At 62.4% G+C, this 229301-nt stretch carries 212 protein-coding genes, 3 tRNA genes, 1 pseudogene and 2 riboswitches (2 of these 218 cut by a window edge); of the genes and pseudogenes, 98 read left to right on the top strand and 118 right to left on the bottom strand.

Features of this window, described 5'->3' with window-relative positions; all coding sequences use genetic code 11:
• Positions 1-51: the 3' end of a BolA family transcriptional regulator gene (locus tag M9924_14680; GenBank protein ID MCO5065643.1), read on the top strand. 183 nt of this gene lie to the left of the window's left edge; 51 of the gene's 234 nt are visible here — the last part of the coding sequence; its start codon lies beyond the left edge, outside the window; its stop codon occupies positions 49-51.
• A gap of 3 nt (positions 52-54) precedes the next feature.
• Positions 55-267, top strand: coding sequence for a hypothetical protein (locus M9924_14675; protein ID MCO5065642.1), 213 nt, complete (start codon positions 55-57; stop codon positions 265-267).
• Here the strand turns inward: M9924_14675 and M9924_14670 are convergent.
• A complete protein-coding gene (locus tag M9924_14670) occupies positions 264-1409 on the bottom strand; it encodes an AI-2E family transporter (GenBank protein ID MCO5065641.1) in 1146 nt (381 codons plus the stop codon). The two genes, M9924_14675 and M9924_14670, sit on opposite strands and share 4 nt — an antisense overlap.
• Positions 1410-1567: 158 nt before the next feature.
• Positions 1568-3853, bottom strand: coding sequence for a DNA topoisomerase IV subunit A (gene parC / locus M9924_14665; GenBank protein MCO5065640.1), 2286 nt, complete (start codon positions 3851-3853; stop codon positions 1568-1570).
• A 163-nt stretch (positions 3854-4016) separates the two neighbouring features.
• Between parC and M9924_14660 the strand changes: the two genes are divergently transcribed.
• Both M9924_14660 and M9924_14655 read left to right on the top strand, forming a co-directional pair.
• A complete protein-coding gene (locus M9924_14660; protein ID MCO5065639.1) occupies positions 4017-5210 on the top strand; it encodes a hypothetical protein in 1194 nt (397 codons plus the stop codon).
• 41 nt (positions 5211-5251) lie between these two features.
• On the top strand, positions 5252-7180 hold the full coding sequence (locus M9924_14655; protein ID MCO5065638.1) for an acyltransferase: 1929 nt from the start codon (positions 5252-5254) through the stop codon (positions 7178-7180).
• A gap of 44 nt (positions 7181-7224) precedes the next feature.
• Here M9924_14655 and M9924_14650 read toward each other — a convergent pair whose 3' ends face one another.
• From M9924_14650 to M9924_14625, 6 genes are all read right to left on the bottom strand, one after another.
• Positions 7225-8292, bottom strand: a complete 1068-nt coding sequence (locus M9924_14650; GenBank protein ID MCO5065637.1) for a BMP family ABC transporter substrate-binding protein — start codon at positions 8290-8292, stop codon at positions 7225-7227.
• A gap of 19 nt (positions 8293-8311) precedes the next feature.
• A complete protein-coding gene (locus M9924_14645; GenBank protein ID MCO5065636.1) occupies positions 8312-9232 on the bottom strand; it encodes an ABC transporter permease in 921 nt (306 codons plus the stop codon).
• Positions 9232-10320: an ABC transporter permease gene (locus M9924_14640; protein ID MCO5065635.1), complete on the bottom strand. Its 1089-nt coding sequence runs from the start codon at positions 10318-10320 to the stop codon at positions 9232-9234. The genes M9924_14645 and M9924_14640 overlap by 1 nt, the downstream gene beginning before the upstream one ends.
• Complete coding sequence (locus M9924_14635; protein MCO5065634.1) at positions 10320-11885, bottom strand: ABC transporter ATP-binding protein; 1566 nt, start codon at positions 11883-11885, stop codon at positions 10320-10322. The genes M9924_14640 and M9924_14635 overlap by 1 nt, the downstream gene beginning before the upstream one ends.
• Positions 11886-12016: 131 nt before the next feature.
• The gene (locus tag M9924_14630; GenBank protein ID MCO5065633.1) at positions 12017-12994 is read right to left on the bottom strand and encodes a quinone oxidoreductase; all 978 of its coding nucleotides are present in this window, start codon (positions 12992-12994) and stop codon (positions 12017-12019) included.
• Between the two features lie 6 nt (positions 12995-13000).
• Positions 13001-13768, bottom strand: a complete 768-nt coding sequence (locus tag M9924_14625) for a phosphatidylcholine/phosphatidylserine synthase (protein ID MCO5065632.1) — start codon at positions 13766-13768, stop codon at positions 13001-13003.
• Between the two features lie 266 nt (positions 13769-14034).
• Here M9924_14625 and M9924_14620 point away from each other — a divergent pair, with 266 nt between their 5' ends.
• Positions 14035-15249, top strand: coding sequence for a UbiH/UbiF family hydroxylase (locus tag M9924_14620; protein ID MCO5065631.1), 1215 nt, complete (start codon positions 14035-14037; stop codon positions 15247-15249).
• On the opposite strand, the gene M9924_14615 is transcribed toward M9924_14620, so the two are convergent.
• The gene (locus tag M9924_14615; GenBank protein ID MCO5065630.1) at positions 15226-16188 is read right to left on the bottom strand and encodes an AEC family transporter; all 963 of its coding nucleotides are present in this window, start codon (positions 16186-16188) and stop codon (positions 15226-15228) included. The two genes, M9924_14620 and M9924_14615, sit on opposite strands and share 24 nt — an antisense overlap.
• A 74-nt stretch (positions 16189-16262) precedes the next feature.
• Here M9924_14615 and hspQ point away from each other — a divergent pair, with 74 nt between their 5' ends.
• Positions 16263-16595 (top strand): heat shock protein HspQ, encoded by a 333-nt coding sequence (gene hspQ, locus M9924_14610; GenBank protein ID MCO5065629.1) that lies wholly within the window; start codon positions 16263-16265, stop codon positions 16593-16595.
• Positions 16596-16974: 379 nt separating this feature from the next.
• Here hspQ and M9924_14605 read toward each other — a convergent pair whose 3' ends face one another.
• Positions 16975-17595: an invasion associated locus B family protein gene (locus M9924_14605; protein ID MCO5065628.1), complete on the bottom strand. Its 621-nt coding sequence runs from the start codon at positions 17593-17595 to the stop codon at positions 16975-16977.
• Positions 17596-17807: 212 nt separating this feature from the next.
• Between M9924_14605 and M9924_14600 the strand changes: the two genes are divergently transcribed.
• The 3 genes from M9924_14600 (at position 17808) to M9924_14590 (ending at position 21601) form a co-directional block, all read left to right on the top strand.
• Positions 17808-19610: an extracellular solute-binding protein gene (locus M9924_14600; GenBank protein ID MCO5065627.1), complete on the top strand. Its 1803-nt coding sequence runs from the start codon at positions 17808-17810 to the stop codon at positions 19608-19610.
• Positions 19611-19619: 9 nt separating this feature from the next.
• Positions 19620-20291, top strand: a complete 672-nt coding sequence (locus tag M9924_14595; protein ID MCO5065626.1) for a DsbA family protein — start codon at positions 19620-19622, stop codon at positions 20289-20291.
• A 92-nt stretch (positions 20292-20383) separates the two neighbouring features.
• Positions 20384-21601 carry a GTP-binding protein gene (locus tag M9924_14590; protein ID MCO5065625.1) on the top strand — a complete coding sequence of 406 codons (1218 nt, stop codon included), beginning with the start codon at positions 20384-20386 and terminating at the stop codon, positions 21599-21601.
• Here M9924_14590 and mfd read toward each other — a convergent pair.
• The gene (mfd, locus tag M9924_14585; protein MCO5065624.1) at positions 21598-25095 is read right to left on the bottom strand and encodes a transcription-repair coupling factor; all 3498 of its coding nucleotides are present in this window, start codon (positions 25093-25095) and stop codon (positions 21598-21600) included. The two genes, M9924_14590 and mfd, sit on opposite strands and share 4 nt — an antisense overlap.
• Positions 25092-25379, bottom strand: coding sequence for a succinate dehydrogenase assembly factor 2 (locus M9924_14580; protein ID MCO5065623.1), 288 nt, complete (start codon positions 25377-25379; stop codon positions 25092-25094). Before M9924_14580 ends, mfd begins: the two co-directional genes overlap by 4 nt.
• Before the next feature lie 95 nt (positions 25380-25474).
• Between M9924_14580 and recG the strand changes: the two genes are divergently transcribed.
• On the top strand, positions 25475-27583 hold the full coding sequence (recG, locus tag M9924_14575; GenBank protein ID MCO5065622.1) for an ATP-dependent DNA helicase RecG: 2109 nt from the start codon (positions 25475-25477) through the stop codon (positions 27581-27583).
• 45 nt (positions 27584-27628) lie between these two features.
• Here recG and M9924_14570 read toward each other — a convergent pair whose 3' ends face one another.
• From M9924_14570 to M9924_14560, 3 genes are all read right to left on the bottom strand, one after another.
• Positions 27629-29506 (bottom strand): ABC-F family ATP-binding cassette domain-containing protein, encoded by a 1878-nt coding sequence (locus M9924_14570; GenBank protein MCO5065621.1) that lies wholly within the window; start codon positions 29504-29506, stop codon positions 27629-27631.
• A 69-nt stretch (positions 29507-29575) separates the two neighbouring features.
• Complete coding sequence (locus tag M9924_14565; GenBank protein MCO5065620.1) at positions 29576-30124, bottom strand: hypothetical protein; 549 nt, start codon at positions 30122-30124, stop codon at positions 29576-29578.
• Positions 30125-30334: 210 nt separating this feature from the next.
• Entirely contained in the window at positions 30335-30847 is a 513-nt protein-coding gene (locus tag M9924_14560; GenBank protein MCO5065619.1) for a DinB family protein, read from the bottom strand.
• Positions 30848-30901: 54 nt separating this feature from the next.
• Between M9924_14560 and M9924_14555 the strand changes: the two genes are divergently transcribed.
• Positions 30902-31594: a glutathione S-transferase family protein gene (locus M9924_14555; GenBank protein MCO5065618.1), complete on the top strand. Its 693-nt coding sequence runs from the start codon at positions 30902-30904 to the stop codon at positions 31592-31594.
• A 65-nt stretch (positions 31595-31659) separates the two neighbouring features.
• The gene (gene ndk / locus M9924_14550) at positions 31660-32082 is read left to right on the top strand and encodes a nucleoside-diphosphate kinase (GenBank protein ID MCO5065617.1); all 423 of its coding nucleotides are present in this window, start codon (positions 31660-31662) and stop codon (positions 32080-32082) included.
• Positions 32083-32150: 68 nt separating this feature from the next.
• Here the strand turns inward: ndk and M9924_14545 are convergent, their stop codons facing one another.
• From M9924_14545 to M9924_14490, 12 genes are all read right to left on the bottom strand, one after another.
• Entirely contained in the window at positions 32151-32615 is a 465-nt protein-coding gene (locus M9924_14545) for a molybdenum cofactor biosynthesis protein MoaE (GenBank protein MCO5065616.1), read from the bottom strand.
• 1 nt (position 32616) lies between these two features.
• The gene (gene moaD / locus M9924_14540) at positions 32617-32871 is read right to left on the bottom strand and encodes a molybdopterin converting factor subunit 1 (protein MCO5065615.1); all 255 of its coding nucleotides are present in this window, start codon (positions 32869-32871) and stop codon (positions 32617-32619) included.
• Positions 32868-33458, bottom strand: coding sequence for a CDP-diacylglycerol--glycerol-3-phosphate 3-phosphatidyltransferase (gene pgsA / locus M9924_14535; GenBank protein MCO5065614.1), 591 nt, complete (start codon positions 33456-33458; stop codon positions 32868-32870). Before pgsA ends, moaD begins: the two co-directional genes overlap by 4 nt.
• Positions 33459-33569: 111 nt before the next feature.
• Entirely contained in the window at positions 33570-35597 is a 2028-nt protein-coding gene (gene uvrC / locus M9924_14530) for an excinuclease ABC subunit UvrC (GenBank protein ID MCO5065613.1), read from the bottom strand.
• 127 nt (positions 35598-35724) lie between these two features.
• Complete coding sequence (gene tatC, locus M9924_14525; GenBank protein ID MCO5065612.1) at positions 35725-36531, bottom strand: twin-arginine translocase subunit TatC; 807 nt, start codon at positions 36529-36531, stop codon at positions 35725-35727.
• 20 nt (positions 36532-36551) lie between these two features.
• Positions 36552-37124 carry a Sec-independent protein translocase protein TatB gene (gene tatB / locus M9924_14520; protein ID MCO5065611.1) on the bottom strand — a complete coding sequence of 191 codons (573 nt, stop codon included), beginning with the start codon at positions 37122-37124 and terminating at the stop codon, positions 36552-36554.
• 31 nt (positions 37125-37155) lie between these two features.
• Positions 37156-37377: a twin-arginine translocase TatA/TatE family subunit gene (locus M9924_14515; protein ID MCO5065610.1), complete on the bottom strand. Its 222-nt coding sequence runs from the start codon at positions 37375-37377 to the stop codon at positions 37156-37158.
• A 36-nt stretch (positions 37378-37413) separates the two neighbouring features.
• Positions 37414-38496 carry an ABC transporter ATP-binding protein gene (locus tag M9924_14510; protein ID MCO5065609.1) on the bottom strand — a complete coding sequence of 361 codons (1083 nt, stop codon included), beginning with the start codon at positions 38494-38496 and terminating at the stop codon, positions 37414-37416.
• Between the two features lie 60 nt (positions 38497-38556).
• On the bottom strand, positions 38557-39303 hold the full coding sequence (gene scpB, locus M9924_14505) for an SMC-Scp complex subunit ScpB (GenBank protein MCO5065608.1): 747 nt from the start codon (positions 39301-39303) through the stop codon (positions 38557-38559).
• Positions 39300-40112 carry a segregation/condensation protein A gene (locus tag M9924_14500; protein MCO5065607.1) on the bottom strand — a complete coding sequence of 271 codons (813 nt, stop codon included), beginning with the start codon at positions 40110-40112 and terminating at the stop codon, positions 39300-39302. The genes scpB and M9924_14500 overlap by 4 nt, the downstream gene beginning before the upstream one ends.
• A 45-nt stretch (positions 40113-40157) precedes the next feature.
• Positions 40158-41177: a beta-N-acetylhexosaminidase gene (gene nagZ / locus M9924_14495; protein MCO5065606.1), complete on the bottom strand. Its 1020-nt coding sequence runs from the start codon at positions 41175-41177 to the stop codon at positions 40158-40160.
• A 54-nt stretch (positions 41178-41231) separates the two neighbouring features.
• On the bottom strand, positions 41232-42005 hold the full coding sequence (locus M9924_14490) for a phosphodiester glycosidase family protein (protein MCO5065605.1): 774 nt from the start codon (positions 42003-42005) through the stop codon (positions 41232-41234).
• 147 nt (positions 42006-42152) lie between these two features.
• Between M9924_14490 and grxD the strand changes: the two genes are divergently transcribed.
• Together grxD and M9924_14480 are read left to right on the top strand one after the other, a co-directional pair.
• Positions 42153-42488, top strand: a complete 336-nt coding sequence (gene grxD, locus M9924_14485; protein MCO5065604.1) for a Grx4 family monothiol glutaredoxin — start codon at positions 42153-42155, stop codon at positions 42486-42488.
• 122 nt (positions 42489-42610) lie between these two features.
• Entirely contained in the window at positions 42611-43879 is a 1269-nt protein-coding gene (locus tag M9924_14480) for a multidrug effflux MFS transporter (protein MCO5065603.1), read from the top strand.
• Between the two features lie 4 nt (positions 43880-43883).
• Here M9924_14480 and M9924_14475 read toward each other — a convergent pair whose 3' ends face one another.
• Genes M9924_14475 through aspS form a run of 3 tightly spaced genes read right to left on the bottom strand, consistent with a single transcriptional unit; the run spans position 43884 to position 47371 of the window.
• Positions 43884-44708 carry an inositol monophosphatase family protein gene (locus M9924_14475; protein ID MCO5065602.1) on the bottom strand — a complete coding sequence of 275 codons (825 nt, stop codon included), beginning with the start codon at positions 44706-44708 and terminating at the stop codon, positions 43884-43886.
• A complete protein-coding gene (gene ttcA, locus M9924_14470; protein MCO5065601.1) occupies positions 44705-45565 on the bottom strand; it encodes a tRNA 2-thiocytidine(32) synthetase TtcA in 861 nt (286 codons plus the stop codon). Before ttcA ends, M9924_14475 begins: the two co-directional genes overlap by 4 nt.
• A gap of 12 nt (positions 45566-45577) precedes the next feature.
• Entirely contained in the window at positions 45578-47371 is a 1794-nt protein-coding gene (gene aspS, locus M9924_14465; GenBank protein ID MCO5065600.1) for an aspartate--tRNA ligase, read from the bottom strand.
• 196 nt (positions 47372-47567) lie between these two features.
• Between aspS and M9924_14460 the strand changes: the two genes are divergently transcribed.
• Positions 47568-48806 carry an MFS transporter gene (locus M9924_14460; GenBank protein ID MCO5065599.1) on the top strand — a complete coding sequence of 413 codons (1239 nt, stop codon included), beginning with the start codon at positions 47568-47570 and terminating at the stop codon, positions 48804-48806.
• Between the two features lie 58 nt (positions 48807-48864).
• Positions 48865-50013 (top strand): ribonuclease D, encoded by a 1149-nt coding sequence (gene rnd, locus M9924_14455; protein MCO5065598.1) that lies wholly within the window; start codon positions 48865-48867, stop codon positions 50011-50013.
• 196 nt (positions 50014-50209) lie between these two features.
• On the opposite strand, the gene M9924_14450 is transcribed toward rnd, so the two are convergent.
• Together M9924_14450 and guaB are read right to left on the bottom strand one after the other, a co-directional pair.
• Complete coding sequence (locus M9924_14450; GenBank protein MCO5065597.1) at positions 50210-50626, bottom strand: MAPEG family protein; 417 nt, start codon at positions 50624-50626, stop codon at positions 50210-50212.
• 4 nt (positions 50627-50630) lie between these two features.
• Positions 50631-52121, bottom strand: coding sequence for an IMP dehydrogenase (gene guaB, locus M9924_14445; protein MCO5065596.1), 1491 nt, complete (start codon positions 52119-52121; stop codon positions 50631-50633).
• 225 nt (positions 52122-52346) lie between these two features.
• Between guaB and M9924_14440 the strand changes: the two genes are divergently transcribed.
• Complete coding sequence (locus M9924_14440; protein MCO5065595.1) at positions 52347-53765, top strand: MFS transporter; 1419 nt, start codon at positions 52347-52349, stop codon at positions 53763-53765.
• Here M9924_14440 and M9924_14435 read toward each other — a convergent pair.
• The 3 genes from M9924_14435 to M9924_14425 all read right to left on the bottom strand — a co-directional run bounded on the left by M9924_14435 (position 53762) and on the right by M9924_14425 (position 55957).
• The gene (locus tag M9924_14435) at positions 53762-54457 is read right to left on the bottom strand and encodes an RlmE family RNA methyltransferase (protein ID MCO5065594.1); all 696 of its coding nucleotides are present in this window, start codon (positions 54455-54457) and stop codon (positions 53762-53764) included. The two genes, M9924_14440 and M9924_14435, sit on opposite strands and share 4 nt — an antisense overlap.
• A complete protein-coding gene (locus tag M9924_14430; protein MCO5065593.1) occupies positions 54454-55692 on the bottom strand; it encodes a Ppx/GppA family phosphatase in 1239 nt (412 codons plus the stop codon). Before M9924_14430 ends, M9924_14435 begins: the two co-directional genes overlap by 4 nt.
• Before the next feature lie 191 nt (positions 55693-55883).
• A tRNA-Gln gene (locus tag M9924_14425) sits at positions 55884-55957 on the bottom strand.
• 247 nt (positions 55958-56204) lie between these two features.
• Between M9924_14425 and M9924_14420 the strand changes: the two genes are divergently transcribed.
• The gene (locus tag M9924_14420) at positions 56205-56450 is read left to right on the top strand and encodes a YMGG-like glycine zipper-containing protein (protein ID MCO5065592.1); all 246 of its coding nucleotides are present in this window, start codon (positions 56205-56207) and stop codon (positions 56448-56450) included.
• Positions 56451-56794: 344 nt separating this feature from the next.
• Here M9924_14420 and M9924_14415 read toward each other — a convergent pair whose 3' ends face one another.
• A complete protein-coding gene (locus tag M9924_14415; GenBank protein MCO5065591.1) occupies positions 56795-57862 on the bottom strand; it encodes a glycosyl hydrolase in 1068 nt (355 codons plus the stop codon).
• A 277-nt stretch (positions 57863-58139) separates the two neighbouring features.
• Entirely contained in the window at positions 58140-59225 is a 1086-nt protein-coding gene (recA, locus tag M9924_14410) for a recombinase RecA (protein MCO5065590.1), read from the bottom strand.
• A 235-nt stretch (positions 59226-59460) separates the two neighbouring features.
• Between recA and M9924_14405 the strand changes: the two genes are divergently transcribed.
• Positions 59461-60390: a carbohydrate kinase family protein gene (locus tag M9924_14405; GenBank protein MCO5065589.1), complete on the top strand. Its 930-nt coding sequence runs from the start codon at positions 59461-59463 to the stop codon at positions 60388-60390.
• 22 nt (positions 60391-60412) lie between these two features.
• A complete protein-coding gene (locus M9924_14400) occupies positions 60413-61342 on the top strand; it encodes a pseudouridine-5'-phosphate glycosidase (GenBank protein ID MCO5065588.1) in 930 nt (309 codons plus the stop codon).
• Here M9924_14400 and M9924_14395 read toward each other — a convergent pair.
• Positions 61337-63541: a tetratricopeptide repeat protein gene (locus tag M9924_14395; protein ID MCO5065587.1), complete on the bottom strand. Its 2205-nt coding sequence runs from the start codon at positions 63539-63541 to the stop codon at positions 61337-61339. The genes M9924_14400 and M9924_14395 overlap by 6 nt on opposite strands.
• A gap of 175 nt (positions 63542-63716) precedes the next feature.
• Here M9924_14395 and M9924_14390 point away from each other — a divergent pair, with 175 nt between their 5' ends.
• Both M9924_14390 and M9924_14385 read left to right on the top strand, forming a co-directional pair.
• Entirely contained in the window at positions 63717-63968 is a 252-nt protein-coding gene (locus tag M9924_14390) for a helix-turn-helix transcriptional regulator (protein ID MCO5065586.1), read from the top strand.
• Positions 63969-64077: 109 nt separating this feature from the next.
• The gene (locus tag M9924_14385; protein ID MCO5065585.1) at positions 64078-65802 is read left to right on the top strand and encodes a SulP family inorganic anion transporter; all 1725 of its coding nucleotides are present in this window, start codon (positions 64078-64080) and stop codon (positions 65800-65802) included.
• A 4-nt stretch (positions 65803-65806) separates the two neighbouring features.
• Here M9924_14385 and M9924_14380 read toward each other — a convergent pair whose 3' ends face one another.
• Entirely contained in the window at positions 65807-66727 is a 921-nt protein-coding gene (locus M9924_14380) for a hypothetical protein (GenBank protein ID MCO5065584.1), read from the bottom strand.
• Between the two features lie 104 nt (positions 66728-66831).
• Positions 66832-70446, bottom strand: coding sequence for a bifunctional proline dehydrogenase/L-glutamate gamma-semialdehyde dehydrogenase PutA (putA, locus tag M9924_14375; GenBank protein MCO5065583.1), 3615 nt, complete (start codon positions 70444-70446; stop codon positions 66832-66834).
• A 138-nt stretch (positions 70447-70584) separates the two neighbouring features.
• Between putA and M9924_14370 the strand changes: the two genes are divergently transcribed.
• Both M9924_14370 and M9924_14365 read left to right on the top strand, forming a co-directional pair.
• Complete coding sequence (locus M9924_14370) at positions 70585-71040, top strand: Lrp/AsnC ligand binding domain-containing protein (GenBank protein ID MCO5065582.1); 456 nt, start codon at positions 70585-70587, stop codon at positions 71038-71040.
• 47 nt (positions 71041-71087) lie between these two features.
• Positions 71088-72005, top strand: a complete 918-nt coding sequence (locus M9924_14365) for a sugar kinase (GenBank protein ID MCO5065581.1) — start codon at positions 71088-71090, stop codon at positions 72003-72005.
• Between the two features lie 2 nt (positions 72006-72007).
• On the opposite strand, the gene M9924_14360 is transcribed toward M9924_14365, so the two are convergent.
• The 3 genes from M9924_14360 to M9924_14350 all read right to left on the bottom strand — a co-directional run bounded on the left by M9924_14360 (position 72008) and on the right by M9924_14350 (position 75632).
• Entirely contained in the window at positions 72008-73027 is a 1020-nt protein-coding gene (locus M9924_14360) for a galactose mutarotase (protein MCO5065580.1), read from the bottom strand.
• A 37-nt stretch (positions 73028-73064) separates the two neighbouring features.
• Entirely contained in the window at positions 73065-74522 is a 1458-nt protein-coding gene (locus M9924_14355) for an NAD-dependent succinate-semialdehyde dehydrogenase (GenBank protein ID MCO5065579.1), read from the bottom strand.
• 162 nt (positions 74523-74684) lie between these two features.
• Positions 74685-75632, bottom strand: a complete 948-nt coding sequence (locus tag M9924_14350; protein ID MCO5065578.1) for an AEC family transporter — start codon at positions 75630-75632, stop codon at positions 74685-74687.
• Between the two features lie 185 nt (positions 75633-75817).
• Between M9924_14350 and M9924_14345 the strand changes: the two genes are divergently transcribed.
• From M9924_14345 to M9924_14315, 7 genes are all read left to right on the top strand, one after another.
• Entirely contained in the window at positions 75818-76240 is a 423-nt protein-coding gene (locus M9924_14345) for a pyridoxamine 5'-phosphate oxidase family protein (GenBank protein MCO5065577.1), read from the top strand.
• 136 nt (positions 76241-76376) lie between these two features.
• Entirely contained in the window at positions 76377-76661 is a 285-nt protein-coding gene (locus M9924_14340) for an acyl carrier protein (GenBank protein MCO5065576.1), read from the top strand.
• A gap of 50 nt (positions 76662-76711) precedes the next feature.
• Positions 76712-77899 carry a beta-ketoacyl-ACP synthase gene (locus tag M9924_14335; GenBank protein MCO5065575.1) on the top strand — a complete coding sequence of 396 codons (1188 nt, stop codon included), beginning with the start codon at positions 76712-76714 and terminating at the stop codon, positions 77897-77899.
• A 7-nt stretch (positions 77900-77906) separates the two neighbouring features.
• A complete protein-coding gene (locus M9924_14330) occupies positions 77907-79178 on the top strand; it encodes a beta-ketoacyl-ACP synthase (GenBank protein MCO5065574.1) in 1272 nt (423 codons plus the stop codon).
• Positions 79178-80206: a zinc-binding dehydrogenase gene (locus M9924_14325; protein ID MCO5065573.1), complete on the top strand. Its 1029-nt coding sequence runs from the start codon at positions 79178-79180 to the stop codon at positions 80204-80206. Before M9924_14330 ends, M9924_14325 begins: the two co-directional genes overlap by 1 nt.
• Before the next feature lie 4 nt (positions 80207-80210).
• Positions 80211-81179: a lipid A biosynthesis lauroyl acyltransferase gene (locus tag M9924_14320; protein ID MCO5065572.1), complete on the top strand. Its 969-nt coding sequence runs from the start codon at positions 80211-80213 to the stop codon at positions 81177-81179.
• Between the two features lie 86 nt (positions 81180-81265).
• Positions 81266-81463: a hypothetical protein gene (locus M9924_14315; GenBank protein ID MCO5065571.1), complete on the top strand. Its 198-nt coding sequence runs from the start codon at positions 81266-81268 to the stop codon at positions 81461-81463.
• A gap of 34 nt (positions 81464-81497) precedes the next feature.
• Here the strand turns inward: M9924_14315 and M9924_14310 are convergent, their stop codons facing one another.
• A complete protein-coding gene (locus tag M9924_14310; protein ID MCO5065570.1) occupies positions 81498-81929 on the bottom strand; it encodes a L,D-transpeptidase in 432 nt (143 codons plus the stop codon).
• 166 nt (positions 81930-82095) lie between these two features.
• Here M9924_14310 and M9924_14305 point away from each other — a divergent pair, with 166 nt between their 5' ends.
• The 6 genes from M9924_14305 to M9924_14280 all read left to right on the top strand — a co-directional run bounded on the left by M9924_14305 (position 82096) and on the right by M9924_14280 (position 89136).
• Positions 82096-83373 carry an acetylornithine deacetylase/succinyl-diaminopimelate desuccinylase family protein gene (locus tag M9924_14305; GenBank protein MCO5065569.1) on the top strand — a complete coding sequence of 426 codons (1278 nt, stop codon included), beginning with the start codon at positions 82096-82098 and terminating at the stop codon, positions 83371-83373.
• A gap of 82 nt (positions 83374-83455) precedes the next feature.
• Positions 83456-84937 carry an ABC transporter substrate-binding protein gene (locus M9924_14300; protein ID MCO5065568.1) on the top strand — a complete coding sequence of 494 codons (1482 nt, stop codon included), beginning with the start codon at positions 83456-83458 and terminating at the stop codon, positions 84935-84937.
• Positions 84938-84968: 31 nt separating this feature from the next.
• Complete coding sequence (locus tag M9924_14295; GenBank protein MCO5065567.1) at positions 84969-85916, top strand: ABC transporter permease; 948 nt, start codon at positions 84969-84971, stop codon at positions 85914-85916.
• Entirely contained in the window at positions 85913-86770 is an 858-nt protein-coding gene (locus M9924_14290) for an ABC transporter permease (protein MCO5065566.1), read from the top strand. Before M9924_14295 ends, M9924_14290 begins: the two co-directional genes overlap by 4 nt.
• The gene (locus M9924_14285) at positions 86767-88434 is read left to right on the top strand and encodes a dipeptide ABC transporter ATP-binding protein (GenBank protein ID MCO5065565.1); all 1668 of its coding nucleotides are present in this window, start codon (positions 86767-86769) and stop codon (positions 88432-88434) included. The genes M9924_14290 and M9924_14285 overlap by 4 nt, the downstream gene beginning before the upstream one ends.
• A 213-nt stretch (positions 88435-88647) precedes the next feature.
• A complete protein-coding gene (locus M9924_14280) occupies positions 88648-89136 on the top strand; it encodes a DUF924 family protein (protein MCO5065564.1) in 489 nt (162 codons plus the stop codon).
• Positions 89137-89235: 99 nt separating this feature from the next.
• On the opposite strand, the gene M9924_14275 is transcribed toward M9924_14280, so the two are convergent.
• A complete protein-coding gene (locus tag M9924_14275; protein MCO5065563.1) occupies positions 89236-89664 on the bottom strand; it encodes a TerB family tellurite resistance protein in 429 nt (142 codons plus the stop codon).
• 103 nt (positions 89665-89767) lie between these two features.
• Here M9924_14275 and M9924_14270 point away from each other — a divergent pair, with 103 nt between their 5' ends.
• The gene (locus tag M9924_14270) at positions 89768-90553 is read left to right on the top strand and encodes a TSUP family transporter (protein ID MCO5065562.1); all 786 of its coding nucleotides are present in this window, start codon (positions 89768-89770) and stop codon (positions 90551-90553) included.
• 13 nt (positions 90554-90566) lie between these two features.
• Here the strand turns inward: M9924_14270 and M9924_14265 are convergent, their stop codons facing one another.
• Positions 90567-92036, bottom strand: coding sequence for a cobyric acid synthase (locus tag M9924_14265; GenBank protein MCO5065561.1), 1470 nt, complete (start codon positions 92034-92036; stop codon positions 90567-90569).
• 167 nt (positions 92037-92203) lie between these two features.
• On the opposite strand from M9924_14265, the gene M9924_14260 reads away from it, so the two are divergent.
• On the top strand, positions 92204-93370 hold the full coding sequence (locus M9924_14260; protein MCO5065560.1) for an isobutyryl-CoA dehydrogenase: 1167 nt from the start codon (positions 92204-92206) through the stop codon (positions 93368-93370).
• A 26-nt stretch (positions 93371-93396) separates the two neighbouring features.
• On the top strand, positions 93397-94281 hold the full coding sequence (mmsB, locus tag M9924_14255; GenBank protein ID MCO5065559.1) for a 3-hydroxyisobutyrate dehydrogenase: 885 nt from the start codon (positions 93397-93399) through the stop codon (positions 94279-94281).
• A 409-nt stretch (positions 94282-94690) separates the two neighbouring features.
• Here the strand turns inward: mmsB and M9924_14250 are convergent, their stop codons facing one another.
• The 3 genes from M9924_14250 to M9924_14240 form a co-directional block, all read right to left on the bottom strand.
• Complete coding sequence (locus M9924_14250; GenBank protein ID MCO5065558.1) at positions 94691-95011, bottom strand: hypothetical protein; 321 nt, start codon at positions 95009-95011, stop codon at positions 94691-94693.
• A 65-nt stretch (positions 95012-95076) separates the two neighbouring features.
• Positions 95077-96450: an aspartate aminotransferase family protein gene (locus M9924_14245; GenBank protein MCO5065557.1), complete on the bottom strand. Its 1374-nt coding sequence runs from the start codon at positions 96448-96450 to the stop codon at positions 95077-95079.
• 48 nt (positions 96451-96498) lie between these two features.
• Positions 96499-96732 (bottom strand): hypothetical protein, encoded by a 234-nt coding sequence (locus M9924_14240; GenBank protein MCO5065556.1) that lies wholly within the window; start codon positions 96730-96732, stop codon positions 96499-96501.
• Positions 96733-96765: 33 nt separating this feature from the next.
• On the opposite strand from M9924_14240, the gene M9924_14235 reads away from it, so the two are divergent.
• Both M9924_14235 and M9924_14230 read left to right on the top strand, forming a co-directional pair.
• Positions 96766-98340, top strand: a complete 1575-nt coding sequence (locus M9924_14235) for a trimethylamine methyltransferase family protein (protein MCO5065555.1) — start codon at positions 96766-96768, stop codon at positions 98338-98340.
• 42 nt (positions 98341-98382) lie between these two features.
• Positions 98383-100959, top strand: coding sequence for an FAD-dependent oxidoreductase (locus M9924_14230; GenBank protein ID MCO5065554.1), 2577 nt, complete (start codon positions 98383-98385; stop codon positions 100957-100959).
• A 170-nt stretch (positions 100960-101129) separates the two neighbouring features.
• On the opposite strand, the gene M9924_14225 is transcribed toward M9924_14230, so the two are convergent.
• The 3 genes from M9924_14225 to M9924_14215 form a co-directional block, all read right to left on the bottom strand.
• Positions 101130-101453 carry an endonuclease domain-containing protein gene (locus M9924_14225; protein ID MCO5065553.1) on the bottom strand — a complete coding sequence of 108 codons (324 nt, stop codon included), beginning with the start codon at positions 101451-101453 and terminating at the stop codon, positions 101130-101132.
• Positions 101454-101524: 71 nt separating this feature from the next.
• Positions 101525-102238, bottom strand: coding sequence for a PhnD/SsuA/transferrin family substrate-binding protein (locus M9924_14220; protein MCO5065552.1), 714 nt, complete (start codon positions 102236-102238; stop codon positions 101525-101527).
• 137 nt (positions 102239-102375) lie between these two features.
• The gene (locus M9924_14215; GenBank protein MCO5065551.1) at positions 102376-103371 is read right to left on the bottom strand and encodes a fatty acid desaturase; all 996 of its coding nucleotides are present in this window, start codon (positions 103369-103371) and stop codon (positions 102376-102378) included.
• 152 nt (positions 103372-103523) lie between these two features.
• Between M9924_14215 and M9924_14210 the strand changes: the two genes are divergently transcribed.
• Together M9924_14210 and bmt are read left to right on the top strand one after the other, a co-directional pair.
• Positions 103524-104375: a helix-turn-helix domain-containing protein gene (locus M9924_14210; GenBank protein ID MCO5065550.1), complete on the top strand. Its 852-nt coding sequence runs from the start codon at positions 103524-103526 to the stop codon at positions 104373-104375.
• 48 nt (positions 104376-104423) lie between these two features.
• Positions 104424-105431, top strand: a complete 1008-nt coding sequence (bmt, locus tag M9924_14205) for a betaine--homocysteine S-methyltransferase (protein MCO5065549.1) — start codon at positions 104424-104426, stop codon at positions 105429-105431.
• Positions 105432-105436: 5 nt separating this feature from the next.
• Here the strand turns inward: bmt and M9924_14200 are convergent, their stop codons facing one another.
• The 3 genes from M9924_14200 to M9924_14190 all read right to left on the bottom strand — a co-directional run bounded on the left by M9924_14200 (position 105437) and on the right by M9924_14190 (position 108656).
• Positions 105437-106015 (bottom strand): PadR family transcriptional regulator, encoded by a 579-nt coding sequence (locus tag M9924_14200; protein ID MCO5065548.1) that lies wholly within the window; start codon positions 106013-106015, stop codon positions 105437-105439.
• 134 nt (positions 106016-106149) lie between these two features.
• Positions 106150-108132, bottom strand: a complete 1983-nt coding sequence (locus M9924_14195) for a VWA domain-containing protein (protein ID MCO5065547.1) — start codon at positions 108130-108132, stop codon at positions 106150-106152.
• Positions 108129-108656 (bottom strand): RNA polymerase sigma factor, encoded by a 528-nt coding sequence (locus M9924_14190; protein MCO5065546.1) that lies wholly within the window; start codon positions 108654-108656, stop codon positions 108129-108131. Before M9924_14190 ends, M9924_14195 begins: the two co-directional genes overlap by 4 nt.
• Positions 108657-108950: 294 nt before the next feature.
• On the opposite strand from M9924_14190, the gene M9924_14185 reads away from it, so the two are divergent.
• Complete coding sequence (locus M9924_14185) at positions 108951-109928, top strand: SH3 domain-containing protein (protein MCO5065545.1); 978 nt, start codon at positions 108951-108953, stop codon at positions 109926-109928.
• A gap of 21 nt (positions 109929-109949) precedes the next feature.
• Here the strand turns inward: M9924_14185 and M9924_14180 are convergent, their stop codons facing one another.
• The 3 genes from M9924_14180 to M9924_14170 all read right to left on the bottom strand — a co-directional run bounded on the left by M9924_14180 (position 109950) and on the right by M9924_14170 (position 112918).
• A complete protein-coding gene (locus M9924_14180; protein ID MCO5065544.1) occupies positions 109950-110612 on the bottom strand; it encodes a hypothetical protein in 663 nt (220 codons plus the stop codon).
• Positions 110603-111229, bottom strand: a complete 627-nt coding sequence (locus tag M9924_14175; protein MCO5065543.1) for a LysE family translocator — start codon at positions 111227-111229, stop codon at positions 110603-110605. The genes M9924_14180 and M9924_14175 overlap by 10 nt, the downstream gene beginning before the upstream one ends.
• A gap of 108 nt (positions 111230-111337) precedes the next feature.
• A complete protein-coding gene (locus tag M9924_14170; protein MCO5065542.1) occupies positions 111338-112918 on the bottom strand; it encodes a trimethylamine methyltransferase family protein in 1581 nt (526 codons plus the stop codon).
• 228 nt (positions 112919-113146) lie between these two features.
• Between M9924_14170 and M9924_14165 the strand changes: the two genes are divergently transcribed.
• Entirely contained in the window at positions 113147-113839 is a 693-nt protein-coding gene (locus M9924_14165) for a B12-binding domain-containing protein (GenBank protein ID MCO5065541.1), read from the top strand.
• Positions 113840-113874: 35 nt separating this feature from the next.
• Here M9924_14165 and M9924_14160 read toward each other — a convergent pair whose 3' ends face one another.
• Positions 113875-114012 carry an entericidin A/B family lipoprotein gene (locus tag M9924_14160; GenBank protein MCO5065540.1) on the bottom strand — a complete coding sequence of 46 codons (138 nt, stop codon included), beginning with the start codon at positions 114010-114012 and terminating at the stop codon, positions 113875-113877.
• A 70-nt stretch (positions 114013-114082) separates the two neighbouring features.
• On the opposite strand from M9924_14160, the gene M9924_14155 reads away from it, so the two are divergent.
• From M9924_14155 to M9924_14120, 8 genes are all read left to right on the top strand, one after another.
• Positions 114083-114703 carry a DUF1638 domain-containing protein gene (locus M9924_14155; GenBank protein ID MCO5065539.1) on the top strand — a complete coding sequence of 207 codons (621 nt, stop codon included), beginning with the start codon at positions 114083-114085 and terminating at the stop codon, positions 114701-114703.
• A 161-nt stretch (positions 114704-114864) separates the two neighbouring features.
• Positions 114865-115512, top strand: a complete 648-nt coding sequence (locus tag M9924_14150; GenBank protein ID MCO5065538.1) for an exopolysaccharide biosynthesis protein — start codon at positions 114865-114867, stop codon at positions 115510-115512.
• Between the two features lie 110 nt (positions 115513-115622).
• Positions 115623-115925, top strand: coding sequence for a virulence factor (locus M9924_14145; GenBank protein ID MCO5065537.1), 303 nt, complete (start codon positions 115623-115625; stop codon positions 115923-115925).
• The gene (locus M9924_14140; GenBank protein MCO5065536.1) at positions 115918-116559 is read left to right on the top strand and encodes a methylenetetrahydrofolate reductase C-terminal domain-containing protein; all 642 of its coding nucleotides are present in this window, start codon (positions 115918-115920) and stop codon (positions 116557-116559) included. Before M9924_14145 ends, M9924_14140 begins: the two co-directional genes overlap by 8 nt.
• Positions 116560-116784: 225 nt before the next feature.
• Complete coding sequence (locus M9924_14135) at positions 116785-117882, top strand: methylenetetrahydrofolate reductase (GenBank protein MCO5065535.1); 1098 nt, start codon at positions 116785-116787, stop codon at positions 117880-117882.
• Between the two features lie 50 nt (positions 117883-117932).
• Positions 117933-118901 carry a methyltetrahydrofolate cobalamin methyltransferase gene (locus M9924_14130; GenBank protein ID MCO5065534.1) on the top strand — a complete coding sequence of 323 codons (969 nt, stop codon included), beginning with the start codon at positions 117933-117935 and terminating at the stop codon, positions 118899-118901.
• 186 nt (positions 118902-119087) lie between these two features.
• Positions 119088-121157 (top strand): ASKHA domain-containing protein, encoded by a 2070-nt coding sequence (locus M9924_14125; GenBank protein MCO5065533.1) that lies wholly within the window; start codon positions 119088-119090, stop codon positions 121155-121157.
• Between the two features lie 259 nt (positions 121158-121416).
• Complete coding sequence (locus M9924_14120) at positions 121417-121593, top strand: hypothetical protein (protein ID MCO5065532.1); 177 nt, start codon at positions 121417-121419, stop codon at positions 121591-121593.
• 67 nt (positions 121594-121660) lie between these two features.
• Here M9924_14120 and M9924_14115 read toward each other — a convergent pair whose 3' ends face one another.
• Entirely contained in the window at positions 121661-122557 is an 897-nt protein-coding gene (locus tag M9924_14115) for a LysR substrate-binding domain-containing protein (protein MCO5065531.1), read from the bottom strand.
• 129 nt (positions 122558-122686) lie between these two features.
• Between M9924_14115 and M9924_14110 the strand changes: the two genes are divergently transcribed.
• From M9924_14110 to M9924_14090, 5 genes are all read left to right on the top strand, one after another.
• The gene (locus M9924_14110) at positions 122687-122857 is read left to right on the top strand and encodes a hypothetical protein (GenBank protein MCO5065530.1); all 171 of its coding nucleotides are present in this window, start codon (positions 122687-122689) and stop codon (positions 122855-122857) included.
• A 330-nt stretch (positions 122858-123187) separates the two neighbouring features.
• Positions 123188-123328, top strand: a complete 141-nt coding sequence (locus tag M9924_14105) for a hypothetical protein (protein ID MCO5065529.1) — start codon at positions 123188-123190, stop codon at positions 123326-123328.
• A 163-nt stretch (positions 123329-123491) separates the two neighbouring features.
• Positions 123492-124493 (top strand): GlxA family transcriptional regulator, encoded by a 1002-nt coding sequence (locus M9924_14100; GenBank protein MCO5065528.1) that lies wholly within the window; start codon positions 123492-123494, stop codon positions 124491-124493.
• A 302-nt stretch (positions 124494-124795) separates the two neighbouring features.
• Complete coding sequence (locus tag M9924_14095; protein ID MCO5065527.1) at positions 124796-124987, top strand: hypothetical protein; 192 nt, start codon at positions 124796-124798, stop codon at positions 124985-124987.
• Between the two features lie 462 nt (positions 124988-125449).
• On the top strand, positions 125450-125671 hold the full coding sequence (locus tag M9924_14090; protein MCO5065526.1) for a hypothetical protein: 222 nt from the start codon (positions 125450-125452) through the stop codon (positions 125669-125671).
• Between the two features lie 106 nt (positions 125672-125777).
• On the opposite strand, the gene M9924_14085 is transcribed toward M9924_14090, so the two are convergent.
• The 4 genes from M9924_14085 to M9924_14070 form a co-directional block, all read right to left on the bottom strand.
• Positions 125778-126572 carry a DUF1194 domain-containing protein gene (locus M9924_14085; GenBank protein ID MCO5065525.1) on the bottom strand — a complete coding sequence of 265 codons (795 nt, stop codon included), beginning with the start codon at positions 126570-126572 and terminating at the stop codon, positions 125778-125780.
• Between the two features lie 110 nt (positions 126573-126682).
• Positions 126683-129244 (bottom strand): FAD-dependent oxidoreductase, encoded by a 2562-nt coding sequence (locus M9924_14080; protein MCO5065524.1) that lies wholly within the window; start codon positions 129242-129244, stop codon positions 126683-126685.
• Positions 129245-129345: 101 nt separating this feature from the next.
• Positions 129346-129609 carry a hypothetical protein gene (locus M9924_14075; GenBank protein ID MCO5065523.1) on the bottom strand — a complete coding sequence of 88 codons (264 nt, stop codon included), beginning with the start codon at positions 129607-129609 and terminating at the stop codon, positions 129346-129348.
• A gap of 134 nt (positions 129610-129743) precedes the next feature.
• Positions 129744-132233 carry a mechanosensitive ion channel gene (locus M9924_14070; GenBank protein MCO5065522.1) on the bottom strand — a complete coding sequence of 830 codons (2490 nt, stop codon included), beginning with the start codon at positions 132231-132233 and terminating at the stop codon, positions 129744-129746.
• A gap of 273 nt (positions 132234-132506) precedes the next feature.
• On the opposite strand from M9924_14070, the gene M9924_14065 reads away from it, so the two are divergent.
• The 4 genes from M9924_14065 to soxG are packed head-to-tail and all read left to right on the top strand — an operon-like array spanning position 132507 to position 137632.
• Entirely contained in the window at positions 132507-133766 is a 1260-nt protein-coding gene (locus M9924_14065) for a sarcosine oxidase subunit beta family protein (GenBank protein ID MCO5065521.1), read from the top strand.
• The gene (locus M9924_14060) at positions 133766-134065 is read left to right on the top strand and encodes a sarcosine oxidase subunit delta (GenBank protein MCO5065520.1); all 300 of its coding nucleotides are present in this window, start codon (positions 133766-133768) and stop codon (positions 134063-134065) included. Before M9924_14065 ends, M9924_14060 begins: the two co-directional genes overlap by 1 nt.
• Positions 134062-137052: a sarcosine oxidase subunit alpha family protein gene (locus tag M9924_14055; protein ID MCO5065519.1), complete on the top strand. Its 2991-nt coding sequence runs from the start codon at positions 134062-134064 to the stop codon at positions 137050-137052. Before M9924_14060 ends, M9924_14055 begins: the two co-directional genes overlap by 4 nt.
• Entirely contained in the window at positions 137045-137632 is a 588-nt protein-coding gene (soxG, locus tag M9924_14050; GenBank protein MCO5065518.1) for a sarcosine oxidase subunit gamma family protein, read from the top strand. The genes M9924_14055 and soxG overlap by 8 nt, the downstream gene beginning before the upstream one ends.
• On the opposite strand, the gene M9924_14045 is transcribed toward soxG, so the two are convergent.
• Positions 137633-138340, bottom strand: a complete 708-nt coding sequence (locus M9924_14045; protein MCO5065517.1) for a nitroreductase — start codon at positions 138338-138340, stop codon at positions 137633-137635.
• Between the two features lie 179 nt (positions 138341-138519).
• On the opposite strand from M9924_14045, the gene M9924_14040 reads away from it, so the two are divergent.
• Entirely contained in the window at positions 138520-139335 is an 816-nt protein-coding gene (locus M9924_14040) for a creatininase family protein (protein MCO5065516.1), read from the top strand.
• Here M9924_14040 and M9924_14035 read toward each other — a convergent pair.
• Positions 139332-139835 carry a tyrosine phosphatase family protein gene (locus M9924_14035; protein MCO5065515.1) on the bottom strand — a complete coding sequence of 168 codons (504 nt, stop codon included), beginning with the start codon at positions 139833-139835 and terminating at the stop codon, positions 139332-139334. The two genes, M9924_14040 and M9924_14035, sit on opposite strands and share 4 nt — an antisense overlap.
• Positions 139832-140854: a threonine-phosphate decarboxylase CobD gene (gene cobD / locus M9924_14030; GenBank protein MCO5065514.1), complete on the bottom strand. Its 1023-nt coding sequence runs from the start codon at positions 140852-140854 to the stop codon at positions 139832-139834. The genes M9924_14035 and cobD overlap by 4 nt, the downstream gene beginning before the upstream one ends.
• Here cobD and cbiB point away from each other — a divergent pair.
• The gene (gene cbiB / locus M9924_14025; protein MCO5065513.1) at positions 140853-141812 is read left to right on the top strand and encodes an adenosylcobinamide-phosphate synthase CbiB; all 960 of its coding nucleotides are present in this window, start codon (positions 140853-140855) and stop codon (positions 141810-141812) included. The two genes, cobD and cbiB, sit on opposite strands and share 2 nt — an antisense overlap.
• A gap of 27 nt (positions 141813-141839) precedes the next feature.
• On the opposite strand, the gene cobO is transcribed toward cbiB, so the two are convergent.
• From cobO to M9924_14005, 4 genes are read right to left on the bottom strand one after another with little or no spacing between them, the layout of a single operon-like run.
• Positions 141840-142454, bottom strand: a complete 615-nt coding sequence (cobO, locus tag M9924_14020; protein ID MCO5065512.1) for a cob(I)yrinic acid a,c-diamide adenosyltransferase — start codon at positions 142452-142454, stop codon at positions 141840-141842.
• Positions 142454-142960 (bottom strand): bifunctional adenosylcobinamide kinase/adenosylcobinamide-phosphate guanylyltransferase, encoded by a 507-nt coding sequence (gene cobU / locus M9924_14015; GenBank protein MCO5065511.1) that lies wholly within the window; start codon positions 142958-142960, stop codon positions 142454-142456. The genes cobO and cobU overlap by 1 nt, the downstream gene beginning before the upstream one ends.
• Positions 142953-143723 carry a CbtA family protein gene (locus tag M9924_14010; protein ID MCO5065510.1) on the bottom strand — a complete coding sequence of 257 codons (771 nt, stop codon included), beginning with the start codon at positions 143721-143723 and terminating at the stop codon, positions 142953-142955. The genes cobU and M9924_14010 overlap by 8 nt, the downstream gene beginning before the upstream one ends.
• A gap of 14 nt (positions 143724-143737) precedes the next feature.
• Positions 143738-143914, bottom strand: a complete 177-nt coding sequence (locus tag M9924_14005; protein MCO5065509.1) for a CbtB-domain containing protein — start codon at positions 143912-143914, stop codon at positions 143738-143740.
• Positions 143915-143949: 35 nt separating this feature from the next.
• Positions 143950-144149, bottom strand: a riboswitch (cobalamin riboswitch).
• Positions 144150-144274: 125 nt separating this feature from the next.
• Here M9924_14005 and M9924_14000 point away from each other — a divergent pair.
• The 3 genes from M9924_14000 to deoD are packed head-to-tail and all read left to right on the top strand — an operon-like array spanning position 144275 to position 146497.
• Complete coding sequence (locus M9924_14000; GenBank protein MCO5065508.1) at positions 144275-145270, top strand: DUF1624 domain-containing protein; 996 nt, start codon at positions 144275-144277, stop codon at positions 145268-145270.
• Positions 145267-145737: an isoprenylcysteine carboxylmethyltransferase family protein gene (locus M9924_13995; protein ID MCO5065507.1), complete on the top strand. Its 471-nt coding sequence runs from the start codon at positions 145267-145269 to the stop codon at positions 145735-145737. The genes M9924_14000 and M9924_13995 overlap by 4 nt, the downstream gene beginning before the upstream one ends.
• A 52-nt stretch (positions 145738-145789) precedes the next feature.
• Positions 145790-146497, top strand: coding sequence for a purine-nucleoside phosphorylase (gene deoD / locus M9924_13990; protein ID MCO5065506.1), 708 nt, complete (start codon positions 145790-145792; stop codon positions 146495-146497).
• Here the strand turns inward: deoD and M9924_13985 are convergent.
• The 3 genes from M9924_13985 to M9924_13975 all read right to left on the bottom strand — a co-directional run bounded on the left by M9924_13985 (position 146494) and on the right by M9924_13975 (position 149504).
• Positions 146494-146880, bottom strand: a complete 387-nt coding sequence (locus M9924_13985; GenBank protein ID MCO5065505.1) for a MerR family DNA-binding transcriptional regulator — start codon at positions 146878-146880, stop codon at positions 146494-146496. The two genes, deoD and M9924_13985, sit on opposite strands and share 4 nt — an antisense overlap.
• 80 nt (positions 146881-146960) lie before the next feature.
• Positions 146961-148340, bottom strand: coding sequence for a magnesium transporter (gene mgtE / locus M9924_13980; GenBank protein ID MCO5065504.1), 1380 nt, complete (start codon positions 148338-148340; stop codon positions 146961-146963).
• A 117-nt stretch (positions 148341-148457) separates the two neighbouring features.
• The gene (locus M9924_13975; protein MCO5065503.1) at positions 148458-149504 is read right to left on the bottom strand and encodes a polysaccharide deacetylase family protein; all 1047 of its coding nucleotides are present in this window, start codon (positions 149502-149504) and stop codon (positions 148458-148460) included.
• Positions 149505-149749: 245 nt separating this feature from the next.
• On the opposite strand from M9924_13975, the gene M9924_13970 reads away from it, so the two are divergent.
• From M9924_13970 to M9924_13955, 4 genes are all read left to right on the top strand, one after another.
• Positions 149750-149834, top strand: a tRNA-Leu gene (locus M9924_13970).
• A gap of 153 nt (positions 149835-149987) precedes the next feature.
• Complete coding sequence (locus M9924_13965) at positions 149988-151469, top strand: hypothetical protein (GenBank protein MCO5065502.1); 1482 nt, start codon at positions 149988-149990, stop codon at positions 151467-151469.
• A 179-nt stretch (positions 151470-151648) separates the two neighbouring features.
• The gene (gene lipB, locus M9924_13960; GenBank protein ID MCO5065501.1) at positions 151649-152368 is read left to right on the top strand and encodes a lipoyl(octanoyl) transferase LipB; all 720 of its coding nucleotides are present in this window, start codon (positions 151649-151651) and stop codon (positions 152366-152368) included.
• A gap of 496 nt (positions 152369-152864) precedes the next feature.
• Positions 152865-157139 carry a glycosyl hydrolase family 18 protein gene (locus M9924_13955; protein ID MCO5065500.1) on the top strand — a complete coding sequence of 1425 codons (4275 nt, stop codon included), beginning with the start codon at positions 152865-152867 and terminating at the stop codon, positions 157137-157139.
• A 25-nt stretch (positions 157140-157164) separates the two neighbouring features.
• Here the strand turns inward: M9924_13955 and M9924_13950 are convergent, their stop codons facing one another.
• The 25 genes and pseudogenes from M9924_13950 to M9924_13830 all read right to left on the bottom strand — a co-directional run bounded on the left by M9924_13950 (position 157165) and on the right by M9924_13830 (position 183353).
• The gene (locus M9924_13950; GenBank protein MCO5065499.1) at positions 157165-158358 is read right to left on the bottom strand and encodes a hypothetical protein; all 1194 of its coding nucleotides are present in this window, start codon (positions 158356-158358) and stop codon (positions 157165-157167) included.
• Between the two features lie 51 nt (positions 158359-158409).
• Positions 158410-159552, bottom strand: coding sequence for a hypothetical protein (locus M9924_13945; protein ID MCO5065498.1), 1143 nt, complete (start codon positions 159550-159552; stop codon positions 158410-158412).
• 163 nt (positions 159553-159715) lie between these two features.
• Complete coding sequence (locus M9924_13940) at positions 159716-160861, bottom strand: glycosyltransferase family 4 protein (GenBank protein ID MCO5065497.1); 1146 nt, start codon at positions 160859-160861, stop codon at positions 159716-159718.
• 113 nt (positions 160862-160974) lie between these two features.
• A complete protein-coding gene (locus M9924_13935) occupies positions 160975-161658 on the bottom strand; it encodes an ABC transporter ATP-binding protein (protein MCO5065496.1) in 684 nt (227 codons plus the stop codon).
• Complete coding sequence (locus M9924_13930) at positions 161658-162935, bottom strand: lipoprotein-releasing ABC transporter permease subunit (GenBank protein ID MCO5065495.1); 1278 nt, start codon at positions 162933-162935, stop codon at positions 161658-161660. Before M9924_13930 ends, M9924_13935 begins: the two co-directional genes overlap by 1 nt.
• Entirely contained in the window at positions 162932-164260 is a 1329-nt protein-coding gene (locus M9924_13925) for a proline--tRNA ligase (GenBank protein ID MCO5065494.1), read from the bottom strand. The genes M9924_13930 and M9924_13925 overlap by 4 nt, the downstream gene beginning before the upstream one ends.
• Before the next feature lie 462 nt (positions 164261-164722).
• Complete coding sequence (locus M9924_13920) at positions 164723-165001, bottom strand: DUF1467 family protein (protein MCO5065493.1); 279 nt, start codon at positions 164999-165001, stop codon at positions 164723-164725.
• Positions 164998-165405: a methylmalonyl-CoA epimerase gene (mce, locus tag M9924_13915; GenBank protein MCO5065492.1), complete on the bottom strand. Its 408-nt coding sequence runs from the start codon at positions 165403-165405 to the stop codon at positions 164998-165000. Before mce ends, M9924_13920 begins: the two co-directional genes overlap by 4 nt.
• A gap of 23 nt (positions 165406-165428) precedes the next feature.
• Positions 165429-167099, bottom strand: coding sequence for a ribonuclease J (locus M9924_13910; GenBank protein MCO5065491.1), 1671 nt, complete (start codon positions 167097-167099; stop codon positions 165429-165431).
• A 12-nt stretch (positions 167100-167111) separates the two neighbouring features.
• Positions 167112-167945: a biotin--[acetyl-CoA-carboxylase] ligase gene (locus M9924_13905; GenBank protein MCO5065490.1), complete on the bottom strand. Its 834-nt coding sequence runs from the start codon at positions 167943-167945 to the stop codon at positions 167112-167114.
• Positions 167942-169378: an NADH-quinone oxidoreductase subunit NuoN gene (gene nuoN / locus M9924_13900; GenBank protein MCO5065489.1), complete on the bottom strand. Its 1437-nt coding sequence runs from the start codon at positions 169376-169378 to the stop codon at positions 167942-167944. Before nuoN ends, M9924_13905 begins: the two co-directional genes overlap by 4 nt.
• Positions 169379-169392: 14 nt before the next feature.
• Positions 169393-170928 carry an NADH-quinone oxidoreductase subunit M gene (locus M9924_13895; GenBank protein MCO5065488.1) on the bottom strand — a complete coding sequence of 512 codons (1536 nt, stop codon included), beginning with the start codon at positions 170926-170928 and terminating at the stop codon, positions 169393-169395.
• Positions 170928-172955, bottom strand: coding sequence for an NADH-quinone oxidoreductase subunit L (gene nuoL / locus M9924_13890; GenBank protein ID MCO5065487.1), 2028 nt, complete (start codon positions 172953-172955; stop codon positions 170928-170930). The genes M9924_13895 and nuoL overlap by 1 nt, the downstream gene beginning before the upstream one ends.
• 19 nt (positions 172956-172974) lie before the next feature.
• Positions 172975-173283 carry an NADH-quinone oxidoreductase subunit NuoK gene (nuoK, locus tag M9924_13885; protein ID MCO5065486.1) on the bottom strand — a complete coding sequence of 103 codons (309 nt, stop codon included), beginning with the start codon at positions 173281-173283 and terminating at the stop codon, positions 172975-172977.
• Between the two features lie 2 nt (positions 173284-173285).
• Positions 173286-173906, bottom strand: coding sequence for an NADH-quinone oxidoreductase subunit J (locus tag M9924_13880; GenBank protein ID MCO5065485.1), 621 nt, complete (start codon positions 173904-173906; stop codon positions 173286-173288).
• Positions 173907-174107: 201 nt separating this feature from the next.
• Positions 174108-174599 (bottom strand): NADH-quinone oxidoreductase subunit NuoI, encoded by a 492-nt coding sequence (gene nuoI, locus M9924_13875; GenBank protein ID MCO5065484.1) that lies wholly within the window; start codon positions 174597-174599, stop codon positions 174108-174110.
• Positions 174599-175642, bottom strand: a complete 1044-nt coding sequence (gene nuoH / locus M9924_13870) for an NADH-quinone oxidoreductase subunit NuoH (GenBank protein MCO5065483.1) — start codon at positions 175640-175642, stop codon at positions 174599-174601. Before nuoH ends, nuoI begins: the two co-directional genes overlap by 1 nt.
• Positions 175643-175649: 7 nt before the next feature.
• Entirely contained in the window at positions 175650-177728 is a 2079-nt protein-coding gene (nuoG, locus tag M9924_13865) for an NADH-quinone oxidoreductase subunit NuoG (protein ID MCO5065482.1), read from the bottom strand.
• A 43-nt stretch (positions 177729-177771) separates the two neighbouring features.
• Entirely contained in the window at positions 177772-178359 is a 588-nt protein-coding gene (locus M9924_13860) for an NADH-ubiquinone dehydrogenase (protein MCO5065481.1), read from the bottom strand.
• Positions 178360-178377: 18 nt separating this feature from the next.
• Positions 178378-179682 carry an NADH-quinone oxidoreductase subunit NuoF gene (gene nuoF, locus M9924_13855; GenBank protein MCO5065480.1) on the bottom strand — a complete coding sequence of 435 codons (1305 nt, stop codon included), beginning with the start codon at positions 179680-179682 and terminating at the stop codon, positions 178378-178380.
• Between the two features lie 37 nt (positions 179683-179719).
• Positions 179720-180604 (bottom strand): annotated as a pseudogene (gene nuoE / locus M9924_13850) (NADH-quinone oxidoreductase subunit NuoE).
• Positions 180605-181795 (bottom strand): NADH-quinone oxidoreductase subunit D, encoded by a 1191-nt coding sequence (locus M9924_13845; protein ID MCO5065479.1) that lies wholly within the window; start codon positions 181793-181795, stop codon positions 180605-180607.
• Between the two features lie 8 nt (positions 181796-181803).
• Complete coding sequence (locus M9924_13840; protein MCO5065478.1) at positions 181804-182409, bottom strand: NADH-quinone oxidoreductase subunit C; 606 nt, start codon at positions 182407-182409, stop codon at positions 181804-181806.
• Between the two features lie 6 nt (positions 182410-182415).
• The gene (locus M9924_13835; protein MCO5065477.1) at positions 182416-182997 is read right to left on the bottom strand and encodes an NADH-quinone oxidoreductase subunit B; all 582 of its coding nucleotides are present in this window, start codon (positions 182995-182997) and stop codon (positions 182416-182418) included.
• The gene (locus tag M9924_13830; protein MCO5065476.1) at positions 182988-183353 is read right to left on the bottom strand and encodes an NADH-quinone oxidoreductase subunit A; all 366 of its coding nucleotides are present in this window, start codon (positions 183351-183353) and stop codon (positions 182988-182990) included. Before M9924_13830 ends, M9924_13835 begins: the two co-directional genes overlap by 10 nt.
• 290 nt (positions 183354-183643) lie before the next feature.
• Here M9924_13830 and M9924_13825 point away from each other — a divergent pair, with 290 nt between their 5' ends.
• The 8 genes from M9924_13825 to M9924_13790 all read left to right on the top strand — a co-directional run bounded on the left by M9924_13825 (position 183644) and on the right by M9924_13790 (position 193198).
• Complete coding sequence (locus M9924_13825; protein ID MCO5065475.1) at positions 183644-184852, top strand: winged helix-turn-helix domain-containing protein; 1209 nt, start codon at positions 183644-183646, stop codon at positions 184850-184852.
• A gap of 28 nt (positions 184853-184880) precedes the next feature.
• A riboswitch (cobalamin riboswitch) is annotated at positions 184881-185079 on the top strand.
• Between the two features lie 35 nt (positions 185080-185114).
• Positions 185115-185519: a DUF1636 family protein gene (locus M9924_13820; protein ID MCO5065474.1), complete on the top strand. Its 405-nt coding sequence runs from the start codon at positions 185115-185117 to the stop codon at positions 185517-185519.
• Positions 185516-186553, top strand: coding sequence for a cobalamin biosynthesis protein CobW (gene cobW, locus M9924_13815; protein MCO5065473.1), 1038 nt, complete (start codon positions 185516-185518; stop codon positions 186551-186553). The genes M9924_13820 and cobW overlap by 4 nt, the downstream gene beginning before the upstream one ends.
• Entirely contained in the window at positions 186553-189858 is a 3306-nt protein-coding gene (gene cobN, locus M9924_13810) for a cobaltochelatase subunit CobN (protein MCO5065472.1), read from the top strand. Before cobW ends, cobN begins: the two co-directional genes overlap by 1 nt.
• Positions 189858-191075, top strand: coding sequence for a precorrin-3B synthase (gene cobG / locus M9924_13805; GenBank protein ID MCO5065471.1), 1218 nt, complete (start codon positions 189858-189860; stop codon positions 191073-191075). The genes cobN and cobG overlap by 1 nt, the downstream gene beginning before the upstream one ends.
• Entirely contained in the window at positions 191062-191694 is a 633-nt protein-coding gene (locus tag M9924_13800; GenBank protein ID MCO5065470.1) for a precorrin-8X methylmutase, read from the top strand. Before cobG ends, M9924_13800 begins: the two co-directional genes overlap by 14 nt.
• Complete coding sequence (locus tag M9924_13795; GenBank protein ID MCO5065469.1) at positions 191694-192443, top strand: precorrin-2 C(20)-methyltransferase; 750 nt, start codon at positions 191694-191696, stop codon at positions 192441-192443. Before M9924_13800 ends, M9924_13795 begins: the two co-directional genes overlap by 1 nt.
• Positions 192440-193198, top strand: coding sequence for a precorrin-3B C(17)-methyltransferase (locus tag M9924_13790; GenBank protein MCO5065468.1), 759 nt, complete (start codon positions 192440-192442; stop codon positions 193196-193198). The genes M9924_13795 and M9924_13790 overlap by 4 nt, the downstream gene beginning before the upstream one ends.
• On the opposite strand, the gene M9924_13785 is transcribed toward M9924_13790, so the two are convergent.
• The gene (locus M9924_13785; protein MCO5065467.1) at positions 193168-193932 is read right to left on the bottom strand and encodes a cobalt-precorrin-6A reductase; all 765 of its coding nucleotides are present in this window, start codon (positions 193930-193932) and stop codon (positions 193168-193170) included. The two genes, M9924_13790 and M9924_13785, sit on opposite strands and share 31 nt — an antisense overlap.
• Between M9924_13785 and cbiE the strand changes: the two genes are divergently transcribed.
• From cbiE to cobM, 3 genes are read left to right on the top strand one after another with little or no spacing between them, the layout of a single operon-like run.
• On the top strand, positions 193931-195142 hold the full coding sequence (gene cbiE, locus M9924_13780; protein MCO5065466.1) for a precorrin-6y C5,15-methyltransferase (decarboxylating) subunit CbiE: 1212 nt from the start codon (positions 193931-193933) through the stop codon (positions 195140-195142). The two genes, M9924_13785 and cbiE, sit on opposite strands and share 2 nt — an antisense overlap.
• Entirely contained in the window at positions 195139-195525 is a 387-nt protein-coding gene (locus M9924_13775; protein MCO5065465.1) for a cobalamin biosynthesis protein, read from the top strand. The genes cbiE and M9924_13775 overlap by 4 nt, the downstream gene beginning before the upstream one ends.
• The gene (cobM, locus tag M9924_13770) at positions 195522-196283 is read left to right on the top strand and encodes a precorrin-4 C(11)-methyltransferase (GenBank protein MCO5065464.1); all 762 of its coding nucleotides are present in this window, start codon (positions 195522-195524) and stop codon (positions 196281-196283) included. The genes M9924_13775 and cobM overlap by 4 nt, the downstream gene beginning before the upstream one ends.
• A gap of 5 nt (positions 196284-196288) precedes the next feature.
• On the opposite strand, the gene M9924_13765 is transcribed toward cobM, so the two are convergent.
• A complete protein-coding gene (locus M9924_13765; GenBank protein MCO5065463.1) occupies positions 196289-197368 on the bottom strand; it encodes a cobalt-precorrin-5B (C(1))-methyltransferase in 1080 nt (359 codons plus the stop codon).
• 53 nt (positions 197369-197421) lie between these two features.
• Between M9924_13765 and cobA the strand changes: the two genes are divergently transcribed.
• Genes cobA through cobT form a run of 4 tightly spaced genes read left to right on the top strand, consistent with a single transcriptional unit; the run spans position 197422 to position 201313 of the window.
• Complete coding sequence (cobA, locus tag M9924_13760) at positions 197422-198201, top strand: uroporphyrinogen-III C-methyltransferase (GenBank protein MCO5065462.1); 780 nt, start codon at positions 197422-197424, stop codon at positions 198199-198201.
• The gene (locus M9924_13755; GenBank protein ID MCO5065461.1) at positions 198198-199517 is read left to right on the top strand and encodes a cobyrinate a,c-diamide synthase; all 1320 of its coding nucleotides are present in this window, start codon (positions 198198-198200) and stop codon (positions 199515-199517) included. The genes cobA and M9924_13755 overlap by 4 nt, the downstream gene beginning before the upstream one ends.
• On the top strand, positions 199514-200278 hold the full coding sequence (gene cobS, locus M9924_13750; GenBank protein ID MCO5065460.1) for an adenosylcobinamide-GDP ribazoletransferase: 765 nt from the start codon (positions 199514-199516) through the stop codon (positions 200276-200278). Before M9924_13755 ends, cobS begins: the two co-directional genes overlap by 4 nt.
• 24 nt (positions 200279-200302) lie before the next feature.
• Entirely contained in the window at positions 200303-201313 is a 1011-nt protein-coding gene (gene cobT, locus M9924_13745) for a nicotinate-nucleotide--dimethylbenzimidazole phosphoribosyltransferase (protein MCO5065459.1), read from the top strand.
• Here the strand turns inward: cobT and M9924_13740 are convergent.
• A complete protein-coding gene (locus M9924_13740) occupies positions 201310-202110 on the bottom strand; it encodes an inositol monophosphatase family protein (GenBank protein ID MCO5065458.1) in 801 nt (266 codons plus the stop codon). The genes cobT and M9924_13740 overlap by 4 nt on opposite strands.
• A 201-nt stretch (positions 202111-202311) precedes the next feature.
• On the opposite strand from M9924_13740, the gene M9924_13735 reads away from it, so the two are divergent.
• From M9924_13735 to M9924_13725, 3 genes are all read left to right on the top strand, one after another.
• A complete protein-coding gene (locus M9924_13735; GenBank protein ID MCO5065457.1) occupies positions 202312-202500 on the top strand; it encodes a hypothetical protein in 189 nt (62 codons plus the stop codon).
• An 81-nt stretch (positions 202501-202581) separates the two neighbouring features.
• Positions 202582-203079, top strand: a complete 498-nt coding sequence (locus M9924_13730) for a hypothetical protein (protein ID MCO5065456.1) — start codon at positions 202582-202584, stop codon at positions 203077-203079.
• 589 nt (positions 203080-203668) lie between these two features.
• Entirely contained in the window at positions 203669-204331 is a 663-nt protein-coding gene (locus M9924_13725) for a hypothetical protein (GenBank protein MCO5065455.1), read from the top strand.
• A 68-nt stretch (positions 204332-204399) separates the two neighbouring features.
• Here the strand turns inward: M9924_13725 and M9924_13720 are convergent, their stop codons facing one another.
• A complete protein-coding gene (locus tag M9924_13720) occupies positions 204400-204909 on the bottom strand; it encodes a hypothetical protein (protein MCO5065454.1) in 510 nt (169 codons plus the stop codon).
• 854 nt (positions 204910-205763) lie between these two features.
• Between M9924_13720 and istA the strand changes: the two genes are divergently transcribed.
• The 4 genes from istA to M9924_13700 all read left to right on the top strand — a co-directional run bounded on the left by istA (position 205764) and on the right by M9924_13700 (position 209663).
• Positions 205764-207293 carry an IS21 family transposase gene (gene istA, locus M9924_13715; protein ID MCO5065453.1) on the top strand — a complete coding sequence of 510 codons (1530 nt, stop codon included), beginning with the start codon at positions 205764-205766 and terminating at the stop codon, positions 207291-207293.
• Positions 207283-208077, top strand: coding sequence for an IS21-like element helper ATPase IstB (istB, locus tag M9924_13710; GenBank protein MCO5065452.1), 795 nt, complete (start codon positions 207283-207285; stop codon positions 208075-208077). The genes istA and istB overlap by 11 nt, the downstream gene beginning before the upstream one ends.
• An 83-nt stretch (positions 208078-208160) precedes the next feature.
• The gene (locus M9924_13705) at positions 208161-208814 is read left to right on the top strand and encodes a recombinase family protein (protein ID MCO5065451.1); all 654 of its coding nucleotides are present in this window, start codon (positions 208161-208163) and stop codon (positions 208812-208814) included.
• A gap of 9 nt (positions 208815-208823) precedes the next feature.
• Positions 208824-209663: a hypothetical protein gene (locus M9924_13700; protein ID MCO5065450.1), complete on the top strand. Its 840-nt coding sequence runs from the start codon at positions 208824-208826 to the stop codon at positions 209661-209663.
• Here the strand turns inward: M9924_13700 and M9924_13695 are convergent.
• The 3 genes from M9924_13695 to M9924_13685 all read right to left on the bottom strand — a co-directional run bounded on the left by M9924_13695 (position 209660) and on the right by M9924_13685 (position 212563).
• Positions 209660-211183 carry a tyrosine-type recombinase/integrase gene (locus tag M9924_13695; protein ID MCO5065449.1) on the bottom strand — a complete coding sequence of 508 codons (1524 nt, stop codon included), beginning with the start codon at positions 211181-211183 and terminating at the stop codon, positions 209660-209662. The two genes, M9924_13700 and M9924_13695, sit on opposite strands and share 4 nt — an antisense overlap.
• Positions 211184-211496: 313 nt before the next feature.
• A tRNA-Lys gene (locus tag M9924_13690) sits at positions 211497-211572 on the bottom strand.
• A gap of 85 nt (positions 211573-211657) precedes the next feature.
• On the bottom strand, positions 211658-212563 hold the full coding sequence (locus M9924_13685) for a PhzF family phenazine biosynthesis protein (GenBank protein ID MCO5065448.1): 906 nt from the start codon (positions 212561-212563) through the stop codon (positions 211658-211660).
• A gap of 101 nt (positions 212564-212664) precedes the next feature.
• Here M9924_13685 and M9924_13680 point away from each other — a divergent pair, with 101 nt between their 5' ends.
• Genes M9924_13680 through M9924_13670 form a run of 3 tightly spaced genes read left to right on the top strand, consistent with a single transcriptional unit; the run spans position 212665 to position 215875 of the window.
• Positions 212665-213966, top strand: a complete 1302-nt coding sequence (locus tag M9924_13680) for an efflux RND transporter periplasmic adaptor subunit (GenBank protein ID MCO5065447.1) — start codon at positions 212665-212667, stop codon at positions 213964-213966.
• An 8-nt stretch (positions 213967-213974) separates the two neighbouring features.
• Positions 213975-214664: an ABC transporter ATP-binding protein gene (locus M9924_13675; protein MCO5065446.1), complete on the top strand. Its 690-nt coding sequence runs from the start codon at positions 213975-213977 to the stop codon at positions 214662-214664.
• Entirely contained in the window at positions 214664-215875 is a 1212-nt protein-coding gene (locus tag M9924_13670; protein MCO5065445.1) for an ABC transporter permease, read from the top strand. The genes M9924_13675 and M9924_13670 overlap by 1 nt, the downstream gene beginning before the upstream one ends.
• A gap of 15 nt (positions 215876-215890) precedes the next feature.
• On the opposite strand, the gene M9924_13665 is transcribed toward M9924_13670, so the two are convergent.
• Both M9924_13665 and M9924_13660 read right to left on the bottom strand, forming a co-directional pair.
• Positions 215891-216601 carry an NUDIX hydrolase gene (locus M9924_13665; protein ID MCO5065444.1) on the bottom strand — a complete coding sequence of 237 codons (711 nt, stop codon included), beginning with the start codon at positions 216599-216601 and terminating at the stop codon, positions 215891-215893.
• Positions 216598-217713 (bottom strand): endonuclease/exonuclease/phosphatase family protein, encoded by a 1116-nt coding sequence (locus M9924_13660; protein ID MCO5065443.1) that lies wholly within the window; start codon positions 217711-217713, stop codon positions 216598-216600. Before M9924_13660 ends, M9924_13665 begins: the two co-directional genes overlap by 4 nt.
• Before the next feature lie 106 nt (positions 217714-217819).
• Between M9924_13660 and M9924_13655 the strand changes: the two genes are divergently transcribed.
• Positions 217820-218278 (top strand): BA14K family protein, encoded by a 459-nt coding sequence (locus M9924_13655; protein MCO5065442.1) that lies wholly within the window; start codon positions 217820-217822, stop codon positions 218276-218278.
• A gap of 34 nt (positions 218279-218312) precedes the next feature.
• Here the strand turns inward: M9924_13655 and M9924_13650 are convergent, their stop codons facing one another.
• From M9924_13650 to ilvN, 10 genes are all read right to left on the bottom strand, one after another.
• Entirely contained in the window at positions 218313-218603 is a 291-nt protein-coding gene (locus M9924_13650) for a PilZ domain-containing protein (protein ID MCO5065441.1), read from the bottom strand.
• Positions 218604-218798: 195 nt separating this feature from the next.
• A complete protein-coding gene (gene ilvC, locus M9924_13645; protein MCO5065440.1) occupies positions 218799-219818 on the bottom strand; it encodes a ketol-acid reductoisomerase in 1020 nt (339 codons plus the stop codon).
• Positions 219819-219831: 13 nt separating this feature from the next.
• Positions 219832-220521 carry a TetR/AcrR family transcriptional regulator gene (locus M9924_13640; protein MCO5065439.1) on the bottom strand — a complete coding sequence of 230 codons (690 nt, stop codon included), beginning with the start codon at positions 220519-220521 and terminating at the stop codon, positions 219832-219834.
• A gap of 54 nt (positions 220522-220575) precedes the next feature.
• Positions 220576-221649 carry an aldehyde reductase gene (locus M9924_13635; GenBank protein ID MCO5065438.1) on the bottom strand — a complete coding sequence of 358 codons (1074 nt, stop codon included), beginning with the start codon at positions 221647-221649 and terminating at the stop codon, positions 220576-220578.
• Position 221650: 1 nt separating this feature from the next.
• A complete protein-coding gene (locus M9924_13630) occupies positions 221651-223573 on the bottom strand; it encodes a potassium transporter Kup (protein ID MCO5065437.1) in 1923 nt (640 codons plus the stop codon).
• 109 nt (positions 223574-223682) lie between these two features.
• The gene (locus M9924_13625; GenBank protein ID MCO5065436.1) at positions 223683-224441 is read right to left on the bottom strand and encodes a pyridoxine 5'-phosphate synthase; all 759 of its coding nucleotides are present in this window, start codon (positions 224439-224441) and stop codon (positions 223683-223685) included.
• 76 nt (positions 224442-224517) lie between these two features.
• The gene (locus tag M9924_13620) at positions 224518-225645 is read right to left on the bottom strand and encodes an ATP-dependent RecD-like DNA helicase (protein ID MCO5065435.1); all 1128 of its coding nucleotides are present in this window, start codon (positions 225643-225645) and stop codon (positions 224518-224520) included.
• Between the two features lie 87 nt (positions 225646-225732).
• Positions 225733-227904, bottom strand: coding sequence for a mechanosensitive ion channel family protein (locus M9924_13615; GenBank protein MCO5065434.1), 2172 nt, complete (start codon positions 227902-227904; stop codon positions 225733-225735).
• Positions 227905-228023: 119 nt separating this feature from the next.
• Positions 228024-228620, bottom strand: coding sequence for a LysE family translocator (locus M9924_13610; protein ID MCO5065433.1), 597 nt, complete (start codon positions 228618-228620; stop codon positions 228024-228026).
• A 112-nt stretch (positions 228621-228732) separates the two neighbouring features.
• Positions 228733-229301 carry the 3' portion of an acetolactate synthase small subunit gene (ilvN, locus tag M9924_13605; protein ID MCO5065432.1) on the bottom strand. 4 nt of this gene lie beyond the right edge of the window, so 569 of the gene's 573 nt are visible here — the last part of the coding sequence; its start codon lies beyond the right edge, outside the window; it ends in the stop codon at positions 228733-228735.

The following is a 229301-nucleotide window of genomic DNA, read 5'->3' as shown; positions in this document are numbered from 1 at the left end:
ATGGGCGGCGTATTGCATGCGCTGGCGCTGCAAACCAGCATTCCGGAGTAATCCATGTCCATCGTCGGGGATTTCGTCGAGCAGGTCACCAAGACCGTCCTGAACGAAGGCATGCGAAAGCTTGGCGGCAAGCGCCGACGCCGCAGGCTTTCCCCGCAGCAGCGCATCGCAAAGCAGATCGAACAGATGCTGAAACCCGCAAGGAAGCAGGTGAGCCGCAAGCGCACCGTGCGGGCGCGCTCGAAGGTGAAGCGCCGGGAATATTAGGCCTTTTCGATTGCGCGGCGTGATTCCGGGGCGGTCTGGATTTTCCCTTCCGGGCCGACCGGTTCGGGCGCAGGATCGAGCGTAGGCGGCTCGACTGGATCGATCATTTCAAGCTCGCGCAGCCATTCCCGCCAGATCGCGACCAGCAGCGCCATCAGCACCGGCCCGATGAAGAGGCCCAGCAGACCCATTGTTTTCACGCCGCCGATCAGGCCGAAAAAGGTCGGCAGGAAGGGCAACTTGATCGGTCCCCCCACAAGCTTCGGGCGCAGCGTCTTGTCCACGATGAACAGTTCGATCGTGCCCCACATGAACAGCCCTATGCCGGCGAACAGCGAACCGCTCGACACGAGATAGAGCGACACCAGCGTGAAAGAGAGCGGAGCGCCGCCCGGAATCATCGCCATCAGGCCGGTGATGACGCCAAGCGTGACGGGCGACGGCACGCCGGCCAGCCAGTAGGCCGCGCCGAGAACGACCCCCTCGCCGATGGCGATCAGCGTCATGCCGGTGACTGTCGAACTGATCGTCGCGGGAACGACGCGGGAAAGCCGCTCCCAGCGCGTCGGCAGGATGCGTTCGCCGAGCCGGTCCATCTTCGCAACGAAGCCTTCGCCGTCGCGATAGATGAAGAACAGCGTTATCAGCAGGAACAGCAACGTCAGGAAGCCGTTGAAGGCGCTGCCGCCCGCCGCCAGCACGCCGCGATAGATGCTTCCAACATTGGCGCCGCTGACGATGTAGATCAGTTCGCCGATCTTGCCGGGCGGGCCGACATGTTCAAGCCACTGCTCGTTCAGCCATTCGCCCACCCCGGGCAGGCGCGCAATCCACTCCGGAGTCGGAGCGCCGTGGCGGTTCGTCTCCACCGCCCACACCAGCCATTCGCGGATTTCGTTGGCGGCATAGCTGGCGGCATAGGAGATCGGGATGACGAGGCCGACGACGATCAGCAGGATGGCGATTGATGCCGCCAACGTCCTGCTTCCTTCAACCGACTCGACCAGGCGCCGGTAGAGCGGCCAACTCGCGAATGCGATGACGGCGGCGGCAAGAACCGGAACGAGGAAGCCGTGGAAGAAATACACGCCGGCGACAAAGATCAGGAAGAGCAGCCACCGTGCAAGACTCAAGGGCGACACGAGCGCAGCCCGAGAGGGCGCGGCCGTCCCGAAGAAACGCGGTTCCCTCTCGCTTTTGATTGCCTCCGGTCGGGTCACGCCCGCCTGCCCTGATGCTTCATGCCTTATCGTAGCCTAAAGAGTCGCCGCGACAAAAGCAGAATTACTTGACGGGAAGATCACGAGAATTTTCCGGAGCGTGGAAAACCTTTCGGCACCATGCGGCCCGCCGAAGCTCGGTTACCGATCCATTCGGCAAGCTCCTCGCGAGTTTTGACGAAAGTGCGCTCCGCCGAATCCTGCCATGAAAGGCCCGACCCCATGTCGAACACCTTCACGTCCAGCGCGCCGCCACCCTTGTAGCGCTGGAGCCGCACACCCTTGCCGCGCACCATTTCCGGGATCTCGGACAGCGCGAACACCAGCATCTTGCGATTGTCGCCGACAATGGCGACGTGATCGCCCGCCACCGGCACGCAGCGCACCGCCTCGTCGGGCGATTTGACGTTCATCACCTGCTTGCCCTTGCGGGTATTGGCGGCAACTTCGGCCTCCGGCACGACGAAGCCATAACCCTCATGCGAAACGAGCAGCAGCTTGCGCACCGGATCGTGAACGAAGGCCGTCACGATGTCCTGGTCGTTTTCCATGTCCACGATGATGCGGATGGGTTCGCCATGGCCGCGCCCGCCCGGCAGGCGATCCGCGCCGATCGTGTAGAACTTGCCGCCCGTGGTGAAGACGAGAATCTTGTCGGTGGTCTGGGCGTGGAACGCGATCTTCAGCCCGTCGCCTTCCTTGAAGGTCAGCGTCGAATAGTCGGACAGATGGCCGCGCATGGCGCGCAACCACCCCTTTTCCGACACGACCACCGTGACCGGCTCCTTCTCGACCATGGCATGGTGGATTTCGGTGTCGTCATGCTCCGGGGCCTCGCCGAACTGCGTGCGGCGGCGGCCGATTTCCGTGTGTGAGCTGAACTTGTCGCGGATTTTCTCGACTTCCCAGCGGATGGTCTTCCACTGCTTTTCCTCGGATGCCAGCAGCGCCTCGATCTGCCGCTTTTCCTCGGTGAGCGCGTCGAACTCCTTGCGGATCTCGATTTCTTCCAGCTTCCGCAACTGCCGCAGGCGCAGGTTGAGGATGGCCTCGGCCTGAACGTCGGTGAGCGACCACCGGGCCATCATCACCTGTTTCGGCTCGTCCTCCTCGCGGATGATGCGGATCACCTCGTCGATGTTGACATAGGCGATGAGGAAACCCGCCAGCACTTCGAGCCGTCGCTCGATGTCAGCCAGCCTGTGCCGCGAACGGCGGATGAGAACATCGCGCCGATGATCCAGCCATTCGCGCAGCACATCGCGCAGCGACAGCACATTCGGCACCTTGCCGCGCGAAAGCACGTTCATGTTGAGCGGAAAGCGGCTTTCCAGATCGGTCAGCTTGAACAGCGATTCCATCAGGATCGCGGCTTCCACCGACCGGCTCTTGGGAACCAGCACGAGGCGGATGTCCTCCGCGCTCTCGTCGCGCACATCGTCCAGCAGCGGCAGCTTGCGGGCCAGCAGAAGCTCGGCGATCTTCTCGACCAGCCGCGACTTCTGCACGCCATAGGGGATTTCCGTCACAACCACCTGATAGGTGCCGCGCCCCTGATCCTCGACCTGCCATCTTGCCCGCACGCGAAAGCCGCCCCGCCCTGTCTTGTAGGCTTCGAGGATGGATTCATGGCTGTCGATGATGATGCCGCCCGTTGGAAAATCCGGTCCGCGCACCATGTTCTCGTCCGGGTCGGTCGCATGCGGATTGCGCGTGACAAGGTCCTCGACAGTCGCGTCGGGATGGTCGATCAGGTGCAGCGCGGCCTTGCAAAGCTCGGCGGCGTTGTGCGGCGGGATGGAGGTGGCCATGCCGACCGCGATGCCCGACGAACCGTTGGCGAGCAGGTTCGGGAAGGCGCCGGGCAGCACGACCGGCTCCTCGTCCTCCTCATTGTAGGTGGGGCGGAAATCGACCGCGTCCTCGGTGATGCCGGAGAGCAGTTCGCTCGCGACCTCGGTCATGCGCGCCTCGGTGTAGCGCATGGCGGCCGCGTTATCGCCGTCGATATTGCCGAAGTTCCCCTGCCCGTCCACCAGCGGATAGCGCATGGAAAAATCCTGCGCGAGACGCACAAGCGCATCATAGATTGACTGGTCGCCGTGCGGGTGGAACTTGCCCATGACCTCGCCCACGATGCGGGCGCATTTGGCGAAGCCCTGGTCGGGGTTCAGCCGCAGCAGGCGCATGGCGTGCATGATCCTGCGATGGACCGGTTTCAGCCCGTCGCGCACATCCGGCAGGGCGCGGTGCATGATCGTGGACAGCGCATAGGCAAGGTAGCGCTCTTCAAGCGCCGTCTTCAGATCGACCGCTTCGATGTGGTCCCCACCGTCGGGAGGCGGCGGGACAAGGCTCTTTCCCATAAAGATGCGTTAACCGAGCCGGCGATTCGCGGCAAGCCCATAAGCTTTTGCGCGGTTGCGGCGTTGTGAATCGCCAAGCTTCCATTTATCTGCCCTGATGCGCCTTGTTTAGGTCCAGAATGATCTGGACAAGAGAAGCTGTGAAAACGAAAGGATCGCTTCCATGCACCATTCGCATCGGGTTTTCGCATCTGCTGCATTCGCCATGTCGCTCATGGCCTTTTCGACCGAAAGCGGCTTCGCACAGGACGCAAACGCGGTTGCCCAGAGGCTGAAGGACGCGCTCGCCTACCAGGGGGTCGAAATCGGCTGGACAGGCGTCAGCGGAAGCGGCAGCCAGGTAGTCCTCGACGGCGTGACCTATGGCGTTCCCGGAGCGGCGGAAAAGATCAATATCGGCAAGGTGACGCTTGACGCGGTGGTCGAAAACGGCGGCGGATATACGATCGGAACGATGAGCTTTCCCGCCGTTTCGCTTACCGAGCACGGCATGGGTTTCAAGATGACGGCCGCAACGCTTTCGGGTGTCCAGCTTCCGCCGCCGGACGGCAAGGACTACATGTCCAACATGATCTATTACGAAAGCGGCATGATCGACCGGGCTGAGTTGAGCCTCGGCGGCAAGCAGGTCGCACTTGTTGAGAACATGCATTTCAACATGACTCCGCCGACCAGCGGCCCGATGTCTTTCACGGCGGCTACCGACAAATTCACCGCCGACCTGACGGCGCTGCCCGACCCCAAGGCAAAGGCGACGGCGCAGGCGCTGGGCTATGAGCAGATTACCGGCACCATGCAGATGGCCGGAAACTGGAATCCGCAGGACGGGCGCCTCGCATTGTCGCAATACGACATCGCGGTCGACGATGCCGGAAAGCTTGGCATGACCTTCGATGTCGGCGGATACACGCCCGAATTTCTGCAAACCATGCAGGAACTGTCGAAAAAGATGGGCGAAAACCCGGATCCGAACGCCCATATGGCGGAAGCGATGCAGATCATGAATCTCGTCCAGGCGCTGGTGTTGAACGGCGCTTCCATTCGCTTCGACGACGCCTCGATCACCAACAAGGTGCTGAACTTCGTCGCGCAGCAGCAGGGCGCGGACCCGGCGCAGCTCAAGGAACAGACGAAGACGATCATTCCGTTCCTTCTCGCATCTTCCCCGATCAAGGACGAGGCGCTGAAGAAAAACATCGCCGAGGCAGTCGCGGCCTATCTCGACAATCCGAAGAGCCTGACGGTGCGCGCAAAGCCCGCGACACCTCAACCCTTCGCCATTCTGGGCGCGCTCGGTCAAGCCGACCCCGGATCGCTGCCGACCGCACTTGGTCTGAGCGTGTCCGCGAACGAATAGGCGCGGTTTCCTTTTGCGGAAAGGTGCGCTAACGGCCTGCCATGCTCAGGCGCGCCGATCTTCAGGGGATTCGTGCATTCGCGGTGGCGATGGTGATTGTGTATCACCTCGACGCGCGTCTGCTGCCGGGCGGCTTCATCGGCGTTGACGTCTTTTTCGTGCTGTCCGGCTTTTTCATCACGCAGGTGATCTACAACGAACTGGCGCGCAGCGGTTCGATGAACGTGATCGGCTTCTGGACGCGGCGCATGAAGCGCCTGCTTCCCAACGCACTGCTGACACTTGCGGCGGTGCTGGTGGCAAGCTGGCTGCTCATGCCTGCCTACCGCTGGGGCACGATTGCATGGGATGTGGGATCGGCTGCGGTTTTCCTGTCAAACTTCCATTTCGCCAGCAGCGCGGTCGACTATTTCCGCTTCGACGACCCGCCCGGCCCGGTGCTGCATTTCTGGTCGCTGAGCATCGAGGAGCAGTTCTACGCGGCGCTGCCGATCATTCTGGTCGCCGTCGCGGCCTTGCGGCAGCGGCTGCACGCCTCCGTCAATGTCACGCTTGCGGCCATTGCCGTGCTGTCCTTCGCCGCGTCGCTCGTCATCATGCGGACCGACCAGACCGCCGCCTTCTTCCACACCGAGGCGCGCGTCTGGCAACTGGCGGTCGGCGGACTGCTCGGTGTCAATTTCGCAGTGCGCAGGCGCATCCCCGCGCAAATCCGCGGCGCGCTCGCATGGGCGGGCGCGGCTGCAATCGCCTATGCCACGATCTTTTTCAACGACATGCTCGCCTATCCGGGATTCTACGCGTTGCTGCCCACGTTCGGCGCATTGGCGCTGATCCTCGGACTGGACGAGAACCGCACCGCGCAACCACTCAACGCCTTGCTGTCGCTGCCTGTGCTCGGCTGGATCGGCGACAGGTCTTACAGCCTCTATCTCTGGCATTGGCCCATCATCGTCTTCGCACAGATGCGCGGACCGCTTGGCCTGACCGGCATGGCCATGACGCTTGTCGCCATCGTCATCGTTTCAAGTCTCGCGTTCAGGCTCGTCGAACGGCCGATCCACTACAGCGACACGCGGCATTGGAAATTCCTCACAATACCCGGATTGGCGGCCGCCGCCATCGGCGCGCTTTGCCTGATGGCCGCCGCCTTACCGGCAATGCCGCAGCCTGGCCGCTCGCTCGAAAGAACCGAAGCGATTGCGCGGGCATCGAAGGATTTCACCGCCGTCTATGCCGACCGTTGCCACCTGCGCTACGAGGAATTGGAATCGAAAGAGTGCCCCTATGGCGTCAAAGGTGCGGCGAAGAAGGTCGTGCTGTTCGGCGATAGTCACGCGGCCCAATGGTTCGGTCCGTTGGAGAAGGCCGCGAAGGACGAAGGCTGGGAACTGCGGGCTTGGACCAAGACGACCTGCCCGTGGGCCGACATCACCATCTGGTATCAGCCCCGGAAGGCGGTCTATTCAGAATGCACGACATGGCGAGAGGAAACGCTTTCGCGCATAGTCGCGCTCAAGCCCGATCTGGTGGTACTCGCGGAACTCGCGGACTATTCCGGCCGTCTCTACGATGGCGAGGTGCTGAAAGGTTCGGCGATCCAGCCCGCGTGGGAACGCGCGATGCTGAAAACCATCGACCGGCTCGAAGCAGCGGGCATCCGGGTTGCGATGATCCATGACACGCCGCGCCTCTACAAGACCTATCGCGACTGCCTCGCCACCAGCGACGCCGATTGTGGCCGCGAGCGAAAGGAAGCGACGGAGACGGCCGATAATGTCGCGTCGTTCATACGGGACACACGCCCGGAGGTTACGATTCTCGATTTCAACGACCGGATTTGCGACCCCGACCGCTGCCCGGCGATCAGGAACGGGCAAATCCTATATCAGGATTCCCATCACCTGACCGCAACCTACCTCGAAGGATTCTCGCCGGACTTCGCACGGCTCATGGAGAGCGGCGAATAAAAGGCCCCGCCTCATGGCGGGGCCTGTTGCTTTCGATAGCGCGACTATTGCGGAAGCTTGTCGTCGACGCCCTTGATGTAGAAATTCATGCCGAGCAGCGTCTTGTCGTCGGCAACCGCGCCGGCGGCCAGAAACTCGGAACCGTCCTGCTTGGCGATCGGGCCGGTGAAGGGGTTCCAGCCGCCCTTGATCTTCGCTTCGGTCTCCTGCGCCATCTTCACCACATCTTCCGGCAGGTTGGCGTAGGGCGCCATCACAACCGCGCCTTCCTTCAAGCCTTCCCAGTGATCTTCCGGCTTCCAGGTGCCGTCCAGCGCCGCCTTCACGCGGCTGACATAGTACGGACCCCAGTCGTCCACGATGGCCGTGTACTGCGCCTTCGGCGCGAATTTGGCCATGTCAGACGACTGCCCGAAGCCATGCAGCCCGCGCTCTTCCGCCACCTGCAACGCGCCTGTGGAATCGGTGTGCTGCACGATGATGTCCGCGCCCTGATCGAACAGCGCCTTGGCCGCATCGGCCTCCTTGGCCGGATCGAACCATGTGTTGACCCAGACAATCTTGACCTTGAAGTCGGGGTTCACGGACTGCGCGCCGAGCATGAAGGAGTTGATGCCCATCACGACCTCGGGGATCGGGAAGGAGACGATGTAGCCCGCAAGGCCCGCCTTCGACTGCTTGGCCGCGATCTGGCCGAGAATGTAGCGGCCTTCATAGAAACGGGCGTTGTAGATGCCCATGTTGGGACCCATCTTGAAGCCCGTCGCGTGCTCGAACTTCACATCCGGGAACTTGCCCGCGACTTTCAGTTCAGGGTCCATGAAGCCGAACGAGGTGCCGAAGATCATCTTGCAGCCCTCGCGCGCGAGGCGCTCGAAGGCGCGCTCGGCGTCCGGCCCCTCTGCGACGTTTTCGAGGAAGGCGGTCTCGACCTTGTCGCCGAGTTCTTTCTCGACCTGAAGACGGCCCTGATCGTGCTGGTACGAATAGCCGAAATCGCCCACCGGGCCGACATAGACCCAGCAAGCCTTGAACTTGTCCTGTGCGTTTGCCGCGGAAGACAGTGCCAGCGCTCCCGCCGTCAGCATCAATGCGCCAAGAATTTTTTTCATGATCTGCCTCTGTTGGTTGTCATCTGTCGGGTACGAATGCCTGTCCGAGCGATGCCGGTGTGTTCATCATCGTCAGACGCTTGTTGCGAGATATGAGCACGAGAACGACGATCGTGGCCAGATAGGGAAGTGCTGAAAGAAACTGCGAGGGCACCGGAATGCCGAAAGCCTGCGCGTGGAGCTGGCCGATCCAGACCGCGCCGAAGATATAGGCCCCAGCGAGCACGCGCAGCGGCCGCCACGAGGCGAACACCACCAGCGCAAGCGCGATCCAGCCCCGGCCCGCCGTCATGTTTTCCACCCATTGCGGCGTGTAGACCAGCGAGAGATGGCCGCCCGCCAGACCCGCGCATGCCCCGCCGAACATCACCGCCAGATAACGGTAGCGGATCACCGGAATGCCGAGCGCATGGGCGGAGGAATGGCTGTCGCCGATAGAGCGCAGCATCAGCCCCTTGCGCGAGCGGAACAGGAACCACGACACCGCAAAGACAAGCGCGATGGACACGTAGAAAAGCGGGTCTTGTCCGAACAGTAGCTTGCCGACGATGGGCAGGTCGCTCAGGCCCGGAATGTACAGGTTCGGCAGCCGAACGCCGGGCAGGCCGACAAAATTCGTGCCGATCATGCCCGAAAGGCCGAGGCCGAGAATGGTGAGCGACAGGCCGGTCGCGACCTGATTGGTGGCGAGCGTCAGCGCCATGAAGGCAAAGAGCAAGGAGAACAGCGCGCCAGCGATGATTGCCGCCAGCACGCCAAGCCACGGCGAGCCAGTGAGATAGGCTGCGCCGAAGCCGCAGACCGCTCCCATGATCATCATGCCCTCAACGCCGAGGTTCAGCACACCCGAGCGCTCAACCACCAGTTCCCCGATAGCTGCAATGAGCAACGGGGTGGCGGCGGTCGCGATGGTCAGAAGAATATTGACGGCAATGTCCATCACGCGGCCTCGTTCGATTTTGCGCCAAGACCGACGAAGCGGATGCGGTAGTGGATGAGCGTGTCCGACGCCAGCACGAAGAACAGCAGCATGCCCTGGAAGACCCGCGCCACCTTGTCGGAAATTCCAAGCGCGGTCTGCGCCGCCTCGCCGCCAAGATAGGTCAGCGCCAGCACGAGGCCGGCGGCGACGATGCCAAGCGGATTGAGCCGACCGAGAAAGGCGACGATGATGGCGGTGAAGCCGTAGCCTGGCGAAATCGATGGCTGCAACTGGCCGATTGCGCCCGAGACTTCCGAGATTCCCGCCAGCCCGGCGAGCGCTCCAGAAAGAAGGAAGGCAAAGAAAATCATCCGGCTGTACTGGAATCCCGCAAAGCGCCCCGCCCTTGGGCTGGAGCCGAGCACTCGGATTTCGAAGCCTTTCAGCATCTTCGACATCATCAGCCACACGAGCACGGCGGCGACGAGGGCGAAAATGAAGCCCCAATTGGCCCGGCCCGACATGGGGGCGAGTTCGGGCAGCACGGCGGACGGGTTGAACTGGACCGACTGCGGAAAATTATAGGCCGCCGGGTCCTTCCACCAGCCGCGCACCAGCCAGTCCAGAAAAAGCTGCGCCACATAGACCAGCATCAGGCTGGTCAGGATTTCGTTGGTGTTGAAGCGCGCCTTGAGCAGCGCGGGGATCGACGCATAGGCCGCGCCGCCCGCCGCGCCCATCAGCAGCATGGCGGGCAGCACCCACCAGCCGACCGTTTCGGGAAACATCACCGGCAGGATGGAACCGGCGACCGCGCCCATCACGAACTGGCCTTCCGCGCCGATGTTCCAGATATTCGCCCGGTAGCACACGGCAAGGCCGACCGCGATCATGATGAGGGGCGCGGCCTTGATGGCGAGTTCGTGCAACTGCCAGACCTGCGTGACCGGGCTGACGAAATAGGTGTAGAGCGCGGCCAGCGGGTTCTTGCCGAGCGCGGCGAACAGGATCGCGCCGGCTATGATTGTGAGCACGAAGGCGATGAAGGGCGACAGCGCGGAAAAGAGCTTCGAGCGCTCGGGACGCTTGACCAGTTCAATGCGCATCACGCGGCCTCCGGGTGATGCGGCTCGACATGGCCGGGCTCCGCGCCGCCCATCAGCAGCCCAATCTTCTCATAGGTCGCATCGGCGCGGGAGAGCGGCTTCGACAATTCGCCATTGTGCATGACCGCTATTGCATCGGAAATCTCGAACAGTTCGTCGAGGTCCTGGCTGATGACGAGGACAGCGGAACCTGCCCGCGCCAGCGCGATCAACGCCTGGCGGATGCGCGACGCAGCACCCGCATCGACACCCCAGGTGGGCTGGTTGACGATCATGATGGCGGGCTGCCGGTCGAGTTCGCGGCCAATGATGAATTTCTGGAGGTTGCCGCCCGAAAGCGAGGCAGCCTCGGGGTCGGGCGCGCTCTTGCGCACGTCCATCGCCTCGATGATGCGCTGCGTGGCGTGCTGGATCATGCCGCCTTTGACAAAGCCGCCCGCCGCGATGAATGCCTTCCGGTCCGTGGCATGGCGCGACAGCAGCAGGTTTTCCGAAAGCCGCATGCGCGGCGCGGCGCCGTGGCCGAGCCTTTCCTCCGGCACGAAGGCGGCGCCGAGCTTCCGGCGCGCCGAAATGCCGACGCGGCCAACCGACTTGCCGCGAATGCGCACCGCATCCGCATTGTCCTGAAGCGCCTCGCCCGACACGGCTTCGAAGAACTCGCCCTGCCCGTTTCCGGCAACGCCGGCGATGCCCAGCACCTCGCCCGCCTTCACGGACAGCCAGATGTTTTTCAGCGGCATGGAAAAGGGTCCTGACGGCTTGCGGCTCAAGCCGCAAATGCCGAGCAGTTCCGGCGCATCGCGCAGTTCGATCGGCGTGCGCTCCGCCGTGGCGACGTCGGCCCCGACCATCATGCGCGCGAGCGACGCTGCGGTTTCCTTGCGCGGATCGCAGGCGCCCACGACCTTGCCGTGACGCATCACGGTCGCGCGGTCGCAAAGCCGCTTCACCTCTTCGAGGCGGTGCGAGATGTAGAGGATGGATTTGCCCTCTGCGCGCAGCCGCTCCAGCGTCTCGAACAGCTTGTCGGCTTCCTGCGGCGTAAGCACCGAAGTCGGCTCGTCAAGGATGATGAGGTCCGGCTCCTGCAAGAGACAGCGTGTGATTTCGATGCGCTGGCGCTCGCCGACCGAAAGGTCGCCCACCAGCGAGTCGGGGTCGAGCGGCAGCCCGTAGGCGCGCGACAGGTCGCGCGCCTTTGCGGCTATGCTGTCGAGCGAAGTGCCGTCATCCAGCGAAAGCGCAATGTTCTCCGCGGCTGTGAGCGCCTCGAAAAGCGAAAAATGCTGGAAAACCATGCCGATGCCGAGCGATCTTGCAACGCCCGGACTGGTGATGCGCACCGGCTGCCCCCTCCAGAAAATTTCGCCGGAGGTCGGCTCCAGCGAGCCGAACAGCATCTTTACGAGAGTGGATTTGCCTGCGCCGTTCTCGCCGAGCAGCGCATGGATTTCGCCTTCGCGAATACCCAGATCGATATGGTTGCAGGCGGTGAGCGTACCGAAAACCTTGGTGAGACCACGCACCTCAATGAGGTTCGCCGCCTCTCCGGCAGACTTCACCACAGATTCCACGACGCCCCCATCAGGCTCTATTTTTTGTTCCCTGATGACAGTTTAGGCAATTGTTGCAACGCGGCAATCGAAATTTATACCGATCAGTAAAATTGTCGCGGACAAGCCGCTGCACTGCCTTATGGAAGCAGCACAGTCGTTCCGGTCGTTATCCGGCTTTCGAGATCGGCCTGCGCCTGCCCGGCATCCTTCAAGGCATAGGTCTGGTTGATTTCGATCTTGACCGCGCCGCTCTCCACCACCTCGAACAGGGCGGCAGCGGATTGTTCCAGGTCCTCGCGCTTCGCCACATAGGTGAACAATGTCGGGCGGGTCATGAACAGCGAGCCCTTTTGCGAAAGAAGCGCGGTGCTGAACGGCGGAATTGCGCCCGACGACTGGCCGAAGGTCACGAACATGCCTAACGGGCGCAGGCAGTCGAGCGAGCCCAGATAGGTGTCCTTGCCGACCGAATCGTAGACCACGTCGCACATCTTGCCGCCCGTGATCTCGCGCACGGCGGCGACGAAGTCGGTATCCCGGTAGTTGATGACGTGATCGAAGCCATGCGCCCTGGCGAGCGCGATCTTCTCGGGCGAACTCGCGGTGCCGATGACCGTCGCGCCCAGATGCTTCGCCCATTGGCCGAGGATCAGCCCGACGCCTCCCGCCGCCGCGTGGTAAAGCACGGTGTCGCCGGGCTTCACCTTGAAGGTGCGCCGAAGCAGATATTCCGCCGTCATGCCTTTCAGCATCATGCCCGCAGCCTGCTTTTCGGTCACGGCGTCGGGAAGCTTCACGAGCCGGTCGGCGGGCATCAGGCGCTGCTCGGCATAGCTTCCCGTGCCGGAAACATAGGCCACACGGTCGCCCGCGCGAAGATCGGTCACGCCGGGCCCGACAGCCTCGACCACGCCAGCCGCCTCGCCGCCCGGGATGAGCGGCAGGCCGGCGGGGGCCGGGTAAAGCCCGGTGCGGTAGTAGATGTCGATGAAGTTCAACCCGATCGCGGTGTTGCGGACGAGCACCTGCCCCTCTGCCGGACTGCCAACTTCGACATCCTCATATTTCAGGACTTCAGGGCCGCCGTTTTCATGGATTCGGATTGCTTTGGTCATGGATTTCTATGCCTTCCTTGCGCCGAGCTTCGGGAAGAACTGAAGCACGGCCCCTATACAGAACAGATAGAGACTGGTGACGGTTATGCCAGCCTTGGTGAAAACGTCGACATGTTCGCCGAGCACGCCAAACTGATTGTAGAACTGCGCCATGGCCGATTGCGCCAGCGCCAGCATGCCGAAAGCACACCATGCCACAGTGACGCCGAGATTTACGGCGCGCAGGCGCTGGACCCTGACAGGATGCAGGAAATTGACCGGCACGAAGGTCAGGATGCCGCAAATGAGCACGGTCGCGAATGCGACCCACGGCCCCGGCTCGATGACGTAGAGCGTGAACACCACCATGTTCCAGACGACGGGGAAACCCTTGAAGAAGTTCTCCTTCGTCTTCATGCCGGTGTCGGCGTAGTAGATCGCGCTCGAAACCACGATGATCGCCGCGGACAGGAAGGAAAGCCCCTCGCCCATGAAGCCGCGCTGGTAGAGCGCGAAGGCAGGAATGATGACGTAGGTCACATAGTCGATGATGTTGTCCAGCAGTTCGCCCGACCATGTGGGCAGCACTTCCTTGACATCCAGCTTCCGCGCGATGGGGCCGTCAATACCATCGACCAGAAGCGCGAGGCCAAGCCACCAGAACATCGCCGTCCAGCGTTGCTCGCTTGCCGCGACAAGGGAGAGGAAGGCGAGGAAAGAGCCTGAAGCAGTCAGGCAATGCACGAGGAAAGCGCGCGCCTGCGGCCACGTCACCTGTTTCTTCGGCTTGGGAATGCGGGCGACTAGCTTTCTCGCCGCAATCTTCGCTCGCGGCTGTCCCTTCACGGGGCGCGCCCGCGCATGGTCTTCCCATCGTCGAACGCGTCAGGATTTACGGCCATCACTGTCCCCTCCACGGAAATCGACTCACGGGAAAACACCGTCCGGACACCTTTCCGGGGCGGCGTCCACGGCGATGACGATATACGCGCCGCCATGAGCCGAAAAGACGCAATAATCCATGCTTCACAAGGCATGCGCTTCATGCCACACCGCTTGCCATGGCAAAAGCAGATCCTGAAGCGCCGGTCATCGTCGCGGGCACCGGGCCTGCGGGCCTGATTTCGGCACTCGCACTGGCGCAACGCGGCTTCGCCGTCGATCTGGTCGGGCCGCGCGTCAGCGCCAACGATCACCGCACCACGGCCCTCATGGTGCCTTCGGTGCAGTTCCTTTCCGGGTTCGGGCTGCTCGACGCGATCACCGCGCATGGCGCGCCGCTTGCGAAAATGCGCATTGTCGATGCAACCGCCCGGCTGGTCCGCGCGCCCGCCGTCACATTCAGCGCGGGCGAAATCGGCGAACAATGGTTCGGCCTCAACATACCCAATCGCGCGCTCGTCGCGGCGCTGGACGAGGCGGTCCGCGCCGAGCCCGCAATCGCATGGCATGAATCGCTGGTCGAGACATGGACGCCCGCAAGCGACCACGTTGCCGCACTGCTTGCGGATGGCACCACGCTTCGCGCGAAGCTGGCCGTCGCGGCGGACGGCAGGACCTCTCCGGGCCGCGCGGCAGCCGGCATTTCCCAATCCACCCGCCGCCTGCCGCAATCCGCGCTGGTGCTGAACTTCGGGCATACGCGACCGCACGGATCGACCTCCACCGAGTTTCACACCGAGACAGGGCCGTTCACGCAGGTGCCGCTCAAGGGCGACAGGTCGAGCCTTGTCTGGGTGGTGCGGCCCGACGAGGCCGACGAACTGATGATGCTGGACGACGACGCGCTTTCCGGCAGGGTCGAAGCGCGGATGCAATCGATGCTTGGCCGCGTCAGCGTCGAGCCGGGGCGCCAAATCTACCCGCTGGCAAACGCCACGCCGCGCCGCTTCGGGCAAAACCGCGTCGCGCTTGTGGGCGAGGCCGCGCATGTTTTTCCGCCGATTGGTGCGCAGGGATTGAACCTCGGCATCAGGGACATCCGCGATCTCGTTGAAATCGCCGCGAAATATTCAAGCGACCCCGGCGCGGACATAGCTCTTTCGGCCTATGATTCCATGCGCAGGCCGGACATATTGGCGCGCACGGCGGCGGTGACGCTGCTCAATCGCTCCCTCTTGTCGGGCCTGCATCCGGCGCAGCTCGCGCGCAGCATCGGCCTTGGCGCGCTGGGCGGGTTTGCGCCCCTGCGCGCCTTGTTCATGCGCGAGGGCCTGCGCCCCGGCAGCGGATTGTCCGGCCTGTTCTCCGACCTACGGGAACAGGTCCGGCGGTAGGATTCCGCTGCGGATCAGGTACAGCAACCCGGTGACGCTGCCGACGGAAAGCACGGTCGTCAGCAGGATGCTGGCCGAGGCACGCTGCACCCACACCCCGTATTGCTGCGCGATGACAAACACATTCGTCGCGGTGGGCAGTCCCGCCAGCAGTACCGCGGCGTAAACCCACGTCGGATCGAAATTTCCGACGAGGCTCATCATCACATAGCACAGCGCGGGATGGACGATCAGCTTGAGCGCGGCGATCGGCCCGAGTTCGGTCGGCACGCGCTTCAGCGGACGAAGCGCGAGCGTCACGCCCATCGCAAAAAGCGCACAGGGCGCGGCGGCGCGCGCCAGCATGTCGAGCAGCCGCGCGACCGGCACGGGTGGATCGACATGGAAATAGGCGCCGACAACCCCGGCAGCCGTCGCGATGATGAAAGGGTGCAGCACGATCTTCCTGACCACGCCGAGCGCCACCGCGCCGAAGCCTCCCTTCTCGTCACCCGCCAGCGCCATCATGGTCGGCGCGATGGCGAAATGCATGATGTTTTCGAAGCAGAATATCAGCGCAACCGGCACCGCCGCCTTTTCGCCGAACGCCAGCAGCGCGAGGCCGGGACCCATATAGCCGATATTGCCGTAGGCGGCGGCAAGGCCCTTGATCGTGGATTCGGCGATCTCGCCGCGCGAGACGATGACCGATCCCCCGAACATGGTCATGAAAATGAGAAAGGTCGAAAAGACGGACGCGAAGATGTAGCCCCATTCCGTCAACTGCTCGATGGGCGTCTGCGAAAGGAGCTGGAAAAACAGTGCCGGCAAAGCGACATAGATGATGAAGAGGTTCATCCAACCCAGCGCTTCGAGCGGCTGACGGGTGATCCTTGCAACGAAAAAGCCGAGGAAAATCAGGCCGAAAAACGGGAATACGAGACCGACCAGATCAGACATTGCAAATTTCGGCCCCGTTTGGCTGTTACTTGAAAGGCGAACACGTCTGCGCCAAATATGGGCCGAGGTATGCCATGACTGACGCCAAGACCGCAAAATTCCGAATTGGGCAAGTGGTTCGCCACAGGATTTTTCCGTTTCGCGGCGTGATTTTCGATGTCGATCCCCAGTTCGCGAACACGGATGAATGGTACGAAGCCATTCCAGCCGAAGTGCGTCCGCGCAAGGACCAGCCTTTTTATCATCTGCTCGCGGAGAATGCCGAGACGGAATACATCGCCTATGTCTCGGAGCAGAACCTGCTGGACGATCCCAGCGGCGATCCCGTGCGCCATCCGCAGATCGGTGAACTGTTCGACCGCCTGCCCGACGGCGGATATTCACCCAAGCAGGTGCTGAGGCACTAGAGCGTTTCACAGTTAGTTTGGATCATTCTGTTTGTCGTTTTGGCGAGGCGATCCACAAGGAAGGTCGCGAAGAACGGGCTGGTTGCCCGGTCGAGCGGCATGACGACGTGGGCGCCCGCCAAACGCAAACCCGAAGGGCCGGGCCGGTTTGCGCCAAATCCTTCGGTCTTTGTCTTGTCCGGGCCACCAGCCCGACCTGCGACAAACCCCTTGGCCCTGGCGCAAACCGTCGCCGGCAGAATGCTTCAAACTAACTGCGAAACGCTCTAGCAAATTGAACGCCAACGGGCGGCGAGGTCGGCGCTGCCCCCAACCTTCCGCGCAAACAAAAAAGGCGAGGAACGAGGCCTCGCCTTAGATCACTCAGTGAGGAAGCGGCTCAGTTGGCCTGCTTCGCCTTTTCCTGCTCTTCCTTGAGCTTCTTGGCGAAATCCTCGTTGTTCTTGGCGACGAAGTCCTGGAGCTTCTTCTGGCGCTCGTCGATATCGGACTGCTTGAGCGGCTCGCCGTCATAAGCGCCGGTAAAGCCCTGAAGCGATACCTTCACCGGGTTCGGCTTGTTCTGGAAATTGACCGATGTCAGCGTCAGCGTAGTGCCCTTCTTGAAGGACGTCACCAGCTGATCGCTGAGCACCACTTCGGCCACGCAGCGGTCAGGGAAGCAGATCATGTAATCGATTTTCTGCGTCTTGCCGCCGTCGATCTGCAAGCCGACGCCGGGCGGGATCAGGCGGGCGGTCGGCACCGTGACCTGAAACACCTTGCGGTTCACCTTGCCCTTGAGTTCGATCAGGCTGATGCCGGTGACAAGCTGGCCCGTATCCGCCGTGGTAATGTTCTGCACGTTGCAGACATCGACATCCTGCTGCTTGGAGCATGCCTTGAACCAGCCCTGCGGAATCTGCTGCTGCTGCGCGGACGCGGGCGAAGCCATCGAAACCGTTGCAAGGGCCGCGGCCAGCGCCGACAGGCGAGAAACGGTAATCAAAGCGCGCTTCATATTCGATTTTCCTTCAAGAAATCCGACATCAAAAAAACCATGCTGGCGCTACCTGTTGGCCAAATAAGGCAACAGCATGACTTGGCGCGCCTGTTACACCGCATGCGCCATCAAATCCAGCCCATCCCGCAATTCAGTGCGATCTTTTGAGCTTCCGGGATGTTTCACGGCTCAGCATGGTAGATTAACCGCGAATCGCTGCGGAAGGAAGAATGCTGGCAAGACTCGCAGGCTTTTGGGCAATTCTGGTCGTGTGGTGCGCGCTTGCCGCGCAGGCATTCGCCGCGCCGTCGCATGCCATTGCCATGCATGGCGAACCGGCGTTGCCGGCAGATTTCACCCATCTGCCCTATGCGAACCCGGATGCGCCCAAAGGCGGCAGGATCAGCTATGCATGGCCCGGCACGTTCGACAGCGTGAACCCGTTCATCATTCAGGGAAGTGCGGCGCGCGGCACCATCGACCTGATATTCGGCGACCTGGTTTTTGACAGGCTGATGCTGCAATCGGCGGACGAGCCCTTCACCATGTATCCGCTGCTGGCGAAAACGGTAGAAACGGACGATAAGCGCAGCTTCGTCGAGTTCACTCTGGACGAGCGGGCACGGTTTTCGGACGGGCAGCCGGTGACGCAGGACGATCTGATCTTCAGCTTCGAAATCCTGCGTGACAAGGGCTATCCGCGCTATGCGGTGAGCGCCGACAAGGTCGCGAAGGTCGAAAAGGTCGGCACGCATGGCGTGCGTTTCACCTTCAAGGAGCCGGACCGGGAATTGCCCCTCATTCTGGCCCGTCTGCATGTGTTGCCGAAGCACCTGATCGACCCCGGGACGTTCGACAAGTCGACGCTAAAATCGATGACCGGCAGCGGCCCCTACGTCATGGCGGACATCAAGCCGGGCGACAGCATCACATTCAAGCGCAACCCGGATTATTGGGCGAAGGACCTGCCCTCCAAGCGCGGCCTCGACAATTATGACGAGATCAAGCTGACCTATTACCGCGACGAGAACGCGATGTTCGAGGCGTTCCGCAAGGGGCTGGTGGACGTATTCCTTGAGGAAAACAGCGGACGCTGGAAGAACGACTATGACTTTCCCGCCGTCAGGCGCGGTGACGTGCTGACCGAGACCTTCGAGACCCGAATGCCGTCCGGCATGTACGGCATCGTGATGAACACGCGCAGGCCGATCTTCGCGGATCGCGCATTTCGCGCAGGACTGACCGAGCTGTTCGATTTCGAATGGGTGAACCGGAACCTGCTGTCCGAAACCTACCGGCGCACGACAAGCTTCTTCGACAATTCGGACCTTTCCAGCCACGGCAGGCCGGCGGACGCGACCGAGCGCGCGCTGCTTGCGCCCTTCCCCGACGCTGTGACGCCCGACATCATGGAGCGCGGCTGGACGCCCCCCGCGTCGGACGGCAGCGGACGCGACCGCACCTTCCTGCGCGTCGGATTCGAAACGCTGAAGGCAGCGGGCTACAGCCTCAAGGATGGGCGCATGATCGGCCCGGACGGCCAGCCGGTCGTGTTCGAAATCATGCTCAAGGGCAAGGAAGGCGAACAGCTTGCCATCGCGTGGCAGCAGACACTGGCCAAGCTCGGGATAGAGCTGGTGATCCGCTCCGTCGACGCCTCGCAATTCCAGCAGCGCCAGATCAACTATGACTACGACACCTTCCTGTTCAACTATACGAGTTCGCTTTCGCCGGGCGTCGAGCAGGTGGGGCGCTGGGGATCATCGACGCGCGACAAGCCGGGGACGTTCAATTTCGCTGGTGTGGCGAGCCCCGCCGTCGATGCCCTGATCGACGCCATGCTGAAGGCGCGGACCCGCGAGGAGTTTGCCAGCACGGTGCGTGCCTATGACCGCGTGCTGCTCTCCGGCGCCTATGTGATTCCCCTCTATTTCCGTCCGGAGCGATGGGTGGCACACTGGAAACGGATCAACCGCCCGGACGTTACGCCATTGCAAGGCCCGCAATTGCCGACCTGGTGGTATTCGCAATAGGAGGCTCGCTTGAGCGATACAGTGACCGTTGACGTCGTATCGGACGTCGTGTGCCCCTGGTGCTTCGTCGGCAAGCGGCGGCTGGATGCCGCGCTCGCCACCTTGCCCGATATCGATGTCGAGGTGCGGTGGCGACCCTTCCAGCTCGATCCCACAATACCACCCGAGGGCAAGGATCGGCGCGCCTACATGATTGGTAAATTCGGCTCGGAAGATCGCATCCGCCAGATACACGCCAACATCGTGCAACTCGGCGCGGTGGAAGGCATTTCCTTCGATTTCGATGCGATCAAGGTCGCGCCCAACACGCTTGACGCGCATCGCGTGGTACGCTGGGCCGCAGGCTCCGGCGCGGATGTGCAGAACAGGTTGGTCGGCATTCTGTTCAGCGCCTATTTCGAGCAGGGCCAGAACATCGGCGATCATTCTGTGTTGCTGGAAGCGGCGCAGTTGAGCGGCATGGATGTGCCGGTGGTCGAGGCGCTGCTGCCCTCCGACGCCGATCGCGACGCCGTTCAGACCGAGATCGCTACGGCGTCACGGATGGGAATTTCCGGCGTGCCGTGCTTCCTGCTGGACAACAAATACGCCGTCATGGGCGCGCAGGACACGCGTGTTCTGGCCGACGCGATCCGGCAGGTCGCAGCCGAACATGCCGACGCCAAAGTGAACACCCAATAGAAAAGAATGGGAAAGGATGAACAAAGAGACGCGCTACCAGTTGTAATGTAATAACATTACTTGTATGGCTTTTGACATTGAAGGAGACGACAATGGCAACGGCCACCACATCCAGACTCCCTGTATCGGTTCTCTCCGGCTTCCTCGGGGCAGGAAAGACGACGCTGCTGAACCACATTCTCAACAATCGCGAAGGGCGGCGCGTCGCGGTTATCGTCAACGATATGAGTGAGGTGAACATCGACGCCACTCTCGTGCGCGAGGGCGGCGCGAACCTCTCGCGCACGGAGGAGCAGCTTGTCGAAATGACCAATGGCTGCATTTGCTGCACGTTGCGCGACGATCTTCTGCGCGAGGTGCGAACGCTCGCAGAACAGGGCCGCTTCGACAATCTGATCATCGAGAGCACCGGCATTGCTGAGCCGCTGCCGGTTGCCGCCACCTTCGAGTTTCGCGACGAGAACGGGGAAAGCCTGTCAGACATCGCCCGGCTCGACACCATGATTACCGTCGTGGATGCTGCCAACCTGCTGAGCAACTATTCGTCGAGCGATTTTCTGCGCGACCGTGGAGAGATTGCCTCGGAAGGCGATGAGCGCGCCCTTGTCGACCTGCTGGTCGAACAGATCGAATTTGCCGACGTGATCGTGCTCAACAAGATTTCAGATTCCGCCCCGGGCGACCTCGATCGGGCGCGCAAGATCATCAAGGCGCTCAATCCGGATGCGGAATTGATTGAAACCGATTTTGCGCGTGTCGAACTTGGTCGTGTGCTCGACACGGGACGTTTCGATTTTGCCAAAGCCGAAGAAAACCCGCTGTGGTTCAAGGAACTCTACGGCTTCAAGGACCATATCCCGGAAACGGAAGAGTATGGAATTCGTTCGTTTGTCTACCGTGAAAAACGGCCATTCGACCCGCTCAAGCTGCACAATTTCATCAACAGTTCATGGCCGGGGGTAGTTCGCACAAAGGGCTTTTTCTGGCTCGCGACGCGACCCGACCATGTTGGCGAGCTAAGCCAGGCGGGAGCGCTCGTAAAGACCGGGAAACGGGGGCTGTGGTGGTCCGCCGTTCCCCGCGCACACTGGCCGCAAAACTCGGAATGGCAGGCCGCAATGGCACCCTACTTGGACCCGGTCTGGGGCGACCGGCGGCAAGAACTCGTCTTCATCGGCAGCGATCCGATGGATGAAAAGATCATCCGGGCTTCGCTCGACTCATGCCTGGTGCCCGAGACGAGTTTCGAGCCGATGAAATGGGAATTTCTAACGGACCCCTTTCCAGGATGGGAGGCGCGCGCGGCTTAAGCCGCGCTTTCCACCAGCCGCGCAAGTTGCGTCATGACCACGGCGGAGCCTGACAGGCGCTTGTCGGCGGTTGGCCATTCGCGAATGAACACCACGCTCTGGTCGGGCCTGATCTTCGCCATGGAGCCCTGCTGCCCGATATACTGAACCAGCCCGACCGGATTGGCGAATTCGCGCTTGCGGAAGTGGATAACGACGCCCTTCGGACCGGCGTCCAGCTTTTCCACATTGGCCTTGCGGCACAGCGCCTTGATGAAAACGATCTTCAAAAGATGCTCTACCTCGTCCGGCAGCGGGCCGAAGCGGTCGATCAGTTCGGCGCCGAACGCATCGATATCCTCCGCAGAGGTGAGGTCGCCAAGGCGGCGATAAAGCGCCAGCCGCAATTGCAGGTCCGGCACATATGCCTCCGGGATCATCACCGCCGTGCCGATGGTGATCTGCGGCGACCACCCGCTGTCAAGCTCTTCGCCCGAACCCTTGATCTCCGCCACGGCCTCTTCCAGCATCTGCTGGTAAAGCTCGAAGCCCACTTCCTTGATGTGGCCGGATTGCTCCTCACCGAGCAGGTTGCCCGCACCGCGAATGTCGAGGTCGTGGCTGGCAAGCTGGAAGCCTGCGCCCAGCGTATCCAGCGATTGCAGCACCTTGAGCCGGCGGTCGGCGGTGTCGGTCAGCTTGCGGTTCGCAGGCAGCGTGAACAGCGCATAGGCGCGCAGCTTCGAGCGCCCCACGCGCCCGCGCAACTGGTAAAGCTGCGCCAGCCCGAACATGTCCGCCCGGTGCACGATCAGCGTGTTGGCGGTCGGAATGTCCAGACCGGATTCCACGATGGTGGTGGACAGGAGCACGTCATATTGCCCGTCATAGAAGGCGTTCATGATGTCTTCGAGTTCGCCTGCCGCCATCTGGCCATGCGCCACGGCGACCTTCAGTTCCGGCACTTCGGCGGCGAGGAAATCATGGATTTCGGCAAGGTCCGAAATGCGGGGGACGACATAGAAGCTCTGCCCGCCGCGATAGCGCTCGCGCAGCAGCGTCTCGCGGATCACCAGCGGATCGAAGGGCGAAATGAAGGTGCGCACCGCCATGCGGTCAACCGGCGGCGTGGCGATCAGCGACAGTTCGCGCACGCCGGTCAGTGCAAGCTGCAAGGTGCGCGGGATCGGCGTCGCCGAAAGCGTGAGCACATGCACGTCGCTCTTCAGGTCCTTCAGCCGCTCCTTGTGCTTGACGCCGAAATGCTGCTCCTCGTCGATGATCAGCAGGCCGAGATTGTGGAAGCTGACGGACGACCCCAGCAATGCGTGCGTGCCGACGACAATATCGACGGTCCCGTCCGCGATGCCCTTCTTCGTTTCCGCCAGTTCCTTGGACCCCACCATGCGTGAAGCCTGGCGCACGCGCACCGGCAGGCCCGCGAAACGCTGGGAAAATGTCTTGAAATGCTGGCGCGAAAGCAGTGTCGTCGGCACGACGACGGCAACCTGCAAGCCTTCCATCGCCGTGAGGAAAGCGGCGCGCAGCGCCACCTCCGTCTTGCCGAAGCCGACATCGCCGCAGATGAGACGGTCCATCGGCTTGCCCAGCGACAAATCATCGATCACCGCATCGATGGCATTCTGCTGGTCGTCGGTTTCCTCATAGGGGAAGCGCGCGGCAAACTCGCCGTAAGCGCCTTCCGGCGGCAGGATGCTGGGCGCTGACCGCATCTGGCGTTCGGCGGCAAGGCGGATGAGTTGCCCCGCCATTTCGAGCAGGCGGCGCTTGAGCTTTGCCTTGCGCGACTGCCACGCGCCGCCGCCGAGCTTGTCGAGGACCGCCTCCGCGCCATCGGACCCGTAACGCGACAGAAGCTCGATGTTTTCGACCGGCAGGAACAGGCGGCCGTCGCCCGCATAGTGGATTTCGATGCAGTCATGCGGCGCGCCCGCCGCCTCGATGGTCCGCAGGCCGACGAAGCGACCGATGCCGTGGTCCGCATGGACCACGATGTCACCCGCCGAAAGCGACGTGGCTTCCGCGATGAAATCAGCGGCGCGTCGGCGCTTCCTGGAGCGGCGCACAAGGCGGTCGCCCAGAATGTCCTGCTCGGCCACCACCACCAGTCCGGCGGTCTCGAAGCCCTTTTCCAGCGGGAGGACTCCAAGCCCCGCCTGCCCCGCTTCAAGCTTTTCAAGCTGGTCGAGCGAACCGACACGGATGAGGTTGGCAAGGCCGTGCTCTTCCAGAATCTGCCCCAGCCGGTCGAGAGAACCTTCGGTCCAGCCCGCGACAAGCACCCGCCGCTTGCCGGCGCGCTGGTCAGCAATGTGGCGGGCGGCCACCTCGAACACATTCGCGTTGGGGTCGGCGCGCTCCTCGGCAAAGGAGCGCCCCGCTTTCGCCCCGGCATGATGCAATGCCCGCCCGCTGGCAAAGGGCGCATCGAAGGGCGTGAACTCGACGGCCTGCCGGTCGGCCAGCGACGAAGCCACTTCTTCCGGGGAAAGGTAAATCAGCCCCGGCGCTACGGGCTTGTACGGCGCGGCGTCCTTGAGCGATGGATCGCCCTGCCTGCGCCGCGCCTCGTAATGGTCGAGAATAAGTTCGTGGCGCTCGGCCAGCGCCTCGCGCGCCAGATGGTCGAGGATGACAGGCCCATCCGGCAGATAGTCGAAAAGCGTTTCCAGCCGCTCGTAGAAAAACGGCAGCCAGTGCTCCATGCCCGCGAAGCGACGGCCTTCGCTGACCGCCGTGTAGAGCGCGTCGCCCGGCGTCGGCGCGCCAAACGCCTCGATATAGGCACGGCGGAAGCGGCTGATGGATTGCGGGGTAAGCTGCACCTCGCTCATGGCCTGCAAGGTGAAAACCGGCACATTCGCGATGGTGCGCTGCGTGGCGACGTCGAAAGAGCGAATCGATTCCAGCGTGTCGCCGAAGAAGTCGAGGCGCACCGGCTCCTCCGACGAAGGCGCGTAGAGGTCGAGAATGCCGCCGCGCACGGCATATTCCCCGACATCGCGAACAGTCGGAACGCGCTCGAACCCGGCGGTTTCGAGGCGGGTGACAAGCTCCTTCATGTCTATCTGGTTGCCGGGACGCGCGTTCAGGCTCTGCGCCTCGACGGCTGCGGCGGGCGGCATGCGCTGGAGAATCGCGTTGACGGTGGTCAGGATCACTGCACGGTGCGGCTTCCTGTGAAGCGCGATGATGCCGGCCATCGCATCCAGCCTGCGCGCGGCGGCGTCCGAACCGGGCGACACGCGATCGTAGGGAAGGCAATCCCAGGCCGGAAGCTCCAGGACCGGCAGGCCCGGCGAGACGAAGGTGAGCGCTTCGGCGATTTCCGGCAGGCGTTGGCCGTCGCGGGCCACGAACACAATCGGCGCGTCAGGCGCGGCCTCTGCGGCGGCGCGGGCAATCGCGAACGCCTCATAGCCGTCTGCGACACCGTCGACGATATATTGACCGGGCCTTGCCGCCGGCAGGCCGATGGAGGGTATCAGTTTCATGCGTGAGATATTGGCTGGAACGCCCTGATTCGGTTTACGATTGCGGCATCGACATTTGCGGGGATGGGCTGCTCGCCCATGAGCCATGGCAAAAGCTCGGTGTCGTTTATGGTGAGCAGAAGCTCATATTGTTCAAGTTCGGCGTCGGTCAAGCCGCCGATTTCAGCATCGGCAAAGGGGCCGAGGATCAGGTCAAGCTCGCGCATTCCCCTGTGCCACGAGCGGAACAGCAAGCGCTTGCGGCGCGCGTCCAGTCCGTCGCTCGTCCGTGTCGTTCCGGTCATCGTCAGATCCCTCGCATCAGCGTGCGGGCATATAGCGTGGATAGCGCACGGTGTCAGCCTTGCAAGCCGCCGCACTTCACCCGACAATTGGCGCAATGCGTCCGTCCCTTCTCGATCCCCTGTTTGCGCCGCTCACCTCGCTGCCCGGCATCGGCGCGAAGGTCGCCGCGCTGATCGCGAAAATCGTGCCCGCCGACACGAGCGCGCGCGAGCCGCGCATCGGCGACCTGCTGTTCACCCTGCCGCATTCGATCATCGACCGACGCAACCGACCCGGCATCGCTTACGCGGACGAAGGCGCCATCGTGACGCTCGAGGTGCTGGTGGACCGGCACCAGCCGCCGCCGCGCGCCAATCGCAGCGTGCCCTATCGCGTCTACGCGCATGACGACACGGGCGAGGTAACGCTGACGTTTTTCCACGCGCACGCAGCCTATCTGGAAAAGGCGCTGCCGGAAGGCGAGCGCGTCATCGTCAGCGGTCGCATGGAATGGTTCAACGGGCGCGCCTCGATGGTGCACCCCGACCATATCGCGCTTGCCGACGCGGCGGATGGATTGCCGCTGGTCGAGCCGGTCTATCCGCTGACGGCGGGGCTTTCGCCCAAGGTGCTGCGCCGCGCGGTCCAGGCGGCACTGGAAAGGCTCCCACAACTACCCGAATGGCAAGACCCCGGCGTCATGCGCCGCCAGACCTTCCCTGATTTTGCAAGCGCATTGCGTCGCATCCACAATCCGGCGGACCCCATCGACACTTCGCCTGAAAGCGCGGGCTGGCGACGGCTTGCCTATGACGAGTTTCTTGCGGGCCAGATCGCGCTGGCTTTGGTGCGGGCGCGGGTGCGGCGCTCGGCGGGGCGACCCTTTACAGGCGATGGGCGCATCGTCGAGCGGCTGCGCAACGCCCTGCCTTATTCGCTGACCCGCAGCCAGGAAACGGCGCTTGGCGAAATCAATGCCGACCTCGCCAAACCCGAACGCATGCTGCGGCTGCTGCAAGGCGATGTCGGCGCGGGCAAGACGGTGGTGGCGCTGCTGGCAATGGCGCGCGCCGTCGAAAGCGGCGCGCAGGCCGCGCTGATGGCACCGACCGAAATCCTTGCGCGCCAGCATCTGGCGACCATTGCACCTTTGGCCGAGCGCGCGGGCATGCGGCTGGCAGTGCTGACGGGTCGCGAAAAAGGCCGGGAGCGCGCGGCGACACTCGCCGGGCTTGAGGACGGTTCCATAGACATCGTGGTCGGCACTCACGCGCTCTTTCAGGAGAAGGTGGTGTTCCGCGACCTCGCGCTTGCAGTCGTGGACGAGCAGCATCGGTTCGGCGTCCACCAGCGGCTTGCCATCTCGGCCAAGGGCAGCGCGCCGGACCTTCTGGTGATGACCGCGACCCCCATTCCGCGCACGCTGGTGCTGACGGCCTTTGGCGACATGGACGTGTCGCGGCTGACGGAAAAGCCCGCCGGTCGCCAGCCCATCCGCACGGTCACCATGTCGATGAACCGGCTGGACGAGCTGGTGGGACGCATGACCGAAGCCGTCGCGGCGGGCCAGAAAGTCTACTGGATCTGTCCTCTGGTGGAGGAATCCGAGGAAATCAAGCTAATGTCCGCCGAGGACCGTTTCGCCTCACTCAAGCCGGTGTTCGGAGAGCGCATCGGGCTGGTTCACGGGCGGATGAAAGGCGCTGAGAAGGACGAGGCGATGCGCGCCTTCAAGGACGGCGAGACGCGCGTGCTGGTGGCGACGACCGTGATCGAGGTCGGCGTGGACGTGCCCGACGCGACGATCATGGTGATCGAACATGCCGAACGCTTCGGGCTCGCGCAGTTGCACCAGTTGCGCGGGCGCGTCGGGCGCGGCTCGAAGCCCTCTTCTTGCGTGTTGCTCTACAAGGAGCCGCTTGGCGAGACAGCAAAGCGGCGGATGTCGGTCATGCGCGAGACGGAAGACGGCTTCATCATCGCCGAGGAAGACCTGAAGCTGCGCGGCGAAGGCGAGTTGCTGGGTACGCGCCAATCCGGCACGCCGGGATTCCAGGTGGCGCGGATCGAGCATCATGCCGATTTGCTGGAAGTCGCGCGGGACGATGCACGCCTGCTGCTATCCAGCGACCCGGACCTGCTGTCTCCGCGCGGCGAGGCGATCCGGCTCCTGCTTTACCTGTTTGGACGCGACGAGGCCGTCAGGCTGCTGCGCGCCGGATAACCTTCTCCCACAAGGAAGAAGGAAAACAATTGCGGAGCTGTCGTTCTATTCCGCGATGCCTTCCTCATATTCTGTCGAAAGCGTCAGCCAGCGTTCTTCATTCGACTCAAGCTGCGCGCCAAGCTGAGAGCGCTCTTTCGCGAGCCGCGTCGCGCCGACCGGGTCCTTGTCGTAGAGAGCCGGATTGGCAAGCTCGTCCTCGATCGCGTCGATGCGCTTGCGCAGCCGCTCTATCAGCCCTTCCGTGGCGCGAATTTCCTTCGCCAGCGGCTCCAGCGCCTGCCGCCGCGCGGCAGCCTCGCGCCGACGGTCGGCCTTCGATGCCTTGTCAGCCTCACGCCGCTCCCGGCGATCCGCCGCCACGCCGGTCACCTCCGTGCGATAGTCGGAGAGGTCGCCGTCATAAGGCCGCACCACACCCTCCTTGACCAGCCAGAGCCGGTCCACGGTCGCCTCGATCAGGTGGCGGTCGTGCGAGATCAGCATCACCGCACCGGGAAAATCGTTCAGCGCGTGGACCAACGCCTCGCGACTGTCGATGTCGAGATGGTTGGTCGGCTCGTCGAGAATGAACAGGTTCGGCCCGTCGAACGCCGCCAGCCCCATCAGCAGACGCGCCTTTTCGCCGCCGGACAGGTCCTTTGCGGGCGTGTTCATTTTCTCCGTCGCGAGCCCGAACTGCGCGACGCGGGCGCGCACTTTGGGCTCCGGCGCGTCCGGCATCATACGGCGCACATGCTCGTAGGCGTTTTCCTCTGGGCGCAGGTCATCGAGCTGGTGCTGCGCGAAAATTGAGACTTTCAGCCCCGGCGCAACCGTCATCGTTCCCGATTCCGGTTTCAGCCTCCCGGCCAAAAGCTTGGCGAAGGTGGACTTGCCGTTGCCGTTCGCACCGAGCAGCGCAATGCGGTCGTCGGCGTCGATGCGCAGCGAGAGGTGCCTGAGGATCGGCTCGCCGGGCGCATATCCGACCGCCGCCTTGTCGATGGCGATGATGGGCGAAGCCACGGTCTTGACCGGCTCGGGAAAGCTGAATGGCGCGACCGTATCGTCCATGACGGCGGCGATGGTTTCCATCCGCTCCAACGCCTTGATGCGCGACTGCGCCTGCCGCGCCTTGGAAGCCTTGGCGCGAAAGCGGTCCACGAAGGATTGCAGGTGCTTGCGCCGCGCCTCCTGTTTGACGCGGCTCTTTTCCTGAAGCACCAGCTTCTCGGCGCGCTGGCGCTCAAACTGGTCGTAGCCGCCACGCCAGAAGGTCAGCTTTTTCTGGTCGAGATGCACGATTGAATCGACGGCGCGGTTCAGCAGGTCGCGGTCGTGGCTGATGAGCAGCACTGTATGCGGATAGCGGCTGATATAATTTTCCAGCCAGAGCGTGCCTTCAAGGTCGAGATAGTTGGTCGGCTCGTCCAGCAGCAGCAGGTCGGGCTGCGAGAACAGGACAGCGGCGAGCGCGACGCGCATGCGCCAGCCGCCGGAAAAGGACGAGGCGGGGCGCTTCTGCGCTTCCTCATCGAAGCCCAGCCCTGCAAGGATTGTCGCGGCGCGCGCTTCCGCCGAATGGGCGTCGATGTCGGCAAGACGCATGTGGATTTCGGCGATGCGGTGCGGGTCCGTCGCGGTCTGCTCCTCCGCAAGAAGCGCCGCCCGCTCCGTGTCTGCCTTCAGAACGATTTCGATAAGCGGCTCTTCCGTGCCGGGAGCTTCCTGCGCCACCTGCCCGATGCGGGTGTTCTTCGGCATGGAGATCGAGCCTGTCTCCGCACCGAGATCTCCGGTGATGGCGCGAAACAACGTTGTCTTGCCGGTGCCGTTGCGCCCGACAAGCCCGGCCTTCGTGCCGGTCGGCAAGGTGACGGAGGCGTGGTCGAGAAGCAGCCGGCCCGCCATGCGCAGGGAAAGATCGTCTATGATGAGCATGGCGCGCTTTTGCACGCTCGCGCGCGCCGCTGCAAGATCGCGGCACGCGCTAATTTGGAAAGGTCGGCCTCAGCTTCCGCGCAACATCCGACAAAGCGAAACCAGGTCGGCATCATAGCCGGCAGGATCGACTATGATCGCCGCGCAGCGCTTGCGCATTCTTGCCAACTGGCCCGGCGACATGTTCCTGGCCATCGACGCCGCGCTGCCCGGAGCTACCGGATTCGCGGACGCCTGAGCCGAAGTGGACGATGCTGCCACCCCCGATGAAGACGCGGTTGGGCCTGCGATGCCACCGCCCGCTACTCCACCGACACTAACGCCAGCATCGACATCGACACCCCCGCCAACCGACGCCGAGGCAGAAGCGTCAACTCCACCGGAGCCACCCACATTTGCGCCAAGCGCAGCATTGACGCCGCTTCCTCCGCCCGCCGTCGCCCCTGCCGTGGCATTAACCCCGTTGCTTCCGCCAATGCTGGCGCCAAGACCGGCCGCAAGGCCGTCGCCGCCTCCAAGCGAAGCGCCAAGGCCGGCATTCACGCCATTCGCGCCACCAACTGACGCGCCACCGCCCACGCCTATGCCCTGCGCCTGCACCGGTACCGATAGACTCAATGCAACTGCTGCTCCCATTGCAAGGAATGGGATATTTCTCATCATGGTCACCATGAGACTCTCCCGAAATCATCATCTCAAATCTGCGATTTAGATCGCGTAGATAGAATGAGTTATATGATTTCTTGTTCCGTCTGCTCTGAAGACAAGCGAAAGCAGCATCCCGATTTGGTTAAGAGTCGAATACAGCTTCAATGCAATTTGGAGATGTTACGCAAAGGCGCGGCCCTCTTCCGTACGCTGGAAATAGATCAGGTCGAGCGGCACGGAGGCTTTTCCCAGCATCGTCAGGATCGTGTGCGCCTGTCCGCGATGATGTGTCTGATGGTTGAAAAAATGATCGAGCGCGGGTGCAAGCCGCTGGGAAACCGTGCGCATATCGGTAACGGTCATATAGGTGAAGCGCCCGCCGAGCGCCTTTTCGCTCTGCGAATCGATCCAGTCGATGATGCGCTTGTCCTCGGTCGCCCGCACCTTGCGAAGCTTGCCCAACTCGCGGCTTGTGATGTGGTCGAGTTCTGTCGGCGCATCCCCGCCATTGGTGAAGCGCTTCATCCAGATGCGGTCTGCGGCAACAATGTGGTTCAGCGTGCCCATCATTGACTTGAAAAACGCACCCACATCTCGCTGGAATTCCTCCTCCGTCAAATCCGCCGCGGCATCGTAGATTCGCGTGTTGGCCCATTGATTGTAGGCCGCGAACATTCTGAAATGCTGTTTCATGAAATTGCCTTCGCCAGTTACTATTGCCGCATTGCGCATCGGAGAAACGCACCAATGACAATTGTTCTATACGAGTTGGCGGGCGCAGATGAAAAGCGCCCCTTCAGCCCGCATTGTTGGAAAACCGTGATGTCGCTGGCGCATAAGGGCCTTTCATGGGACTCGGCCCCGACGCACTTCATCGATGTGCCGAAGATCGAGGGCGGCGTGTCAAAGACGGTTCCGGTCATTCGCGACGGCGACAAGGTGATCTCCGACTCCTTCGCCATCGCTCTCTATCTCGAGGAAACCTATCCAGACCGCCCCTCGCTCTTTCGCGGCAAGGGCGGAGAAGCGATGGCGCGCTTCATCGAGCGCTGGTCGCAAACGCAGCTTCATCCCTTCATGGGATCGGCCGCGCTGATGGACCTTTATGAAATGCAGGACGCGCCCAATAAGGCTTATTTCAGGGAAAGCCGGGAAAAGCGCTATGGAAAGGCTCTGGAAGCGGTGGTCGAGGACCGGGACAGCCATCTCGATGCGTTCCGGAAGCGTCTCGAGCCGTTGCGCGATATGCTGGCATACCAGCCGTTCATCGGCGGGCAGGCGCCGCTTTACCCTGACTATATCGTATTCGGCGCCTTCCAGTGGACACGCATCGCATCGCCCTACGGTTTCCTGGCCGGTGACGACCCCGTGGCCAGTTGGATGGAGCGTTGCCTCGACCTCTATGATGGCCTCGCGCGCAAGGTTCCTGCGGCTGCCTGACACTTGGCAAGGCATGACGCTGCCTGTATAGAGCCGCCACTTTCCGATCTTTCAAAGGACCAATCATGGCGATTGAACGCACGTTTTCCATGATCAAGCCGGATGCGACCAAGCGCAACCTGACCGGCGCGATCACCAAGATGCTCGAAGATGCCGGCCTGCGCGTCGTGGCCTCCCGCCGTGTGTGGATGAGCCGCCGCGAAGCCGAAGGGTTCTATGCGGTCCACAAGGAGCGCCCCTTCTTCGACGAACTGTGCGAATTCATGTCCTCCGGCCCGACGGTCGTGCAGGTGCTGGAAGGCGAGAACGCAATCGCCAGGAACCGCGAAGTGATGGGCGCAACAAACCCCGCCAACGCCGCCGAGGGAACGATCCGCAAGGTGCACGCGCTTTCCATCGGCGAAAACTCCGTCCACGGCTCCGACGCGCCGGAAACCGCCGCACAGGAAATGAAGTACTGGTTTTCGGACACCGAAATCGTCGGTTGAGGCGGATTTTCCGGACTCTGCCGGAAACCATTGCAAAGATTGAAGAAGGCCGGTCTCCCCGGCCTTTTTTACTTCTTCCAGCGCCGCGCGGCCTGCTCGTCCGATCGCTTGGCTGCGACCCAGTCGCCGTCGGTCCCGTCGGTGCGGTGCTCTTTCTTCCAGAACGGCGCGCGGGATTTCAGGTAATCCATCAGGAAGGACGCGGCTTCGAACGCCGCCTGCCGGTGCGCCGAGGCCGTGACCACCAGCACGATGTTTTCGCCGGGGGCGATCCGGCCGTAACGATGGATCGCAGTCAGCCCGGTCAGCGGCCACCGTTGCAGCGCTTCCTCGGCGATCCGTCCGATCTCGGATTCGGCCATGCCGGGATAATGTTCCAGTTCCAGCGCCGCCAGGCTGCCGCCTTCATCCCGACAAAGGCCCGTGAAAGTCACCACCGCGCCGACATCGGACCTGCCGCCCGTCAGCGCCGCGACTTCCCCCGCCAGGTCGAAATCCTGCGGCTGAATGCGGATCGTCGGCGCAATCGACACCTCAGCCGCCTGTCATCGGCGGGAACAGTGCGATCTCCCGCGCGCCCGCAATCGCCTCGCGGTGATCCACATGCTCTTCATTGATCGCCACGCGGATGACTTCCGGCTGTTGCAGCGCATTGGCGTAGCCGTCGCCCTGCCCTTGCAGCCATGTCAACAGGTCGGCCACCGTGCGAACGTCCGCCGGAAGGTCGAGTTCCTCCTCGCGCTTGCCGATGCGCTCGCGGACCCAGGCGAAATAGACCAGCTTCGTCATTCGTCGATGATGTGCTTCAGCCCGGCTCGGAAATAGTCGTAGCCGGTGTAGAGCGTGATCAGCGCCGCGATCCACAACAGCGCGATCCCGGTCTCGGTCGCATAAGAAATGATCTTGTCCAGCGCCGGACCCGCCAGCAGCACGGCGATGGCAACCATCTGGATTGTCGTTTTCCATTTCGCCAGCCGCGTCACCGGCACGCTCACCTTGAGATCGGCCAGATATTCGCGCAGGCCGGAAACGAGGATTTCCCGGCACAGGATGATGATCGCCGCCCACAAAGTCCAACCGGCAATGGTGCGGTCGGTGTCGGCGGCCAGCAACAGAAGGCACGTCGCCACCAGCAGCTTGTCGGCAATCGGGTCGAGCATCCGGCCTATGTTGGAGGTCTGCTGCCAGGCGCGGGCGAGATAGCCGTCAAAATAATCCGTCACGCTCGCCACGACGAAAATGATCAATGCCGACCAGCGCGCGAAATCGCTGGATTGCAGCCTGCCTTCGAGAAAAAAGCAAAGCACAACCAGCGGCACCGCCAGAATGCGGCCATAGGTGAGCATATTGGGTAGATTGAATGCACGAGATGCCATGTTGGCCGTTTCTATCCTGAACTGGGTTTCAAGTGAAACCAGATTGCCACCGTGTCGGTCAAGTTGGCTTCGCCAAGACACCAGAACTTCGGCATTTTTTCGTCCCGGCAGCTACTTCTCGTGAAAATGATTGTAGACCACGCGCGCGACGGCCTCGGAAATGCCCTCCACGGCGGTCAGATCCTCCATGGCGGCGCGGCCAACTGCTTTTGCCGTGCCGAAGTGCAGCAAAAGGGCGCGCTTACGGGTCGGCCCGATGCCGGCGATTTCGTCAAGGGGATTGCGAACCATCTCCTTCTTGCGACGCGCGCGATGCGAACCGATGGCGAAGCGATGGGCTTCGTCGCGCAAACGCTGGATGAAATAGAGAACCGGATCGCGCACCGGCAGCGAAAATGAATCGCGGCCGCGAACGAAGAAGCGCTCGCGTCCGGCCTCCCGATCCTGCCCCTTGGCAACGCCGATGGCGACCACGCGATCCTCGATACCGAGATCGGCCAGAATGGCGCGAACCGCCGTCATCTGCCCCTGCCCGCCATCGATCAGGATGACATCGGGCCAAGCCGGAAACTCGCCGTTGCCTTCCTCGATCTCCTCCCCATGCTCCTTCAGCAGCCGGGAAAACCGTCGCTGCATGACCTCGCGCATCATGCCGAAATCGTCGCCCGGCGTGATGTCGGTCGAGCGGATGTTGAACTTTCGATACTGGTTTTTCACAAAGCCTTCCGGCCCCGCCACGATCATGGCGCCTACCGCGTTGGTGCCCATGATGTGCGAATTGTCATAGACCTCGATGCGGACTGGCGGCTTTTCCAGCCCGAAGGTGCCGGCGAGACCTTCCAGCAGCCGCGCCTGCGTCGACGTTTCAGCCAACCGGCGGCCAAGCGCTTCTCGCGCGTTCTGCAAGGCGTGGTCCACGAGGTCCTTTTTCTCACCGCGTTGCGGAACGCCGATGGAAACCTTGCGTCCCGCCCGCGCGGAGAACGCCTCTCCAAGCAATTCCTGCTCCTCAACCGCCAGCGAAAGCAGAAGTGAACGCGGGATGGGCTTGTCGTCGTAGAACTGCGACAGGAACGAGCCCAGCACTTCGCCGGGTTCAAGCGCGGGATCGGCTTTCGGGAAATAGGCGCGATTGCCCCAGTTCTGCCCGGTGCGGAAGAAGAACACCTGAATGCAGGTCTGGCCGCCCTCCTGATGGATGGCGAACACGTCGGCCTCGTCGATGCCCTGCGGATTGATGCCCTGATGGCTCTGGACATGCGACAATGCGGCAAGCCGGTCGCGATAGATCGCCGCCCGCTCGAAATCGAGATGCTCCGAAGCCTCCTGCATCTGCGTGGAAATCTCGGCCTTCACCGCCAAACTGCGGCCGGACAGGAAATCCTTCGCTTCCGCGACGAGTTCGAGATAGGCGTCGTGCGATATCTCGTTCGTGCAGGGACCGGAGCAGCGCTTGATCTGGAAAAGCAGGCAGGGGCGCGTGCGGTTTTCGAAGAAACTGTCGGTGCAACTGCGGATCAGGAACGCCCGCTGGAGCGAATTGATGGTGCGGCCCACCGCCTGCGCCGAGGCAAAGGGGCCGAAATAGTCGCCCTTGCGCGAGCGCGCGCCGCGATGCTTGAAGATGCCCGGCGACGGATGATCGCCGGTAATCAGGATGTAGGGAAACGACTTGTCGTCGCGCATCAGCACGTTGAAGCGCGGGCGCAGCCGCTTGATGAGGTTTGCCTCCAGCAGCAGCGCCTCGATCTCGGTGCGCGTGACGACGAACTCCATTGTCGCGGTCTCACGCACCATTCGCCCGATGCGATTGGTGTGGAAGCGTCCTTGCGCATAGGCAGTGACGCGCTTTTTCAGGCTGCGCGCCTTGCCCACGTAGAGCACGTCGCCCGCCGCGTTCATCATGCGGTAGACGCCCGGAGCATTGGGCAGCCGCTTCACCAGTGTCTGGATGACATCGGCGCCCGCCTTGCCGTCGGCATCACCGGGGTCGGCCGTCCAATCGATGGACGTGAAGGTGGGCTCCGCGCCGACAGATGCGGATACGCCCTCCACCGTCTCGTCTTCATCGTCGAAGTCGAGATCCGGCATATCCTGAGAGGCGTTTCTTCCCTGACTCACTTGCTGTCCTTTGTTCACAGCAGATCGGTCAAATCGCGTCGGGATTCAAGCGGTTCGCCGCAACGCTCCTGCCAATGGGCAATTGCCGTGCAGATGCAGGCAGAAGGTTCTTGCGCGCGGCCCGGTGGCTGGCGATGCCGACGCCTCAAGCCGGCGTCGCGCTTTCATCCTCTGCCGCGCGCTTTGCCGCTTCCTCGTCGCGCTTTTTCTCGATCATGCGCGCGGTCCAGATCGAAATTTCGTAGAGCAGGATCGTCGGCAGGGCGAGGCCGATCTGGCTGACCGGATCAGGCGGTGTCAGCACCGCCGCAACGACGAATGCAAAGACGATTGCCCATTTGCGCTTTTCCTTGAGCGCCTTCGACGACAACAGGCCGACGCGCGCCATGAGCGTCGTCACAACAGGAAGCTGGAAAACCAGCCCGAACGAGAAGATGAGCGTCATGATGAGGCTCAGATATTCGGACACTTTCGGCAGGAGGGAAATCTGCACCTCTCCGTCACCGCCCGTCTGCTGCATGGCGAGGAAGAACCACATCACCATCGGCGTAAAGAAGAAATAGACCAGCGCCGCACCGAGCAGGAACAGGATGGGCGAAGCGATCAGGAACGGCAGGAACGCCGCCCGCTCATTGCGATAGAGGCCGGGCGCGATGAATTTATAGACCTGCATGGCAATGAGCGGAAAGGCGAGCACCATTCCGCCGAACATGGCGAGCTTGATCTGCGTGAAGAAGAATTCCTGCGGCGCGGTATAGATCAGTTCTACCTTGTCTTGCGGGAGGCCGGCCCAGTGCACCGCCCATTTGAACGGCACCACCAGGAGGTTGAAGAGTTGCTTGGCGAAGAAGAAGCAGACCAGAAATGCCACGAAAAACCCGCCGATCGACCAGATCAGCCGGGTCCGCAGTTCAATCAGGTGCTCGATCAAAGGAGCGGAGCTTTTCTCCATCTCCTCCTGTTCGGTGAGGCTCACGTCTTTTTCCTCGCCGTCTTGGGTTTGGACGCCGGCTTTGCTTCCGCCGCCGGTTTCGGCTCAACCGCAGGTTTCGCCTTGACCGTTGGTTTCGGCTTCGCGGCGGACTTCGCCTTCGCCGCAGGTTTGGTTTTCGCCGCTGGTTTGGCTTTGACGGCTTGCGCCGCGGCCGCGACGGGCTGCGTGGCCGCCTCGGGCAATCCCGTAGCGCCCGTTTTCAGGGGTTCGGCAGGCTCCAGTTTCGCGGAAGGCTGCGGCGAGGTCTGTGGCTTGAGCGTGTCGAGGCCTGCGCGCACCTCCGCTGCAGCTTTTTCAAACGGATTGAGCTGCTTCTTGATTTCGGTCGCAGGATTCAGGCTGCGCAGCGCGTCGACCGACTTCTTCACGTCGTCAAGTTCGGCTTCTTCAAGCGCCTCATTGAACTGGCGCTGAAAATCGCCCGCCATCTTGCGCAATTTCGTCGTGGTCCGCCCGAATGTGCGCAACATTCCGGGCAGATCCTTTGGTCCGACGACCACGATCAAAACGACCGCGATCACCAGCATTTCGGTCCAGCCAACCTCGAGCATGGGCTACCGCCTGTCCGGTCGAAAGTCCGGCTCAGCCCTTCTTTGCCTTGACGCCCGGCTCGACGGTCTCGTCGGCGCGATGCTCAACCGTGCGGGAATCGTCAGCCTTTTCCTCGTCGTCGGCCATGCCCTTCTTGAAGCTCTTGATGCCCTTGGCCATGTCACCCATCAACTCGGGAATCTTGCCGCGGCCAAACAGCAGAAGGACGACCACAAGCACGATAAGCCAGTGCCAAATCGAAAACGAACCCATTTCTCACTCTTTCGGTTTGAACGGTGTTGCGATGATCTATGCGCTTTCGCGTTCAGATTCAAACACAAGTACGTCGGAAGTGCGTGGCGTCAACCAGATATCGCGCGCAGCCTCGGGCACAACGCCGCACCTTATGCGCGCACGCACCGGTTGTTCATAGCCTTGAAGGGCTAGCTCAACCATTTCGACAACGCCAAGATAGTGCCGCGACAACACCTTCACCCGCACTGCGCCCGCGTCTTCGCTGAGGTCGAATCCGGCGGTGCGCACCGCGACGGTCGCATCCGCGCCCTCACTGAGTTCTCCCGCCGCAAAGGTCCCGACCGGCGTTTCGACCGTGCTGTTGCGCACTTTTCCGTGAAAGAGGTTGAGCTCCGAGAAGAACCCGGCGGCAAACAGGCTTGCCGGACGCAGGTAGAGGTCGCGCGAACGGCCGACCTGCACAAGCCTGCCACCCTTGAGAAGCGCTATGCGGTCACCCATGCGCATTGCCTCCTCCGCGTCATGCGTGACCACGATGGCAGTTGCCCTGCTGCGCCGAAGGATTTCCAGCGTTTCGGCGCGCACCGAATCCTTGAGGCGCGAATCAAGCCCGGAGAACGGCTCGTCGAGAAGCAGCACCGCCGGGCGAGGGGCAAGCGCGCGCGCCAGCGCCACGCGCTGCTGCTCGCCTCCTGACAGCATATGCGGATAAGCCTCGGCAAGAGGGGTAAGGCCGACACGTTCCAGCGCGATCATGCCCTGCTTTCGCCCCTCCTCCTTCGACAGCGCCGTCAGACCGAAGCGCACATTTTCGAGGATCGTCAGGTGCGGGAATAGCGCGAAATCCTGGAAGACCAGTCCGATCGAGCGTTGCTCGGGAGGCAGGAAAACGGATGGGCCGGCGATTTCCCTGTCATTGAGCAAGAGCCGTCCCGTGCTCTGCGCCTCTATGCCGGCGGCGATCCTGAGCAGCGTGGTCTTGCCTGACCCCGAAGGTCCGAGCAGGCAGAGCACCTCGCCCGGCTCGGCGGTGAGCGACACACCGCGCAGCGTCTCGGTGCCGTCCGCGAAACGATGATAAATATCCTCGAAGGCGAGACGCGCGGCAAAGGACACGCCCGCCGACGCACGGCTCACTCCGCTTTTCGCCTGTTCGTCCACCTGGTGACTGCGCCTTTGTAAACTTGACGCCAAGGGTCAAGCATCCCGGTCCCTGGGTGTCAACAGGCCGAGTTCTTCAAGGTCGATGTCGGTCAGCGGGTCCTCGTCCTCGGTCAGTTCATCGGGATCGGCAAGCGGCAGCGGAATGGAGAAATTGGACGGCATGCGGGCCGACAGCAGCCCGGCGCCCTTCAACTCCTCGATTCCCGGCAGGTCGCGGATGGATTCGAGCTGGAAATGGTCCAGAAACGCCTCGGTCGTGCCATAGGTGACCGGCCTTCCCGGCGTCTTGCGGCGGCCGCGCATGCGCACCCATTCGGATTCAAGGAGCGTGTCGAGCGTGCCCTTCGAGGTCTCGACACCGCGAATGTCCTCGATCTCGGCGCGCGTAACCGGCTGATGATAGGCAACGATGGCCAGAACCTCCAGCGCCGCGCGCGACAGCTTGCGTTGCTGCACCGTGTCGCGGCTCATCAGGAACGCGAGGTCGCCTGCGGTGCGGAAAGCCCAGGCGTCGCCGACGCGCACGAGATTGACGCCGCGCTTCGAATAGATCTCCTGCAAATGGCGCATGGCGGCGGCCACATCGGCACCGTCCGGCAACCGCTCCGCCAGCGCCCTTTCGCTGACGGGCTCGCTGCTTGCAAAAACCAGCGCCTCGGCCATGCGCGCCGTCTCCGCCAGAAGCAGCCTCTCGGCCGTGCTCAGCGCCGCTGCCGCCGCGTCCTGTTCCTCGTCATCGACCCTGAAGGGCATGACCTTCGCGCTCGCCTGTTCGCTCATGCATTCACCGGTTTTGGTTTGGCGGACGCCGGACGTCCGCGCATGTAGAGGGGCTTGAATGCGGCCTCCTGCCTTATCTCGATCTCGCCCTCGCGCACCATTTCGAGGCTCGCCGCAAAGGAACTGGCAATCGCGGTGGCGCGCTGCTCCGGCGTCGTCAGATAGTCGATCAGGAAAACGTCGAGGCTGGTCCAGTCGTCGATTTCGCCGATCATGCGCGACAGCAATTGCCGCGCATCCTTGAGCGACCAGACCTTGCGGAAGGCGATGCGCACATTGGTTATGGCGCGGCGCTGGCGCTCGGCGGCATAGGCCGACAACAAGTCGTAGAGGGTCGCTGAAAACTGGCTGCGCTTTTCAACGATCACCGTCTCCGGCATGCCGCGCGCGAACACGTCGCGGCCCAGCCGGTTGCGGTTGACCAGCCGCGCCGCCGCGTCGCGCATGGCTTCCAGTCGCTGAAGGCGGAATTGCAGCACAGCGGCCAGTTCCTCGCCACTTTCGCCCGCCTCGTCCTTCTGCTTCGGGATCAGCAGCTTCGACTTGAGGAAGGCGAGCCAGGCCGCCATCACCAGATAGTCGGCAGCGATCTCAAGGCGCAGTTCGCGCACCTTGGCAATGAAGCCCAGATATTGCTCGGCCAGCGCCAGCACGGAAATGCGCGTCAGGTCCACCTTCTGGTTGCGCGCAAGATGCAGGAGAAGGTCGAGTGGACCTTCGAACCCCGCCACGTCGACCACAAGTTCAGGCTCGTCGGTCGCCCGTTCCTCGGCGCGCAAGGACGTATCCTCGGCCCACAACCGATCCATCGGGGCCTGCGAACCGGAATTTGACGGGGTTTTGCCAGACATTCCCTACGCCACAGCTTCGAAATAATCCGCGAACTCAGCCCTGATTTCGGCCTCGATCGCGGCGTCCCTTGTATCAATGAAGGAGAGCGCCCGTTGCGCGCGCTCCAGCGAGCGGCCCTGAAGCGGCCCGGCCCCGGCGGCAATGCCCAGCATTTCCTCCATGACCCCGTTGCAGTGAAGGACGATATCGACGCCCGCCGCAAGGATCGCCGCCGATTTATCGGGGAAATCCCCAGAAAGCGCCTTCATCGACGTGTCGTCGCTGATGAGCAGCCCATCGAACGCGATTTCTCCCCGTACGATCTCCCGCACGACCTTCTCGGACGTCGTGGCTGGGCGATCCGGATCGATCGCATCGAAAACGACATGCGCAGTCATCGCCATCGGCAGGTCATTCAGCGCTTTGAACGGGGCGAAATCGTGCCTGCGCAATTCGTCCAGCGTTTCATGGACCGTAGGCAGTTCGAAATGCGTGTCGGCGGTCGCCCGGCCATGACCGGGAATGTGCTTCATCACCGGCAGCACGCCACCGGACATCAGCCCCTCGGCGGTCGCGCGGCCAAGTGCCGCCACCGTTTCGGGGTCTGTGCCATAGGCCCGCGCGCCGATCACGTCACTGGCGCCCGCAACCGGCACGTCGAGCACGGGAAGGCAATCGGCGTTGATGCCGAAGCGCAGCAGGTCGAAGGCATGCAGGCGCGCCAGCAGCCACGCCGCGCGAAGCCCCGCCTGCCGGTCGGACTGGTAGACGGCCCCGACGGCGGAACCGGAAGGATAGTTTGGCGCAATCGGCGGGCGAAGCCGCTGCACGCGCCCGCCCTCCTGATCGATAAAAACGGGTGCATCGGGCCTGCCGACGCTGTCGCGCAGCGCTGCGACGAGATCGGCGATCTGCGTCGGTTCGCCGATGTTGCGGGCAAACAGGATGAAGCCCCATGGCCGCTCACCCGCGTAGAATGCGCGTTCCTCAGGCGTCAGGGCCTTGCCCGCACAGCCGAATATAATCGCTTGTGATTCGCTCATGCACGCTACTGTAGCGCGATTTGCGGCCTTTGGCAGGACGTGCTCGGACTTCCGTCACCGCGCCTGTTCGCGAGGCGCCACGACCAGCATCGGGCCCGCCGGTTGATCGCCTCCGACAATATATCGGCTGCCGTCATAGAGCGCCGAAATTCCGCCATCGAAGAACAGCGCATTGCGGCAGCCGAGCGCATCGCGAAACAGCCGTCCGAACCGGCCAAGACTTACCGGCTCGCGCGAAATCGCCAGCACGACCCTTCCCGCCTCATCGACGCCCACCCCGTTGCGGATGTAGCGCGAACTGCCGTCCGGCTCGAAACGGGCGTGCAGGTCGCCGTCGACGACCAGCATCGGGCCGGACTGGGTGGCGAAACGCGGATGAATGGATGCGGCGGCATAGGCGCCTGTTTCAAGCACACCCGGCTGGCCCTCCTCGTCGATGAAAAAGACGCCATTCGGCTTCATGAAGAAATTGCCCGCACCATCGGCGGTGTTGAGCGGCGAAAGCTCCCGGCCATCCTCGACATAAAGCCCGACGGGCGAAAAATCGGAATGATACATGCCCGCGTTCATCGCCAGCGCAAACGGCCCCGGCAAGCGGTCGAGGCGCTGCAACGGCCTGCCGTCCGATCCGTCGAGCGCAAGGCGCATTGTATCGCGTGACAAGTCCACTGCGCAGACGACGAAATCCAGCCCCTCGAACTGCCGGTCCGCGCAGGGCGGCGGCAATTCAGACGCGGCCATTTGCGTTTCGGGGCGCATTCGAAGCATCCACCAGGCCGCGGCGGCAAGCGCGAGCGCGACCAGCAATAACGAAATTGTGCGTTTCATCTATTTCATGCATTTTCAGCGGATTCGCGGATTTGTAATCTGGCGCAAAATTCTCGTGCCAGTCCGCACCTTGTTTCAATCCATTTATGGGGTTATTTGAGCAGGAAATCGACACCTGCGCCCTGCCCGAGGCAGAAGAGGTTCACTATGAGCGGAATCAACGATTACATCGACAGCGAAGTGAAGAGCAACGAAGTCGTGCTTTTCATGAAGGGTACGCCCGGTTTCCCGCAGTGCGGCTTTTCCGGTCAGGTCGTCCAGATTCTGGATTATCTTGGCGTGGACTATAAGGGCGTCAACGTCCTGACCTCGAACGAATTGCGCCAGGGCATCAAGGAATATTCGAACTGGCCGACGATTCCCCAACTCTACGTCAAGGGTGAGTTTGTCGGCGGCTGCGATATTGTACGTGAAATGTTTCAGTCTGGCGAACTTCAGCCCTTCCTCGAAGAAAAAGGGGTAGGCGTCAAAGGCGCCGCCTGATCTCTCTCCCACCGGGCCGCAACCGGCCCGGATTACAAAGCTTCCAAACCGCCATGCGCGGTGACAGATGACGATGCGCCGGCCAACCGGCGCATCGGCGTTTGAACCATGAGGATTCGGTCATGGACCAACATAGCAGTCCCCAGGCGCAGGCGGTCTTCGCCATACCTCGCTGGGAATTCATAGCGATTTGTGCCGGTCTCATGGCGCTGAATGCGCTCGCCATCGATATCATGCTTCCCGGTCTCCAGCAGATCGGGGCCAGCCTCGGCGTCGAAAATGAGAACCACCGGCAATATGTGATCTCGGCCTATTTCGGCGGCATGGCCGCAGCGCTGCTGTTGTTTGGCCCGCTTTCCGACCGCTTCGGACGGCGCAAGCCGCTTCTTGTCGGATTGACAATCTACATATTCGCCGCGCTGTGCGCTGCCTTTGCACCGACCTTCGAGACATTGCTGACCATGCGCTTCATCCAGGGCGTCGGCGCGGCGTCCACGCGCGTCATTGCCGTCTCGATGGTCCGCGACCGCTTCGGCGGTCGCGCAATGGCTGAAGTCATGTCGCTTATCTTCATGGTTTTCATGATTATTCCGGTCCTTGCGCCGAGTGTTGGCCAGCTCGTCATGCTGTTCGCCGAATGGCACATGATCTTCGTGGTCATGGCCGTGATCGCATCCACGATCACCGCATGGACGTTCTTCCGCATGCCGGAGACGCAGCATCCGGAAGATCGACGCTCGATAGAACTGCGCTCGATCCTGCAAGGATTCGGCATCGTGCTCTCGAACCGCATCGCGCTCGGCTACACCTTTGCCTCGACGATTATTTTCGGGGCGCTGTTCGGCTTCGTCAATTCGGCCCAGCAGATCTATGTGGGCATATACCAACTGGGCGTCTGGTTCCCGGTCGTGTTTGCCGGAATTGCCGGGATGATGGCGTTTTCATCCTTTCTCAATTCACGGCTGGTTGGCAAATTCGGCATGCGCCGGCTGTCGCACGGCGCGCTGACGGGCTTTATTGTGGTCAGCCTGATCTGGTTGGTGTGGTCTCTAACAGGTCCGGTCCCCCTGCCGGTCTTCGTCGTGCTCTTTGGAGCCGCCATGTTCCAGTTCGGCTGGATCGGCTCGAACTTCAACGCGATTGCGATGGAGCCTCTCGGCCACATTGCCGGGACGGCGGCCTCGATCCAGGGTTTCATGCAGACGCTGGGCGGCGGGCTGATCGGCGCGTTCATTGGACAGCAGTTCGACGGCACAGTGACGCCGCTCGCCGCGGGCTTTGCCGGCGTTGGGCTGATCGGCCTCACGATGGTGTTCATTGCCGAGCGCGGAAAGCTGTTCCACAGCTACAGTGCGCCAATCCCAAATCAGGCGGCGCCCGAGGTGCATTGAGGCACTATTCCGCCCAAAGCTCCTGCCGCAGCGCCTTCCACGCGCTGTGGTCCGGGGCCACGATCAAGCCACCGCCCGTATCGCCCGGAACATAGGGGCTGCCGTCGAAACGCGCACTATAGCCGCCTGCTTCGCTGTGGATGAGCAGGCCGGGAAGATGATCCCACGGCATGAGCCTGTGGTAGATCGCGAAATGTCCGTAGCCGGACGCAAGCAGCCTGTATTCCTGCGCCGCGCAGCGATAGGCAAAGGTGCCGAGTACCTTGCTGGCATTTCGCGCCAGCACGGACCGCGACGGTTCCGGCATCGACTGCCAGCCGACATTTCCGACCATTTCGTCGACAGGGGCGGGATCGGCGACGCGCAACGGCGTTTCCACCCCGCCTCCGCGCAGGCGGCTTCCCGCGCCCTTGACGCCGATGGCCCAGTCATCGCCAAGCGGATCGTGGATGATGCCTGCCACGGTTTCGCCATTCACCACGACCGCCATCATCACGCCGAACGGCGCAACGCCAGCCGAGAAATTGTAAGTGCCGTCCACCGGGTCGATCACGAAGGCAAGCGGCGCTCCGCGCAACCCGTTCAGCAGGCCGGGATTTTCGGCGCAGGTCTCCTCTCCGACCACCAGCGCATCCGGAAAGCGCAAGTGCAGGGCTGCGGTCATGCGGCGCTCCGCATTCACATCGGCATCCGTCACCACGTCGAGCGCCGAGGTCTTTTCGCGAATCTGGTCCGCCGAGAGGCGACGAAAGCGCGGCATGATCTCGGTTGTCGCGGCTTCGGCAATCAGCGCACAGAGCCAATCGATTTCCGTCTCTCTGAACGTCATACGGCATCTTCCTTTGCGGGAACGGATGTTTCCAGTCCTGCGAAATCGAACAGTTTGCGGTCCAGCAGATGGCTCGGGCGTACATTGGTCAGGGCGCGGATCATCGTGTCCTTGCGGCCCGGCATGCGATGCTCGATCTCATCCAGCATCGCCTTCATGGCGGTGCGTTGCAGCCCGTCCTGGCTGCCGCACAGATCGCAAGGGATGATCGGGAAGCGCATCGCGTCCGCGAATTTCGACAGGTCGGCTTCCGCCGCATAGGCGAGCGGGCGCAGCACCATGACATCGCTTTCGTCGTTGAGCAGCTTCGGCGGCATCGCCGCCAGCCGCCCACCGTGGAAGAGGTTCATGAAGAAGGTTTCGAGGATGTCCTCGCGGTGATGGCCAAGCACCAGCGCCGAACACTCCTCCTCCCGCGCAACGCGATAGAGATGACCGCGCCGCAGCCGCGAGCAGAGCGAGCAATAGGTCGCGCTCTCGGGCAGCTTTTCGGTCACGATGGAATAGGTGTCCCGATATTCGATGCGGTGCGGGATGCCATGGCGGTTCAGGAAATCGGGCAGGATGTGCTTTGGAAAATTGGGCTGGCCCTGGTCGAGATTGCAGGCGAGCAGATCGACCGGCAGCAGCCCGCGCCATTTGAGGTCGAGCAACAGCGCGAGCAGCCCGTAGGAATCCTTGCCGCCCGAAAGCGCGACAAGCCAGCGCTCGCCCGGATTGACCATCGCGAAATCCTCGATGGCCTGTCGTGCATGGCGCAGCAAGCGCTTGCGCAACTTGTTGAATTCGACGGAAGGCGGCGTTTGCAGGAAGAGCGGATGGCAATCCGCTTCGAGAACAGAAAGTTCTTCCTGCATCGGCCTCTGCCCCTATTCTTCCTTCTTCGCAGGCACCGCGACGCGCAGCGCAAGCTCGCGCAACTGCGCCGGTGTGGCCGGTGCGGGTGCGTTCATCAGCAAGTCGAACGCCTGCTGGTTCATCGGGAACATGGTCACCTCGCGCAGATTGCGCGCGCCGACGAGCAGCATGATGATGCGGTCGATGCCGGCGGCCATGCCGCCATGCGGCGGCGCGCCATACTGGAACGCGCGGTAAAGCCCGCCGAAGCGCTCCTCGACGGTGGCGCGGTCCAACCCGACCAGTTCAAACGCCTTGACCATGGTTTCCGGCAGATGGTTGCGGATGCCGCCCGAGGCGATCTCGAAGCCGTTGCAGACCATGTCGTACTGGAACGCCTTGATGGACAACGGGTCCTGCCCGTTCAGTGCGTCTATGCCGCCCTGCGGCATGGAGAACGGGTTGTGGCCGAAATCGATCTTCTTCTCTTCCTCGTTCCATTCGTAGAACGGGAAATCGACGATCCAGCACAACTCGAAGCGGTCGCGGTCAACAAGGTTGAGGTCTTCCCCAACCCGGATGCGCGCATCGCCTGCGAACTTCACGAACTTCTTCGGATCGCCCGCGACGAAAAAGGCCGCATCGCCGTCGGCAAGCCCAAGCTGCCGGCGGATCGCCTCGGTGCGCTCCTCGCCGATGTTCTTGGCGATAGGACCGGCGCCTTCCAGTTTATCGCCTTCCTTGCGCCAGAAGATATAGCCGAGGCCGGGCTGGCCCTCGCCTTGCGCCCATGAGTTCATGCGGTCGCAGAAGGCGCGCGAGCCGCCCGACTTCGCCGGGATCGCCCAGACTTCCGCCTTGGGGTCGTTGGCGAGGATGTTTGCGAACACCTTGAAGCCGGAGCCGGCGAAATGTTCCGACACGCTTTCCATGACGATCGGATTGCGCAGATCGGGCTTGTCGGAGCCGTATTTGCGCATGGCGACATCGTAGGGAATGCGCGGAAAAGTCTGCGTGACCGGCTTGCCCTCGGCAAAGGTTTCGAACACCCCGCGCAGCACGGGCTCCATCGTCGCCAGCACGTCGTCCTGCTCGACGAAGCTCATTTCGAGGTCGAGCTGGTAGAACTCACCCGGCAGGCGGTCGGCGCGCGGGTCCTCGTCGCGGAAGCAGGGTGCGATCTGGAAATAGCGATCGAAGCCCGACACCATGATGAGCTGCTTGTATTGCTGCGGAGCCTGCGGCAGGGCGTAGAAATTGCCCGGATGAATGCGCGACGGAACGAGGAAATCGCGCGCGCCTTCCGGCGACGAGGCGGTGAGAATCGGCGTCGAATATTCGGTGAAGCCCGCATCGGCCATGCGCCTGCGCATTTCGGCGATGATCTTCGTGCGCGCCACGATATTCTTGTGCAGCGTGTCGCGGCGCAGGTCGAGGAAGCGGTATTTCAGGCGGATGTCCTCGGGATAATCCGGCTCGCCGAACACTGGCAGCGGCAGTTCCTTTGCCGCCGACAGGATTTCCATGTCGCGCCCGAAAACCTCGATCTCGCCGGTCGGCAGGTTGGGATTCACAGCCTCGTCGGCGCGCGCCTTGACCTCGCCGTCAACGCGGACGACCCACTCGCCGCGCACCGTTTCCGCCACCTTGAAACAAGGCGAATCCGGGTCCGCGACGATCTGCGTGATGCCGTAGTGATCGCGCAGGTCGATGAACAATAGCCCGCCATGATCGCGCACGCGATGGACCCAGCCCGAAAGACGCACGGTGCTACCGGCGTCCGATTTCCTCAATTGTGCGCAGGTGTGGCTGCGGTAGCGATGCATTACCCAATTCCAGTTCGTGGAGTTCGTTCGAAACAGGCAAGCGCGAAGCGTCACCTGAAAATTGCGCGGACAAGCGCATGCGAGGTCTGATTTGTCAAGGATAAGTCGGTTGGTGGACCAATCGCGTCGTTAAATGCGGGTAGCGCAACGCGCGCGCATGCTACATGACGATTTATCTTCGCCGCCCGGTTCGTGCATGTCCTCCTTACGCCCTCTCATTCCACTCCTGATCGCCGCGGGCATATTGCTCGGTGGCAATGGTTTGCAGGGCACGCTGATTGCGCTGCGCGGGGCGATGGAGGGGTTTTCGCCCGCCACAATCGGCTTCATGGGAACCGCCTATTTCGGCGGCTTCCTGCTCGGTTGCCTGGCCATTACCCGCATCCTCAAGTCGGTCGGCCATGTTCGCAGCTTCTCGGCGCTCGCCGCCACCGCGTCGGCGGGAACGCTGCTGCTGATTCTGGTCGTCGACCCGGTCATGTGGTCGGTGGTGCGCTTCGCCACCGGCTTCTGCTTCGCGGGCCTGTTCACGGTCATGGAAAGCTGGCTGAACTCCGGCGTTTCAAACCACGACCGCGCGCGTGTGCTTGCGCTCTATCGCATCGTGGACATCGGCTCGGTGACCGGCGCGCAGTTCTTGATCCCGATCTTCGGCGCGGACGGCTTCACCATCTTCGCCATCATGTCGATCATGATCACCATGTCGCTCGTGCCGGTCTCCCTTGCGGACCGATCCAACCCCACACCCCCGGAGGACGTCAAACTCGACCTCGGTCGCGCATGGCGCATTTCCCCGCTTGCGGCAATCGGCTGCATCGCGGTCGGCATGACCAACAGCGCGTTCCGCACCTTGAGCCCCGTCTATGCCGAACAGATCGGCATGTCCGTCACCGATGTCGTGACATTCGTCAGTGTCGGCATCATCGGCGGTGCGATCATCCAGTATCCGCTCGGCTATTTGTCCGACCGCTGGGACCGTCGCCGGGTGCTTCTGGTGACCTGCTTCGGCGCGTTGCTGTCATCCCTCGCAATCGCGTTTTTCGCGGGCGCCGATCCGCTGGCGAATTTCGTGCTGGTGTTCATCTTCGGCTCGTTTGCGATGCCGCTGTTTTCGCTCTCCGCAGCGCACGCGAACGACCGGGCGGAGCGGCACGAGTTCGTGCTGGTCAACGCAGCGCTGATGCTCTTCTATTCATTCGGCGCAATTGGCGGACCGATCGTCGCGTCCTATGCCATGCAGGCATGGGGACCCGCCTGGCTTTTCACCTTCAGCGCCATCATCTATGTTCTGCTGATTGCGGTCATCGTCTACCGCATGCGGGTGCGCGCTCCCGCACCTGAAGGCCACCGGAGCGACTTTGTCGCATTGCTGCGCACCTCAACGATATTTGCAAAGCTCGCGAAAAGAAGTGGACGCAATGGCCGACATAACTGACTTGACGCGCCGCGTTTCGGCTGAAATGGAACATTCAGTCTCTATTCAGCCCAATCAGATGCACCTCGTCACCACTCAAGCAGAGCTCGAATCCGTCATCGAGCAATTCAGCAAGTCCGACTTCGTTACCGTCGATACGGAATTTATCCGGGAAACGACCTTCTGGCCGGAACTGTGCCTTATCCAGATGGCCGTTCCGGATGCCACGGCTCTGATCGATCCGATGGCGCCCGGCATCGACCTCGCCCCGTTCTTTGCCCTGATGGCGAACGAGTCCGTCACCAAGGTCTTTCATGCCGCGCGCCAGGACATCGAGATCGTGTTCAATCTGGGCCGCCTCATTCCCCATCCGGTTTTCGACACGCAGGTGGCGGCCATGGTCTGCGGCTTTGGCGAAAGCATTTCCTACGACCAGCTCGTGCAGCGCATCACCGGCACGCATCTCGACAAGTCGTCGCGTTTCACCGACTGGCGGCAGCGCCCCCTGTCCGACAAGCAACTGACCTACGCGCTTGCGGACGTAACCTACCTGATCGAGGTGTACAAATATCTCGAAGCCGAATTGAAGCGTGAGGACCGTGCCCATTGGGTGAACGAGGAAATGGACGTGCTGACGGCGCGCGAGACCTACGACCCACACCCCGAGGACGCATGGAAGCGGCTCAAGATGCGCTTCCGCAAGCCGCAGGAACTGGCGGTGGTCCAGCATGTGGCCGCATGGCGCGAACGGGAGGCACGCGAGCGCAACGTGCCGCGCCAGCGCATCATCAAGGACGACGTGATCTACGAAATCGCGCAGCAGCAGCCGCGCGACGGCGCAGCACTTGGCCGGTTGCGCACGATCCCGAAGGGCTGGGAACGCTCGTCCACCGCCGTCGCGCTGATGGAAGCGGTCAATGCCGCCCTCGCCCTGCCCAAGGAGAGCCTGCCGCGCCTGCCGCGTTCGCCCGCCTCACCGGAAGGATCGAATGCGGCTGCCGAATTGCTCAAGGTGCTGCTCAGGCTGACCGCCGAAAAGGAAGGCGTCGCGCCGAAGCTGCTGGCTTCTTCCGATGAACTGGACCGCATCGCCGCCGAAGGCGAACAGGCCGACGTTCCCGCCATGCATGGCTGGCGTCGCGAGGTGTTCGGCGAACGTGCGCTGAAACTGGTTCGCGGCGAGATTGCGCTAAAATTCGAGAACCGGAAGATCGTGACGGTCGAATAGGCTTTCTCTGCGGCTGGCTCGCCCGGCGCTTACCCCTCATCCGCCTGCCGGCACCTTCTCCCACAGGGGGAGAAGGCGATTTCACAATCGTCGACGCAGTTCGCGATTGTTGCAGAACGAGCAAGACGCTGAAGAATTCTGCCTTCTCCCCCTGTGGGAGAAGGTGCCGGCAGGCGGATGAGGGGTGTAAAAAGCGTTACGCCGTCAGCAAGTGGATCGCGAACGCAATCCACATGACGACAAGGACCATCAGGCCGAAGCCGAACGCATTGAAGCGATGAATGACGTTGTTGCCGGTGAGATGTATCCATGCGTGGAGATAGCGGGACAGGACGAACAACCACGCCAGCACAAGCACGACAAGGTTGACGCCCACCGTGACGTAAAGGCAAATGCACACGACATAGAAAAGCACCGGCACTTCAAACTGGTTCATCAGATTGTTTGAAACCGCCGCTGTCGATTCGGGATCAACACCGCGCAGCTTGAACTGACCCGCCTTCACCTCTCCCGTCGCAATGGCGCGGCGGCGGCGCAGGCCAAGCAGGGCATAGACGATAAACGTCAATGCGGCCTGCGCGATAACCGGCCAGAAGATCGCGACCGGGTTCATTGCCTCAAGCCCCCGGGTAGTTCGGGCTTTCGCGGGTGATCGTCACGTCATGGGCATGGCTTTCGCGAAGCCCCGCATTGGATATGCGAACGAACGTGGCCCGCTCGCGGAACGACGCAAGGTCGTTGGCGCCCACATAACCCATCGCCGCTTTCAGGCCGCCCGCAAGCTGGTGCAGCACGCCTGCAACCGGCCCCTTGTAGGGCACCTGCCCCTCGATACCCTCCGGCACGAGTTTCAGCGTGTCGCGAACCTCGGCCTGGAAATAGCGGTCCGCCGAACCGCGCGCCATCGCACCGACGGACCCCATGCCGCGATACGCCTTGAAGGAGCGCCCCTGATGCAGGTAAACCTCGCCGGGGCTTTCATCCGTGCCTGCAAGCAGCGAGCCGATCATGGCGGCCCGCGCCCCGGCGGCCAACGCCTTGGCGAGATCGCCGGAGAACTTGATTCCGCCGTCGGCAATCACCGAGATATTTGCCCTGTCCGCAACCTCAACGGCGCCCATGATCGCTGAAAGCTGTGGCACGCCGACACCGGCCACGATGCGCGTGGTGCAGATCGAACCCGGCCCGATGCCGACCTTCACGCTATCGGCACCGGCATCGATCAGCGCGCGGGTTCCGTCAGGCGTGGCGACATTGCCCGCAAGTATGCGCACGGAGTTGGAAATCTTCTTGGCGCGCGCGACAGCGTCGAGAACGCGCTGGGAGTGGCCATGCGCGGTGTCGATGACGAGCAGGTCAACCCCGGCGTCGATCAGGCGCTCCGCCCGCTCCAACCCGTCCTCGCCCACGCTGGTGGCGGCGGCCACGCGCAGGCGGCCCTGCGCATCCTTTGAGGCATGGGGGTTGAGCTGCGACTTCTCGATATCCTTGACCGTAATCAGGCCGACGCAATTGCCGTCCGTGTCGACGACGAGCAGCTTTTCGATGCGGTGCGCGTGCAGCAATCGCTTCGCTTCGTTCTGGTCGACCGACTCGCGCACCGTCACAAGATTGTCGCGGGTCATTAGCTCCGAAACCTTCTGGCCGGGATCGGAGGCAAAGCGCACGTCGCGATTTGTGAGGATGCCGACGAGTTTGCCCGGCGCACCGCCATTGCCGCGCACGACGGGAATACCGGAAATGCCGTGTGACTTCATCAAGGCCAGCGCCTCGGCCAGCGACGCATCCGGCCCGATGGTGACAGGGTTCACCACCATGCCCGACTCGAACTTCTTGACCTGCCGCACCTGCTCGGCCTGCTCCGAAGGCGTCATGTTGCGATGGATCACGCCGATGCCGCCGGCCTGCGCCATCGCAATGGCCAGGCGGGATTCAGTGACGGTGTCCATCGCGGCAGACAGGATCGGCAGGTTGAGCTCGATGTCGCCCGCGATTCGCGTGCCGACATCGGTTTCGCCCGGCATGACTTCGGAATGGCCGGGTTGTAGAAGGACGTCATCGAAAGTCAGGGCGAGTTGACCTGTTGAAGTTTCGATGATGTTCGCCATGGCCAATTTCCTAAATAGATAAAGGGCGCAAACCCGGTTGGGCAGCGCCGACTCGTGAGGTCCCTTTCAGGATTGGCGCTGGCTGGTACCATGTCCGGCGCGAGTTGAAAAGCGCCAAGCAAGTGTTGTAGAGGACTTCGCATCACCATAATTTGACGGCAGGCATATTGTCTTCAAGTCTGAAGGGTTTATGGCGCCCTTTCCAACCGGATTCCCGCATTCGTCGTGTCGCGCACCGTTCCACTCATACTTGCAGTTGCATTGTTCATGGAGAACATGGACTCCACCGTGATTGCGACATCGCTGCCGGCAATCGCGGTGGACATCGGGACCAGTCCCATCGCGCTCAAGCTCGCGCTCACCTCCTATCTCGTATCGCTCGCCATCTTCATTCCCGTCAGCGGATGGATGGCCGACCGCTTCGGGGCAAAGAACATTTTTCGCGCGGCCATCGCCGTGTTCATCGTCGGCTCTGTTGCCTGTGCGACCTCCGGCTCGCTGGCAGCCTTCGTCGTCGCGCGCTTCCTGCAGGGCATGGGCGGGGCGATGATGACGCCGGTGGGTCGCCTGTTGCTGGTGCGCTCGACCGCGAAAAGCGATCTGGTGGCGGCAATGTCGTGGCTCACGGTGCCGGCGCTGGTTGGCCCGCTGGTCGGCCCCCCCGTCGGAGGCTTCATCACGACCTATTTTTCGTGGCACTGGATATTCATCATCAATGTGCCCATCGGCCTGCTCGGCATAGGACTGGCAACCCGTTTCCTGCCGGAAAGCCCGCCGGTACAAACGCCCCGGCTCGATTTTCTCGGCTTGCTGCTGAGCGGCCTTGGCGCAGCGGGGATCGTGTTCGGCATATCCGTGATGAGCCTGCCCGCACTTCCCCCGGTCATCGGCCTAATGACGGTGATCGTCGGCGTGGCTTGCGCCTCGCTCTATCTCTGGCACGCCCGGCATGTGCAAAACCCTCTGCTCAACCTGAGCCTTTTCGGCAATCAGGTGTTCCGGGCCGCGGTGCTTGGCGGCAGCATATTCCGGATCGGCATCGGAGCAGTGCCTTTCCTGTTGCCGCTGATGCTGCAAATCGCCTTCGGCCTGAACCCGTTCCAGTCCGGAATGATAACCTTCGTGACGGCGCTCGGCGCGATGGGCATGAAGTTCGCGACCGCGTGGATTTTCCGCACATTCGGCTTCCGGCCGGTGCTGATCTTCGGTTCGATCGTGGCTGCCGGAACGATCGCGGTCTACGGCTTCTTCACTCCGCAAACATCAATCCTGCTGATGATGGCATTGATCTTTGCGGGCGGACTCGTGCGCTCCATGTTCTTCACCGGGGTGAACGCGTTCTCCTATGCCGAGATTTCCGCAGATGACACCAGCAAGGCGACGCCCATCGTGGCGGTGGCGCAGCAATTGTCCGTCGCGCTCGGCGTGGCATTGGCGGGCGGCATTCTCGAACTACAGACGGTGCTGCATGACCGGCCCCTCGACCTGGCCGATTTCCATGTCGCCTTCTTCGTCGTGGCGGCGGTATCCGCCCTCGCCAGCATTGCCTTCATCCGCCTGCCCGCCGACGCCGGAAGCGCCGTGTCGGGCCACAGGCTCATCAAGCCCGTCGCGCAGGAAAAGGTAGAAACCGCGGAAGTTTAAGCGCGTCCCTTGAAGCCTTTTGCAAGAAGATAGAGCTCGACGGATTCGTCACGCGAAGCCGGCGGTTTGACGTGATGCACACTGGCAAAGCTGCGCTTCAGCCGGTCGAGCAGCTCTGTTTCGGTGCCGCCCTGAAAAGTCTTGGCGAGAAAATGCCCGCCTGGCTTGAGAACCGACAGCGCAAAATCTGCGGCGACCTCGACCAGATGCATGGTGCGCAAATGATCGGTGCGACGATGGCCGGTGGTTGGCGCGGCCATGTCGGACAATACGAGGTCGGGCGGACCGCCAAGCGTCTGCTCCAGAAGCGCGGGCGCGTCGTCGTCCAGAAAATCCTTCTTGAGGATCACCGCTCCGGGGACCGGGTCGACGTCGAGATAGTCTATGCCGACGACGCCCGGATGGTCGGCATCCGACTTTGCGCGGTGGGCGGCGACCTGGCACCAGCCGCCGGGGGCCGCGCCGAGATCGATGATCTTCATTCCCGGCTTGATGAGCTTGTAGCGGTCGTCGATCTCGATGAGCTTGTATGCGGCGCGGGAGCGATAGCCCTCGGCTTTCGAGCGCTGCACATAGGGATCGTTCAGATGACGCTCGAGCCAACGCCTGGAAGATTCCTTCAAACCGCTCTTCTTCTTGACCCGGGTGCGCAGCACACGCGGACCGGCGGTGGTTCCCGGCTTCTTCGTCACAGCCGCCCGCCCCTGCCGTCTCGCCGCCACACGCCCTCGTCGGCCATCAGTTCGGAGAGCACGCCTTCCCGCAGGCCCCTGTCGGCCACGCGCAGGCGCTGGCTCGGCCACACGCGCCGTATCGCTTCGAGGATCGCACAGCCCGCCAGAACGAGATCCGCACGGTCCGCGCCAATGCAGGGATTCTGGACGCGCTGCTCGAAATCCCATCCGAGCAGGCGGTCGATCATGCGATCGACGCTCTCATTGTCCATCCAGAGCCCATCGACGCGCCGCCGCTCATAACGCGGCAGGTCGAGATGCACTCCGGCCAGCGTGGTTACCGTTCCCGACGTGCCAAGCAGGTGAAAATTCCGGGACCGCACGACCTCGCCCAGACGATTGCGCTCGCCGAAGTCGGCAATGAGCCCGGCGACGTCATCGACCATTGCGTCGAACGTGCTGCGCGTAACCACCTTCCCGCCGAACCGTTCGGCAAGCGAGACGACACCGACGGGCAGCGAGGTCCACGCGACGATATGTGAAGAGAGCCGCCCGCGCCGCCCCTTCGACAGGTCGATGAGCGCAATCTCGGACGAACCGCCGCCAATGTCGAACAGCACGACGCCTTCTGTGCTCTTTTCGATCAGCGATTCGCAGCCCGACACAGCGAGCCGCGCTTCGGTCATGCGGTCGATGATCTCCAGTTCGAGCCCCGTCTCCGATTTAACGCGGTGCAGGAAATCCTCGCCGTTTTCAGCCGAACGGCACGCCTCCGTTGCAATGAGCCTCGCGCGGCGGATTGGGCGGGAGCCAAGCTTTGTCGCGCAAATCAACAGCGCGTCGACCGCGCGATCCATTGCGGCATCCGCCAGCTTTCCATTGCTGGACAGCCCTTCACCAAGCCGGACAATGCGTGAAAATGCGTCGATAACACGGAACTGCCCAGGTGCGGTCGGCACCGCCAACAGCAGGCGGCAATTGTTGGTACCAAGGTCGAGCGCCGCGAAAACGCCCGGACGACGGTCCGGCGCTCGCATGGCCGGGCGCTTTTCCGCCTTCGGCGATGCGGAGGGCTGAACCTGTTCGGATGTACGGCTCTGCTGCTCGTCGCGCGCAAACACTTTCCGGTCACGCCTGCGCTTGCGCCTGCGCCGCCTCTTGGGCGTCCCCGGGGAGACTGGCGTCTCCCGCGCGGGCTCCTTGTGAAGCGCACCCGCCTCCGGCGAGCGCGCCCCTTGGTCGCGGTCTTCCACGTTTGATCCTTCGGCGCCCCGATGCCTGGAGTGTCGCACCATGGACGCAATATTCTTTGCGTTGAGGTAAGGATAGCAGGGACAACCGCAGACACCAAGAGGCGGCACAGGCAAGAAGCGAAACACACCGATGCCTCGCGCGGCATCGAAGCTGTTCGCGTGAGATAGCAAAGAAACCGAGACAAAAAGCCTGGCTGGGGAACCTGGATTCGAACCAGGACTAACGGAGTCAGAGTCCGCTGGTCTACCGTTAACCTATTCCCCAATACCGGATCAGATCGAATGCCTTGCGTTCACATCCAAGGGTTTTCCGAAAGCATCCGGACGGCATCGGGCTCGCGCCCAAGCGTTGTGGGCGGCCTTTTAACACATCCTCGACCCCAATCAAGTCCGCAGGATAGCTTCTTTTGCCAATTCATCGACAGGTACGCAGGGAGGCTCCGCTGATAGCGCTTCACAACATCAAACTTTGATGACACGATGTCCCGACAGGCAGCGGAGAAAGTTCGAAAATGCGTAAAATTGCCATTTCACTGGTGGCGGCGGTCTCATTGGCCGGCTGCACGACGACCGAACGGGACGTGACCACCGGAGCAGCCGCGGGCGCGATCATTGGCGGTATCGTCGATGGCGGGTCGGGCGCACTCGTCGGTGCTGGCGCGGGCGCTCTTGGCGGGTTGCTCGTCCGCAACCTGCGCAATGGCTATTGCCAATACCGCAACAGTCGCGGCCAGATCTATACGGCCCGCTGCCGGTAGAAAAGCACTTTCGTGAAACTGCCGGTCATCCGTTGACGGCCTGCCGCCGGGCAGGCCGTTGGTTCGTGCTTTGACCTAGAGCGTTTCATGGTTAGGTTGAAGCATTCTGCCGGCGATGGCTTGCGACAAGGCCGAGGGGTTTGTCGCAGGTCGGGCTGGTGGTCCGGACAAGACAAAGACCGAAGGATTTGGCGCAAACCAGCCCGGCCCTTTGGGTTTGTGTTTGGCGGGCGCCCACGTCGTCATGCCGCTCAACCGGGCAACCAGCCCGTTCTTCGCGCCCTTCCTTGTGGATCGCCTCGCCAAACGGCAAACAGAATGATTCAACCTAACCATGAAACGCTCTAGTGCACGTTTCCTGCAATCCACCGGTGCCAATCTTCTTCCGCGCCGTGAAAGGCGTTGAGGTCGATGCGCCCGTTGACCCCATGCGAAAGCCCGGAGCCGGAATACTGCCAGAACAGCCATTTGCGACCGGGATAGACCCGCGACGGATGCTGCGCAACCGCGCGCAGCCAGAACGGATGGTTGGGAAATGCCCCGCGCAGATTGTCGGCGTAGAAATCCGGCGCGGTGTAGATGATCGGCCTTTGGCCGTAATAGCGTTCCAGCCGATCCATGAAGACCTGCATCTTCTCGCGCACCTGGTCCGGTGACGGACGCCGCTTGCATCGCGACTCCCCGTTCCATTCAACATCGATGACAGGCGGCAACGCACCCTTGACCCTCGGAACGTTTCGAATGAACCAATCGGCCTGTTCGGACGCTGTGCGGCACCAGTAGAAAAAATGATAAGCACCGCGACGCAAACCCGCGCGGTGTGCCCCCTCCCAGTTCTTCCTGAACATCGGATCGATGTGGTCGCCACCGTCTGTAGCCTTGATATAGGCAAAGTTCGCGCCCTGCGACCGCAGCTTGATCCAATCGATGTCACCCTGCCAACGCGAGACGTCGACGCCATGCACCGCCAGCTTGCGCGGCGATGCGCTCCCAAAATTGATCGGCTTGGCGTCACTGAAGCGCCTCCGGCTGACGAGGTCCGGCTTCAACACGGCAGGGGTCGCTATCGGGCGTTGCAGCGGCGTCGGGACAGCCGGATCGGGCACGACCAGCGCAGCGACATCGAGCGTATCCGACGCAGCTGTTGCATCCTGCGCAACCACGGTACTGACCGCGCGCAACGCGGGCGTTGCGCTCACTTCATCGGGAGGCCGCACCGCTGAGACGAGCGCATCCTGTTGCGCCACCGGCAGGGAAGCGGCCGAGGCCAGGTTGACCGGAGGTGTTCTGACAGGAACGATCGATCCTGTCATCTCCGAAGACATCGGAGCCAGATCTTCGATGCCTGCGCTTGTGCAGCCCGCCAATGCGACGCACGAAAAAAGAGCAAAGCTTAAGCTACGAAAACGCATCACCACCCGTACGCCAGACAAACAGACCGAAGAAACACCTCGGACAAAGCGATCCGAGAGCTATTGAGGAATTCTCAATAAAGTTTGAATCGATTGCGTCCGAATCAGGGCCACGCTGCGGGCGGCGCCCAGCATTTTCAGGCGGCAAGCCGCCCGGACCCCGAGCAACAAACGCACATGTCCTTATATCGGCGCATATTGGGGCCATTTTTGCTGAAAATGCCAAGCCGTCCGACGGAAACGGGCAGCTTAACCATAATCGCAGTTCTTTGCCTGCTCAGCCTTCCGCGACGTCGTCCTGCTCGCCCGGACCACCATTTTCGAGGAATTTCTCTGCGATCAGGCCAGCGTTCTGCCGCAAGGCGAGTTCGATTTCCCTCGCAGTGTCCGGATTGTCGCGCAGGAAGGTCTTGGCGTTCTCACGCCCCTGCCCGAGCCTCTGTGAATTGTAGGAGAACCATGCGCCCGATTTCTCGACGACGCCCGCCTTGACGCCCAGGTCGATGAGCTCACCCATCTTGGAAACCCCTTCGCCATACATGATGTCGAACTCGACCTGCTTGAAAGGAGGCGCGAGTTTGTTCTTCACCACCTTCACGCGGGTCTGGTTGCCGACAACCTCGTCGCGGTCCTTCACCGAACCGATGCGGCGGATATCGAGACGCACGGACGCATAGAACTTCAGCGCGTTGCCGCCCGTCGTGGTTTCCGGCGAACCGTACATGACGCCGATCTTCATACGTATCTGGTTGATGAAGATGACCATCGTGTTGGAGCGCGAAATAGATGCAGTCAGCTTGCGCAATGCCTGGCTCATCAACCGCGCCTGGAGACCCGGCAGGGACTCACCCATCTCTCCCTCGATTTCGGCGCGCGGCGTAAGCGCGGCCACGGAATCGACCACCAGGACATCGATTGCGCCCGAGCGCACCAGCGTATCGCAAATCTCCAGAGCCTGCTCGCCGGTGTCCGGCTGCGAGATCAGCAGGTTCTCCAGATCCACGCCGAGCTTCCTTGCATAGACAGGATCGAGCGCATGCTCTGCATCGACAAAAGCGCAGATGCCGCCCTTGCGCTGGGCTTCCGCGACCGTGTGAAGCGCAAGCGTGGTTTTGCCCGAACTTTCGGGGCCATAGATCTCGACGATGCGACCGCGCGGCAATCCTCCCACGCCAAGCGCAATATCCAGACCGAGGGACCCGGTCGAAACGGTTTCAATTTCCACCGCCTGTTCATTGGCGCCCAAACGCATGATCGAGCCTTTGCCGAAAGCCCGCTCGATCTGCGATAACGCGGCGTCCAGCGCCTTCGATTTGTCCACTGCCTTGTTATCCTCTACGAGCCGCAAACTATTCTGTGACATGATACATATCCCCTGGACGCCGATGAAGGCACATCAGTGCTGTTTGATATTTAAGATGTACATGATTTGTTCTCATTTGACAAGTGGCCTCAACAAATTGATTTAATTCCATTTTTTGATTGATGTTCACATTTGGTTCCGATAGATGTTGCGGTGTTTGGCCGCTCTGCGCGGGCGGTCGAGGGGATGTGGTGGACGTGTATATTGATTCGAACTCATCGACAGGAGATCCGCGATGAGGCTCCTGGGAATCGGCGGGGCGCATGTTGACCGGCGCGGGCATATCACGGGCGAATTTGTCCCCGGCGCGTCCAATCCGGGCACGATGCGCGAGGATATCGGCGGCGGCGCATTGAATGCGTTGCGCAGCGCGGCACAACGCGGGATCGATTGCATGCTGGTGTCCATCAGGGGCGGCGATTCGGGCGGAGAGCGGGTCGCGCGGACGATAGCCGAGGCCGGCATCGTGGATATGTCGGCGACGTTCCTCGATCGCGCGACATCGAGCTACACGGCCCTGCTCGACCGGCACGGGGACCTCATCGCAGGCTTCGCAGATATGAGTCTGTACGATCTGGCGTTTCCGAAGCAATTGAGGCGCAGTTCAATTCGCGATGCCTTTGCGGTTCACGATGCCGTTCTTTGCGACGCGAATGTTCCCGCGGCCGGTCTCGAACGAATCGAGCGGATGGCGCGAGGCAAGCCGCTCTATGCCATCGCGGTATCGCCCGCCAAGGTCGTGCGGCTGCGTGGCGTGCTTCGCGGCCTGTCCTGCCTGTTCATGAATGTGCGCGAAGCCGCAGCGTTGGCAGGCGGTCTGCAGACTTCCCCGCAGGACGCGGCGGCGGCTATCCATGCTCTCGGCCTGCGCGCTGGCGTGATAACCGCCGGAGGCGAGACAGTGACCGTATTTGAGGGGAATGCGATTTTCATGCTTCAGCCGCCCCGACCAGTTCATGTGGCGGATGTCACCGGCGCGGGCGACGCGTTGGCCGGGACAACCGTCGCGGCGCTGATGCGCGGGTTGGCGCTGCCTATAGCGGTTCGCGAAGGCGTGGCGGCATCGATGCTCGCGCTCGAGTGCACCGATGCAGTTCCGCGACTCGAAAAGGCGGCGTTCAACGCGCAACTCGCGCTTGTACCCGACCCGCGGCCGGTGGCATGAGAACATGCAAATGGAGAGGCCAATGAACTCCGCAGCACCGTTCATCGACGTACACGCGCCGGTTGCCGCCGCGCTGAGAAACGGAACGCCTGTCGTCGCGCTCGAAAGCACCATCATAACGCACGGCATGCCCTATCCCGACAATGGCGCGATGGCGGCGAATGTCGAGCGAATCATTGCCGATGAGGGCGCGGTGGCCGCGACGATCGCGGTGATCGAGGGCAGGTTGAAAATCGGCCTGACCGATACTGAGCGCGACTCGCTTGCGCGCACCACCGGCGCGATGAAGCTGTCGCGGGCGGATTTCGGCTTCGCTATCGCAGAGGGGCGCACCGGAGGCACGACGGTCGCAGCAACGATGATAGCGGCGGCGGCGGCAGGGATCACCGTGTTCGCGACCGGCGGCATAGGCGGTGTTCACAAGGGCGCGGAGGAAAGCTTCGACATTTCAGCCGACCTCGAGGAACTCGCCCACACGCCGGTCATCGTGGTTTCGGCGGGGGCGAAAGCAATTCTTGATATCGAAAAGACGCTTGAAGTCCTTGAAACGAAGGGGGTTCCGGTCGTCGTGTTCGGCAGCGAAACCATGCCCGCCTTCTGGTCGCGACAGTCGCCATTCAAGGCCCCGCTCAGGCTGGATGAGCCGCAGGCCATCGCGCGGTTTTTCGAGACGCGCCGTGCGCTCGGCACGGACGGCGGCATGCTGATCGCCAATCCCGTGCCACAGGCCGACGAGATAGCGGCGGAGACAATGGCCGTACATATCGCCACCGCGCAGGCCGCCGCCGAGCGGGACGGCATCAACGGCAAAGCGGTAACACCCTATTTGCTGGCGAAGATCCTGGAACTGACCGGCGGGCTGAGCCTCAGAACGAATATCGCGCTTGTCGAAAACAATGCGAGGCTCGCCGCCCGAATTGCGGCAGCCCTCCGCGCGCCCGCTTCGCTATAGCCCCATGCCGCTTAGATCGATATGGGCTGGAGGCAGGCCGTCAATCTGCCTTTGGTGCGCCAATCTGTAGGCCTCCTCGATTGCGCGGGTCGTTCTGCGCGTATCGAACAGCGGGGCGGTTGACCTGTTTTGGGCAAGCTTCGTCCTGATTGCTTGCAGTTTTTCAGGATTTTTCCCAAAATCAATCGCCAATCGCTCATAGGCGGCGGCGTCTTCGGCGATCATTTCCGGCAGATCGATCGCGTTCAGCAGGCTGGCGGCTACCCGCGTTGCAAAGCTGGCGCCAGGACGTGTCAATACAGGCAGCCCAACCCAAAGCGCATCACTCGCGGTTGTGTGAGCGTTGCAGGGGTAGTTGTCGATGAATAGATCGGCAAGTGCGATGCGTTCCAAATGCACGGCGAGTTGCACACGTGGTGCAAACACGAGACGGTCGGGGTTCAGCCCGCGGCTCGACGCCTCGCGGCGAAGATTGTCCTCGAAGCCGCGACTGCCTCCCAGCAGCCACAGCACGCTTCCCTCGACGGCGCGCAATATGCGCACCCAGGAATCGAGCTGTTCCGGGGTAATCTTCCAACTGTTATTGAAGCAGGCATAGACAAAGCCGTTTCCCGGCAGGTCGCAGTCGCGCCTCGAAATGCCGGACGCGCCGATCTCGCGCTTGTCATCATTGATCTGGTAGCTGTGCGGCAGCCGTATGACTTTCTCGGAATAGTGTTCCCGCAGATGGTCGGGAATGATCGTCGCGTCGGCTACGATATAGTCGATATAGCTGGCGCCGATCGTGCCCGGATAGCCCAGATAATTGATCTGGACTGGCGCGGCGCGCAGCGCGAAAATGCCGGTGCGAGCGGCCTGCGTGAAGCCTTTGAGGTCGATCGCAATGTCCAGCCGCATGTCACGCGCGGTGCGGGCAACCTCGACATCGGACATTGCCCGCACATCCAGGAATCGGCTGAACGAGCCTTCGATGCGCTGCCTGATAGGAGCGCTGCAATCCGGCCCGAACGAAAAGGCGGTGACCTCGAATTGCGACTTGTCGTGCTGGTCGAACAGGCCCGCCATCAGCCATGCCGTTGCATGCTCATGAAAATCCGCCGAGAAATAGCCTATTCGGATCGGGCCGCCCGGCGCACGGGTTGAAAATGGCCCGAGTGACGGGTCGGCTGGAGCATTCAGCTTGATATAGGTTTCGGATATTCCTTTCAGCAGCGACGGTTCATCAAGCCAGCCAAGAGCCGAAAAGGGATAAGTGACAGGCAGACCCTGCTCCGCCTTGGCTTTCACCGACGCGCACAAGGCATCAAGGCCGTTCCAATCGGCAAGCTGCATGCGAAAGCCGATAAGTGCACCCTCCGCCCACGGATAGTCGGGCCGGTGTCGCTGCAGCATTTCGCAGCATTCGATTGCCTTGCCAAAATCGCCGGCCTGAACATACAGTCCCGCGAGATTGTTCCAGGCGCCGGCATTGTCCGGTTGTTGGGCGACCGCTTTCTGGAACGCAGCCACAGCCTCCGCATGCTGTTCGAGACTCATGTAGCATAGGCCGATATTGTTCCATGCGGCGGAAAACTGCTCGCGCAGCCGGACCGCCGCATGGTAGCAATCGAGGGCTTCTCCGAACCGCCACATGCCGCGCAGGCAATTGCCCTTGTTGAAAATGGCGTCAGGCGCGACGGCGGGATCAAGGGCGGCCTTATCGAAATTGACTGCCGCTTCCTCAAAACGCTGCAGGTCGGACAGCACGTTTCCCTGTCGCAGCCAAAGGTCGGACCTGCGCGGTTGCAGGCGAAGCGCCTCGTCAAAGGCGACGACGGCTTCCTCAAGGCGCTTGAGCGCAACCAGCGAACTCGCGCGCATGGCCCAAAGCTCGGCATTGTCCGGTTGAAGGCGGATAGCCCGATCGCAGCTTTCGACCGCCGCTTCGTGACGACCGAGGGTGCCAAGCAGCGCGGCCCTGTTCGTCCACCCGCTCGCATAGTCGGGCTGCAACTCGACAGCGTTTTCAAAACTTTTCAACGCCTCCGGCAGGCGGTCGAGCCTGAACAGCGACACCGCCTTGTTCGCAAAGGACCTCGCGGTCGGACGCAGCGCGAGCGCCGCATCGTAGAGCGTTACGGCCTCTGCATGCCTGCCGTCGAGGGCGGCTTTTTCAGCCTGCTCCTCCAGCGTCGCGCCAGTGCCTTTGCCGAACGTCATTCCATTTCCTCGCAGCGCCAGCCGGAGAATATATATTAGAAATATACGAATAACATAGCAAGCGGATTGCGATGCATCAGCCAATCAATATCGCAGTATGAAACGTGCATATTGATGTTCTGGACATCAGTATCGAGGTATGATATTCGTGCAGCGCATCAATCGGAATTGACTATTGATCACCGCTGCCCAAATGCGCGCCGCCCGTGCCCTGCTCGGCATAGATCAGCGCCAATTGGCTGAACTGGCAGGAATTTCGCTTCCCACCATTCAGCGCATGGAAAGCAGTGACGGCACCGTGCGGGGCGTGATCGATTCGCTGACCAAGCTGGTCGACGCGCTGGACCGCGCGGGTATCGAACTGATCGGCGAAAATGTCGTCAGTTCCGGTGGTGGACGAGGGGTCCGTCTGAAGAGCCCCGGTTGAGAATTTTGTCGATGTGCAGCCGTCCAGATTGCGCGGCGCCGACCTGTAACTGGCCGACGATCCTGCCCCAGATGATGCTGCCCGCACTGGCGCCATGTGGAGGCGGAAAATGACTGCCGGAATCGTTCGCCCGGATTTTGCCGAGCTATACACCCCGAAGCTTGTGACCGTGCTGCGCGAAGGCTACGACTTCGCCAAGCTCAAGGCCGACGCCATATCGGGCCTGACCGTGGCGATCGTAGCGCTGCCCTTGTCCATGGCGATTGCGATTGCCTCAGGCGTCACGCCCGACCGGGGCTTGTACACCTCGATTGTCGGCGGGTTTATCGTGTCGGCTTTCGGCGGCAGCCGGTTCCAGATCGGCGGCCCCGCAGGCGCGTTCATCGTCCTTGTCGCGGCAACGGTTGCCCAGCACGGCGTCGAGGGGCTCCTGCTCGCAACCTTCCTGTCCGGCCTGATGCTGGCGGCAATCGGGCTACTCAGGCTCGGCACATTCATCAAATACATCCCCTACCCCGTCACCGTGGGCTTCACGGCGGGTATTGCGGTCATCATCTTCGCCAGCCAGATCAAGGACCTGCTTGGCCTGACGCTGGCAAGCGAGCCCGCGCCGCTGCTGCCCAAGCTGCTGGCGCTCGCCGAAGCGCTGCCGACGATCAGCCCCGCCGCCGTGCTGGTGGCAATCGTCACCATCGGCATCATCCTGCTGCTGCGCAGATACCGGCCCAACTGGCCGGGCTTCATCATCGCCGTCGGCGTCGCCGCATTCGTCGCCGCGCTGGCCGGGTTGCCGGTCGAAACCATCGGCACGCGCTTCGGCGGCATACCGAGCACCCTGCCGCTGCCGCACCTTCCCGACCTGTCCTATGGCGCCATCTCCGCCGTATTGCCCAATGCGATTTCCTTCACGCTGCTCGGCTGCATCGAGAGCCTGCTGTCGGCTGTCGTCGCCGATTCCATGACCGGGCGGCGGCACCGGTCCAATTGCGAGCTTGTGGCGCAGGGGCTGGCGAACATAGCTTCACCCCTGTTCGGCGGCTTCTGCGTAACCGGCAATATCGCACGCACCGCGACGAATGTGCGCTCCGGCGCGCATGGGCCGGTTGCGGGCATGCTCCATTCTGTCTTTCTGCTCGGCTTCATGCTCGTTGCGGCGCCGCTCGCCTCCTACATACCGCTCTCCGCGCTGGCGGGCGTGCTTGTCATCGTATCGTGGAACATGGCCGAGAAGCACGAATTCGCCGTGCTCCTGCGGGCTTCGCGCGGCGACGCGGTGGTGCTGCTGGTGACGTTCGGGCTGGTGATCTTCCGCGACCTGACCGAGGGCATCGTCGTCGGATTCGTGCTCAGTTCGCTGCTGTTCCTGCATCGCATCGGCCAGGCCGTGGCGGTGGAAAGCGGGCAACCGCTGGTGGAAGCAGACCGCGCCGATGGTGCGAACGGAGATCGCAGGCCATATGATCCGGAATTGACGACCGATCCCGACATCGCCGTGATCCGGATTTCCGGCGCGTTCTTCTTCGGGGCCGCAGCAGCCGTCACCGCAGCCTTGGACCGGATCGGCGAGCATCCGAAGGCCTATGTCATCGATATGGCCACGGTGTCGATCCTCGACTCGACCGGTGCGGCCACCATCGAGGCATTTGCCCGCAAGGCTCACAAGCGCGGCGCGCGCATCTACATAACGGGAGCCAAGCCCGCCGTGCGGCGCAGCCTTCTTGTCCACGGGCTTAAGCCGCCGCGCGTCCGCTACCGCACCACGCTGGCCGACGCGCTGGACTCCCTGCACAAGCACAGGCTGGCGGTCGAAGCACAGGTCGAGGCCGAGGCCTGATCCGTCAGGCAGGCGCGGCAAGCAACTGATAGCAGGTGCGGTCGCCGATCCTGATTTGCGACAGGGTGGGTTCTGCCTGTCGCAGCCATGCCTGCTGCGTGGCCGCATCCGTTTCCAGTGCCGCTTCCGGGCGCGCGGCAATGAAGCCATTTCCCTTGCTCAGCAGCCAGCAAGCGCGCGCGAGCAATTTGCGGCTGCGCCGCCTGAGAAGGTCAGCGTCGTAGAAAACGTCCAGCACTTCGCGGCGCACCGCCTCTTCTCTTTTCGAATCGGCCGGCGCAGCCTCCGTCGCCGCGCGCAGGTCCGCGTAGTCGTGATTCATCTGCTCGATGGCGTAGGTCAGGTCGGCCTCGTCCTTGACCATGTTGAACCAGAGCGCCGGGTCGAGATCGCGCGAGACGAAAGAGGTCTCAAAATCCTTCGAGGCGGTAAGCACCTCGAACGCGCGCTGGTCAACATCGCGCTCAATCAAGAAAAGTGCATCCACCTGCCGCTGCAAGGCTACGCCTGTCGCCGTGGCGGCGGGCGGCGCGCCGCCGTCTTCGGGTCCGACATAAGGCCCGCCATTGTCGAGAAGAACGTCGAACTCGTTCAAACCCTCCATGATCGCGGCCGCACGCGATACGCGTGTGGAGAGCTTGGCGGCGGCGGCCTGCAATTCCGTTTCGCGGCGCTTCGTCTCCTGAAAGCTCTGTTGGAAGAAGAAGATGAACAGCGACACGCCGATGCCGATGAGGATGACGCCGAGCTGCGAGACCATGTTGCGGTAGTATTCCAGCAGCTTTTCGCGATGGCGCGCGTCACGGCGGACACTGTCGGCAACATGCAGGTTGAAAATCACCGATGTGATGAGCAGTGATCCGCCCAGCATCACCAGAAGCGCGATCAGCAGGTAGCCTTGCCCGAGAAAGCCCTGTCCGGACATGCGTTACTCCGCTGACGGATCAAGCTGGGGCATTTGCAATCCTCCGGCACGCCACACCCGCATCATACGGCGGGCAGTTCCGCACCGGAGTCAAGAGCCGCGAGCTATGCCGCGGCGAGCAGGCTCGCATTACCGCCCGCAGCGGTCGTGTCCACGCATACGGCGCGCTCATGCGCGTAGGCAACCGGATAGATCGCCTCACTGACCAGCGGAACGATCGGCCCGTTGCGCAACGCAAGCGCCTTGCGCAGTGCCCGCATCGTGGTGTCGTCGCCCGCGAAGGCGACGACATCGACGGCGATGTTCTGCGCGTGTTCGGGATTGAACGAACCGTCGAGCGCGGCCAGCGGCAGTCCTTTCCCCGTCAGCGCGTTCAGCGCCGCCGAGGCATTCGGCGCGACGGCAAGGATCGCGCATCCCGCTGCCAATGCCTGCACGGCCTGCACGAGCAGCGTGTCTGCGTCCGGTCCGAGGCAAAGGGCGGTGCCGCGCGAATGGAGCATCAGCGTGTTCGCCTCGCCGGTCGGTCCGGGCAGGTCCACCGGCCCGAAATCGACGGCGGCGGCAGCGGTGATCGCGGCCGAACCCTTGCCTCGCAGGTGTTTGCGCAGGATCGCGATGCGGTCGGCGCGTGCTTCCCAATTCCTGTGCACAGGGCTTTGCAGATGATCCTGCAACGCCTTGAGCGTCACCGCCGGGGCGGCGGGCGGCGCATCGGACGCGATCCTGTCGGCCTTGCGGAAACGCCGCAGATAGTGCGGTCCTCCCGCCTTCGGGCCGGTGCCCGAAAGACCCTCGCCGCCGAACGGCTGCGAGCCGACGACCGCCCCGATCTGGTTGCGGTTGACGTAGATGTTCCCCGCATGGACGCCGTCGACAAAATGCTGGACGCGCCCCTCGATCCTCGTGTGGAGTCCGAAGGTGAGGCCATATCCCTTTATATTGATAGCGGAAATGACATTCTCGATGTCGTCGGCCTTGAATGTCGCCACATGCAGGATCGGCCCGAATATCTCGCGCTTCATGTCCTCGATTCCGCCGACACGAAACACATGCGGAGCCACGAAGCGCCCGTCCTTCGGCGCGTCGAGCCGGGCAACAAGGTGTCCGGCCTTTTCCATTTCCCTGCAATATGCCGTGATCGACTTCTGGGCTTCCTCATCGATCACCGGGCCGACATCGGTCGCGATTTCCCACGGGTCTCCGACGCGCAGCGCCTCCATCGCGCCTTTCAACATTTCGAGCACCTTCTTCTCGACATCCTCCTGAACGTAGAGGATGCGCAGTGCGGAGCAGCGCTGGCCGGCACTCTGGAAGGCCGATGCCAGAATATCGCGCACGGCCTGTTCGGGCAACGCCGTCGAATCGACGATCATGGCATTCAGGCCGCCCGTTTCGGCAATCAGCATCGCATCCGGCGCGGCGGTATCGGCGAGCTGTTTCTCGATGATTTTGGCGACCTCCGTCGAGCCTGTGAAGCAGACGCCCGCAATGCGCGGATCGGCGGTGAGCGGCGCGCCGACATTCGGGCCGTCGCCCGGAAGCAGTTGCAGGACGTCCTGCGGGATACCTGCCTGGTGCAGCAATTCGACCGCGCGCGCGGCAATGAGCGGCGTCTGCTCGGCGGGCTTGGCGACGACCGCATTTCCCGTTACCAGCGCCGCCGCGATCTGGCCGGTGAAAATCGCCAGCGGGAAATTCCACGGAGAAATGCAGGCGATGACGCCCCGCGCCTGTGTGCCTGCCTCCACGCTCGCGGCCTCGGCTGCGTAGTAGCGCAGGAAGTCGACCGCCTCGCGCACCTCCGCAATGCCATCGGCCAGCGTCTTGCCGGCTTCGCGCGTCGCCAGCGCAAAGAACTCGTCCGCGTTGGCCTCATAGAGATCGGCGGCTTTCAGCAAGGCGGCGGCGCGCTTTGCGACGGGCGTTTTCGCCCAGCCCGGCTGCGCCGCGACCACCGCCTTCACCGCGCCCGCCACCTGCTTCGATCCTGCCTCGCGCACCTTGCCGACGATGTCGGCGGTGCGGGCCGGGTTGATGACCGGCCTTTCCGTGCCCTGCCCCGTGGCCTTGGTCGCGGGCACTGCGGTCCACTGACCCTTGTTCGCGAAGCGCGCCCTGCGGCTCTCGATTTCGCCAAGCGTGGTCACGTCGGTGATGTCCCACCCCCTGGCGCTGCGGCGGCGCGCGCCGAAGATCGCCGACGGGCGCACGATATTGGGGTTCGACGCGGAGCCCTGCGCCTCCACGACCGCGAAAGGGTCGCGGGCGATGTCCTGCGGCGCGACGTTCTCGTCGGTCAATTGGTGCACGAATGAGGAGTTGGCCCCGTTTTCCAGCAGGCGACGCACCAGATAGGCCAGCAGGTCCGAATGCGCGCCGACCGGCGCATAGATGCGGGTGCGCGTGCCTTCCGCCTTGCGCACCGCCTCGTGAAGCTGCTCGCCCATCCCATGCAGCCGCTGCAACTCGAAGCAGTCGCGGTCAGGCGCCATCGCCAGCACCGCCGCGACCGTATGCGCATTGTGGGTCGCGAATTGCGGATAGATGCGGTCGGTGTAGCCGAGCAGCTTGCGCGCGCAGGCGATGTAGGAAACATCCGTGTTGGTCTTGCGCGTGAAAACCGGATAGCCCGAAAGGCCGAGCACCTGCGCGCGCTTGACCTCCGTGTCCCAATAGGCGCCTTTGACCAGCCGCACCATGATGCGCCGGTCGAGCTTTTTCGCCAGTTCGTAGAGCCAGTCGATGGCGAAAGCACAGCGCGGCCCATATGCCTGCACGACGACGCCGAAGCCATCCCACCCGGCCAGCCGCTCGTCGGACAGCGCGCTTTCGATGACATCGAGAGAAAGGTCGAGCCGGTCGGCCTCCTCGGCATCGATGTTGAGGCCCATGCGCGCGTCCTTCGCCGAGAGCGCCAGCGACAGCAGCCGCTCCGACATGACAGGCAGCATGGTCTCGCGCTGGCTGACCTCATATCGCGGATGGATCGCGGAGAGCTTGACGGAAATGCCGGGATTGCGGCGGATGTCGTCGCCCTTTGCGTGCGGCTTCAGCGCAGCGATGGCGTCAGCATAGGCTTTGAGGTAGCGCAGCGCATCCGCTTCCGTCCGCGCCGCCTCGCCAAGCATGTCGTAGGAATAGAGATAGCCCTTGTCGAGCATGGGCTTGCCGCGCTTCAGCGCCTCGGCGATGGTGCGGCCAAGCACGAACTGCTCGCCCATCTCGCGCATCGCGGCGGCAACGGCGGTGCGGATGACAGGCTCGCCGAGCCGCCGCACCATGCCGCGCAGGGTGCGCTCGATGGAGCCTTCTCCCTCGTCCAGCACGCGCCCCGTCAGCATCAGCGCCCATGTCGATGCGTTGACGAAGATCGAGGACGAGGACCCCGAATGGGCCGACCAGTCATGCGGCGCGATCTTGTCACGGATCAGGTCGTCCATCGTTTCCGTGTCGGGCACGCGCAGCAGCGCCTCGGCAAGGCACATCAGCGCGACCCCCTCCTTGGTGGAAAGCCCGTAGGCGGAGAGAAACACTTCCATCAGGCGCGGGTCCGACGACGAGCGCACCGCCCGGACGAGTTCCGCTGCACTTGCCGAAATGGCCTTGCGGTCCTTTTCCGAAAGGTCCGCAAGCGCAATCAGGCGCGCGAGTGCCTTGTCCTCGTCGGGTAAATAGTTCGCGCGGATCTGCTTTCGAATCGTATCGAGTTTCGCCATTTCCACCATTCCCTCAACAAGCGCCGAACTGATGGCTGACTAGCATATTCCTTGATTTCAAGCCGTTCCAAAGAATTGATTGAAACGGATCAATTGAACTATGATATCCGACATAATTTATCCAATTGGACCACATTTATGGCTGTTGCAGATCAAATAGACCGCATCGACAAGAACATACTGGGGGCACTGGCGCGCGACGGCCGCCTCTCCATGGCCGAGCTTGCCACGCAGGTCGGGCTTTCCAAGACCCCTGTGCAGGCGCGCGTGCGCAAGATGGAGGCGGAAGGCATCATACGGGGCTATGCGGCGGTGATCGACCGTGAGCGCATCGGCGAGGGCCATGTCGCCTTCGTGCAGGTCAAGCTGTCCGACACCCGGTCCACGGCGCTCGACGCATTCAACCGCGCCGTGCAGGCGGTGCCGGAAATCGAGCAGTGTCATATGATGGCCGCGAGCTTCGATTACCTGCTCAAGGTGCGGACACGCGACATCGCATCGTACCGGCGTATTCTGGGCGAGCGCATTTCCGCCCTGCCCTTCGTCGCGCAGACATCGACCTTCGTGGCCATGGAAACGGTCAAGGACCGGTAGCCCAACAAGAGAATGCAGTGTAAATCCTTTCGCCAAGGGAGAGGCGAATGACATCAGTCGCATGCATCGGCGAATGCATGATCGAGCTTGCGGCCAACGGTGACGGAAGCTGGAAACTCGGATTCGCTGGCGATACGTTCAACACGCTTTGGGCGCTGCGGGCATTGCTGGACCCCTCCGCCGCCACGGACTACGTGACCGCCTTCGGCGACGACCCATTCTCCCGACAGCAGATCGACTTCCTGCGCGACAACGGCATCGGCACGGCGCGCAGCCCGATCCTGCCCGGCGCTCGTCCGGGCCTCTATGCGATAACCCTGACCGGCGCGGAGCGCTCCTTCACCTACTGGCGCTCGGACGCTGCTGCGCGCCAGCTCGCCAGCAATCCCGACGAATTGGCGCTTAGCCTTAAAAATCAAACGCTTATCTACTTTTCCGGAATCACTTTGGCAATTCTGGACGAGGCTTCGCGCGCAGCGCTCCTCAATGCGCTCGCCGAGGCACGGCTGAACGGCAGCCGTATCGCGTTCGACCCCAACTACCGGCCCCGGCTCTGGCCCGACGCGGACACCGCTAGGACCGCGATTGCCGAAGCGCTAGCGCTGACCGACATCGCGCTTCCGACATTTCCCGACGAACAGGCGCTGCATGGCGACGCGACGCCGGAAGAAACGGCCCAGCGCCTTGCAGCGGCCGACATACCCGAGATCGTCGTCAAGAACGGCGAAATGCCCTGCCTCGTCCTTCACTATGGCCAATCGGAGATGATTCCGGCGGTTCAGGTCGATGCCGTGGACACGACCGGTGCGGGGGATTCATTCAATGGCGGCTATCTGGCCGCGCGCCTCAAGGGTCATTCGCCCGCCGAGGCGGCACGGCTTGCCCATGCAATCGCCGCGCATGTCGTGCAGGTACGTGGCGCGCTCGCGTCGTTCGATGCGCTGCGCAAGGCTTTCGCGGCCTGAAATCAGCAGTCCAGCCGGAAGCGGAACTCGGTGACGTGGTGGTACGTCTCGCCGGGCCGAAGCATGGCCGTCGGAAAATACGGACGGTTCGGCGCATCCGGCCAGACCTGCGCTTCAAGGCAGAACCCGGCATGCGGGCCATAGCGCCTGCCGCCCAGTCCCGGCTGTTCGCGCGCGACCTTGTGGCCCGCATAAAACTGGACGCCGGGCTCGGTGGTCCACATTTCCATTTCGACGCCCGATGCGGCGCCACGCGCCCATGCCGCGCGGCGCAGCTTGCCGTGCGTCGATGCAAGGCAAAAATTGTGATCGTAAACGACCTGCTCGCCGCTTTTGGTGTTGCGGATCGGGCGCGGCTTCGTGAAATCGAACGGCGTACCGGCCACCGGCTGCACCACGCCCGTGGGGATCATTTCGTCGTCCACGGGCAGATAGGCGGCAGCGGCTATCTGCAAATGATGGTCGAGCGTATCGCTCGCGCCGCCATCGTCCAGATTGAAATAGGAATGGTTGGTCAGGTTGCACAGCGTCGGCTCGTTCGCCGTCGCATTCAGCTCGATCGACAAGGTGCCGGGGTTTTTCAGCCGGTAGGTGCAGCTTGCCTCGAGCGCGCCCGGAAATCCCATGTCGCCATTCGGGGAATGAAGCGTCAGCGTCACGAAATCGGGGCCGTGCAGCGCAACCGACCAGTTGCGCTTGCTGAACCCCTTGCTTCCGCCATGCAGCGTGTGCTTGCCCAGAAAATTCGGGTCGGTCCTGTAGGTCTGGCCGTCGATCGTAAAGCGCGCATTGCCGATGCGGTTGGCAAAGCGGCCCGGCACCGCGCCGAAATGCGGCGAGAATTGCGGGTAGTGCTCGAATTGATCGAAACCGAGCACAAGCGGAGCGTCGTGCCCCTCCAGCCGCAAATCCTGCACGACAGCGCCCCATGTGAGGATGCGAGCCGACAGGCCGCCCCCCGCAATGGAAAAGCGCTGCACCGTTTCACCGTCGGGAGTTGCGCCGAAACGCTCGCCCTGTATCAAGGCCGCCCGCCCGCGCGCGCTATCCGGTCCGCGCCTAGAGGCCAAGGCCGCCGAGGCAGACATATTTGGTATCGAGATAGTCCTCGATACCCTGATGCCCGCCTTCCTTGCCGAGGCCGGATTCCTTGACGCCGCCGAACGGCGCTTCCGGCGTCGTAATGAGCCCTTCGTTCACGCCGACCATGCCGTACCGCAAGCCTTCCATGACACGGAACGCCCGACCGAGATCGCCCGTATAGAAATAGCAGGCAAGGCCGAACTCGGTGTCGTTGGCGAGGCGAACGACTTCCTCTTCCTTTTCAAACTTGAATACCGGAGCGACAGGCCCGAAGATTTCTTCCTTCATGAACATCATGTCCGGCTTCGCGTCGGCGATGACCGTCGGCTCGAAGAAGGAACCGCCCAGCGCATGGCGCTTGCCTCCGGTCACGACGCGCGCGCCCTTGGATTTCGCATCTGCCACGAACTCTTCCGTCTTGGCCGCCGCCTTCTCGTCGATCAGAGGTCCCTGCTGCACGCCGTCCTCAAGGCCGGAGCCGACCTTGAGCTTCTGCGCCGCCTTTGCGAGCCGCTCCACGAACGCGTCATAGATCCCGGCCTGCGCGAAAAAGCGGTTGGTGCAAACGCAGGTCTGCCCGGAATTGCGGAACTTGGCGGTGATCGCGCCTTCGACCGCGCGGTCGATGTCGGCATCGTCGAAAACGATGAACGGCGCATTGCCGCCCAGTTCCATCGACACCTTCTTCACCGTGCTCGCCGATTTCTGGATCAGCAGCTTGCCGACCGGCGTGGAGCCGGTGAAGGTGATCTTCCTGACCAGCGGATTGGTGCACAACTCGTCGCCGATGGGACCTGCCGACCCGGTTACGATGTTGACGACGCCCTTCGGAATGCCGACTTCCTCGGCAAGCACGCCCCATGCCAACGCCGAATAGGGCGTCTGCGTGGCAGGCTTGACGACTGCCGTACAGCCCGCCGCCAGCGCCGGGCCGAGCTTGCGCGCCAGCATCGAGGACGGGAAGTTCCACGGCGTGATCGCGCCGATGACGCCGACCGGCTCCTTCGTCACGATGATGCGGCGATCCGCCCATGGCGAAGGAACGACATCGCCATAGGTGCGGCGGCCTTCCTCCGCGAACCACAGCACATAGGCAGCCGAGCTTCCGACCTCGCCACGCGCCTCGAACAGCGACTTGCCCTGCTCGGTGGTCAGGAGTTCGGCCAGCGCATCCTGATTGTCCATGATAGCATCATGCAGCTTGCGCAAGAGCTTGGAGCGCTCCAGCGCCGATGTCTTGCGCCAGCCCAGGAATGCTTCCTGCGCAGCCTCGATCGCTCGCCGCGTTTCGGCTGCGCCGGCCTTCGGCACCGTGCCGAGCTTCAGGCCATTCGCCGGATTTGTGACGTCGATGGTCTCGCCGCTGTCGGCCTGCACCCATTCGCCGCCGATCAGATTAGCTTCCCGCATGAAATGGCTGAGTTTCTTGAGCATCCGTTTGTCCACCCGCCAGCGGGCGCCTTCCTAGTTCGATATCACCGTTTCGCGCTTACGTTGCGCAACCTTGCGTCCCCGCTGCTCTTAACGCACCGTGTCCGGCCCATCAATCGATAAGCCACAGAAACGGGCGCTGGACCTATCGTTGCGTCAACTGACCTATCCGAACACCATTTGAGCCAATGAAAGCCATAGCGCCGTCGTGAATACCGCGCACGCAGTCGCAAGAGTCATCTGGTTCGACGCAAGGGCCTGACCCGTCCCGAACTGAGATGCGATAAGATAGGAGTTGACCCCGGACGGCAGCGCCGCCGCCGCGACAGCCACCTTGGCTGTCAGAGGTGGCAGGCCGACCAGCCAAGCCAGCCAAAGCGCGACCGCCGGCATGAGCATGAGCTTCACAGCGGAAAGCACGAGTGCCGGGCGAATATTGCCGGATATGCCGAAACGGCGCAGGCCGAGCCCCATCGCAAACAACGCGATCGGACCGGCCGTGCTCGCCAATGCATCGACCAGCCTGAGCGGCAGGGCGGGCATTGCCATGCCGGTGATGCGCCAAATCTGGCCGATGACGATAGCCACAATGAGCGGATTCACCGCCATTTTTTGAACGAATGTTCGAACGATCCGCAGCGGCTGCATTTTCTCGCCAGCGCCACCGAATAGCTCGAACAGGATGATCGACGCGATAATCATGGTCGGCAGATGGATGGAAATAAGCAGGGAGAGTATCTCGAAGCCCGGCTGACCAAGGACACCCAGGATGAATGGAATGCCGAGCAGCACGAGGTTGGAAAAGGCCGACGAGACGCCGCCGACCACCCCGGCCTGCGAATCCCGCCCGAACACACGTGTCGTGATCAGGTGGCCGACGGTCCATGCAACGATTGCCGCGGCGAAATAGACGCCCCAGAACGCCCACGGCGCGGTGCCGTGAAAATCGGCGCCGATCATGGTGCGAAACAGCAGCAGCGGCATGGCCACGTTGACCGCGAAGGCGGAGACGCCCTCACCCACCTCCGGCTTGAGATAGCCCGTCAGGCCGGACAGGTATCCGAGCGCGACAAGGCTGAAGACGAACAGGATCGTTTCGAGGAGCGGCGACATGCGGCCCTGATAGGCGCTGCCTCCCGACCACGCAATGACGTTGATTGCAGGGGAGGGATGCGTCCTTCTAAGCAGTGCTGTGGAACTTCCGGCAGCAGCAGCCGTTGGCTTCGCTTTCACAGGAGGAATGGATGACCGACGCAAGGGAAATAGAAAAGAAATTCTGGAAATCGATCCGATCCGATATGACCGCGATGATCGGACTGAACGGCGATGATGCCCGGCCCATGACCGCTCAGTTCGACGGTGATCGAAAGACCATTTACTTCTTTACAGCCAAAGACACCGAGTTGCCGCCGAAATTGAAACGCGCGCGCAAGGCAACTCTCGTCTACGCCGCCAAAGGCCACGATGTATTCGCTACTGTGCGCGGCACCTTGCGTATCGACAACGACCCGGCGGTTATCGACCGCCTGTGGAACCGCTTTGTCGCGGCGTGGTTTGAAAAGGGCAAGGATGACCCTGAACTCACCCTGCTGCGGTTCGATCCGGGCGATGCGGAGATCTGGGTGGATGCGTCAAGCCTGATGGCGGGAATAAAGATGTTCCTCGGCATCGATCCGAAGCAAGACTACAAGGACAAGGTTGCTACGGTCCAGCTTGGCTAGCAGCCGGGTCCCTTCGACGGATCTATTCGGAGCGAGGGCGCGTGGTGCGCCCTCTTTTTTTCCGCATAAAAAGCGATTAGAGAGCCTGCCAACGAAGGACTCGGGCGCCCGCGCCTGAAGAAGCAAGGATAGCGCTGTGGCTACGACATTCGAAAAAGTGGCAAAGATCATTGCCGATACATCTGAAATCGACATCGACAAGATCACGCCCGAGTCGCACACCATTGACGATCTCGGTATCGACAGCCTCGATTTCCTCGACATCGTGTTTGCCATCGACAAGGAATTTGGCATCAAGGTGCCGCTCGAAAAATGGACGCAGGAAGTCAATGACGGCAAGGCTTCGACCGAAGATTACTTCGTGATGAAGAACCTCTGCGCCAAGATCGACGGCCTGGTGGCGGCCAAGAACGCAGCGTAATTGCGTCTGGCGCTTGACGCGCAGGGCCGCGCCGATCAAAACGGCCAGCCATGAGCAATCGTGACGTACTGATAACCGGCATCGGCCTCGTTTCCTGTCTGGGCGAAGGCCCCGACGCCCATTGGCGCGCGCTGAACGCCGAAAGCGCGGAGCCGCGCATCGACCCGGAGCGCTTCGCGCCCTACACAATTCACCCCCTGCCCGAGATCGACTGGAACCTCCAGATTCCGAAGCGTGGCGACCAGCGCCAGATGGAAACATGGCAGCGCCTCGGCACTTATGTCGCGGGGCTGGCGCTGGACGATGCCGGGATCAAGAACGACGAAGCACTGTGCGCCTCGATGGACATGGTGGTCGCTGCAGGCGGCGGCGAGCGCGACGAGGCCGTGGACGCCAGCATTCTGGAAGCCTCGGCGACGCGCAACGACCGCGAAATACTGCTCAACGAGAAGCTGACGACCGACCTGCGCCCCACCTTGTTCCTCGCGCAGCTTTCGAACCTTTTGGCCGGCAACATCTCCATCGTGCATAAGGTGACGGGTTCCTCGCGCACCTTCATGGGCGAGGAAGGGTCCGGCATCTCGGCAATCGAGACGGCCGCGGCGCGCATTTCCTCCGGCCAGTCCAACCACATCCTCGTCGGCGGCGCGTTCGAGTCCGAACATTCCGACATGCTGCTTGGCTATGAACTTGGCGGCTTCCTGCATCGCGGGCCGTGGCGGCCGCTTTGGCAACGGCAAGGATCGGAAGGCGGCGGCCTCGTCTCCGGCTCGGGCGGCGCATTCCTTGTGCTGGAGTCGCGCGAACATGCCGAAAAGCGTGGGCGCAAGGCCTATGCGCGCATCGACGCGGTCGTGTCCGACCGCCTGAAGCGCGGCGACGGAGCGCTGGACGCGGAACTCGAGCGCATGGTCGAGCGCATCCACCGCCCGCAAAGCGAAACGCTTGTGATTTCCGGTGCGTCCGGCGCGCACGCGGCAACAGGCGCGGAACTGGACCTCTATGAGCGCGCCCGCGCGCTCGCACCGCGCGGTTTTTCCACGCGCACCGGACATCTCAAGGAAGCGCAGTTTCCGTTTGCCGTGGCGCTGGCCGCACTCGCCATCCACAATGGCGCGGCATTTCCGCCCTTCGACGCGGAAATCGAACGTCCGGTCCCAGGCGCGCCCGAAGCCGTGCTTGCCACAACGATAGGATATCACGTGTTCGAAGGCCTGGCGCTCGTCGCCAGGGCATAGGTGAAACATGGCCAGAACCACAGATCATCTTGGAAGGCCGCTGGTGGCCGTCACCGGCATCGGCGTCGTCACCTCGCTCGGCGTGGGCAAGCAGGACAATTGGGCCGCGCTGACATCCGGCAGGTCCGGCATTCATCGCATCACGCGGTTTCCGACCGAGCATCTGAACACGCAGATTGCCGGCATGGTGGATTTCCTTTCGTCCAGCACGAAAGGCGCAAGCCCGTTGACATTCGAGCTGGCGGCCACCGCCGCAGAGGAGGCCATCGGCGAATCCGGCCTCAGCCCCGACGATTTCGGCGGGCCGCTGTTTCTCGCCTCGCCGCCGGTCGAGCTTGACTGGCGCGACCGCTTCAACCTCTACGCCGCGGGCAAGGGCGGCAGCGCGGCGCAGCGCATCGCGCAGGCGGCCTCGGAACTCAAGACGCTCGACCTGTTCGAATCCGCGCAGTTCGGCTCGATTGCAGACCGGCTGGCCGACAAGTTCGGCACGCGTGGCCTCCCGATCACGCTTTCCACCGCCTGCGCATCGGGCGCGACAGCCATCCAGCTCGGCGTCGAGGCAATCCGGCGCGGCGAATGCGACCGCGCGCTTTCCATTGGCGCGGACGGTTCGGCAACCGCCGAGGCGCTGATCCGCTTCTCCCTGCTTTCCGCACTTTCCACCAGCAATGACGAACCGGAAAAGGCGTCAAAGCCATTCTCCAAGGACCGCGACGGCTTTGTGCTTGCGGAAGGCTCCGCCGCGCTGGTGCTGGAATCGCTGGACGGCGCGATTGCGCGCGGCGCAACCGTCATCGGCCTCGTGACCGGCTGCGGAGAGCGCGCCGACGATTTCCATCGCACGCGCTCCAAGCCGGACGGCTCGCCAGCCATCGCCGCCGTTCGCGCCGCGCTGGCGGATGCGGGACTGGATGAAACCGGCATCGCCTATGTGAATGCGCACGGCACCTCGACGCCGGAAAACGACAAGATGGAGCATCTGTCGCTTTCGACCGTGTTCGGCGAGAACATCCGCAACATCCCTGTTTCCTCGAACAAATCGATGATCGGCCACACGCTTTCGGCGGCGGGCGCGATCGAGGCGGCGTTTTCGCTGCTCACCATGCGCGACGGCGTCATTCCGCCGACCATCAATTACGACCATCCCGACCCGGCCATCGACCTCGACGTGGTGCCGAACGTCAAGCGCGAGGCCGATGTCGCGACCGTGCTGTCCAACTCTTTCGGCTTCGGCGGCCAGAACACCTGCCTCGTCATGGCGCGGGAGGCGTCCTGATGCGCGCCTTGCAGTTGATCGAGGACCGCCGTCTCGAACAGGTCGACCTGCCGCCGCCGCCGCCGCCCGCGCATGGCGAGGTGACGCTGCGCATCAAGGCGGTTGCGCTGAACCATATCGACGTCTGGGGCTGGCGCGGCATGGCGTTCGCCAAGCGCAAGCTGCCGCTGACCATCGGCGCGGAAGCCTCGGGCGAGGTCGAAACGGTCGGCCCCGGCGTCTCCAGCCTGTCGCCCGGCCAGCTCGTGTCGATCTATGGCGCGCGCACCTGCGGGCTTTGCCGCCCCTGCCGGGAAGGCCGAGACAATCTCTGCGAGCATGTCTCGGGCGTGCATGGCTTCCATCTCGACGGCTTCGCGCAGGAGAAGATCAACCTGCCCGCCCGGCTTCTGGTCCCTGCCCCGCCCGGCGTCGACGCCATAGGTGCAGCGGTTGCGCCTGTCACCTTCGGCACCGTCGAGCACATGCTGTTTGACAATGCGAAGCTCGAACCCGGCGAAACCATCCTGATCCATGCGGGCGGCTCGGGCATCGGCTCGGCGGCGATCCAGCTTGCAAGTCGAATGGGCTGCACGATCATCACCACCGTCGGCTCGAACGACAAGATCGACAAGGCGAAGGCGCTCGGCGCGGACCATGTCATCAACTACCGCGAGGATCGCTTTGAAGGCGCGGTGCGCAAGATCACGAAGAAGCGCGGCGTCGATGTCGTGTTCGAGCATGTGGGCGCAGACACCTGGGCAGGCTCCATGCTGTCGTTGCGGCGCGGCGGACGCCTCGTCACCTGCGGCTCGACCTCGGGCGTCTCGACGCAGATGAACCTGATGCAACTGTTCCAGCAACAGTTGAAGCTGCTCGGCTCCTTCGGCTGTCGCATGGAAAACATGGCGAACGCCATGCAGAAGATGGCCGCCGGGCAGGTGCATCCCGTCATCGACACGGAGGTCGATTTCGCCGGCATCGACACCGCGCTCAAGCGGATGGAAGGCCGCGACGTGTTCGGCAAGATCATCCTGCGCGTGAGCTGACCTCATGCTTGCCCGCCGCATCGCCGCCAAGGCGCGGCAGGCGCTTCTCAACGCCAAGGACTTCGTGATCGGCAAGACGGCGCTCGGCGTGATCGGGCTGCTCAGGCTCTTTCCGGCAGACGGCGCAATCGCTTTCGCGGGGCGCTTCGCACGCCGTTTCGGGCCGCTGTTCGGTCGCCACCGCGTCGCGCTCGACAATCTGCGGCAGGCCTATCCCGAAAAATCCATGCAGGAGATCGAGGCGATCGCCCTCGACATGTGGGAGAATATGGGGCGGCTGGCAGCCGAATATATCTATCTCGACGACCTGTTCGACTTCGACAGGACGAGCGAAAGCGGCGAGCGCATCGAGGTGGACGGCAAGGAGGTCTTTCTGCGCATCGCGGGCGAGGACAGGCCGCATATCGTTTTCACCGGCCATATCGGCAATTTCGAACTGCTGCCGGTGGCGGGCGCAGCGCTCGGCGTGAAAGTCACCGCCCTCTTCCGCCCGCCGAACAATCCCTACATCGCGGACTTCATCCACCATCGCCGCAACGCATCGATGGGCGACCTGCTCGCCTCCCGGCAGGGTGCGGCCTTCGCACTTTCGCGCATTCTCGAACGCGGCGGCAATATCGGCGTGCTGGTCGACCAGAAATTCACCAACGGCGTGCGCACGCGCTTTTTCGGGCGCGAATGCGAGACGAGCCCGCTGCTGCCGAAACTGGTGCGGCATTTCGAATGCGACGTCTATCCCGCGCGCTGCATCCGCCTACCGGGTAACCGCTACCGGCTCATGATCGAGGACCGGCTCGCCATTCCGCGCACGGTGGAAGGCGCAGTCGACGTTCCGGCAACCGCTCAATTGCTCAACGATGTCGTGGAACGCTGGGTGCGCGAAAATCCCGGCCAGTGGATGTGGTTCCACAAGCGCTGGAAGCTTTCCGACAAGCCGCGCCGCCACAGGCATCAGGCGGCCCGCTCGCCATAATGTGAATGGGTGTAAGCCCATCCCCCTTTTTAACAACTTGAAATAATCACGTTACCGCATAGATTTCGTGTAGCGGAGATTATGTCATGGCCACCAGCACAATGAATCCGACCCGGGACGGCGGTTGTGTGCTATGGACCCCTTGGGGTCCTCAGACAGCCTCGGATCCCAAGCCACAGCTTTCGTCGCTGCGGCAGACCCTGCGCAAGCTGACCGCGGCAAAGTCGCGGAAACAGGGCGGCGACAGCGCGTTCATCAAGCCGGAATGCGCCTACGAGCCGTAAGGGTGCGAACCCGGTCGACTGGCTTTCGTTTTCCCTAGTTCGTCAGCACGATGCGGGTGTTCTGCGCGCCATACATGCGCACCAGATCATAGAATCGCTTGGCATTGGTCGTCGCAAGCCGCACGCACCCATGTGAAGCCGGACTTCCCAGACGCTTCACCTGCGTCGTGCCGTGTATGGCGTAGCCGCCCCTGAAGAACACCGAGTAAGGCATTGGCGTCATGTCATATTTGCGCGAATACCACATCTTGTGCATGCGCGTTGGCCGATACGACCCACGCGGCGTGTAATAGCCCTTACGCGCCGTCGACACCGGCCAACTATGGATGATGCGGCCGTTGTCAGTGATCGTCATCCGCTGCGCAGCGATATCGATGTGAGCGACGAGATTTGCGGCCAGGCCAGGAACCGTGGAAGCCAGAACCGTCGCGGCAACGACAGCCGCCAGTGCGAGAATGCGCCTCATGATTACCCCTCCAGGCCCTGAATGCGGGCCTCCATTGCTTGAGCGCGGTATATTCAAGAGCAAAATCCTAAACAAATTCAAAAGCGTATAAGAACGATGCCGAACAACTCGACGTGATGGCGCCCACATCTTGCCAGCCGCAGGCATTGTCGGCTGAATAGGCGTCATGGACGAAGCACTTGCCGCAGGCATCGAATCCAAAGCCGATGAGATCGCTGAACTCACCGCCGATCTGATCCGTTTCCCGACAGTCAACCCGCCGGGCGAGGGATACACCCCCTGCGCCGAGTTCATCGGCAAGCGGCTTCGCGGCCACGGGTTCACGGTGGAGTATGTGCGCGCCGTGGGAGCGCCCGGCGACAGCGACCGCTTTCCGCGCACAAATGTGGTTGCCCGCCATGAAGGCCGCTCCGCGGGTCCAACCGTGCATTTCAACTCGCACATCGATGTGGTGGAGGCAGGAGACGGATGGAGCGTCGATCCGTTCGCCGGGATCATCCGCGACGGACGCGTCTACGGGCGGGGCGCATGCGACATGAAGGGTGGCCTCGCCGCTTCCATCGTCGCCGCTGAATCGTTCATTGAGCAGTTTCCCGATTTTCCCGGCGCGATCGAGATTTCCGGTACGGCGGATGAGGAGTCCGGCGGCTTCGGCGGCGTCGCGCATCTCGCCAGGCTCGGCTATTTCTCAAAGCCGCGCGTGGACCATGTCATCATTCCCGAACCGCTCAACAAGGACCGCATCTGCCTCGGCCACCGGGGTGGGTGGTGGGCGGAAATCGAAACCAAAGGCGAGATCGCGCACGGCTCGATGCCGTTTCTGGGAGACTGCGCGGTGCGCCACATGGGCGCGCTGATCGATGCATTCGAGAAAGAGCTTTTCCCCGCGCTCGACGCCAAGCGCACGCAGATGCCCGTGGTACCGGAAGGAGCGCGCCGCTCCACCATGAACATTAACGCGGTCCATGGCGGCCAGACGGACGACTTCCGCCCGGGCCTGCCCTCACCCAACGTTCCCGACCGTTGCCGGCTGACCATCGACCGGCGCTTCCTGCTTGAAGAGAGCATCGAAGATGTAAAGCATGAGGTGGTTTCCATCCTTGAGCGGCTGAAACGCGACCGGCCAAAATTCGACTACGAGATCAACGACGTGATGGAGGTGCACCCCATCATGACCGAACGCGACGCCCCCGTGGTGAAAGCGGTTTCGCAGGCGATCCGTGAAATTTTCGAGCGCGAACCGGCCTATGTGATTTCGCCCGGCACCTATGACCAGAAGCATGTGGCGCGCATCGGCAACACGTTCGACTGCATCGCCTATGGCCCCGGCATACTGGACCTCGCCCACCGCCCCGACGAATGGGTGGGCATTCAGGACATGGTGCAATCGGCCAAGGTCATGGCCGCCGGGCTGGATATACTCTTGCGAAAAGGTTTCTACTGACCAGAACGGGAGATCGGCGCATTTACTCGAAGGGCGATTCGGTTTTGTATCCGCGCTGGCTTCGGCTTTGAGAGAGGATCAGATGAAGGCTTTCAAGACACTGGTTGCAGCGGGAACCCTGCTTGTCGCCATGGCAGTTTCGGCCATGGCAGCGCGGACCGATCTGGTGCTCGGCGTGGTGCTCGAACCGCCGCATCTCGACCCCACTGCGGGCGCGGCGGCCGCAATCGACGAGATCGTCTATGCCAATGTCTTCGAGGGTCTGACCCGGATCGACGAAACAGGCTCCGTGCAGCCAGCACTTGCGGAAAGCTGGACCATCTCGCCCGACGGCAAGGAATATACGTTCAAACTGCACACCGGCGTCAAATTCCATGACGGCACGGCCTTCGATGCGCAGGATGTGAAATTCTCGCTCGACCGCGCCCGCGCCGATAACTCCACCAATGCTCAGAAGGGCCTGTTCGCCGCGATCGAAAGCGTCGACGTCATCGACCCCGCGACGGTCAAGGTGACGCTCAAGCAGCCACAAGGCGCGTTCCTCTATAATATGGGCTGGGGAGATGCCGTGATCGTTGCCCCCGAAAGCGCTGAAACCAATAAGGAAAAGCCGATCGGTACAGGCCCCTTCAAGTTCGACAACTGGGCGCGCGGATCGACCATCACCATCGTCAGGAATCCCGACTATTGGGGCGCCCCGGTCGCGCTCGAAAAGGCTGAATTCCGCGTCATCCCCGATCCGGCGGCGGCAACCGCCGCCGTGCTGTCCGGCGACGTGCAGGCCTTCCCCTTCTTTCCCGCGCCCGAGGCGCGCGCGCAACTGGAAGCCGATCCGCGCTTCAAGGTGACGATCGGAACGACCGAGGGCGAGACGATCCTGTCGATCAACAACAAGAAGCCGCCCTTCAACAACATCAAGGTGCGGCAGGCCATCGCCTACGCCATCGACCGCCAGGCGGTGATCGACGGCGCGATGTTCGGGCTCGGCACGCCCATCGGCTCGCATTTCGCTCCGCACAACCCCGCCTATGTCGACCTGACAGGCGCATACCCGCATGATGTGGCCAAGGCAAAGGAACTGATGAAGGAAGCCGGGCTGGAGGACGGCATCAAGGTGACGCTGAAACTGCCGCCTCCGCAATATGCGCGGCGCGGCGGCGAGATCATCGCTGCGCAACTGCGCGAGATCGGCATCGAATGCGAAATCGTTCCGGTCGAATGGGCGGACTGGCTCCAGCAGGTCTTCAAGGACAAGAATTTCGACCTGACCATCGTGTCGCACACCGAGCCGAACGACATCGATATCTATTCGCGCAAGGACTATTATTTCGGCTACGACAATCCCGCCTTCGACAAGGTGATCGAAGAGCTGAACGCCACCAGCGACGAGGCGAAGCGCAAGGAACTTTATGGGCAGGCGCAGAAGATCCTGTCGGATGACGCGGTTGTCGGCTTCCTGTTCGAGCTTGCCCGCATGAATGTGTGGGACGCGAAGCTGGAGGGCCTGTGGGTCAACGCGCCCATTCAGGCGAACGACCTGACAAAGGTCCATTGGACCGAATAGGATCGGCAGCGCGACGCGGGGACCGGATGCGATGATGCCGTTCCTGCTCAAGCGTCTCGGTGTCGGGGCGATCACGCTTCTCCTCGCCTCCATCGTGATCTTTGCCATGCTGGAGGTGGTGCCGGGCGATCCGGCGCGCATGATGCTTGGCATGAATGCCACGGAGGACGCCGTGGCGGCGCTGCGCGAGCAGATGGGGCTGAACCAGCCGCTCCCGGTGCGCTACCTGTCATGGCTGGGCGGCTTCCTGTCCGGCGACCTCGGCCGCTCCTACACCTATTCCGTGCCTGTCGCGCAACTGGTCGCGGAGCGCGTGGTGGTCTCCCTGCCGCTTGCCTTGATGGCGCTGTTCCTGTCGACGGCAATCGCTGTTCCGGTCGGCCTTTATGCCGCTTCACGGCGCGGCAAGGCAGCGGACACCATTGCGATGGGAGCCAGCCAGCTCGGCGTCGCGGTGCCGAACTTCTGGTTCGCGCTGCTGCTGGTCTATGTTTTCGCAATCTCGCTGCGCATGCTTCCGGCGGGCGGTTTTCCCGGCTGGTCGGCGGGCGTGTGGCCCGCGCTCAGGGCGCTCATCCTGCCCGCCATCGCGCTTGCCCTGCCACAGGCGGCAATTCTTGCCCGAGTGACACGCTCGGCCCTGCTCGACGTGCTCGGCGAGGACTATATCCGCACCGCCCGCGCCAAGGGCATGCCCCGGCGCACGGTGCTGTGGCGGCACGCCTTGCGCAACGCGCTCATTCCCGTGCTCACGATCCTCGGCCTGCAATTCTCCTTCCTGCTTGCCGGAACAATCATCATCGAGAATGTCTTTTTCCTTCCCGGTTTGGGGCGGCTTGTCTTTCAGGCTATCACGCAGCGCGATCTGATTGTCGTGGAAAGCGTCGTCATGCTGCTGGTCGCGACGGTGATCTCGGTGAATCTCATCGTCGATCTTTCCTACGCAGCCGTCGACCCGCGCCTGAGGCATGTGCAGTGAGCGCCCCTGCCCCGCCCGCCGAAAGCCTCGTGCGCCGCGCCTTTGCCAACCGTTCCTTCGCCATCGGCTTCGCAATCACCGCGCTGGTCGTTGCCGCCGCCGCCGTTTCATTCGTCTGGACACCCTATGACGTGACGCGGCTGGTTGTGGCGGACAAGCTCCAGCCGCCATCGCCCGCTCACTGGTTCGGCACCGACCATTTCGGGCGCGACATCTTGTCGATGATCATGGTCGGCGCGCGCAATTCCATCGCGGTCGCGCTTGTCGCCGTGGGCATTGGCGTCGGTGTCGGCGTGCCGCTCGGCTGCTGGGCCGCCGCGCGCGGCGGCTGGCTGGACGAGGCGCTCATGCGCTTCAACGACGTGGTCTTTGCCTTTCCCGCGCTGCTGTCGGCAATCATGATTACCGCGATCTTCGGCCCCGGCGCGGTCAACGCCATCATCGCCATCGGCATTTTCAACATTCCGGTGTTCGCGCGTGTGGCGCGCGCAGGCGCCATCAGCCTGTGGCCGCGCGAGTTCATCCTCGCCGCGCGAGCCGCCGGAAAAGGCAAAGTGCTCATCACGCTCGAGCACATATTGCCCAACATCGCGAACCTGCTGCTCGTGCAGGGAACGATCCAGTTCGCGCTCGGCATTCTCGCCGAAGCCAGCCTTTCCTATGTCGGGCTGGGCGCGCAGCCGCCCATGCCAAGCTGGGGACGCATGCTGTTCGATGCACAGACAATGATCAGCTTTGCCCCGCATATGGCGCTGTTTCCGGGGCTGGCCATCGTGCTGACGGTGCTCGGCCTGAACCTGCTGGGTGACGGCCTGTCCGACACGCTCGATCCCAAATTGAGGCAACAACGGTGAGCCTGCTCGAAATCGAAGGGCTGCGCGTCGACATCGGCGGAACGCCGATCCTGCGCAACGTCGACCTCACCATCGGGCGTGGTGAGGTGCGTGCGCTGGTGGGCGAAAGCGGCTCCGGCAAGTCGATGACGGCGCTGGCCGTGATGCAGCTTCTGCCGCAAGGCGCGCGGGCATCGGGCGAAGTGCGGTTCGACGGAACGAACTTGCTGACCGCCACGGAAGACCGGATGTGCGCACTGCGCGGCGACGATATCGGCATGGTGTTCCAGGAACCCATGACCGCGCTCAACCCGCTCAAAACCATCGGCGAGCAGGTGGCCGAAGGCATCCGCTTCCACAACGGAGTGTCGCGCGCCGAAGCGGAGGAGCGCGCCCGCCATGTGCTCGACCGTGTGGGTCTGCCGGAAGCGCGCTTTCCGCTGACGCGCTACCCGCACCAGCTATCCGGCGGGCAGCGGCAGCGCGTGGTCATCGCGATCGCCACGGCGCTCAGGCCGCGACTGCTGATCGCGGACGAGCCGACCACCGCGCTGGACGTCGTTCTCCAGTCGCAGATACTCGATCTGCTGCGAAGCCTCGTACAGGAAAACCGCATGGGGCTGCTGTTGATCTCGCACGACCTCGCAGTCGTCGCGGAGATGGCGGACACGATCACGATCCTTCGCAGCGGCGAAGTCGTGGAGGCAGGAGAGACCGCGCGCGTACTCTCCGGACCCCAACACCCCTACACGCGCGACCTCGAACTGGCTTCGACCCACGTTCCCCTTAGCCGCAAGCGGCCCGCGATCCGCGTCGAAAGTACCGCTCGCGACCGAATCACAGCCGCCGCGCCGAGGGGGACCATCGACCTGCTAAAGCTGACGGGAGTCACGCGAGACTATCCCGGCCACCGAACGGGGCTGTTCTCGCGCGCAAAACCGACAAGAGCTGTGGACAATGTGTCGTTCTCTATACAACCCGGCCAATCGGTGGCGCTGGTCGGAAAATCCGGCTGCGGGAAATCAACCCTAGCGAGAATGATCCTCGCGCTCGATACGCCGACGGCAGGCACGATCGAGTTCGAAGGCGAGGAGATCACGGGCAAAAAGGAGGCGCAGCTAAGGGCATTCCGAAAGAATGCGCAAGTGGTCTTTCAGGACCCCTACGGCTCCTTCGATCCGCGTCAGAATGTCGCGCAATTGGTGGGCGAACCCTTGCATCTGGTGAATGAAAAAATCACCCGTGAAGAGCGCTCGGAACGGGTCGCCGAAGCATTGAAGGAGGTCGGTTTGCCGGCTACCTATCTCACCAGATTTCCACATGAATTTTCGGGCGGACAGCGCCAGAGACTGTCGATTGCGAGGGCGTTGATCATCCGCCCGAAGCTGATCGTCGCAGACGAACCCGTATCGGCGCTGGATGTCTCTATCCGGGCTCAAATCCTTGATCTTATTTCGTCCTTGAACGAACGCCTCGGGATAGCCTTCCTGCTCATCACGCACGATCTGTCCGTCGCCCGCGCGGTGACCGATTCCGTCATCGTGATGCAGGATGGTCGGATCGCCGAAACGGGACCCACGGAGATTGTGCTCCGCAACCCACAGTCGCAAGCGGCAAAAGAGCTGGTCTTCGCCGCGCCGGACCTGCGAAGAGCCGTCTCAAAACGTATCGCGGAACAAGGTTGATCCAAACCTCTGGAATTTCCATTACTAATATATAATAAGGTATTTTACGAACGGATCATCGCAGCGAATGGACAAACTGTCGCACTGGTCCGGCCAAGTCGCCTATATATTATTAGACCAAATGGTCAAAAAATTCCCGGCGGCCCTGCTGCGCGAGTAGACGATCCGCCTCTTGAAGTCCTGTTCGGTCATAACACAATTGAGGGTGTGCAGGTGGGACAATTTTTCTCTACCGCATCTGGCATGCGGTCAGCCTTTGGTTTGCCTCCAAACGGCGCAGAAAACATCTTGATGTTCTGGCGTCAATCATCGCGCTATTGGTTCTCGAAAAATTCAGCATTCGATAGTTTTTTCAAAGATGAGTTTGCCCAGTTGCACAGCGAAGTACTGGAGGGCCGACACAACAATTGGCTCGCCGACGCCCATGGCGCGCTCGCACTGATCCTCATGACCGATCAATACCCTCGCAATGCGTTTAGAGGCACTGGAAATATGTACTATGCGGATGAACTGGCTGTTTCATTCGCGCGGATTGCCCTCAAGGCCGGTCACGCCGATCGTGTGGATGAGAGGATGAAGCTCTTTTTCTTCCTTCCCTTCGCCCATTCGGAAGAACTTTCGGACCAGCAGAATCGGTGGCGTTCACCGAACAACTGGGACAGCCGTGGTCGACCCGAGCGCGGGATCACATGGAGATCATAAGCCGTTTCGGGCGCTTTCCACACCGCAACGAAATGCTGGGGCGTCCAAGCACGCAAGAGGAGGTTGCGTACCTGCAAGAAGCTCCCGATCAAGTCTGACCTATCCCGCGGAAGCCAGATCGGCGGGTTGCAGCTTGAGAAGGTCCAAAGCGCGTTTCATGAGCTTGAGTTCGCCCTCGTCGAGCCGTTCGTCCGATTTCGCGATCTCCGCCATGTGACGGGCAAGGCTTTTGCGGCGCTCCAGGTCGAGTTCGCGAAACATGTCGATGGCTTGCGCGCCATTTGTCTCGTAGCCGAAGTCGTTGAGATACTGGATAACGCCGTCCATGCTTTCTTCGGGAATGTTGAAGGAGTCGCGGCAAATCCTCCGCAGCGTGGCCATTTCTTGGTCCGTTGCCTCGCCGTCAGCGAGGATCATCCGGACGAGCAGAAGCAGCTCGGCGGTGAGCACCGGATCGTCGGCGACCTTGCGGACGCCCGGATCGCCTTCGAATATCGATTTCACCTGCTCCAGAAATTTGAGCGCCATCTGCCGTTCTCCCGAATCCTGACCGATACGTAGCGCGATTTGGCCCTTGCGCAAACGCAAATGGCATGCTGCATGCACGCGTCTTTTCGGGGGTGCATTCCAGATGTTCGAGATAGCGACCGAAACCGCGCTTCTGCTCGGCATTGCAGCATTCGTGGCCGGTTTCATCGACTCCATAGCCGGCGGCGGCGGCCTTATCAGCGTTCCGGCGCTGCTTCTTGCCGGATTGTCGCCGGTCGAAGCGCTCGGCACCAACAAATGGCAATCGCTCTGGGGATCGGGTTCTGCAACACTTGCCTATGCATCGAAGGGGCATGTGGACCTGCGCGCACAACTGCCATTCGCCGCGCTTTCCGCAGTTGGCGCGGCAGCCGGGGCATTTCTCGCCACGCGGATACCCGGAGACTGGATGCAGGCTTTCCTCCCGATCCTGCTCATTGCGATTGCGCTCTATTTTGCGTTCAAGCCCAACATGGGCGATGTCGACCGCCATCGCCGCATTTCGCCCGCGCTGTTCGGAGCGACCATCGTTCCGGCAATCGGCTTTTATGACGGGATTTTCGGCCCCGGAACCGGTTCCTTCTTCATGCTGTGCTTCGTCAGCCTCATGGGCTTCGGCCTGCTGAAAGCCACTGCCCATACCAAGCTGCTGAACTTCGCATCGAACATCGGCAGCTTTGCCGTCTTCGTCTATGCGGGAGCAATCGCCTGGAAAGTTGGCCTGGTGATGGGCGCGGCGCAATTTCTCGGCGCACGCCTCGGTGCGACGGTTGCCATGCGCGTCGGCTCCCGGCTGATCAAGCCGATGCTGGTCACGGCCTGTGTCGCGCTTGCCGTGCGCCTGCTGATCGATCCGGCAAATCCGCTGCGCGTCTTGCTGGGAATTTAGAGCGTTTCTTAGTCTAACGCGCGCAGCCGAAGAGGGCATCGCAATCGAGGTGCGCCTCCAGTTGCGACGCGATTTCATCGAGCGCGCTTTCCACCGCTTCGCGGTGGTCCGTCCCTCCGGCCTCGATCCCGAGCGTGGCGAAATATTTGCGACGGAAGCCGGATGCTTCGAACAACCCATGGAGGTAGCATCCGAACACCTTTCCATCTGCGGAGACCGCGCCATCCGCGACATCGCCAATGGTGATCGCCGGGCGCGCGCAGTCGGGGCCGGTGGTGCGACCAAGGTGAATCTCATAGCCCGACAGAGGCTCGTCAAACATGCAGGAGCGCGCCACGGAATTGCGGACGGTTTTTTCCGGCTCCATCACCGTTTCAACGTCCAGCAGTCCGAGGCCCTCAGCCTCGCGCGTGTTTCCTTCGATGCCCGCGGGGTCGAGCACGCGCCGCCCGAGCATCTGGTAGCCGCCGCAAATGCCGATGACCGATCCGCCCCGCGCCCGGTGTGCCTTCAGATCGGCGTCCCATCCGTTCGCGCGAAAAGCCGCAAGGTCTGCAATCGTCGATTTCGATCCCGGCAGGATCACCAGCCGCGCGGCTGCCGGTATTGGCTGGCCGGGCGGCACGAACAGGAGGTCGATTTCCTCTTCCGCCGACAGCGGGTCGAAATCGTCGAAATTCGAGAGCCGCCCAAGCATCGGAACCACGACAAGCAGCTTGCCTTGGCCCGTGGCCTTCATCCTGTCCAGCGCGACAGAGTCCTCCGCCGGAAGGCGGGAGGCGGCGGCAAGCCAGGGCACGACACCGAAGCACGGCCAGCCCGTGAACGAGCCGATGGCGGCGATGCCCTCGTCGAACAGGCTCGCATCGCCACGAAACTTGTTGATGATATAGCCACAGATCATGGCGCGGTCTTCGTCTGACAGGATGAGATGCGTTCCGGCGATGGAAGCGATAACCCCGCCACGATGAATGTCACCGACAAGCACCACAGGAACGTCCGCCCGGGTCGCAAACCCCATATTCGCAATGTCGCGGGCGCGCAGATTGATCTCGGCGGGCGAGCCCGCGCCCTCCACGATGATGAGGTCCGCCTCGCTTTTCAGCCGCCCCCAGGAATCCATGACAGCCGCCATCAACTCGGCTTTCAACACCTGATAGTCGCGCGCGCGGGCGGTTCCATGAACCTTTCCCTGCACGATGATCTGCGAACCCGTATCGCTCTGCGGCTTGAGGAGGACGGGATTCATGTGGACCGTCGGTTCGACCCCGCACGCAAGCGCCTGCAACCATTGTGCCCGACCGATCTCCCCTGCCCCCGCTTCGCCGGGAATCGCCGCGACCGCTGCGTTGTTTGACATGTTCTGCGGCTTGAAGGGCCGCACGGACAGGCCCCGGCGGCGCGCCAGCCGGCACAGACCGGCCACGAGCACGCTCTTGCCGACATCCGAGCCGGTGCCCTGAAGCATGATCGCGCGCGCCACGGTCAGCGATCCACTGTCCGGGCATCGCCGCGCAATCGAAGCGATGCACGCGAAATATCGTCGTTAGTCAAAATTTGCACAGCCCTCGTGCGGCGGTTTGGATTGCCTGATGATATCAATGGTCTAGATTGCCTGAAGCGACAGTCAATATCATCTGGGAGGAAACGATGGACGCCGCCGTCGATACCCATGCGCAACAATTCGAACTGACCGAGGACCAGCGCGCAATACGGGAAATGGCGCAGGCATTTGCTGCCGACCGTGTCGCGCCCAATGCGCTGGAATGGGACAAGGCAAGACATTTTCCCGACGATGTAATCCGGGAGACCGGGCCGCTTGGCTTCGGCGGCATTTATGTGCGCGAGGATGTCGGCGGCTCCGCGCTCGGCCGCCTCGATGCGGTGCTGATTTTTGAAGCGCTCGCGCAGGCCTGCCCCGGTTTCTCGTCCTTCATCTCGATCCACAACATGACCGCCTCGATGATTGACAGGTTCGGCAATGAGGAGCAGCGCCAGCGCTACCTGCCGGGCCTTTGTTCCATGGAATTGCTGGGAAGCTATTGCCTGACCGAGCCGGGCTCCGGCTCCGATGCGGCGGCGCTGAAGACGCGCGCGGTGAAAAGCGAAGCGGGCTATGTGCTGAACGGGGCGAAGCAGTTTATCTCGGGAGCAGGCGACAGCGACCTCTATATCTCGATGGTGCGCACCGGGCAGGATGGGCCGAAAGGCATTTCCACACTGGTGGTCGAGAAGGGAACGCCCGGCCTCACCTTCGGGGCGAACGAGCACAAGATGGGCTGGAACATGCAGTCCACGCGCACCGTGAACTTTCAGGATTGCGAAGTGCCGGAGCAGAACCGGCTTTCCGAAGAAGGCGCGGGCTTCGGCATCGCCATGGCCGGTCTCGACGGGGGCCGGCTCAACATCGCCGCCTGTTCACTGGGCGGCGCGCAGGCGGCGTTGGACAAGGCGCTCGCCTATACGGCAGAGCGCAAGGCGTTCGGCCAGACCATCAACCAGTTCCAGGCACTGCAATTCCGACTGGCTGATATGGAAACCGAACTTCAGGCCGCGCGTATCTTCCTCTACACCGCTGCGGCAAAGCTCGACCGCAAAGCGCCCGACTCCTCGAAATGGTCGGCGATGGCGAAGCGGTTCGTCACCGATACCGGCTTCAAAATCGCCAACGACGCACTGCAACTTCTGGGCGGCTATGGCTATCTGCACGACTACGGCATCGAGAAACTGGTGCGCGATCTGCGCGTCCACCAGATTCTCGAAGGCACGAATGAAATCATGCGTGTGATTATTGCCCGTCACCTGATCGGGCGTTGAGAAAGACATTCGGGAGGACTTCGACCATGACCACAATCGCATTTATCGGCCTCGGCAATATGGGCAATCCGATGGCCGCAAATCTGGTCAAGGCCGGTCACACCGTGCTCGGGTTCGATCTCCTGCCGGACAATCTCAAGGTCGCAGGCGAAAACGGCGTCACCGTGATGGCGAATGCGGGGGCAACAGTGAAGGACGCCGAAATCGTCATCACAATGCTGCCGGCAGGCAAGCATGTCGTCTCCGTCTATGAGGACCTTGCGGACAAAGCGCGAAAGGGAGCGTTGTTCATCGATTCCTCGACCATCGATGTCGATTCCGCGCGCCGCGCGCACGCCATTGCCGCCAAGGCGGGGCATATGAGCGTCGACGCGCCCGTTTCCGGCGGCACGGGCGGTGCGGCTGCGGGCACACTGACCTTCATGGCAGGCGGGGCGAAGGATGCTTTCGCGAAAGCCGAACCCATCCTCAAGCCGATGGCAGGGCGCATCGTCCACTGCGGCGATGCCGGCGCGGGACAGGCCGCGAAGATCTGCAACAACATGATCCTCGGCATTTCCATGATCGGGGTCGGAGAAGCTTTCGTGCTGGCCGAAAAGCTCGGCCTGTCGCATCAGGCCCTGTTCGACGTAGCATCGACCTCCTCGGGCCGCTGCTGGTCGCTCGACACCTATTGCCCTGTCCCCGGCCCTGTCCCCACCTCCCCGGCCAATCGAGACTACCAGCCCGGTTTTGCGGCGGCGCTGATGTTGAAGGACCTGAAGCTGGCACAGGAGGCGGCCCAGTCTTCCGGCGCGGTCACGCCGCTCGGCGCGGAAGCGACCCAGCTTTACGCGCTGTTCAACGCGCTCGGCCACGGCGGCACGGATTTTTCAGGCATCATCCGCTTCCTGCGCGGCGAAGCGGGCTGAAAACGGCCTGGAGAGAAAAATCGAGCAATTCCACGCAATTAAGCTTTGCTTAAGCACTTACTAACCACGCGGTAACGATGTTGCCTTAGAAGGATGGTCAAGGCGGCTTCGCATCCGCCCGGCGCTCCGGATCAGGTCTCGCGTACCGGAGCCAAAAGCTTCACGCGTGTTTGTTTGCGTCGGCCATGCGTATCCTTGGCAAGACCGCGCTCTCTGGGCGCGGTTTTTGCATTTTAATGCGCAAAAAGAAAAAAGCCTGTCCACCGGTCGATGAACTAGGCTTTTTTTGGATGCCCCAGCAGCCCGCCCGACATCCTGCGATGATAGATACGCCCGCGTCGCGATTCGCACAATCGGCGTCGCATTCACTTTGCCTCAAACGATTGAAACAGACCGTGAGAAGCCGATGTCAGGACCGCGAAAGCCGCCTGTAGTTCGCTTTGACCCTGACGCTTGCGGGCTTCAGTGCAGCCGTCAGCGCCTTTTCGGCCAGCGATTTGCTGAGCAGCGCGGGCTTTTTACCCGTCATCACTTCCGGCCAGAAAGACATCATCGCGCCCGCATAGGCCATTTGCGCCGCGGCAACGCCTTCCACCACGGCGGCGACCTTTTCGGCTCCGGCGCGAATCGTCTCGGTTGGAAGCGCGGAAGGATTGCGGGCTTCCGCCGAAAGAAGCGGCAGGCGCATCATCGCAACCATGGGCGCGAACATCAGGTCCGCACCTGTCACAGTCCGGTTTCTCCTGCGCTTTACCATTCTATGAGTCCATCACGATATTCACGTCGGTAGCATGTTCACTTTAGGTCGGCTTGCGCAAGGTCCAATGCCTTCACAATGCGTGCGCAGGCAAGATCGATCGTCTCGCGCGTCCAGATCAGCGGCGGCGACAGGATCATCGAGTCGCCCGTCGCCCTGAGCATCATGCCGTTTGCAATCGCGTGGTCGCGCACGACCACCGCAGCGCTCCCTTCGGGCTGGAAGCGCTGCCGCGTGGCCTTGTCGGACACGATCTCGATCGCGCCCATCAGCCCGACCGAGCGCGTTTCCCCGACAAGCGGATGCGGCGCAATGCGCTCGCGCAGCGCCGCCGCGAAATAGGGGCCGGTGTCCTCGCGCACGCGCTCGACCAACCCCTCGCGCTCGATGATCTCCAGATTGCGAAGACCCACGGCGCAGCACACGGGATGGCCCGAATAGGTGTAGCCATGATAGAATTCGCCGCCTTTTTCGACCAGCGTCGAAGCAATCCTGTCGCCCACCAGCAATGCCGACAGCGGCAGATAACCGGAAGTCAGCGCCTTGGCGGTGGTGATCGTGTCCGGCTCGATGCCGAAGGTCTCTGCGGCAAACCAGTTTCCGGTACGCCCGTAGCCGGTGATGACCTCATCCAGCATCAGCAGCACATCGTGTTTGCGGCAGATGCGCTGCACTTCCGGCCAATAGCTGGCGGGCGGAATTTTCACGCCCCCCGCCCCCATGATCGGCTCGCCGATGAAGGCCGCGACGTTTTCCGCGCCCGCCTCAAGGATTGCATCCTCCACCGCCTTTGCGGCGCGCAGGCCGAAATCATGGTCGCTCTCGCCGGGCAGCGCCAGTTCGAACGCATAGGGCATCATGACGTGGACGATGTTCGGCACCGCGCCGCCAAGCTGGCTGTGCATGCCTTCCATGCCGCCCAGCGAAGTGCCCGCCACCGTGGAGCCGTGATAGGCGTTTTTCCGCGATATGATGCGGTTCTTTTCCGGCCTGCCCTGCAGCGCCCAATAGTGACGCACCATCCTGAGCGCGGTGTCGTTGGACTCCGAGCCGGACGACCCGAAAAACACCTGGTTCAGGCCTTTCGGGGCGAGTGCCGCGATCTTCTCGGCCAGCAGTGCAGCTGCCGGTACCGTGCATTTGAAGAAGGAATTGTAGTACGGCAGTTCCTTCATCTGTTCCGACGCGACATCCGCCAGTTCGTAGCGCCCATAGCCGACATTTACACACCACAGACCCGCCATGCCGTCGAGGATTTCATCGCCCTCGCTGTCATAGATGAACGGCCCCTTGGCATGCGTAATCACGCGCGTGCCTGCGCCGCGCAGCTCCTGATGATCGGTGAACGGATGCAAATGGTGCGCGGCGTCGATCTGCTGAAGCTGCTTCAGCGAATAATTCCGGTATGTCATGGGTTTATCCTCATTGGCTGAATCGATCCGGCAGGCGCCGGCAACGGTTCAGCCGCAAGGCGGGGAATAGCCGATGCGTGCGCACAGGCGCAGCAGTTCGGCGTGGCGCGTCACCGATGACGGGGTGACGGCAGCATCGCCATATGCGCAAACGCTCTTCATGCGCCGCAGAATAGCCGAGCCCTGCGCCGCGCCGCAAGACGCACCGACCGGCCCACCGATGTCGATTCCTTCATGCTTTGCGTCGCCCGGCCCGCAACCGCCCGCATTGGGCCGCTGCAAGATGCTACGAGGACCAGAACCGCGAGCGCCGCCATGAACGCAGCCGTTGAAGCAGTTGAGCCGACCGTTTCTCCCGAGCGGTCACGCCGTGGCGGACGCGCCGGCAAGCGCGCGGGCGGTCCGGGTTTCGACCAGCCGCCGTTCCGCCAGCTCAAGATGGCGTTTCCGCCGACGAAGTTCATTTCCGACGACGAGCTGGAATCCATCCACCTCGCTTCGTTGCGTGTGTTGCAGGAAATCGGCGTCGAAGTCCTGCATGACGGCGCGCGCGAAACCATGAAGCGGCTTGGCGCGGATGTCGCGACCGGCTCGCAACGCGTGCGCTTCGACCCCGCCCTCATCATGGAATATATGGCGAATTGCCCGTCCGAGATCACGCTGCACGCCCGCAACCCCGCCCACAATGTGCGCTTCGGTGGCGACAATATCGTGTTTGCGCAAATGGGTTCGGCACCCAACTGCTCCGATACCGACCGCGGGCGGCGACCCGGAAATCAGCAGGACTTCCGCAATCTTGTGAAACTCGGCCAGGTGCACAACATCGTGCATGTCACCGGCGGCTATCCCGTCGAACCCATCGACCTGCACCCCTCGATCCGCCATCTCGACTGCCTGTCCGACTTCGCAACGCTGACCGATAAGGTGTTCCATTGCTACTCGCTGGGCCGGGAGCGCAATCTGGACGGCATCGAGATCGCCCGCATCGCGCGCGGCGTATCGCCGGAGCAATTGCTCCACGAGCCTTCCCTGCTGACGATCATCAACACCAACTCGCCGCTCAAGCTCGACATTCCCATGCTGGAGGGCATCATCCAGATGGCGTCGCACGGGCAATTGGTCGTGGTGACGCCGTTCACGCTGTCGGGCGCCATGGCCCCGGTCACCATTGCAGGCGCGCTGGTGCAGCAGAATGCGGAAGCGCTGGCAGGCCTCGCCTTTGCCCAGATGGTGCGCAAGGGCGCGCCGGTCGGCTATGGCGGCTTCACCTCGAATGTGGACATGAAGTCGGGCGCGCCCGCCTTCGGTACGCCGGAATATATGAAGGCGCAGCTTGTCGGCGGGCAACTGGCGCGGCGCTACAATGTCCCCTACCGCACCTCAAATGTCTGCGCCGCCAACACGGTCGATGCGCAGGCGGCCTATGAAAGCGTGTTCTCGCTATGGGGCTGCGTGCAGGGCGGCGGCAATTTCATCAAGCACGCAGCAGGCTGGCTGGAGGGCGGTCTTACCTGCTCCTACGAGAAAACAATACTCGACGTCGACCTCTTGCAAATGGTGGCGGAGTTCCTGACGCCGCTCGATCTGTCCCAGGACGCACTGGCCATCGAGGCCATCCGCGATGTCGGTCCGGGCGGACATTTCTTCGGAACGCCGCACACGCAGGCGCGCTACAAGACCGCGTTTTACCAACCCGTGCTTTCGGACTGGCGCAACTATGAGACCTGGACAGAGGCCGGGAGCCCGACCGCGATCCAGAAGGCAAACCGCATCTGGAAGGAGCGGCTTGCCACCTATGAAGCCCCGCCGCTGGACCCTGCGATCCGCGAGGAACTCGAAGCCTTCGTCGCGCGCCGAAAGGAAGAAGGCGGCGCACCGACCGATTTTTGATTGCCAGCTTGATTCAATCTCTTTGAAATTGGACCTATCCACATGAAATCTTACGCGAAAGCTGTTGTCATCGGTGGTGGAGTCGTCGGCTGCTCGGTGCTCTACCACCTCGCGAAGGCAGGCTGGACGGACATCATGCTGATCGAGCGCTCGGAGTTGACCTCCGGTTCGACATGGCATGCGGCGGGTGGCTTCCATACGCTGAACGGGGACCCCAACGTCGCCAAGCTGCAAGCCTACACGATCGGCCTCTACAAGGAACTCGAAGAGGTTTCCGGCCAGTCCTGCGGGCTGCATCTTGTCGGCGGTTTCATGATGGCGGATTCACCCGAGCGCATGGATTTCCTGCGGCTTGCCCATGCCAAGGGCCGCTATCTCGGCATGGATACGGAACTGGTCACGCCTTCCGAAGCCAAGGCGATGTTCCCGCTGATGGACGAGACGAATTTCGTCGGCGCGCTTTGGGACCCCGTGGAAGGCCACCTCGACCCTTCCGGCACCACCCATGCCTATGCGAAGGCGGCGCGCAAGCTCGGCGCAGAGATCGTTCTGCGCAACCCGGTCAGGGAACTGACGCAGGATGCGGACGGGACGTGGAACGTCGTCACCGAACAGGGCACGGTGAAAGCAGAGCATGTGGTCAACTGCGGCGGGCTTTGGGCGCGCGAGGTGGGGCGCATGGTCGGCCTCGAACTGCCGGTGCTGGCGATGGAGCATATGTACCTGCTCACCGAGGACATGCCCGAGGTCATCGAATACAACAAAACCAATGGCCGGGAGATTTGCCACGTCATCGACTTCAAGGGCGAGATCTATACGCGGCAGGAACGGCAGGGCATGCTGCTCGGCACCTATGAAAAGGCGTGCAAGCCGTGGTCGCCGGTCAACACGCCGTGGGACTTCGGCCACGAACTTCTCCAACCTGACATCGACCGCATCGCGCCTTCTCTCGAAGTCGGCTTCCGACATTTTCCAGCCATCGAGAAGGCGGGCATCAAGCAGATCATCAACGGTCCCTTCACCTTCGCGCCGGACGGTAATCCTCTCGTCGGGCCGGTGCAGGGCCTCACCAATTTCTGGGTGGCCTGCGGCGTGATGGCAGGCTTCAGCCAGGGCGGCGGCGTCGGGCTGGCGCTGTCCAACTGGATGGTGCACGGGGAACCCGGTTTCGACGTCTGGGGCATGGACGTGGCGCGCTGGGGCGAATGGGCCACGTTGCGCTACACCAACGCCAAGGTGCGCGAAAACTATTCGCGGCGTTTCTCGATCCGCTTTCCCAATGAGGAGCTTCCGGCAGGGAGGCCCAACCAGACCACGCCGCTTTACGACACGATGATCGCGCAGAACGCCGTCATGGGCGATAGCTGGGGATTGGAAACCCCGCTCTGGTTCGCGCCGAAAGGCACTGAGCCGAAGGACATCGTGTCCTTCCATCGCTCCAACGATTTCGAGCAGATCGGCAACGAAGTGCGCGCGACACGCGAAAGCGTTGGCGTCACGGAGATCGCGAATTTCGCGAAGTACGAGGTGTCCGGTCCGGGTGCCGAGGATTTCCTCAACCGGCTGATGACCAATCGCATGCCGAAGAAGGGTCGCATCGTGCTGACGCCGATGCTGAACGAGGGCGGCAAGCTGATCGGCGATTTCACTATCGCGAAAACCGGCAACGAGACGTTCATGATCTGGGGATCATCCGCCGCGCAGAAATACCACATGCGCTGGTTCGAGCGCCATCAGCCGAAGGACGGATCGGTCCACATCCGCCGCTTCGACCAGACGCTGGTGGGGCTTTCCATCGCCGGGCCGAAGGCGCAGGCATTGCTGCAAGAGCTGGTCGACGAAGATGTCTCGACCGCGTCTTTCAAATTCATGGACCACCGCAAGATGGCCGTCGGCGGCGCGCCCTGCATGATCAACCGCGTCACCTATACGGGCGATCTCGGCTACGAGATCTGGATGGAGCCCGCCTATCAGCGCAAGGTCTATGCAGCGATCAAGGAGGCGGGCGAGGAATTCGGCATTGTCGATTTCGGCATGCGCGCCCTGCTCTCCATGCGGCTGGAAAAGAACTTCCCGACCTGGTTCCGCGAGTTGCGGCCCATCTATGGACCGTTCGAGGGCGCGATGGAGCGCTTCATCCGGCTCGAAAAGAACGATTTCATCGGGCGCGAAGCGGCGGCGAAGGAAAAGGCGGGTGGCCCGAGATTGCGTCGCGTTTCGTTCGTGGTGGACGCCGAGGATGCCGATGTCATGGGCGACGAGCCGATCTGGGCGAGGGTCGACAAGGACTATGGCACCGTTGCGCCGTCACACGGCCAAGGCGCAACGCGCTATGGCCATGACGGCAAGCCCGCGAAAGGAGACGGCAAGCGCGTCGGCACAGACGGTTCAGGCGTGCTCGGTGCGGTCGATGGTGAATGGCGCGTCGTGGGCTGGGTGACATCGGGCGGCTATGCCCACTATGTGCAGAAGTCGATGGCGCAGGGCTATGTGCCTGCCGAACTCGCACAGGACGAGAGCGACGGCATGTTCGAGATTGAGATCCTCGGGCATAGACGGCCCGCCCGGATCAGTCTGCAGCCGCTGTTCGATCCAGCCGGGGAAAAAATGCGAGGGTGAGGTCGGCACCCCTCATCCGCCTGCCGGCACCTTCTCCCACAAGGGGAGAAGGCGGTGTCATCAGTGCCGTCTTCAATCACCAACGTCGCAGAAAGTGCGAGACGTGGTTGCCGTCGTCCTTCTCCCCCTGTGGGAGAAGGTGCCGGCAGGCGGATGAGGGGTGGTTTCCACTACCTCCAAGGCTCCAACGATCGATCACGGACAAAAGCAATGATGGTAGCGCACACGTTGTCCAGATCGCGCAGCACGTCATCGTTCCAAAACCGCAACACGCGAAATCCCTTACGTTTCAGGTCCGCGTCGCGCATCCGGTCATGGGCAGGATCGGCATGCTGGCTGCCGTCGAGTTCCACAATGAGACCCGCGCCGAAACAGACAAGATCGGCGATATAGGATCCAATCGGAACCTGTCGTCGAAACTTGATCCCATCAAGCCGCCTGTCGCGGAGTTCCGCCCACAGCCGTGCCTCTGCTTTGGTGGGCTCGCGGCGCATGCTCCGGGCATTGCTGCGTGAGCGAGTGGAAGAATACTGATGCGGCATCACATGAATTAACAACGTCTAATTCATTGCCCTTGTATCGCGAGTCCGGTCGCGCGCAACGCCGCTCGCAGTGTTTCGACAATCTCTGGCGGGGTAGACCTAGCAGTGATGAAAGGCAGGCCCCTGCGCCTCATCGTCCAGCCGACAACAGCCAGTTCCCGGGCGGGCGGTTCATGGCGACGTGCAAGGTGCCACGACATGCAATCGATGGCAGCTATGTCGGCACGACCGGCAGCGACCGCGCGGATGGAGGCGCGGTGCCCGCCGGTTGGCACCAACCGCGAAAAAATCTCGATGCTCTCTCCCGCGGCAATCAAATCCTGTGAAATACCCAGAAAGCCGGAGAGTGAGTCCGGAACATTGAAAGCAAGGCGCAGGCCGCGCATTGTCTCCAGCGGCATGATCGGCAGGTCGTCGTCAGGCGCCGGAACACCCTGCCCCGCCGCAACATCTTCTCTGCGCATCACGATTGCGCTGGAATAGAGTTCACCTGCGCCGCCCTCGATGCCGTCATAGCTCGGTTGCCCCAGAACCTGCACGAATCCTGAAAGCCCCTCGCCCATCGGTCCCCAGCACGTCTGCGAAAAAAGCAGAGCGGGCCGCTTCCAGAAATCCAGAAGGTCGCCCGTGTTGCGCTCAAGCGCCTCCGGGGCGGCGATGCCGCGCACGCGCAGAAAATCGCGCACCGCGAACCATTGCGCATCGACCTCGGCGTGCCGTTCGGGCCAATCATACATCGGCAAGGATGCTACAAGGAGATCGGCTGATATCATGACCTCAATATCGGACCCGTCAGACAGTGTTTAAGTCGGGCAGACACACAATAAGTCGCTGGCGCGGCTGAGTCATCGCACAAAGGCACAGCCCCAAACGGTCATTCCGCCGGGACGTGGGATGCCGGACTTGCGTGCTCGGTGCGGTGGCTGGCTAGCCATGCGCTGGCGCCGCCGCAGTCGGGTGTGGCCCGCAACACGGGATGGACGACCGGCTCCTTCGCGCGAAATGCGTAGGATTTCAGCATGGCGAAGTAGTTGGGAAACACATAGCCGTTGTTCATGCGCACCCAATCCTCGCGCCTTTCGCGGAACAGCTTCGGAAGCTTGTACCAGGCAACGGCGGGGCTGGCGTGATGCACGAAATGCAGGTTGTTGTTCAGGAACAGGAACGAAAGCGGGGTGCGCTCCACGATGACGGTGCGCCCCTCCGGGTTTTCATCCCATTGATGCTCCGCGAATGTGCGGATCGCGATCATCGATTGGCCGAGCCAGGCCGGAACGAGCACGTAAAGCCAGAACGGAATTCCGAAGCCGTAGACAACCGTCGGGACGACCACCGCCAACCCGGCGGCATGCAGCAGCCAGGCCCGTGTCACCGCACCGTCGCCGGACGCGATCAGCCGCGCATCGCCGATGACAAAACCGATCACCGAAAGCCACGGCCCGAGCACGAAGCGACCCACCATCGTGTTGTTGATGCGAAGCAACCCCTTCAGCCAGCGAGGCATCGTGTCGTGGCGCCACAGCGCTTGATAATAGCTCTCCGGATCGTCCATCGGATCGGTCAGCCGCTCATCGGCGTGATGGCGCAGGTGCAGCGCCTTGAACCGGCGATATGGCCAGGCGAGACCGATGGGCAGGAACACGAACGCTTCGTTGAGAAGCGCATTGCGCGTCGGATGGCCGTGCAGGACCTCATGCGATAGCGATGAATGCAGCGCGACGCAGAGACCCATCAGCAAAAGTGCTGCCACCGGAAATGACGGCCACACCAGAAGCCCGGCCACGATCCATAAGCCGTAGCAGAACAGCGCAAGCAGGACGGTCGGCCATTCGACCCTGAATTTTCGGCTGCGAAGGGTTCTGTCTGACATGCAAGCGATCGAAACGGATTCTGCTGACACAACGCTGTCACCAGATCGCCTCTCCCACAACGATACAATGTACAGAATCTGATTACATTGTGCATCTTTATTCTCACATGTTATGAATAGTGAACAGAAATGGCCATTGCTGTCAGGGACACATGGACAAACGCGATGTCTCGGCTCTTTTTCGGGAGCGCCTGAAAACGCTGCTGGCGCGTTCGGGCGTCAACCAGTCCACCTTTGCGGGAACTATCGGCATCGACCGGTCCGCGCTGTCTCAAATCCTGTCCGGGGCCACGACGCGTCTGCCGCGCGCCGAAACGCTGATGACCATCGCGCACGAACACAAGGTCTCGCTGGACTGGCTGCTGGGCCTATCGCAGGACGAGACGGTCACCGGGGAAATCCGGGACATGATGGAAATCGAGGAAGGCGTCTCGGGTTACGGCGAGTCCTTCATGGCGCGGTGGTATGCCGAGGCGGTGGGCATGAAGGTGCGCTATGTGCCGGCGGGCATTCCCGACCTCTTGCGCACGCAAGATCTGGTCGACTACGAGGCCGGCATCAGCCATCGTGATGCCGAGGCGCAGGCAAACGAAGCGCGCGATCGCATCGACTACAACCGGCGGCCGGAAACCGACATGGAAGCCTGCATGCCGCGCCATACGCTTGAGACATTCGCGCGCGGCATGGGTATCTGGAACGGCTTTCCGGCCTCGCTGCGCCGCCGCCAGTTGCTCCACATGGCGGCGCTGATCGAGGAACTTTACCCGGCATTTCGGCTCGTCCTCTATGACGGACGGCAGCGCTATTCCGTGCCTTACACGATCTTCGGATCGCTGCGCGCCGCGATCTATGTCGGCGACATGTACCTCGTTTTGAATGCACCGACGCCGATCTCGATGCTCACCCGGCATTTCGACAATCTGATCCGCGCAGCGGTCGTGCACGCCCACGAAACGGCTCGTTTTGCACGAACGCTTGCGACCAGCGTCGTTGACGACACATAAAGAGTTCTTTATATCCTTATCCGGTTTCCCTACACTGAAAGCTCGACGATGACACCCAATCCCATTGACGCCCTGCTGGCCGAAAAAGGCATATTGCTTGCGGATGGCGCGACAGGCACGAACCTGTTCGCGATGGGGCTGGAAGCGGGCGAAGCGCCGGAACTGCTGCTCGAAACCTCGCCCGAAACCATTGCGCAGCTTCACCAGCGCTTTGTGGATGCGGGCGCGGATATCATCCTGACCAATTCATTCGGCGGCACGCGCCACCGCCTGAAACTGCATCACGCACAGGACCGGGTGTTCGCGCTTAACAAGAAGGCCGCCGAAGTCGCCCGTTCTGTGGCGGACAAGGCAGGGCGCAAGGTGATCGTTGCCGGGTCGGTCGGGCCGACGGGCGAACTGCTGCAGCCACTCGGCGCACTGTCCTACGACGACGCTGTGGCGGCCTTTGTCGAGCAGATCGAGGGATTGAAGGCAGGCGGCGCGGAGGTTGCGTGGATCGAGACCATGTCTGCGCCGGAGGAAATCCGGGCGGCGGCCGAGGCCGCCATCAAGGTCGGCCTGCCCTACACCTATACCGGCTCGTTCGACACCGCCGGGCGCACGATGATGGGCCTGCTGCCGAAAGATATTCACGGCGTTGCGGACGGACTTGCCGATGCGCCCGTGGCGGTCGGGGCCAATTGCGGCGTCGGCGCTTCCGACATTCTCGCCTCGCTGCTCGACATGACGGCGGCGAAGCCCGAGGCAACCGTCATCGTCAAGGGCAATTGCGGCATCCCCGAATTTCGCGGCACCGAAATCCACTATTCCGGGACGCCGGAACTGATGTCGGACTATGTGCGGCTGGCGGTCGATGCAGGCGCGAGGATCATTGGCGGCTGCTGCGGAACGTCGTTCGCCCATCTCGCCGCCATGCGCGAGGCGCTGGACGGCCACAAGAAGCCGGCAGCGCGCCCGACCGTCGAGACGATCGTCGAGCGCATCGGCCCTCTGCGCAACAAGACGGCGAGCGAAACAGGCCCGGCGGAAGGACGTCGCCGCCGCCGGGCATAAGATCGTCAGAGATTGTCGATTTCCTGGCGCGCCCTGCGCAGGATTTCGAGCGCTTTCCGCGCTTTGTCGGCTTCGAGCGAGCCTTCCCGCATGCGCGAAAAGAGCGTGAATTTCAGCGCCCTCAACTCGTGTCCGAGCGTCGCGCCGTCCGACGCCGCCGAGATTTCGTCGATCTGCGCATTGATGCGCTCAAGCTCCCGCGCATTCTCTTCCAGAAAGGCGCGGCCTTCGTCTGTGATCGAGTAGAGCCGTTTGTTGCCGTCCGCGTCGGAGCGGACGAGGTCCGCCTCTTCCAGCATTTGCAGCATGGGATAGATCGCGCCGGGGCTCGGGCTGTATGCGCCCTGGAAGCGGGATTCCAGCGCCTTGATGATGTCGTAGCCGTGACGCGGCTCTTCCGCGATCAGGCCAAGCACGACAAGGCGCAGCGCGCCGCCGTCGAACAGGCGCTTGCCGCGACCGCCTAGCGGACCGCCACGATGGCCGCCGAACGGACCACCGCCAATGCGGCCCCCACGACCCCCAAATCCCCGACCGCCGGCCATATGCCAGGCGGACCCTTCACAATGTCTATGTCCAAACATGGATCTTCCTTTCGATATAACGTTCATGAGACATATTTACGCAAAGATATATCTTTGACAAGACATATCGCAAAAAAATGTGGCCGGCGCGCCCGCGCCGACCACACGCCCCTGCCCGAAGCGAAAGGAATTCTCTATTTCCGGTCCGTCGCGAGCGCGTCGGCGAGACGAACCAGCGTCAGGAACTCAGAGCGATATCCGAATGGATCGGAACCCCGTGCCTGGCGGGCAATGTCCTCGACCTGCGCATAGGACAGGCCGGAGACCTGGTCGGACTGGCGCAGTTTCTGCCCGAACGCTGCAACCGCAACGGAGAAGCGCTGGTCTTCGCCGGCGCTGTCGAAGCTGCCGACCTCGTTGGCCGCAGTGACGGGCGTCGTGATGAGCTTCGAGGTGTCGGCGTCCGGTTGCTTGTAGCGGATCTTCACGAAGGCATATTCTTCCGGGTGGGCCGTATTGCCGGGGTCCTGTCGCAGGGCCTCGCCGTAGCGCAGCGGGTCAATCTGCCGGGCCGGGCTATCCTTCGGCGTGATTTCGTAGATGGCCGTCACCGAATGGCCGGAGCCGATCTCGCCCGCATCGACCTTGTCGTTGTTGAAATCCTCGCGGGCCAGCGCCCTCGTTTCGTAGCCGATCAGCCTGTATTCGGAAACGACCTGCGGATTGAACTCGACCTGGATCTTCACGTCCTTGGCAATCGGGAACAAGGTCGAGGACGCATCCTCCACCAGCACTTTTTCCGCTTCCTGCAAGGTGTCGATATAGGCTGCGGTGCCGTTGCCGTTCTGGGCGAGCGACTGCATCAGCCGGTCGTTCAGGTTTCCGCGCCCGAAGCCGAGCACCGAGAGATAAACGCCGCTGTCGCGCTTCTCCTCGACAAGCCGGGTGAGGCTGTCGTCATCGGTCTGGCCGACATTGAAGTCGCCGTCCGTCGCCAGCATGATGCGGTTCACCCCGTCCTTCACGAAGGAGCGCTCCGCCAGCCTATAGGCTTCGCGGATGCCCGCCTCGCCCGCGGTCGAGCCGCCCGGATTGAGCGTATCGATGGCGGCGAGGATCGCCGCCTTGTCCGCCGCGCGGGTGGGTTCGAGCACCGTGCCAGCCGCACCGGCATAGGTGACGATGGAAACCGTATCGTCAGCGCGCAGTTTTCCAACCAGAAGCCGCATCGCGGCCTTCAGCAAGGGCAACTTGTCGGGTTCTTCCATCGAACCCGACACGTCAATCAGAAAGACGAGATTGGCCTTCGGCTGGGCCGTGGGCTGCAAATCGTATCCCTTGATGGCCACATGCATGAGCTTGGTACCGGCATTCCAGGGCGTCGGCATCACCGTGACGGTGGTATTGAAGGGTGTGGCGAGGCTTTCCGGCCCCTGCCAGCCATAGGGGAAGTAGTTCACCATCTCCTCGACGCGAACGGTATCGGGCTGCGGCAGGCGGCCTTCCTTCAGCGCGCGCCGCATATAGGCATAGGACGCGGTGTCGGTATCGATGGAGAAAGTGGAAACCGGCTGCTCCGCCACCGCCTTGAGCGGGTTCGTTTCAAAGCCCTCGATCCGGTCCCCATTCAGGGCTGCACCCGCGCCAGAATCCTGCGGAAGCGGCATAGGCGCGATAGTCGGCTGCGCCGCCGGGTTGCGCATCAAGCTGTCCACCGCGCCGACTGCGGCAAGAGGCGCGACCTTGCGACGGACCTGCTCGAACGATTCAGAGCGAGATTCAGCTTTCTGCGGCGCGACGGCTGTGAGAGCGCTCTCCTGCTCAGGCGCGTCTGCAGCCGGTTCGGATGGAGCATTTACAGCATCCTGCCCGACGAGCGCCTGAACTGCGAAAGGCCGGTCCTTCATGAGATAGAGTGCGGTGTATCCCGCAATCGGCAAGGCAACCATGCCCGCCAGTGCGGAAGTGGAAAGCAGTTTTCGGTCCATGATCTCACCCCAGAGTTTCAAAGCTCGTTCAGTGAGACGCGCGCCATTGCGCGATCCTTGGGCCGCGTTCGCGGAATTATGCTGTGCGAATGCCTGCATGGCGGCGGCAAGCGCCTCCCGGCGCGCCTCCGCGCGCGGCTCGGGCGCTTCGATCCCGGCCAGTTTCCGCAACATCCGGTCATCGGTCATGGTCGTGCTTCCCCGGCTTCCCGCATCAACAGCTTCAGCCGCTTCTTTGCCTCGTGGATGTGCCAGGAGACGGTGGTTTCCGATATGCCCATCACTTCGGCGGCGCGCGCGTGGGACAGTTCTTCGCCGTAGACCAGCAGCACCGCGTCGCGCTGCTTGGGCGGCAGGCGTCGCACCGCGTTCCACACCTCGTCGGCTGGGTCCGCCGCCAGTTCGCCATCGACGGCAGCCGCGCCCAGCGCATGGACCCTGTATGCCTCGTCACGCGCCGCAAGACGCAGATCCTTGCGCTTCAAATCGCGCACGGCATTCAATGTCATTGAATAAAGCCAGGTGCTGAATGCCGAACCACCCCGATAGGAGGCGATGCCGCGTGCAATCCGCAGGCAAACCTCCTGCGCAATGTCCTCAGCGTCCGACCGGCTGGCGCACCAGCGATAGGCAACCTTGAAAATGAAGTCGTAGTGGCGTTCGACAAGCGCGCCAAATGCTGAGCTGTCGCCCGCAACAGCGCGATTAATCAAGTCTTTTTCCGCTATCGTCACGTAGCCAGCGACCCCATCCAGATAATCCTTTGACGATTCAATTGGTCTAAACCTTGGGGACAGCGACGAAAAAGAATGCACAGAAAGCAGGCATCCAAATATTAACGATCCGGTAACAAATCGCGTTTTGCCACATCTCAGCCACAATTCACCCCAATTAAACTGAACTCGGTCTGATCGGCCGCACATGCGCGTATCTTTTTTTGTCTCGTAGGACGCGATGCAGTTTCGAATCAGTACATGCGCCGGAGTCTCCGGCGGGGCGTTCGTGTTGTGAGCGATCCCAAAACAACGCTTCTGGTGCTCGGCGCCGGCTGCGCAGCCATGATTGGCGTTGCTGCGGCCGTCGTGTCGGCGGGCTCGTTCTTCTCCGACCTTCCAACGACAAGCGCGCAGGCGAGCGTCTATCAATTGCCTCCCCGCAAGGTGAAAACGGTCGCGATCGTGGACAAGCCTGCGGAAAAAGGCCCGGCCGTAACGCCCAATGCGGATCGGTCCTCGACCGCTTCGGTGGTTCCCGTCAGGGAAAAAAGCGCTCTTCACGGCGCAAGTCCGCGCTGGGCGCGCGTCGGTTCCTCCAATTCTCCGTCGCTTTCCGACCGGCAGGCGCTGCTTGCCGCCTATGCGGATGACCAGGCGGACACAATCGACGTCAGTACAGGCACGACGGTCCTTCCCGAAACTGTCACGCCCGACGATCCGTTTGCGATGATCGTCACACCGGATGAGAATTCCGAGCCATCTGTTGAATTGGCCGGCACCGTGCTCCGCGTCCCCGCTCCCGCGCCGCGCCAGAGCGCGGCGAAGGAACCGGACGACGACAATGACGCGCCCGCACCAAAAGTAGCGACAACCGGGCGCGCCCTGAGCGACAGTTCCACTCTCAACGAAGCGGCGAACATGCGGGCAGCACCTCGCAGCGGGTCGCGGGTCCTCATGGTGGTGCCGGACGGCGCGCGTATTTCAATCGCACCGGGCTGCGAGCAGTGGTGCGAAATCTCCTACAACGGGCGTCGCGGCTTCGTTTACAAGGATTTCATCGGCGGTGGTCGTGCCGCATCGAGACCGCGAGCCAAAACGGAGACAGTCAGCGCCGATCCGCTGGACAAGACCATTTACGGCGATTCCAACTTCATCAGCTCGGGCAAGCCCGGCGCGAAAGCCTCGCAAAGCGACGATGGCGAACAATCCACGGCTGATGCGGCGGCAGCACCTGCCAAGAAGATCATCTTCGAGCCGCCAAACCGCTAGAGCGTTTCGCAGTGAAACGCTCTAAGCAGCAAATGCTTCCATGAAAAAGCGCTGTGTCGTGGCCGGATAGCGAAAGTCCGTGCCGGCAGGGCAGGCATTGCGGTCAAGGCACCCTTCCTCGCGGCATCGGTGTCCATCCCCTCTCACATGGTCGAGGCATTGGCGATAGGCAAATCCGTGCAGCCCGTGCGCGCTTACCGGACATGCCGTCAGGCAGGGCTTTTCCGCGCAGCCGTCGCAGGGGTGTGGGTGCTGCGAAGCCGTCTCGATCTCCAGCGGTTCGTCAAACAGCAGCGCGCCGCGATACGCATGCCAAAGGCCAAACTCGGGATGCATCAATATGCCAAGCGGCGAGGGCCGCAGATGTTCGGCGCGCATCGCCCATTGTTGAAACGGCGCAAAGGGCCGGTCGTTGGGCAGCACCGCCCTTGCACCTGCCTCGCGCGCAGCAGCGCCGATCACCATGCGCGACCAGCTATCCAGCGGGTTTGCGACGGCTTGCGCCTGTTGCTCGCGCCAGCGCACGAAATGCGACCAGAAGGCCGCGCCGACATTGCCAACGAGCAGCACCGCCCTCGCCGGGCGACCTGATGGGCCGGGAGGACACTCCTCGCCCGGCTCGAGATTGAAGCCGCCACGAAGGCTCAGGCCCGAATCTGCAAGCCCGCGCAGGATCACGTCAATGGATTACGGCTGTCGGCAAGGATGCGTCCGCCCAGCAGGATGAAGCACGCACCTGCGAATTGCTCGATGCGATGCCGCGCATGGCCAAACGAGCGCATGACCGGTCCAGACGACATGAACAAGCTGACGACCGTATACCAGGCGAGGCTGCTCGCGATGACCAGCGCCACCATCAGCGCCATGAGCCAGCCCGGCGTGGCGGGCGTGACCGCCGTCGCGAAAACGCTGGCGAACAACACGATGGCCTTGGGATTTGTGGCGGTGACGCCAAGGCCGAACAGGAACGCGTTGCGCTGCTTCGCCGACCCGCCATCCATTTCAATCGACTGCGGCTTTGCGAAGAGCAACCTGATACCGAGATAGACCAGATAGAGGCCGCCCGCGACGCGGATCGCAAGGGCAAGCCACTCAAAGCGCATCAGCACGGCGGAAAGGCCGAGCATTCCAAGCGTTGCATAAAAGCCAAGGCAGAGCGAAACCCCGAGCGCGGTCAACAATCCAGCGCGCGGCCCCGCCGTCATCGACGACCTCACGACGCCGACGAAATCGGGACCGGGCAAAATCAGCGCCGGAATGAAGATGGCAAAAACGCTGACGAGCGTTACAAACGGGTCCATGTTCGCTACCGAACCTGCACGACTTCATTCGCCTGAGCGGAATGCGCTCCGCCAGACTTCCTTATGGATGATTTCAGCCACTTTAGCCCGGCTTGAATCGGGCTCCTTTCAAGTGAAGGCGTCAGGCATCGACTCCTTCTTCTGCCTTATGAAAGCCTGCAGCGCTTCGTCAATCCCTTCATCGAGATGCGGCGCCTCGTAGCTCTCCAGCCAGCGCCGCGCCAGGTCGTTGGCGCGCTGCGGGGCCGATTTCTGCCCTTCCGCCTGCCACTGCTCAAACGAATTGTTGTCGGCGATGGCGGAGCGATAAAATGCCGTCTGGAAGTTCGCTTGCGTATGGTTGCAACCCAGATAGTGGCTGCCGGGGCCGACTTCGCGGATCGCGTCCATCGCCTGCCCGTTTTCGGACAGGTCGACACCCTCGCAGAATTTCTGCTGCATGCCGAGCTGGTCGACGTCCATCATGAACTTTTCGTAGCAGGAGGCGAGGCCGCCTTCGAGCCAGCCCGCCGAATGAAGCACGAAATTTGTTCCCGCGAGAATGGTCGAATTCAGCGTGTTGGCGCTCTCATATGCCGCCTGCGCGTCCGGGATCTTCGAGGCGCAGAGCGAGCCGCCCGTGCGGAACGGTAAGCCGAGCCTGCGCGCCAGTTGCGCCGCGCCGTAGGAGACCAGCGAAGGCTCCGGCGTGCCGAAGGTCGGCGCGCCCGACTGCATGGAGATGGAGGATGCGAAGGTGCCGAAGATCACCGGCGCGCCCGGGCGTATCAACTGCGTCAGCGCCGCGCCCGCCAGCACTTCGGCCAGCACTTGCGTGAGCGTTCCCGCCACCGTGACTGGGCTCATTGCGCCGGCAAGGATGAAGGGCGTGACAATGCAGGCCTGGTTGTTGCGTGCATAGACTTTCAACGCGCCGAGCATGGTTTCGTCGAACACCATCGGCGAGTTGGCGTTGATAAGGCTGGTCAGCACAGTATTGTTCTGGACGAACTCGTCGCCGAAAACGATCTTGCACATCTCCACCGTATCTTCGGCGCGTTCTGGCGCGGTGACGGACCCCATGAAAGGCTTGTCCGAGTAGCGGATATGCGAATAGATCATATCCAGATGGCGCTTGTTGACCGGCACGTCGACCGGCTCGCAGACCGTGCCGCCGGAATGATGGATCGACGGCGCCATATAGGCGAGCTTCACGAAATTGCGGAAATCCTCGATAGTGGCGTAGCGCCGATTGCCATCGAGATCGCGCACGAAGGGCGGGCCGTAGACCGGCGCAAACACGGTGCCCTTGCCGCCGATCTCAACCGAGCGGGCGGGATTGCGGGCGTGTTGGGTGTAGATGGGGGGCGCAGTCCTGAGCAGGGAACGCGGCAGGCCCTTGGGGAAGTGCACGCGCTCGCCCTTGATGTCGGCGCCCGCATCCTTCCACAGCTTCAGCGCCTCGGCATCGTCGCGAAACTCGATGCCGATCTCCTCGAGCACCGTGTCGGCGTTCTTCTCGATCAGCGCCAGACCTTCCGCGTCGAGAACCTCGTAGAGCGGGATCCTGCGCTTGATATAGGTGAGTTGCGTGCCGGGTCCGCTGCCACCGCGCGCCGCGCGCCTCGCCGCTGCGCCGCCGCCACGATCCGCCCTGCTCCGCCGGCCTGCACCGGCGGTTTCCCGTTCGACCGACAGATTGTCGTCCATGGTCCTGTTCCTCGCACAAGAATACGTGCCGATGACCGGCCTGGCCAGATCGTAGCCATGCAACCTATGCGAAACGGCCCGGCAGCGCCAAGCCCTGTCTCAAAATCGACAAGCAATGCGATGATTTTACGGTCGCTTTCCTTTTGCGTTAGGTCGCAAATCGGCTATGGGAAATTAACCGCCGCACTGTACTTTCGCACCAACAATATATCGCCTCAGGAGCCGATCATGGCCGACGACGAAATTATCCTCTCGGAACTCTCCGACGACGAACTCGTCCAGCAGATGCATGACGACCTCTATGACGGGCTGAAAGAGGAAATCGAGGAGGGCACTAACATCCTTCTCGAACGTGGTTGGGAGCCGTATGTCGTCCTGACTGAAGCCTTGGTGGAAGGCATGCGGATCGTCGGCGAGGATTTCCGCGACGGCATCCTGTTCGTGCCCGAGGTGCTGCTTTCCGCGAACGCCATGAAGGCGGGCATGTCGATCCTTCGCCCGCTGCTGGCCGCCACCAACGCCCCGAAGCAGGGCAAACTGGTGATCGGCACCGTGAAGGGCGACATTCACGACATCGGCAAGAACCTCGTCGGCATGATGATGGAAGGCGCCGGCTTCGACGTCGTCGATCTCGGCATCAACAATCCGGTCGAGAACTATCTGGCCGCGATCGAGGAGCACAAGCCGGACATTATCGGCATGTCGGCGCTCCTGACCACCACCATGCCCTATATGAAGGTCGTCATCGACACGATGAAGGAAAAAGGCATTCGCGACGACTATGTCGTTCTGGTTGGCGGCGCGCCGCTGAACGAGGAATTCGGCAAGGCCGTGGGTGCCGATGCCTATTGCCGCGACGCCGCGGTGGCGGTCGAAACCGCCAAGGACTATATGAAGCGGCGACACAACGTGCGGGCGTGAATGAAAAGGCCGCGCTCAGGGCGCGGCCAATCAAGCTATCCGTCGAGGGTGTCCTCCACCGCCTGGCCTGTCTGTTTCACGTCTTTGCCGACGCCGCGAACGGTATTGGCGCATGCGGATGCCAGCAGGGCAAGGCTGAGGATGGCGACCGGGGCAAGTCTTGACAGTGTCATGGACGATAACTCCCTCATTGGATAGATTTGGCGGGAGATGAACGCGAGGCAAGCTTGAAGGTTCCGACTCATGGGCGGCAAGGCGACACAGACATCGGGTGAAAGGCTGCTTGTCATTGGCTGCGGAATGATCGCGCGCGAGGTGCTCGCGGTGAAGGAACGGCTCGGGCTCGACCATCTCGACCTGACCTGCCTGCCCGCCGAGTTCCATTTTTATCCAGACCGCATCGCGCCCGCGATGGACGAAGCGCTGACGAAGGCCCGCAGCGAGGGCTATGACCGCATTTTCGTGGGCTACGCGGATTGCGGCACCGGCGGCATGCTGGACCGGGTGTGCGAGAAGCACGGCGTCGAGCGCATGGAGGGGCCGCACTGCTTCGCCTTCTATCAGGGCGCCTCCGCCTTCGAGGCGTCGGGCGAAGCCGACATGCTGGCCTTCTACATGACGGATTTTCTGTGCCGCCAGTTCGAGGCGTTCTTCATCCGCCCGCTTGGACTCGACCGCCACCCCGAACTCATTGCGGACTATTTCGGCAATTACGAAAAGCTGATCTACCTTGCGCAGACAGACGATCCCGCGCTGGACAAGGTTGCCGAAGGGGCCGCCAGCCTGCTCGGCCTTGCCTATGAACGCAGGTATACGGGCTATGGCGACCTTGTTCCCTCGCTCGCGCTCAGAACCCCAAACTGAGTGATCCGCCTACCTCCATGCTCGCCTTCTGGTCGGTTTGATTTGCATCACGTCGCCAATTATGTTTCAGGGCTGAAAGCTGTCATCAAAGATTAAGGCATGCCCCACACAATTCCGGTGGGCTGCTTCGCCGGAGAAAATGCGCGCATGGGGCTTCGCGGATGAAGACATTCGAGGACGGACCGGAAGGCGCTGCGCCCAAATTCCGTCGCCCCCGCCGCCTTTCGGAAGTTTTCGCGCAGCTTGCGCGCGATGCCGATGGACCGGTCACGCTCGATCATATCTGCAAGTCGCTCGGCGCGCGCGCCTTTGCGCCGATGCTTGTTCTTTTCGCCGGGTTGAACCTCTTGCCGCTGCCGCCCGGCTCATCCGCCGTGCTCGGCCTGCCCCTCATCATCGTCGCCGCGCAGATGGTTTCCGGCAGGCGCCGGACATGGCTTCCCGAGGTGCTTGGCAAGCGTTCGCTCAGCGCCGACCAGTTCCGCAACCTCATGGCCTCGCTGGTGCCGCGCCTCGCCCGGATGGAAAAGCTCATCAAGCCCCGCTACTGGCCGTTCTGGCGTCGGCAGGGCGAACGCATCGTGGGCGCGATTGCGCTGTTCATGGCGATTGTCGTGACGCTGCCCATACCGGGCGGCAACTGGCTACCCGCTTTCTGCACGACATTGCTGGGACTTTCCCTGCTCGAAAGGGACGGCCTTCTCTTTGCGCTCGGCAGTCTCGTCGGCGTGGTGGCGATGGCCGTGATCGTCGGCATATTTACTGCGGCCGGCTTTGCCGGCCATGCGATCTGGGCGTGGATGATGTGACCCGCATGCCCGCTTGCGGGCGTCGCTTTTGAATGCACGCGCGTCGTGCCGCAACAAGCGGGCGACAAATGGTTCCTGCAATGCTCTCAAACTGATCCAGGCGAGGCGATATGGCTGATCTTATTGTCGTTTATTGGCGTGACATCCCTGCGCAGGTCATCGTGCGCAAGGGGCGTCAGAATGCGAAGCGGGAACTGCCGCAGCGTTTTGCCGAAGCCATCGACATGGCCGCCATGCGCTCCGGCGACAGCGACACCGACGCCTATCTCGCCGAGTGGCGAAAGGCCGATGCGGTACCCGTCGGCGACGACCTCGAAGTCGAGGCGGAAAAGGCCGCTTCGGCACTGGATGCTGAGTACCCACGCGAGCGCCTCGTGGCGCTTGCCAAGGCAGGCGGCAAGGAACATGGCTGACGACACGACCCGATCCACAACGGCGGCAGGCCCGGCGAGCGCTGCGCCCGAGACCTTGCCCCCGGCGGCGAAGGCCGGAGAGACACAGGCAAGCGCGGTCAAGAAATCCGCCCCCAAATCCGACTACAAGCCCGCCGACGTTTCGCCGCAACGGCGCGTCCAGCGCAGCTACACCGTGCGGCTGTGGTCGATCCGCCATTCCCGCGCGCTGGAGTGGTTCTACGCGCGCTTCGCCAGCATCTTCCTGAGCCTGCACCCGCTGTGGAAGGCGATCGGCTATGGGCGCGTCGAGGCTCCGATCAAGTTCGTCGAGCGCAATGTGAAGGGCCTGATGTTCGACTGCCGCATGTGCGGGCAATGTGTCCTCTCTTCAACCGGCATGTCCTGCCCGATGAACTGCCCCAAGCAACTGCGCAACGGTCCGTGCGGCGGCGTGCGTGCAAACGGCAATTGCGAGGTCGAGCCCAACATGCCCTGCGTCTGGGTGAAAGCTTGGGAAGGCTCGCGCAACATGGTGCATGGTGACGCGATCCTCAACGTGCAAAAGCCGGTCGACCAGTCCCTGCGCGAGACCTCGGCATGGTTGCGCGTTACGGCACAAGCCGCCGCCCACGCGGACAGGGCGCAATCGTGATGTTCGTTTCCGCTCGTGCTGCCCGCACCCCTCATCCGCCTGCCGGCGCCTTCTCCCACAAGAGGAAAAGGCGGTTGACCGAAATGCCTCGCATTCTCTGCAACGTTGACGGTTTTTGCGGGCGTTTGCGCATTCTGCCTTCTCCCCTTGTGGGAGAAGGTGCCGGCAGGCGGATGAGGGGTTTGGCAGAACCGCGCGAGATCGCATTTCGACGGGGATCTTTCCATGTCTAAACGCCCGGTCCAGCCCGACGAGAATCCGGAAGGCGTTCACCTTCCGCTGGAGCCGTTGCCCGGCCATTCGTCGCGCGGGCGGCTGGAGCGCGTTCTGCGGCGCGGTGAGTTCGCCGTTACCACCGAGCTGAATCCGCCCGACAGCGCCGACCCCGAGGACGTCTACAACCGTGCCAAAGTGTTCGACGGATGGGTGGACGGCATCAACGCGGTCGATGCGTCGGGCGCGAACTGCCATATGTCATCGGTCGGCATCTGTGCGCTCCTGACCCGCATGGGCTATGCGCCGATCATGCAGATTGCCTGCCGCGACAAAAACCGCATCGCCATTCAGGGCGACGTGCTGGGCGCGGCTGCGATGGGCGTGGCAAACATACTGTGCCTGACAGGCGACGGCGTGCAGGCGGGCGACCAGCCCGGCGCAAAGCCGGTTTTCGACCTCGACTCCATTTCGCTGCTCGAAACGGTCCGCATCATGCGCGACAACGGCAAGTTCCTCTCGGGCCGCAAACTCACCACGCCGCCGCAGCTTTTCCTCGGCGCGGCGGTGAACCCCTTCGCGCCGCCCTTCGATTTCCGTCCGATCCATCTCGGCAAGAAGATCGCCGCGGGCGCGCAGTTCGTGCAAACGCAATATTGCTTCGACGTGCCGATGTTCAAGAGCTTCATGCAGAAGGCGCGCGATCTCGGGCATGCCGAAAAGGTGTTCATCCTTTGCGGCGTCGGGCCGCTGGCGTCAGCCAAGACGGCGAAATGGATACGCTCCAACGTTCCCGGCATTCACATTCCCGACGCCATCATCGAGCGGCTGGAAGGCGCGCAGGACCAGAAGAAGGAAGGCAAGCGCATCTGCATCGACATCATCAACGAGGTGAAGGAAATTTCCGGCGTCGCGGGCGTTCATGTGATGGCCTACCGGCAGGAGGAATACGTCGCCGAGATCGTCGATGAATCCGGCGTGCTGAAAGGACGCCGCCCGTGGCAGCGCGAAGCGCGGCAGGACGACCGGATCGTCGCCGAACGACTTGAAAGCATCCTGCGCGACGACAAGGTCGAAAGCCAGGTCGAACTCGTGAAAACTGCGCATTGATCGCAAACGAATATCGATATAAAGATGTCTTTATATCTTAGGAGAGCTTTATGACCCGCACCATCGTCGCATCCGCCAGCCGCGAGATCGTCATCGGATTCGATCAGCCCTTTTGCGTGATCGGTGAACGGATCAACCCCACAGGCCGCAAGAAACTCGCCGCCGAAATGCAAGCCGGGAACTTCGAGACCGTCATCAAGGACGCTCTTGAGCAGGCGGCGGCGGGCGCAACGATGCTGGACGTGAATGCGGGCGTCACGGCGGTCGATCCAAACGCCACCGAGCCCGGCTTGCTGGTGCAAACCCTTGAAATCGTGCAGAACCTTGTCGACCTGCCGCTTTCCATCGACTCCTCCGTGACGGCGGCGATCGAAGCAGGGCTGAAGGTCGCAAAAGGCCGCCCGCTGGTCAATTCCGTGACCGGCGAGGAAGAAAAGCTTGAGGCGATCCTGCCGCTCGTCAAGAAATACGATGTGCCCGTGGTCGCCATTTCGAACGACGAGACAGGCATTTCCATGGACCCGGACGTGCGCTTCGCGGTCGCGAAGAAGATCGTCGAGCGCGCAATGGATCACGGCATCAAGGCCGAGGACGTGGTTGTCGACCCGCTGGTGATGCCCATCGGCGCGCTGGGCGACGCGGGCCGCCAGGTGTTCGCGCTGTTGCGGCGCTTGCGCGAGGAACTGAAGGTCAACACCACCTGCGGCCTTTCCAACATCTCCTTCGGCCTGCCGCATCGCCACGGCATCAACGGCGCATTCATCCCCATGGTGATCGGCGCGGGCATGACCTCTGCAATCATGAACCCCTGCCGCCCGCAGGAAATGGAAGCCGTGCGCGGCGCAAACGTGCTGAACGGGACGGACAAGGACTGCATGACCTGGATCCGCACCTACAAGGATTACAAGCCCGGCGAGCACGCCGCCCCTACCCCGGTGGCCGTGACCGCCCCCGGCGAAGCCGCCGCCGGTGGCCGCCGCCGCGGCGGACGCGAAGCGCGACGGGCGGCGCAGGGATAGCTTGCTCCGTGCCTTCCTTCACCCCTCATCCGCCTGCCGGCACCTTCTCCCACAAGGGGAGAAGGCGGAATGCAGTTTCGGTCGCATACAACGCCAGCACGTCGGCGATTTGCGGCGCGTTTCCTGAAATCGTCCTTCTCCCCTTGTGGGAGAAGGTGCCGGCAGGCGGATGAGGGGTCGCTCACAATGGCAAGTCCTTCCGATCCTCTCGTCCTGTTCATGCCTTCGGGCAAGCGCGGGCGCTTTCCTGTCGGAACGCCGATCCTCGATGCAGCGCGGTCGCTCGGCGTCTATGTCGAGTCCGTGTGCGGCGGTCGAGCGACGTGCGGACGCTGCCAGATAGAGGTGCAGGAAGGCAATTTCGCCAAGCACAAGATCGTTTCGTCGCTCGACCACATTTCGCCCAAGGGCGCGAAGGAAGAGCGCTACGAGAAGATCCGCGGCCTTCCCGAGGGCCGTCGCCTGTCCTGTTCCGCGACGGTGCAGGGCGATCTCGTCATCGACGTTCCGCAGGATACGGTCATCAATGCGCAGGTGGTGCGCAAGGCGGCGACCGACCGTGTGATCGAGCGTAATTCGCCGGTCCAGCTTTGCTATGTCGAGGTCGACGAACCCGACATGCACAAGCCGCTCGGCGATCTCGACCGGCTGAAACTCGTCCTGGAAAAAGACTGGGGCTGGGAGGACCTACTCGTCGCGCCGCACATCATCCCGCAGGTGCAAGCCATTCTGCGCAAAGGCAATTGGGGTGTGACCGCCGCCATTCACCGCGATGTGGAATCGGCGCGCCCGTTTATCATCGGTCTGTTCCCCGGCTTGAAAAACGAAGCCTACGGCATCGCCTGCGACATCGGTTCGACCACCATCGCGATGCATCTGGTGTCGCTGCTTTCAGGGCGCATCGCCGCTTCCTCGGGCACGTCGAACCCGCAAATCCGCTTCGGCGAAGATCTGATGAGCCGCGTCTCCTATGTGATGATGAACCCGGACGGGCGCGAAGCCATGACGAAGGCCGTGCGCGAGGCGGTCAACACGCTGATCGGCAAGGTCTGCGCGGAAGGCAATGTCGATCGGCACGACATTTTCGATTGCGTGTTCGTCGGCAATCCGATCATGCACCACCTTTTCCTTGGCATCGATCCGACCGAACTGGGACAGGCTCCGTTCGCGCTGGCGGTTTCGGGCGCACTGCAATATTGGGCGCACGAAATCGACATCGACGTGAACCGTGGCGCACGGGTCTACATGCTGCCCTGCATTGCGGGACATGTCGGCGCAGACGCTGCCGGCGCAACCCTGTCCGAAGGCCCCTACCGGCAGGACAAGATGATGCTTCTGGTCGATGTCGGGACCAACGCCGAGATCGTTTTAGGCAATAAAAACAGGGTTGTAGCCGCATCCTCTCCGACCGGCCCCGCATTCGAGGGCGCCGAGATTTCATCCGGCCAGCGCGCAGCGCCCGGCGCAATCGAGCGGGTGCGGATAGACCCGCAAACGCTGGAGCCGCGCTACCGTGTGATCGGCGTCGACAAGTGGTCCGATGAAGACGGCTTCGAGGACGAATCCTGGAAAACCGGCGTGACCGGAATTTGCGGCTCGGCGATCATCGAGGTCGTCGCCGAAATGTACCTCGCCGGCATTATTTCGGAGGACGGCGTGGTGGACGGATCGCTTGCCGCGCGCAGCACCCGCATCATTCCAAACGGCCGCACCTTCTCTTACCTGCTGCGGGAGGGACGGCAGGGCGAGCCGCGCATAACGGTGACGCAAAACGACATCCGCGCCATCCAGCTCGCCAAGGCGGCGCTCTATGCGGGCGTCAAGCTTCTCATGGAAAAACAAGGGGTTGTCCATGTCGATGTGATCCGCTTCGCGGGCGCGTTCGGCTCCTTCATCGATCCCAAATACGCAATGGTTCTGGGCCTCATTCCCGATTGCGACCTGTCGGAAGTCAGGGCCGTCGGCAACGCCGCCGGGACCGGCGCATTGATGGCTTTGCTCAATCGCGGCCATCGTCGCGAGATCGAAAGGGAAGTCTCGAAGATCGAGAAAATTGAGACAGCGCTGGAGCCGCATTTCCAGCAATTGTTCATCGATGCCATGGCCTTGCCGAACAAGGTCGACCCGTTCCCCCGGCTCGCCGAACAGGTTCAGTTGCCGCCGCGCAAAGTGCTTGAGACCGGTGGCGAGCCCGGCGATGGCGCGCCTCGCAGGCGCTCGCGTGAGGAACGCGCGGCTCGCCGAAACCGCGTCTGACAAGCACGGTTTTCAGCGCAAAAATCGCGATTTCTCGAAAAATACGCCCGCAAAACTGCTGAAATGCGCCGCATTTTGCACATGATGCGCGAAAAATGGGCATGGGCTGCCGAATTTTCATACCTCACCTGCAAATTTGATAGGCAAGTGAGCTTGTAGACAGAACCGTCGATAGATATATCAACGTCGTAAGAATACGACGACGCTTGAGGCAGTCATGTGCTTCGCGTCTTTCTCAAAAGGCAGAAGCAAAATGAACATGTCGAAAGCACTGGCGTGGATCGCCAGCGGTCACTTCAAGTCGCGTGCGGATCGTCGCACGGCCTCCATCATCAACGCGCTCCCGGAAGAGATCCAGAAGGACATCGGCTGGCGCTGGACGCCGAGCCGTCCCGAGAAGGGCGGCAAGCCCGACCTTCAGTTCGAGATCATCTGATCCATCTGCGATAGCGGAGTCGCAAGGGCGAGCAACTGCGGTTGCCCGCCCTTTCTCGTTACGCTGCTCAGAACTTTCCGGTTTCGCGAAACGCCTCGAAGGCGGCGCGGATATGGTCGGCGGCGGCCTTGACCGGCGGGGTCGCGTCCTTGCTGACAAGCATTGCAAGTGAATATTGGCCGATCGACGGCATGCCGTCCTTTGGGCCAAGCTCGACCATCTCCTCGGTGATGAAAGACTTCGGCAACGGCGCAACCGCGAGGTCGGACAGGATAGCGGCGCGCTGCCCCGCCGTATGGGCGCTCATATAGGCGACGCGGAAATTGCGGCCTTCGCGGCCGAGCGCCTCCATGGCGCCTGCGCGCCACGCACAACCCTCTTCCCACACCGAAACCGGCAGCGGCTCGCGCAGATGGGCGCAGCCGCCACGCGCGCCTGCCCACACGATCGGCTCGGTCAGCAATGTCTCCGCGCCATGCGACGCGCCGGTCGAATTTGTCAGCAGCGTAATGTCCAGCGCCCGGTCGTCCATGCGCCGGCGCAGGTTCACGCTCTGGTCGATCACTACATCCACGGCGATGGACGGATGCGTCTGCGCAAACCGGCGCAGCACATGCGGCAGAACACGCTCACCGAAATCATCCGGCGACCCAAGGCGCACCACGCCGACAATGTCCGGCACGACAAACTTGGAGACCGCTTCTCGATTGATCGCCAGCAGCCGCCGCGCATAGCCCAGCAGGATCTCGCCATCGGTGGTCAGAGAAACGGATCGCGCATCGCGCGCGAACACGGCGCGACCCAGAATGTCCTCAAGCTTCTTGATCTGCATCGAAACAGCGGACGGCGTGCGGAAAACCGCATTTGCCGCCGAAGTGAAGCTGCCCGTTTCCGCAATCGCGACAAAGGTGCGCAGCACGTCCAGATCGAGCAGGGGGAGCGGATGATTGAGCGGCGCGTTCATGACAACCTCGTTCAATTTTTCTGACTGAAACGATCATTCCATTTCGTTTGATTGAACACAAATAGTGCGAGATAGTCAAGCCATCGAAAGTGCCCGGACCGACCGGACGCTGCAAACAGGAGGAAGGACATGAGCATTTTTGGAGCAATCAGCCATCTGGCACATGAATACAGCCGCGCCCGCACGCGCTACCAGACCGAGCGTCTGCTGCGCGCCCTGCCCTTCGAGGTCCAGAAGGACATCGGCTGGCCGCAGGTCGAGGACGCCCGCCGTGCCACCCGAATCCATGTGGAGCATTGAGCCGAAGCATGTGTTGCGAACCGAACCGGCCCGCCGGCCATGCCGGCGGGCCTTTTTTGCGGCTACCCTGGCATGCAGCGCGCGCATGCCGCATATGAGGCATGCGCAAGCCACAACGTGCGGTCCGTAACAGTCTGTTAATCAAAAGAGATTTTGGGCATCAACCACGATGCGGCGCTCGCCTTGTCGATTTTGCGACAGCCAATTTCGTTTTGCATATAGCGGCCCCGCGCCGTCGATCCTATATCAGCGCCAACAAGAACCGAGATGCCCCACTCCGGCATAAACGCGAAGGCACCCCGTGTAGGCTTGGATACATGGAGACGTGTCATGAAGCTTTTTTCCCGCCTTTTCAGAACCGGCGCAGCAGCCAATCTTTCGACCATTCGCGAGCGTGATCGCTTCGCCCGCACCATGCCCGGCCAGACCGGCGCAATCGCGGCGAACCGCCTCGGCATGCTGATCCGCTGATCGACCCTCACTGCAAATCGGGCCGGGCCGTCGCACCTTTCGGTGCGGCGGCCCTGTTCGTTTCGGGGTCGCCATGCCCGCCATTGACAAGGCCGAAATTTGGTGTCGCATATAGCAAAGCCACGCGCTCGCAATCTCGGCATGCGCAGCCAGGGTCTGGGCCATGAACATCGTGAAGAATCAGATTAAACGATCGCTGGTCTTCTTTCTCGTTCCCGAATTCACCATGGTCGCATTTGCGACGGCGCTGGAGCCGCTGCGCATCGCAAACCGCATGCTCGGCTATGAAGCTTATCGCTGGCGGCTCGCCAGTCTCGACGGCAGGCCCGTGCCCGCCTCCAACGGTGTTCTCTGCGCCGCCGATACCTCACTGGAGGATGAGCGCCGGAAGATGGGCGGGGCCGAGCGCCCGTCCATGGTCATCGTTTGCAGCGGCTACAATGTCGAGAAATTCCAGAACAAATCGGCGCTGGCCTGGCTGCGCGAGGAGTATAATCGCGGCGTCAGCGTCGGCGGGCTTTGCACGGGCGCGCATGTGCTTGCCGCGGCCGGGCTGCTGGCCAACAAGCGCTGCGCCATCCATTGGGAAAACCTGCCCGGATTCGCGGAGGCGTTCCCGAAGGCCAATGTCTTTGCCGATCTCTTCGAGGTTGACCAGAACGTCTACACCTGCGCCGGGGGCACCGCCGCACTCGACATGATGCTGAAGCTGATCGGCGACGATTTCGACGATAATCTCGTCAACCGGGTCTGCGAACAGATGCTGACCGACCGCGTCCGCAACCCCACCGACCGCCAGCGCCTGCCGCTGCGCGCGCGGCTCGGCGTGCAGAATTCCAAGGTGCTCACCATCATCGAGCTCATGGAGGCAAATCTGTCCGAGCCTCTGTCATTGATCGAAATCGCCGACCATGTGGGCCTGTCGCGCCGCCAGATCGAACGGCTCTTCCGATCCGAAATGGGCCGATCCCCGGCCCGGTATTATCTGGAGATCCGGCTCGACCGCGCGCGCCACCTGCTTATCCAGTCCTCCATGCCGGTGGTCGAGGTGGCGGTTGCCTGCGGCTTCGTGTCGGCGTCGCATTTTTCGAAATGCTATCGCGAGCTTTACGCCCGCTCGCCCCAGCAGGAACGCGCCGACAGGAAGCAACTCGCCGCCGCCTGAGCGCAACCACCAACCCAAAAAATCCCGCTTCTATTTTAGCATATGATGGAATATGGTCGCCTCGGGTCCGGTCGCCTGGCCGGGCCTTGGGGTGTCATAGTCCCATCCAACGCGGTCGATGTCGATCGTCAACGGCATCTCCACGAGCCTCAGGGCCGGGGAGGCCTCGACGCATGTCCAGAGCTTCGGCTTAAAGGTCGGGGCAGCCGTCGTTGTGCGGTTTATGACCTCCCCGGTCACCAGAGGGGCGAGTGGGGCTTTGGGGCCCCTCGGTGACCAAATTGCATGGCACGGAGGTCGCAATGGACAGCTATCATTTCTGGAAAGATTTCTTCGATGCGTTTCGGTCCTCGTCGGATGCGATCAAGGCGCTGTGGATCATCGTCCCATCATGCACCTTGCTCGGCCTGACATGGATCGTGGTCAATGCGCCGTGGCTGCGTGGAAGGCGGGTGATGTATGTTGATGCGGCGGTGATAGCCTTGCCGACATAGCGCTGCCCCTCATCCGCCTGCCGGCACCTTCTCCCACAAGGGGAGAAGGGGATGTCCGTCACGCCGGCCTCAGTCAACGACGTCGCAGAAAATGCGAGACGTGGTTGCCATCGTCCTTCTCCCCTTGTGGGAGAAGGTGGCGGCAGCCGGTTGAGGGGTGCGCTGGGCACCAACCCAAAATCCCGCTTCTATTTTAGCATATGATGGAATATGGTCGCCTCGGGTCCGGTCGTTTGGCCGGGCCTTGGGATGTGATAATCCCTTGCGACGCGGTCGATGCCGACCGTCAACGGCATCTCCACGAGCCTCAGGGCCGGGGAGGCCCCGACGTATGTCCAGAGCTTCGGCTTAAAGGTCGGGGCAGCCGTCGTTGCACGGTTTATCACCTCCCCGGTCACCAGAGGGGCGAGTGGGGCTTTTTGGGGCCCCTCGGTGACCAAATTGCATGGCACGGAGGTCGCAATGGACAGCTATCATTTCTGGCAGGATTTCTTCGATGCGTTTCGCTCCTCGTCGGATGCGATCAAGGCGCTGTGGATCATCGCCCCATCTTTCACCCTGCTCGGCCTGACATGGATCGTGGTCAATGCGCCGTGGTTCCGTGGTCGAAGGGTGACGTATTTGGACACCACCCCCACTCCGGTTTGCTTCGCAAACCACCTCTCCCCCACAAAGTGGGGGTGAGGAAGGGAGCCTGTCTTCCCCGCCACACCCTTCCTCTCCCCTGCGAAGTGGGGGAGAGGTGGCGCGCGAAGCGCGACGGAGTGGGGGCGGTGCGAACCTTGCCGACTTAGCGGCTGTCCCACATCCATGAACGATTGCGCCAGATCTTCTCGCCGACAAGACAGTCATACGGCTCCTTGGCCTGAGCGAGAACGACAGGCAAGTCGCCAAGGGGCCGGGCAGCAAGTTCAAGCACCAGCTTGCGGCGGATCGCTTCGGGAAACTGCTCCCAGGCATTGACGGGAATCATGAACGCCCCCGGCCCGCCGATGACGCAATTGGTGTAGTAGGAATCGAGATCGGGAACGTCGTAGGCGCTGGAAAAGCCGCCATTCGTCATGAGCGGGAGTCCGTTGATGACAATGCCCTGCTCCACAAGCCGGTCGCGCATTTCGACCACGGGCGCGCCCTGATTGTTCGGACCGTCTCCCGAAATATCGATCACGCGCTTGACGCTTTGATACGGGCTTTCGGCCAGCAGGTCCGCACCGAATTCGAGCGCGCTGGAGATCGAGGTGCGGCGCGCGCTTGCCGGTGGAAGGGCCGTGAGCCGCGCGACCACACGCTCGGCGTCCGCGCGGCTGGAGATGGTTGTCCAGGGCACGACGAGCTGGTGCGACGTGGTGCCCGCCCATTCGAAATAGGCCACGGCGATGCGGCCATAGGCACCGGCGGCGATGGCGTCGAGCACATCCTTGTCGAGCAGCGCAGCCGCGTAGCCGTCGCGCTGGATGTCAAGCTCGGAGGGAGACATGGAAAGCGAAACGTCCACCGCGAGGACGAGTTCGACATCGACCGGCTCGGCGGCTGACGAAACACCGCCCGTCGTCGCGAGGGCGACGAAAGCAAAGGCAATCCTCAAGCCTTGAGGGATTCCGCGCATGGAGACAAGGATTAAGAAAATCCCGACCGATGGCAATGGGCCTTCGGTCGGGATGCTCTCCGCACATTCAACTTTTCGAGAGCCGCCGCTCAGCTTCTCGGCTTGAGGTTTTCGGGATCGTAGAGCGGCTGGTAGCCGACCGCAGCCACTTCGACAGGAAAGGTGTCGCCGAAATATTCGACCACAAGCCGGCGGCCCTGCTGCGCGAAATCGCGAGGCAGATAGGCCAGCGCGATGTTCCTGCCGATGGTGGGGCCGAAGGCGACCGAAGTGGTGAATGACAGGCGTCCAAGCTCGTCGACCAGCGTCTTGCCGGTGTCGGGGTCCATGACGGGCATGCTGCCGACCGGATAGCGGGCAACGCCCTTCGAGTCGATATTGTCCGTCATGACGAGGGTGCAGAGCGTGGCAGGCTGTCCGTCGCGGGCGCGATATTCGACATGCTTCGCCTTGCCCCGGAAGTCCGCTTCCTTGACCTTGGGACGCGCAAGGTCGGCCTCGAACAGATTGTACTCGGTCAGGAGATCGGCGTTCTGAAGCCGAAGGCTTTTTTCCATGCGGCGGCTGTTGGCGTAGGTTTCGACACCGAACGGCATGATTCCGGTTGCGCGCAGCGCGTCCCAGACGGCAAGCCCGTCCTCATAACGCATGTGAAGCTCCCAACCTTGCTCGCCGACATAGGAAATGCGGAATGCCGTCACATCCTTGCCCGCGATGCGGATCGGTTTGATGGCGGCGAAGGGAAAGTTCTCCGACGCAAGGCCCTCCGGGTCCGCGACCACCTGTTGCAGCGTGGCGCGCGCGTTCGACCCCCAGATGCCGATGGTGACAAACTTCTCCGTCACATCGATGATGGTGACGTCGAAGCCCTTATCCTCCGCCACGCGGCGCAGATAGTGATAGTCGCGCGGACCGGCATCCGCACCGTCGATCACGCGGCAGCGGTCGACCATGCGGATGACGGTGAGGTCCGCCCGCACCATGCCCTCGTCGTCGAGAAAATGCGTGTAGATGCCCTTGCCGATATTGGCGTCGCCGCCGATGCGGGCAGCGCAGACCCACTCCATGAGTGCCACGTGGTCCGGGCCTTCGACATCGAACATGGCGAAATGCGACAGGTTCACGATGCCGCAATCCTCGCTCATGGCGAGATGCTCGGCGTTGGAGACGCGCCAGAAATGCCGATTGTCCCATTCGTTTTCGCGCACAGGAACACGGTCGCCGTATTTCTCGAGAAGATGCTCATTGGCAGCGTAGCCATGGGCGCGCTCCCAGCCGCCAAGCTCCATGAAATAGCCGCCAAGCTCCTTCTCGCGCTCGTAGAAAGGCGAGCGGCGGATGTTGCGGCCCGTCGCGTAAGGTTCGCGCGGATGCACCGCCGGGTTGTAGACCTTCTGCGCCGCCTCGCCGCAACGGCCCTCGACGAATTTTTCCTCAAGCTGGTGCGGATAGAAGCGCGAATAGTCGATGCGGGCATGGTCGATCGAGGTGCGGCCATCCGTCATCCAGTCCGCGAGCAGCTTGCCGAAGCCGGGGCCGTCCTTGACCCAGATGGCGACGCAATACCACAGCCCCCTCACCTTCTGGCTTTCGCCGACCGACGGCCCGCCATCGGCGGTGACCTGCAACAGCCCGTTGAAGGAATGGCTCTCATTGTAGCCGAGTTCGCCGAGGATCGGCGTCAACTCGATGGCGCGTTCCAGCGGTTCGAGGATCTGCTCCATGTCGAGGTCGCGCTGTGAGGGCGACAGCCGCGCCTGATCCTTTTCAAGCAGGTCGCGCGGATGGCAAAGGCGTGGATTGGTTTCCTCGTAATAGCCCCACTCGATCTGCCCACCTTCGGTGGTCCTGGGGTCGCCCGTGTCGCGCATATAGGCCGAATTGCCCTGGTCGCGCATGAGCGGCCAGCCGATCTCCTTGCCGGTGCCGGCAAATTCTGTATAGGGGCCGAAAAAGGTCAGCGGATGATCGATCGGCATGACCGGCAGGTCCTCGCCCGCCATCTCCGCGATGAGGCGGCCCCACAGGCCGGCGCAGACAATGACATGATCCGCGCGGATCGTGCCGCGGCTGGTGACGACGCCACGGATGCGGCCATTCTCGATGATGAGCGACTTCGCGGGCGTGTTGGCGAAAGCCTTCAACTTGCCGGAAGCCTCGCCCGCGTCGACGAGCTTGCCGGCAACGGTCTGCGAGCGCGGCACGACCAGCCCGGCGTCGGGGTCCCACAGGCCGCCTTGCACCAGATGCTCCTCGATGAGAGGGAATTTCGCCTTGATTTCGGCAGGCTCGATCAGGCGGGCGCGGGTGCCGAACGCCTTGGCCGACGTCACCTTGCGCCTGATTTCGTCCATGCGGCCATCGTCGCCGACGCGCGCGACCTCAAGGCCGCCAATGCGGGCATAGTGACCCATCTTCTCGTAGAAATCGATGGAATAGAGCGTCGTCCAGCAGGACAGGAAATCATGGCTTGTGGTGTAGCAGAAGTCCGACGCATGGGCCGTCGAGCCGATGTCGGTCGGAATGCCGGACTTGTCGATCCCGACGATGTCGTCCCAGCCGCGCTCGATCAGATGATGGGCGACGGATGCGCCCACGATGCCGCCGAGGCCAATGATGACGACCTTCGCTTTGCTGGGAAATTCTGCCATTGCCCGCGACTCCAGGGTATTGATCGCGGGAGACTATAAGGCGGCGCACCGGATGCAATGCAGCCTGTTTGCGACATTGCTCAAATGCGCCGCGACCTCATTTACTTGATCTTCGCGGCGCCGCCGGAAATCTCCACGGTTTCGCCGCCGGTCAGCGCCTCGCGGTCGCCATTGGGCAGCGTCACGAAGCAGCCATTGGCGCAGAAATCCACGGTTTCACCGGGCGCGATGTCGATCTGCTGGCGGCTGCCGCCTTCGGTCACGACAATCGTCCGCGTTTCGCTGTCGAGATTGACGGCGCTCGCCGCAAAGGCGGCACCGCTCGTCATGGCCATCGCCAGCGCAGCAAAAACTATTTTCAACATGCTTCCAGTTCCGGTGCGAGCACCGCCTCTATTGCAACCCCCAAGGGCGCGAAAGGCCCCCTCGGATGCTGATGCTATAGGACAAACTGCCTGAACGGCAACTGAACGATAAATTCTTGTCGCGTCTGCGCGGTTCAGGCGGGATCGGGCTTTCGCCTGCGCGGCTTCTTCGCCGGTTTCGCATCCTCCTCGGCGCGACGGGCGACGCGCTCGGCCAAAGCGGCTTCGACCTCGTCCTCGCTGGCATCCCATGCCGTGCTGAGCGCACTGGTGATTCTCGGGATATGCGCAATCACGATGCCCTCGCGCTGGAAGGCGCGCAGGATTGCGAAACGCATGTCGTTTCCCACCGTCATCATGTTCCCGACATCGGCGAGAAACACACGTATCTCGAAATTCATCGCGGTATCGGTGAATCCGACAAAGACCACGACAGGCTCGGGATTCTTCAATGCAAGCGGATGGCTGCGCGCGATATCGAGCAGCACCTGATGCACATGCTCCGCGTCGGACCCGTAGACGACGCCGACAGGAACCTCCACCCGTCCGAGCTTGTTGCGATGCGTCCAGTTGCCGACTGCATTGTTGATGAGCAGCGAGTTGGGGACGATCATCGTCTGGCGCTGGAAGGTCTCGATCTCCGTCGCGCGCACGCTGATCTTGCGCACAGTGCCGGAAACATCTCCCGCCACCACCCAGTCGCCCACCTTGAACGGGCGCTCCACCAGCAGGATGAGGCCGGATACGAAGTTGGAAACGACGTTCTGGAGACCGAAGCCGATGCCGAGGGAAAGGCCGCCGGCGATCAGCGCGAGGTTGGACAGGTTGAGGCCCGCCGCCGATATGCCGATCAACGCAGCAACAGCCAGCCCGGCATAGCCGACCACGGTGCGGATCGAGTTGCGCACGCCGATATCGACGCGCCCGCGCGCCATCACCGTATCGTCGATCCATGACTGGAACCAGCGGGTGACGAAATAGCCGATACCGAATACGACGAGGCCGGTCACGATGGCGAGCGGCGAGAAGGTGAAGGAGCCGATCTGGAATCCGTTGGCGATGCGGCGTATCCACACCGCCATGTCGCCTGCCTGGAAGCCCCATTGGAACAGCACGACGGGCATGACGGCGAGAACGATGATGAGGTTGATGGCCACGCTTGCCAGCACGCCGAGCTGGTCGAGCTTGGAATCCTCGGTGTGATATGTCTGCTTGACCCAGCGCCCTGCGGCGGTGTTTCCGAATGCGCCCTCGTCGGAAATTGCCCGAGAGGCGAGCAGGCCGATATAGGCCGTCGCGATCCACGCTCCGGTCACCACAATCTGGCGCGAAACGAATTGCGCAAGGCTGATGTAGCCGGTCAGCGCGGCGATGATCGTCGCGAGGCCGAGCACATAGACAGTCGCGCGAAACCATCCCGGCCATGTGACGGAACGGCCTTCCTCGTCCGCGAAGGGCCTGACGCTTCCGAACACCATCAGCAGCACGCCGACCAGAACCGCAGCAAAGAGACCCTTGAGGATCGTCACGGAAAGCGGCGACCCGAGGCTTTCCGTGACGATGTCCGTAAAGCGGTCAAGGCCGACGATGAGAGCCGCAAACGTGGCAAGCCAGATGAGGACGCGGGCGGGACGCGCCTCGATCTTGATGAGCCGCCAGTTCGGAGCATCGGGCGACAGGATCGCGTTCGCCAGCCTGTTCACGAAAAAGCAGATGAAGAGCGTCTGCAGGAGGCCGATGAAATAGGCGGCGACGTCCCCCCGCAGCACGTTGTAGGACTGGTAGAGGCCGACGGTCAGCATCATGAACAGAAGCAGCGCGAGCGAGGGCAGCAGGGTCAGCCAGAACGCGGCGGAGAGCCTGCTGAGATAGTCGGGATGGGCCTCCGGGTCCTTGTAGAGAAGGCGTCCGCCGACGCGCCGTCCGAGAATGTAGAAGATCACCCCGACGATCGAGGCGAAGAATGTTGCGACGAGCGCCGCCTGCATTTTGAACCGCAGCAGGAAGCGGAACCACGCCGACACGTTGCGCGACAGCATGGTGACCTGATCGCCGACTTCCGCGCCGACATCGGGACTGATGGCCGCACGGAGTTGATAGCGCTTCATAAGCGTATCGGCGAACAGATCGCGGCGAATGGTGGCGATCTTGTTGACAAGGCCGTTGACGCGCACCAGCAGGTCCTCGGCCTGCGCGATGACCTGGTTGATCTGGGCCTTCTGCTTGTTCAGCGCCGCGCGCTGGGTAGCCTTTTCATCGGCCTCGGCGGGGTCGCCGTCCTTGGGCACCGGACCGAGCGCTTCGAGTTTGGCGTTGATGTCGTTCAGGGTCGGACGGAAAGCGACGCCGCTTTGCAGCACTTCCGCCTGAATATCCTCGAGCGCCAGCCGGATTTCCACCAGCCGCGCATCGTCCTCGACATTCCCATTGATGTCGGTTTCGAGACGGTCGGTCTGGGCGGAGAGACGATCAATCGCCGCCCGCTGATCGGCGGCAATCCCGATGAGCGGCGGCTGAACGTCGCGCGTATCCTGTGTATCCGGCGCATCCTGCGCAAACAGGCCGCCCACCGCAGCGAAAATCAGGACAAGGGCGAGCGCCAGAATTTTTCGAATTGAGTTCATACGGGACCCTAGGGTCAGGACCTCGCAGCGAATCGCTGGATGGCTATGACAAAACGCGCGGAGATTATCCGCATTCCGCACCAAAATGCATCCCTTGGCCGCCAATCTTGACCGCAACATGTCGCCCGGCAACGGTTGTGCGTTTCGAAGCCGGCGACTATTCATGCAGCCGGCGCGTCGGTCCTTTGAAAGGCGATGGCGCTTTATTGTCCGTCGGGGAATGGCAGCAGCGATAGCCTCTCTGCGGAAATTCGAAGGGGAGTCTCGACCGGCATGGCGGAATATTCTGCGCTGTCCGTGATACGCAACGCGCTGACCGGCAATCGCGGGTGGAAGCCCGCATGGCGCAAGCCGGACCCGAAGCCGAGCTACGATGTCATCATCATCGGCGGCGGCGGGCACGGGCTTTCGACCGCCTATTATCTGGCGAAGGAGCATGGCATCACCAATGTCGCGGTGCTGGAAAAGGGCTATCTCGGTTCCGGCAATGTCGGCCGCAACACGACTGCGGTGCGCTCCAACTACCTGCTGCCGCAGAACATCCGGTTCTACGAGCATTCGATGAAGCTGTGGGAACGGCTTTCGCACGACCTGAACTACAATGTGATGTTTTCCCAGCGCGGCGTGCTGAACCTCGCGCACACGCCGGCCCAGCTCGACGAATATGCGCGGCGCGGCAACGCCATGCGCCATCTCGATGCGGACGCCGAGTTGATGGATGTCGCGGCCATCAAGCGCCTGATGCCGGTCGTCGATGCTTCGAACACGGCGCGATTTCCCATTCATGGCGGGTTGATGCAGTGGCGCGCGGGCACCGCCCGCCACGACGCGGTGGCCTGGGGTTATGCGCGGGGGGCGGACCGGCGCGGCGTGGACATTCTCGAAAACTGCGAGGTTACCGGTTTCCTGCGCGACGGCGAGCGCATCGTCGGCGTCACCACGTCGCGCGGGGAAATCCGCGCAAAGAAGATCGCTGTCGCCGTCGCCGGTTCGACCGGCCACGTCATGCGCATGGCCGGCATCGAGCGCATGCCCATCGAAAGCCACGTGCTGCAAGCCTTCGTGTCCGAATCGCTGAAGCCGATCCTCGACACGGTCGTGACCTTCGGCATGGGCCATTTCTATGTGTCGCAGTCGGACAAGGGCGGGCTGGTTTATGGCGGCGACATCGACGGCTACAACTCCTATGCGCAGCGCGGCAACCTGCCCATCGTCGAGGACGTGATGAGCGAGATGCTGGCGCTGTTCCCTTCGCTGGCCACTGTGCGCGTGCTGCGCTCATGGGGCGGTGTCTGCGACATGTCCATGGACGGCTCGCCCATCATCACCACCGGCCCCCTGCCCGGCATGTATCTCAATTGCGGCTGGTGCTACGGCGGCTTCAAGGCGACGCCAGCCTCGGGCTGGTGCTTTGCCCACACGATCGCCAAAGACGAGCCGCACGAAATCAACGCGCCCTTCACGCTCGACCGTTTCCACCGGGGAACGGTGATCGACGACAAGGGCCAAGGCGCAACGCCGAGACTCCACTGATGCTGATTTCATGTCCCTATTGCGGCCCGCGCGACGTATCGGAATTCACCTATCAGGGCGACGGCAACCGCACCCGCCCCGACCCCGCCTCGACGGACCTCGATGCGTGGAACGCCTATGTCTATGACCGGGTGAACATTGCGGGCGAGCACAATGAAATCTGGCAGCATTCCGGCGGCTGCCGCATGCACCTCGCAGTGACGCGCAACACGCTGACGCACAAGATTTCCGGCGTGCGGCCCGCTCGATCCGCCCCGGTGTCCGCCAAAGCGAAGCGCAAGCCGAGGGCGAAGGCATGAGCGCGTCCCGCACCAATGCAGGCGGACGCATCGACCGCGACCGCACGATCAACTTCACCTTCGACGGACAGCGCTTCGCCGGTCACGCGGGCGACACGCTGGCATCTGCGCTTCTGGCCAGCGGCGTTTCGCTGTTCGGCCGCTCGTTCAAATATCATCGACCGCGCGGATTGCTGACCGCGGGCGTGGACGAGCCGAACGCGCTGGTGACTGTCCTGCGCGGCACAGTGCGCGAGCCGAACATTCCCGCCACGATGGTGGAAATCTACGAGGGGCTGGTCGCCGAAAGCCAGAACCGCTTTCCCTCGCTCCAGTTCGACATCGGCGCGTTCAACCAGCTTGCCGGCAAGTTCATCGGCGCGGGCTTCTACTACAAGACCTTCATGGGACCGGAAATCTGGCCGCTGAAGGGCACACGCTTCTGGATGTTCTGCGAGCGCTTCATTCGCCGCGCGGCGGGCCTCGGAATGGCGGGCCTCGAACCGGAACGCTCCCGCTACGAGCGCATGAACGCCTTCTGCGACGTGCTGGTCGTAGGCTCCGGCCCCGCCGGGCTGAGCGCCGCAGCGGCGGCAGCGGAACAGGGAGCGGATGTCGTGCTGGCCGAAATCGATCCGCGTTTCGGCGGATCGGCCAACTGGTCGGGCGAAACCATCGACGGCATGCCCGCCGCCCAATGGGCAAGCGAGGCAGTGGCGGCGCTCGCCGCCCGAAAGAACGTGCGAATGCTCAACCGCACGAGCGTCTGGGGCTATTATGACGGCAACACGCTGGCGGCGCTGGAGCGCGTGACCGATCACAAGGCAGCCGCCTCGAAGGGCGAACCCCGGCATCGACACTGGACCATTCGCGCGGGCGCGGTCGTGCTGGCGACAGGCGCGTTCGAGCGTCCGATGGTGTTTCCCGGCAACGACATTCCGGGCGTCATGCTGGCATCGGCGGCAAAGCGCTATGCCAACGAATTCGGGGTGCGCACAGGCAAGCAGGTGGCGATCTTTACCAATAACGACACGGCCTATGGTGCTGCGCTCGCGCTGAAGCGCGCGGGCGCGACCGTCGCCGCCATCATCGACGTGCGAACCGAGATATCGGACGCCGCGCGGCAGGCGGCGTCAGAGAGTTTTGCCGAGGTCCTGACGGGCCACGCGGTGCAGACGACGGAGGGGGGAAAGGCGCTCGACGGCGTGCGGGTTCAACCCTTCGACGGCGCACGAGCGAGCGGACGCGAGCGCCTGATCGAGGCCGATTGCCTGCTGGTTTCGGGCGGCTGGTCGCCCGCCATACATCTGGCGAGCCAGGCAGGCGGACGCCCGGTATGGAACGAAGCGCTGCAAGCCTTCCTGCCGCCGCAGCCGACCGAAAACTGGCTTGGCGCGGGCGCGTTCAACGGCACCTTCCAGACCGGCGACGCGATTGGAGAAGGTCAGGCCGCCGGTCTGGCGGCTGCCGGTGAGAAACGGGGCCGAAAGCCTATCGCGCCGTTCGTCGAAGGCTTTTCGTGTGAACCCCATCCGGCCCCGGTTCTCGGGATCAAGGGCAAAGGCAAGGCGTTCGTGGACTTTCAGCACGATGTGACGGCGGACGATGTGCGGCTTGCACATCAGGAAGGCTTCACCTCGGCGGAACACCTCAAGCGCTACACGACGCTGGGCATGGCTACCGATCAGGGCAAGACCTCGAACGTTCCCGGCATGGCGATCATGGCGGAGGCCACCGGCAAGCCCATCCCGGAGGTGGGATCGACCCGCTTCCGCCCGCCCTTCGCCCCGGTTTCGGTCGGCGCGCTTGCCGCCGAGCGCTTTGGCGACCTCAAGCCGGAGCGTCTGACGCCGATGCACGACTGGCACCTGGAGCACGGCGCGACCATGTATTCCGCCGGTCTCTGGTTCCGCCCGATGATCTACGGCCAGCAGGGCGAGACGGTGGAGCAGGCCTATGTGCGCGAGGCGCGCGCTGTGCGCTCCGGCGTCGGCATTGTCGATGTCTCGACGCTCGGCAAGATCGCCGTGCAGGGGCCGGACGCGGCGGAATTTCTCGACCGCGTCTACACCAACATGTTTTCCAGCCTGCCGGTCGGCAAGGCGCGCTACGGGCTGATGCTGCGCGAGGACGGGTTCGCGCTGGACGACGGCACGACATGGCGGCTCGGCGAAACCGAATTCCTGATGACGACGACCACCGCCAATGCAGGCAAGGTGATGCAGCATCTGGAATATATGCTGGACGTGGTCTGGCCGGAGTTGAACGTTCACCTGACCTCCGTGACGGACCAGTGGGCAGGCGCGGCCGTTGCCGGTCCGCTCTCGCGCAAGGTGCTGGAAGCCTGTGTCGAGGGAACTGCGGTCGACAACGAAACGCTTCCCTTCATGGGCATCGTGCATGGCACGATCCGTGGCGCGCCGGTGATGATCTGCCGCCTCTCCTTTTCCGGCGAACTGGCATATGAGGTCTATTGCGGCGCGGGCTACGGCACGGATGTGTGGGAAGCGCTGATGGAGGCCGGAAAAGCGCATGGAATCGTGCCCTACGGCCTGGAGGCGCTTGGAACGCTGCGCATCGAAAAGGGCCATGTGACGGGCGCTGAAATCGACGGGCGGACCACCGCGCGCGACCTGCATCTGGACTGGATGCTTTCGAAGAAGAAGCCGTTCATCGGCTCGGCGATGATGGATCGCGAGGGCATGACCGGCGCAAACCGCCTGCAACTGGTTGGCATCGTGCCTCTGGACAACCGGCCCATCAACGGCGGCGCGCATATCGTCGATCAACCGGCTGAGGGCCGTCCGTCCGGTTCCATCGGCCACGTCACGGCCATGTGCTATTCACCGGCGCTCGGGAAATATATCGCGCTGGCGCTGGTCGAGGCGGGCAAGTCGCGGCGTGGCACTCGCGCTTTTGTTTCCGATCCGCTCCGCAACCGGTTCGGGCCGGTCGAAATCGTCAGCCATCACTTCTTCGACCCCGACGGGAGCCGCATGCATGGCTGAAATCCTTTCACCGCTCGGGGAACATTTGCGCGCCGGTCGCCATGCCAACAGCGCCGCCGAGATCGGCGTGGTGCTTTCCGAAACCGCGCCCGGCTCCATCGTGCAACTGGCCGTGTGGCCCGGTATGGAAGCCGCCGCGCAGGCCGTCATCTCCAAGGTGCTGAAGCTCAAGGTTGGAAATGCGCCGGGCGCGGGTGCGGCATCAGGCGAGAGCGCAGCCTTCGGCATCGCGCCGGGCCGCTGGCTGCTGGTCGATGCGGATGAAGGGCTGGCGGGCAGGCTGGCTGAGGCCGTGCCCGCTTCGGTCGGTTCGGTGACGGACCTGTCGCATGGCCGCACGGCGCTTCGCATCGAAGGCGACAAGGCGGCGTGGGTGCTGGCCAAGTTCTTCGCGGTGGATTTCTCGCCTGCGAAGTTTCCGGTCGGCAACGGCGTTGCGACCAATCACCACGATATTTTCGCGCAGGTGCAGCGCAGTGGCGACCAGCGGTTTGACATCTATGTTTTCCGGTCCTTCGCGCGCTCCTTCTGGAACGCACTCTGCCACGCGGCGGAAGAAACCGGCTACGAAATCAGGTAATTAATCGACAAACTTCACCCACTCTTCCAGCGGGGCGCGCTCCGACCGGAACTGGTTCTCCGGTTTGGTCGTGTCCTCGTAGCCGAGCGCGATGCCGCAGACGAGGATTTCCTCGTCGCCCATGCCGATGATGGGACGAATCTGCTTGTGGTAGGGCGCGAACGCCGCCTGCGGGCAGGTGTGCAATCCCCTGCCGCGCGCCGCGATCATCACATTTTCCAGCATCATGCCGAGGTCGATCCACGACCCTTTGTTGAGCCTGCGGTCGATGGTGAAGAGCAGGCCGACCGGCGCGTCGAAGAACAGGAAGTTGCGGTCGTGCTGCGCGCGCATGCGCTCAACCTCGCGACGACCGATGCCGAGCGCGTTGTAGAGCGCGAAGCCCACCGTGCGGCGGCGCGTGAGATAGGGTTCGAAAAACTGGTCCGGGTAGTATTTGTACTCGTCCCACTCGATCTTTTCCGCGCGGATGCCGGAATTCAGGATCGCGTCGGCGATGCGCTGCTTGACGTCGCCCTGCACGACATAAGCGCGCCACGGCTGCATGTTGGTTCCCGAAGGCGCCCAGCGCGCCACTTCCAGAATGTCGCGGATCACCGAAGGTTCGACGGGGGTGGGCAGGAACGCGCGCACGGAGCGTCGCGTCAGGATCGCCTCATCGACGATTTCCTGTTCCGACAATTCCTGGGTTTCAGTTCTCGCGAGCATGGCTTCACTCGGATAGTTCAATGTTTTGTCGGCCATATGACATAGTTTGCGGCAGAAATTGGGGATACGCCGCACACAAAATATTGCAAGCCTGCAATATGCGCATCGCGCCGCTCACCTGATTCGACAACCGACGCCGGCAAGGATAGATCGTTTCCGTTAACGTATTGAGGCGTTCGGTGGCTGCAAACAGGCTTTTCTGGTGGAGTGATTTCAAGGCGGCGGATTTCGTTTCCGTCGATCCTCAGGCCGTGATCGCAGTGTTGCCGCTGGCGGCGGTGGAGCAGCACGGTCCGCACCTGCCGCTTTCCACCGACACCGCCATCATGCGCGGCATGCTTGCCGAAGTTGAACGGCAATTGCCGGAATCGCTCGACGTTCGCGTGCTGCCGGTGCAGGAAACCGGCAAGTCGAATGAGCATATCAATGTGCCGGGCACGCTGTCGCTCGACGCCGGGACGGCGCTCGAAGCATGGATGCAGCTTGGTGATTCGGTCGCGCGAACGGGCATCCGCAAGCTGGTGGTCGTGACCTCGCACGGCGGCAACGAGGAGGTGATGGCGCTCCTCACCCGCGAGATGCGCGTGCGTCACCGCATGCTGGCGGTGAAATCGAGCTGGGGCAGGTTCGGCCATCCGCAAGGCACGTTCGGCGACGAGGAGTTGCGCCTCGGCGTGCATGGCGGCGAGGTGGAAGCCTCGCTCATGCTGCATTTCCGGCCCGATCTCGTCGACATGGGCAAGGCGCACGACTTCCGCTCGAACGTGCTTTCGGCGGAACAGGATTTCGACCTTTTGCGCCACACCGGGCCGTTCGGATTCGCGTGGATGGCGACGGACCTCAATCCGGCGGGCGTCGTCGGCAACGCGGCGGCGGCGTCGGCGGACAAGGGCAGGCGCACGGCCGAACATCAGGCGCAGGGCTTCATTCGCCTGCTCAAGGACATGCGCAAGGCAAATCCGGACAAGCTGCTGAGCCAGACCACAGGAGCCTAAAGCTCAAGCGCAAAGGGCGTGCCTTCGAATGCGTCCGCGCCGCGTCCTATGTCCTGTATGGCGCGGACCATCCGCCCTTCACGGCGCAATATGTGATCCGCCAGCGCGATCATGCGCTGGTTCGGCGTCGCGGACGGTGATAGGCGGCGCAGGGTACGCGCAAGCTCGGCCTCGCTGCGGCCCGGCGCGAAAGCGGCTGCGATCATATAGGCCGTGGCGGTCGAGCGGCTGATCCCGGCATAGCAATGCACCACCAGCGGACGGCGGCGGTCCCACCCCCGCGCGAAATCCAGAATGCCGTGCACATGATCCTCGCCGGGAAGCGTCATGCCTTCCTGCGCTTCGGAGATGTCGTGCATCGTGACATAAAGATGGTTGGCCGCCTCGATGCTGCGAGGCCGCTCAAGCGCCGTGCCTTCCGACAGAAGGGAAATCAGCCTGTCGGGCCGCATCTCCGCAACCGTGCTCTCCAGCCTGGACAAGGGACACACCACGATCATCGCACTTCCTCCCGCCATTGCGCGAGCGCTGCCTCAAGGCGCCGCCAGCCTTCTTCACTGCCCGGCAGGCCGCAGCGAAGCTCGCGCGGCCTGTCTGCGAACGACCGCAGCAGCACGCCCCGCCCGCCGAGATGGCGATAGAGCCGCGCGGCCGCATCGGTGGCGATGTGGCGAAACAGGCTCGTCCCGCCCGTCACCGCGACACCGGCATTCGCAAGGCACCTATCCAGACGCACGGCCTCGCGCGCAAGCCGCCCGCGCATGCCCTCCTGCCAGCCTTTGTCAGCAAGGGCGCGTAGCCCGTATTCCAGCGCCGGACCGGCCACGGCCCACGGTCCAAGCCTTGCGGCAAGCTGCGCCGCGAGGGAAGGCGCAGCAATGGCGAAACCAAGCCGCACGCCGGCAAGCCCGAAAAACTTCCCGAACGACCGCAGCACGACCAGACCACCCTCTTCCACCGCATCCGCCACGCTTTCGTTGCGCGGGCCGACATCCATGAACGCCTCGTCCACGACCAGCAATCCGCCACGAGCGTGCAGGCGGTTCGCCAGTTCGATGAGTTGCCCGCGTTCGACCACGCGCCCATCCGGGTTGTTCGGGTTCACGACGACCGCGAGTCCGGCATCAGCCAGCGCGTCGAAATCGCCAACCTCCGACACTTCGTGCCCGGCAATGGCGGCGGCGCGCGCATGTTCCTGATAGGTCGGGCCAAGGATCGCCGCCCTGCCCGGCTGCGCGAGCGAGGCCACAAGCGGCAGCAGCACCTGCGTGCCGGGACCTGCGACCAGCGTACCGGGAGATGCGCCATAAGCCACCGCGGCGGTTGCGCACAGTTCCGCGACGCGCGACGGTTCGGGCAGGCGCGTCAGCGCGCTGGCGGGCAAATCGAAAAATGGATAGTGGTGCGGATTGATCCCGGTCGAAAGATCGACAAACGGTTTCGGCGCGTTCGGAAACTCGGCCGCGGCGCGCGCGAGACTGCCGCCATGTTCGACCGGCAGGAAGGTTTCGTCTCGCATGCTCACCCTTTTATCCCTCGTATTCGAGCTGTGCATCGGCTACCCGGAGCGCCTGGTCAAATCAATCGGTCATCCGGTTATCTGGATCGGCGGCCTGATCTCCAGATTGGATAATGTTCTGAACCGGCCCGAATATGCGCCGAAGGCGCGTCGGCGCGCGGGCCTGTTTGCGGCGCTGGTGATCGTACTCGTGCCCGCGCTTGCAGGGTTGATGGTGCAGGGTTTCCTTGGTCGGGGGTGGATCGGCGTGATCCTGTGCGGCCTTGTCGGGAGTTCACTGCTCGCGCAGCGCAGCCTTGCCAGACATGTCGAGGCAGTGGCCGATGCGCTGGAAAGCGGCGGCATCGATGCGGGCCGCGCGGCGGTTTCGCAGATCGTCGGGCGCGACCCCGAGCAGCTTGACGAGGCCGCCATCTGCCGCGCGGCAATCGAAAGCCTCGCGGAGAATTTCTCCGACGGTGTCGTGGCGCCGGCCTTCTGGCTGGGCGTCGGCGGCCTTGGTGGCGGAGCAGCCTACAAGGCTGCCAACACAGCCGATTCGATGATCGGCCACCGGAGCGAAAAATATCGAGACTTCGGCCGGGCCGCCGCGCGCTTGGACGATCTCGTCAATCTGCCCGCGTCGCGGCTGACGGCGCTGGTGATCGTCGGCGCGGCATGGCTGCGATACGATGCGGACTGGCGCGGCGCATGGAACGCGGTGAGACGCGACGCAGGCAAACACCGCTCGCCCAATGCCGGTTGGCCCGAAGCCGCCATGGCCGGCGCGCTCGGCCTGTCGCTGGCCGGCCCGCGCTCCTATGGCGGCGTGATGGTGCAGGACGCCTTCATGGGCGAAGGCGGCAGGCGCAACGCCTCCGCCGCCGACATCAGGCGCGCGCTGCGTCTGTACTGGACCGCCGATGCGCTGGTGATCACGCTGTTTGCGGCCTGCGCATTGCTGGGGATTACGTACTAAGGACCGGCGTCTGTGCGGCACAAACGCCTAAAACTCGATTCCCTTCTGCGCCTTCACGCCGGAGGCGAAATGATGCTTCACCGCACCCATTTCGGTCACGAGGTCGGCGGCTTCGACCAAGGCAGGCTTCGCGTTGCGGCCAGTGACGACGATATGCAGGTCCGGTCGGCGCGCCTTCAGCGCTTCAACGACGCGATCCACGTCGAGATAGTCATAGCGCAGGGCAATGTTGAGTTCGTCAAAGACAATGAGGCTGATGGACGGGTCCGCCATCAGTTCCAGCGCCTTTGCCCAAGCGGCCTCGGCGGCGGCGATGTCGCGCTGCAAATCCTGCGTCTCCCAGGTGAAACCCTCACCCATTGTGTGCCAGACGATCCTGTCGCCGAAGGCGGCGAAGGCATCCTTTTCGCCCGAATGCCACGCGCCCTTGACGAACTGGACAACGCCGACGCGCCGCCCATAGCCAAGCATGCGCAGCGCGAGCCCGAATGCGGCGGTGGTCTTGCCCTTGCCCGGTCCCGTGTTGACGATCAGCAGGCCCTTTTCGACGGTCTTGCCCGCAACTTCCGCATCCTGAACGGATTTGCGCTTCGCCATCTTGGCCTTGTGCCGCTCGGCCTCGCTTTCGGAAATTTCGCGCATCATTTCACCTGCATCGGCAAGCCCGCCACCATGAACAGCACACGGTCGGCCACCGCCGCAACGCGCTGGTTGAGCCGCCCCGCCTCGTCGCGAAAGCGCCGCGCCAGCGCGTTGTCAGGCACGATACCCAATCCGACCTCGTTGGAAACCACGAACCACGGCCCGCGCGGCCGCGAAAGCACATCCATCAACCCAGCGCCCGCAGCCTCGCAATCGGCTTCAGCCAGCATCTGGTTTGTCAACCAAAGCGTGAGGCAATCGACCAGGACCGGCTGGTGGTGCGGAACACGGCCCAACGCGTCGGCCAGATCGAGCGGCGATTCCAGGGTCTGCCATCCGTCGCCGCGCCGGTGCCGGTGCTGCCGGATACGCTCGCGCATTTCATCGTCGAATGCCTGCGCCGTGGCGATGTAGAGCCACGGTGCAGGCAAGAGTTCGATGAGCCGTTCGGCATGCGCGCTCTTGCCGGAACGCGCACCGCCCAGGATGAAGGTAAGCTCAGGCAAGTTTGCCTTGCAAGCTGTTGTCCGCGCTCGCGAAAAAGCGATCGCGCAAGGCTCCGGCCAGTCCGCCCAGCACAACCCAGAAAACCAGGTTGGTCACGGTTGTGATGACCACGAACTGGTGATGCAGGTTTTCCGGGATCGGCGATTCATGGCTGACCGGCTGCGGCGCGCCGACGAGATGCGGAACGACGATCAGCGCGAGCCCGACAAGCGACCAGACCACCGTGCCGCGAAATGCCATCAGCGCAAGCCCGGCGGCGGTTGCGATGACGGCGAACCACCACCACAACTGGCGGTCGCCGAGTTCAGCCGCCGGCATTGCGGGAAGCTCCGGCGGAAGGCCGAGCCCCGGTGCGAGCGTGAACACGGCAAAGCCGGCAAGACCCCAAAGCACGCCCTGCCGCCATGACGCAATGCCACCCGTCAGTTCCGAGGCGACGAGCAGAATCAGGGCGAAGCCGATCGACGTCACGACGTTTGCGGCAACCGTATAGAATGTGCGCTCGAAGCCGTCGGCGGGCGACCAGGCATCGGGGTCGTGCTCATGGGCGGGAGCAGCCGCATCGTGGCTGTGGGTCGGCGCGGCGGCATCATGAGCATGTTCGGTCGCAGCAGCGGCGGGCGCAGCCTCGCCTGCATTTTCGAAGGTCTCCGCCTGAAGAATCAGCGGAACGGTGGTGAAGCTTTGCATGGCGGCCATGACCAGCCCTGCAAACAGCCCCGCGACCACCGCGACGAACACGGTGTTACGAAATATAGCCATGTGATGTTCCCTTCTTAGTGGCAGGGAAAAGCCATGGAATGGCGATAATCATGGGCGGCGTTGTGCACCACTTCCATCGGGGCGAAGCCCGAGAAACCCACGATGAAAAGCCCGAGCAACCCGGCAAGCGCCAGTTGCAGCACGCGCGACGACGACGAAACGCCGCCGAGTGACGAAGTATTAGCGTTCATATTCCTCTCCTTAATGTCCTCCACCCGAGGACCGGAAGCTGCAATTCGTCGCCGGCAGGTCTCCTGGCTCGCGGTTCGTCGCTCTGATCCTGCCTTCCCGAAGCCGGGGCTTCAGTGGCCAAGTCGGATCGAACTCACCGCACACAGTTGCGGGGGCAGCCGCGGCATCCGGCCCCGAGGCCATAACCGCATTCCCTGTTGGCTCCACAAGGGAACCGACGACGAACGGACTATAGGCACAAACCCCGGTTGCGGCAAACCAATTTCCGCCCCCTCATGTCGCCGCCGCGACGCTTCACCGGGCGGCACCCCGCATGGTAACGCTGAACGGTTCCCAGTCGAAGTTACGAGATTCGCACCATGACGATGACTGAAGCATCAGCGCCCGCCCACGCGAAAGGCCGGATCGCCCCGATCGACATGGCGCGCGGCGCGGCCCTCATTGCGATGGCGATTTATCATTTCGCGTGGGACCTCGAATTTTTTGGCTATGCCGCGCCCGGAATGACCGCAGCGGGCGGCTGGAAGCTTTTCGCGCGCTGCATCGCCTCGTCGTTCCTCTTCCTCGTCGGCGTCAGCCTGTTCCTCGCCCATGCCGAAGGGATACGCTGGCGACCGTTCCTCAAACGACTTGCCATGGTCGCAGGCGCGGCGGCGCTCATCAGCGCGGCGACCTATCTGGCGACGCCGCAGGCGTTCATCTTTTTCGGCATCCTCCACCAGATCGCGCTGGCGAGCATTCTGGGCCTCGCCTTCCTGCGCCTGCCCGCCTTGCTGACGCTTGTTGTGGCGGCGCTGGTGATTGCCGCGCCCCACTTCGCGCGCTCGGACATTTTCGCCCACCCGACGCTCTGGTGGGTCGGGCTTGCGCCAGCCGCGCCGCGTTCCAATGACTACGTGCCGCTTTTTCCATGGTTCGGCGCAGTGCTCATCGGCATTGCGGCGGCGAAGCTTTCGCAGCGCGCCGGGTCTTTCGATAAGCTGCGCCGGGTTGCAGAACCGGCATGGGCGCGGCCCCTCGGTTTCATCGGTCGCCACAGCCTTGCCTTCTACCTCATTCACCAGCCGGTGCTGATCGGGCTGGTCTGGGTCGCTACGCAGCTTGCGCCGCCCGCGCCCGTCTCCAGCGAGATGCAATTCGTTCCGGCCTGCCAGCGCACCTGCGAACAGACGCGGGAAGCCGACTTCTGTTCGGCCTATTGCGTCTGTATGCTGGACGAGTTGCAGACAGCCGGCTTGCTGGACGGCATGTTCGGCTCCGGCCAATCGGACGAACAGCGTGAAACGGTGCAGGATCTCGCCGCCGGATGCACGATCAGGACACAGGACGCGCTGTCGGGAGGGAACACGCAATGACCTTGGAACCGCCAAACCGAATCCCATGGCCGCCGCTGATCTACATTGCCGCCGTCGCGGCTGCGGTCGTGGCGGACTGGCTCTACCCCTTGCCATGGATCGGCTCGCCGCTTGCCGATTTCCTGTTCGCCATCGGCGGCATCTGCATCGCCGGCGCGCTCGCGCTCGACTTCTCCGCGATGAGCGCCATGCGCAAGGCAAAAACCCCGATCATGCCCACCAGCTCCGCACAACATCTGCTGACCACCGGCGCCTTCGGGTTGAGCCGCAATCCGATCTATCTCGGAAACACGACATTGATGATCGGCATAGGGCTATTGAGCCAAAGCCTCTGGTTCATCCTGTTCGGGATCGTGGCGGCCTTCGCCACGCAGAAGCTGGCGATCGAGCGTGAGGAAAAGCACCTCAACCAGCGCTTCGGCAAGAAATATGTCGACTACACCAAGCGTGTGCGACGCTGGATATAGATATATTTCAATATATTGGAATTGTTTCCTGATTCAAAAAATGAGGTAGGCCATGACCCCGCACAACGCAGCCGCGCCCGGAGACTATGCTGAAGCGGTGCTTCTGCCCGGCGATCCGCTGCGCGCGAAATGGATCGCCGAGACATTCTTCGAGAACCCGGTCCAGGTCAACGGCGTGCGCAATTGCCTCGGCTTTACCGGCACCTATGGCGGCAAGCCGATCTCCGTGCAGGCAACGGGAATGGGCCAGCCGTCGCTCTCGATCTACGTGCACGAGCTCATCAATGTCTATGGCGTCGGCAAGCTGATCCGCGTCGGCACCTGCGGCGGCCTGAGCACCCGGGTCAAGGTCCGCGACCTCGTCATCGCACAGGCCGCCACCACGGATTCCGCCATCGTGCGCGATGCGTTTCCGGGTTACGCCTATGCGCCCATCGCCGATTTCGGGCTTTTGTCGGCGGCGGTCCGGCTTGCCGAAAAAGCGGGCCTGCGCAGCCACACCTGCAACATCCTGTCCAGCGATATCTTCTACCAGCAGGACGGCTTCACCGCCTATGAGAAGCTTGCCGCGCATGGCGTGCTCGGGGTCGAAATGGAGGCGGCGGCCCTTTACCTGCTGGCCGCAAGGTTCGGCGCACGCGCGCTCGCGATCTGCACCATGACGGACTGCCTTGTTACGCACGACGAAATGAGCGCCGACGACCGACAAAACTCGCTGAAGGACATGGTGAAGCTGGCGCTGGACGTGGCGACGGACTAGGTGTTCACGCCAAGTTCGGCCAGCCTTTCGACGCAGGCTTCTTCCGCCTGATCGAGTTCGGCAAGGGTTTCTTCAAGGTCGCGCCGCTTCTGGCGCAGGTGTTCACGCTTCTCGTGCATGCGCTGGATCATCAGCTTGAGCTGTCCGACCTCGCCGGGCGGCTCCTTATACATCTGAATGATCTCGCGTATCTCGTTGATCGAAAAGCCGAGCCGCTTCCCCCGCAGGATCTGCCGCACGAGATGCCGGTCGGAAGGCCGGAACAGCCGCGTGCGGCCACGCCGAACCGGCTGTATGAGGCCCTCGTCCTCATAAAAGCGCAGCGTTCGTGTCGAAATGTCGAACTCTCGGGTGAGTTCGGTGATCGAATAATACTCCCGCATTGGGGCGTCCCGATTCAGTTGCGTCGGCTAAGGGTGCCACGGCATTTACGTAAAAGTCAATTGCGCCGTCTTTTTGGGGTTCAGCCGAACCACCATGTCGCCAGCCCGAGAAAGGCAAAGAAGCCGACGCTGTCGGTGACCGCCGTCACGAAGACCGAGGAGGAAACGGCAGGGTCCGCACCGAGCTTGGCCAGCAGAAGCGGGATCATGATGCCCGCAAGCGCGGCGGCAAACATGTTGATGACCATTGCCGCAGCAATGATGCCGCCGATGTTCTGGTTGCCGAACCAGAATGTAGCCACCAGCCCGACGAGAACCGCGAACACCAGCCCGTTGATGAAGCCGACGCCAATTTCACGGCGGATGATGCGGCCCGCATTGTAAATGTCGATTTCCCGCGTCGCGAGCGCGCGTACCGTGACGGTCATGGTCTGCGAACCGGCATTGCCGCCCATGCCCGCCACGATCGGCATCAGCACGGCAAGCGCCACGATCTTCTGGATCGTTTCATCGAACAACCCAATGACCGAGGCGGCGAGAAAGGCCGTAAGCAGGTTCACCGCCAACCAGGGAACTCGCGACCGCGACGCCGCGAAAACGGTGTCGGAAAGTTCTTCGTCACCGACGCCGCCCATGCGCATGAGGTCCTCCTCGGCCTCCTGCTGGATGACATCGACCACGTCGTCGATGGTGAGCACGCCGACGAGGCGGTCGTTTTCGTCGACGACGGCGGCAGACAACAGGTCATATTGCTCGAACTCGCGCGCCGCCTCTTCCTGGTCCATCGTGGCCGGGATCGCGTAGCGCGTCTCGTGCATGATGTCTTCGATCTTGGTCGCGCGCTTGGTGCGCAGGATCTGGTCCAGATCGACCGCGCCGAGCAGCTTGAAGGTCGGATCGATGACGAAAATCTGGGTGAAGCGGTCTGGAAGATCTGTTTCCTCACGCATGTAGTCGATCGTCTGGCCCACCGTCCAGAAAGGCGGAACGGCGACGAACTCGGTCTGCATGCGCCGACCGGCGGTCTCCTCGGGATAATCGAGGGCGCGCTTGAGGCGGATACGCTCCGTGAACGGAAGCTTGGAGAGGATTTCCTGCCGGTCCTCCTCGTCCATGTCCTCCAGAATGTAGACCGCGTCATCCGAATCGAGGTCCTGGACGGCATTCGCGATCTGGTCGTTGGGCAGGTGATCGACGATCTCGGCGCGGATGGCGTCGTCGACCTCGGTGAGCGCGGAGAAATCGAAATCCTTGCCGAGCAGGTCGACAAGGGCGCGCCGCTGTTCGGGCAACAGCGCCTCGAGAAGGTCGCCAAGCTCGGACTGGTGCAGCTTTCCGACATCGGCCTTGAGCGAGATGACGTCGCGGTCGGCAATGGCCGCGCCGATCTGCGCAAGATAGGACGCGCGGACCACGCCGTCTTCGTCATAGATGTCGGCTGTGACCGGCAGCGCGCCCACTTCGGGTGCGGGCGCTTTCTCCTCGTCGTGTTCCAAGGGCGCCTCCCGAACAATGGCTGTGAAACTGGGTGCGCGTCTGGTTTAGCCAAACGCGTCAGAATTTCAAACGAAATGAAGCTACCGGAACAGGAATGGCAAACCCGTTATCAGCGCGCGCACGAAGCGCGGCTGCTGGTAGAATCCGTTGAGGGATATGCGCGGCAGCAGGTGCATATTCGTTGCCGCACCGCCTTTCAGGACGCCCGGGCGGGTCGTCACACCGACAGCCAGCCCGGCATCGGCGACCGCCCGGGCTTCGCGCTCTCCGGCGGCGGTCGACCAGCCATAGGGATAGGCGAAAGCCTTTGGCCTCACCCCTGTGAGCGCTTCCACCGCTGCCACGGACCCTTCTATCTCTGTCCTCAGCCGTTCGGCATCGAGTCGCGCGAAGTTGGAATGCGTCAGGCTGTGCGCCCCGATCGATGCCAGCGGGTCGCGTGCGGCCAGATCGCGAAGCTCGCCCGCGTCCATGACGAGTTCCGCGAGGAGGTCGACCGGCACAACGCCACACCGAAGCGCAGCGGCATCGATGCGGCCAATCGCGGCATCTTCTTCATTTGTGTTCACGAACGCTGCCAGCCGGGAGAAAAGCGCCTGCTTTTGCGCGACAGAACCCGCCGGATGCACCCTTTCGCCGTCGCCGAAATCGAAGGTAAGGGTTTCGCTTCGCTGCAACATGCGCTCGGCCACTTCCCACCACGGCGTGCGCGAGCGATCCCAGAAGCCAGCGGTGGCGAAAATCGTATAGGGCACCCCATACCGCGCGAACACAGGCGCGGCATATTGCGCATTGTTCCTGTAGCCGTCGTCCAGCGTGACCGCGAAAAAGCGCGGCGCGCCGTCGTCCGCGAGCAGCGCGGGAACATCTTCGAGGCGAACGGGTGTCAGCCCGCATTCGAGCGCGACACCTATCGCGGAATCGAGAAACTGCGGCGTGATCGAAAGTATAGCGTTGGGCTGGAACGGATGTGTCTGCGCGGGGCGCACATGGTGCAAAGTGAACACGATGCCCCTGCCCGTCCACGGTCCGCGTTGAAGAGCCGGCGGAATCAGGTTTATCGCCTCCAGCCCGATGCGGATGGCGGCGTGGCGCGCGCGCGCCGAAAAGGTCTGAAGTCTACTCACTGCAGGCACACCGATGTCAGGAAATCTGCTCCACCCGGGGCGAATATCCGCCAATTTGGCCGCCACCTATGCATCGAGGGGCTGAACACTCTCTGAATCCCGCCGCGCAACACGCATTTTTGATGAGCCGGAGCATATTTACACGAGGTTTTTGCACGCTGATTTTTTGTCGTCGGGATGCCTTGTTTCGACGTGGGCGATTTGCTACATGCCGCGGGCCGGTTCGACCGGCCCTTTCGTGACGTGCGGTCGTGGCGGAATTGGTAGACGCGCAGCGTTGAGGTCGCTGTGGGGCAACCCGTGGAAGTTCGAGTCTTCTCGACCGCACCATCCGAACAATCCTGAATTGTTCACAACATATCGACTTGCCTTTTGCCTCACCTGCCTGAAAAGGGGGCAGGTTGCACGTTCGCGGCCTTCATACGCAAGGCGCTCGACATGTCGAACGCCCTGCATGGCGACCGGCCACGGCGGAGGAAATGAATGCAGGAATGGTTGATTGGAGGGATGGCCGCGACGATCTTGCTGGCTGCCGGCTTCTGTACACCGGCGGTTGCGTCCACCGTTTCCCTTGAAGCGGCGTGCCGAGCCGTCACCGGGTCCGCGAACTGCGTGACCCCCAAACCGTTCCAGCCTTCCACCGGCCAGATGGAAACCGCGTCGATCGTCTATGATTCCGGCGATCCGGGTTTCGATTTTTCGCTCTATGGAAACAACCAGAAAACGATCGTCGTCGACGGACTCCCTTATGCCTCGTACTGGCAATTGAAGGACCGCAACAAATATGTCTTTCACCCGATGGTGTGGGGACGCTTCGTGTTCAACAATGCCGACGACCCGGCTTTTCGCGAAAGGCTGCCCGCACTTTCGCAGCGGATAGGCGTCGAAGTGCCGAATGGCGGCCTCGCGTTCTTCTATCCGGACAACTTTCCGCTTGCCCGAATGATCGGACCCGAAGTGATGTTCAGCGCGATTTCGCAGTCCGAAGCGCTCGCCGGCTATGCGAAAGCGGCCCAATTCGATCCCCGGCTGTCCGACCTCGCCGAGCGCGTGAAGACCGCAATGCTTCTCGATCACCGGTATGGGGGCACAAACCTGAACGGCGAGGCCCTGCTGGAATTTCCCCTCTTTCATTCCAATCCCGAAGTGATTCTCAACGGCTGGCTGCACGCGCTGCTGAAACTGTCGGACTATGCCGTGACCACGCATGACACGGCGTCGTCCGAACTCATTCGTCGCAACCTTGAATTCTTCGTTCGCAATCACGGCGCGTGGTATGACGACAAGCGCAACATCAGCCGCTATTCCGACACCTCGCCCGTGCGGATCGAACTGACCGGAACTGACGGCGCGCCCGCATTCCGCGTGGTGTACAAGGCCAGGGACGCCGCGCTCCCCGACTATGCCATCCCGCCCGTGGAAGACACGTCGCGCACCTATGGAGGCTTCGACGACCGCATCCTGAAATCGAACGCGGGCAGCAGCACGACGCTTGCTTCGGTCAACTGCTCCTCGCTCTACGACACCTTTATCGTGTCTGACCGCGCGTTCTCGGTAAAGGTTCGCGAGGGAGGCTACAATCCCCGGCGGGCGACGCCGGAGCCGGACGGGCCGTATCACACGATCCAGTCCTCGGCGAAAGGCGGTCTTCAAGTGGCGCAGCTTGCCTTGGACAATGGCGAGCTGATCTGCGGATACCCGACCAATTTCAGCAAGGAAAACGGCAAGAACTACTATCATATGCAGCACATTGTCGCCCTGCTCTATCTCGCGAAGTTTCCTGCATTCGATGATCCCCGCCTGACCGGGGACCTCGAAAAAATCGCCAGGGAATGGCTTGAGCGCACTTCTCAATTCGATCAAGGCCCCGGTCTTGAGTTCGAATCCCCGCAAAAAGTGCTGGACGGCATAAATCGCGGCAAGCTGCTCAACCAGGAAAAGACATTCGAAGAGCTTCTGAAATGACGGTGGCGGGACAGTCGCCCGGCATCAATGGACTCGACGCCGGGGGGTTTTAGGCCCATATCCTGCTCTGTCATGGCCGGAAACCACCCGTCGAACCGGGTGCGCGCACGGAGTGACCGGCTGAAACAGGCACGGCAGAATTGTTCGACCCGACCAAAAAAAGCTCCAGCCGCCAGGACATGGCGACGTCTTTCCATCCGAGCGAGGCGATGGCGCCCGTCGAATGGCGGATAGAACCCGGCCTCACCGAATATGCCGACGCGCTGGCGACGATGGAAGCGCGGGCCGAGGCGATCCACCGCGGCACGGAAAGCGAACTGATCTGGCTAGTGGAGCACCCACCGCTTTATACGGCGGGAACCAGCGCGCATCCGGAAGACCTGATCGAACCGGACAGGTTTCCGGTTTTCGATGCGGGGCGCGGCGGTGAATATACCTATCACGGTCCCGGCCAACGCGTCGCCTATGTGATGCTCGACCTCAAGCGCCGCAAGCCGGATGTAAGGGCCTTTGTCGCCGCGCTCGAAGAATGGACCATCCGCTCGCTGGCGCAGTTCAACGTCAAGGGCGAGCGGCGCGACGACCGCGTCGGCGTCTGGGTCGTGCGCCCCGACCGACCGCCCCTGCCCGACGGAGCGCCCGCCGAAGACAAGATTGCGGCGATCGGCATCAGGCTTCGGCGCTGGGTCAGCTTTCATGGCATCGCCATCAATATAGAACCCGAACTCTCGCATTTCTCAGGCATCGTTCCCTGCGGCATCAAGGGCCATGGCGTGACCAGCCTCGTTGACCTCGGCCTGCCGGTCACAATGCCCGATTTCGATGTCGCGCTCCGATCGGCCTTTGAGGAGATTTTCGGCGCGACCAGCGCGGCAAGCGACCTGCTCGCCGCCCAGTGATTTCCAGCGCGCCTACAGCGCGCCAATCCACAACGCCGTGGAAATGAGAAACGCGCTCATGCTGACCATCGATACAACATCTTGAAGAAGCTCGTTCATTGCGTCCTCCTGTTTGTGTATTGTTCATATTATGTTCTTTTTTTGTTCAGAGTCAATACGCCGTCTGAGATTGATTTTCCAAACCACGATCAAGGGCGACGGCGCGATTGAGGAACCCCTGCCCGCATGCGGCCGGCTCACGAGATTGGTTGACAAGACACTAAATTAGATACATTCAAATATAGGGCTGGTATTGATTTCGAAATTGAGGGGCGACGACTTTGTTTGAATTATTTGAGGCTTGCGCCGGACGTTGGTTTGGCCACTCGGACCAACACGTCCGCCAGAACTGATTTTTCTTTGACTTGCGCCAATCCATGAGATGGCTTCCGGGCCGCGCCGCGCTTCATCAATGTAGCACGCGCCGCATGCCGGATCGGTTCTCCGGAGTTCGACTTTGATTTCACCATCAGTTCTTGACGGACACACGTCGATCGACGCCTCGGGAAGCGTGGTTGCGCCGAAGGGGCCGACCAATTTCGTCGTGCAGGGCGGCCCGGAAAACGTCGCCAATTTTACCCGCCAGGGCAACGACCTGATTATCAATATGAAGTCGGGCGACAGCATCACCATACAGGGATTTGCCGAAAACGGCGTTTCGCAAAACAACCTGGTCTTTGCGCAAGGCGGCAACAACACGCTGGTGGATTTGTCGAACGCCTTCGCTGCGACCACGCAGGGCGTGCTCGACCCCGGCCTGATCGCCGTCGAGGGCATCGGCGGCAGCATCTCCGCCACCTCACTGCTTGGCATTCTGAGCACATCGGCGGCAGCGGCCGGTGTCGTGAACGGGATGGCCTTCCCGAACGACCCTGCCGACCCCGTCGAGCAGGACGCGCCGGCACCGACGGAGTCGCTGACGATCGAATCGGCATTGGACAATGAAGGGGCCCGGCAAAGCCTGCTCCCGAATCATGCCGTCACCGACGACACAACGCCGCTTCTCTCGGGCAGCCTCGGGCAGGCGCTCGCCGAAGGCGAGTCCGTGCAGGTGTTGCGCGACGGCGAGGTGATCGGAACAGCAAGCGTCAGCATTACCGGCTGGATCTACGAAGACAGCGGGCTGCAAGACGGCAACACCTACGAATACAGCGCACGGATCGTCGATTCGACAGGCAATGTCGGGGCGCAATCGTCAACCTTCGAGATCGGCATCGATACGAGCGCGCCGACGCAGACGGCGTCCATCACCAAAGCCACGGACGACCGTGGGTTGCTGACAGGCGCGCTGTCGGACGGCGATGCGACCGACGACACCACGCCACTTCTGCTCGGCACACTCTCGGCGGAGCTTGGCGCGGGCGAGACGGTTCAGGTTTTGCGCGACGGCGACGTGATCGGCACGGCGCGCGTCGACGGCATCGCATGGACGTTTGCCGACAGCGGACTCCAGGACGGCAACACCTATGAATACAGCGCGCGCCTTGTCGACGCGGCGGGCAATACCGGAACAGTCTCGGACGGCTTTTCCATAAGTGTGGACACCACCGCGCCGACGCGAACCGCGTCCATCAGCGCGGTCACGGACGATCAGGGATCGCAGACAGGCCCCGTCTCCGACTCAGGCGCGACGGACGACACCAGTCCCCTGCTCTCGGGCACCTTGTCGGAGGCACTCGGCGTGGGCGAAACCGTACAGGTGTTGCGGGACGGCGCGGTGATCGGCACCGCAAACGTCGGCGCCACGGACTGGTCCTATGCCGACAGCGGCCTCGAAAGCGGCGACAGTTACCAATATACGGTTCGCGTCGTCGATGCGGTGGGCAATGCGGGAACCACCTCAACCGGCTTTTCCATCGAGGTGGACATCGACGCGCCAACGCTGACCGCAGCTATCGTTGCAGCTACGGACGATCAGGGATCGGAAACGGGTACGCTTGCCAATGGCGCGACGACCGACGACACCACCCCGCTTCTCTCGGGCACCCTGTCGGATGCGCTCGGCTTGGGCGACACGATGCAGGTGCTGCGCGACGGTGAGGTGATCGGCACGGCAAGCGTTGGCAGTACGAACTGGTCCTACGCCGACAGCGGCCTTGAAAGCGGCAACAGCTACCAATACACGGTCCGCGTCGTTGATGCGGTGGGCAATGAAGGAGCCTCATCGTCGCCCTTCGACATAAACATCGGCGTCGATGCGACGACGCTGACCACCACTGCGCGCATCTCCTATGTCCACGACGATGCGGGAGCGGAGACAGGAAATCTCGTCAGTGCCTCGATTGCCGGCGAGGCCGCACCAGATCCGGTTGTCGCGGCCTATTTCCCCGAATGGGGCATCTACGGGCGCGACTACATGGTCAATGATGTGCCCGTGGAAAGCCTGACTCAGTTGATTTACGCGTTCGCGAAGATCGACGAGGACGGCAAAATGGCGATTATCGACCCCTATGCCGCGCTGGAGAAATCCTTCACAGCGGAGGAGAGCATCGATGGCGTCGCCGATGTCTGGGGACAAGGGCTTGCCGGCAATTTCAACCAGCTCGCCAAGTTGAAGGACGCCAACCCCGAGCTCTCCATAACCATGGCGGTCGGCGGCTGGTCGAACTCGGGAAACTTCTCCGACATGGCGGCAAGCGCCGAGACGCGCGCAACCTTTGTCGGCTCGGTCGTGGATTTCCTGCGCACCTATCCGATGTTCGACGGCGTCGATTTCGATTGGGAATTTCCAGGTGGCGGCGGACTCGACACGAATGCGGTCCGCGACACGGACGGCCAGAACTATGCGCTGCTGCTTTCAGATCTGCGTGGCGCACTCGACGCCCTGGAGATCGAGACCGGCCGCGAATACGACATTTCGATTGCCGCCCCGGTGGCCTCCGAGCGCATCGCGGACATGAACCTCGAAGGCCTTTCGCCTTACGTCGATTACTTCCACGTGATGGCTTATGATTTCAACGGCAGATGGAGTTCCACGACCGGGCATCAGGCGCCGATGTATGACACGATCGGCGGCAGCAATGACGTGACGACCGCGATACAGATGTATCTCGCGGCGGGCGTCGACGCTTCCAAGATCATTCTCGGCGCACCGACCTATGACTATGGGTGGACCGGCGTGCCGAACGGCGGCGACGGCGGCTGGAACGACACCAGCACCGGCCTTGCCGACACCAGATGGGAAGACGGCGTATTCGACTACAAGGAACTCTACGCGCTGGTGCAGGACCCCGACAGCGGCTGGACGATCTATTGGGATGACAACGCCCAGGCCGCCTATGCGTACAATGCTGATGACGGCATTTACTCGACGCTGGAAACGCCGGCATCGGTCGCAATGAAAGCGGAGTGGGCACAGTCGCTGGGGCTGGGCGGCATGATGTTCTGGGACATAACCGGCGATACGCTGGTTGCCGACAGCCTGATAAAGGCGGCCTATGAAAGCTTCCTCACGGGCAAGAGCGTAGCCGACATCATAGCGGAGTCTTCGATCGAACCTGACGTCATCATCGGCGGCGACGGCGTGATCGACGGATATATCGGCAGCACGACCGACGATGATGCACCAACGCTCGCGGGCACCTTGTCGACAACGCTGCTCGCGGGCCAGACCTTGCAGGTGCTGCGCAACGGCGCCGTGATCGGCACGGCAAGCGTCTCGGGCACCAACTGGACCTATGCCGACAGCGGGCTCGAAGATGGCCACGCCTACAGCTACACGGTCCGCGTCGTCGACCAGAACGGCCAGCATGGCCCGATATCTACAGCGTTCGAAATCAGCGTGGATTCGACGGTTGCCCCGCTCTCCTCATTCATGCTTGCATCAGTTGATCTCGACACCGGAAACGAGCAAGAGAGCCCCGTCGTATTGGGCGACGCACAGGGCTTCATCATTCAGGACGACGCGGGCGGCGAGGAATCGGACCTAGCGGTCACGGCGGCGGGAGACGTCAACGGCGACGGAACAGCTGATTTCATCGTGAGAGCGCCTGGCGGCGAATACAGCTCCGACCAAACCTATGTCATTTATGGTTCCGCAACCGGAGGCAGCGCGGTCGACCTGTCCAGCCTGGCCGCAACGCAGGGCTTCCTTATTCCCTACGACAGCGCGGATGGTCAAGCGGCTCCGTCCGTTGTCGCCGCGAACGACCTTAACCGCGACGGTTATGACGACCTGATCGTGGTGATGTCAGATGATGCCGTAGGGAGCGGCACTGTTGTTTTCGGCTCCGACGATCCGACTTCCATCACGACTGAAGCTGCCGCGCTCGGCACTTCGGGTGCCGATGTCATCGCCGATGCCGACAGTCTGAGCGCTGTCGACAAGATCAAGATCCTGCTGGGTTTCGAGGGTGACGATACGTTCAACGTCGGCGAGATGCACGATGTGCTGATCGACGGCGGCGAAGGGTTTGATAAGATTATCCTTTCTGGCAGTGACATCGATATCGACCTGTCCAGCGCGAGCAATGTGATCACCAGCGTCGAAGCGCTGGACATCACAGGCAGCGGCGACAACAGGCTGGCCTTTACCGCGGACGACCTGCTGCGCATGTCATCCTCGACAAACACACTCGTGGTGGACGGCGACGCCGGAGACACTGTGCAGGCAATAGGATTTGCCGATACAGGGTCGGAACAGGAAGAAGGCGGCACGACGTATGATGTCTACAGCAACGGCACCGCAACGCTGTGGCTCGACAAGGAAATCACCAATGTCGTGCTGACCTGAAGGGGTAGCGGGCGGCAACCCTGCCCTATCGGCAGTTTTCCACATAGAACATGCTCGCGATCTGCCGCGCCGGAGGCTTGAAAGACAGGCCCTCGCCGGTGAACGCGCTGAGCGCCTGCCAGCGAGCGACGGCCTGCTGTAGCACATTTCGTTCCACCGCCAGCCCGAAGCCGGCAGCAAATTCCTGAATGATCTGATAGTTCAGTCTGTCGTCATTCATCTTGCGATATTTGTAAACCGCTTGCTCGACAGGCTGCAGGAGGATGTCCAACGACTCCCGAACGCCACCGAGCGAGCCGAGGGCCGGCAGCCCGGCCTGACGCCTCATCGCGGCCGGCATGAAATCAAATGCACAGCCATTGAAATAGGCATTCGCGATTGCAGTTTCACAGGCAAGCGAGAGCAACCGTGATGCGGGCCGCTTCGGCTCTTCGATGGCTGCATCCTTGTATTGAACCAGTTCATAGTCGAAACGGGCGCGCCCGATATAGCCGAGCTCGCCCTGCTCGCTCGATGAACGCAGCATGCGAAACATGCGCACGCCTTGCTCGCTCGGCGGTTCGGCGTCGATGACCGGGGCGGAACTCCACCAATGGCAATCCAGTGGGTGCGACAATGACCACCGATCCTCCGCCATCAACAAAAAAATAGGCGCGGCAGTCGCCTCCGTCATCGTCTCCGGCGGATCCTGAAGGAGGACGGGACTGTCCAGCTTCCCGAACAGTTCGTGCGCCTCCTGTGTCCAGGCAGGAAAGAACACGCCGACTGTTGTGGGCAGATTGGCTTCCGTGTCGTCGACAAAGCCCGCAATGGGCACGATGGATATCCGGTTCGAGCGCAGCTGAAGATATTGGCCGAGATTGAGGGGAACGTTGAACACGACCAGCACCGGCAGGGCCGGATCGAACTTCGACGCAATCAGCGCGCATTCGCGCGCATTCGCGCTTCCCAATACCAGCGAGGCGACCGCCCCATCCGCACCGACCTTGCCTATGAGGTGCGAATGAAGAGGCGTGACTTGCGACGCCCGCATGAGATGCACCACATCCTGCACCTCGATGGGTTGGAGAATTGCCAGTCCGTGCTTTTCCGCATATCGCGCGATCAGCGCTTCCGCCATCGAGGCCCTGGAACGCACAGCGACAATTGCTCGAACGATCAGGCCCGTCGAAACCTGAAACTCGATCTCGCTGAAAAATGTGCTCAGAGGCCCGGACATAGATTTGTAACAAAACTCGGCTTATTAAAGTATATTTATGTATATAATATGTCAAAACGATTTGGATGTCACTTTCTTGCTGAAAACTTTATTAAGTAATAAGAGATGTTTACTTCTTAGTGAAGACGTTACGTTCGAGAAAACTGTCGATATTGCCAAGGGTGGTATTGGTGCCCCCGGCGTGGGCGGAGATCCGATCGCAGGATGGACATGCGCCAAGAGAGACACTCCCCCCGCGACCACGTTCGGGCTTGCGATTCTGCCGCTCGCCGACACGTTTCCCGCAACCTGGAGTTCCCCATCGACCACCACGCCCAGTTCGGACACCTCGACTTCTTTGCCCTGTACGGAAATCAATGCGCCATGCTCGGAAAGCTGGATGCTCGCTTTCTCAGCCATCGAATTGCCGCCGTTCCCTCCGGTGCTCAGGCTGGCCGTAATTCCCGTCTTGGTGACGGCCAGTCGATAGTCGCCAGCCTGGAGGAATATGCCATCTTCTGAAATGCCGAACTTGACCTCCGATTCCACGAAGAGCCTTTCATATGTGGTCCTCCTGTCGTCCTCGAGTGCATGTCCGGCAGCGTCGTCCGTTGAAGCCTGCGCCAATCGCGTGCCATTCATTTGTGCAATGACATATTGTTGGCCGAACATGATTTTCATGCCGGACGTCAACGCATCGTAGCTGAAGCTGTCTGAATATCGAAAGGTCTTTCCATAGTCCCAGATATGGGAAACGCCGGTCGTCAATTCATACGTTGTGCCCTTCGAAATCGCGAGGGTCGTGCCCTCTTCGTATGAGACCCTGTGCGCCTTGACGTTTTCGACTTTGTTCTTGAAGGACTCGAAAGTGGCGCTCGCAGCTTGAGCGTCAAGAGTTGATACCAGCATCAATTGTTGCTGCGCGGGATCGGCGTGTTCAGCCGCTGCCAAACTGATCAGGTCCAGCCCTCTCCAGCTCGTTTTTTCGGTCTTGTGGGATGTCGAATATTCCTTGCCGATCGCGTAGGCAAATGTCTGCGCAACGAAGTTCAATTCAGAGGAAATTCCAGCAATCATGAATTCGACATTCGCCGCATTGATGGACGCCTCCATCTTGGCGGCGTTCAGGCCCACATTCACGTTGGCCAGAGCGAAAGAAAAGTAAGTGTCCGTATCAACAAAGTTGAACGTGGCAACACTAGATTCTGAATCCATGTTCGGTTACCTGCAAGACCAGCTCGGATCTTAGATTAATTGTTAGTATGCATAATAAAATATGTCAATTATATCGAAAGTATGACAACACCGCGGTGAGCTATATTTTATGAAATGGTTGTAATTGTTTCGCGGAAACAATCAATAGTAGTCATTCACAGGTTCATGGAAGCTTCGGCGTGACCTCTGTCCCCGATTTCAGCCGGTTTGCCAGCGCCAGCCATTGCTGGGCGCGCGCATCCCAGTTGTAGTTCTGCCGGGCAAAGCCGATGCGCCGCCGACGCTCCTCGGCGACAGATGCGGGATTGCTTCGGGCCTCGCGCAGCATTCTGACCACCAGGCCGATGAAGCTGTTTGCGAGCGCCGGGTTTGTGCCAAATTTATGCTCGTAGTTTCCCGACGGGAGCACCCTGCCGAAACCGCTCAATGTTTCCGGCAACGCGCCCAGATGCGTGGTCACAACCTCCGCCCCGCTGGCCATGGCCTCCATGACGGCGATGCACGACGTTTCCTTGAATGTGCTCGGATAGGCGAGCGCGGCAACGTCGCGCAAGGATTCGGCGAGCTTCTGCTGCGATACGGGTCCCACATAGTCCACGCCATCAAGCGATTGCGCGAGTTTGTACAGGTATCCGAAGCCGTCTCCTTGAGCGGGAACCCCATAGATTTTCATCGATGAATGGATTCTCAGCCTGACATCCGGCACGGCTTCCCGGATTGTCGGGAAGCATTGCAGCAGCAGGTCCAGTCCCCGGTATGGCGTGCTGGTGTAGGCAAGGGTCGGCGAATCTCCGGTTTCGAACCAGGCGGGCGCCGGCGGTTCGGCCAGAAAGGCCGGAGACACGCCGTTGCCGATGATGTCGATCCGCTCTTCAGGCAATGAATATTGCCTGACGAAGCGTTCGGCCTGCCATTTGCTGATCATGACATAGCGGGTCCAGGAATCGCGTTCCGCTGCCTCCGCAAGGCCGAAGACATTCGGCTGGTCGCTGTCCAGATGCGACCATAGAACGATGGGGGTGTCGGGTCCGAGGAATCTGCGGACGTTGAGGCCGATCGACCGGGCGACCACCACGAAGACATCACAGTCCGTGAAAAACTTGTGCGCAATAGGATTGTTGTTCGCGATGCGCACACCATCCACTTCGCGCTCGACCGGGCTGTTGTTCAACAACGTCACCTCTGCGCCCGCGCGCACAAGTGCGGCGGTCAGATAGGCGACCGCCGACTCCGTACCGCCAAGCGGCTGGTTGAAAGGCGTGCGCGGATCGAACGTATAGCTGGTACCGTTCAGAAAAACGAACTTCATCAAGCCTTGTCCGGGGAAAAGTCAATTCGGTGTAGAATCCCGGCGGCGGGACGCATTCCCGTTTTTATGCATATAATACTAATAAAGCAATTTATAATGAAATGTCGCCGCCGTTAAAGCGGGACGATGCGGCCCTCGGCCAGCGTAACCCTGCGGTCCATGCGGCCCGCAAGTTCAAAATTGTGGGTGGCGATCAGCGCGGCAAGACCCGACTGGCGCACCAGCGCTTCGAGCGCATCGAACACATAGTGAGCGGTTTTGGGGTCGAGATTGCCGGTCGGCTCATCCGCAAGCAGCACTTGCGGCGCGTTGGCGACGGCGCGCGCGATGGCGACCCGCTGTTGCTCGCCGCCGGACAGCTCTCCCGGCCGATGGTTGGCGCGGTTGCCGATCTGCATGTAGTCCAGCAACTGGGCCGCGCGCGCTGCCGCTTCGGAGCGGGACAGGCCCTTCACCATCTGCGGCACGACGATGTTTTCCAGCGCGGAAAATTCCGGCAGCAAATGGTGGAACTGATAGACGAAGCCGATCTCGTTGCGGCGGATCGCGGTGCGGGCATCGTCGCTCAGCCTGCCGCAGGGCTTGCCGCCGACATAGACCTCGCCGCCGTCGGGGCGCTCCAGAAGGCCCGCAGTGTGGAGCAGCGTCGACTTGCCCGTGCCCGAAGGCGCGACCAGCGCGACCATCTCGCCGCGACGCAGCGCGAAATCCGCGCCGGACAGGATGACGAGCTTGCGCTCCCCCTGCCTGTAGTGACGCTCGACGCCCTTGAGTTCGACAATGGTAGGTTGGGCCATTATTCGTAACGCAATGCCTCTACGGGATCGAGCCGGGCCGCGCGCCATGCCGGCACGATGCAGGCAAAGAAGGTCAACACCATTGCCATCGCCACGACGGACAGCACCTCGCCGGGGTCCATCTTGGCGGGCAGTTTGCTGAGGAAATAGAGCTCCGGGTTGAACAATATCGTGCCCGTCAGCCACGAAAAGAACTGCCGGATCGATTCCACGTTCAGGCAGATGATGTAGCCGAGCAGCACACCCGCTGCCGTGCCTGCCAGCCCGATGGTGGCGCCCGTCATCAGGAATATTCGCATCACCGCGCCCCGCGTCGCGCCCATTGTGCGCAGGATTGCGATGTCGCGGCCCTTGTCCTTCACCAGCATGATGAGCCCGGAAATGATGTTGAGCGCGGCGACGAGTACGACCAGCGACAGGATCATGAACATGACATTGCGCTCGACCTGCAAGGCGGAAAAGAAGGTCTGGTTGCGCTGGCGCCAATCGGTCAGGTAGACGGGCCGTTGCGCGGCCTCCTCGACGGGGCCCTTTATGGAATCCACCGCATCGGGAGCATCCAGATAAAGCTCGATGCTCTGCGCGATGTTCTCCAGGTTGAAGAACAATTGCGCCTCGGACAGCGGCATGTAGACAACCGAGGCATCATATTCGGACATGCCGACCTCGAAGATCGCGACGACCGGATAGCCTTTCACGCGCGGCGTGGTGCCGATGGGCGTGACGTCGCCGTCCGGCGAGATCAGCGTGATCGTGTCGCCGAGCACCAGCCCGAGCGAATCCGCCAACCGCTGGCCGATGGCGACGCCCTCGCTGGCGTCGAAATTCTCCAGCGTACCCTGCCTGATGTTCTTAGCGACGAGATCCACGCGCGTCAGGTCGGACCCCCGGATGCCACGCACCAGCGCGCCATTCCCGGACGGCGTGTTGCCCTGCGCCAGCACCTGCCCCTCGATCAGTGGAATGGCGAGGCGCACGCCGGGAACCTTGCCGACGCGGTCGGCAACCGCCGCATAGTCGTCCATCATCGTGTCTACGGGCGCTATGATGAGATGGCCGTTTGCGCCGAGCAGCTTGTCCAGCAACTCCGCGCGAAAACCGTTCATCACCGCCATGACGACAATGAGCGCCGCAACGCCGAGCATGATGCCGGCGAAGGATATGATCGCCACCATGGAAGTGACGCCTTCCTTGCGCTTGGCGCGCAGGTAGCGCCACGCCACCATCCGCTCGAAGGCGGAGAAAGGCCCGGCCCCGCGCGCGGTGGCTGTGCTCATTCGGTTCCTCCAAAACGAGCCAGCGCAACTGCCAGCGAAACGGTCTCACGCTCGCCCGTGCGGCGGCTCTTGATCTCCACCTCGCCGGCTGCTGCGCCGCGCGGGCCGACGATGACCTGCCACGGCAGGCCGATCAGGTCGGCGGTCGCGAACTTGCCGCCCGCGCGCTGGTCCGTGTCGTCGTAGAGCACGTCCTTTCCCGCCGCCTGGAATGCATCGTAGAGCTGCTCGCAAATGCGGTCGCAATCGTGGTCGCCTGCCTTCATGTTGATGAGCCCGACGTCGAAGGGAGCGACCGTTTCCGGCCAGATGATGCCGGCCTCGTCATGGCTCGCCTCTATGATGGCGGCAATCAGCCGCGTCGGGCCGATGCCGTAGGACCCCATGGAGACATAGTGTTCCTTGCCGTCCGGCCCTTGCACCTTCGCGCCCATCGGCCTCGAATATTTCTCGCCGAAGTGGAAAATGTGGCCTACCTCGATGCCGCGCGCCGACAGCCGGTCGGCAGCGGCAATCTTCTCCCAGGCGGCCTCGTCATGCATTTCGTCCGTTGCCGCGTAGGGCGTGGTCCACTCCTTTACGATGTCCGCGATCTGTACGTCATTGCCGAAATCGGTCGCCTCGCCCGGCACCGGCAGGTCGAGAAAATCGCGATGGCAGAAGACCTGGCTTTCGCCCGTCTCCGCAAGGATGATGAACTCGTGGCTGAGGTCACCACCGATCGGGCCGGTATCGGCGCGCATCGGGATCGCCTTCAGGCCCATGCGCGTGAAGGTGCGCAGATAGGCGACAAACATGCGGTTGTACGCCGCCTTTGCCCCCTCATAATTGAGGTCGAAGGAATAGGCATCCTTCATCAGGAATTCGCGACCGCGCATGACGCCGAAGCGGGGCCGCACCTCGTCGCGAAACTTCCACTGTATGTGATAGAGGTTCAGCGGCAGGTCCTTGTAGGATTTCACATAGGCGCGGAAGATTTCCGTCACCATCTCCTCGTTCGTGGGACCATAGAGAAGCTCGCGCTCCTGCCTGTCCTTGATGCGCAGCATCTCCTTGCCGTAGTCATCATAGCGACCGCTCTCGCGCCACAGCTCGGCGGACTGGATCGTGGGCATCAGGATTTCAAGCGCGCCCGCGCGGTCCTGCTCTTCCCGGATGATCCGGCAGACCTTGTCCAGCACGCGCTTGCCCAGCGGCAGCATTGTGAAGCTGCCCTGCCCCTGCTGGCGGATCATGCCGGCCCGCAGCATCAGCCTGTGCGAGACGATTTCGGCTTCGCGGGGATTTTCTTTCAGGATGGGCAGGAAATAGCGTGACAGACGCATTCATATGTCCGTGAAGATGGCCGTGATGAATCGGCGCGAAGTTTGGATTTGAACCGGCTTAATAGCCATTTCGTGGCGGAATGGAAACCAAAAGCAGGCCCGCAAAGCGGGTTCGGCGCATCACATTGCCGAATGGCAGAGAATTGTGCAGCGCAGCACAGAATCTGTGCATTTCAACGCAACATTTTTCGTGACAGGTCGCCCGGCCTTAGTCTATTGTGCCGCTCCATAATCGAATGGGCGAAAAACAATTCGCCCTCTCTACGCGGTCAAAGTCTTGGGAGGATGTGATCTGGGCGCGCTCGCTCGCTGCCGCCGGTAAGCCGGAATACGGATCGGAACGCGTTAAATTGCAAGGCTTACAGCCTTGCATTTTTTTTGTGCAGTTCAGAGCAAACGTGATGCTCTAATATCCCCCTCCCCGCACTCTCGCAGCCCTCACCCGCCAGCGCCGGAACTGTTTTAGTTCGGCTTGTCGAAATCGGGCACGAGGCGAGGAATATCGTCGAACGTGTATCCAAGGCCGCGCGTAAGATATAGAAACCCGGCGCAGACGATGAACGCCACGACAGAGGCCCAAAGCATCGCGCGCAGCACGTGCGGCCCGCGTGGCGCGCTTGCGACTGTGCCGAGCGTTACCTCGCCGTCCTCGTCCTGGGTCTTGAGCCCCCAGGGCAGCACGGCGAACAGGACCAGCCACCACACGACAAAGTAGATCGCGAAGGCGGAAAACCAGCTCATCCGGCCTGCTCCAATTCGACCAGCGTGCCGAGAAAATCCTTCGGGTGGAGAAACAGCACGGGGTTTCCATGCGCGCCGGTTTTCGGTTCCCCGTCGCCGAGCACCCGCGCGCCCTGTGCTTTCAAGCGGTCGCGGGCGGCGAGGATGTCGTCGACCTCATAGCAGATGTGGTGCATGCCGCCCGCCGGATTCTTTTCGAGGAAAGCCGCGATTGGAGAGCTTTCACCCAGCGGCTCCAGCAACTCGATCTTGGTGTTTCCCGTATCGATGAAAACGACAGTGACGCCATGTTCCGGCAGCGACTGCGGCGCGGTTACCTTCGCGCCGAGCGTGTCGCGATATAGCGCGGTGGCGGCGTCGAGGTCCGGCACGGCAATCGCGACGTGATTGAGACGACCCAGCATTGCGCGCTCCCTGTTTGCGACAGCTACCGTGTCACGAACACGGTGACCAGCGGCTTCTTGCCCCACGTCTGGTTTGCCGTGCTGCGAACGGCGCGGCGCACCGATTCCCGCACGACGTCGAGGTCTTTTCGGCGCTGACGCGGGATGGAATCCACAGCGCCAATTGCCGCATCCAGCAGCAATTCCTCAAAATCCTCGCCCCGGGCATCCGATGCAGGCAGGCCGATTGCCACGAGGTCCGGGTCGCCGGCAAGGTCATGCCGTTCGTCCAGCACCACATTGACCACGACATGCCCGGCGAAGGACAGCTTGCGGCGGTCGCGCACGCCCATTTCCTCGTCGGTACCGACCAGAATGCCGTCCTTGTAGAGCCGCCCGAATGGCACCTGATCGACGATCTCCGCCGCACCGGGCCACAGCCGGAGCACATCGCCGTCGCGCACCTGCGCGACCTGCGGAATGCCGGACATCGCCATCAGCGACCCCTGCGCCACGAGATGCGCGGCCTCGCCATGGGCGGGCACGCCGATCTTCGGGCGCACCCATTCGTACATCTGGCGCAACTCACCCCGGCGCGGGTGACCGGACACGTGCACGAGCGCATCCGAATCCTCGATGATGCGCATGCCGAGGTCGATCAGCCGGTTCTTGACTTCGAGAATCGGACGCTCGTTGCCCGGAATTCCCCGCGAGGAGAAGATGACCGTATCGCCCGGCGTCAGCGGAACCGCCTTCATCTCTTCCCGCGCCAGCTTCGCCAGTGCTGCCTGCGGCTCGCCCTGGCTGCCAGTGCAGATCACCACGAGTTCCTTGCGAGGAATGTAGGAATAGTCCTCCTCGGCCAGAAACGGCGCGAGACCGTCCATATAGCCGAGTTCTGTTGCGACGCCGACGACGCGCTTGAGCGAGCGGCCGAGCAGCAGCACCTTCCGACCGGCTCGCGCGGCGGCCTCCGCTATCGAACGCACCCGCCCGACATTGGAGGAGAAAGTCGTGATGGCGACGCGCCCGGCACTCTCGGAGATGACCTTCTCAAGGCTCTCGCCGACCGCCTTTTCAGAGGGCGATTCGCCCTCGCGCATGGCATTGGTGGAATCGCAGATCAGCGCCAGCACCCCCGCATCCCCGATGGCGCGCAGCCGCGCCTCGTCCGTTTTCGGGCCGATCTGCGGAGCGGAATCGATGCGCCAGTCGCCCGTGTGCACCACGGTTCCGGCGGGCGTCGTGATCGCCAGCGCCATGGGTTCGGGAATGGAATGGGCAACCGGCACGGCCTCGACCTGGAACGGCCCGACCATGAATTTCTCACCGCCGCGATAGATCTGCACCGGAATGTCGGGGGCGCCCTGCTCCGACAGCCGCTTCGCCTCCAGCAGGCCCGCGCCGAACGGTGTCATCCAGACGGGCGCCTTGAGGCGCGGCCAAAGGTCGGTCAGCGCGCCGTAGTGGTCCTCGTGGACATGGGTAATGACGATGCCGCGCAGGTTTTCGGCATGCTCCTCGATGAAGCGAATGTCGGGCAGGATCAGGTCCACGCCGGGATGCTTCTCATCGGGAAAGGTGACGCCCACATCGACCACGATCCATTCCCGGTTCTGTGCCGGGCCGAAGCCGTAGAGCGCGAAGTTCATGCCGATCTCGCCTATGCCGCCGAGCGGCACGAATACAAGCTCGGCATTGTTGGTGTCCGCCATATGAATTCCCCGTCAAATCTGTGCAGCGCCTGCCGACGCCACCGCGCCGAAATGCACGTCGCCCGCCGAAATGGTCAACCGCTCTCCGCCCGCTTCGCGGATCACGAAACGGCAATCCTCATCGATCGTTTCGAATATACCGCGCTTCACCTCGCCGTCGATGCGCACGGCGACTTCGCCGCCCAATCCTGCCGCGCGATCAAGCCAGCGGTCGCGAATGCCGCGTAGCCCCTGCCCGCCGCGCCAGTCGCCGAAATGCGTGACCCAGGCGTCCGAAAGGGCGAGGAACAGCCTCTGCGCATCGCACGCCGCGCCCAGCGCGGACAGCGAGGTGGCCGGATATGGAACGTCGCGCGGATGCTCGACGACATTCACGCCGATGCCGACGGCAACCGCCATCCGGTTGCTGGCCAGCATGGAGGACTCCAGCAGGATGCCAGCCATCTTGGCCCCGTTCGCGAGCACGTCGTTCGGCCATTTCAGCTCGAAACGATTACGTCCCGCACTCCCGCCGTCGGGTGCGATATGAACGGTGCTGCCCGGAGCAACGGCGTCCAGCGCATCCGCGAGAGACAGACCGGCCACGAATCCCAGCGTCGCCGCATGCTGGAAATCGCCGTCCAGCACGACCAGCAGCGTGGCTGCAAGATTGCCCTCGGGCGTTGACCATGCACGCCCACGCCTGCCACGCCCGGTCTCCTGCCTGAGCGCCGCGATCCAAAGATTGCCGCGATCGCCTGCACGCGCACGGTCGAGCGCCACCACATTCGTTGAGCCGACGCTGTGAAATGCCTCAAGCCTGAAGCCCGCCAGTTCGGCGGTCGGTGAAAGCGCGAAACCGGTCAAAAGAAGGTCTTGGCCGCCGTTTGCGCGACTGCCTCAAGCGGCCCCATGAAAAGCATGTAGAGCAGGACGAATGCACCCGACAGACCGAGCACAAGCCGAAGCTCACCCGCCATAGGCTGGAATCCGCCCACCGGCTCGTCGAACCACATGATCTTGATGATGCGCAGATAGTAATACGCGCCCACCACCGAGGCGAGAACACCGATGACTGCCAGCGTGTAGAGCTTCGCGTCGATGGCAGCGAGGAAGACGTACCACTTCCCCCAGAAGCCCGCGAGCGGCGGAATGCCCGCCAGCGAGAACATCAGGATGGTCAGTATGGTGGCCATCGCCGGATTGGTGCTGGACAGGCCGGCAAGGTCGCTGATCTGCTCCACATTTCCATCGCGCCGCCGCATGGCAAGGATAAAGGCAAAGGTGCCGAGGGTCATGGCGAGGTAGATCGTCATGTAGATGATGACGCCGCGCACGCCCGCCTCGTTTGCCGCCGCGAGGCCGACCAGCGCATAGCCCATGTGCCCGATTGAGGAATAGGCCATCAGCCGCTTGATGTTCTTCTGGCCGATGGCCGCGAACGCGCCCAGCACCATTGAGGCGATGGAGACGAACACCAGTATCTGCTGCCAGTCATGCGCGACCGGAGCGAAGGCCCCGACCGTGACGCGCACCAGCAGCGCCATTGCCGCCATTTTCGGAGCCGCCGCGAAGAAGGCGGTTACCGGGGTCGGTGCACCCTCATAGACATCCGGTGTCCACATGTGGAAGGGAACCGCCGAAATCTTGAAGGCGATGCCGGCCAGCACGAAGACGAGGCCGAACACAAGGCCAAGCTGGCGCTCGCCGCCATCCAGCGCGGCGGTTATTTCCGCAAAGCCGGTATGGCCGGTATAGCCGTAGACGAGGCTGATGCCGTAGAGCAGCATGCCGGACGAGAGCGCACCCAGCACGAAATATTTCAGGCCCGCTTCGGTGGAGCGCACGCTGTCTCGATTGATCGCCGCCACGACGTAGAGGGCCAGCGATTGCAGTTCCAGCCCGAGATAAAGCGCGATCATGTTGTTGGCCGACACCATCAGCATCATGCCGAGCGTCGAAAGCATGATGAGCACGGGATATTCGAACTTGTCGAATTTCTCGGCCTTGGCGAAACCCACCGACATGATGAGCGTGACAATCGAACCGATCAGCGTCAGCACCTTCATGAAACGCGCGAACGGGTCCGCGAGGAATGCGCCGCCGAAAGCGAGGCCGTCGCCCGTGAACAGCAACATCCATGCGCCCGCGCCCGCGAGGATCGCGACCGCAAGACCCGTCACCGTGGTGTTGGCGCGCTCGCCGGAGAAAGCGCCGATCATCAGCAGCGCCAGCGCGCCGACGGCGATGATGATTTCCGGCGTGGCGAGCGAGAGGCTGAGGGAAAGGTCTGGGGTCATCTTGCCCTATCCTGTCAATGCGCTTCCACCGGCGCTTCCGCAGCCGGCGCGGCGGCTGCCTGCGGCGCCGCCTGAATTGAGATCGAAACCTGATCGACGAGGTTCTTCACGGACGCCGAGGTGGCGTCGAATATCGGCGCCGGATAGACGCCGTAGAAGATCGTCAGGATGACGAGCGGGTAGATCACCACCTTTTCGCGCAACGACAGGTCGAGCAGGCCCTTGAGGCTGTCCTTGGTCAGCGCGCCCATCATCACGCGGCGGTAGAGCCACAGCGCATAGGCCGCCGACAGGATGACGCCGGTCGTCGCGAACAGAGCGACCCAGGTGTTCACCTTGAACACGCCGAGGAGGGTCAGGAACTCGCCGATGAAACCGCTGGTGCCCGGCAGGCCGACATTCGCCATGGTGAAGATGAGGAACACGACGGCATATTTCGGCATGTTGTTGACGAGGCCACCATAGGCGGCGATCTCACGCGTGTGCATGCGGTCGTAAACCACGCCCACGCAGAGGAACAGCGCGCCGGACACGAGGCCGTGGCTGAGCATCTGGAAGATCGCGCCCTGCACGCCTTCCTGGTTCATGGCGAAGATGCCCATGGTCACGTAGCCCATATGGGCGACGGAGGAATAGGCGATCAGCTTCTTCATGTCCTCCTGCATCAGCGCGACCAGCGAGGTGTAGATGATGGCGACGACCGAAAGCGTGAACACGAAAGGCGCGAAATATTCCGAGGCCAGCGGGAACATCGGCAGCGAGAAGCGCAGGAAGCCGTAGCCGCCCATCTTCAACAGGATGCCCGCCAGAATGACCGAACCTGCCGTCGGGGCCTCGACGTGGGCGTCCGGCAGCCAGGTGTGCACCGGCCACATCGGCATCTTCACCGCGAAGGACGCGAAGAAGGCCAGCCATAGCCATGTCTGCATATTGGCCGGGAAATCATGCGTCAGCAGCGTTGGGATGTCGGTCGTGCCCGCCTGCCAGTACATCGCCATGACGGCGAGCAGCATCAGCACCGAGCCGAGCAGCGTGTAGAGGAAAAACTTGAACGACGCATAGACGCGCCGCTTGCCGCCCCAGACGCCGATGATGATGAACATCGGGATCAGCCCGGCCTCGAAGAACACGTAGAAGAGCACGATGTCCAGCGCGCAGAACACGCCGATCATCAATGTTTCCAGAAGCAGGAAGGCGATCATGTACTCCTTGACCCGCTTGTCCACCGACTCCCATGAGGCGAGGATGCAAAGCGGCATCAGGAAGGTCGTCAGGATGACGAAGAGCATCGAAATGCCGTCGACGCCCATATGGTACGACACGCTCGAACCGAGCCAGCCGACCTTTTCGACGAACTGAAAACCGGGCATCGAATTGTCGAACCCGCCCCAGATCCACAAGGAAACGACGAAGGTGAAAACGGTCGTGAACAGCGCGACGGCGCGGATGTTTCGCCGCGCGTTCTCACCCTCATCCGCGATGAACAGGATGAGCAGCGCGCCAAGCAGCGGCAGGAAGGTGACCGTGGATAGAATCGGCCAGTCGATCATCAGAATGAACCCCCGAGCATCATCCAGGTGGCGAGCGCGGCGACACCGATCAGCATGGCAAACGCATAATGGTAGAGATATCCGGTCTGCAGCTTGACGACCCGGTCGGTGACATCGACGACGCGCGCCGAGATGCCGTCCGGTCCAAGCCCGTCAATGACCACGCCGTCGCCCTTCTTCCACAGGAAGTAGCCGAGCCGTTTCGCGGTCCGGACGAACAGGAAGTCGTACAATTCGTCGAAATACCACTTGTTGAGCAGGAACTGGTAAAGCCCGTGATGGCGCGCGGCCAACTGGACCGGCGCCTGCGGGTCGCGGATATAGAAGTGCCACGACACCAGCAGGCCGAGCAGCATCGCCACGAACGGCGACAGCTTCACCCAGACCGGCACATTGTGCATGTCGTGGAGGATGTGGTTGCTTTCCAGCGTGAACAGCGCCTGCTTCCAGAACTCGGCATAGGCTTCGCCGATGAAATAATCGTGGAACAGCACGCCCGCGAAGATCGCGCCCACGGCCAGAATAAACAGCGGCACCAGCATCACGGGAGGGGATTCATGCACGTGGTGCATCACTTCATGGCTGGCGCGCGGCTTGCCGTGGAAGGTCATGAAGATCAGCCGCCAAGAATAGAAGCTCGTGAAGCAGGCCGCCACGACCAGCAGCGCGAAGGCGAGACCGGCTACCGCATTGTGGCCGACGAAGGCGCTCTCGATGATGGCGTCTTTGGAGAAGAAACCGGCGGTGCCGATGATCGTGGCCGGAATGCCTACTCCTGTGAGCGCCAGCGTGCCGATGACCATCATCCAGTAGGTGGTCGGGATCAGTTTGCGGATGCCACCCATCTTGCGCATGTCCTGCTCGTCCGACATCGCGTGGATGACCGAGCCCGAGCCGAGGAACAGCAGCGCCTTGAAGAAGGCGTGGGTGAACAGATGGAAGATTGCTGCGCCATATGCGCCGACGCCGAGCGCGACGAACATGTAGCCGAGCTGCGAACAGGTCGAATAGGCGATGACGCGCTTGATGTCGTTCTGCACCAGCCCGACGGTCGCGGCGAAGAAGGCCGTGAACGCGCCGATGAAGGTGACCACTGTCAACGCGCTGTGCGACAGCTCGAACAGCGGCGACAGGCGCGCCAGCATGAACACGCCCGCCGTGACCATCGTTGCGGCATGGATGAGTGCAGAGACCGGGGTCGGGCCTTCCATCGCATCCGGCAGCCAGGTGTGCAGTGGCACCTGCGCCGACTTACCCATCGCGCCCATGAACAGCAGCAGGCAAACGACCGTCATCGCCGCTGCCTTGTCGAGGTGGTATCCAAGGAAGGTCAGCACTGTTTCGCCATGCGCGACGGCAGCATCTGCCCCTTGGGCGGCAGCTTCCGCGCCATGTTCGGCGGCCACCGGCAGGTAGGTCGCGGCATTGGCGAAGATCGTGTCGAAATTGATCGTGCCGAACAGTACGAACACGCCGAAAATGCCGAGCGCAAAGCCGAAATCGCCGACGCGGTTGACAACGAATGCCTTGATCGCCGCGGCATTGGCCGAGGGCTTCTGGTACCAGAAGCCGATCAGCAGATAGGAAGCGAGACCGACGCCTTCCCAGCCGAAGAACATCTGCACCAGATTATTGGAGGTCACCAGCATCAGCATGGCGAAGGTGAACAGCGACAGATAGGCGAAGAAGCGCGGCCTGTGCGGATCGTGGTGCATGTAGCCGATGGAATAGATGTGCACCAGCGACGAGACCGTATTGACCACGACCAGCATGACCACCGTCAGCGTGTCGATGCGCAAGGCCCAGTCAGCTTGAAGCGCGCCGGATTCGATGAAGCGCAGCACCGGCACGGTGAATGCCTCGGTGTCACCCAGCGCAACCTGGAAGAAGGCCACCCACGAGAGCAGCGCGCAAACCACCAGAAACCCGGAAGTGATGTATTCCGACGCCTTGGCGCCCAGTGAATTGCCGAACAGGCCGACAATCAGGAAGCCGAGAAGCGGCAGAAAGACGATAGCCAGATACATCTGATCCATGGCGCGCTTCTCAACCTTTCATCATGTTGACGTCTTCCACCGCGATGGAACCGCGGTTGCGGAAGAAAACGACCAGAATTGCAAGCCCGATCGCAGCTTCCGCAGCGGCGACCGTCAGCACGAACAGCGCGAAGACCTGGCCCACCAGATCCCCCAGCGCAGCCGAAAACGCGACGAAGTTGATGTTGACCGCGAGCAGGATCAGTTCGACCGACATCAGGATGACGATGACGTTCTTCCGGTTCAGGAAGATGCCGAACACGCCGAGCGTAAACAGGATCGCCGAAACGGCCAGAAAATGAGAGATGCCGACCTGCATGATCAGATGCCCTTGCCCGTTTCGACCTTCTTGATTTCAATCGCCGTTTCCGGCGTGCGCGCGACCTGCTGCGGGATCGACTGGCGCTTGACGCCTTGCTTGTGGCGCAGCGTCAGCACGATCGCGCCGATCATGGCGACCAGCAGCACGAGGCCGGCAACCTGAAAGTAGAAAATATAGTCCGTGTAAAGAATGTCGCCGAGCGCGGCGGTGTTGTTGCGCGTCGCAATGTCGGGCGTCGGCAGGGCCACGCTCTGGCCGAGCTTCGGCGCAAATGCATAGCCGCCGGTGACGACGATCAGCTCGGCTGCAAGGATGATTCCGACCAGCGCGCCGACCGGAGCATATTGCAGAGCGCCCTGCTTCAGTTCCGCGAAATCCACATCCAGCATCATGACGACGAACAGGAAAAGCACGGCGACCGCGCCGACATAGACGACGAGCAGGATCATCGCGAGAAATTCCGCGCCGGTCAGAAGGAAAAGCGCTGCCGCGTTAAAGAAGGTCAGGATGAGGAACAGCACAGAATGCACGGGGTTGCGCGCCGAAATGACCATGAAGGCCGACGCCACCGCGATGAAGGCGAAAAGATAGAAAAAGATCGCCTCTAATCCGTTCAACATGGGGTTCCCCCGGTTTGCATAGTCTCGCGGAAAGGAGCGCCGCCCCTTTCCATCCAGATTTCGCCGCCCGGCGGGCCTGCAAAATCGCGTGGTTCCTTAGACGGGCCGAATGTATCCGTCCATATTCTTGTTGACGCTGCCCCTCGCTCCGCCTCGCCCCGCGAAAAACGGGAAAGGAAAGAGCCAGCGCCTTGCTTCACATCATCGGTACGGCGCATCCATCGCTATGTTGCGCGCGATCTCGCGCTCCCAGCGGTCGCCGTTCGAAAGCAGCTTGTCCTTGTCGTAGTAAAGTTCTTCCCGGGTTTCGGTCGCGAACTCGAAATTCGGTCCCTCGACAATCGCGTCCACCGGGCAGGCCTCCTGGCAGAAGCCGCAATAAATGCACTTCACCATATCAATGTCGTAGCGGACGGTGCGGCGCGTGCCGTCGTTGCGGCGCGGCCCGGCCTCGATGGTGATGGCCTGCGCCGGACAGATCGCCTCGCAGAGCTTGCAGGCGATGCAGCGTTCCTCGCCGTTGGGATAGCGGCGCAGAGCATGCTCACCGCGAAAACGCGGGCTGACCGGACCCTTTTCATGCGGATAGTTCAGCGTCGCCTTGGGCGCGAAGAACTGGCGCATGGAAAGGAAGAACGCGCCAACGAATTCCTTGAGAAGCAGCGACTTGGCAGCTTGTGCAAGAGCAGACATCAGGCAAGCCCCGTCAGTTTGAGGAAGGCGGCGGTGATGACGACCATCGCCAGCGAAATCGGCAGGAACACCTTCCAGCCGAGGCGCATCAACTGATCATAGCGGTAGCGCGGCACGAAGGCCTTCACCATGGCGAACATGAAGAACACCATGCAGACCTTCAGGATGAACCAGACGACGCCCGGCACCCAGGTGAAGGGCGCGAAATCGAAGGGCGGCAGCCATCCGCCCAGGAAAAGGATCGTGGTCAGCGCGCACATCAGGACGATCGCGACATATTCGCCGAGAAAGAACAGCAGGAACGGCGTGGACGAATATTCGATCATATGACCCGCCACGAGTTCCGACTCCGCTTCGACCAGATCGAACGGCGGACGGTTGGTTTCGGCCAATGCCGAAATGAAAAACACGATGAACATCGGGAAGAGCCCGAGCCAGTGCCAGTCGAGCAGCGTGTTGGGCAGGCCGAGATGCGTGCCCAGGCCGTCGCGTTGCGACAGCACGATGTCCGTCAGGTTCAGCGAGCCGACGCAAAGCAGCACGGTGACGATGACGAACCCGATCGAGACCTCGTAGGACACCATTTGCGCGGCGGACCGCAGCGCACCGAGGAAAGGATATTTCGAGTTCGAGGCCCAGCCCCCCATGATGACGCCATAGACCTCAAGCGACGAGATCGCGAAAACATAGAGGATGCCCACATTGACGTTGGCGATCGCCCAGCCCTCATTCACCGGGATGACCGCCCACGCCGCAATGGCCAGGATCGCGGAAACCAGCGGCGCAAGCAGGAAAACGCCTTTATTCGCGCCGGACGGGATGACCGGCTCCTTGAACACGAATTTCAGCAGGTCGGCAAAAGCCTGCAGGAGGCCCCACGGTCCGACCACGTTAGGCCCACGGCGAAGCTGGACGGCGGCCCAGATCTTGCGGTCGGCGTAGAGGATATACGCCACGAAGATCAGCAGCACGACGATCAGCACGACCGATTTCAGCAGGATGAGCAGCGCAGGCAGCACGTAGAAGGTGAAGAAGGTATCCATGAAGCGCCTACTCCGCCGCCTGCTTGAAGCCGTTCCGGGCCAGCGCGGAGCATTCCGCCATCACGGCGGAGGCGCGGGCAATCGGATTGGTGAGGTAAAAGTCGCCGACGGGCGAAACAAAGGGCGGCTTGCGCAGCGCGCCGCCGAGCTTCGCCAGCCGCGCGACATCTTCCGGCGAACCGTGCGCGATCCGGTCGACTTCTCCGAGATGCGGATATTCTGCGCGCAGTGCGGCGCGAAGCTGCGCCAGCGAATCGAACGGCAAGCGATGGCCCAGCACATCCGACAGCGCGCGCAGGACGGCCCAGTCCTCCTTCGCCTGCCCCGGCGCGAAACCGGCGCGGCTGGTCAACTGGACCCGGCCTTCCGTGTTCACGAAGGTTCCCGATTTTTCCGTATAGGTGGAGCCCGGCAGGATGACGTCTGCGCTATGCGCGCCCGCATCGCCATGCGTCCCGATATAGACGACAAAGGCATTTGCGGTGCGCTTCATATCGAATTCGTCGGCACCGAGCAGGAAGAGAAGGTCGCTGCCGTCGATCACCTGCGCGACCGTTGCGCGCGCATCCTGCGGCACGAAACCGATGTCCAGCCCGCCGACGCGCGAGGCCGCCGTGTGCAGCACGGCAAGCCCGTTCCATTCCAGTGTGACCGCGCCGACCGCCTGCGCCAGCTTTGCCGCCTGCCCGAGCACCGCCGCGCCGTCGGTACGCGAAACCGCGCCCTGCCCGACGATGATGAGCGGATGCTTCGCCTTTTTCAGCACACTGAAGAATTTGCCTGCGCCGCCGGCAAGTTCCTTGAGCGTATCCGCTCCGGCGCCAAGCTGTTCATAGGTGTAGCGCAGGTCACCGATGTCGCCGATCACCGCGACCGGTACGTCCAGCCGCCAGCGCTTGCGAATGCGGGCATTCAGCACCGAAGCCTCGAAGCGCGGATTGGACCCGATGATGAGAATGGCGTCAGCCTTCTCGATGCCCTCGATGGTCGGGTTGAAAAGGTAACTCGCACGACCGTATGACGGGTGCAGCACTGTGCCGTCCTGACGGCAATCGATGTTGCCCGAGCCGAGCGACCCCATCAGTTGCTTGAGCGCGAACATTTCCTCGACGCTCGCCAGATCGCCCGCGACCGCGCCGATTTTTTCAGGCGCTGTGCGGTCCACGGCTTCCTTGATGGCCGCAAAGGCTTCAGGCCAGGTGGCGGCTGCAAGCTTTCCGTTGCGGCGGACATAGGGTCGGTCCAGCCGCTGCGTGCGCAAACCATCCCAGATGAAGCGGGACTTGTCGGAAATCCACTCCTCGTTCACCTGGTCGTTGACGCGCGGCATGATGCGCATCACCTCGCGGCCGCGCGTGTCCACGCGGATCGCCGAGCCGACGGCATCCATCACGTCGATGGATTCGGTCTTGGTGAGTTCCCACGGACGCGCATGGAACGCGAACGGACGCGAGGTCAGCGCGCCGACGGGACAAAGGTCGATGACATTGCCCTGCAATTCGGAAGTCATCGCCCGTTCGAGATAGGTCGTGATTTCAGCATCCTCGCCGCGCCCGATCAGCCCAAGCTCGGAAATGCCCGCCACCTCGGTGGTGAAGCGGACGCACCGCGTGCAGTGGATGCACCGCGTCATAACGGTCTTGACCAGCGGGCCGATATATTTGTCCTCGACCGCGCGCTTGTTTTCCTTGTAGCGCGAGGCATCGACGCCGAAGGCCATGGCCTGATCCTGCAGGTCGCATTCGCCGCCCTGGTCGCAGATCGGGCAATCCAGCGGGTGGTTGATGAGCAGGAATTCCATCACCCCTTCCCGGGCCTTCTTCACCATCGGCGTGTTCGTGAAGATTTCCGGCGCCTCGCCATTCGGGCCGGGCCTAAGGTCGCGCACACCCATGGCGCAGGAAGCCGCCGGCTTCGGCGGACCGCCCTTCACCTCGACAAGGCACATGCGGCAGTTGCCCGCGATCGACAGGCGCTCGTGGAAGCAGAAACGCGGCACCTCGGCCCCTGCCTCCTCCGCCGCCTGCAGCAGCGTGTAGTGGTCCGGGACCTCGATCTCTTTGCCGTCGACCTTGATCTTAGCCATTCGTCACAAACCCTTGCGGCGAGCCGCACCCATAGCGGTGGGATTACCCCGCCGCCTTGTCTCTATTCTGTATTCCGGCCCGGCCAAGCTCTGCGGCCTGGGCCAGCCATCCATCATTGCCGATGCGGCCATTGAGGCCGAGCGCATCGTCCAGCCATGCGATCTCCTCCGGTTCCAGTCCGGCGATCCGCGCATAGGTCCAGATGCCGAACCCGTTCAGGACCTGCTCAAGTTTCGGCCCGATGCCCGCGATGCGCTTCAGATCGTCGGGCGCTGCCGGCGGCTCGCCTGCGACGGGCATGCGCTTCGCGACCAGAGGCTGCTCAACCTTCGGCGTTGCGGCCTTCCCTGAGGGTTTCCGCGAGGCCAAATCGACGACCTTGGCATCCGCCGCCGGCGCTTCCGCTCGCACAGGAGAAGGCTCTGCGGCGCTCTTGAGCGCATCGCGCAATTTCTCCCCGATCTGCGGCTCCATCATTTCGCGTGAAGCACGCGCAAAGCCGGACATCGCACCAAACCACATCTCCATCGTGCGGCTGGCGACGGCGAAGCCGATAGCAGTCGCCTGCGCAATGGCGTCCATCGCGTCCGCCTGCTGCTTCTGGTCGTCCTTGTCCGGAGTGTCGCCCATCGCCTCGACCGATACTCCCTACTCTGCCGCTTCCAGCACGGGCGCGGCGTTGTGCGCGTTGCGCGTGAATTCATCGATGCGCCGCTCGATCTCCGGACGGAAATTGCGGATCAGGCCCTGAATGGGCCAGGCCGCCGCATCGCCCAGCGCGCAGATCGTGTGCCCTTCGACCTGCTTGGTGACGTCCAGCAGCATGTCGATCTCGCGCTTCTGCGCCTCGCCGCGCACCAGTCGTTCCATGACGCGCCACATCCAGCCCGTGCCTTCCCGGCACGGCGTGCACTGGCCGCAGCTTTCATGCTTGAAGAAATAGGACAGCCGCGCAATCGCCTTCACGATGTCGGTGGACTTCTCCATGACGATTGCGGCTGCCGTGCCGAAGGAGGATTTGCGCTCGCGCAAGCCATCGAAATCCATCGGGCAGTCGATGATGTCCTCAGCCTTCACAACGGGGCACGACGCGCCGCCGGGAATGACGGCCAGCAGATTGTCCCAGCCGCCCCGAATACCGCCGCCATGCGTCTCCACCAGTTCGCGGAAGGTGATGCCCATCGCCTCTTCCACCACACAGGGCGTGTTGACATGGCCGACCAGCATGAACAGCTTGGTGCCGACATTGTTCGGGCGTCCGATGGAGGAGAACCACGCCGCGCCGCGCCGCAAGATGGTCGGCGCAACGGCGATTGACTCCACATTGTTCACGGTCGTCGGGCAGCCGTAGAGACCCATATTTGCCGGGAAAGGTGGCTTGAGGCGCGGCTGGCCCTTCTTGCCTTCGAGACTTTCCAGCAATGCGGTTTCCTCGCCGCAGATATAAGCGCCCGCACCGTGATGGACGTAAATCTCGAAATCGTAGCCGTTCTTGTTGTTCCGGCCGATCAGCTTGGCATCATAGGCTTCGTCGATTGCCCGCTGCAGCGCCTCGCGCTCGCGGATGAACTCGCCGCGAACATAAATGTAGGCGGCGACCGCGCCCATCGCGAAACCGGCCAGCAGGCAGCCTTCGACAAGCGTGTGCGGATCGTGGCGCAGGATCTCGCGGTCCTTGCACGTTCCCGGCTCGGATTCGTCGGCGTTGACGACCAGATAGGAAGGCCGACCGTCGCTGACCTTCGGCATGAACGACCATTTCAGGCCCGTGGGGAAACCCGCGCCGCCGCGACCGCGCAGGCCCGACGCCTTCATCTCGTTGACGATCCACTCGCGGCCCTTCGCGATGATGCCCGCCGTGCCGTCCCAGCAGCCACGCGACATCGCGCCCGCCAGCGACTTGTCGAACCGCCCATAGATGTTTGTGAATATTCGGTCTTTGTCAGCAAGCATGGCTCACCCCTCAACCCGGTTTCTTGCGGGACGGCGCCGCCGGGCCGGACTTCGATTTCGGAGAGTTGCGCTGTTTTGCAACTTTCTCGACGGCAGGCTCCGCCTGATTTGCCGCTTTCGCCGAGCCTTTCGGAGCCTTTACGCTGGCCCCCTTCTCGACTGCGGGTGACACCTTTGCCTTTGAAGGCGATTTCAGCGCGGGGCTCGTCTCTTCCGCCGCCGTTTTCGGCTTTGCGGCGTTGGACGGGGCGACTGGAGCAGCAGCGGCCTTTGCCGGTGCGGCAGCTTTTGGCTTTGCACTCTTCTTCGGCTTTTCCCCGGTCAGCGACGTGAAACCGGTGGCGGGCGCGGAGAACCAGCGGTCAACCTGCGGGCCGACAGATACCTCGCCGCCCTTGCCCGCCTCGAACTCGTCAATGATTTCAGCCAGCCGCTCCGGCGTCAGGTCTTCATATGTGTCCTTGAAGATCATCACCATCGGCGCGTTCACGCACGCACCGAGACATTCCACTTCCTCCCATGACAGCGTGCCGCTGTCATTTGTGTGGAACTGGTCGTGATGGATTTTCTTGCGGCAGACTTCTTTCAACTCTTCCGCGCCGCGCAGCATGCAGGGGGTCGTGCCACACACCTGCACATGGGCGCGTGTGCCGACCGGCTTCAACTGGAACTGCGTGTAGAAGGTCGCGACTTCGAGCACGCGGATATACGGCATGCCGAGCGTGTCCGCGACATGCTCGATGGCCGCGCGCGTAACCCAGCCTTCCTGCTCCTGCGCCAGCATGAGCAGCGGAATGACCGCCGATTGCTCGCGGCCTTTGGGGTACTTCTTGATCCAGGTCTTGACCTTCGCAGCCATCGCCTTGTTGAAGGCGAAGGCCGGAGGCTGGAAGGCCGGTTCTGCGAGACGGCGAACAGACATTTAGCGGTCAACCTCACCAAACACGATGTCGAGGGAGCCGAGGACGGCGGAGACGTCGGCCAGCATGTGGCCGCGACAGAGAAAATCCATGGCCTGCAAATGCGCGAAGCCGGGCGCGCGCAGCTTGCAACGATAGGGCTTGTTGGTGCCGTCCGAGACCAGATACACGCCGAACTCGCCCTTCGGCGCTTCGACGGCGGCGTACACCTCGCCCGCAGGTACGTGATAGCCCTCGGTATAGAGCTTGAAATGGTGGATCAGCGCTTCCATCGACCGCTTCATCGCGTCGCGCTTCGGCGGCACGACCTTGCCGTCGAGATTCGACACAGGGCCGCTCGCGTCGGAGCCGAGCAGACGGTCCACGCACTGGCGCATGATGCGCGCCGACTGGCGCATTTCTTCCATGCGGATCAGATAGCGGTCATAGCAATCGCCGTTCTTGCCGATCGGAATGTCGAACTCCATCTCCGGATAGCATTCATAGGGCTGGCTCTTGCGCAAATCCCATGCGGCGCCGGAGCCACGCACCATGACACCCGAAAAGCCCCATGCCCACGCATCGTCGAGCGAGACGACGCCGATATCGACGTTGCGCTGCTTGAAGATGCGGTTGCCGGTCAGCAGGTCATCAAGGTCTGCAACCGTCTTGAGGAAGGGATCGATCCACTTGCCGATGTCCTCGACCAGCTTCTGTGGCAGGTCCTGATGCACGCCGCCGGGCCGGAAATAGGCCGCATGCATGCGCGCGCCGCAGGCCCGTTCGTAGAATACCATCAGCTTCTCGCGTTCCTCGAAACCCCAGAGCGGCGGCGTCAGCGCGCCGACATCCATGGCCTGTGTCGTGACGTTGAGAAGATGGGACAGGATGCGCCCGATCTCGGAATAGAGCACCCGGATCAGTTGCCCGCGCCGGGGCACCTCGATGTCGAGCAGCCGCTCGACGGCGAGCGCGAAGGCGTGCTCCTGATTCATCGGTGCGACATAGTCGAGCCTGTCGAAATAGGGCACGGCCTGCAAATAGGTCTTGGCTTCGATCAGCTTTTCCGTGCCGCGATGCAGCAGGCCGATATGCGGATCGACGCGATCCACCACCTCGCCGTCCAGCTCCAGCACAAGGCGCAGAACGCCATGCGCCGCCGGATGCTGCGGGCCGAAATTGATGTTGAAGTTGCGGACAGAGGTTTCAGCCATGCGGCGCCTCAATTCGTCTTGGCTTTTTCGTCACCGGGCAGCACGTAGTCCGTGCCCTCCCATGGCGAGAGGAAATCGAAATTGCGAAATTCCTGCTTCAACTCGACCGGCTCGTAGACGACGCGCTTGGCCTCGTCGTCGTAGCGCACTTCGACAAAGCCGGTCAGCGGGAAATCCTTGCGCAGCGGATGCCCCTCGAAACCGTAATCGGTCAGCAGGCGGCGCAGGTCCGGATGGCCGGAAAACAGGATGCCGTAAAGGTCGTAAGCCTCGCGCTCATACCAGTCCGCCCCCGGGAACACGCCAGTAACGGAGGGTACCGGGGTCTGCTCGTCCGTATGAAGCTTCACCCGGATTCGCTGGTTCTGGCGAGGCGAAAGCAGATGGTAGACGACATCGAACCTTTTCAGGCGCGAGGGATAATCCGCGCCTGAAATGTCGATGATCGACACGAACTCGCACTGGACGTCGCGGCGCAGGAACTCCAGCACCGGCACGATGTTCGATGCATCAACCGTGATCGTCAGTTCGCCATAGGCGACCAGCGAATCCTCGATCCTGCCCGGAAGCTTTTCGGCGATATAGGCAGAAAGGTCGTTCAGCGCTTCACTCATGACGCCTCACCGCTCGATCGTTCCGGTGCGGCGGATCTTCTTCTGGAGAAGGAGAATGCCGTAGAGCAACGCCTCAGCCGTCGGCGGGCAGCCCGGAACATAGATGTCAACCGGCACGACGCGGTCACAACCGCGCACCACCGAATAGGAATAGTGGTAATAGCCGCCGCCATTGGCGCACGACCCCATGGAGATGACGTAGCGCGGCTCCGGCATCTGGTCGTAGACCTTGCGCAGCGCGGGCGCCATCTTGTTGGTCAGCGTGCCCGCGACGATCATCACGTCCGACTGGCGCGGCGAGGCGCGCGGTGCGATGCCGAAGCGTTCCGCATCGTAGCGCGGCATGGAAATATGCATCATCTCGACCGCGCAGCAGGCAAGGCCGAACGTCATCCACATCAGCGAGCCGGTGCGCGCCCAGGTAATCAGCGCTTCCGAAGAGGTGACGAGAAAGCCCTTGTCGGAAAGCTCGTTGTTCAGTTCGCCGAAGAATACATCGTCCGAACCCACAGGCTTGCCGGTGCGCGGATCGAGTATGCCTTTCGGCTTCGGCGCAACGAGCGTGCCGGAATTGTCGTTCAATCCCATTCCAGCGCACCTTTCTTCCATTCGTAGACGAAGCCGATCGTGAGCACGGCCAGGAAAATCATCATGGACCAGAAGCCGAGCATTCCGATGGAACCGAACGATACCGCCCAGGGAAACAGGAAGGCAACTTCGAGGTCGAAGATGATGAACAGGATCGACACCAGATAGAATCGCACGTCGAACTTCATGCGCGCATCGTCGAACGAGTTGAAACCGCACTCGTAGGCCGACAGCTTTTCAGGGTCCGGATTGCGATAGGCGACAAGGAAGGGCGCGACGATCAAAGCGAGGCCGACCACCATGGCCACGGCCAGAAATATGATGATCGGCAGATAGGAACTCAGAAGAGCGCTCATTGTCCAACTTTCCGCTTGGCGACCGCTAAAGCGACAAGACCACCTGCGAGATGTCCGAGCAACAGCAATCGCGCTTTACCGGTTTGAAAAACCGATGCTGCGTTGCGGGAGGGTTAGCGCAGCCACCACCCCGACGCAAGCCAAAGCTTGTCCAAAATCGGGCAGAAATGTCGCGGAGCTAGCTATTGATTTCTATACCTTTTTACTCATGTTTTTTCTACTGACAGCGGCTTGCCCGTCAATCTGCTAGTCTGGCCGCCTGTTTCGCGATTCCCGCCTGCGCACATTGCATGAAAAAAGAAAAGATCAGCCTTTCCCAAGCCCGCCGCGCAATGCTCGCGGCGCAAGGCTTTTGCGAACCGCGCCCGACCGGGCCGATCAATCGCGGCCATCTGAACAGGATGCTGGGAAGGATCGGCCTTCTCCAGATTGATTCTGTAAGCGCGGTGGTGCGCGCACACTATATGCCCGCCTTTTCCCGACTTGGTCCCTACCCCATGTCGCTGCTCGACGAGGCGACAGCACCGCGCAGGCGTCTCCTGTTCGAATATTGGGCGCATGAGGCCTCGCTGCTGCCGCTGGAGCTTTGGCCACTGATGCAGTGGCGCATGCAACGCGCCCGCGAAAACGACAAAGGCGAAATCTATGCGGGACTGGCGCGATGGGCCGAGGGAAAGAGCGCCTTCATCGAGGAGATATTCGCCGAGGTAGAGGCGCGCGGGCCGGTGGCGGCCTCGGAAATCGAGGGGCACAAGGGCAGCGGCGGCTGGTGGGGCTGGTCCGACGCCAAGGCCGCGTTCGAATGGCTGTTCTGGGCGGGGCGCATCACCGCCCATTCGCGGCGCGGCTTCGAGCGGCTCTACGACCTGCCCGAGCGCGCACTGCCAAGGGCCGTGATCGACGCGCCCGTGCCTGACACCGCCGAGGCGCACCGGCAATTGCTGCGCATTTCGGCGCGGGCGCTGGGGATAGGCACGGCGCAATGCCTGCGCGACTATTTCCGCCTGTCCCCGTCAGACATTAACGGCAGGATCGAGGAACTGGTGGAGGAAGGCGATCTGCTGCCCGTCAGCATCGAAGGCTGGCACCGGCCCGGCTACGTCTGGAAAGATGCGCGCTTTCCACGCAAGGTCGAGGCGCAGGCCCTGCTCGCGCCCTTCGATCCGCTCGTTTTCGAGCGTACGCGAACCGAGAAGCTGTTCGATTTCCACTACCGGATCGAGATTTACACGCCGGCTGAAAAGCGCCGCTACGGCTATTACGTCCTGCCCTTCCTGCTGAACGAGGCAATCGTCGCACGGGTCGATCTTCGCGCAGACCGCCCGAATGGCACGTTGCGCGTGCTGGCCGCCTTTGCCGAACCCGGCGCGCCACCGCAGACTGCCGAGGCACTGATGCAGCAATTGCGGTCGATGCAGGGCTGGCTCGGCCTCGAACGCATGGAAGTCACGCCTGCCGGCGACCTGGGTCCGGCGCTGGCAGACCTGTCGACGTCGTAGGAGCGCGTTGACTCTCCATATCAGTCGCGCCTAAATCCACAGCGACGGTCACCTGCCCGCAAAGGCAGGAGCCAAGAGGGAATGCGGTGCGCGCGTTTGCGCAATTCCGCAGCTGTACCCGCAACTGTAAACGGCGAGCCGAAGCCACAGCCACTGGTCGAGACCGGGAAGGCGGCAAGGCGCAGAAGCCGTGAGCCAGGAGACCTGCCGTCGCAACACAATTCCGACCGCCCGGCGGGTGTCCGGGCAAGGAGCATGGTTTTTGGACGCCAACCCTCTTTGCGCAGATGAAGGCGAGGACGCCGCAGTCACGATCGTCGTGTGTGCGTCCTGTCGTGACGAATCAGGTTCGGACGCGCATCCGCGCGCGGGCGAAGTGCTGGCGCGCGCAACTGCGAGCGCGGCCTGCGGCGCGGTACGTGTGCGGCAGGTCGAATGCCTCGGCAATTGCAAGCGGCGGCTCAGCGCCGCACTGCTGCGTGCCGGCTGCTGGAGCTATGTGTTCGGCTACCTGACCATCGAAAGCGGACCCGATCTGGTGGCCGGAGCCGAGCTTTTCGCCCACACCACCGACGGAACGCTGCCATGGCGCGGGCGTCCCGATTCCCTCAAGCGCGGCCTTGTAGCGCGCATTCCTCCCTCCGGCTTCCTGAAGGACATCGCATGACCCAGGCACTCGACCGCATTCCCTGCACCGTCATCACCGGCTTTCTCGGCGCGGGAAAAACCACGCTGGTGCGCAACCTGATCGAGAACACGAAGGGCAAGCGCCTTGCCGTGATCGTCAACGAGTTCGGCGATGTCGGCATAGACGGCGACATACTCAAGGGCTGCGGCATCGACACCTGCCCGGAGGAAAACATCGTGGAACTTGCCAATGGTTGCATCTGCTGCACCGTGGCCGACGATTTCGTGCCCGCGCTCGACCAGATCCTGTCGCGCCAGCCGAAGGTGGACCATATCCTGATCGAGACATCGGGGCTCGCCCTGCCGAAACCGCTGGTGCAGGCATTCCAGTGGCCGAGCGTGAAAAGCCGCGTGACGGTGGATGGCGTGGTGGCCGTGGTGGACGGGGCCGCACTCGCGGGCGGACAGGTCGCCTCCGACCTCGACGCGCTTGCCGCACAGCGCTCGGCGGACGAATCGCTGGACCATGAGGACCCGGTGGAAGAAGTGTTCGAGGATCAGGTCGCCTGCGCCGACCTCATCATCCTGTCCAAGAGCGACCTGATCGACGCCGATGGCGCGGCGCGCGCCAACGCCATCATCGGCGAGCACAGCGGACGGGCGGTGCAGATCGTGCCGACCTCCCACGGCAAGGTCGATCCCTCGGTTCTGCTCGGATTGGGGCTGGGCGTCGAGGACGACATCGAAAACCGCAAGACCCATCATGACGACGAACTCGACCACGAGCATGACGATTTCGATACGTTCGTGATCGACATTCCGGCGGTGGCGGACCCGGCGGTGCTAGCCGCGCGGGCGGCAGAAGCGGCGGAAAAGGAAAATGTGCTGCGCCTGAAAGGTTTCGTCGAGGTGGCGGGCAAGCCCATGCGCCTTCTGGTGCAGGCCGTGGGGCCGCGCGTCAACCACTATTACGACCGCCAGTGGCACCCCGGAGAGGCGCGGCGTTCGAGCGTCGTGGTGATCGGCCTCAAGGGGCTTGACCGGGCCGCGATCGAGAAGATCCTGATAGGCTGATGCACATTCTGGCCACCACATCGGCCTCGCTCGAGGACCTGATAGAGCCGGTCGATCTGAAACAGACGCCGGCCGATGTGGTGGCTTTGTCCTTCACCGATTCCGACCTCGCGGGCATTGCCGCCGGATGGAAGGGCGTCGCCCTGCCCTCGCTGCGGCTGGCGGCGTTGCGCGACCTGCGCCATCCGATGTCCGTGGACCTGTGGATCGACAGCGTGGCGCGCCACGCGAAGGTCGTTCTGGTGCGTATCCTCGGCGGTTATGACTGGTGGCGCTACGGCTGCGACCAGCTCGCCGCTCTCGCGCGGCGGCAGGGAATAAAGCTGGCGCTCCTGCCGGGCGAATGCCGCGACGAGGACGCGCGGCTGATCGAATGCTCCACTGTTTCGCGGGACCAACTCGACCACCTGCTCGGCTTCTTCCGCGAGGGCGGACCGCAGAACATGGCGAGGCTTGCGGAATACCTCGGGGCGATGGCGCGCGGCGAAACCGGGCACGCCGTTCCCGTGGCCGTTCCGAAGGCCGGGTTTTATCATGCGGGCGCGGGCTTGTCGGAAACAGCGCCCGCATTCGACGCGCGCAAGCCCGTCGTGCCGATCATCTTCTATCGTTCCATGCTCCTGGCGGCGGACGCCGCGCCAATCGACGCGCTTGCCGAAGCGCTGGAGCGCAAAGGCTTTGCAACCCAACCGATTTTCGTCAATTCGCTGAAAGACCCCGCGGCGCTCGCATTTGTCGAAAAGGCGCTGGCGGCACTGAAGCCCGCAGCAATTGTGACCGCGACGGCCTTTGCGGCGGGCGCGGAACCGGGTGAACAGACCTTGTTCGACCGCGCGGGTGTGCCCGTGTTCCAGGTCATCACCGCGACCACCCGCCGGGAGGCATGGCTGGAGAACCAGCGCGGACTGGCGCCAGCCGACCTTGCCATGCATGTCGTCCTGCCCGAACTGGATGGCCGGATATTGGCCGGCGCGATTTCGTTCAAGGCCGAAGCTGAGCCGGATGCCAATGCGGGCTATCGCGGGCTGGTCAACCTGCCCGAACCGGACCGCATCGAGCAGGTCGCGTCGCGCATCGCGCAGTCGATGCGACTTGCGCAGACGGAGCGCGCGCAGCGCAAGCTCATCATCCTCATTCCCGACTATCCGGCGGCGGAAGGCCGCACGGGCTATGCGGTCGGGCTTGACGTGCCGTCGAGCGTGCTCGCCATGCTGCACGACTTGAAGGATGCGGGCTACACGATTGACTCGATTCCGGAATCGCTGCGTGCACTGCTCGACCTTCTGGATCGGGGTGGCCATGCGCTGGAAGCGGGGGACTATGCGACGGCGCTCGCCGGTCTTCCGCCCGCCGCCAAGGCGAAGCTGGCAGAGACGTGGGGTAAGCCACCCTCCGCGCGGATGGCGTTTCGCGCTGCAAGCTTTGGCAATGTCACGGTGGCTCTCGCGCCGGACCGGGGTCGCTCGGAAGACCGGCGCGCGGACTATCACGACCCGACGCTTGCTCCGCAGCATGAACTAGTGGCCTTCGGATTCTGGATGCAACGCGTGCTTGGCGTGCATGTGATCGTCCATGTCGGCGCGCATGGAACGCTGGAGTGGCTGCCGGGCAAGACGGTGGCGCTGAGCCGCGACTGCTTCCCGGAAATCGTGACGGGCGGCCTGCCCGTCATCTATCCGTTCATCGTTTCCAATCCGGGCGAGGCGGCCCAGGCCAAGCGGCGCATCGGCGCGGTAACGCTCGGCCATCTTCCGCCGCCGCTCGCCGCCGCCGAACTCGACGCGAAGCAGCAGGTGCTGCAACGTCTCGTGGACGAATATGCGCAGGCGGACGGGCTCGACCGCCGTCGCCGCGACCGGCTGGCAAAGCTCATTGTCGAGACCGCGACCGAGACCGGCCTTGCCGGCGATGCGGGCGTGGCGCGCACCGACGCGCCAGACGAGGCGCTGCGCCGCATCGACGCCTGGCTCTGCGACCTCAAGGACTTCGCGATCAAGGACGGGCTGCACGTCTATGGACGAAGCCCGGACTGCGAAGGCGTGCGGCTCGAGAGCGCGCAGAACGAGCGCCATGCGCTGCTTCAGGCGCTGGACGGCAGACATGTCACGGCTGGCCCATCCGGCGCGCCCGCGCGGGGTCGCTCGGACGTGTTTCCGACGGGGCGCAACCTTTACACCGCCGACCCGCGCACCATGCCGACCCCGACCGCGTTCGATCTGGGTAGGGCCGCCGCCGATGAGGTGCTGCGCGACTATCTGCAAAGCCATGGCGAGTGGCCGCGCGCGCTCGTCATCGACCTGTGGGGCAGCGCGTCCCTGCGCACCGGCGGAGAGGAGATCGCGCAGGGGCTGGCGCTGATGGGCTGCCGCCCGCAATGGGATGCCGCGACGGGGCGCGTGACCGGCATCGAGGTGCTGCCGCCTGCGATCCTCGGGCGACCGCGCGTCGATGTGACGTTCCGCATCTCCGGCCTGTTCCGCGACATGTTCCCGACGCAGATCGCACTGCTCGACGCCGCCGCGCAGGCGGTCGCCGCGCGCGAGGAAACCGAAGAAGAAAACCCGCTTGCCGAAAAGGTGCGGGCGACGGGCAAGACGCCCGCGCGCGTCTACGGGTCCGCTCCGGGCACCTATGGCGCGGGGATCGAAGACCGGCTGGCGCGAAGCGACTGGGCGCATCGCGACGAGCTGGGCCAAGCCTACCTTGCCGCGACCTCGCACGCTTTCGGCGGCGCGGAAGGGGCGGCGGTCGAAGCGCCGGACGCCTTTGCCGAACGACTGGCCGAAGCGGACCTGCTGGTGCACAGCGGCGACGATCCGGGCCGCGACATATTGGAAGGCTCGGCGGACGTAGCATTCATCGGCGGCTTCGCGGCTGCGCTGGCCGCGCTCGGCCGCAACGCGGATGTGGTGGTGCTGGACACCACCGACCCGAACCGCCCGCGCCCGCGCTCCGTCGCACAGGCGGTTGGCCGCGTGGTGCGGGCGCGTGCAACCAATCCGCGCTTCATCGAAGGCCAGATGCGCCACGGGCCTCGCGGCGCGGCGGAGTTCGCCGAAACGGTGGACCGGCTGGTCGCCTTCGCGGAGACCACCGAGGCGATCTCCGGCGATCTCATCGGCGCGGTCCATGACGCCTATCTCGGCAATGAGACGGTGCGCGCCTTCCTTCTGCGGGAGAACCCGAAGGCCGCGCGCGCAATCGCCCGCCGCTTCGCGGATGCGCGCAGGCGCGGCCTCTGGCGTCCGCTGCGCAACGCCATCGACGACGAACTGGCCGCGCTGATCGCGGAGGCGGCGGCGTGATGGGCGCGGCGGCCAAGATCAACCGGCGCGGCGCCTGCCCGGCGCTGGCCGCGCCCATGCAGACCGGCGACGGCCTGCTGGCGCGGCTCAATCCGGTTTCGCAAGGGCTGACACCGGCTCAATTGATCGGCCTGTCCGCATCCGCCACGCGGCACGGCAACGGCATTGTCGAAGTGACCTCGCGCGGCAGCCTTCAGCTTCGGGGATTGTCACAGGCCTCGGCTCGCGCGCTCGCCGGCGACATCAACGATCTCGGCATCGACGTGCTGACGGGGCCGAGCGTCGTCGCAGGTCCGCTTGCCGGGATAGATGCGGCGGAGCTTGCCGATCCGCGCCCCTTGCGCGACATGATCCGCGCCGAGATTGCACGGCGTCGGCTTGGCGGGCGGCTCGCGCCGAAAGTATCGGTGGTCGTGGATGGCAGCGGCGCATGGAACCTCGACATGATGGAGGCCGACATTCGATTGAAGGCCGAAGGAAATATGTGGCGCGTGACGGCTGCGGCAGAGGGAAACTCGCAGCGTCTGGTCGGGACCTTCCATGCGGAGGAGGCCGTCGCCACAGCACTGGCCATGCTGGAAGAACTTGCGCTGCTCGGCTCTGTGGCGCGCGCCCGCGACCTGCGGATCGTCGGCGAAATGATCCCACGCGACACGGACGGACAAGCACCTCTGGGCGCGATTGCCCTGCATGAAAGACGAATGGCGGTTGCCTTCGCCCTGCCCTTCGGCACGGCCATGGCGGATCAGCTTGAAGACTTTGCAAGGCAGGCGCACCATTTCGGCGTGACGGAATTTCGCCCCGCGCCGCCGCGCACACTGATTGCGATTCTCTGTCCGAATACATGCGCGGAACTGCTTGCGTTTGCTGAACAAACCGGCTTCGTGATTGATCCTGAAAGCCCGCTCTTGCGCATCCATGCCTGCCCGGGCGCTCCGGCTTGCGCCTCGGCCACATTCGATACCCGCGCGGCCGCCCGGCAGATTGTCGAGGCCGTTCCGGCGCTCTTTGAGGACCGTTCCTTCTCTCTGCATGTGTCCGGTTGCCCGAAAGGCTGCGCGCATCCGGCCACGGCGACAGTGACGCTGGTGGGCAACGAAAACGGCATCGGTGTTATCGACGGCGGAACCGCGCGCAGCACACCTGCGCTGCACTGCCGGTTGGACGAGAAAGAATTGAGCGCACTCTTCGGCCGGAAGCATGATGATCGACTATGACTATATCCGCGACGGGACCGCGATCTATGAGCGCTCCTTCGCCATCATCCGCGCCGAGGCGGACCTGTCGCGTTTTGACGCGGAGGAGCAGGATGTCGCCATCCGCATGATCCACGCATGCGGTCAGGTCGAGGCGGCGGCAAGCTTCCTGTTCTCCCCCGGCTTCGTTGCCAGCGCCCGGAAGGCGCTCAAGGCGGGCGCGCCGATATTCTGCGACGCGGAGATGGTGGCGCGAGGGGTAACGCAGGCCCGCCTGCCCGCCGGGAACGAGGTGATCTGCACCTTGCGCGACCCGCGCACCGCAGAGCTTGCCCGCAGCATCGGCAACACACGCTCGGCGGCGGCCATCGAGCTTTGGGGCGAGCAGATGAAAGGTGCTGTGGTGGCCATCGGCAATGCGCCGACCGCCCTGTTCTACCTTCTGGAAAAGCTGCGCGATGGCGCACCAAAACCGGCGGCGATCCTTGGAATGCCCGTCGGGTTTGTGGGCGCGGCGGAATCGAAGGAAGCGCTTGCGGCCGAGCCCTACGGCGTACCCTTCGCCATCGTGCGCGGACGCCTCGGCGGCAGCGCAATGACGGCGGCGGCGCTCAATTCGCTGGCGAGGCCGGGGCTGTGATGTCCGCGCGGAAAACAGGTCGCCTCATCGGCGTCGGGACCGGGCCGGGCGATCCCGACCTTTTGACGGTGAAAGCCGTTCGCGCCATCGAGCAGGCCGACGTGCTGGCCTGCTTCGCCAAGCGGGGAAGCCGGGGCAACGCACGCGCCATCGTCGAGCAATATGTTCGCCACGGCGTGACGGAACTGCCGCTGCACTATCCCGTGACGACGGAAATCGAAAAGGGCCATGCCGACTACAAATCGCAGATCCTTGCCTTCTACGAGGCATCGGCAGAAGCAATCGCGGAACATCTGCGAGCGGGCCGTGATGTCGCCGTGCTCTCGGAGGGCGATCCGCTTTTCTACGGCTCGTACATGCATTTGCATGTGCGCCTCGCTCATCGCTTCCCGACCGAGGTCATCGCGGGCATCACCGCCATGTCTGGCAGTTGGTCGCAGGTGGGCATACCGCTGGTGCAGGGCGACGAGGTGTTGACCGTGCTGCCCGGCACGATGGAGGAACCCGAACTTACGCGCCGCCTGTCCGACACCGATGCTGCCGTCATTATGAAAGTGGGTCGCAATCTTCCCAAGATACGTCGCGCGCTAAGCGCAACGTGCAAGCTGGACGGCGCAATCTATGTCGAGCGCGCGACCATGGCCAACACGACCAGCAAACGCCTCGCCGACAAGGCTGACGACGAGGCCCCCTATTTCGCGATCGTGCTCGTGCCGGGATGGCCCAACAGGCCGGAAGCCGCCGCATGAGTGGAAAGCTGTATGTGATCGGGCTTGGACCCGGGCCGGACGAGCAGATTACGCCGCAGGCAATGCAGGCGATCTCGGCCTCGACCTATTTCTACGGCTACAAGCCCTATATCAGCCGCCTCAGGCTGCGCAGCGACCAGTTCGCCGTGGCTTCCGACAACAGGGAGGAACTCGCCCGCGCGCGGGATGCACTTGACAAGGCGCAGTCGGGCGCGACGGTCGCCATCGTGTCTGGCGGCGACCCCGGCGTCTTTGCCATGGCGGCGGCGGTGTGCGAGGCCATCGAGGAAAGCGACGAGCGCTGGCGGGAGGTCGATCTGGAGATCATCCCCGGCGTGACGGCGATGCTGGCGGTGGCCGCGCGCATGGGTGCGCCGCTCGGCCATGATTTCTGCGCGATCAACCTGTCCGACAATCTCAAACCGTGGGACATGATCGAGACGCGCCTGATTGCCGCCGCGAGCGCGGGCTTCGTGATCGCGCTCTACAATCCGATCAGCAAGTCGCGCCAATGGCAGCTTGGCCGCGCCTTCGACGCCGTTTCTGCGGTGCTGCCGCCGGAGACGCCGGTGATTTTCGGTCGCGCGGCAGGGCGTCCCGACGAGCGCATGGACGTTCACCTGCTCTGCAACGCCAAGGCGGACGACGCGGACATGGCGACCTGCGTGATTATCGGGTCTGCCGCGACGCGCATCGTGGAACGCACCGACAAGCCGGCGCTGGTCTATTCGCCTCGCTCGGCGAGGCCGAGATGATGCAGCGCCAGCCGCACAAGACGATCCACGCCGACTGCGCCCGGAACATCCGGGAGGAGCGGACGGCGAAGCATGACCACCTCGATGCCGAGGTCGCGGGCAGCTTCGATCTTGCCGTAGGTGGCGTCGCCGCCGCTGTTCTTACACACGATGGCATTGATGCGATGGCGCGCCAGCATGTCCTGCTCGGCGGCCCGGTCGAAGGGACCCCGCGCCCGAATGTATTCGGCGTCCGGTACCAAGAGCGGCGGCTCCACCGGATCGACGCTGCGGATGAGGTAATGATGCTGCGGCGCTGCCTCAAACGGCAAAAGCTCTTTGCGGCCAAGCGCGAGAAAAACGCGGCGCGGCTGGTCACCCAGCGCACGGACGGCTTCGGAGACATCGCCTACCTCGGTCCACCGGTCGCCGGCCACGGGCTGCCATGCGGGACGGCGCAGGGCCAGAAGCGGTATGCCGGTCTGCCGCGCAGTCTCCGCCGCATTGGCGGACATGCGCGCCGCATATGGATGCGTGGCGTCGATGACGAGCGCGACATCGTGATCGCGCAACCAGGCGGCCAACCCTTCCACGCCGCCAAATCCGCCGCTCCGCACCGGAACGCCCTGCCCCGCCGGATTGAGCGTTCGCCCGGCGAGCGACAGCGTGACGTCGAGTTCGGGATGGCTGGCCAGAATACCGGCGAGCCTGCGGGCCTCGGCGGTGCCGCCAAGAATGAGAACAGGTCTCGTCATGTCCGCTGATCGTGCATGGCTGACAATTGTGGGCATCGGCGAAGACGGCATAGCCGGTCTGGGCGACGAGGCCAAGCGCGCAATCGTGGAGGCGCAGATCGTCTTTGGAGGCGCACGCCACCTCGAACTGGCACAGCCATCGATCACAGGCGAAGCCCGGCAATGGCCGACACCTTTCAGCGTTGAACCCGTGCTTGCGCTGCGTGGCAAGCCGACCTGCGTGCTGGCATCCGGCGACCCGTTCTGGTTCGGCGTCGGCGCAACGCTTGCGCGCAGCATCCCGCCGCAGGAAATGCGCTGCATGCCCGCACCCCCGACATTCGGCCTCGCCGCCTCGCGGCTGGGCTGGGCGTTGCAAGACGTGGAATGCATTTCGCTGCACGGGCGCGCCATCGACCTGATCCGGCCCCTGCTTCACCCGAACAGGAAAATTCTCGCTCTCACGTCCGATGCCGCAGCGCCCGGCGAGATCGCCGCGCTGCTCAATTCGCTCGGGTTCGGCCAGTCGCGCCTTGCAATTCTGGAAGCGCTGGGCGGAGCCGAAGAAAGAAAAAGGCACATAAAATCATATGCGTTCGACCTGAAAAACATCAATCCGCTCAATGTGCTGGCGGTGGAAGTTGAATCGGAACCCCAAGCCCGGATCGTTCCCTTGTGCAGCGGACTGCCGGATGCACTGTTCGACACGGACGGCCAGTTGACAAAGCGCGAAGTGCGCGCGGTGACGCTGTCCTCGCTATCGCCGAGGCGCGGCGAATTATTGTGGGATGTGGGCGCGGGCTCCGGCTCCATCGGCATCGAATGGATGCTTGCCGATCCGTCCATGCGGGCAATCGCCATCGAGGCGGACGCGACCCGCGCCGCGCGCATCCGCACCAATGCGCGACAGTGCGGCGTGCCGGGGCTGAAACTGATCGAAGGCCGCGCGCCGGGCGCGCTTACCGGGCTGGAGCCGCCGGACGCGATATTCGTCGGCGGCGGCGGTTCCGACGACGGCACGATGGAGGCCTGCATTGCCGCTTTGAGGCCCAGCGGAAGGCTCGTTGCCAATGCGGTAACGCTTGAAATGGAAGCCGTCCTTCTCGATCTCCAGCGGCGGTTGGGCGGCGCGCTGATCCGCATCGCGATAGACCGCGTGCAGCCGGTCGGCACGATGCAGGGTTGGCGACCCGCAATGCCCGTCACCCAATGGATATGGACCAAGCCATGATGGTCGCGGGCATCGGATGCCGGAAGGGCAGCAGCGGCGCTGCCGTTTTCGAGGCCATCGGCCGCGCGCTGGCCGCGCATGGCCTGACGCCCTCCATGCTGGACCGGCTGGCGACCGGCCAAATCAAGCGCGGCGAGGCGGGCATCGCGGCGGCGGCCGACATGCTGAAACTGCCGCTCGTCATTGTGGAAAACGATGCGCTCAGCGCAGTTTCTGCGCGCTGCCTCACACATTCGCGGAAGTCACTGGAAGCGACGGGAGCGGACTCGCTGTCGGAGGCGGCAGCCCTTGCAGCGGCAGGCGAAGGCGGCGCGCTGCTTGGCCCACGCATCGCCCGTAACGGCGTGACCTGCGCGATTGCACATTCGGAAGGTGACGCATGACGGTGCACTTCATCGGTGCGGGACCGGGCGCGGCGGACCTCATCACGGTGCGCGGCCGCGACCTGCTGGCCGCCTGCCCCGTTTGCCTCTATGCGGGGTCGATCGTTTCGCGGGACCTCCTCGCCTATTGCCCGCAAGGCGCGCGGCTGATCGACACCGCGCCGATGTCGCTGGACGAGATCGAGGCGGAATACAGGCGCGCGCATGAGGCAGGCGAAGATGTCGCGCGCCTGCATTCGGGAGACCTTTCGGTGTGGAGCGCGGTCGCCGAACAGATCAGGCGGCTGGAACGTCTGGGCATCGATTATACGCTGACGCCGGGCGTCCCTTCTTTTGCGGCGGCGGCAGCGGCGCTGAAGCGGGAGCTGACGATCCCCGAAGTCGCGCAAAGCCTCGTGCTGACACGGGTTTCAGGCCGTGCATCGAAAATGCCGGATGGCGAGACGCTGGAAGCATTCGGCGCAACGGGCGCGACGCTGGCCATTCACCTCGCCGTCCATGAAGCCGCGCAGATCTCTGAACGCCTCGTTCCATTCTACGGCGCGGACTGCCCGGTGGCGGTCGTGTTCCGCGCATCGTGGCCGGACGAACGCATCATCCACGCAACGCTCGGCACGCTGGCGGATGCGCTCGCGCGCGACCCAGTCGAACGCACCGCGATCATCTTCGTCGGCCAATCGCTCGGCGCGCAGGATTTTCGGGAATCCTCGCTCTATGATCCCCACTATCAGCGGCGCTTTCGCGGGAGGGGCGAATGATGCGCTCAGGCTCGCGGGTATTGCCCACGCAGATTGCCCTCGCGGTCGAAGACCAGCACCTCGACCTCGATAGTGGCTTTCGCGACGACGGGCATGGCCGTTTTCCACGCCAGTTCAGCAATCGCGTCGCCGATGGAGATGCCCACCTCCTCCGCAAGCGCAAATGCATGCGCGACCGTGTTCGCCGCGCGAATTTCCCCGGCAAGCGAGTTGGAGGCTCCGGCCCCGGACGCTACCGCCGCGAGCCCATCCAGGTCGGCAGGGCCGCGCTTCGAATGCAAATCCAGCATGCCTTGCGCCAGCTTGGTCATCTTGGCGACGCCGCCCGCAATCGTGACACGCGGCACGGGATGGCCGGCGAGATATTTCAGCATGCCGCCGACGAAATCTCCCATGTCGATCAACTGCACCTCATGCAGGCCGTAGCGTTTTTGCACGGCCATCTCGGACGCGTTGCCGGTGGACCCCGCGACATGCGAGAAGCCCATGGCGCGCGCCACGTCGATGCCGCGATGGATCGAGTGAATCCACGAGGAACAGGAATAGGGAATGACAATTCCGGTGGTGCCAAGGATGGAAATGCCGTGCAGGATGCCGAGCCGCCCGTTGAGCGTTCGCTCGGCCATTTTCTCGCCGTCCGGGACGGCGATCTCGACGGCGATGTCCGCTTCCTCGCCCGCCACCTCGCGCACGGCCTGCGCGATCATGCGGCGCGGCACGGGATTGATCGCCGGTTCGCCCGGCGCGATCGGCAGCCCGGGGCGCGTCACCAGACCGACGCCTTCGCCACGCTGGAACGTGACGCCGGATGCGCGCGGCCCGCGCCGCACAGTGGAAACGATCAGCGCGCCGTGGGTGACATCAGGATCGTCGCCCGCATCCTTGACGATTGCCGCCCGCGCATACCCGTCGCCGATTTCGTTCAGCGCAAGCGCGAAAGAGACCTTTTGCCCGCCCGGCAGGGTGATCTCGACCGGATCGGGAAATGCTCCGGTCAGAAGCGCCGCGCAGGCGGCTTTGCTGGCAGCCGTGGCGCAGGCCCCGGTCGTCCAGCCTCGCCGCAGCGGTCTCTCGTTCTCGCTCATGCGGGCATCTATAGGGCTGCGGCAGCGCGCAGTCATCGCCGAAAGCGCCTGATATGAGCATCGAAACGGCAATCGCCAACCAGTTGAGCCGCACGCCCCGGCTGGAAGCCGGCCATGTGTGGCTGGCTGGCGCTGGCCCGGGCGATCCCGCCCTGCTGACGCTCGACGTGCTGTCGGCGCTCGATCAGGCTGACGCATTGGTGCATGACGCGCTGGTGTCGCAGGAAATCGTCGCGCTTGCCGCCCGAGCGGAAAAATACTTTGTCGGAAAGCGCGGCGGGCGGCTTTCCATTCCGCAGGCAGAAATCAATGCGCTGTTGGTGCGGCTGGCGAAGGAAGGCCGCAAGGTCGTGCGGCTGAAAGGCGGCCACCCCTTCGTGTTCGCGCGCGGCGGCGAAGAGGCGCTTGCGCTGGTTGAGCACGGCATTCCCTATCGCGTGCTGCCGGGCGTCACATCGGCATTTGGCGGCCTGACATCGGCGGGCATTCCCGCCACCATGCGCGGCGTCAACGGCGCGATCATCCTTGCAACCGGCTTTGCCGCCACGTGCGACGACCGCCCCGACTGGGCAGCCCTCGCCCGCACGGGCCAGCCCATCGTGATCTATATGGGCCTGACACATCTGGCGGAGACGGTTGCGGCGCTGATGCAGGGCGGACTTGCTCCGGAAACGCCCGCCGCGCTGATCGAAAACGCGACCCTGCCGCAGGAACGCGCGGTCATCGCGACACTCGGGACGCTTGTGGAAGGCGCCCACCGCGAGAGTATCGTCTCTCCGGCGCTGATCGTGATCGGCGGCATTGTGGCGCTGCGCGAAAGGCTGAAACCATGAGTGCGCGCGCCATCATCGTCGGAGCGCCGCGCTCCGGTTCGGGCAAGACGAGCGTGACCATCGGCCTGTTGCGCGCCCTTGCGCGACGTGGCCTGAAGGTGCGCGGCGCAAAATCCGGCCCGGACTATATCGATCCCGGCTTTCACGCGGCGGCAACGGGACAGCCGGGCGTCAACCTCGATTCCTGGGCGATGGAGCCCGGCCTGATTGCCTCGCTTCTTGGAGAAATCGCGAACGGCACCGACATCATCGTCATCGAAAGCGCCATGGGCCTGTTCGACGGCATTGATGGCCAGCCGGGTCGCGCCGGCTCGGCGGCAGACCTCGCGCGACGCTTTGGCATACCCGTCCTGCTGGTGCTCGACGTGTCCGGCCAGTCGCAGACGGCGGCGGCCGTCGCCAAGGGCTTTGCCGCATATGATCCGGCGGTCAGGATGGCGGGCGTCGTGATGAACAAGCTCGGCAGCGAGCGCCACCGTCGCCTTGCCGGCGAGGCTGTCGAGAAGATTGGCCTGCCGGTTGTGGGCGCGGTGATGCGCGATCCGGAACTCAACCTGCCCGAACGCCATCTGGGCCTCGTGCAGGCGCATGAGCATGGCAACCTCGCCGCGCATCTCGACCGGCTTGCGGACGCGATGGAACGTTCGCTCGACATCGACGCGATCATTGCGGCGGCGACCCCGCTCGACATTGCCGCAGAGACCGCAATCGCCATTCCGCCCCCGGCGCAGCGCATTGCGCTCGCCATGGATGCGGCCTTCAGCTTCCTCTATCCACATCTGGCGCGCGACTGGCGGCATGCGGGCGCTGAAATCGTTCCTTTTTCCCCGCTCGCCGATGAAGCGCCCTCCCGCGATTGCGATATGTGCTGGCTTCCGGGCGGCTATCCTGAACTCCACGCAGGTCGCCTGTCGCAGGCCCGCAATTTCATGGATGGCACGCGTGGCTTTGCCGAAACCCGCCCGGTTCATGGCGAGTGCGGCGGCTTCATGGTGCTCGGTGAAAGCATCGAAGACGCACAAGGCATGACACATCCGATGCTCGGCCTGCTCGGCCACGCCACCAGCTTTTTCCAGCGTAAAATGAACCTGGGCTATCGGCGCGCCCGCCTGCTGGATGATGGTCCGCTCGGCCCGGCGGGCACATGGGTTCGCGGCCATGAATTTCACTATGCGCGGTCGCTGAGCGATGGTGATCAACTGCCCTTTGCTGAACTGTTCGACGGCCAGGGCAATGCGCTCGGCGCATCGGGCGCGCGGCGCGGAAAGGTCACCGGCACATTTTTCCACGCGATCGCGCTGGAGCACGCCGCATGAGCGAACTCAACGCCCGTTCCGTGATGGCTGACCTTGCCATTTCGCTGGTCTTCTTCACGCGCCTTCCATTGCCGCCCTTCGATGTTCCGGGGCGCAGGCTCGGCGATGCGATCTGGGCAGCGCCAGTTGCCGGAATCGTGGTCGCCCTTGCGGGCGGCTTCGTCTACACGATCGCCCATGCATGCGGCATCAATGAAGGCGTTGCCGCCGCGCTGGCGCTGGCAACCACGATGATCGCCACCGGGTGCCTGCATGAGGACGGGCTGGCCGACACAGCCGACGCCTTCGGCGGCGGCCGCACCATCGGACGCAAGCTGGAAATCATGCATGACAGCCGCATCGGCACCTATGGCGCCGCCGCTCTCGTGCTTTCGGTGCTGGTGCGCTGGACCTCCCTTGCCTCGCTCCCCGGCGGCGCAAGTGCGGTCTGCGCGTTGATCGCGGCTCACGCCGCATCGCGCGGCCTGCTGCCCGCCATCATCCAGCGGACGCCTGCTGCACGCGAAAGCGGGCTGGCCGCCTCGGTGGGACCGGTGGGTGACGCCACCGCGCTTGCAGCGCTGGCCATCGGAGCGGCGTCGCTGCTGCTCCTCGGCATCGCGCAGGGCATCCTGCTCGCGATCCTGCTCGGCTGTCTCGGCTGGTGGCTGAGGGGACTTTTCATCCGCCAGATCGGAGGGATCACAGGCGATACGCTGGGCGCCGCCCAACAATGCGCGGAGATCACCGTTCTTGTGGTTGCGGGCGCTGCCCTTTCCTGATTCTCTATCGGAGTGTGTCCTGATATGTCCTTCAAATCGCTGGATGAATTGCGAAGCGCCATTATCTCTGCTCCAGCGGGTGACGAGGCCGCGGCGCAATCGGCCGCCGCACGCCAGAACACGCTCACCAAGCCGCAGGGAAGCCTCGGCAGGCTGGAAGACCTGGCCGTCTGGCTGGCGCGCTGGCAGCGCCGCGCGCTGCCACGGCTGGATCGGGTAAAGGTCGTGGTTTTTGCCGGGTCGCACGGCGTCACGGCGCAAGGCGTTTCGGCATTTCCCGCTGAGGTCACCGCGCAGATGGTGGCCAATTTCGCGGCGGGCGGCGCTGCGATCAACCAGTTGGCGCGCACTGCGGCGGCACAGCTCGAAGTCATCCCGCTACAGGTGGAGAAACCGACGGGCGATTTCACGCAGGTCGCCGCGATGTCCGAATCCGAGTTTCTCGACGCAGTGGCCATCGGCTACGATGCCGTGGACCGCGACCTCGATCTCCTAAGCCTTGGCGAAATGGGGATAGGCAACACCACCACGGCGGCGGCGCTCGCCACCGCCCTCTTCGGCGGCAGTTCAGCGCAATGGGTCGGTCGCGGCACGGGCGTGGACGATGCGGGCCTCAACCGCAAAGCCGTCGCCATCGACAAGGGCATTGCGCGCCATCGTGCGATTCTGGACGATCCACTCAAGGTTGCAGCCGCCCTTGGCGGGCGCGAGCTTGCCGCGATGCTGGGTACCACGCTTGCTGCACGGCAGTCTGGCGTTCCGATTATCCTCGACGGCTTCGTCACCGCCGCAGCCGTTGCGCCGCTGTTCAAGGTCAATCCTGACAGCCTCGCCCATACGGTTGCGGGACATGTTTCCGCCGAAGCCGGGCATCGAGGCCTTCTAGGCGCGATGCAAATGAATCCCCTGCTCGATCTTGGCATGCGGCTTGGTGAGGGTTCGGGTGCGGCAGTCGCGATCAATGTGCTGCGCAGCGCCGTCGCGTGCCACAACGGCATGGCGAGCTTCGCGGAGGCCGGTGTCTCGGAGAATTAGAGGCTGGTATAGGCCCGCAGCGAGGTGTCACGCACCCAATCGAAAACGCCGGGCGCGGCGGCGATCACCGCCGTTCCCTCGACGATCACGTCGTCGTGGTCGAACGAATGCACGATACCGCCCGCTTCCTCGATGAGCAGCAGTCCGGCGAGGCAGTCCCACGAATTCATGTGTTCCTCGGTATAGGCAATGAGCCTGCCGGAGGCCACGTAGGCGAGCATCAGACCGCCGGACGAATTGCGAAAGAACACGCCGCCTTCCCGAACGAGATCGCTGATGAACGGGATGATGTTCATCGCCTCGGCGCGATTGTTGAACCCTGTGCCGACGGAGCCCTCGGTGATCGAGGCAACCGGAGCGACCTTGATCGGCCTCCCGTTCAGCCGGGCTCCATCGCCCTTACGGGCGGAAAACGTCTCATCGGCAACAGGGTCGTGAATGACCCCGGTATGGGTCTTGCCGTCCTTCGCGCAGGCGATGATGACGCACCATTGCGGAATGCCGCGCACGAAATTTGCGGTTCCGTCGATCGGATCGATCACCCAGACATGGCCGGACGTGCCTTTGACGGGCGCATGCTCCTCGCCGAAAATCCCGTCCTCGGGATAGGCCTTTGCGATCTCGGCGCGCACGAACAGTTCGACCTCGCGATCGCCGTTCGACACAAGGTCCTGATGACCCTTGCTCTCGATTTTCAGGTCGTCCAATCCACGGAAGAATTTCAGACCAAGCTGACCGGCGCGCTGTGCGACATCGATTGCAAACTCCAGGCGCTTCTGCGCATCCGTCCCGCTCATTCTCTCTCCAGAGCCGCCCTTTCCGACCCCACAGAAGCACGGCAGCAGCGATAACTATTTGAATTTATTGGTGGGTGTGCACAGGATCGAAAACTAGACGGCGCAACAAACAGCGTTGATTTGGTTAGATAATTTCACACTTCCGTTCCTATTCCCATAGCAGTCTACCGTAACAGGTTCAACCCTTTAGGAGACTGACAAATGACATACGCGACTCTCACCACCGCCGACTTTCTACGGGCACTGGAAGACGATGGAGCCGCCATTGGCTTCGCGTTGGATTGCTTACAACCCTACGAAGTGCGCGAGTTCCTGTACGAGCGCCGTACCGGAAAGGATTTGACGCCGTGGATTGAAGGGTGGCGCACCGACCATACTGCCGCCGCGTAGTACCCATCCCACCCACAATACGAAGGTCCCCGGCTTCCTAAATGGTTTGCTTGGGGCCTTTCCTTATGAAGGCATCCACAAATGTCGCACTACAAGACCATACGGCGCAGTCACCGAAGCAGAAAACCACGCGACTCGGTGAAGCGCCTGCTGTTCGACCTAAGGCAACAGGAAATCCAGTTGGAGAAACAATTCGGATCGCGAATTACGGCGGCAAAGAAAGAGGGGCGCTGCCCTGCCCTGATACTGCCGAAGCTCGCTCACGCCACCATGTTTAACGAAAGGCCCGCTAAGCCCGGATACCTATGCGACCGACCGGCTGTCGAGCGCGGCTACTGCAATCTGCACTTCATCAGTCACGTCCTTTATGTCCCCCACAGACAATCCACCCAGACAGGCCGAGGAGTTACGCGCCGCCCCTTCAAAGCCAATCAGCTAGCTATCGGGCGGTTGAGCAAAAAGCAGAAAGACCTGATGAACGACTTGGAGCGCCTTCCGATAGAAACGCCACTGTGGCTTTGCCTCGTGAAGCTCAACGAAGAAGACCCAAAGAATCCGCTTCCTGCCATATCCAGCTAATTCAATGGCTTGAGTAGGGAAACACTTATTCGATAGGAAACATAGCGCGACGGCTCCACATGGACGCGGTGCTACGCCACGCTTATGCGCAGACCCATTGCTATACTTCAAGTAGCCACACTGAGCAGATGAAGAAGATGGTAGTTCTCCTCCCACCATCCACTCCAAGAGCAGACACCTAGAGACGCCTTTAAGTATCTCTCCCGGGGTGGCAGAGCCACGGCCTTGAAGCTCATCATCTTCGCCCTGCTCTTAGTCCTCTAGGTATCCGACTTCATGTCTCCCCTTCAAGTTTAGGGGGATGACGGTGAATCAATCCCCTCCTCATCAAGACGCCCCACCAAATGCCCTCCCGCAAGTCATCCTATCAGTAGACACTTTCAGTCCACCTACCTCCTGATGGGCCTCTAAGTCCCGGCAACGGCACGGGCAGGACGGCCCTAGTGGCTCCTCGTGCCGAGCAAGATGCATGTCCAACCGGCTCGACCCCGACAGTTCGGCACACCACGCCCCCCATCAAGTTTCCACCGGGCCAGACCCAAAGGCCCTACGCAACGGCAACCCGTTACCCACGAAAGGTATTGCCATCATGTCCCCAGTACGCATCCCCTTACAGTCCTCACCGCAGGCTATCAGCCGAGGACACTTCTCCTCCTCTCCGCTCATCACACCCGAGCGCATCTTCGCCGACCCAGATGCCGCCTTTGCGGTCCTGCCTTCATGGGTCCGAAACTTCGCACTGGTCTATCCTGAGGGCCACGAGCGCGACATCTCCAAGCCGTCCCCTGTAGTCATCATTGCGCTAGGCAAGAAGCACATCGCCGCCAAGACCTACTCCCCGGCTTCCTTTGCGGCTCTCTGCGAACTCACTCGTCTCCCCGGAATCTCCATCACCACAAATCACAATGGTTCAGGCCGCCACTACGAGCGGATTACGATTGCGGACCACCCCGAGGACCTAACGAGCGTCAATAGGTTCCTCCTAGGTGCTGCCGAATATACCCAAGTGAAAGTCACCGGCATCCAGTCCGACATGAGGCCAGAGAACCTCATGCAGGACGTGGCGGAGAAGGCCTCCAAGGATGCCCGCCAAGTAGTCCTCAGTCACGTCAAGCGCATCCTCAAGGAATGGGAGGCTAGCGGAAATATGCCCTCCCTCTTCATCCCGGCTGACTATCTGGAGAACGTGGAGCGGCTCCTCCAGCTAACAGACCTTGAGGCCACCGGCGTGTCGGGCGGGGCCACGAGATAGGACGCCGAGCCAGCTAGCGGTAAGCGACCTCAGGCGGGGCGGAGAGTGGGCACTTCGTCCCGCCACCTTTAAGCTTTTAGGCAGGAAATCAACTGCTCGAAAGGAATTTGCCCTAGCAGTTGGATTCCGTAGACTACCGCGAATATCCAAGGTACCAAGACTTCCACTTTATGGAATGGTTTGTGCCTATCTCCGTCTCTATCTGGGTCAAGCTCTTCCCACTCCGCCGTGAATGGTTGTTCAACCATCCTTTTTTCCAGGTCCGTAATGACTGTGAATTTGGCAGCGTTGAGCGTCTTGTAGCTACCGATGTTCCGTACCCAGAGTAAGCATATCGCCAGCCCCGCGACTGAGATCAGCACAATGCTTCTTTCAGTTGAAGCAAACGTCCCGAGATAAGCCGAGCCACCTACAAGAAGGGTATTGATGGAGAGGTAAAATCCATTCGCTTCCTGCCTCCGCTGGCTTACGCGATCCGCCATCTCGACCAAGAGCCTGTAAATCTCTAGGCGTTCCTCCGCCTCCCCTTTCCGTAAGGGCCTAAGAGGTTGCCCCCTGTCACTCCTTGCCTCGCTCATGCATTTACCCGATCAAAGCTTGCCCAAGAAATAGCTAATGTTATCCCATGTCCAATCATAAACCTGATTCGAACCTAGTTCGGCGGGAGGAATCCAAGGCCGATTATCTCTACTGGTATAAATCGCAAGCAAGGGTAAGCCCTCTTCAAGAGAGGTTTTGATCTCCCATAGCTGTCCTGTTGCCTTCGACGTGTTTGAACTTATTAAGGCGATGGTACCGTCACATCCCTTAATGCGCGTGCGGCATCGCCTCTTCCAATCATTGTCCCACGGGTTCTTCACGGACATGTCGGTAAACTCGAAGTTTGAGCGTTCGTTTCGAGCCTGTCCGACCAAATATTCTCTTGCCCAAATATCCTCAACCGCGAATGCTATGAATATCCTATGATGCATTGCCATTTGACTTAGCCTACTCCTCGCCGGTTCCGCCAAGATAGCACAGAAGCCTTCACAGGGACGAAGGGAAGGTCCTTCATCCACGGGAAATACAGGGACATTGTCGGAAAACCTCCAAGTGTCGCTCACACGAATCCTATAATTTACGTGACAGCGGGTCAGCGTTACCCCCGCCTATCCCTCCAGTTTTTCCCAAAGATATCCACACCGGGGCGGGCCTCCAGAAGCCGCCACCTGCCATCCGCTTCCTCGCCATGAGTTGCTTTTTACAGTCACAACCTTGGTTGACATTAGTAAAATCATAAACTATGCTCCCCTTGAAGCATCGCAACAGGGGCCAGAAGGTGTTGATTTCCGCCGAGAACTGACCCGGGATTGCGGGATTTTTCCATCGAGAAGTGACCCATGTTTGAACTCACCCCTGCTTGACGATCGCAGGGGACTTTGGAGTGATAGACATGGCGTTACTGAGCGTTATCCGGCGCTGGCATCTGCGGGATGGACTTTCGATCCGGGAGATTGCGCGGCGCACGGGACTGTCGCGGAACACGATCCGCAAATACCTGCGATCCGACGAGGTCGAGCCCCGCTTTCGGGTGCCGGAGCGGCCGAGCAAGCTCGATGCCTATGCCGAGCGGCTATCTGCCTGGCTGAGGACGGAAGCAAACAGGCCGCGCAAGCAGAAGCGCACGGTCAAGCAGTTGCACGCCGACCTGATGAGCTTCGGCTATGAGGGCTCTTACGGCCGTGTCGCCGCCTTTGCGCGTGACTGGAAAGAAGAGCGTCAGCGGCAGATGCTAACGAGCGGTCGCGGCACCTTCGTGCCGTTGGCGTTCGAGCCTGGTGAGGCGTTCCAGTTTGACTGGTCGGAAGACTGGGCCGTCATCGGCGGCGAGCGCACGAAGCTACAGGTGGCGCACTTCAAGCTCAGCTACAGCCGTGCCTTTGTCGTGCGAGCTTATCCCCTTCAGACGCACGAGATGCTGTTCGATGCACACAACCACGCCTTCCCGGTTCTGGGTGGCGTGCCGCGGCGCGGGATCTACGATAACATGCGCACTGCGGTCGACAGGATCGGCCGGGGCAAGGATCGCCAGGTCAATGCCCGCTTCTCGGCGATGGCCAGCCACTATCTGTTCGAGGCCGAGTTCTGCAATCCAGCCTCGGGCTGGGAGAAGGGACAGGTCGAGAAGAACGTCCAGGATGCCCGCCACCGGTTGTGGCAGCCGATGCCGCGCTTTCCATCTCTGGAGGCGCTGAACGACTGGCTGGAGCAGCGGTGCCGGGAGCTGTGGCAACAGATTCCCCATGGCCTCAGACCCGGAACGATCGAGGACGCCCGGTCCGAAGAGGCCCAGTTCCTGATGCCAATGCCTCGCCCCTTCGACGGCTTCGTCGAATACACCAAGCGGGTCTCGCCTACCTGCCTGGTCCATCTGGAGCGCAACCGCTACAGCGTGCCGGCTTCCTTTGCCAACCGGCCTGTGAGCCTAAGGGTTTACCCGGAACGGATTGTGGTTGCCGCCGAAGGGCAGCTCCTCTGCGAGCACCGCCGCATCATCGAACGGTCGCATGACGGTCCCGGTCGAACCGTCTACGACTGGCGTCACTATCTGGCGGTCATCCAGCGCAAGCCAGGTGCTCTGCGCAACGGCGCACCCTTCACAGAGCTTCCCGAAGCCTTCAAACGGCTGCAGCAGCATCTGCTCAGGAAGTCCGGCGGCGATCGGGAGATGGTCGAGATCCTGGCCCTTGTCCTGCAGCATGATGAGCAGGCCGTGCTGGCGGCAGTGGAGATGGCACTCGAGGCCGGGGTTCCGACCAAGGTCCACATCCTCAATCTCCTGCACAGGCTGGTCGATGGCAAGCCGATCGCGACGCCGGTCGTGGATGCGCCGCAGGCGCTGAGCCTGGCCAAGGAGCCGCAGGCCAATGTCGAGCGCTACGATGCGCTGCGCCAAGCTCGGGAGGTGCGCCATGCGTCATGATCCCGCCAGCGGCGCCATCGTCATTATGCTCAGGAGCCTGAAGATGCATGGCATGGCGCAAGCCGTCGCCGAGCTCACCGAGCAGGCCTCTCCAGCCTTCGAGGCCGCCATCCCGATCCTGTCGCAACTGCTGAAGGCGGAGATGGCAGAACGGGAGGTCAGATCCACCGCCTATCAGCTCAAGGCAGCCCGCTTCCCTGTCTATCGCGACCTGGCCGGCTTTGACTTCGCCAGCAGCGAGATCAACGAGGCCCTCGTGCGCCAGCTCCATCGCTGTGAGTTCATGGACGAGGCCAACAACGTCGTGCTTGTCGGAGGTCCAGGCACCGGAAAGACCCACATCGCCACAGCTCTCGGCGTGCAGGCGGTCGAGCATCATCGCAAGCGTGTCCGCTTCTTCTCCACCGTCGAACTCGTCAACGCCCTTGAGCAGGAGAAGGCCCAGGGAAAGGCCGGCCAGATCGCCAACCGGCTCGCCCATTCCGATCTCGTCATCCTGGACGAACTCGGATACCTGCCCTTCAGTGCGTCAGGTGGAGCGCTGCTGTTCCATCTGCTGAGCACGCTCTACGAGCGCACCAGCGTCGTCATCACCACCAACTTGAGCTTCAGTGAATGGGCCACCGTCTTCGGCGATGCCAAGATGACGACGGCGCTCCTCGATCGCCTCACCCATCATTGTCACATCCTGGAGACCGGAAACGACAGCTTCCGCTTCAAGAACAGCTCGGCAAAGACACCCGCCGCAAAGAAGGAGAAAGCGCCCACCTTGACCAAATCCTGAGACCCAAACCATACATGAGACGGGTCACTTCTCGGCGAAAATCCCGGGTCAGTTCTCAGCGGAAATCAACAGGCCAGAAGGCCATGAAACAGTACGTAGTCTATACGCGCGTATCCACAGAGGAGCAGGGGAGGAGCGGCCTAGGCCTAGAGGCTCAGGAGCGAGACATTGGCATCTTCCTTGAGAATTTCTCAGAGGTGCCTTGGGAGGTCATAGGGCGCTTTCAGGACGTTCTTTCAGGCAAGCAGGACGACAGGCCGCAATTGGCCGCAGCCATCAAGCTGGTCCGTGAGACAGGGGCCGAATTGCTTGTCTCCAAGCTGGACCGCCTGAGCCGTGACGTGGCATTCATCGCCACCCTCATCAAAGATCGGAAGGTAACTCTACGTGTGGCCCAGATGCCGAACGCAGACCCCTTTCAGCTTCACCTCTATGCCGCCCTAGCCGAGCAAGAGCGCAAGTTCATATCGGAGCGCACCAAGGCCGCCTTGAGGGCCTCTAAGGATCGTGGGGCCAAATTGGGCGGCCTCAGGGACAAGACTATGAAGCGCAATGAGGCAATCCAAGCGAAGGCCAAACGGGAAGCCGAGAAGGTGATGAAGATCGTCGGGCCTCTCCGCCAAGCAGGGCAGACCCTTACAGCCATTGCCGATGTGCTGAATGACATGGGGGTGGCGACTTCGAGGGGTGGCAGATGGTCGGCTACTCAGGTAATGAGGGTCTTACAACGTAGCTAGGTTGACCATATGGCTGACCCGGACAGCGAAGAGCGACCGTGGCTGTACTTTCCCGAAAGGACTTCGCTGGCAACGTCCAGCCTGAATACGTTCCTTCGAGACTGCCGCGACATCTTCAACTTGTTCATGTTCGCTGTACAGCTGGCAGCGAGGGCCGATGAAACGCGCATAGGTGCAAGCAAAGCGCTCATTAAAGGCCTTGATCCCGCATCGCCGGAATTTGCCGAGTATCAGAAAGCAATAGACAATCCAGATGCCGTCCAGAAACGACTTGGGCGGTTTTCTTCCCTCAACGCGAGGAACCTCGTAACAGGGACCGCCGATTCGTTCCTCTGGTATCTTTCCAACATCATTCAGGATTGCATCAAGAAACGTCCTGAGCTTTTAAGGTCGTCCGAGACGATTAAGATTGATGATTTGATGCAGTTTCGCACAAAGTCTGACCTAGTTGAGTATCTTATCGACAGGAAGGTAAACGATCTTTCCTACGGCGGACTACGCAAAATGGAGCAATATTTTCAGGAGCGTCTCGGGGTCGATCTGTTTCTTGATTCTAACACTAGGGATATGCTCAATTTGTTTATTGAGGTGAGGAATATCTATGTCCACAATCGTGGCTTCGTAAGTACCATCTTTTTGCAACGTGTGGACAATACGTGCGGCCTAGAGCCAAAGCTGGGCGAGCGGTTGCACATCGATTTTGACTGGTATGCGCGTTTTCAAGGTGCAGCCGTGACCAGCGCTATATCCGTAGACAGCACCCTTGCGATGAAGTTCGGTCTTAAGCGCAAGCGTCTTTCCAACTGGGGCCGTAGAAAGCAGGACCAGCGGCCCAGCGGCAGCACTTAAGGCTTTGTTCCCTTCAAGTCGAACTTAGGGAACCTCGCCAGCCCATCTGCCTTGGCCTTCATCGTCACCGACCCGTAGTTGTCGCCAACGTTCTGTGATGCGTGGCCGACTATAGCGTTCAACACCAGTTCGGGAACTCCCGCGTCTCTGCCAACGGTCTTGAAGGTATGCCTCCAGCCGTGATTAGGCTGAATATCGGGGTCTTTGACAACGTGGCGAACCTCATCCCGCATCCTGTTCTTGGCGGTATTCCTTGCTGCTTGCCCGCTCCCTGTCCACATGAATAGGCATTGATCAGGGGCCGATTGGACGACCTCAGGGAAGCCCATCTCCACAAGATGCTCATGCAGCGGCACATCCCGAAACTGCCCGCCCTTCACTGCACCGGCATCAGGCGCGATGCGCAGCACCCAACGTCCCTCCTCCCGGCGCAAATCCTGCTTGCGTAACTGGACCATCTCACCGACCCTCGCACCCGTATAGGCACAAAGCCACGGCACCCAGCGCCGCATTGCGTATTGCTGCGAAGGCTCGCCCTGTATGGGCACTGCGTTAAGCGCTTGAAGCAAGATCGCCTGCCATTCGTCAGACGTGAACTCGGGAGGCCGCGACCGCTTTAGCTTCCCAACCTTGATTGTCACGTCCTTGGCGGGATTGCTGGAGAGTTTCTTATTGGCAACCGCCCAACCGAATATGCTCTTGAGGCCAGCTAGGTAGCTGTTTTTGATGACCCTCGTATCCAGCGGCTTACCTGTGCGAGCATTGGGAGAGGTTGCCAGATGGTCCTTGAAACGCACGATGTCCGCATCGCTAATCCGCGTTGCATCGTCATGGCGTAGAAACTGCCCTAGCTCCTCCACCGACTTGCCGTAGCTATACTTTGTGCTTGGAGACCGGCCCGCCGCCTTCGCTTCCCGCCACCACGCTTCAAACAGGCCTTGGAGGGATACGGCGGACGCTTTGAGGTCTGAGGAAGGCGACGAAGCCACAAATGCAGGAGCGGCCTCAAGCTCCTCCATCGGCCTGTAGTCACCCCCACGCCGTGCCTCAAGGCCACGATGCGCCGCTCCCATGAAGTCAGCCATCTCCAGATTAACCAGCCGCCGCGTTACGGCATCGACATGAAGGCCAAGAGCTTTGAGCGCCGCATCCGTGTCCGCGCCGTGCAGGGCCTCAAGCCCAGCCGCTAGATCAGCCCCAACCACACCGCGTAACGCCGGATGCTTGTCGAGCAGCCGAAAGGCTAGCTTGGAACGCCGCCCATAGTTGGCCCTAAGAAACTCCCGCACGTCCACCTTGAGCGCCTCCAGAGCGTCAGGAGCCAACTGCTTGAGCAGATTGGCCCACGCCGTGTCACCGGCCTCAGGAAGCTTCGGGAGGGCAGGCGCAGGAGGAGCCTCAAATGGCTCATCCTCATGGTTGGCAAGAAAAGCTTTGGCGTGGTCAGCGGCGATTGCCATTCGCTGCTTGGTAGAAAGAGCCTGAGGGCCAGATTCTAGAAGCACCTGCCAGCCTGCCATCTTGGCATTCCAAACCACAAGCGCCTTTAGATAAGCGTCTCCTGCCTGCTCCCGGTCCAGATTGCCGGTAGAGCGCGAATGCTCTTGCGCTTTAGGTATATCCTTTACGCCAAGCGCCTTCAGTCTATCCCGTTGTCGCCATAACGCCTCAGGTATTCGGAATCGGCCCTGCCAGAAGTCCGTCCCTTTGCGCTTATGAAGCCCTCGCACCATCCTTCGCCTGCCAGCCATGTCCGTAGCACTTTCCCATAGCAGTCCGCATTGACGGAAGCCATGGAAATTGCTAACCTTTTGACGCTGCTTCGAGAAAGAATGGTGGGTGTGCACAGGATCGAACTGTGGACCCGCTGATTAAGAGTCAGCTGCTCTACCAACTGAGCTACACACCCACGGGCCGGAAAAACCGGGAATGGCGGGCATATAGCCGGGCAAACCCGCACTGTCCAGCCCGCATCGTGGAAATTTCGGATATGGCTAGATGCTGAGCTTTCCCTCGATCAGCTTCACCGCATTTCCGCCGATGCGCGCCGCCTGCAAGAGCCCCTGCCGCGTCTCGATCTCCAGACGAATGCGCGAAGGCCGGCCCATTTCGATGCCCTGCTCGATCCACAATTGGGAAAAGCCGTCCATTGGCTTGTCAAAATGCACCACAGCGCCCGAAAAGGCAGCGGCAGCCGAGCCCGTCGCCGGATCCTCATAGGTCGGATTGCCCGGCACGAACATGCGCGCATGATAGGAGATGTCGTGCCCAACGGTTTCGCGCGTATACACATAGGGCGAGGCCACCTTGTCGACCGCCTTTGTCGGCGCAATCCGCATCCAGGCGTCGTTATCGAGCCTTGCCTGCGCCGCGACCGCAAGGTTGCGCACCGGTACGGCCACGTAAGGCACGCCCGCTGTCCACGCAGAAACACGATGATTTTCGAAACCCACGTCCTGCGGATCGAGTCCGAGTGCGGCGGCAATCATCGCGGGCTCGGCCGCGAATTTGACCTGTTCCGGCAAGGCCGGCAGGTCGAACTCCGCGAAATACGCTCCTCCTTCCCTCGACACCGCGCAGCGCAGGTCGCCCATGTTTTCCTCCAGAACGAATATGCCGGTGTCGATGCCATCAAGCGCGGCCAGCGCGACCGCGCTGCCGACTGTCGGGTGACCGGCGAAAGGCATTTCGTAGTCGGGCGTGAAAATGCGTATGCGCGCACGATGCGCCTTGTTGTCGGGCGGCAAGACGAAGGCAGTTTCCGAGAGGTTGAATTCGCGCGCAATGCGCTGCATCGCCGTCGTGTCGAGGCTTTCGGCGCCGAGCACGACCGCGAGCGGATTTCCCGCCAGCGCCGCATCCGTAAAAACGTCGAGCACCTGGTATCTGTATTCACCCATCGCGTCGTTCACCTTCAGTTCATGTACATTGCAAAGATTTAAGTTGTAATTCAGCCACTTCACACTGATCTCTATAGCCGGAAGCGGCGCAGGAAAATGATATGGATCAACGCTTGAGCACGACGGACACCGCGCCGATCACGGCAGGGTCGATCGAAGCCGAACTCGGGCTTGACCGCAAGGGACGGTCACGCCGGTGGCGGTTCTGGCTCTATGTTTTGATAGTGCTTGCCCTGCTCGGAGGCGCGGTCGCCTACTACATGCGCAGCGCCAGCACGAGCAACACGGTTACCTTCGTGACCGCGCCTGCCGAGACGGGCAGGCTCACGGTCGAGGTCACGGCGACCGGCACGCTCCAGCCGCTCACACAGGTCGATATTTCCAGCGAGCTTTCCGGCATCGTGCGCTCCGTGGCGGTCGACGAGAACCAGTATGTGAAGCAGGGCGACGTGCTGGCCGAACTCGACACCACGCGGCTTCTGGCCGAGATCGATCGCGCCAAGGCTTCGGTCAAGGCCGCCGACGCGAAGGTGGCCGATGCGCACACGACGCTGACGGAAACCAATGCCGCGCAGGTGCGTGCCGCACAGCTTACAAATCGCGGCATGGCAACCGAGCAGGCGCTGGAAGCGGCGACGGCTGCGCGCGACCGTGCGCAGGCCGCGCTCGACGCTGCCGAAGCCAATGCCGCGATTGCTGCGGCGGAACTGAAGCTTCAGGAAGCCGATCTGCAGAAGAGCACGATCTATGCGCCCATCGACGGCATCGTACTGACGCGCTCCGTCGATCCCGGCCAGACCGTTGCGTCCTCGTTGCAGGCGCCCGTTCTGTTCGTCATCGCAGCCGACCTGCGCAAGATGGAACTGAACGCGGCGGTCGATGAGGCCGACATCGGCGGCGTGCGCGCCGGCCAGAAGGCGCGCTTTTCGGTCGATGCCTTTCCGGGCCGCACATTCGACGCGGACATTCGCGACATCGCCTATGCATCCGTGACCACCGACGGCGTCGTCACTTATGATGCGCGCCTCGAGGTGGACAATGAAGAGCTTCTGCTGCGTCCCGGAATGACGGCAACAGTGGAAATCGTGACGCGCGAGGCCGACAATGTGCTGACGGTGCCAAGTGCGGCGTTCCGTTTCCGTCCGCCCGTTGTGGAGGAAAGCCGGGGTTGGAGCCTGGAGCAGCTTTTCCGGCCTCCGCTGTCGCGTCGGTCCCGCGATACACGCCCGCAACGCACTGATGGCTCGCGCCCGCTCTACATCCTCAAGGACGGGCAGCCGCAACTGGTCTATGTGACGCCGGGAGCAACCGATGCCGAGCGCACGGAGATCGTATCCGGCCTTTCGGCGGGCGATCCGGTCATCACCGCAATCGCCACGAATACGCAGCGGACAGGTCAATGAGCGAGGCGCTGATCCGTTTCGACAAGGTCTGGAAGACCTATGGCGAGGGAGAAGCGCAGGTTCACGCGCTTGCGGGCGTCGACCTTGCCGTCGAGCGCGGCGAGTTCGTTGCGATCATGGGCCCGTCCGGCTCCGGCAAATCCACCGCCATGAACATCATCGGCTGCCTCGATACGCCGACACGCGGACGATATGATTTTCTCGGCGTCGATGCGGGAAATCTGGACCGGCGTCGGCGCGCGATCCTGCGCAACCTGCATATCGGGTTCGTCTTCCAGGGTTACAATCTGCTCGCTCGCACCACAGCGGTCGAGAATGTCGAATTGCCTCTCGTCTATCGCGGCATCTCTTCCGCCGTTCGCCGCCGCATGGCGCTGGAAGCGCTGGACCAGGTCGGCCTCGCCAACCGCGCGGACCACACGCCCGCCGAACTCTCCGGCGGCCAACAGCAGCGCGTGGCGATCGCGCGCGCAATCGTGACCAATCCGACGCTGCTCGTCGCTGACGAGCCGACCGGAAATCTCGACACGCAGCGCAGCCATGAGGTCATGAAACTGCTGACGGACTTCAACCGGGAACACGGGCTGACCATCGCCATGGTCACGCATGAAGCCGACATTGCCGAATATGCGGACCGCACCATCCGCTTCCTGGACGGCCATATCGCTTCGGATCGCGCACAGGCGGAGGCGGCCTGATGCTTTGGGAAACCATCCGGCTCGCCTTGCGCTCGATCCGCCGCAATGTGCTGCGCTCGATCCTGACGCTGCTCGGCATCGTCATCGGCGTCGCGGCCGTGATCGCCATGATTACCATCGGCTCGGGCACAACCGAAAAGGTGCGGGCCGACATCGCCAAGCTTGGCTCCAACTTGCTGATCGTCTATGCAGGTCGGGCGCCGACGCCCGGCGCGCGGCCCGAACAGGCGCCACGAGAACTGTCCGAACGAGAGGTCGAGGCGCTGCGCAGCCATCTCGAAGGCGCACGCGCCATTTCCGGAGCTGCCCAGAAGCAGGTTCGCGTGATCTACGGAACCGAAAGCCTGACCGTCGGTGTGACGGGCGCGGACCCTGACTATTTCGTTGCCCGCGACTGGCGCGTGGCGAGCGGACGCCCCTTCACCGAGCAGGAAGGGCGCGGCGGCGCGGGCGTGTGCCTGATCGGGGAAACGGTGCGCAAGCAGTTTTTCGGGGCGGGCGATCCCGATGGCGCCGCCATTCGCGTCAACAAAATGAGTTGCAAGGTGATCGGCCTGCTCGAGGCCAAGGGAACGACGGGTTTCGGACAGGATCAGGACAATGTGGTGATCATGCCCATCGCCACATTCCAGAGGCGGATCGCAGGCAACCGCGATATCGACTCAATATACGTCGCGGCGGAGGAAGGCGCTTCAATGTCGGACCTTCAGGACAATGTCGAGGGCATTTTGCGCGACGTGCGCCGTGTTCCCGCGGATCGCGACAACGACTTCAACATCAGGGACATGACGCAGATTGCCGAAACCATGGCTTCGACCACGACGGTCATGACCGGCATGCTCGGCGCGGTCGCCGGGGTGAGCCTGCTCGTCGGCGGCATCGGCATCATGAACATCATGCTCGTTTCCGTGACCGAGCGCACGCGCGAAATCGGCATCCGGCTCGCGATCGGCGCGCATGAGCGGCACATTCTCGTGCAGTTTCTGGTTGAGGCAACCGTTCTGTCGTTGATCGGCGGGTCACTCGGCATCGCGCTCGGGCTTGGGCTCGCCTACGCCGCCGCATGGGCCATGGGCGTGCCTTTCGTGCCAAGCGCCACGATCATCTTGCTAGCCGTCGGCTTCTCGGCGCTTATCGGCATGGTGTTCGGATTTTTCCCCGCACTGCGCGGCGCGCGCCTCGATCCGATCGATGCACTGAGGCATGAGTAGCAGAGCCTTGGCCCCTCACTCCCTCCCGAAATGCCAGCGAACGATTGCCGCCATGTGGGGCGACATATTTTCGGGATTGTCGCCTTTGCGGATCACCACGGGGCCCTCGATTTCGGGCTCGGCTTCAGCCGCCACGAACCCCTCGATGCGACGGGCAAGAGTCTCAGCATCCTCATCCAGCCAATAGCGGCGAAAGAGCACAGTCGCATAGTTCTGCGAGAAAATATGATAGTGCGGATCGAACGGCGCGGAACTGATGTCGAGCCCCGTTTCCTCAACGACCTCGCGGCACATATTGCCGTGCACATCAACCTGCCCGCCCACGAAGTCACCGGGCTCGAACGAACCGGCGGGGAAATAGATACGCCCCGGATTTGCCGTGTGCTTGCCCATCCTGATCGCCACCAGCGCATTGTCGCGCGACACGAGCGCGGGGAACGCAAAGCCGTGCTCCAGCCCGTTCGGCCCCTTGTTCTTGCGCCAGTAAAGCAAGGTCGCGTAGTTCACCGCATTGCATTCGCCCGTAAGCCGCGTTCCCGACAGCCGGAATGCCGAGGGCATGACAATGATACCGTTGAAGAGATGCGGATTTGCCGCATGGTCCAGCTTCCAGTTTTCGGCAATCCGGTCCGCATAGGCGGCTTCGTAGGGATGCGGCGTGTCCAGCAAGCGCATGTCGATCTCATGCACTGGAAGCACCTGCCCGCGCGGCAGCACGAAACTCATGCCAGAATGTCCAGCGTGACGACCACCGGACAGTGATCCGACGCCTTGGGGCGATCCCAGCCGATCCGTGGATAGCGCTCGACCTCCTGCCCCGGCGGAAACGGCGTGCGGAACGGCTGGCCGTTGCGGATAATCTCGGGCACGGCATTGGAATTTTGCTGCGCGAGCAGCGGCGAGACCAGGATGTAGTCGAGCTGGCACAGGTGCCGCTCCTGCGGCCCACGATTGTGATAGAGCGTCCAGCGGTCGAGTTCGGGACGACGCCCGACAAGGCTTTCCGCAAACCCATCCGCCAGCAGCACGTCGAGCGAAGATTGGGTTTCCTCGACCGGATCGAATTCATAGCCATTGAACTGATCGCCATTGATGACAATCCGCTCGGCATAGTCATTGAAGTCACCGCAGATCACCCAGCGCTTTTTCGCCGTATGGTCCCTGCCAAAGCGGTCCTCGATGATGCGGCGTATGGCCTGCGCCTCGGCAATGCGCAGCGGCATTGTGGCCTCGCGCCCCGAAAGCCCGTTCCGCGGGCTGCCCATCGATTTCAGGTGCACGACATAGATAGTAAGCGGCCTGCCCTCGATCCTGACGTCAATCTCAAGGCAGTCGCGCCGGAAAATCCGCTCATAGGGCTTCTCGCCAAGCTCCGCGAGCGCGGGCGTGAACAGGCCGAACTCCTCGAATGTGTGGTGCGCGTGGCTGGTCATGCGCACAAATTCGATCGGTTGCCCGTCCGCCGTCTCCTCGCGCATCATGATGCCGACATCGATGCCACGGCTGTCATTGCCGGCGGTCGTGTATTTCTGGCGATAGCCCTGCCCGACCATCTTGAACAGATATCCATATTCGAAAGCGTTCAGAGCCTCGATATTGTCGACTTCCTGCATGCAGATAATGTCGGCGCGCGTCGCGACGATGGCGAGCGCCGTCTGCTGGCGCGTGTCGTCGGCGCCCGCAAGCTCCCGCGCCTGTTCGAGGATGCGGTATTCCTGTTCGTCCTTGATCTCGTAGAGGGCCAGCACCCGGTCCTGGTTGAGCTGGTTGCGATAGCCGGAATAGTCGAACCGGCGCATGAGATTCTCGACGTTGAAGGTGGCGATGCGCAACGACATGGTGGGAGCTTTGCCTGCAAGCCTCGCGAAACTCAAGCCATTGACCCCGGTTAAAATTGACGGATGCCTCACGCCTCCCCAAATTAGGGCGAGCTGGAGATTTTGCATGATACCTGGACAATGGCTGGTGGCGGGCTTGATACTTGCAACGACGCAGGCAGCGGGAGCGATTCCGTTCGCCCGGCCCAATGCGAGCGATCTTGTCATTGAGGTCCAGCTCGATTGCACGGGCCCGCGCTGCCTGACCATAGGCCCGATCCGGCAGCCATATCTTCAGGGAACTCGTCCGCCGCAACTGCCCGGCCGCGAAATGTTCCGGCAGTCGCCCTTCCCCCCGCCTGTCAAGCTGCAACAGCCGGAAATGGATTATCGCGTGCCGAAGATGCAGGAGGACAAGCCGCTTGTGCGCGAGATAAGGCCGCCCGACCCGACCTACCGGGCGACAGGGCTGCCGCAGAAGCATATCGACTGGTGCTATGCGCGCTATCGGTCATACAGGGAATCGGACAACAGCTGGCAGCCGTTCTCCGGTCCACGCAGGCAATGCCAGTCACCCGACGGCTGAAAGCAAAACCGGCGCCGAAGCGCCGGTTTTTCTTTTATTCGAAGGAGACGCCCACCCGTTCCCCGGATCTCCAACGAATACGTGCAAGGCACTTCCTGCTGCTTGGAAGAATCAAGATGTCGAATTCTTCCGGCAACTCATCAGCCTGATTGAGGAAGAGCGTCGCCCCAGTTTCGCTCTCATTCCTTACGACGCATTCGAAGACATGCCTGTTCCGGTCGAAGCTGATAACCCCATGCTTCAGCACTTTCTGCCGACGCCCGTCCCTGCGCTCCCGAAACACCACCCCATCAAGCCCGATGGATTTCTCCGCAATCACGTTCATAAGTCCTCGTCTCAGTCTCTTTGCCGCCACATAACATGATATGCGATTTCCGTGCCAGTTGAAATCGTCCCGAAACGGAACAACTTTTGCGTGAATTCACAGATCATTCGAAAGCAGTAGCCCACAGGTGTGGGACAGGTGTGTTGCAATGCAACAGGATGGCACGGGCGGATGCCGTGCCATCCTCCATAAAATCTAGTTCTTCGCCTTGTCGACGAGCTTGTTCTTGGAAATCCACGGCATCATGCCGCGCAGCTTTTCGCCGACCTGCTCGATCTGGTGGCTGTCGTTCATGCGGCGAATGCCCTTGAAGCGCGCGAGGCCGGAACGATATTCCTGCATCCATTCGGAGGTGAACTTTCCGGTCTGGATGTCCTTCAACACGCGCTTCATCTCGGCTTTGGTCTCCGGCGTGATGATGCGCGGGCCGGTAACATATTCGCCCCATTCCGCCGTGTTCGAGATCGAATAATTCATGTTGGCGATGCCGCCTTCATAGATCAGGTCGACGATCAGCTTCACTTCGTGGAGGCACTCGAAATAGGCCATCTCCGGCGCATAACCGGCCTCGACCAGCGTCTCGAACCCCGCGCGGATCAACTCGACCAGTCCGCCGCAGAGCACGACCTGCTCGCCGAACAAATCCGTCTCGCATTCTTCCTTGAAGGAGGTCTCGATGACGCCCGAGCGTCCCCCGCCCACGCCGCAGGCATAGGAAAGGCCGAGGTCAAGCGCATTGCCCGACGCGTCCTGATGGACGGCGACGAGGCACGGCACGCCGCCGCCCTTCTCATATTCGCCGCGCACGGTGTGGCCCGGACCCTTCGGAGCCACCATCAGCACATCGACGGACACCTTCGGCTCGATGAGGCCGAAATGAACGTTGAGGCCATGGGCGAACGCAATGGCAGCACCGTCGCGAATGTTCGGCGCAATCTCGTTCTTGTAGATGTCGGCCTGCAATTCGTCCGGCGTCGCCATCATCATCAGGTCGGCCCATTTCGCGGCCTCGGCCACGCTGAGCACCTTGAGGCCGTCTGCCTCGACCTTCTTCGCGGTGGCCGAGCCGGGCTTGAGGCCGATGGCGATTTCCTTGACGCCGGAATCCTTGAGGTTGAGCGCATGGGCGCGACCCTGCGACCCATAGCCGATGATGGCGACCTTCTTGCCCTTGATGAGATTGAGATCGGCATCCCGATCATAATAAACGCGCATGCTCGTTTCCTTCCTAGGTATTGATGTGCGGGTTGTTGGAATTTTCTCCGGCCGTCCCGGGCGGTCCGAAAAGGGTGAGAAACTGGTCCGTCGCGCGGCGTGCATCCGCCGCGATCTCAGGCGCGGAATATTTCAGGGCGTCGCCCAGCAGCAGCCTGATCTGCACGTCGCGACCGACCAGCCCGAAAAACGTTCGGAACGTGGATTCCGCGTCGTCAAAGCTGAGCAGCCCCGCCGTGCGCGCCGCTTCCAGGAGCGGCTTGAGGCGCTCTCCGATCGCCAGCCTGCCATTGGCGAGCACGATGCGGCCGAGATCGCTCCTGTGGGACGCCGCCTCGCCGATGGCGATGCGGTTCAGGGCGACCGAGGTACTGGATGAAATCACGGCGAGCCAGTTGCGCGCGAAGTTTTCAAGGCTCTCGCGCAATGCCCGGGCGTCGAGCTTCTGCGCGTCATAATTGCCCGCCCGCACCTTCGACGCCTGCCAGCGAACGGTCGCCGTCAGGATGCCGTCGCGGTCACCGAACCATTTGTACAGCGTTTCCTTGGAGCACGAGGCACGCCGCGCAATATCCGTCATGGTGAGGCTTCCGCCCTGCTCCACCATCAGCGCGAGCACGGCGTCAAGAACCGCTTCCTGCCGCTCCGTGAGCGGATCGGCTGTGCGCTCCGGCGCACCGATCTCTCGGGCAAGTTGGCTCATGTTGAAGTTCGCATGTCGGACCAAACGCCGTACCGTACGTTACGGTTCGGCGTTCTAGTCTCGCTCGACGGGCTTTGCAACAGGTTTTTGGCTGCCGCCCTTCACCAGTCCGAGGTCGAGGAGGCTGCGCGCCGATGACAGGATCGCCTCCTCGCGCGGGCGCGGCTTCCAGCCAAGCACATCTTGCGCCTTCGCGCTGCTTGCATTCCTGATGCGCCCAAGTTCCGGCCCCGCGGCGAGCCTCGCCGAAGCGCTGAACAAGGCCGCCACCCGCACCACCCAATCCGGCAGGACGCGGGTGGACACGCGCGATGCCGCACTGCCCAGCCCCGCTTTCAGCACCCCGGCAATGTCGCGCATGGACATGAAGCCGTCCGCCACAGCTAAGAAACGTTCACCTGCGGCCTGCGGTGCGGTCATCGCAGCAAGATGAAGGTCCGCAACATCGCGCACATCCACGATGCCGAGCATGAGGCGGGGCAGGAACGGAACCCTGCCTTCCAGCATCGAACCTATCAAGGCGATGGACGCTGAATAATCTGCCCCGAGCACGGGGCCGAGCACCACGACGGGATTGACAACGGCAAGCTCCAGCCCGTTTCCTTCCTCGTGGACGAACGCCCAGGCGGCGCGTTCGGCAATGGTCTTTGACTTTATGTAAGGCGTGGCGACGGCGGTCTCGTCGGTCCAATCCTCCTCCGTGTAGGGTTGTGATCGGGGCGCATGCCCGTAGCCGATGGCCGCGAAAGACGAGGTGAGCACGACGCGCCGCACATGTGCGTCGCGCGCGGCCCTGAGGACGCGAAGCGTGCCCTCGCGGGCCGGGACGATGAGTTCGTCCGGGTTCGCCGGTTGGGCATGCGGAAGCGGCGAGGCGATGTGCAGGACGTAGGTGCAGCCCGATACGGCTTCTCGCCAGCCGACATCGCTCATCAGGTCGGCGAGCACTGTCTCAAGGCGATTGCCCGCATCAATGCCTGCCCTTGCCAGCATCGCGCGGATTTCGGGCTCGCGCTTCGCCGAGCGAACCGTGGCGCGAACCCGATAGCCCGCTTCGAGCAGCTTCGCGATGCAGTGGACGCCGATGAAGCCGGAGCCGCCAGTGACCAGCACCAACGAGCCCGGCATGTCAGATCGTCACCTGCGTTCCGACCTCGACCACACGCCCTGTTGGAATCTGGAAGTACTCGGTCGCGTCGGCAGCGGTGCGCGCAAGGCCGATGAACAACTTGTCCTGCCACAACGGCATCCCGGAATTGGCCGACGCCTTGAGCGCGCGACGCGACAGGAAGAAGGAGGTCGTCATGATGTCGAACTTCCAGCCCTGCTTGCGGCAGATCGCCAGCGCCTTGGGAATGTTCGGCTGCTCCATATAGCCGAACGTCATCGATACGCGCATGAACAGGTCGTTGATCTGCTCGATCCTGACCCTTTCCGCCTTGGTGACAGTGGGTGTCGGGGCGGTGACAATGGAGAGAATGACATTCTGCTCGTGCAGGACCTTGTAGTGCTTGAGGCTGTGCATCAGCGCGGTCGGCGCGCTTTGCGGGTCTGAGGTCAGGAAGACCGCGGTGCCGGGGACAAGTTGCGGCGGCTTCTTCGCGAGATTGTTGACCAGAACTTCCAGTGGAATCTCGTTCTTGCGCGTTTTTTCAAAGAGATAGCGGCTGCCGCGCACCCACGTCCACATGACCATAAGCACGCAGAAGGCCACGGCCAGCGAAGCCCAGCCCCCTTCGAAGACCTTCACGATGTTCGAGGAGAAGAAACCGATGTCGATGAAGGCAAAAATGGCAGTGAGCGTGCCAGCGATCCACAGCGGCATTTTCCAGATCCGGGTCATGACGACGAACAGAAGCAGCGTGGTCATCAGCATGTTGCCGGTAACGGAAATGCCATATGCCGCGGCAAGGTCGCTCGACTCCTCGAAGCCCAGCACCAGAAGCAGCACCACGACGGCGAGCAACAGGTTGACGCGCGGCATATAAATCTGGCCCGACTGCGTCTCTGACGTGTGAAGAATGTTGAAGCGAGGCAGGATATTGAGTTGTACCGCCTGCCGGGTCAGCGAGTAGGCACCCGAAATCACCGCCTGACTGGCGATCACGGTGGCTGCCGTCGCCAGCAGAACCATCGGGATCAGAGCCCAGCCACGATTCATCTCGAAAAACGGGTGGCCGATATCGCCCTGATGCGACAGTACATAGGCGCCCTGCCCCACATAGTTTAGCAAAAGGCACGGAAAGACCACCCCCAGCCAAGCCAGAACGATTGGCTTGCGTCCGAAATGGCCAAGGTCGGCATAGAGCGCCTCCGCGCCCGTCACGGCAAGGAAGATCGCGCCGATCGTAACGAAGGCGACATCCGGCTGATGCGACAGGAAACCCACGATATAGTATGGATTGACCGCGTAGAGGATCGTCGGATCGTCGAAGATATGGTCGAGGCCCGCCGCGCCGATGGCCAGGAACCAGACCAGAGTAATCGGCCCGAAAACGATGCCGACGCTGCCCGTTCCGAATCGTTGCACGGCGAAAAGCGCAACGAGAATGACGATCGTTATGGGCACGACGTAGGGATCGAAAGACGGCGTCACCGTCTTTAGGCCCTCGACCGCCGAAAGAACGGAGATTGCCGGCGTAATGACCGCGTCTCCATAGAACAGCGATGCGCCCAGCATGCCGATGACGAGAATGGATACGGGCCGCGACCGGAAACTGCTTCGCGCAAGCGCCATCAGCGAAAGCGTGCCGCCCTCGCCCTTGTTGTCCGCTCTCAGCACGAACATGATGTATTTGATCGTGACGATGATCGTCAGCGCCCAGATGATGAGCGACAGCACGCCGAGAATATCTTCTCGCGACGCAATCTGACCGCCTGCCGACGCGACGAGCGCCTCGCGGAACGCATAGATCGGGCTGGTGCCGATGTCGCCATAGACGACACCAAGTGCACCAAGCGTCAGGACACTCAACCTTTGCGGCGGATGACCTGGTTGATCGGCGTATCCCGGCTGCTGACCGGGGTCCGTGCCGATTTCGGCATTGGCCATTTCTTGACCACTCCAATGGCGGGCGCGCTCAACTAGTCTCGTTGCAGTGCAAAATCAAGTGTTCGTCAAGCATGGCGATATGTTTCGCACGCATAAGTAGTGATCTTCGTCACCCCTTTGAAGCGGTACCCCAACCGCACGCGCGCAGGAAACGGCGCACCGTTTCCGCCATTCCATATTCGAGAGCGTCGGCGGTCAGCCCGTGACCGATCGAAACTTCCGCAAGGAAAGGAATCCGCTTCATCAGCGGAGGAAGATTGGCGACGGTGAGATCGTGGCCGGCATTGACGTCAAGCCCGGCCCGTCGGGCAGCCTCGGCTGTCTTTTGCAGCAATTCCAATTGCTTGTTCGCCTTTTCGGAATCCTCATGGAAACCCCCATACGGCCCGGTATAAAGCTCGACCCGATCCGCGCCCGTTGCCGCTGCCGCTGCGATTCCGTCGGGGTCAGGGTCCGAAAACAGCGAGACGCGGAAGCCGGATTTCTTGAGCCGCGCGACAATCGGGGTGAGATATTCGCCCTGTTTGCGAAAGTCCCAGCCATGGTCAGAGGTCGGCTGCGAGGGGTCGTCCGGCACGAGTGTCACCTGTTCGGGCTGCGCATTTTCCACAAGCTGGAGAAAATCTTCTTCCGGGTATCCTTCGATATTGAACTCGGCGTGAGGGAACTCATCATCGATCAGGGCGCGAATTTGCGGAAGGTCCGAATGCCGCGTGTGGCGTTCGTCGGGCCGCGGATGCACGGTCAGCCCATGTGAGCCTGCCTGCAGGGCGATGCGCCCGAGCCCCGTCACGCTCGGCCACGGCAGGTCGCGCCGGTTGCGCAGCAAGGCGATGGCATTGAGGTTCACTGACAGTTTGGCGGGCATTTCAAATTCCCTGGATTTGGCGCGAAGCTACAGGATCGGCTGCTGACGCGCTGGCCCTTTCGATTGATCCAGCGTCTCAGCGCACAACTGTCAGCCGTTCCGCGGCCCGCGTGATCGCCGTATAGAGCCAGCGCTGGCGCGTTTCCTTGAAAGCATAGCTCTCGTCGAACAGCACAACGTTGTTCCACTGCGAGCCCTGCGCCTTGTGCACCGTCAGCGCGTAGCCGAAATCGAAATCATCGAAGCGCTTCTTCGTAGACCACGGGATTTCCTCTTCCTGATCCTCAAAGGCGGCCTTGAGCAGTTTGATCTTCGCAACGCCCCGGTCGGGATCGTCCTCTTCAGGCGAGACCAGCAGGTTGATTCCCGGTTTCACGGTCTCGCGCGAGGAGGTCATGACCTTCCAGAGTGAGCCGTTCAAAAGACCCTTTGCGGGATCGTTGCGCAGGCATACCAGCTTGTCGCCCGCCTGCGGGTGCGGCGCGCTGAAACCCTTCAACTCGCGCAGCCGCTTGTTGTAGCGCCGCCGCGTCTGGTTGCGCCCGACCAGCACCTGATCCGCCGCAAGCACGAGGTCCTGATTGACATCTTCGCGCCCGATCACCTGCGCGGTGCCGTAGTCGCCGTTGATGAACTCGCGCCCCTCGCGCACATCGAGCGCAAGGCGGATGATGGGATTGTCGCGGGCCTGCCGATGAATTTCCGTCAGCAGATAGTCGGGTTCATGCTCAGTGAAGAATCCGCCGCCGGAAATCGGCGGCAACTGGCCGGGATCGCCGAGCACAAGGATCGGCGTGCCGAACGACATGAGGTCGCGCCCCAACTGCTCGTCCACCATGGAGCATTCATCGATGACGATAAGCTTCGCTTTCGCGACCGGGCTTTGCCGGTTGAGCGAAAAGGTCGGCGACATAGAGGTCTTGCCGGTGGTTTCGTCCTCGACCTGCTCCTCGCCGCGCGGACGGTAAATCAGCGAGTGAATCGTGCGCGCATTCGTTGCCCCCTTGGAACGCAGCACCTGCGCGGCCTTGCCCGTGAACGCGGCGAACTGCACCTGCCCGTCGACATGTTCGGCGAAATAGCGCGCAAGCGTGGTCTTGCCGGTCCCGGCAAAACCGAAAAGCCGGAAAAGCTGTGGACGCCCGCCCTTGAGCCAACGCGCGACCGCCTTGAGCGCTTCGTCCTGTTGAGGTGAGAATTCCATTGGTTCGGAGTGGCAGGATTCGGGTTGCGGACACAAGGGCCCGCTTCAAATCCTTATCAGAACACAACAAGAACGCAACCGAGCATGTCAGCCTTCCTCGGTTTTGGCAGCCGCCTTTCGCCGACGCACCTGCGCCGCTTGCGCAGCCACCTTTTCCACCACCGGCTCGTCATGGTGCACATGCACGGAAGCGATGGGAATGACGATCCCCGCTTCCTTGAACGCCTGCTTGATCGCGATGTAGAATTTCCTGCGCATGCCGAATGCCTGACCCGGCTTGCGCGTGGATTTCAGGCGCAGCACCACGCCATATTCTCCGAAATCCTGCACGCCCTGCATCTTGATCGGCTCGATCACATAGGGAGCAAATTCGGGGTCCTGAGCGATTTGCAGACCCACTTTCTTGATAAGCTTTCGAGCCGCGTCGATGTCGGTTTCGTAGCCGACGGTGATGTTGAACTTGTCGGTGGTCCAATCCCGGCTCTGGTTCTGCACAGCCCCAAGCTCGCCGAAGGGAATGGTGTAAAGCGGGCCGCGATGATGGCGCAGCTTGATGGATCGCAGGCTGAAGCTCTCCACGGTACCGGTATATTTACCGCTGCTGATGTACTCGCCCACGCGGAATGCATCGTCCAGCAAATAAAATATGCCCGATATGACATCCTTCACGAGGGTCTGCGCGCCGAACCCGACAGCCACGCCCACCACACCCGCGCCTGCGATCAAGGGTCCGATCTGGATACCCAGCGAGGACAGGATCATCAGGATGGCCATGACGACGATGACCGCGAATACGATGTTCTGGATGATGGGCAACAAAGTCAGCAGCCGCGCCTGACGCGGGTCGACTGCGTGCGCCGCATCCTCCAGCTCGGAACCTGAACGCGTTGCGCCGCCCAGCCGCCGCTTGATTGTTGCCTTGATGATGCTCCAGCCGAAATCCGCAACGATGATGATGACGGCAGCATTCAGAAGGCCCCGCAGAATCATGTTCAGGACGGGGCGTTCCTCGCTCTGCATGCTTGAAATTCCGAGACCGAACGCCCGCGCCAGCAGATAGGCACCGACAACGATGAGGGCGACACGTATCGCACGATCGATGATGGCGACGGTAATTGCCGGGATCGCCACGCCGGGTTCGTCAGACGGATCCTGCCGAAGAACGAAATGGACTGCCTTGTGCGCAAGATAAATAAGAAAGGGCACGCCGATTACCGCCATGAGCAGCCACATCGCAAACCAAAGACCGGCCAGGCGCAGAAGCCAAAGGACGACAAATAGCAAGGTGAGCAGCCAGGTCGTGGCAGTGAACCCAAGCCTGCGCGGGTGAGCGTCATCAACGATCTCGCGCGGTCGCCGCCAGACCGCCAGAAGGCCAAGCCCAAGCAGCACTGTGCTCGTGGGCACCATCATTGCCAGTATGCCCTGCGGCGTGAACCCAAGAATGGGCGCGAGAGAAAACGTTGCCCACCAGAATGAAGACCACACGGCAATGATGACCAGCCATCTCGTCCAGTGATCGGCGACCGCATTCGAGACAGGCAGCGCGCGCACCCTCTCCGCATCTTTGACGCCCATGAAGGAAGGGACAAGCGCGCTCGCCACATAGCTGCGCACGGCCCAGACGCATATCGCGGCGGTGAGATAGGCCAGCACAATCTCCCGCAACAGCGGCGGCCACTGAAACATAAGGAACGCACCCGCACTTCCGAAAACGAATGCAAGGATCAGGATCGTTGCGTAGAGATAGCGACCGCCGATCTTCTTGGCCCTGCCGAGCGGCGTATTGCGCGGCAACCCGATCACCCACAGCCGCAGCCGTTCGGTCAGCCAATAGACGACGCCCGACAGCAACAGGCCCGCAGCAATGAAAATGGCGACGATGAAGGCGACGCCGATCAGCCCGCGATTCTCAAATTCGAGCATGGTGATGACGCGGGCTCTTTCGAACTGCCGAGGCAGGTCGGGTACCGCTCGCGCAAGACCCTGCACATGCTCCCTGATGCGCTGAAGACCCGTTGAAACCACGGATTTGGACATGCCTTCCGAGGAATCGGCGGTCGCCTGCGAGGCCGGTTCCGCCTTTGACGTGTTTTGCGCCAGCCATTCCTTGATCGCAGGGTCGGAAAGCAACTGGATCAGTTGATCGACCTTCTCCGGCGGAGCCGCAGGCGCGCCCTGGCCGCTGGCGGGTGTGACCGCAAACAATATTGCGCAGGCCGCAGCCAATACACACGAGCGCAGACCCAGCCAAGCCATGCTTCAAACCCCTCAAGCGCAGGCGCGCCAACCATCGATGTGACGCAACCGAAACTCCGCGCGAGAATATCCGCTCTCGGGCGCACGTCCAGCCATTGCCGACAAGATTACGCGTGCGGCTATTTGAGCATCGGCCAAAGCGTGGTGGCCAGCAATACGCCCATGCAGATGTTGAACCATTTCAGCCGCACGGGATCGGACAGGAAGCCACGCAGGGCGACGCCGAAAGCCGCCCATGTCGAGACGGTCGGAAAGTTGGTAAGCGCGAAGACCACCCCGATCAGCAGCACCGACCAATATGGATTCTCGGCGTCCTGATAGAGGGCCATCGCGGTTATGGCCATCACCCAAGCCTTCGGGTTGACCCATTGGAAGAGCGACGCCTGCACGAAGTTCATTGGGCCTGCTGCGGCGCCTGTTCCTTCGTCCATCTTCCGCGACATGGCGATCTTCCATGCAAGATACAGCAGATACGCCCCCCCAAGCACCTTCAGCGCAAGGTGGAGCTGTGGAAACGCGGTCAGCAATGCGCCCAGCCCGAACCCGACGCCCATAAGCAGCGTGAAGAAGCCAAAGCCGATTCCGCACATATGCGGGATCGTGCGCACGAACCCGAAATTCACGCCCGAGGCCAGCAGCATGAAATTGTTCGGCCCCGGCGTAATCGAGGTCACGAATGCATAGACGAGGAGCGCTGCGAGCGTTTCATGGGACACGGCGAAAGTTCCAGGGTTGGAGCGCGCGAACGTTTGCCGGAACCGGCAATGCGTGTCCAACTTATTGTTGTAACAGTGACAATTGCGCCGGACGGCATGCCGGCGCGGCAGGCTACATGCCCTGTGCGCCGCGATTCATCGCGGCCACGCCGGTGCGGCAGACCTCCACCAATCCCAGCGGATTCATGATCGCGATGAACTGCTCGATCTTGGCGACCGCGCCGGTGATCTCGAAAATGAAGTGGCCGGTATTGGCGTCGATCACCTTGGCGCGGAAGGCATCTGCCAGGCGCAGCGCCTCGACCCGCGCTTCGCCCGTTCCGGCCACCTTGACCAGCGCGAGTTCGCGCGCCAGCGGCTTGTCCTGCCCGAGTTCGGCGGCGCGCACGGAAAGGTCCACCACGCGGTGGACCGGCACGATGCGTTCAAGCTGATGCTTGATCTGCTCCAGCACGTGCGGCGTGCCGCGCGTCACGACGGTAATGCGCGACAGGTGCTTCGCGTGCTCGGTCTCCGAAACCGTCAGGCTCTCGATGTTGTAGCCGCGTCCCGAGAAGAGGCCGATGACGCGCGCCAGCACGCCCGGCTCGTTGTCGACAAGCACCGATAGCGTGTGCGTTTCCGGTCTCTCGGTCTCCTTTGCGATAAAATAGGCGGAGCCGGTCGGTTGCTGCTGGGCGG

Source organism: Rhizobiaceae bacterium (assembly GCA_023953835.1).
GTDB lineage: Bacteria > Pseudomonadota > Alphaproteobacteria > Rhizobiales > Rhizobiaceae > Mesorhizobium_G.
The sequence above is the reverse complement of the archived record's forward strand: the minus strand, read 5'-3'. Positions and strand labels throughout refer to the sequence as shown.

Coding starts and splice junctions, on each gene's coding strand:
- M9924_14675 (MCO5065642.1), top strand. CDS start 55: ATGTCCATCGTCGGGGATTTCGTCGAGCAGGTCACCAAGACCGTCCTG.
- parC (MCO5065640.1), bottom strand. CDS start 3,853: ATGGGAAAGAGCCTTGTCCCGCCGCCTCCCGACGGTGGGGACCACATC.
- M9924_14660 (MCO5065639.1), top strand. CDS start 4,017: ATGCACCATTCGCATCGGGTTTTCGCATCTGCTGCATTCGCCATGTCG.
- M9924_14655 (MCO5065638.1), top strand. CDS start 5,252: ATGCTCAGGCGCGCCGATCTTCAGGGGATTCGTGCATTCGCGGTGGCG.
- M9924_14650 (MCO5065637.1), bottom strand. CDS start 8,292: ATGAAAAAAATTCTTGGCGCATTGATGCTGACGGCGGGAGCGCTGGCA.
- M9924_14645 (MCO5065636.1), bottom strand. CDS start 9,232: ATGGACATTGCCGTCAATATTCTTCTGACCATCGCGACCGCCGCCACC.
- M9924_14640 (MCO5065635.1), bottom strand. CDS start 10,320: ATGCGCATTGAACTGGTCAAGCGTCCCGAGCGCTCGAAGCTCTTTTCC.
- M9924_14630 (MCO5065633.1), bottom strand. CDS start 12,994: ATGACCAAAGCAATCCGAATCCATGAAAACGGCGGCCCTGAAGTCCTG.
- M9924_14620 (MCO5065631.1), top strand. CDS start 14,035: ATGGCAAAAGCAGATCCTGAAGCGCCGGTCATCGTCGCGGGCACCGGG.
- M9924_14615 (MCO5065630.1), bottom strand. CDS start 16,188: ATGTCTGATCTGGTCGGTCTCGTATTCCCGTTTTTCGGCCTGATTTTC.
- hspQ (MCO5065629.1), top strand. CDS start 16,263: ATGACTGACGCCAAGACCGCAAAATTCCGAATTGGGCAAGTGGTTCGC.
- M9924_14605 (MCO5065628.1), bottom strand. CDS start 17,595: ATGAAGCGCGCTTTGATTACCGTTTCTCGCCTGTCGGCGCTGGCCGCG.
- M9924_14600 (MCO5065627.1), top strand. CDS start 17,808: ATGCTGGCAAGACTCGCAGGCTTTTGGGCAATTCTGGTCGTGTGGTGC.
- M9924_14590 (MCO5065625.1), top strand. CDS start 20,384: ATGGCAACGGCCACCACATCCAGACTCCCTGTATCGGTTCTCTCCGGC.
- mfd (MCO5065624.1), bottom strand. CDS start 25,095: ATGAAACTGATACCCTCCATCGGCCTGCCGGCGGCAAGGCCCGGTCAA.
- M9924_14580 (MCO5065623.1), bottom strand. CDS start 25,379: ATGACCGGAACGACACGGACGAGCGACGGACTGGACGCGCGCCGCAAG.
- recG (MCO5065622.1), top strand. CDS start 25,475: ATGCGTCCGTCCCTTCTCGATCCCCTGTTTGCGCCGCTCACCTCGCTG.
- M9924_14570 (MCO5065621.1), bottom strand. CDS start 29,506: ATGCTCATCATAGACGATCTTTCCCTGCGCATGGCGGGCCGGCTGCTT.
- M9924_14560 (MCO5065619.1), bottom strand. CDS start 30,847: ATGAAACAGCATTTCAGAATGTTCGCGGCCTACAATCAATGGGCCAAC.
- M9924_14555 (MCO5065618.1), top strand. CDS start 30,902: ATGACAATTGTTCTATACGAGTTGGCGGGCGCAGATGAAAAGCGCCCC.
- ndk (MCO5065617.1), top strand. CDS start 31,660: ATGGCGATTGAACGCACGTTTTCCATGATCAAGCCGGATGCGACCAAG.
- moaD (MCO5065615.1), bottom strand. CDS start 32,871: ATGACGAAGCTGGTCTATTTCGCCTGGGTCCGCGAGCGCATCGGCAAG.
- pgsA (MCO5065614.1), bottom strand. CDS start 33,458: ATGGCATCTCGTGCATTCAATCTACCCAATATGCTCACCTATGGCCGC.
- tatC (MCO5065612.1), bottom strand. CDS start 36,531: ATGGAGAAAAGCTCCGCTCCTTTGATCGAGCACCTGATTGAACTGCGG.
- tatB (MCO5065611.1), bottom strand. CDS start 37,124: ATGCTCGAGGTTGGCTGGACCGAAATGCTGGTGATCGCGGTCGTTTTG.
- M9924_14515 (MCO5065610.1), bottom strand. CDS start 37,377: ATGGGTTCGTTTTCGATTTGGCACTGGCTTATCGTGCTTGTGGTCGTC.
- scpB (MCO5065608.1), bottom strand. CDS start 39,303: ATGAGCGAACAGGCGAGCGCGAAGGTCATGCCCTTCAGGGTCGATGAC.
- M9924_14500 (MCO5065607.1), bottom strand. CDS start 40,112: ATGGATCGGTTGTGGGCCGAGGATACGTCCTTGCGCGCCGAGGAACGG.
- nagZ (MCO5065606.1), bottom strand. CDS start 41,177: ATGAGCGAATCACAAGCGATTATATTCGGCTGTGCGGGCAAGGCCCTG.
- M9924_14490 (MCO5065605.1), bottom strand. CDS start 42,005: ATGAAACGCACAATTTCGTTATTGCTGGTCGCGCTCGCGCTTGCCGCC.
- grxD (MCO5065604.1), top strand. CDS start 42,153: ATGAGCGGAATCAACGATTACATCGACAGCGAAGTGAAGAGCAACGAA.
- M9924_14480 (MCO5065603.1), top strand. CDS start 42,611: ATGGACCAACATAGCAGTCCCCAGGCGCAGGCGGTCTTCGCCATACCT.
- M9924_14475 (MCO5065602.1), bottom strand. CDS start 44,708: ATGACGTTCAGAGAGACGGAAATCGATTGGCTCTGTGCGCTGATTGCC.
- ttcA (MCO5065601.1), bottom strand. CDS start 45,565: ATGCAGGAAGAACTTTCTGTTCTCGAAGCGGATTGCCATCCGCTCTTC.
- aspS (MCO5065600.1), bottom strand. CDS start 47,371: ATGCATCGCTACCGCAGCCACACCTGCGCACAATTGAGGAAATCGGAC.
- M9924_14460 (MCO5065599.1), top strand. CDS start 47,568: ATGTCCTCCTTACGCCCTCTCATTCCACTCCTGATCGCCGCGGGCATA.
- rnd (MCO5065598.1), top strand. CDS start 48,865: ATGCACCTCGTCACCACTCAAGCAGAGCTCGAATCCGTCATCGAGCAA.
- M9924_14450 (MCO5065597.1), bottom strand. CDS start 50,626: ATGAACCCGGTCGCGATCTTCTGGCCGGTTATCGCGCAGGCCGCATTG.
- guaB (MCO5065596.1), bottom strand. CDS start 52,121: ATGGCGAACATCATCGAAACTTCAACAGGTCAACTCGCCCTGACTTTC.
- M9924_14420 (MCO5065592.1), top strand. CDS start 56,205: ATGCGTAAAATTGCCATTTCACTGGTGGCGGCGGTCTCATTGGCCGGC.
- M9924_14415 (MCO5065591.1), bottom strand. CDS start 57,862: ATGCGTTTTCGTAGCTTAAGCTTTGCTCTTTTTTCGTGCGTCGCATTG.
- recA (MCO5065590.1), bottom strand. CDS start 59,225: ATGTCACAGAATAGTTTGCGGCTCGTAGAGGATAACAAGGCAGTGGAC.
- M9924_14405 (MCO5065589.1), top strand. CDS start 59,461: ATGAGGCTCCTGGGAATCGGCGGGGCGCATGTTGACCGGCGCGGGCAT.
- M9924_14400 (MCO5065588.1), top strand. CDS start 60,413: ATGAACTCCGCAGCACCGTTCATCGACGTACACGCGCCGGTTGCCGCC.
- M9924_14395 (MCO5065587.1), bottom strand. CDS start 63,541: ATGACGTTCGGCAAAGGCACTGGCGCGACGCTGGAGGAGCAGGCTGAA.
- M9924_14385 (MCO5065585.1), top strand. CDS start 64,078: ATGACTGCCGGAATCGTTCGCCCGGATTTTGCCGAGCTATACACCCCG.
- M9924_14380 (MCO5065584.1), bottom strand. CDS start 66,727: ATGTCCGGACAGGGCTTTCTCGGGCAAGGCTACCTGCTGATCGCGCTT.
- putA (MCO5065583.1), bottom strand. CDS start 70,446: ATGGCGAAACTCGATACGATTCGAAAGCAGATCCGCGCGAACTATTTA.
- M9924_14370 (MCO5065582.1), top strand. CDS start 70,585: ATGGCTGTTGCAGATCAAATAGACCGCATCGACAAGAACATACTGGGG.
- M9924_14365 (MCO5065581.1), top strand. CDS start 71,088: ATGACATCAGTCGCATGCATCGGCGAATGCATGATCGAGCTTGCGGCC.
- M9924_14355 (MCO5065579.1), bottom strand. CDS start 74,522: ATGCTCAAGAAACTCAGCCATTTCATGCGGGAAGCTAATCTGATCGGC.
- M9924_14350 (MCO5065578.1), bottom strand. CDS start 75,632: ATGTCGCCGCTCCTCGAAACGATCCTGTTCGTCTTCAGCCTTGTCGCG.
- M9924_14345 (MCO5065577.1), top strand. CDS start 75,818: ATGACCGCGATGATCGGACTGAACGGCGATGATGCCCGGCCCATGACC.
- M9924_14335 (MCO5065575.1), top strand. CDS start 76,712: ATGAGCAATCGTGACGTACTGATAACCGGCATCGGCCTCGTTTCCTGT.
- M9924_14330 (MCO5065574.1), top strand. CDS start 77,907: ATGGCCAGAACCACAGATCATCTTGGAAGGCCGCTGGTGGCCGTCACC.
- M9924_14325 (MCO5065573.1), top strand. CDS start 79,178: ATGCGCGCCTTGCAGTTGATCGAGGACCGCCGTCTCGAACAGGTCGAC.
- M9924_14320 (MCO5065572.1), top strand. CDS start 80,211: ATGCTTGCCCGCCGCATCGCCGCCAAGGCGCGGCAGGCGCTTCTCAAC.
- M9924_14315 (MCO5065571.1), top strand. CDS start 81,266: ATGGCCACCAGCACAATGAATCCGACCCGGGACGGCGGTTGTGTGCTA.
- M9924_14310 (MCO5065570.1), bottom strand. CDS start 81,929: ATGAGGCGCATTCTCGCACTGGCGGCTGTCGTTGCCGCGACGGTTCTG.
- M9924_14305 (MCO5065569.1), top strand. CDS start 82,096: ATGGACGAAGCACTTGCCGCAGGCATCGAATCCAAAGCCGATGAGATC.
- M9924_14300 (MCO5065568.1), top strand. CDS start 83,456: ATGAAGGCTTTCAAGACACTGGTTGCAGCGGGAACCCTGCTTGTCGCC.
- M9924_14295 (MCO5065567.1), top strand. CDS start 84,969: ATGATGCCGTTCCTGCTCAAGCGTCTCGGTGTCGGGGCGATCACGCTT.
- M9924_14275 (MCO5065563.1), bottom strand. CDS start 89,664: ATGGCGCTCAAATTTCTGGAGCAGGTGAAATCGATATTCGAAGGCGAT.
- M9924_14270 (MCO5065562.1), top strand. CDS start 89,768: ATGTTCGAGATAGCGACCGAAACCGCGCTTCTGCTCGGCATTGCAGCA.
- M9924_14260 (MCO5065560.1), top strand. CDS start 92,204: ATGGACGCCGCCGTCGATACCCATGCGCAACAATTCGAACTGACCGAG.
- mmsB (MCO5065559.1), top strand. CDS start 93,397: ATGACCACAATCGCATTTATCGGCCTCGGCAATATGGGCAATCCGATG.
- M9924_14245 (MCO5065557.1), bottom strand. CDS start 96,450: ATGACATACCGGAATTATTCGCTGAAGCAGCTTCAGCAGATCGACGCC.
- M9924_14235 (MCO5065555.1), top strand. CDS start 96,766: ATGAACGCAGCCGTTGAAGCAGTTGAGCCGACCGTTTCTCCCGAGCGG.
- M9924_14230 (MCO5065554.1), top strand. CDS start 98,383: ATGAAATCTTACGCGAAAGCTGTTGTCATCGGTGGTGGAGTCGTCGGC.
- M9924_14225 (MCO5065553.1), bottom strand. CDS start 101,453: ATGCGCCGCGAGCCCACCAAAGCAGAGGCACGGCTGTGGGCGGAACTC.
- M9924_14220 (MCO5065552.1), bottom strand. CDS start 102,238: ATGTATGATTGGCCCGAACGGCACGCCGAGGTCGATGCGCAATGGTTC.
- M9924_14215 (MCO5065551.1), bottom strand. CDS start 103,371: ATGTCAGACAGAACCCTTCGCAGCCGAAAATTCAGGGTCGAATGGCCG.
- M9924_14210 (MCO5065550.1), top strand. CDS start 103,524: ATGGACAAACGCGATGTCTCGGCTCTTTTTCGGGAGCGCCTGAAAACG.
- bmt (MCO5065549.1), top strand. CDS start 104,424: ATGACACCCAATCCCATTGACGCCCTGCTGGCCGAAAAAGGCATATTG.
- M9924_14200 (MCO5065548.1), bottom strand. CDS start 106,015: ATGTTTGGACATAGACATTGTGAAGGGTCCGCCTGGCATATGGCCGGC.
- M9924_14195 (MCO5065547.1), bottom strand. CDS start 108,132: ATGACCGATGACCGGATGTTGCGGAAACTGGCCGGGATCGAAGCGCCC.
- M9924_14175 (MCO5065543.1), bottom strand. CDS start 111,229: ATGGACCCGTTTGTAACGCTCGTCAGCGTTTTTGCCATCTTCATTCCG.
- M9924_14170 (MCO5065542.1), bottom strand. CDS start 112,918: ATGGACGACAATCTGTCGGTCGAACGGGAAACCGCCGGTGCAGGCCGG.
- M9924_14165 (MCO5065541.1), top strand. CDS start 113,147: ATGGCCGACGACGAAATTATCCTCTCGGAACTCTCCGACGACGAACTC.
- M9924_14160 (MCO5065540.1), bottom strand. CDS start 114,012: ATGACACTGTCAAGACTTGCCCCGGTCGCCATCCTCAGCCTTGCCCTG.
- M9924_14155 (MCO5065539.1), top strand. CDS start 114,083: ATGGGCGGCAAGGCGACACAGACATCGGGTGAAAGGCTGCTTGTCATT.
- M9924_14150 (MCO5065538.1), top strand. CDS start 114,865: ATGAAGACATTCGAGGACGGACCGGAAGGCGCTGCGCCCAAATTCCGT.
- M9924_14145 (MCO5065537.1), top strand. CDS start 115,623: ATGGCTGATCTTATTGTCGTTTATTGGCGTGACATCCCTGCGCAGGTC.
- M9924_14140 (MCO5065536.1), top strand. CDS start 115,918: ATGGCTGACGACACGACCCGATCCACAACGGCGGCAGGCCCGGCGAGC.
- M9924_14135 (MCO5065535.1), top strand. CDS start 116,785: ATGTCTAAACGCCCGGTCCAGCCCGACGAGAATCCGGAAGGCGTTCAC.
- M9924_14130 (MCO5065534.1), top strand. CDS start 117,933: ATGACCCGCACCATCGTCGCATCCGCCAGCCGCGAGATCGTCATCGGA.
- M9924_14125 (MCO5065533.1), top strand. CDS start 119,088: ATGGCAAGTCCTTCCGATCCTCTCGTCCTGTTCATGCCTTCGGGCAAG.
- M9924_14120 (MCO5065532.1), top strand. CDS start 121,417: ATGTCGAAAGCACTGGCGTGGATCGCCAGCGGTCACTTCAAGTCGCGT.
- M9924_14115 (MCO5065531.1), bottom strand. CDS start 122,557: ATGAACGCGCCGCTCAATCATCCGCTCCCCCTGCTCGATCTGGACGTG.
- M9924_14110 (MCO5065530.1), top strand. CDS start 122,687: ATGAGCATTTTTGGAGCAATCAGCCATCTGGCACATGAATACAGCCGC.
- M9924_14105 (MCO5065529.1), top strand. CDS start 123,188: ATGAAGCTTTTTTCCCGCCTTTTCAGAACCGGCGCAGCAGCCAATCTT.
- M9924_14100 (MCO5065528.1), top strand. CDS start 123,492: ATGAACATCGTGAAGAATCAGATTAAACGATCGCTGGTCTTCTTTCTC.
- M9924_14095 (MCO5065527.1), top strand. CDS start 124,796: ATGGACAGCTATCATTTCTGGAAAGATTTCTTCGATGCGTTTCGGTCC.
- M9924_14090 (MCO5065526.1), top strand. CDS start 125,450: ATGGACAGCTATCATTTCTGGCAGGATTTCTTCGATGCGTTTCGCTCC.
- M9924_14080 (MCO5065524.1), bottom strand. CDS start 129,244: ATGGCAGAATTTCCCAGCAAAGCGAAGGTCGTCATCATTGGCCTCGGC.
- M9924_14075 (MCO5065523.1), bottom strand. CDS start 129,609: ATGTTGAAAATAGTTTTTGCTGCGCTGGCGATGGCCATGACGAGCGGT.
- M9924_14070 (MCO5065522.1), bottom strand. CDS start 132,233: ATGAACTCAATTCGAAAAATTCTGGCGCTCGCCCTTGTCCTGATTTTC.
- M9924_14065 (MCO5065521.1), top strand. CDS start 132,507: ATGGCGGAATATTCTGCGCTGTCCGTGATACGCAACGCGCTGACCGGC.
- M9924_14060 (MCO5065520.1), top strand. CDS start 133,766: ATGCTGATTTCATGTCCCTATTGCGGCCCGCGCGACGTATCGGAATTC.
- M9924_14055 (MCO5065519.1), top strand. CDS start 134,062: ATGAGCGCGTCCCGCACCAATGCAGGCGGACGCATCGACCGCGACCGC.
- soxG (MCO5065518.1), top strand. CDS start 137,045: ATGGCTGAAATCCTTTCACCGCTCGGGGAACATTTGCGCGCCGGTCGC.
- M9924_14045 (MCO5065517.1), bottom strand. CDS start 138,340: ATGCTCGCGAGAACTGAAACCCAGGAATTGTCGGAACAGGAAATCGTC.
- M9924_14035 (MCO5065515.1), bottom strand. CDS start 139,835: ATGATCGTGGTGTGTCCCTTGTCCAGGCTGGAGAGCACGGTTGCGGAG.
- cbiB (MCO5065513.1), top strand. CDS start 140,853: ATGCTCACCCTTTTATCCCTCGTATTCGAGCTGTGCATCGGCTACCCG.
- cobD (MCO5065514.1), bottom strand. CDS start 140,854: ATGCGAGACGAAACCTTCCTGCCGGTCGAACATGGCGGCAGTCTCGCG.
- cobO (MCO5065512.1), bottom strand. CDS start 142,454: ATGCGCGAAATTTCCGAAAGCGAGGCCGAGCGGCACAAGGCCAAGATG.
- M9924_14010 (MCO5065510.1), bottom strand. CDS start 143,723: ATGGCTATATTTCGTAACACCGTGTTCGTCGCGGTGGTCGCGGGGCTG.
- M9924_14005 (MCO5065509.1), bottom strand. CDS start 143,914: ATGAACGCTAATACTTCGTCACTCGGCGGCGTTTCGTCGTCGTCGCGC.
- M9924_14000 (MCO5065508.1), top strand. CDS start 144,275: ATGACGATGACTGAAGCATCAGCGCCCGCCCACGCGAAAGGCCGGATC.
- M9924_13995 (MCO5065507.1), top strand. CDS start 145,267: ATGACCTTGGAACCGCCAAACCGAATCCCATGGCCGCCGCTGATCTAC.
- deoD (MCO5065506.1), top strand. CDS start 145,790: ATGACCCCGCACAACGCAGCCGCGCCCGGAGACTATGCTGAAGCGGTG.
- M9924_13985 (MCO5065505.1), bottom strand. CDS start 146,880: ATGCGGGAGTATTATTCGATCACCGAACTCACCCGAGAGTTCGACATT.
- M9924_13965 (MCO5065502.1), top strand. CDS start 149,988: ATGCAGGAATGGTTGATTGGAGGGATGGCCGCGACGATCTTGCTGGCT.
- lipB (MCO5065501.1), top strand. CDS start 151,649: ATGGCGACGTCTTTCCATCCGAGCGAGGCGATGGCGCCCGTCGAATGG.
- M9924_13950 (MCO5065499.1), bottom strand. CDS start 158,358: ATGTCCGGGCCTCTGAGCACATTTTTCAGCGAGATCGAGTTTCAGGTT.
- M9924_13945 (MCO5065498.1), bottom strand. CDS start 159,552: ATGGATTCAGAATCTAGTGTTGCCACGTTCAACTTTGTTGATACGGAC.
- M9924_13940 (MCO5065497.1), bottom strand. CDS start 160,861: ATGAAGTTCGTTTTTCTGAACGGTACCAGCTATACGTTCGATCCGCGC.
- M9924_13935 (MCO5065496.1), bottom strand. CDS start 161,658: ATGGCCCAACCTACCATTGTCGAACTCAAGGGCGTCGAGCGTCACTAC.
- M9924_13930 (MCO5065495.1), bottom strand. CDS start 162,935: ATGAGCACAGCCACCGCGCGCGGGGCCGGGCCTTTCTCCGCCTTCGAG.
- M9924_13925 (MCO5065494.1), bottom strand. CDS start 164,260: ATGCGTCTGTCACGCTATTTCCTGCCCATCCTGAAAGAAAATCCCCGC.
- M9924_13920 (MCO5065493.1), bottom strand. CDS start 165,001: ATGAGCTGGTTTTCCGCCTTCGCGATCTACTTTGTCGTGTGGTGGCTG.
- mce (MCO5065492.1), bottom strand. CDS start 165,405: ATGCTGGGTCGTCTCAATCACGTCGCGATTGCCGTGCCGGACCTCGAC.
- M9924_13910 (MCO5065491.1), bottom strand. CDS start 167,099: ATGGCGGACACCAACAATGCCGAGCTTGTATTCGTGCCGCTCGGCGGC.
- nuoN (MCO5065489.1), bottom strand. CDS start 169,378: ATGACCCCAGACCTTTCCCTCAGCCTCTCGCTCGCCACGCCGGAAATC.
- M9924_13895 (MCO5065488.1), bottom strand. CDS start 170,928: ATGATCGACTGGCCGATTCTATCCACGGTCACCTTCCTGCCGCTGCTT.
- nuoL (MCO5065487.1), bottom strand. CDS start 172,955: ATGTATCTGGCTATCGTCTTTCTGCCGCTTCTCGGCTTCCTGATTGTC.
- nuoK (MCO5065486.1), bottom strand. CDS start 173,283: ATGCAGGTCGGCATCTCTCATTTTCTGGCCGTTTCGGCGATCCTGTTT.
- M9924_13880 (MCO5065485.1), bottom strand. CDS start 173,906: ATGTTGAACGGATTAGAGGCGATCTTTTTCTATCTTTTCGCCTTCATC.
- nuoI (MCO5065484.1), bottom strand. CDS start 174,599: ATGTCTGCTCTTGCACAAGCTGCCAAGTCGCTGCTTCTCAAGGAATTC.
- nuoH (MCO5065483.1), bottom strand. CDS start 175,642: ATGGATACCTTCTTCACCTTCTACGTGCTGCCTGCGCTGCTCATCCTG.
- nuoG (MCO5065482.1), bottom strand. CDS start 177,728: ATGGCTAAGATCAAGGTCGACGGCAAAGAGATCGAGGTCCCGGACCAC.
- M9924_13860 (MCO5065481.1), bottom strand. CDS start 178,359: ATGGGCGACACTCCGGACAAGGACGACCAGAAGCAGCAGGCGGACGCG.
- nuoF (MCO5065480.1), bottom strand. CDS start 179,682: ATGCTTGCTGACAAAGACCGAATATTCACAAACATCTATGGGCGGTTC.
- M9924_13845 (MCO5065479.1), bottom strand. CDS start 181,795: ATGGCTGAAACCTCTGTCCGCAACTTCAACATCAATTTCGGCCCGCAG.
- M9924_13840 (MCO5065478.1), bottom strand. CDS start 182,409: ATGAGTGAAGCGCTGAACGACCTTTCTGCCTATATCGCCGAAAAGCTT.
- M9924_13835 (MCO5065477.1), bottom strand. CDS start 182,997: ATGGGATTGAACGACAATTCCGGCACGCTCGTTGCGCCGAAGCCGAAA.
- M9924_13830 (MCO5065476.1), bottom strand. CDS start 183,353: ATGAGCGCTCTTCTGAGTTCCTATCTGCCGATCATCATATTTCTGGCC.
- M9924_13825 (MCO5065475.1), top strand. CDS start 183,644: ATGAAAAAAGAAAAGATCAGCCTTTCCCAAGCCCGCCGCGCAATGCTC.
- cobW (MCO5065473.1), top strand. CDS start 185,516: ATGACCCAGGCACTCGACCGCATTCCCTGCACCGTCATCACCGGCTTT.
- cobN (MCO5065472.1), top strand. CDS start 186,553: ATGCACATTCTGGCCACCACATCGGCCTCGCTCGAGGACCTGATAGAG.
- cobG (MCO5065471.1), top strand. CDS start 189,858: ATGGGCGCGGCGGCCAAGATCAACCGGCGCGGCGCCTGCCCGGCGCTG.
- M9924_13800 (MCO5065470.1), top strand. CDS start 191,062: ATGATCGACTATGACTATATCCGCGACGGGACCGCGATCTATGAGCGC.
- M9924_13795 (MCO5065469.1), top strand. CDS start 191,694: ATGTCCGCGCGGAAAACAGGTCGCCTCATCGGCGTCGGGACCGGGCCG.
- M9924_13790 (MCO5065468.1), top strand. CDS start 192,440: ATGAGTGGAAAGCTGTATGTGATCGGGCTTGGACCCGGGCCGGACGAG.
- cbiE (MCO5065466.1), top strand. CDS start 193,931: ATGTCCGCTGATCGTGCATGGCTGACAATTGTGGGCATCGGCGAAGAC.
- M9924_13785 (MCO5065467.1), bottom strand. CDS start 193,932: ATGACGAGACCTGTTCTCATTCTTGGCGGCACCGCCGAGGCCCGCAGG.
- M9924_13775 (MCO5065465.1), top strand. CDS start 195,139: ATGATGGTCGCGGGCATCGGATGCCGGAAGGGCAGCAGCGGCGCTGCC.
- cobM (MCO5065464.1), top strand. CDS start 195,522: ATGACGGTGCACTTCATCGGTGCGGGACCGGGCGCGGCGGACCTCATC.
- M9924_13765 (MCO5065463.1), bottom strand. CDS start 197,368: ATGAGCGAGAACGAGAGACCGCTGCGGCGAGGCTGGACGACCGGGGCC.
- cobA (MCO5065462.1), top strand. CDS start 197,422: ATGAGCATCGAAACGGCAATCGCCAACCAGTTGAGCCGCACGCCCCGG.
- M9924_13755 (MCO5065461.1), top strand. CDS start 198,198: ATGAGTGCGCGCGCCATCATCGTCGGAGCGCCGCGCTCCGGTTCGGGC.
- cobS (MCO5065460.1), top strand. CDS start 199,514: ATGAGCGAACTCAACGCCCGTTCCGTGATGGCTGACCTTGCCATTTCG.
- cobT (MCO5065459.1), top strand. CDS start 200,303: ATGTCCTTCAAATCGCTGGATGAATTGCGAAGCGCCATTATCTCTGCT.
- M9924_13740 (MCO5065458.1), bottom strand. CDS start 202,110: ATGAGCGGGACGGATGCGCAGAAGCGCCTGGAGTTTGCAATCGATGTC.
- M9924_13735 (MCO5065457.1), top strand. CDS start 202,312: ATGACATACGCGACTCTCACCACCGCCGACTTTCTACGGGCACTGGAA.
- M9924_13730 (MCO5065456.1), top strand. CDS start 202,582: ATGTCGCACTACAAGACCATACGGCGCAGTCACCGAAGCAGAAAACCA.
- M9924_13725 (MCO5065455.1), top strand. CDS start 203,669: ATGTCCCCAGTACGCATCCCCTTACAGTCCTCACCGCAGGCTATCAGC.
- M9924_13720 (MCO5065454.1), bottom strand. CDS start 204,909: ATGAGCGAGGCAAGGAGTGACAGGGGGCAACCTCTTAGGCCCTTACGG.
- istA (MCO5065453.1), top strand. CDS start 205,764: ATGGCGTTACTGAGCGTTATCCGGCGCTGGCATCTGCGGGATGGACTT.
- istB (MCO5065452.1), top strand. CDS start 207,283: ATGCGTCATGATCCCGCCAGCGGCGCCATCGTCATTATGCTCAGGAGC.
- M9924_13705 (MCO5065451.1), top strand. CDS start 208,161: ATGAAACAGTACGTAGTCTATACGCGCGTATCCACAGAGGAGCAGGGG.
- M9924_13700 (MCO5065450.1), top strand. CDS start 208,824: ATGGCTGACCCGGACAGCGAAGAGCGACCGTGGCTGTACTTTCCCGAA.
- M9924_13695 (MCO5065449.1), bottom strand. CDS start 211,183: ATGGCAGGCTGGCAGGTGCTTCTAGAATCTGGCCCTCAGGCTCTTTCT.
- M9924_13685 (MCO5065448.1), bottom strand. CDS start 212,563: ATGGGTGAATACAGATACCAGGTGCTCGACGTTTTTACGGATGCGGCG.
- M9924_13680 (MCO5065447.1), top strand. CDS start 212,665: ATGGATCAACGCTTGAGCACGACGGACACCGCGCCGATCACGGCAGGG.
- M9924_13670 (MCO5065445.1), top strand. CDS start 214,664: ATGCTTTGGGAAACCATCCGGCTCGCCTTGCGCTCGATCCGCCGCAAT.
- M9924_13665 (MCO5065444.1), bottom strand. CDS start 216,601: ATGAGTTTCGTGCTGCCGCGCGGGCAGGTGCTTCCAGTGCATGAGATC.
- M9924_13660 (MCO5065443.1), bottom strand. CDS start 217,713: ATGTCGTTGCGCATCGCCACCTTCAACGTCGAGAATCTCATGCGCCGG.
- M9924_13655 (MCO5065442.1), top strand. CDS start 217,820: ATGATACCTGGACAATGGCTGGTGGCGGGCTTGATACTTGCAACGACG.
- M9924_13650 (MCO5065441.1), bottom strand. CDS start 218,603: ATGAACGTGATTGCGGAGAAATCCATCGGGCTTGATGGGGTGGTGTTT.
- ilvC (MCO5065440.1), bottom strand. CDS start 219,818: ATGCGCGTTTATTATGATCGGGATGCCGATCTCAATCTCATCAAGGGC.
- M9924_13640 (MCO5065439.1), bottom strand. CDS start 220,521: ATGAGCCAACTTGCCCGAGAGATCGGTGCGCCGGAGCGCACAGCCGAT.
- M9924_13635 (MCO5065438.1), bottom strand. CDS start 221,649: ATGCCGGGCTCGTTGGTGCTGGTCACTGGCGGCTCCGGCTTCATCGGC.
- M9924_13630 (MCO5065437.1), bottom strand. CDS start 223,573: ATGGCCAATGCCGAAATCGGCACGGACCCCGGTCAGCAGCCGGGATAC.
- M9924_13625 (MCO5065436.1), bottom strand. CDS start 224,441: ATGCCCGCCAAACTGTCAGTGAACCTCAATGCCATCGCCTTGCTGCGC.
- M9924_13620 (MCO5065435.1), bottom strand. CDS start 225,645: ATGGAATTCTCACCTCAACAGGACGAAGCGCTCAAGGCGGTCGCGCGT.
- M9924_13615 (MCO5065434.1), bottom strand. CDS start 227,904: ATGGCTTGGCTGGGTCTGCGCTCGTGTGTATTGGCTGCGGCCTGCGCA.